At 59.1% G+C, this 173,114-nt stretch carries 191 protein-coding genes and 2 tRNA genes (1 of these 193 cut by a window edge); 118 read left to right on the forward strand and 75 right to left on the reverse strand.

The window, feature by feature from the left end; genetic code table 11:
* From TRM7615_RS17080 to TRM7615_RS17090, 3 genes are all read left to right on the forward strand, one after another.
* Positions 1-443: the 3' portion of an SRPBCC family protein gene (locus TRM7615_RS17080; RefSeq protein WP_108789729.1), read on the forward strand. It extends 1 nt beyond the left edge of the window; the window shows 443 of its 444 coding nt (coding positions 2-444); its start codon straddles the left edge of the window (only 2 of its three bases are visible, at positions 1-2); the stop codon is at positions 441-443.
* Positions 436-1,137 carry a maleate cis-trans isomerase family protein gene (locus TRM7615_RS17085; RefSeq protein ID WP_108789731.1) on the forward strand — a complete coding sequence of 234 codons (702 nt, stop codon included), beginning with the start codon at positions 436-438 and terminating at the stop codon, positions 1,135-1,137. Before TRM7615_RS17080 ends, TRM7615_RS17085 begins: the two co-directional genes overlap by 8 nt.
* A 438-nt stretch (positions 1,138-1,575) precedes the next feature.
* A complete protein-coding gene (locus TRM7615_RS17090) occupies positions 1,576-1,929 on the forward strand; it encodes a hypothetical protein (RefSeq protein ID WP_125133704.1) in 354 nt (117 codons plus the stop codon).
* 548 nt (positions 1,930-2,477) lie between these two features.
* Here TRM7615_RS17090 and TRM7615_RS17095 read toward each other — a convergent pair.
* A tRNA-Ala gene (locus TRM7615_RS17095) sits at positions 2,478-2,553 on the reverse strand.
* Positions 2,554-2,713: 160 nt separating this feature from the next.
* Entirely contained in the window at positions 2,714-3,040 is a 327-nt protein-coding gene (locus tag TRM7615_RS17100) for a TIGR02300 family protein (protein ID WP_108789735.1), read from the reverse strand.
* A gap of 97 nt (positions 3,041-3,137) precedes the next feature.
* On the opposite strand from TRM7615_RS17100, the gene TRM7615_RS17105 reads away from it, so the two are divergent.
* From TRM7615_RS17105 to TRM7615_RS17130, 6 genes are all read left to right on the forward strand, one after another.
* Positions 3,138-3,824: a M48 family metallopeptidase gene (locus tag TRM7615_RS17105; protein ID WP_108790072.1), complete on the forward strand. Its 687-nt coding sequence runs from the start codon at positions 3,138-3,140 to the stop codon at positions 3,822-3,824.
* A 36-nt stretch (positions 3,825-3,860) separates the two neighbouring features.
* Entirely contained in the window at positions 3,861-4,505 is a 645-nt protein-coding gene (locus TRM7615_RS17110) for a GntR family transcriptional regulator (RefSeq protein ID WP_370739827.1), read from the forward strand.
* Positions 4,506-4,578: 73 nt separating this feature from the next.
* The gene (locus TRM7615_RS17115; RefSeq protein ID WP_108789739.1) at positions 4,579-5,592 is read left to right on the forward strand and encodes an ABC transporter substrate-binding protein; all 1,014 of its coding nucleotides are present in this window, start codon (positions 4,579-4,581) and stop codon (positions 5,590-5,592) included.
* A 7-nt stretch (positions 5,593-5,599) separates the two neighbouring features.
* Positions 5,600-6,367, forward strand: coding sequence for an ABC transporter ATP-binding protein (locus TRM7615_RS17120; RefSeq protein WP_108789741.1), 768 nt, complete (start codon positions 5,600-5,602; stop codon positions 6,365-6,367).
* Positions 6,360-7,148: an ABC transporter permease gene (locus TRM7615_RS17125; protein ID WP_108789743.1), complete on the forward strand. Its 789-nt coding sequence runs from the start codon at positions 6,360-6,362 to the stop codon at positions 7,146-7,148. The genes TRM7615_RS17120 and TRM7615_RS17125 overlap by 8 nt, the downstream gene beginning before the upstream one ends.
* Before the next feature lie 41 nt (positions 7,149-7,189).
* Positions 7,190-8,329 (forward strand): lytic murein transglycosylase, encoded by a 1,140-nt coding sequence (locus TRM7615_RS17130; RefSeq protein ID WP_108790074.1) that lies wholly within the window; start codon positions 7,190-7,192, stop codon positions 8,327-8,329.
* Positions 8,330-8,639: 310 nt separating this feature from the next.
* Here the strand turns inward: TRM7615_RS17130 and TRM7615_RS17135 are convergent, their stop codons facing one another.
* Positions 8,640-9,602: an acetyl-CoA carboxylase carboxyltransferase subunit alpha gene (locus TRM7615_RS17135; RefSeq protein WP_108789745.1), complete on the reverse strand. Its 963-nt coding sequence runs from the start codon at positions 9,600-9,602 to the stop codon at positions 8,640-8,642.
* 125 nt (positions 9,603-9,727) lie between these two features.
* Here TRM7615_RS17135 and TRM7615_RS17140 point away from each other — a divergent pair, with 125 nt between their 5' ends.
* On the forward strand, positions 9,728-10,561 hold the full coding sequence (locus TRM7615_RS17140) for an AraC family transcriptional regulator (RefSeq protein ID WP_108789747.1): 834 nt from the start codon (positions 9,728-9,730) through the stop codon (positions 10,559-10,561).
* A gap of 6 nt (positions 10,562-10,567) precedes the next feature.
* On the opposite strand, the gene TRM7615_RS17145 is transcribed toward TRM7615_RS17140, so the two are convergent.
* Positions 10,568-11,161 (reverse strand): LysE family translocator, encoded by a 594-nt coding sequence (locus TRM7615_RS17145; protein WP_108789749.1) that lies wholly within the window; start codon positions 11,159-11,161, stop codon positions 10,568-10,570.
* Between the two features lie 73 nt (positions 11,162-11,234).
* Between TRM7615_RS17145 and TRM7615_RS17150 the strand changes: the two genes are divergently transcribed.
* Positions 11,235-11,687 carry an Lrp/AsnC family transcriptional regulator gene (locus TRM7615_RS17150; protein WP_108790076.1) on the forward strand — a complete coding sequence of 151 codons (453 nt, stop codon included), beginning with the start codon at positions 11,235-11,237 and terminating at the stop codon, positions 11,685-11,687.
* 147 nt (positions 11,688-11,834) lie between these two features.
* Positions 11,835-12,416, forward strand: coding sequence for a PA14 domain-containing protein (locus TRM7615_RS17155; RefSeq protein ID WP_108789751.1), 582 nt, complete (start codon positions 11,835-11,837; stop codon positions 12,414-12,416).
* A 72-nt stretch (positions 12,417-12,488) separates the two neighbouring features.
* Here TRM7615_RS17155 and TRM7615_RS17160 read toward each other — a convergent pair whose 3' ends face one another.
* Positions 12,489-13,100: a hypothetical protein gene (locus TRM7615_RS17160; RefSeq protein WP_108789753.1), complete on the reverse strand. Its 612-nt coding sequence runs from the start codon at positions 13,098-13,100 to the stop codon at positions 12,489-12,491.
* Between the two features lie 307 nt (positions 13,101-13,407).
* Between TRM7615_RS17160 and TRM7615_RS17165 the strand changes: the two genes are divergently transcribed.
* On the forward strand, positions 13,408-14,577 hold the full coding sequence (locus tag TRM7615_RS17165) for an iron-containing alcohol dehydrogenase (RefSeq protein ID WP_165821462.1): 1,170 nt from the start codon (positions 13,408-13,410) through the stop codon (positions 14,575-14,577).
* Between the two features lie 71 nt (positions 14,578-14,648).
* Here the strand turns inward: TRM7615_RS17165 and TRM7615_RS17170 are convergent, their stop codons facing one another.
* Positions 14,649-15,608 (reverse strand): L-malyl-CoA/beta-methylmalyl-CoA lyase, encoded by a 960-nt coding sequence (locus tag TRM7615_RS17170; RefSeq protein ID WP_108789757.1) that lies wholly within the window; start codon positions 15,606-15,608, stop codon positions 14,649-14,651.
* A 301-nt stretch (positions 15,609-15,909) separates the two neighbouring features.
* Between TRM7615_RS17170 and dgcN the strand changes: the two genes are divergently transcribed.
* The 4 genes from dgcN to TRM7615_RS17190 all read left to right on the forward strand — a co-directional run bounded on the left by dgcN (position 15,910) and on the right by TRM7615_RS17190 (position 20,101).
* Positions 15,910-16,911 (forward strand): N-acetyltransferase DgcN, encoded by a 1,002-nt coding sequence (gene dgcN / locus TRM7615_RS17175; protein ID WP_108789759.1) that lies wholly within the window; start codon positions 15,910-15,912, stop codon positions 16,909-16,911.
* 75 nt (positions 16,912-16,986) lie between these two features.
* The gene (dgcA, locus tag TRM7615_RS17180; protein ID WP_108790078.1) at positions 16,987-17,952 is read left to right on the forward strand and encodes an N-acetyl-D-Glu racemase DgcA; all 966 of its coding nucleotides are present in this window, start codon (positions 16,987-16,989) and stop codon (positions 17,950-17,952) included.
* 10 nt (positions 17,953-17,962) lie between these two features.
* The gene (locus TRM7615_RS17185; RefSeq protein WP_108789761.1) at positions 17,963-18,823 is read left to right on the forward strand and encodes a D-amino-acid transaminase; all 861 of its coding nucleotides are present in this window, start codon (positions 17,963-17,965) and stop codon (positions 18,821-18,823) included.
* Between the two features lie 84 nt (positions 18,824-18,907).
* Positions 18,908-20,101: a CaiB/BaiF CoA transferase family protein gene (locus TRM7615_RS17190; RefSeq protein ID WP_108789763.1), complete on the forward strand. Its 1,194-nt coding sequence runs from the start codon at positions 18,908-18,910 to the stop codon at positions 20,099-20,101.
* Here the strand turns inward: TRM7615_RS17190 and TRM7615_RS17195 are convergent.
* Positions 20,085-20,399, reverse strand: coding sequence for a DUF1244 domain-containing protein (locus TRM7615_RS17195; RefSeq protein WP_108789765.1), 315 nt, complete (start codon positions 20,397-20,399; stop codon positions 20,085-20,087). The genes TRM7615_RS17190 and TRM7615_RS17195 overlap by 17 nt on opposite strands.
* Before the next feature lie 78 nt (positions 20,400-20,477).
* Between TRM7615_RS17195 and TRM7615_RS17200 the strand changes: the two genes are divergently transcribed.
* Complete coding sequence (locus TRM7615_RS17200) at positions 20,478-20,969, forward strand: GNAT family N-acetyltransferase (protein WP_108789767.1); 492 nt, start codon at positions 20,478-20,480, stop codon at positions 20,967-20,969.
* Between the two features lie 61 nt (positions 20,970-21,030).
* Here the strand turns inward: TRM7615_RS17200 and TRM7615_RS17205 are convergent, their stop codons facing one another.
* Both TRM7615_RS17205 and TRM7615_RS17210 read right to left on the reverse strand, forming a co-directional pair.
* On the reverse strand, positions 21,031-21,270 hold the full coding sequence (locus TRM7615_RS17205) for a DUF6868 family protein (RefSeq protein WP_108789769.1): 240 nt from the start codon (positions 21,268-21,270) through the stop codon (positions 21,031-21,033).
* Positions 21,271-21,392: 122 nt separating this feature from the next.
* Complete coding sequence (locus TRM7615_RS17210) at positions 21,393-22,130, reverse strand: N-formylglutamate amidohydrolase (protein WP_108789771.1); 738 nt, start codon at positions 22,128-22,130, stop codon at positions 21,393-21,395.
* A gap of 114 nt (positions 22,131-22,244) precedes the next feature.
* Here TRM7615_RS17210 and pyk point away from each other — a divergent pair, with 114 nt between their 5' ends.
* From pyk to rplT, 4 genes are all read left to right on the forward strand, one after another.
* On the forward strand, positions 22,245-23,690 hold the full coding sequence (pyk, locus tag TRM7615_RS17215) for a pyruvate kinase (protein WP_108789773.1): 1,446 nt from the start codon (positions 22,245-22,247) through the stop codon (positions 23,688-23,690).
* A gap of 28 nt (positions 23,691-23,718) precedes the next feature.
* A complete protein-coding gene (locus TRM7615_RS17220) occupies positions 23,719-23,943 on the forward strand; it encodes a hypothetical protein (RefSeq protein ID WP_108789775.1) in 225 nt (74 codons plus the stop codon).
* A gap of 112 nt (positions 23,944-24,055) precedes the next feature.
* Positions 24,056-24,256: a 50S ribosomal protein L35 gene (gene rpmI / locus TRM7615_RS17225; protein WP_010443552.1), complete on the forward strand. Its 201-nt coding sequence runs from the start codon at positions 24,056-24,058 to the stop codon at positions 24,254-24,256.
* 15 nt (positions 24,257-24,271) lie between these two features.
* The gene (gene rplT, locus TRM7615_RS17230) at positions 24,272-24,637 is read left to right on the forward strand and encodes a 50S ribosomal protein L20 (protein ID WP_085794223.1); all 366 of its coding nucleotides are present in this window, start codon (positions 24,272-24,274) and stop codon (positions 24,635-24,637) included.
* Between the two features lie 189 nt (positions 24,638-24,826).
* Here rplT and TRM7615_RS17235 read toward each other — a convergent pair whose 3' ends face one another.
* The gene (locus TRM7615_RS17235; protein ID WP_108789777.1) at positions 24,827-26,008 is read right to left on the reverse strand and encodes a YbfB/YjiJ family MFS transporter; all 1,182 of its coding nucleotides are present in this window, start codon (positions 26,006-26,008) and stop codon (positions 24,827-24,829) included.
* Positions 26,009-26,175: 167 nt separating this feature from the next.
* On the opposite strand from TRM7615_RS17235, the gene TRM7615_RS17240 reads away from it, so the two are divergent.
* The 4 genes from TRM7615_RS17240 (at position 26,176) to TRM7615_RS17255 (ending at position 29,720) form a co-directional block, all read left to right on the forward strand.
* On the forward strand, positions 26,176-27,243 hold the full coding sequence (locus TRM7615_RS17240; protein ID WP_108790081.1) for a Hint domain-containing protein: 1,068 nt from the start codon (positions 26,176-26,178) through the stop codon (positions 27,241-27,243).
* Between the two features lie 66 nt (positions 27,244-27,309).
* A complete protein-coding gene (gene pheS / locus TRM7615_RS17245; RefSeq protein WP_108789779.1) occupies positions 27,310-28,383 on the forward strand; it encodes a phenylalanine--tRNA ligase subunit alpha in 1,074 nt (357 codons plus the stop codon).
* Between the two features lie 21 nt (positions 28,384-28,404).
* Entirely contained in the window at positions 28,405-28,680 is a 276-nt protein-coding gene (locus tag TRM7615_RS17250) for a hypothetical protein (protein WP_125133705.1), read from the forward strand.
* A 233-nt stretch (positions 28,681-28,913) separates the two neighbouring features.
* A complete protein-coding gene (locus TRM7615_RS17255) occupies positions 28,914-29,720 on the forward strand; it encodes a CE1 family esterase (RefSeq protein ID WP_108789783.1) in 807 nt (268 codons plus the stop codon).
* On the opposite strand, the gene TRM7615_RS17260 is transcribed toward TRM7615_RS17255, so the two are convergent.
* Positions 29,711-30,883 (reverse strand): DUF2652 domain-containing protein, encoded by a 1,173-nt coding sequence (locus tag TRM7615_RS17260; RefSeq protein WP_108789785.1) that lies wholly within the window; start codon positions 30,881-30,883, stop codon positions 29,711-29,713. The genes TRM7615_RS17255 and TRM7615_RS17260 overlap by 10 nt on opposite strands.
* A 191-nt stretch (positions 30,884-31,074) precedes the next feature.
* On the opposite strand from TRM7615_RS17260, the gene pheT reads away from it, so the two are divergent.
* Both pheT and TRM7615_RS17270 read left to right on the forward strand, forming a co-directional pair.
* The gene (gene pheT / locus TRM7615_RS17265; protein ID WP_108789787.1) at positions 31,075-33,471 is read left to right on the forward strand and encodes a phenylalanine--tRNA ligase subunit beta; all 2,397 of its coding nucleotides are present in this window, start codon (positions 31,075-31,077) and stop codon (positions 33,469-33,471) included.
* Between the two features lie 74 nt (positions 33,472-33,545).
* On the forward strand, positions 33,546-33,992 hold the full coding sequence (locus tag TRM7615_RS17270) for a YtoQ family protein (RefSeq protein WP_108789789.1): 447 nt from the start codon (positions 33,546-33,548) through the stop codon (positions 33,990-33,992).
* Here the strand turns inward: TRM7615_RS17270 and TRM7615_RS17275 are convergent.
* Entirely contained in the window at positions 33,989-34,687 is a 699-nt protein-coding gene (locus TRM7615_RS17275; protein WP_108789791.1) for a glutathione S-transferase N-terminal domain-containing protein, read from the reverse strand. The genes TRM7615_RS17270 and TRM7615_RS17275 overlap by 4 nt on opposite strands.
* Positions 34,688-34,912: 225 nt before the next feature.
* Between TRM7615_RS17275 and TRM7615_RS17280 the strand changes: the two genes are divergently transcribed.
* A complete protein-coding gene (locus tag TRM7615_RS17280) occupies positions 34,913-35,719 on the forward strand; it encodes a mechanosensitive ion channel family protein (RefSeq protein ID WP_108790084.1) in 807 nt (268 codons plus the stop codon).
* 83 nt (positions 35,720-35,802) lie between these two features.
* Positions 35,803-35,879 (forward strand) — tRNA-Met (locus tag TRM7615_RS17285).
* 209 nt (positions 35,880-36,088) lie between these two features.
* Here TRM7615_RS17285 and TRM7615_RS17290 read toward each other — a convergent pair.
* Positions 36,089-36,919, reverse strand: coding sequence for a LysR family transcriptional regulator (locus tag TRM7615_RS17290; protein ID WP_108789794.1), 831 nt, complete (start codon positions 36,917-36,919; stop codon positions 36,089-36,091).
* Between the two features lie 12 nt (positions 36,920-36,931).
* Positions 36,932-37,054 (reverse strand): tRNA lysidine(34) synthetase TilS, encoded by a 123-nt coding sequence (gene tilS / locus TRM7615_RS26260; protein ID WP_108789796.1) that lies wholly within the window; start codon positions 37,052-37,054, stop codon positions 36,932-36,934.
* A 109-nt stretch (positions 37,055-37,163) separates the two neighbouring features.
* Between tilS and TRM7615_RS26265 the strand changes: the two genes are divergently transcribed.
* The 9 genes from TRM7615_RS26265 (at position 37,164) to TRM7615_RS26135 (ending at position 44,166) form a co-directional block, all read left to right on the forward strand.
* Positions 37,164-37,472 carry a hypothetical protein gene (locus TRM7615_RS26265; protein WP_165821464.1) on the forward strand — a complete coding sequence of 103 codons (309 nt, stop codon included), beginning with the start codon at positions 37,164-37,166 and terminating at the stop codon, positions 37,470-37,472.
* Positions 37,473-37,543: 71 nt separating this feature from the next.
* The gene (locus TRM7615_RS25370; protein ID WP_125133707.1) at positions 37,544-37,732 is read left to right on the forward strand and encodes a hypothetical protein; all 189 of its coding nucleotides are present in this window, start codon (positions 37,544-37,546) and stop codon (positions 37,730-37,732) included.
* 96 nt (positions 37,733-37,828) lie between these two features.
* Positions 37,829-38,587, forward strand: coding sequence for a DUF3604 domain-containing protein (locus TRM7615_RS17305; RefSeq protein WP_108789800.1), 759 nt, complete (start codon positions 37,829-37,831; stop codon positions 38,585-38,587).
* An 11-nt stretch (positions 38,588-38,598) separates the two neighbouring features.
* Complete coding sequence (locus TRM7615_RS17310) at positions 38,599-39,519, forward strand: hypothetical protein (RefSeq protein ID WP_108789802.1); 921 nt, start codon at positions 38,599-38,601, stop codon at positions 39,517-39,519.
* Positions 39,520-39,618: 99 nt separating this feature from the next.
* Positions 39,619-40,578 (forward strand): Bug family tripartite tricarboxylate transporter substrate binding protein, encoded by a 960-nt coding sequence (locus TRM7615_RS17315; protein ID WP_108789804.1) that lies wholly within the window; start codon positions 39,619-39,621, stop codon positions 40,576-40,578.
* 12 nt (positions 40,579-40,590) lie between these two features.
* On the forward strand, positions 40,591-41,079 hold the full coding sequence (locus TRM7615_RS17320) for a tripartite tricarboxylate transporter TctB family protein (RefSeq protein WP_108789806.1): 489 nt from the start codon (positions 40,591-40,593) through the stop codon (positions 41,077-41,079).
* Between the two features lie 3 nt (positions 41,080-41,082).
* Positions 41,083-42,597, forward strand: a complete 1,515-nt coding sequence (locus tag TRM7615_RS17325; protein ID WP_108789808.1) for a tripartite tricarboxylate transporter permease — start codon at positions 41,083-41,085, stop codon at positions 42,595-42,597.
* 110 nt (positions 42,598-42,707) lie between these two features.
* Positions 42,708-43,493 (forward strand): sulfatase-like hydrolase/transferase, encoded by a 786-nt coding sequence (locus TRM7615_RS26130; protein WP_108789810.1) that lies wholly within the window; start codon positions 42,708-42,710, stop codon positions 43,491-43,493.
* The gene (locus TRM7615_RS26135) at positions 43,462-44,166 is read left to right on the forward strand and encodes a sulfatase-like hydrolase/transferase (protein ID WP_165821465.1); all 705 of its coding nucleotides are present in this window, start codon (positions 43,462-43,464) and stop codon (positions 44,164-44,166) included. Before TRM7615_RS26130 ends, TRM7615_RS26135 begins: the two co-directional genes overlap by 32 nt.
* Before the next feature lie 2 nt (positions 44,167-44,168).
* On the opposite strand, the gene TRM7615_RS17340 is transcribed toward TRM7615_RS26135, so the two are convergent.
* Positions 44,169-45,080: a LysR family transcriptional regulator gene (locus TRM7615_RS17340; protein ID WP_165821466.1), complete on the reverse strand. Its 912-nt coding sequence runs from the start codon at positions 45,078-45,080 to the stop codon at positions 44,169-44,171.
* Between the two features lie 488 nt (positions 45,081-45,568).
* Here TRM7615_RS17340 and TRM7615_RS17345 point away from each other — a divergent pair, with 488 nt between their 5' ends.
* The 7 genes from TRM7615_RS17345 (at position 45,569) to TRM7615_RS17375 (ending at position 52,167) form a co-directional block, all read left to right on the forward strand.
* Positions 45,569-46,003, forward strand: a complete 435-nt coding sequence (locus TRM7615_RS17345) for a hypothetical protein (RefSeq protein WP_235824127.1) — start codon at positions 45,569-45,571, stop codon at positions 46,001-46,003.
* The gene (locus TRM7615_RS17350; RefSeq protein ID WP_108789818.1) at positions 46,000-46,653 is read left to right on the forward strand and encodes a MotA/TolQ/ExbB proton channel family protein; all 654 of its coding nucleotides are present in this window, start codon (positions 46,000-46,002) and stop codon (positions 46,651-46,653) included. The genes TRM7615_RS17345 and TRM7615_RS17350 overlap by 4 nt, the downstream gene beginning before the upstream one ends.
* Before the next feature lie 31 nt (positions 46,654-46,684).
* Positions 46,685-47,011 carry a biopolymer transporter ExbD gene (locus TRM7615_RS17355; protein ID WP_108789820.1) on the forward strand — a complete coding sequence of 109 codons (327 nt, stop codon included), beginning with the start codon at positions 46,685-46,687 and terminating at the stop codon, positions 47,009-47,011.
* A 4-nt stretch (positions 47,012-47,015) separates the two neighbouring features.
* Positions 47,016-47,393 carry an ExbD/TolR family protein gene (locus TRM7615_RS17360; RefSeq protein WP_108789822.1) on the forward strand — a complete coding sequence of 126 codons (378 nt, stop codon included), beginning with the start codon at positions 47,016-47,018 and terminating at the stop codon, positions 47,391-47,393.
* Complete coding sequence (locus TRM7615_RS17365; protein WP_108789824.1) at positions 47,390-48,580, forward strand: TonB family protein; 1,191 nt, start codon at positions 47,390-47,392, stop codon at positions 48,578-48,580. Before TRM7615_RS17360 ends, TRM7615_RS17365 begins: the two co-directional genes overlap by 4 nt.
* Before the next feature lie 97 nt (positions 48,581-48,677).
* Positions 48,678-49,148, forward strand: coding sequence for a DM13 domain-containing protein (locus tag TRM7615_RS17370; RefSeq protein WP_108789826.1), 471 nt, complete (start codon positions 48,678-48,680; stop codon positions 49,146-49,148).
* A 229-nt stretch (positions 49,149-49,377) separates the two neighbouring features.
* Entirely contained in the window at positions 49,378-52,167 is a 2,790-nt protein-coding gene (locus TRM7615_RS17375) for a bifunctional aconitate hydratase 2/2-methylisocitrate dehydratase (RefSeq protein WP_108789828.1), read from the forward strand.
* Positions 52,168-52,285: 118 nt separating this feature from the next.
* On the opposite strand, the gene TRM7615_RS17380 is transcribed toward TRM7615_RS17375, so the two are convergent.
* Positions 52,286-53,332: a LacI family DNA-binding transcriptional regulator gene (locus TRM7615_RS17380; protein ID WP_108789830.1), complete on the reverse strand. Its 1,047-nt coding sequence runs from the start codon at positions 53,330-53,332 to the stop codon at positions 52,286-52,288.
* Positions 53,333-53,520: 188 nt separating this feature from the next.
* Between TRM7615_RS17380 and TRM7615_RS17385 the strand changes: the two genes are divergently transcribed.
* The 5 genes from TRM7615_RS17385 to TRM7615_RS17405 all read left to right on the forward strand — a co-directional run bounded on the left by TRM7615_RS17385 (position 53,521) and on the right by TRM7615_RS17405 (position 59,392).
* Positions 53,521-55,026, forward strand: a complete 1,506-nt coding sequence (locus tag TRM7615_RS17385) for a sugar ABC transporter ATP-binding protein (RefSeq protein ID WP_207775245.1) — start codon at positions 53,521-53,523, stop codon at positions 55,024-55,026.
* Positions 55,023-56,039, forward strand: coding sequence for an ABC transporter permease (locus TRM7615_RS17390; RefSeq protein WP_108789832.1), 1,017 nt, complete (start codon positions 55,023-55,025; stop codon positions 56,037-56,039). Before TRM7615_RS17385 ends, TRM7615_RS17390 begins: the two co-directional genes overlap by 4 nt.
* Before the next feature lie 123 nt (positions 56,040-56,162).
* Positions 56,163-57,116, forward strand: a complete 954-nt coding sequence (locus TRM7615_RS17395; protein WP_108789834.1) for a substrate-binding domain-containing protein — start codon at positions 56,163-56,165, stop codon at positions 57,114-57,116.
* 69 nt (positions 57,117-57,185) lie between these two features.
* Positions 57,186-58,241: a sugar phosphate isomerase/epimerase family protein gene (locus TRM7615_RS17400; protein ID WP_108789836.1), complete on the forward strand. Its 1,056-nt coding sequence runs from the start codon at positions 57,186-57,188 to the stop codon at positions 58,239-58,241.
* Positions 58,241-59,392, forward strand: a complete 1,152-nt coding sequence (locus tag TRM7615_RS17405) for a Gfo/Idh/MocA family protein (protein ID WP_108789838.1) — start codon at positions 58,241-58,243, stop codon at positions 59,390-59,392. Before TRM7615_RS17400 ends, TRM7615_RS17405 begins: the two co-directional genes overlap by 1 nt.
* 132 nt (positions 59,393-59,524) lie before the next feature.
* On the opposite strand, the gene ald is transcribed toward TRM7615_RS17405, so the two are convergent.
* Positions 59,525-60,640, reverse strand: a complete 1,116-nt coding sequence (gene ald / locus TRM7615_RS17410) for an alanine dehydrogenase (RefSeq protein ID WP_108789840.1) — start codon at positions 60,638-60,640, stop codon at positions 59,525-59,527.
* 138 nt (positions 60,641-60,778) lie between these two features.
* Here ald and TRM7615_RS17415 point away from each other — a divergent pair, with 138 nt between their 5' ends.
* Positions 60,779-61,237: an Lrp/AsnC family transcriptional regulator gene (locus tag TRM7615_RS17415; RefSeq protein ID WP_108789842.1), complete on the forward strand. Its 459-nt coding sequence runs from the start codon at positions 60,779-60,781 to the stop codon at positions 61,235-61,237.
* Here the strand turns inward: TRM7615_RS17415 and TRM7615_RS17420 are convergent.
* Positions 61,234-61,920 (reverse strand): CPBP family intramembrane glutamic endopeptidase, encoded by a 687-nt coding sequence (locus tag TRM7615_RS17420; RefSeq protein ID WP_165821467.1) that lies wholly within the window; start codon positions 61,918-61,920, stop codon positions 61,234-61,236. The genes TRM7615_RS17415 and TRM7615_RS17420 overlap by 4 nt on opposite strands.
* Positions 61,921-62,347: 427 nt before the next feature.
* On the opposite strand from TRM7615_RS17420, the gene ppk2 reads away from it, so the two are divergent.
* The gene (gene ppk2 / locus TRM7615_RS17425; protein ID WP_370739828.1) at positions 62,348-63,238 is read left to right on the forward strand and encodes a polyphosphate kinase 2; all 891 of its coding nucleotides are present in this window, start codon (positions 62,348-62,350) and stop codon (positions 63,236-63,238) included.
* Here ppk2 and TRM7615_RS17430 read toward each other — a convergent pair.
* A complete protein-coding gene (locus TRM7615_RS17430) occupies positions 63,232-63,813 on the reverse strand; it encodes a TetR/AcrR family transcriptional regulator (protein WP_108789846.1) in 582 nt (193 codons plus the stop codon). The genes ppk2 and TRM7615_RS17430 overlap by 7 nt on opposite strands.
* Positions 63,814-63,888: 75 nt before the next feature.
* Between TRM7615_RS17430 and TRM7615_RS17435 the strand changes: the two genes are divergently transcribed.
* Positions 63,889-64,701 (forward strand): amidohydrolase family protein, encoded by an 813-nt coding sequence (locus TRM7615_RS17435; protein WP_207775244.1) that lies wholly within the window; start codon positions 63,889-63,891, stop codon positions 64,699-64,701.
* A gap of 46 nt (positions 64,702-64,747) precedes the next feature.
* Here the strand turns inward: TRM7615_RS17435 and TRM7615_RS17440 are convergent, their stop codons facing one another.
* Both TRM7615_RS17440 and rpsU read right to left on the reverse strand, forming a co-directional pair.
* A complete protein-coding gene (locus TRM7615_RS17440) occupies positions 64,748-65,608 on the reverse strand; it encodes a CAP domain-containing protein (RefSeq protein ID WP_235824128.1) in 861 nt (286 codons plus the stop codon).
* A 361-nt stretch (positions 65,609-65,969) separates the two neighbouring features.
* On the reverse strand, positions 65,970-66,176 hold the full coding sequence (rpsU, locus tag TRM7615_RS17450) for a 30S ribosomal protein S21 (protein WP_005614280.1): 207 nt from the start codon (positions 66,174-66,176) through the stop codon (positions 65,970-65,972).
* Positions 66,177-66,286: 110 nt separating this feature from the next.
* On the opposite strand from rpsU, the gene TRM7615_RS17455 reads away from it, so the two are divergent.
* Together TRM7615_RS17455 and TRM7615_RS17460 are read left to right on the forward strand one after the other, a co-directional pair.
* The gene (locus TRM7615_RS17455) at positions 66,287-66,976 is read left to right on the forward strand and encodes a COQ9 family protein (protein ID WP_108789853.1); all 690 of its coding nucleotides are present in this window, start codon (positions 66,287-66,289) and stop codon (positions 66,974-66,976) included.
* 39 nt (positions 66,977-67,015) lie between these two features.
* Positions 67,016-68,002 (forward strand): NAD(P)H-quinone oxidoreductase, encoded by a 987-nt coding sequence (locus TRM7615_RS17460; RefSeq protein ID WP_108790094.1) that lies wholly within the window; start codon positions 67,016-67,018, stop codon positions 68,000-68,002.
* 40 nt (positions 68,003-68,042) lie between these two features.
* Here the strand turns inward: TRM7615_RS17460 and TRM7615_RS17465 are convergent, their stop codons facing one another.
* The 3 genes from TRM7615_RS17465 to TRM7615_RS17475 form a co-directional block, all read right to left on the reverse strand.
* Positions 68,043-68,900, reverse strand: coding sequence for a DUF2189 domain-containing protein (locus TRM7615_RS17465; protein ID WP_108790097.1), 858 nt, complete (start codon positions 68,898-68,900; stop codon positions 68,043-68,045).
* A gap of 139 nt (positions 68,901-69,039) precedes the next feature.
* Positions 69,040-69,630 (reverse strand): GNAT family N-acetyltransferase, encoded by a 591-nt coding sequence (locus TRM7615_RS17470; protein WP_108789855.1) that lies wholly within the window; start codon positions 69,628-69,630, stop codon positions 69,040-69,042.
* Between the two features lie 185 nt (positions 69,631-69,815).
* Complete coding sequence (locus TRM7615_RS17475) at positions 69,816-71,213, reverse strand: aminotransferase family protein (protein ID WP_108789857.1); 1,398 nt, start codon at positions 71,211-71,213, stop codon at positions 69,816-69,818.
* Between the two features lie 410 nt (positions 71,214-71,623).
* On the opposite strand from TRM7615_RS17475, the gene TRM7615_RS17480 reads away from it, so the two are divergent.
* The 6 genes from TRM7615_RS17480 to TRM7615_RS17505 all read left to right on the forward strand — a co-directional run bounded on the left by TRM7615_RS17480 (position 71,624) and on the right by TRM7615_RS17505 (position 75,936).
* Complete coding sequence (locus TRM7615_RS17480; protein WP_108789859.1) at positions 71,624-72,613, forward strand: taurine ABC transporter substrate-binding protein; 990 nt, start codon at positions 71,624-71,626, stop codon at positions 72,611-72,613.
* Positions 72,614-72,710: 97 nt separating this feature from the next.
* A complete protein-coding gene (locus TRM7615_RS17485; RefSeq protein ID WP_108789862.1) occupies positions 72,711-73,517 on the forward strand; it encodes a taurine ABC transporter ATP-binding protein in 807 nt (268 codons plus the stop codon).
* A gap of 5 nt (positions 73,518-73,522) precedes the next feature.
* Positions 73,523-74,824 (forward strand): ABC transporter permease, encoded by a 1,302-nt coding sequence (locus TRM7615_RS17490; protein ID WP_108790100.1) that lies wholly within the window; start codon positions 73,523-73,525, stop codon positions 74,822-74,824.
* A 174-nt stretch (positions 74,825-74,998) separates the two neighbouring features.
* Positions 74,999-75,400 (forward strand): thiol-disulfide oxidoreductase DCC family protein, encoded by a 402-nt coding sequence (locus tag TRM7615_RS17495; RefSeq protein WP_108790103.1) that lies wholly within the window; start codon positions 74,999-75,001, stop codon positions 75,398-75,400.
* Positions 75,397-75,615, forward strand: a complete 219-nt coding sequence (locus TRM7615_RS17500) for a DUF4166 domain-containing protein (RefSeq protein WP_108789864.1) — start codon at positions 75,397-75,399, stop codon at positions 75,613-75,615. The genes TRM7615_RS17495 and TRM7615_RS17500 overlap by 4 nt, the downstream gene beginning before the upstream one ends.
* A 6-nt stretch (positions 75,616-75,621) precedes the next feature.
* Complete coding sequence (locus TRM7615_RS17505; RefSeq protein WP_108789866.1) at positions 75,622-75,936, forward strand: DUF4166 domain-containing protein; 315 nt, start codon at positions 75,622-75,624, stop codon at positions 75,934-75,936.
* A gap of 240 nt (positions 75,937-76,176) precedes the next feature.
* Here TRM7615_RS17505 and TRM7615_RS17510 read toward each other — a convergent pair whose 3' ends face one another.
* From TRM7615_RS17510 to TRM7615_RS17520, 3 genes are all read right to left on the reverse strand, one after another.
* Positions 76,177-77,805 carry a GMC family oxidoreductase gene (locus TRM7615_RS17510; RefSeq protein ID WP_108789868.1) on the reverse strand — a complete coding sequence of 543 codons (1,629 nt, stop codon included), beginning with the start codon at positions 77,803-77,805 and terminating at the stop codon, positions 76,177-76,179.
* 3 nt (positions 77,806-77,808) lie between these two features.
* Entirely contained in the window at positions 77,809-79,347 is a 1,539-nt protein-coding gene (gene betC, locus TRM7615_RS17515; protein WP_108789870.1) for a choline-sulfatase, read from the reverse strand.
* A 78-nt stretch (positions 79,348-79,425) separates the two neighbouring features.
* Positions 79,426-80,406, reverse strand: a complete 981-nt coding sequence (locus TRM7615_RS17520; RefSeq protein WP_108789872.1) for a Bug family tripartite tricarboxylate transporter substrate binding protein — start codon at positions 80,404-80,406, stop codon at positions 79,426-79,428.
* A gap of 118 nt (positions 80,407-80,524) precedes the next feature.
* On the opposite strand from TRM7615_RS17520, the gene TRM7615_RS17525 reads away from it, so the two are divergent.
* The 5 genes from TRM7615_RS17525 (at position 80,525) to TRM7615_RS17545 (ending at position 87,212) form a co-directional block, all read left to right on the forward strand.
* Positions 80,525-81,730, forward strand: a complete 1,206-nt coding sequence (locus TRM7615_RS17525; RefSeq protein WP_108789874.1) for an ROK family transcriptional regulator — start codon at positions 80,525-80,527, stop codon at positions 81,728-81,730.
* Positions 81,731-81,751: 21 nt separating this feature from the next.
* Complete coding sequence (locus TRM7615_RS17530) at positions 81,752-82,234, forward strand: tripartite tricarboxylate transporter TctB family protein (RefSeq protein ID WP_108789876.1); 483 nt, start codon at positions 81,752-81,754, stop codon at positions 82,232-82,234.
* Positions 82,235-82,238: 4 nt separating this feature from the next.
* A complete protein-coding gene (locus TRM7615_RS17535; protein WP_108789878.1) occupies positions 82,239-83,729 on the forward strand; it encodes a tripartite tricarboxylate transporter permease in 1,491 nt (496 codons plus the stop codon).
* Positions 83,726-85,456, forward strand: a complete 1,731-nt coding sequence (locus tag TRM7615_RS17540; RefSeq protein WP_165821469.1) for a metallophosphoesterase family protein — start codon at positions 83,726-83,728, stop codon at positions 85,454-85,456. Before TRM7615_RS17535 ends, TRM7615_RS17540 begins: the two co-directional genes overlap by 4 nt.
* Positions 85,457-85,580: 124 nt before the next feature.
* Complete coding sequence (locus TRM7615_RS17545; RefSeq protein WP_108789882.1) at positions 85,581-87,212, forward strand: acyl-CoA synthetase; 1,632 nt, start codon at positions 85,581-85,583, stop codon at positions 87,210-87,212.
* A 2-nt stretch (positions 87,213-87,214) separates the two neighbouring features.
* On the opposite strand, the gene TRM7615_RS17550 is transcribed toward TRM7615_RS17545, so the two are convergent.
* The 10 genes from TRM7615_RS17550 to hmgA all read right to left on the reverse strand — a co-directional run bounded on the left by TRM7615_RS17550 (position 87,215) and on the right by hmgA (position 96,660).
* Complete coding sequence (locus TRM7615_RS17550) at positions 87,215-87,544, reverse strand: DOPA 4,5-dioxygenase family protein (RefSeq protein WP_108789884.1); 330 nt, start codon at positions 87,542-87,544, stop codon at positions 87,215-87,217.
* 121 nt (positions 87,545-87,665) lie between these two features.
* The gene (speB, locus tag TRM7615_RS17555) at positions 87,666-88,625 is read right to left on the reverse strand and encodes an agmatinase (RefSeq protein WP_108789886.1); all 960 of its coding nucleotides are present in this window, start codon (positions 88,623-88,625) and stop codon (positions 87,666-87,668) included.
* Positions 88,626-88,737: 112 nt separating this feature from the next.
* Positions 88,738-89,682 carry a cyclase family protein gene (locus TRM7615_RS17560; RefSeq protein ID WP_108789888.1) on the reverse strand — a complete coding sequence of 315 codons (945 nt, stop codon included), beginning with the start codon at positions 89,680-89,682 and terminating at the stop codon, positions 88,738-88,740.
* A gap of 117 nt (positions 89,683-89,799) precedes the next feature.
* Positions 89,800-90,444, reverse strand: a complete 645-nt coding sequence (gene maiA / locus TRM7615_RS17565) for a maleylacetoacetate isomerase (protein WP_108789890.1) — start codon at positions 90,442-90,444, stop codon at positions 89,800-89,802.
* Between the two features lie 66 nt (positions 90,445-90,510).
* Positions 90,511-91,056, reverse strand: coding sequence for a VOC family protein (locus TRM7615_RS17570; protein ID WP_108789892.1), 546 nt, complete (start codon positions 91,054-91,056; stop codon positions 90,511-90,513).
* Positions 91,057-91,059: 3 nt separating this feature from the next.
* Positions 91,060-91,260: a DUF2783 domain-containing protein gene (locus tag TRM7615_RS17575; protein ID WP_108789894.1), complete on the reverse strand. Its 201-nt coding sequence runs from the start codon at positions 91,258-91,260 to the stop codon at positions 91,060-91,062.
* Between the two features lie 5 nt (positions 91,261-91,265).
* Positions 91,266-92,876: an FAD-dependent oxidoreductase gene (locus tag TRM7615_RS17580; RefSeq protein WP_108789896.1), complete on the reverse strand. Its 1,611-nt coding sequence runs from the start codon at positions 92,874-92,876 to the stop codon at positions 91,266-91,268.
* 138 nt (positions 92,877-93,014) lie between these two features.
* Positions 93,015-93,965 carry an MBL fold metallo-hydrolase gene (locus tag TRM7615_RS17585; RefSeq protein WP_108789898.1) on the reverse strand — a complete coding sequence of 317 codons (951 nt, stop codon included), beginning with the start codon at positions 93,963-93,965 and terminating at the stop codon, positions 93,015-93,017.
* Between the two features lie 12 nt (positions 93,966-93,977).
* Positions 93,978-95,237, reverse strand: coding sequence for a fumarylacetoacetase (fahA, locus tag TRM7615_RS17590; protein ID WP_108789900.1), 1,260 nt, complete (start codon positions 95,235-95,237; stop codon positions 93,978-93,980).
* Between the two features lie 67 nt (positions 95,238-95,304).
* The gene (gene hmgA / locus TRM7615_RS17595) at positions 95,305-96,660 is read right to left on the reverse strand and encodes a homogentisate 1,2-dioxygenase (protein ID WP_108789901.1); all 1,356 of its coding nucleotides are present in this window, start codon (positions 96,658-96,660) and stop codon (positions 95,305-95,307) included.
* Between the two features lie 71 nt (positions 96,661-96,731).
* Between hmgA and TRM7615_RS17600 the strand changes: the two genes are divergently transcribed.
* Both TRM7615_RS17600 and TRM7615_RS17605 read left to right on the forward strand, forming a co-directional pair.
* On the forward strand, positions 96,732-97,169 hold the full coding sequence (locus TRM7615_RS17600; protein ID WP_108789903.1) for a MarR family winged helix-turn-helix transcriptional regulator: 438 nt from the start codon (positions 96,732-96,734) through the stop codon (positions 97,167-97,169).
* A 93-nt stretch (positions 97,170-97,262) separates the two neighbouring features.
* Entirely contained in the window at positions 97,263-98,510 is a 1,248-nt protein-coding gene (locus tag TRM7615_RS17605; RefSeq protein WP_108789905.1) for an adenylate/guanylate cyclase domain-containing protein, read from the forward strand.
* Positions 98,511-98,659: 149 nt separating this feature from the next.
* On the opposite strand, the gene TRM7615_RS17610 is transcribed toward TRM7615_RS17605, so the two are convergent.
* The 14 genes from TRM7615_RS17610 to ffh form a co-directional block, all read right to left on the reverse strand.
* A complete protein-coding gene (locus TRM7615_RS17610) occupies positions 98,660-99,469 on the reverse strand; it encodes a division plane positioning ATPase MipZ (RefSeq protein WP_108790106.1) in 810 nt (269 codons plus the stop codon).
* A 136-nt stretch (positions 99,470-99,605) separates the two neighbouring features.
* Positions 99,606-101,714, reverse strand: coding sequence for a DEAD/DEAH box helicase (locus tag TRM7615_RS17615; RefSeq protein ID WP_108789907.1), 2,109 nt, complete (start codon positions 101,712-101,714; stop codon positions 99,606-99,608).
* Positions 101,715-101,819: 105 nt separating this feature from the next.
* On the reverse strand, positions 101,820-102,041 hold the full coding sequence (gene rpmE / locus TRM7615_RS17620; RefSeq protein ID WP_108789909.1) for a 50S ribosomal protein L31: 222 nt from the start codon (positions 102,039-102,041) through the stop codon (positions 101,820-101,822).
* A gap of 11 nt (positions 102,042-102,052) precedes the next feature.
* A complete protein-coding gene (rplS, locus tag TRM7615_RS17625; RefSeq protein ID WP_085794269.1) occupies positions 102,053-102,436 on the reverse strand; it encodes a 50S ribosomal protein L19 in 384 nt (127 codons plus the stop codon).
* 799 nt (positions 102,437-103,235) lie between these two features.
* The gene (locus tag TRM7615_RS17630) at positions 103,236-103,568 is read right to left on the reverse strand and encodes a YegP family protein (protein WP_108789911.1); all 333 of its coding nucleotides are present in this window, start codon (positions 103,566-103,568) and stop codon (positions 103,236-103,238) included.
* Between the two features lie 80 nt (positions 103,569-103,648).
* A complete protein-coding gene (gene trmD, locus TRM7615_RS17635; RefSeq protein WP_108789913.1) occupies positions 103,649-104,458 on the reverse strand; it encodes a tRNA (guanosine(37)-N1)-methyltransferase TrmD in 810 nt (269 codons plus the stop codon).
* A 142-nt stretch (positions 104,459-104,600) separates the two neighbouring features.
* Positions 104,601-105,119, reverse strand: coding sequence for a ribosome maturation factor RimM (gene rimM, locus TRM7615_RS17640; RefSeq protein ID WP_108789915.1), 519 nt, complete (start codon positions 105,117-105,119; stop codon positions 104,601-104,603).
* Between the two features lie 6 nt (positions 105,120-105,125).
* Complete coding sequence (gene bluB / locus TRM7615_RS17645) at positions 105,126-105,761, reverse strand: 5,6-dimethylbenzimidazole synthase (protein ID WP_181893237.1); 636 nt, start codon at positions 105,759-105,761, stop codon at positions 105,126-105,128.
* A gap of 14 nt (positions 105,762-105,775) precedes the next feature.
* Complete coding sequence (gene rpsP / locus TRM7615_RS17650) at positions 105,776-106,135, reverse strand: 30S ribosomal protein S16 (RefSeq protein WP_108789919.1); 360 nt, start codon at positions 106,133-106,135, stop codon at positions 105,776-105,778.
* A 41-nt stretch (positions 106,136-106,176) separates the two neighbouring features.
* Positions 106,177-106,473 (reverse strand): chorismate mutase, encoded by a 297-nt coding sequence (locus TRM7615_RS17655; RefSeq protein ID WP_108789921.1) that lies wholly within the window; start codon positions 106,471-106,473, stop codon positions 106,177-106,179.
* The gene (locus tag TRM7615_RS17660) at positions 106,466-107,068 is read right to left on the reverse strand and encodes a GNAT family N-acetyltransferase (RefSeq protein ID WP_108789923.1); all 603 of its coding nucleotides are present in this window, start codon (positions 107,066-107,068) and stop codon (positions 106,466-106,468) included. Before TRM7615_RS17660 ends, TRM7615_RS17655 begins: the two co-directional genes overlap by 8 nt.
* The gene (locus TRM7615_RS17665; RefSeq protein ID WP_108789925.1) at positions 107,065-107,592 is read right to left on the reverse strand and encodes a GNAT family N-acetyltransferase; all 528 of its coding nucleotides are present in this window, start codon (positions 107,590-107,592) and stop codon (positions 107,065-107,067) included. The genes TRM7615_RS17660 and TRM7615_RS17665 overlap by 4 nt, the downstream gene beginning before the upstream one ends.
* Positions 107,589-108,131: a GNAT family N-acetyltransferase gene (locus tag TRM7615_RS17670; RefSeq protein WP_108789927.1), complete on the reverse strand. Its 543-nt coding sequence runs from the start codon at positions 108,129-108,131 to the stop codon at positions 107,589-107,591. The genes TRM7615_RS17665 and TRM7615_RS17670 overlap by 4 nt, the downstream gene beginning before the upstream one ends.
* 1 nt (position 108,132) lies before the next feature.
* Entirely contained in the window at positions 108,133-109,647 is a 1,515-nt protein-coding gene (gene ffh, locus TRM7615_RS17675; RefSeq protein WP_108789929.1) for a signal recognition particle protein, read from the reverse strand.
* Between the two features lie 182 nt (positions 109,648-109,829).
* Between ffh and TRM7615_RS17680 the strand changes: the two genes are divergently transcribed.
* Together TRM7615_RS17680 and TRM7615_RS17685 are read left to right on the forward strand one after the other, a co-directional pair.
* Positions 109,830-110,558, forward strand: a complete 729-nt coding sequence (locus tag TRM7615_RS17680; RefSeq protein WP_165821470.1) for a hypothetical protein — start codon at positions 109,830-109,832, stop codon at positions 110,556-110,558.
* Positions 110,559-110,636: 78 nt separating this feature from the next.
* Complete coding sequence (locus TRM7615_RS17685; RefSeq protein WP_108789933.1) at positions 110,637-111,236, forward strand: TetR/AcrR family transcriptional regulator; 600 nt, start codon at positions 110,637-110,639, stop codon at positions 111,234-111,236.
* 5 nt (positions 111,237-111,241) lie between these two features.
* On the opposite strand, the gene TRM7615_RS17690 is transcribed toward TRM7615_RS17685, so the two are convergent.
* Entirely contained in the window at positions 111,242-112,126 is an 885-nt protein-coding gene (locus tag TRM7615_RS17690; RefSeq protein ID WP_108789935.1) for a DMT family transporter, read from the reverse strand.
* Positions 112,127-112,301: 175 nt separating this feature from the next.
* Between TRM7615_RS17690 and TRM7615_RS17695 the strand changes: the two genes are divergently transcribed.
* Positions 112,302-112,829: a prolyl-tRNA synthetase associated domain-containing protein gene (locus TRM7615_RS17695; protein WP_108789937.1), complete on the forward strand. Its 528-nt coding sequence runs from the start codon at positions 112,302-112,304 to the stop codon at positions 112,827-112,829.
* Positions 112,830-112,919: 90 nt separating this feature from the next.
* Here the strand turns inward: TRM7615_RS17695 and TRM7615_RS17700 are convergent, their stop codons facing one another.
* Together TRM7615_RS17700 and TRM7615_RS17705 are read right to left on the reverse strand one after the other, a co-directional pair.
* Positions 112,920-114,662: an adenylate/guanylate cyclase domain-containing protein gene (locus TRM7615_RS17700; protein ID WP_108789939.1), complete on the reverse strand. Its 1,743-nt coding sequence runs from the start codon at positions 114,660-114,662 to the stop codon at positions 112,920-112,922.
* Between the two features lie 215 nt (positions 114,663-114,877).
* On the reverse strand, positions 114,878-115,459 hold the full coding sequence (locus TRM7615_RS17705; protein WP_108790108.1) for an FMN-dependent NADH-azoreductase: 582 nt from the start codon (positions 115,457-115,459) through the stop codon (positions 114,878-114,880).
* Between the two features lie 134 nt (positions 115,460-115,593).
* Here TRM7615_RS17705 and TRM7615_RS17710 point away from each other — a divergent pair, with 134 nt between their 5' ends.
* The 4 genes from TRM7615_RS17710 to TRM7615_RS17725 all read left to right on the forward strand — a co-directional run bounded on the left by TRM7615_RS17710 (position 115,594) and on the right by TRM7615_RS17725 (position 118,497).
* A complete protein-coding gene (locus tag TRM7615_RS17710; protein ID WP_108789941.1) occupies positions 115,594-116,472 on the forward strand; it encodes a LysR family transcriptional regulator in 879 nt (292 codons plus the stop codon).
* Between the two features lie 8 nt (positions 116,473-116,480).
* Entirely contained in the window at positions 116,481-117,389 is a 909-nt protein-coding gene (locus TRM7615_RS17715) for a DMT family transporter (protein ID WP_108790111.1), read from the forward strand.
* Positions 117,379-117,912, forward strand: coding sequence for a GNAT family N-acetyltransferase (locus tag TRM7615_RS17720; RefSeq protein WP_235824129.1), 534 nt, complete (start codon positions 117,379-117,381; stop codon positions 117,910-117,912). Before TRM7615_RS17715 ends, TRM7615_RS17720 begins: the two co-directional genes overlap by 11 nt.
* Positions 117,913-118,059: 147 nt before the next feature.
* Positions 118,060-118,497: a DUF2268 domain-containing putative Zn-dependent protease gene (locus TRM7615_RS17725; protein WP_108789943.1), complete on the forward strand. Its 438-nt coding sequence runs from the start codon at positions 118,060-118,062 to the stop codon at positions 118,495-118,497.
* Positions 118,498-118,697: 200 nt separating this feature from the next.
* On the opposite strand, the gene TRM7615_RS17730 is transcribed toward TRM7615_RS17725, so the two are convergent.
* A complete protein-coding gene (locus tag TRM7615_RS17730) occupies positions 118,698-119,039 on the reverse strand; it encodes an ArsR/SmtB family transcription factor (RefSeq protein WP_108789945.1) in 342 nt (113 codons plus the stop codon).
* Between the two features lie 353 nt (positions 119,040-119,392).
* Between TRM7615_RS17730 and TRM7615_RS17740 the strand changes: the two genes are divergently transcribed.
* The 7 genes from TRM7615_RS17740 to TRM7615_RS17770 all read left to right on the forward strand — a co-directional run bounded on the left by TRM7615_RS17740 (position 119,393) and on the right by TRM7615_RS17770 (position 124,765).
* Complete coding sequence (locus TRM7615_RS17740; protein ID WP_165821471.1) at positions 119,393-120,289, forward strand: LysR substrate-binding domain-containing protein; 897 nt, start codon at positions 119,393-119,395, stop codon at positions 120,287-120,289.
* A gap of 193 nt (positions 120,290-120,482) precedes the next feature.
* Positions 120,483-121,820, forward strand: a complete 1,338-nt coding sequence (locus TRM7615_RS17745; RefSeq protein ID WP_108789951.1) for a metal-dependent hydrolase family protein — start codon at positions 120,483-120,485, stop codon at positions 121,818-121,820.
* 370 nt (positions 121,821-122,190) lie between these two features.
* On the forward strand, positions 122,191-122,532 hold the full coding sequence (locus TRM7615_RS17750) for an AtpZ/AtpI family protein (protein WP_085794290.1): 342 nt from the start codon (positions 122,191-122,193) through the stop codon (positions 122,530-122,532).
* Between the two features lie 3 nt (positions 122,533-122,535).
* The gene (locus tag TRM7615_RS17755; RefSeq protein ID WP_108789953.1) at positions 122,536-123,294 is read left to right on the forward strand and encodes a F0F1 ATP synthase subunit A; all 759 of its coding nucleotides are present in this window, start codon (positions 122,536-122,538) and stop codon (positions 123,292-123,294) included.
* A gap of 48 nt (positions 123,295-123,342) precedes the next feature.
* Positions 123,343-123,567 (forward strand): F0F1 ATP synthase subunit C, encoded by a 225-nt coding sequence (locus TRM7615_RS17760; protein WP_011048925.1) that lies wholly within the window; start codon positions 123,343-123,345, stop codon positions 123,565-123,567.
* An 86-nt stretch (positions 123,568-123,653) separates the two neighbouring features.
* Positions 123,654-124,199: a F0F1 ATP synthase subunit B' gene (locus tag TRM7615_RS17765; RefSeq protein WP_108789955.1), complete on the forward strand. Its 546-nt coding sequence runs from the start codon at positions 123,654-123,656 to the stop codon at positions 124,197-124,199.
* 5 nt (positions 124,200-124,204) lie between these two features.
* A complete protein-coding gene (locus TRM7615_RS17770; RefSeq protein ID WP_108789957.1) occupies positions 124,205-124,765 on the forward strand; it encodes a F0F1 ATP synthase subunit B in 561 nt (186 codons plus the stop codon).
* A gap of 304 nt (positions 124,766-125,069) precedes the next feature.
* On the opposite strand, the gene TRM7615_RS17775 is transcribed toward TRM7615_RS17770, so the two are convergent.
* Positions 125,070-125,840 carry a FadR/GntR family transcriptional regulator gene (locus TRM7615_RS17775; protein ID WP_108789959.1) on the reverse strand — a complete coding sequence of 257 codons (771 nt, stop codon included), beginning with the start codon at positions 125,838-125,840 and terminating at the stop codon, positions 125,070-125,072.
* Between the two features lie 174 nt (positions 125,841-126,014).
* On the opposite strand from TRM7615_RS17775, the gene TRM7615_RS17780 reads away from it, so the two are divergent.
* From TRM7615_RS17780 to TRM7615_RS17800, 5 genes are all read left to right on the forward strand, one after another.
* On the forward strand, positions 126,015-127,232 hold the full coding sequence (locus tag TRM7615_RS17780) for an aminotransferase-like domain-containing protein (RefSeq protein WP_108789961.1): 1,218 nt from the start codon (positions 126,015-126,017) through the stop codon (positions 127,230-127,232).
* A gap of 34 nt (positions 127,233-127,266) precedes the next feature.
* The gene (locus TRM7615_RS17785; RefSeq protein ID WP_108789964.1) at positions 127,267-127,818 is read left to right on the forward strand and encodes a hypothetical protein; all 552 of its coding nucleotides are present in this window, start codon (positions 127,267-127,269) and stop codon (positions 127,816-127,818) included.
* A gap of 113 nt (positions 127,819-127,931) precedes the next feature.
* On the forward strand, positions 127,932-131,387 hold the full coding sequence (locus tag TRM7615_RS17790; protein ID WP_108789966.1) for a chromosome segregation SMC family protein: 3,456 nt from the start codon (positions 127,932-127,934) through the stop codon (positions 131,385-131,387).
* 46 nt (positions 131,388-131,433) lie between these two features.
* Positions 131,434-131,811, forward strand: a complete 378-nt coding sequence (locus TRM7615_RS17795) for a hypothetical protein (protein ID WP_108789968.1) — start codon at positions 131,434-131,436, stop codon at positions 131,809-131,811.
* A gap of 55 nt (positions 131,812-131,866) precedes the next feature.
* Entirely contained in the window at positions 131,867-132,232 is a 366-nt protein-coding gene (locus TRM7615_RS17800) for a hypothetical protein (RefSeq protein WP_108789970.1), read from the forward strand.
* A gap of 276 nt (positions 132,233-132,508) precedes the next feature.
* On the opposite strand, the gene TRM7615_RS17805 is transcribed toward TRM7615_RS17800, so the two are convergent.
* From TRM7615_RS17805 to cobD, 3 genes are read right to left on the reverse strand one after another with little or no spacing between them, the layout of a single operon-like run.
* A complete protein-coding gene (locus TRM7615_RS17805; protein WP_108789972.1) occupies positions 132,509-133,672 on the reverse strand; it encodes a lytic murein transglycosylase in 1,164 nt (387 codons plus the stop codon).
* 30 nt (positions 133,673-133,702) lie between these two features.
* Positions 133,703-134,620, reverse strand: coding sequence for an adenosylcobinamide-phosphate synthase CbiB (cbiB, locus tag TRM7615_RS17810; protein ID WP_108789974.1), 918 nt, complete (start codon positions 134,618-134,620; stop codon positions 133,703-133,705).
* On the reverse strand, positions 134,617-135,582 hold the full coding sequence (gene cobD / locus TRM7615_RS17815) for a threonine-phosphate decarboxylase CobD (protein WP_108789976.1): 966 nt from the start codon (positions 135,580-135,582) through the stop codon (positions 134,617-134,619). The genes cbiB and cobD overlap by 4 nt, the downstream gene beginning before the upstream one ends.
* 190 nt (positions 135,583-135,772) lie before the next feature.
* On the opposite strand from cobD, the gene TRM7615_RS17820 reads away from it, so the two are divergent.
* Entirely contained in the window at positions 135,773-136,135 is a 363-nt protein-coding gene (locus TRM7615_RS17820) for a response regulator transcription factor (protein WP_108789978.1), read from the forward strand.
* Here the strand turns inward: TRM7615_RS17820 and TRM7615_RS17825 are convergent.
* Positions 136,132-137,106 carry a glutathione S-transferase family protein gene (locus TRM7615_RS17825; RefSeq protein ID WP_108789980.1) on the reverse strand — a complete coding sequence of 325 codons (975 nt, stop codon included), beginning with the start codon at positions 137,104-137,106 and terminating at the stop codon, positions 136,132-136,134. The two genes, TRM7615_RS17820 and TRM7615_RS17825, sit on opposite strands and share 4 nt — an antisense overlap.
* Positions 137,107-137,325: 219 nt before the next feature.
* Between TRM7615_RS17825 and TRM7615_RS17830 the strand changes: the two genes are divergently transcribed.
* Positions 137,326-137,679: a hypothetical protein gene (locus TRM7615_RS17830; RefSeq protein ID WP_085794302.1), complete on the forward strand. Its 354-nt coding sequence runs from the start codon at positions 137,326-137,328 to the stop codon at positions 137,677-137,679.
* A 221-nt stretch (positions 137,680-137,900) separates the two neighbouring features.
* Here TRM7615_RS17830 and TRM7615_RS17835 read toward each other — a convergent pair whose 3' ends face one another.
* Both TRM7615_RS17835 and TRM7615_RS17840 read right to left on the reverse strand, forming a co-directional pair.
* Entirely contained in the window at positions 137,901-138,434 is a 534-nt protein-coding gene (locus tag TRM7615_RS17835) for a L,D-transpeptidase family protein (protein WP_108789982.1), read from the reverse strand.
* Positions 138,435-138,436: 2 nt separating this feature from the next.
* On the reverse strand, positions 138,437-139,609 hold the full coding sequence (locus TRM7615_RS17840) for a MalY/PatB family protein (RefSeq protein WP_108789984.1): 1,173 nt from the start codon (positions 139,607-139,609) through the stop codon (positions 138,437-138,439).
* A 98-nt stretch (positions 139,610-139,707) separates the two neighbouring features.
* Between TRM7615_RS17840 and def (TRM7615_RS17845) the strand changes: the two genes are divergently transcribed.
* From def (TRM7615_RS17845) to speB (TRM7615_RS17875), 7 genes are all read left to right on the forward strand, one after another.
* Complete coding sequence (gene def, locus TRM7615_RS17845; RefSeq protein WP_108789986.1) at positions 139,708-140,226, forward strand: peptide deformylase; 519 nt, start codon at positions 139,708-139,710, stop codon at positions 140,224-140,226.
* Positions 140,227-140,721, forward strand: a complete 495-nt coding sequence (def, locus tag TRM7615_RS17850) for a peptide deformylase (RefSeq protein WP_108789988.1) — start codon at positions 140,227-140,229, stop codon at positions 140,719-140,721.
* Positions 140,718-141,215 (forward strand): peptide deformylase, encoded by a 498-nt coding sequence (def, locus tag TRM7615_RS17855; RefSeq protein ID WP_108789990.1) that lies wholly within the window; start codon positions 140,718-140,720, stop codon positions 141,213-141,215. Before def (TRM7615_RS17850) ends, def (TRM7615_RS17855) begins: the two co-directional genes overlap by 4 nt.
* 26 nt (positions 141,216-141,241) lie before the next feature.
* Positions 141,242-142,147, forward strand: a complete 906-nt coding sequence (gene fmt / locus TRM7615_RS17860; RefSeq protein WP_108789992.1) for a methionyl-tRNA formyltransferase — start codon at positions 141,242-141,244, stop codon at positions 142,145-142,147.
* A gap of 13 nt (positions 142,148-142,160) precedes the next feature.
* Positions 142,161-142,397, forward strand: coding sequence for a hypothetical protein (locus tag TRM7615_RS17865; RefSeq protein WP_108789994.1), 237 nt, complete (start codon positions 142,161-142,163; stop codon positions 142,395-142,397).
* 1 nt (position 142,398) lies between these two features.
* Positions 142,399-142,638 (forward strand): GlsB/YeaQ/YmgE family stress response membrane protein, encoded by a 240-nt coding sequence (locus tag TRM7615_RS17870; protein WP_108789996.1) that lies wholly within the window; start codon positions 142,399-142,401, stop codon positions 142,636-142,638.
* Positions 142,639-142,706: 68 nt separating this feature from the next.
* The gene (gene speB / locus TRM7615_RS17875) at positions 142,707-143,540 is read left to right on the forward strand and encodes an agmatinase (RefSeq protein WP_108789998.1); all 834 of its coding nucleotides are present in this window, start codon (positions 142,707-142,709) and stop codon (positions 143,538-143,540) included.
* 140 nt (positions 143,541-143,680) lie between these two features.
* Here speB (TRM7615_RS17875) and TRM7615_RS17880 read toward each other — a convergent pair whose 3' ends face one another.
* The 6 genes from TRM7615_RS17880 to TRM7615_RS17905 form a co-directional block, all read right to left on the reverse strand.
* Positions 143,681-144,310, reverse strand: coding sequence for a trimeric intracellular cation channel family protein (locus TRM7615_RS17880; protein WP_108790000.1), 630 nt, complete (start codon positions 144,308-144,310; stop codon positions 143,681-143,683).
* Positions 144,307-144,774, reverse strand: a complete 468-nt coding sequence (gene rnhA, locus TRM7615_RS17885) for a ribonuclease HI (protein WP_108790002.1) — start codon at positions 144,772-144,774, stop codon at positions 144,307-144,309. The genes TRM7615_RS17880 and rnhA overlap by 4 nt, the downstream gene beginning before the upstream one ends.
* A complete protein-coding gene (locus tag TRM7615_RS17890) occupies positions 144,767-145,360 on the reverse strand; it encodes a class I SAM-dependent DNA methyltransferase (RefSeq protein ID WP_108790004.1) in 594 nt (197 codons plus the stop codon). The genes rnhA and TRM7615_RS17890 overlap by 8 nt, the downstream gene beginning before the upstream one ends.
* Entirely contained in the window at positions 145,357-145,809 is a 453-nt protein-coding gene (locus TRM7615_RS17895; protein WP_108790006.1) for a DUF3429 domain-containing protein, read from the reverse strand. Before TRM7615_RS17895 ends, TRM7615_RS17890 begins: the two co-directional genes overlap by 4 nt.
* A gap of 89 nt (positions 145,810-145,898) precedes the next feature.
* A complete protein-coding gene (gene ispH / locus TRM7615_RS17900; protein ID WP_108790008.1) occupies positions 145,899-146,843 on the reverse strand; it encodes a 4-hydroxy-3-methylbut-2-enyl diphosphate reductase in 945 nt (314 codons plus the stop codon).
* Between the two features lie 272 nt (positions 146,844-147,115).
* A complete protein-coding gene (locus TRM7615_RS17905; RefSeq protein ID WP_085794315.1) occupies positions 147,116-147,691 on the reverse strand; it encodes a LabA-like NYN domain-containing protein in 576 nt (191 codons plus the stop codon).
* 130 nt (positions 147,692-147,821) lie between these two features.
* Here TRM7615_RS17905 and folK point away from each other — a divergent pair, with 130 nt between their 5' ends.
* The 11 genes from folK to TRM7615_RS17960 all read left to right on the forward strand — a co-directional run bounded on the left by folK (position 147,822) and on the right by TRM7615_RS17960 (position 156,380).
* The gene (folK, locus tag TRM7615_RS17910) at positions 147,822-148,394 is read left to right on the forward strand and encodes a 2-amino-4-hydroxy-6-hydroxymethyldihydropteridine diphosphokinase (protein WP_306417732.1); all 573 of its coding nucleotides are present in this window, start codon (positions 147,822-147,824) and stop codon (positions 148,392-148,394) included.
* 94 nt (positions 148,395-148,488) lie between these two features.
* Positions 148,489-148,842, forward strand: coding sequence for a DNA-directed RNA polymerase subunit omega (gene rpoZ, locus TRM7615_RS17915; RefSeq protein WP_108790010.1), 354 nt, complete (start codon positions 148,489-148,491; stop codon positions 148,840-148,842).
* Positions 148,843-148,869: 27 nt separating this feature from the next.
* Positions 148,870-151,002 carry a RelA/SpoT family protein gene (locus TRM7615_RS17920; RefSeq protein WP_108790012.1) on the forward strand — a complete coding sequence of 711 codons (2,133 nt, stop codon included), beginning with the start codon at positions 148,870-148,872 and terminating at the stop codon, positions 151,000-151,002.
* A 30-nt stretch (positions 151,003-151,032) separates the two neighbouring features.
* On the forward strand, positions 151,033-151,689 hold the full coding sequence (locus TRM7615_RS17925; RefSeq protein WP_108790014.1) for a DUF2062 domain-containing protein: 657 nt from the start codon (positions 151,033-151,035) through the stop codon (positions 151,687-151,689).
* Positions 151,690-151,722: 33 nt separating this feature from the next.
* Complete coding sequence (locus tag TRM7615_RS17930; protein ID WP_108790016.1) at positions 151,723-152,469, forward strand: pyridoxine 5'-phosphate synthase; 747 nt, start codon at positions 151,723-151,725, stop codon at positions 152,467-152,469.
* Positions 152,466-153,089, forward strand: a complete 624-nt coding sequence (locus tag TRM7615_RS17935) for a LysE family translocator (RefSeq protein WP_108790018.1) — start codon at positions 152,466-152,468, stop codon at positions 153,087-153,089. Before TRM7615_RS17930 ends, TRM7615_RS17935 begins: the two co-directional genes overlap by 4 nt.
* The gene (acpS, locus tag TRM7615_RS17940; RefSeq protein ID WP_108790020.1) at positions 153,086-153,505 is read left to right on the forward strand and encodes a holo-ACP synthase; all 420 of its coding nucleotides are present in this window, start codon (positions 153,086-153,088) and stop codon (positions 153,503-153,505) included. Before TRM7615_RS17935 ends, acpS begins: the two co-directional genes overlap by 4 nt.
* Positions 153,506-153,571: 66 nt before the next feature.
* Positions 153,572-154,387, forward strand: coding sequence for a signal peptidase I (lepB, locus tag TRM7615_RS17945; protein ID WP_108790022.1), 816 nt, complete (start codon positions 153,572-153,574; stop codon positions 154,385-154,387).
* Positions 154,384-155,067, forward strand: coding sequence for a ribonuclease III (gene rnc, locus TRM7615_RS17950; protein WP_108790024.1), 684 nt, complete (start codon positions 154,384-154,386; stop codon positions 155,065-155,067). The genes lepB and rnc overlap by 4 nt, the downstream gene beginning before the upstream one ends.
* A 78-nt stretch (positions 155,068-155,145) precedes the next feature.
* Positions 155,146-156,054, forward strand: a complete 909-nt coding sequence (gene era, locus TRM7615_RS17955; RefSeq protein WP_108790026.1) for a GTPase Era — start codon at positions 155,146-155,148, stop codon at positions 156,052-156,054.
* Entirely contained in the window at positions 156,051-156,380 is a 330-nt protein-coding gene (locus TRM7615_RS17960) for a DUF1491 family protein (protein ID WP_108790028.1), read from the forward strand. The genes era and TRM7615_RS17960 overlap by 4 nt, the downstream gene beginning before the upstream one ends.
* A gap of 4 nt (positions 156,381-156,384) precedes the next feature.
* Here the strand turns inward: TRM7615_RS17960 and TRM7615_RS17965 are convergent, their stop codons facing one another.
* Positions 156,385-156,690, reverse strand: a complete 306-nt coding sequence (locus TRM7615_RS17965; protein ID WP_108790030.1) for a hypothetical protein — start codon at positions 156,688-156,690, stop codon at positions 156,385-156,387.
* Positions 156,691-156,811: 121 nt separating this feature from the next.
* Between TRM7615_RS17965 and recO the strand changes: the two genes are divergently transcribed.
* Positions 156,812-157,537, forward strand: coding sequence for a DNA repair protein RecO (gene recO, locus TRM7615_RS17970; RefSeq protein ID WP_108790032.1), 726 nt, complete (start codon positions 156,812-156,814; stop codon positions 157,535-157,537).
* Here the strand turns inward: recO and TRM7615_RS17975 are convergent.
* Positions 157,521-157,910 carry an META domain-containing protein gene (locus tag TRM7615_RS17975; RefSeq protein WP_108790034.1) on the reverse strand — a complete coding sequence of 130 codons (390 nt, stop codon included), beginning with the start codon at positions 157,908-157,910 and terminating at the stop codon, positions 157,521-157,523. The two genes, recO and TRM7615_RS17975, sit on opposite strands and share 17 nt — an antisense overlap.
* 256 nt (positions 157,911-158,166) lie before the next feature.
* Complete coding sequence (locus TRM7615_RS17980; protein ID WP_108790036.1) at positions 158,167-159,858, reverse strand: acyl-CoA dehydrogenase family protein; 1,692 nt, start codon at positions 159,856-159,858, stop codon at positions 158,167-158,169.
* A 143-nt stretch (positions 159,859-160,001) separates the two neighbouring features.
* On the opposite strand from TRM7615_RS17980, the gene TRM7615_RS17985 reads away from it, so the two are divergent.
* On the forward strand, positions 160,002-160,769 hold the full coding sequence (locus TRM7615_RS17985; protein ID WP_108790038.1) for a sulfite exporter TauE/SafE family protein: 768 nt from the start codon (positions 160,002-160,004) through the stop codon (positions 160,767-160,769).
* Between the two features lie 3 nt (positions 160,770-160,772).
* On the opposite strand, the gene TRM7615_RS17990 is transcribed toward TRM7615_RS17985, so the two are convergent.
* The 3 genes from TRM7615_RS17990 to TRM7615_RS18005 form a co-directional block, all read right to left on the reverse strand.
* Positions 160,773-162,296: a trimethylamine methyltransferase family protein gene (locus tag TRM7615_RS17990; protein WP_108790040.1), complete on the reverse strand. Its 1,524-nt coding sequence runs from the start codon at positions 162,294-162,296 to the stop codon at positions 160,773-160,775.
* A gap of 273 nt (positions 162,297-162,569) precedes the next feature.
* Positions 162,570-163,121, reverse strand: coding sequence for a hypothetical protein (locus tag TRM7615_RS17995; protein ID WP_235824130.1), 552 nt, complete (start codon positions 163,119-163,121; stop codon positions 162,570-162,572).
* 670 nt (positions 163,122-163,791) lie between these two features.
* Positions 163,792-165,390, reverse strand: a complete 1,599-nt coding sequence (locus TRM7615_RS18005) for a phosphoenolpyruvate carboxykinase (protein WP_108790042.1) — start codon at positions 165,388-165,390, stop codon at positions 163,792-163,794.
* A gap of 340 nt (positions 165,391-165,730) precedes the next feature.
* On the opposite strand from TRM7615_RS18005, the gene TRM7615_RS18010 reads away from it, so the two are divergent.
* The 7 genes from TRM7615_RS18010 (at position 165,731) to TRM7615_RS18040 (ending at position 171,135) form a co-directional block, all read left to right on the forward strand.
* Positions 165,731-166,435: a response regulator transcription factor gene (locus TRM7615_RS18010; RefSeq protein ID WP_108790044.1), complete on the forward strand. Its 705-nt coding sequence runs from the start codon at positions 165,731-165,733 to the stop codon at positions 166,433-166,435.
* A 33-nt stretch (positions 166,436-166,468) separates the two neighbouring features.
* Complete coding sequence (locus TRM7615_RS18015) at positions 166,469-168,178, forward strand: sensor histidine kinase (protein ID WP_108790046.1); 1,710 nt, start codon at positions 166,469-166,471, stop codon at positions 168,176-168,178.
* An 84-nt stretch (positions 168,179-168,262) separates the two neighbouring features.
* On the forward strand, positions 168,263-168,634 hold the full coding sequence (locus TRM7615_RS18020) for an HPr kinase/phosphorylase (RefSeq protein ID WP_235824131.1): 372 nt from the start codon (positions 168,263-168,265) through the stop codon (positions 168,632-168,634).
* The gene (gene rapZ, locus TRM7615_RS18025; protein ID WP_108790050.1) at positions 168,631-169,512 is read left to right on the forward strand and encodes an RNase adapter RapZ; all 882 of its coding nucleotides are present in this window, start codon (positions 168,631-168,633) and stop codon (positions 169,510-169,512) included. Before TRM7615_RS18020 ends, rapZ begins: the two co-directional genes overlap by 4 nt.
* 9 nt (positions 169,513-169,521) lie before the next feature.
* Entirely contained in the window at positions 169,522-169,914 is a 393-nt protein-coding gene (locus TRM7615_RS18030) for a PTS sugar transporter subunit IIA (RefSeq protein ID WP_108790052.1), read from the forward strand.
* 15 nt (positions 169,915-169,929) lie between these two features.
* Complete coding sequence (locus TRM7615_RS18035; RefSeq protein ID WP_108790054.1) at positions 169,930-170,199, forward strand: HPr family phosphocarrier protein; 270 nt, start codon at positions 169,930-169,932, stop codon at positions 170,197-170,199.
* 45 nt (positions 170,200-170,244) lie between these two features.
* Complete coding sequence (locus TRM7615_RS18040; protein WP_108790125.1) at positions 170,245-171,135, forward strand: lysophospholipid acyltransferase family protein; 891 nt, start codon at positions 170,245-170,247, stop codon at positions 171,133-171,135.
* Between the two features lie 12 nt (positions 171,136-171,147).
* Here the strand turns inward: TRM7615_RS18040 and TRM7615_RS18045 are convergent, their stop codons facing one another.
* A complete protein-coding gene (locus TRM7615_RS18045) occupies positions 171,148-172,023 on the reverse strand; it encodes a 3-hydroxybutyryl-CoA dehydrogenase (protein ID WP_108790056.1) in 876 nt (291 codons plus the stop codon).
* Positions 172,024-172,189: 166 nt separating this feature from the next.
* Here TRM7615_RS18045 and TRM7615_RS18050 point away from each other — a divergent pair, with 166 nt between their 5' ends.
* The gene (locus TRM7615_RS18050; RefSeq protein WP_108790058.1) at positions 172,190-173,011 is read left to right on the forward strand and encodes a DUF6473 family protein; all 822 of its coding nucleotides are present in this window, start codon (positions 172,190-172,192) and stop codon (positions 173,009-173,011) included.
* Positions 173,012-173,114: the final 103 nt, after the last annotated feature.

Raw genomic sequence — 173,114 nt, forward strand, 5'->3', positions numbered from 1 at the left:
TGCACGTGTACCGAAGCATGATCCTGAATGCGCCGATTGATGCGGTCTGGTCCGCTGTTCGCGCGTTCGATGGTGTCGATCAGTGGAATCCCGGCGTGGCCGCGGCCCGAATGGAAACAGGCTCGGCCACAGCTGTGGGCAGCATTCGGCACCTCGATATCGTGGATGGGGCCGTGTTCCGCGAGACCCTGCTTGAACTGTCGGATGTGGAGCATTTCTACACCTACGACATCATCGACAGCCCGCTGCCGGTGCAGAACTATGTCTCGACCCATCGGTTCATCCCGATCACTCATACCAATCAAACGCTTGGCGTCTGGGAGAGCCGGTTCGACTGCGCAAGGGATCTGGAGCGTGACATGGAAACGATTGTCGGTGACCAGATTTACATCGGTGGAATGACCGGCCTGAACACCCACCTGACCGGAGAAAACCATGGCTGACACTCTTGCCCCCCGCGCCATCATAGGCGTCATGACCCCTGCCATGAACACCGTTGTTCAGCCCGAGTTGGAGCTGTTGCGGCCCGGCGGCGTGACCAACCAGATGCAACGGTTTCGTTTGGGCGGGGATGCCGTTTCCGACGACCTGATCGAAGAGGCGCTCAAGCTGATGGACTGCAATCCGGCGGCTTTGTGCATCGGGCTGACCACGGACGCAGGCCCCGGCGGTGTCGATCGGCTCGCGCGGCGCTGTGCCGAGTTGGAAGACGCGGTGGGGGTGCCGGTCCTGAATGCCTCTGCCGCTGACCACGCAGCCCTGCGCGCATTTGGGGCCAAACGAGTTGCGGTTGTGACACCCTTCAACGCAGAGATTGACCAACATGTGAAGGCCAATACTGAAGAAGCGGGATTTGAGGTGGTTGCCATCGAAGGTACTTGCGCGCCGTCTCTGCCCGAGATTTGCGAAACATCCCTTGATGACATTCGCGCGGTGTTTGCCAGGGTGGCGAACTCTGACTGTGATGCCATTTTGCAGGTCGGAACGGCGTTGCCCGTGGTCTCGTTGATTGAGGAGCTAGAGGCGGAACACGGCAAGCCTATCGTGGCCTGCAATGCAGCTGTCTATTGGCAAACGCTGCGGGCAATCGGGCTGAGCGATGAGGTCAATGGGTTCGGTCGGCTGTTCACCCTGTGATCATAAGGTTTCGCAGCCTGCGTCCAACTTGATCTGACATTCACCACAATAACGCGTGTCTTGAGATATTGATGATCTGATACGAAGTGGCATGTGGTCTGCCCATCGGTTGCCTGTAAACCCGTTTGTTTTCAGCCATCCGAAGGATGTTCAAGCCAGACTCACGTTCTTAGAGGATCTTTGGAAGTTGGATGCCACCAGCAAAGATCCGATCAGAATGTTCCACATGGACCTGTCTTCACGGAATTGAAGCCACGCATTCATCTAGTGTTCCAGGTCACACGCAATTTGACAGACGTGGGCGCAGTCGTGGCGGGACCGCAGCGGCAATCACCCTTCAGGTGCGCGGCGAAGTGAACGGCATCGTCGAACGTACAGCTATGGGCCATGCGCCTTCTCGTGGGACGCTCCCAATTGTCATGCTATGAAACACGTAAAGTGAAAGAAATACCCATGAAATCTCTAGTAAAATTGCTTCTCGTATCGCTTGGTTTGCTCTTTGCCGCGGCTTGTCAGACAACGTCACCAAACCCGATCGATGGCATTGTTGACCTCCAAGAGATCGAGGTTGAAATCCTCGCTGTGAAACCGGAAAAAGACGGTAACACTCTGGTTGTTCGTGATGACAGCGGAAACACCTACAATGCCGTGATTTCAATTCCCAATCTGGGGCCCGAATCCGACTTTGATTTTGATCATCTAAAGGTTGGCAACAGAATGATCGTCACAGGTGAAACCTGGTCACTCGCTGGCGATCCACAGCTAACCATCCGCGACGCCAAAGCCGTCTGAAACTATTCGGGTGCTTGATATGAAAAATGCATTGCTGATTGTTGGCGTGTTGTGTGTCGCGGTGTGCCAAACGGGTTTTGGCCGCGCGGCATCTAACTCGGATGTCGCTCATGCAGACGCAAGCTGCCAGGTGGAAAGGGGAAGGTTGATGTAAGCGAAAGCTGACCCTGCCTGCCCTGGATGCCGGGCAGAGCTGCGTCGACAACAGCCAGTGCAAAGGCTTGTGCAGGCAAATGGCCAGTGCTCAACTCATGAAGACAGCTTTGGTTGTAACGATGACCCAAATGACGGAAATCCAGCAACGATCTGCATTGGCTGAGGAAACCAATGGTATGGAGATGCCGAACTTGATGTGTTGTGCAGTTTTGATCGGAACCATGGCATCGCTGGCTTGATATCTTAAGCAAGCTCAGCTTCGGGCGACGGGGCCGCGCGTGGCGCTTTTGTCGCCAGGTTCCCGGTACCATCTGAGCAAGTTCAACTTACTTGGCCATAAGGGGCAAAGTGCTTGCCACAGGCAAGTCAAGTTTCTCGAGAATCCAGGGAAATGGTGGAGCCTAGGGGAGTCGAACCCCTGACCTCTTGCATGCCATGCAAGCGCTCTCCCAACTGAGCTAAGGCCCCATGCTACCGCTGCTGCGGTGGACGGACGTTTATGAAAGGACAGGCAGGAGCGCAAGTCAAAAAACGTCGATTGTCCGAAAAATTTTGTCGGTTTGGCGGGCGTTGCCAGCACGCCTCGACACAAAAGAAAAGGCCGGGAAAAACCCGGCCCTTCAGTCAATCACGAGTCTTCGTCTTCGGATGAAACGTCGGCGATTTCGTCCAAGGATACGTTGTCCTCGTCGTCATCGTCGTCCAGAACATCATCGCCCAGATCGACATCGACATCGTCGTCATCATCCAGAACGACGTCTTCCGTGTCCATCGACTGTTTGTTCTTCAGGGTTGCCGCATCTTCGGCATCCGCTGCGATCATCCGGCTTTTACCGGTGTCCAGTTCCACGATGTCGCCCGTGTAGGGGCTGACAATCGGATCTTTATTCAGGTCATAAAATCGTTTGCCGGTGGTTGGGCAAACGCGTTTTACGCCCCATTCTTCCTTGGGCATGTGAAATCCCCTTGATATCAGGTGAGTCGTCGACGATTCAGGTCAGGTGCCACATGACGTGGGCACTGTCAAAGCCTTTGAGCAAATGGGAGGCCGCATGGCTGATCACCACCTGCCCGGACATCCGCCCGTACCACTGACGGTGCGCCGGTCGGCGCGTGCCCGCAGGATCAGTCTGCGGATCTCGCAACTGGACGGTCGCGTGACGCTGACCATGCCCAATGGCGTGCCTGAGCGGCATGCATTGGAGTTTGCGGCAGAGAAAGAGGACTGGATCAGATCCCATCTCGAGGCTCGACAATCGAACGAAAGTGTCAACATCGGATCGACCATCCCCGTCGAAGGAGTTGAGCTTCGCGTGGAGGTGGGAACCGGACGCAACGTGGCCGTGAAAGCCGATGTGGTATTGGTGCCGGTCAACTCCGCGCCGCGCCGCTTGGAACGGTTTCTCAAGGAGTTGGCCCGTGATCGACTGGCCGATGCCTCGGATTTCTACAGCGCCCGTCTGGGGCGGTCCTATTCGCGCATATCGATCCGCGATACCCGCTCTCGCTGGGGGTCTTGTTCTGCGCAAGGTGGCTTGATGTATTCTTGGCGGTTGATCTTGGCCCCCCCGCCTGTTTTGCGATATGTGGCCGCGCATGAGGTTGCCCATCTGAATGAGATGAACCATTCGCAGGCGTTTTGGGATCTGGTTGAGGATATTCACGGTCCCTATTTTCAGCAACGGCAATGGTTGCGGGATGAGGGGGCGTCACTTCACCGATATCGGTTCGATGGTTGACCCGTTTTCATTTTGTGATCACATATGGGGATCATGATGAACGCCCGCTCGACCGAACAGACCGCTTCCGCCCACGACCGAGTGTATCGCATATTGCGAACCCGGATCATGCACGGAGAGATTGGACCGGGGCAGGCGATGACCCTTCGTGGCATCGGAACTGAGTTCGAGGTGTCGATGACGCCCGCACGAGAGGCCGTGCGCCGACTGGTGGCTGAGGGTGCATTGTTTTTGTCGGCCTCAGGTAGGGTGTCGACGCCGGAACTGACCAATGATCGGATTGAAGAGCTGGCGGCCTTGCGCGCCTTGCTTGAGGTTGAGCTGGCCAGTCGCGCCCTGCCTCGTGCCCATATTGCGTTGATCGACCGACTGCAGACCATCAACATGAACGTCGCGGAGATGGTCACCAAGCGAGACGCGGTGGGATACATTCGCGCGAACTTGGAATTTCACCGTACGCTCTATTTGCGGGCGCAAGCTCCGGCGATGTTGGCCATGGCCGAAACCGTTTGGCTGCAGCTGGGGCCAACGATGCGCGCGCTTTATGGTCGATTGCGCCGGACAGATCCGCCACAGGGTCACAAGCTGATCATTGCTGCGCTCAAGGCCGGCGATGAACCGGGGCTGCGCCTGGCCGTGCGCTCGGACGTGACGCAAGGCTTGCGTTTGCTGGTGACATGAGACGCGTTTGCGGGATTGCGCCCAGATTTCATAAAGTCTTAAAGTGAGACGGAATTTTTAGGGGAGAGTGATCATGACCAATTTTTCACGCCGTGGAGCCATGGGCCTTTTGGGTGGCGCCGCCACCTTGCCGATGCTGGGCACACCGGCACTGGCCAACACCAAGATGACCGTTGGCGCGCTGCGTTTCACCAGCCACGCGGCGTCTTTTGTGGCCTTCGAGCGCGGCTATTTCGCGGATGAAGGGCTGGATGTCGAGTTCAAGTTCTTTCAGGCGGCTCAGCCTATGGCGGTCGCAATTGCCTCGGGCGATGCAGATTACGCCGTGACCGCGATCTCGGGCGGATTGGTCAGCCTTGCTGAAAAGGGCGCGGCCAAGGTGATCGGCGGCGCGCTGAGCGAGGAAAAGGGCATCGACGGGCAAAAGATCCTGGCGTCCAATGCGGCCTATGAGGCTGGCCTGACCAGCCCGGCAGCTTTGGGTGGCAAGAACTATGCCGTCACTCAGGCGGGATCATCCTTCCACTACATGGGGTCCAAGATTTCCGCCGCCGAAGGTGTTTCCGTCAAATTCAAACCGCTGCAAAAGGTGGGTGCCATCATCGGCGCGATGAAATCGGGGCAGGTCGACGCCTGGTCGATCGTGCCGCATATCGCCAAGGGGCTGGCTGGAGCCGGTGCGGTCAAGATCATCGGTAACGTGGCCGACTACATCCCGAACTATCAGGTCACCACGGTCTTTACCTCGGCCAACAACGCTGAAAACGAGCGCGGCCAGACCGAGGGCTTCTTGCGGGCGTTTTCGCGCGGCGCGGATGATTTCAACGCCGCTTTGGTTGACAAAACGGCGGGGGATCAGGCCGCGACAGATATGGTCAAGCTGATCCACAAATACGTTTATGCGGATCGCCCGTTCGAAAAGGCGGAGAAGTCCATTCGCAACGGGGCGATGCGGATCAATCAGAACGCAGGCCTGAACATGTCGAGCGTGCAGGACCAGTTGGATTGGTTCAAATCTGAAGGTCTCATCAAGGACAGCATCACTTCGGAAACGCTGGTCGATTCATCCTACGCGCCGACCATCTGACGCAAAAATGGACCTGACCCTGGATCAACTGACGCACCGCTATGGCGACATGCTGGTGCTGGATGACGTGTCGTTGCGCATTCCTGCGGGCGAGATCCTGTGCGTGATCGGCCCGTCCGGATGCGGCAAATCCACTTTGCTGCGGATGCTCGGCGGGTTGGAGCAGCCGGACCAGGGGCAGGTTTTGCAAGGGGGAGAGGCGCCCGAGGGGTGCCTCAACCCGTTGACCTTCGTGTTTCAGGACTTTGCGCTGCTGCCGTGGCGAACGGTGGCGGGAAACATCTCGCTCGTGCTCGAGGATCATGGCTTGCCCAAAGCTCAGGTCGATCAGATCATCGACAGCGTTCTGGCCCGCACCAAGCTGAGCGATTTTCGCGACGCACTGCCCCGGCAACTGTCGGGCGGGATGAAACAGCGGGTTGCGATTGCGCGCGCTTTGGCCGTCAACCCGGCGGTGATGCTGCTGGATGAGCCGCTGTCGGCACTTGATGCGCAGACGCGTGAGTTGCTGATGGAGGATCTGGTGAGTCTTTGGGCCCGCCAACCGTTTACGGCCGTCTACGTGACCCACAATCTTTCTGAGGCGGTGCGCCTTGGCCACCAGATCGCGGTTCTGTCCCGGCGCCCTGGCCGCATTCGCGAGGTGATCCGGATTGACGTGCCACTGTCCGAGCGCACGCCGGGCCTGCCTGAGTTGGGCGCGCTGCAAACGCGCCTGTGGCATCTGATGCGGGACGAGGCTTTGGCCGCGGATCAGGAGTTGGTGCATGGCTGAGCAGAGCGTCCCCTTTCGTGGCGGCGGCTTTCGCCCGCAAACCAAACGCGGCGTGGGCGTGGTGGTTTTCGTTGTTCTGCTGCTCTTTGTCGAATGGGGCACGCGGGAGGGGTGGATTTCGAACCTGACCCTGCCGCGCCCGTCGGATGTTGGTGCAACGCTTCTGGATTTGGCTCAATCTGGCGTGCTCTGGACGCATCTGGGGCCGTCGCTGACCCGGTTGATCGTGGGGTCTCTGCTGGGCGTCTCGGCAGGTATCGGCATCGGCGTGCTGATCGGGTTGTTTTCCTATGTCCGCGCCGGGTTGGTGCCGGTTGTGGCCGCGATTTTCCCGATCCCCAAGATCGCTCTGTTACCGCTCTTTGTGATCTGGTTCGGTATTGATGAGGGATCAAAATATGCACTCATCGCATTGGGAACATTCACCCCCACAATTGTCGCCACCTACGGCGCAGTCGACAACGTGGACCGCGGGTTGATCCGCATGGGGCAGAGCTTTGGTCTCAGTTGGTTGTCGATCGTGCGTAAAATCGTCCTGCCGGGTGCGTTGCCCGGAATTCTGTCCGGCCTCCGAGTAAGCCTGGCCATCGGGATTATCCTGCTGGTCGCGGCCGAGATGTTAGGGGCTGAATATGGGGTAGGGGCTTACATCCTGCAGGCTGGATCACTCTATGATCTTGAGCGGCTTTTTGCCGGTGTGGTCATTCTGTCGGCCTTGGGGGTCCTTACCAGCTGGATCATCGGGAAATTCGAGAAACGCCTGCTGGCTTGGCGCGCCTGATCGCGGTATCCTGCCTGCAAAACAATGAGCAGGTATTTGTCATGATGGATCGCAGGTTTTTCTCGCTTGGTGTCGGGGCTTTGGTGTTGTCGGCCTGTGGGTCGAACAACGTGGCGGCACCCGCTGCCAAGCCCCGGGTGCAATCGGTGCCGAACGCAGGCTGGGACGCCTGGGTTGACGGGTTCAAGGCACGAGCCTCGGGGCAGGGGATTTCCCAGTCCACCATCAACACCGCCTTTCGCGGGGCGGGCTATCTGCCCATCGTGATCGAGCGCGATCGCAACCAGACCGAATTCAAACGCACGCTTGAGGATTACCTCGCCATTGCTGCTTCGGACGAGCGGATCGCGACCGGCAAGCAGATGCTTGGGCGTTACAGTTCGTTGTTGTCCCAGTTGGAGGCACGCTATGGCGTGCCGCCGCAGATCGTGTTGGCGATCTGGGGGCTGGAGAGCCGTTACGGCGCGCGCCGCGGGGATATCCCGGTAATCTCGGCCCTGTCGACCCTGGCTTATGACGGGCGTCGTGGTGCTTTCTTTGAGAAGCAACTGGTGGCAGCGCTGAAGATCTTGCAAAACGGCGATACGACGCCCGCCAACATGACCGGTAGTTGGGCCGGCGCAATGGGTCATACGCAGTTCATCCCGACATCATATCTGGCCTATGCGGTGGATTTCACCGGCGATGGCCGTCGTGACATCTGGTCGGACGATCCCACTGATGCCTTGGCCTCGGCCGCCGCCTATTTGCAGCGCTCGGGCTGGGTGCGCGGGCAGACCTGGGGCGGAGAGGTCGGTTCGGCTGCCGCCCGGTCGGCTACGCCGGTTTCTGTGATTCAGCCCCAGAAACCGGGGCCGCAGTTTGCAGTGTTCAAGAACTTCTCGGTCATCAAACGCTATAACAACTCGGACAGCTATGCGCTTGGGGTTGGCCATCTGGCGGATCGGATCGCGGGTGGCGGGCCACTCAAGACGCCATTTGGACCGGATGTAAACGGGCTAACACTGAACGATCGCAAGGAGCTGCAAACGCGGCTGACCAAGGCCGGGTATGATACTGGCGGCGCAGATGGGGTGATCGGATCCAAGAGCAAGGCCGCGATCAGCAGCTATCAAGGTGCCAATGGGCTGACGGTGACGGGTGAACCGTCCGTTGCGTTGTTGCAGCGTTTGCGCGGGTAAAAGCCGTTCGTGGAACGGTGTTTTTCGGGGGGCGGGGGGCTCCCGCACCCGAGCGATCCCGACTTCGGCGGCACCGCTAACGGCCTTGGCGTAGCGCCGCGCTGTGCGCGGTGCGGTTGCGCGCGTTTCATGCGGATTGGAACCATCGGCGGCTTGGGCGAAGCCAGAGCTGTTGTTCGGTGTGGTATGCATAAGCACCGACTGACGAGCGAAGCGAGGCGCGGCCCAAGGCCCGCCAGCGTCTCCTGCGGCAGCAGGGGGCAGCGCGGGCGCGGGAGCCCCCCGAGCCACCACGCCGAACGTTAGGTGGTTACGCCGCGAGCCCTTTGGACCCCATGTCGAGGAACTTCTTGCGGCGGTCCGCCACCAGGGCATCGCCCTCCATGTCCTTGAGCTCGCCCAGCATCGCTTCGATCATGTGACCGACCGATGCAACAGCCGCCTCGCGGTCACGGTGCGCGCCGCCCCTGGGTTCAACAATGACCCGATCTGCAACACCCAGCTTGTGCAGGTCCTGCGCCGTCAGTCGCAGGGCCTCGGCTGCTTCGCGCATCTTTTCCGCGTCTTTCCACAGGATCGAGGCGCAGCCTTCGGGCGAGATGACGGAATAGACCGAATGCTCCAGCATCGCCACGCGGTTGGCCGTGGCAAAAGCTACTGCGCCGCCCGAGCCGCCTTCGCCGATGATGACCGACACCAACGGCACACCGATTTTGAGGCACATCTCGGTCGAGCGCGCGATCGCCTCTGATTGGCCGCGTTCTTCGGCACCCTTACCGGGGTAGGCGCCGGGCGTGTCCACCAATGTGATCACCGGCAGGCCAAAGCGGCCGGCCATTTCCATCAGCCGGATCGCCTTGCGATAGCCTTCGGGGCGGGCCATACCAAAGTTGCGTTCGATCCGCGATTTGGTGTCGTTGCCCTTTTCATGGCCGATCACAACCACGGGCTGATCGTTGAACCGGGCCAGTCCCCCCATCACCGAATGGTCATCGGCAAAGTTCCGGTCGCCGGCCAGCGGCGTGTATTCCGTGAACAGCGCATCGATGTAGTCTTTGCAGTGCGGACGCTCAGGGTGGCGCGCCACCTGGCATTTCCGCCAGGGCGTCAGGTCCTTGTACAGCTCTTCGAGCAGCGAGGCAGCCTTGGCATCCAGTGCGGCGGCCTCTTCGGCAACGTCCATCTCTTCGTTGGCGCGGGCGAGGGCGCGCAGCTCCTCGGCTTTGCCTTCGATTTCGGCCAGCGGTTTTTCGAAATCCAGATACTGGGTCATGACGCCTCTCAACGCGGAATTTGCTGGATATATGACGTCAGGTTGCCGCAGATGCAACTCAGCAAGATTTGTGATCTGCGATTGTGGCATTGATTGGGATGCGAAACAGACCAATGAGGGCCCTCATGATAGGCCGATATGAAGACCGCCTGTTGCGGGTTCTAAGCTACATTCACGACAATCCGGCGGGTGATTTGTCACTGGACCGGCTGGCGGATGAGGCCGCGATGTCGCGGTTTCACTGGCATCGGGTGTTCCGGGCGATGACTGGCGAGACCTGCGCCCAAGCGGTGCGCCGGATGCGAATGAACCGGGCCGCAAGCTGGCTGATACAGACGGATTGGCCTGTCGATCAGGTGGCTGCGCGCTGCGGGTACCCCAACAGTGCCAGCTTTGCCCGCGCCTTTGCCGAGGATTTCGGTCAGCGCCCTGGTCCGTTTCGCCAAGCAGGGCGCTTGCGCCCGCCATTGTTGAAACCAGATCCAGAGGATTATCCGATGCACCCCACTGAAATTCGAACCGAACCCAGACGTCGACTGGCCATGCTGAGACACACAGGGGCCTATTACACCATTGGTCAGAGCTTTGAGAAATTTGGCGCGATCTGCGAGGCGCGCGGGCTCTGGCCACAAGTCGGCCCCGTTATTGGTGTCTATCTGGACAATCCCGAAGTGGTGCCTGAAGCCGAATTGACCAGCCTGGCCGGGGCCGAATGGCGTGGCAACGGAATCCCCGAGGGACTAGAGGAATGGTCCATCGACGGCGGCAAAACCGCTGTCATGACCTACAAGGGGCCATATTCGGGACTGGCAGCAGCTTATCAGACCCTGTTCGGTCAATGGCTGCCCGAAAGCGGCGAAGAACCTGCTGACGCGCCGTGCTATGAGATCAGCCTGAACAACCCGCGGACAACAGCACCTGAGGATTTGCTGACCGAGATATGTCTGCCGCTCAAATAGTGCGGTTCAGGGAAACAAAACCGGATAGAGCGAGGCCACCAGCAGCAGGGCCATGGTCCAGTTGAACAAGATCAAACGGCGCGGGTTTGTCAGAATCCGCGCCATTTGTTGCCCCAACACGGTCCACGTGCTTACCGAGGGCAGGTTGACTGCGCCAAAGACCAGGGCAACGATCACCACAGCTCCCAAATTTTGGCTGGGCGTATAGGCGGTGATCGCGGTCAGGGCCATAGTCCAGGCTTTTGGATTGACCCATTGGAACGCGGCGGCCTGTAGAAATGTCATCGGTGTTCCGGCGTCTTCTTGCCCTTTGACCGGGGCGGCGTTCGCAATTTTCCAAGCCAGATAGAGAAGATAGGCCACCGAAACGACCTTTAGTATCTGATAGCTGACGGGGACTGCGTCGAACACCTGCACCAAACCCGCGCCCACAAGAAGAACCATGAACGTGAACCCCAGCCCAATGCCCAGCATATGCGGGATTGTACGCCGGAATCCAAAATTTGCGCCGGATGCCATCAGCATCAGATTATTGGGTCCCGGCGTGATCGAGGACACAAAAGCAAAGGCAACAAGTGCAAGGAGCAGTTCATGGGTCATGACGCGCAGATTCGCGGATTTTGGGCCAAATGAAATTGCGTTTTGTGCTGACTTTGTGCAATTTGCACAACAAATGGCGAAGATAGATAAGATAAATCAATATATATTGCGAGAGCTGTCACGCGATGGGCGCATGTCTAATCTAGAGCTGGCGGATCGGGTTGGCTTGTCGCCGTCGGCCTGCCTGCGTCGTGTGCAAGAGTTGGAACGCTCTGGCGTGATCGCGGGCTATCGCGCGGTGTTGAACCCGGCGGCCCTTGGCGTTGGAATTGTGGCCTACATTGGGGTTGGCCTTGGAGAGCACAGTAAGGCGGCGCAAGAGGGGTTTGAAAACGCCTTGCAACAGGTGCCCGAGGTTGTGGAATGCCACAACACCACCGGCACCATCGAATACCTGCTGCGCGTCGAATGCGCCGATTTGCCCGCTTACAAGATGTTTCACACAGAAGTTCTGGGCATGCTGCCGCATGTAACGTCGATCACGTCTTATGTTGTCTTGGGTTCGCCAAAGGATTTGCGCGCCTGAGTACCGGATACCCCAGAGGGGGAAATTGTGAACACGCCAACCCTTGCCGCAATGCGGATTGCCGCCTAGGCTCAGCCCAGCTTGTAGCATTTTCGTTGCAAAAGATCGGCAAAAGCCGACGGCGACGTCCTCAACAGGGAGACCAATATGAGATCCATTCTGATCGCAGCTGCCGCCACGCTGTCGTTCGTGATCGCGACAGCAGCCGGAGCCGCGCCTTTGAAACTGAAACCGGCCAGCCCACAGCCCGGTGGGGTGAAACCCGGGTTGTCGGTGACCTATGGGTTCGCCAAGGAAGGTCGGCACATCAAATACCTGTCCGAGGCCCGCTCGGTCCTGAAATCAGGAGCAAAGCGCGGCGCGCCGCTGCGGGGTCTGGACTATCGCGACAACAACAAGGGTGATCCGACCCTGACCTCGGGTCGGGCCGAGAACGTGGCGGCCGCGATCAAAGGCTACATTCGCTTTGAAGCGCCCGGAGTTTATCAGATAGACTTTTTCACCAACGACGGTATCGATGCCCGCATCGGCGGTCAGCGCGTGGGCCATTTCGACGGGCGTCAGACTTGCGACAGCACCATCGTGTCCGAAGTCGAAGTGCCAAAGGCCGGTTGGTACAAGCTGGATATCCTCTACTTCAACCGTCTCAACACCTCGTGTCTGATGATGCGGATGGGGGCCAAGGGCAAAAAGATGCAGTGGGTCAAGAACGGCGTTTTCGGTCACTGATCCCAACGCGAAAGATTATTAGGGCAGGGCCTTCAAGCCCTGCCTTTTTCTTTGGAACCCATCGGAACGATGCTACAAACCCAATCCACGCCTGAGCGCCAACTCGGGGGATGACAACACAGGGATTGCTGTTGTCACATGCTGCGCCGCCTGCGCCATCGAGGCCTGCGCCAGAACAACGGCGGTTGTATCCGGCCAAAGACGCACCGCGTTATCGATGTGATCGGCGATTCCCTTTGAGAATTGGTCAACCTGTCCGCTGGTGAACAGTTCCCACAGCGTCATCAGGGGGAGCGTTCTGATCGTTGCGGGTTGTCTGCGTTCCTGGAACGCCGATTTGAGCAGGTCGCTGGATGGGATCAATGTGCTTTGCAGGCAATAGGCCATCAACACCGGCCCACCGGTTGCGGCCGCCATTTCCATCATTGGACGATCAACGCGGATTGCTCCGGCTTGCGTGGCAACGTCAGCGATGGTGGTGCAGGTGCATAGTGCATTTGACGCATCGGCGATCTCGGTCTGAATCTCGTTGGACAGTTCGACATCAATCCCACCTTGGGCCCGATCCAGCCAGTCGGGCCGCACCACATGGATTAGTCTGGCCGTAGGAGCAATGCGCTGGGCCAATTTATCAAATGTGGCACGGTGAACCTCGGCGGTGTGAAACAGGGTCAGGTCGGTCATGATGTGCGCGTCGGGTTGATGAAGGAGAACGGTTGGAAACAGTCGTGCCCCAATTCCATTTGGATTTCCAGCCCACGCCTGTCGTGATGTGCATTAGGGCGAGGTAGGCCTTTATGGTGTGGTCTGAACCAAGCAAAGGCAATGTCACAAGCAGTTTGACGGCGGCAACAGGTCTCATGACCCGACGTTCAGTGTGTATCTGCGACAGAGGGGGTCGTTCACAGGACGTTCGGTCGAGTCAGAATCCGTTTAGTTAATGGGTAAATCCGCTGATACAAAAGGCGTGCACCTGAATTGGGAGAGTACAGTGCAAGCATTCAATATGGGCCGGGTTCCTCCGGTAACTTTTGGGGCCGGGCGTATCCGGAAAGTCGGCGATATCGTGGCGGGGCTGGGTGGTGGTCCGGTCTTGGTCATTGCAGACGCGATTCTGGCAGAGCTGGGTGTGACCGACACTCTAGCCGAAAGCCTGACTGCCAAAGGTGTGTCCTTTGAGTTGGCCGCTGATATTGCCGGAGAGCCGAAGCAGGCGCTGGTCGACGCGCTGTGTGCACGGGCCCGCGAAGCCCAGGCCAAGGTCGTGATCGGTCTGGGTGGCGGTGCCGCGATGGATGCGGCGAAATTGGTTGCCGCGATTGCCAAAAGTGGCCAGCCTGCTCAGACCTTTGACTTGGCGGCACAGCCGCTGCCGGACACCGGCTTGCCATCCATTGCTATCCCCACAACTGCAGGCACCGGGTCCGAGGTCACGCGGACCTCGGTGATTTCGCGAGCGGATGGCTCCAAGGGGTGGTTCTGGGGAGAGGAACTGATGTTCCATCAGGCAGTGCTGGATCCCGAACTGACGCTCAGCCTGCCACCACATCTGACGGCCTGGACCGGAATTGATGCGGTGGCCCATGCGCTAGAGGGTTCCACCGCCCGCACCACCAGCCTTGCGGGGCTGATGTACGGGCTAGAGGCTTTGCGCATCATGAGCGATGCCCTGCCACGGGCTGTGGCGGATGGATCCGACATCGAGGCGCGGGGACAAGTGTTGTGGGGCAGCATGGTTGCTGGATTGTCCCTGCACAATTGCAACACGCACATGGGGCACAACATCAGCCATTCGCTTGGCTCGCTTTCGCGGGTCCACCACGGGCTGGCCACTGGATTGGGGCTGGAGGTTAGCATGCCCTGGTTGGTGGAGCGCCCTGAGGGGGCCGAGAATTATGCCCGTGCGGCTGAGGCTCTGGGTGCGGCGGCTGAAGCGCGGGCTTTGCCCGGGGCCTTGTCCAACCTGATGCGGGCCTGTGGCATCCCGGCTGCGCTACCCGCAGAATGCGCGGACGTGAGCGTTTCGGCCTTGGCCGCAGAAATGCGTAACCCGGCCAATCACGGGATGGCGAAAAATGCGGCTTGCCCTATCAGCGATGAGGAACTGGACGAGATCGCCGGGATGATGATGGCGCTGCCGGTGGCAAAGTCCGCCGCCTGATCCATTGCAGAAACGAAAAAGGGCCTCAGGCGCGATGTGCCTGAGGCCCTTTCGTCTTTTGGTCGCCGGATTTAGCCCGCTGCGATCAGCTCGGCCTGTGCCACGATCACTTCGGCCTGTTTGATCGACGCGATGTCGACAAGGCGGCCCTTGTAGACGGTTGCGCCTTCGCCGTTGGCCTTGGCCTGTTCCATGGCGGCCAGGATCTCGCGGGCTTCGGTGACGGCCTCTTCCGATGGAGTGAAGACCTCGTTCGCCAGCGCGATCTGCTTGGGGTGGATGGCCCATTTGCCAACCATGCCCAAAGTGGCTGAGCGTTTGGCCTGTGCGATGTAGCCTTCGTCGTCCGAGAAGTCGCCGAACGGGCCGTCGACCGGCAGGATGCCGTGCGTGCGGCAGGCGGCGACGATGGCGGCCTGGGCCCAATGCCACGGGTCCGACCAGTGCTTCACACCTTCGCGCAGCATGTAGTAGTTTTCCTGCGTGCCGCCGATGCCGGTGGTCTGCATGCCCATTGAGGCTGCAAAGTCAGCCGCGCCAAGGCTCATGGCCTGCATGCGGGGGGATGAGGCCGCGATCGCTTCGACATGTGCGATGCCAGCAGCAGATTCGATGATCACCTCAAAGCTCACAGGCTTGGTGCGGCCCTTGGCGCGTTCGATCGCGGTGACCAGGGCGTCCACGGCATAGACATCTTCGGCACAACCCACTTTGGGGATCATGATCTGGTCGATGCGGTCACCGGCCTGCTCCAGCAGGTCAACCACGTCGCGGTACCAATAGGGCGTGTCCAGGCCGTTGATGCGGACGGACATGTATTTGTTGCCCCAATCCACGGTGTTGAGTGCTTCGATCACATTGGCGCGGGCGACGTCCTTGTCCGAGGGGGCCACCGAATCCTCGAGGTCGAGGTTGATCACATCCGCAGCCGATGCGGCCATTTTCGGGAACAGTTTGGTGTTGGAGCCCGGGCCGAACAACTGGCAGCGATTGGGTCGCGCGGGGGCGGCGGGCTGAATGCGGAAGCTCATGTGATCTCCTGTCGCGAGGGTAAGGATATTTCGATTTTCTTGAGAAATGGGGTATTAAATTGCGCAGCTTAGCGCAAGGCTCTTTGTGCAGATGCAGCATTGCCTGTGCAGCATCTTCGACATGAGTGTTCAATAAGCTGCACAAAGTTTAATCGAAGTGAAAACTTGGAATATTTTTGCGCTGACCTGTCATTTGGCGCAAGATTATCCCTTTGATGGTTTTCAAATTCGTCATAACGCGAAGTGCTCGTGAGATCGCCTCATTAGCATACGCCAGAATCAAGAATGGGAGTGCACCGCAATGATCGAGACACCGTATTTGCTGTTTTTGGGCGATGCGCCCGACCAACTCGCGGCCAAAGTTGCCATAGGCATCAAGGATTGGCGCCCTGAGAACGCCGTGGGTCAGTTCCGGATGGACGGCTGCAAGGCCGATCTTGGCCTGAAGGACATGGACCTGACCGAGGCCAAGGCCGCTGGTGCCAAGACACTGGTCATTGGTGTGGCCAACCGGGGTGGCGTGATCAGCCAAGCCTGGAAAAAAGTTCTGGTTATGGCGCTGGAAGAGGGCTTTGACCTGGCGTCGGGCCTGCACAACCTGCTGCGTGACGAGCCCGATCTTGTTGCCGTGGCCGAAGCCACTGGTCGCAAACTGCACGACGTGCGTGTGCCAGAGGTTGAGTATCCGATCGCGAATGGCGTCAAGCGTAAGGGCAAGCGCGTTCTGGCTGTGGGCACCGATTGCTCGGTCGGCAAGATGTACACTGCTCTGTGTATGGACGCCGAAATGCGCAAGCGCGGCATGAAGTCGACCTTCCGCGCCACTGGCCAGACCGGCATTCTGGTGACCGGTGATGGTGTGCCGCTCGATGCCGTGATCGCCGACTTCATGGCGGGTTCGGTCGAATGGCTGACCCCGGACAACGACGAAGACCACTGGGACCACATCGAAGGTCAGGGCAGCCTGTTCCACGTGTCCTATTCGGGCGTGACCATGGCCCTGATCCACGGCGGCCAGCCTGATGCTCTGGTTCTGGCACACGAGCCGACCCGCGAACACATGCGCGGTCTGCCCGATTATCAGCAGCCGTCGTTGCCTGAATTGCGTGACATGGCACTGGCGCTTGGCAAAGTTGCCAACCCGGCCTGCCAGGTCGTAGGCATTTCGGTGAACACACAGCACATGCCCGAGGATGAGGCCAAGGCCTATCTGGCCGAGCTGGAGGCCGACATGGGCCTGCCCGCCACCGACCCGTTCCGCTTTGGCGCGGAAAAGCTGGTGGATGCGCTGGCGGCAATCTGATCTAAGCGTGCCGCCGGAGGAGGAGTTGATCCGCCTCCGGCGGCCGTATTTTGAACGAGAAGAAGGATGGGGCGCGTGCAGATAGAAGTCACCCGTGATGTGTTCAAACTGGCGCAGGTGTTCACCATCTCGCGCGGATCGCGGACCGAGGCCCATGTGCTGACGGTGCGGATCACCGATGGCGAACACCAGGGCGTCGGCGAATGTGTGCCCTATGCCCGCTACAACGAAACGCTGGAGTCGGTCGAAGCCGAAATCCGCGGCCTACCCGAGACATTCGACCGCGAAAGGCTGATGGATCTGCTGCCCGCAGGGGCTGCGCGCAACGCGGTTGATTGCGCTTTGTGGGACCTGGAAGCCAAACGTGCAGGCAAACGCGCGTGGGAATTGGCGGGGCTTGAAGCTCCGGGTGCTGAGATCACCGCTTATACGCTGTCGCTGGCCTCGCCTGAGGAGATGCGAAAGCAGGCCGAAGAAAACGCGTACCGCCCGCTGCTCAAGATCAAGCTGGGTACGGCAGATGACATGCCGCGTCTGGAAGCAGTTCGCGCAGGCGCGCCGAACTCCAAGATCATCGTGGACGCCAACGAAGGCTGGTCGGCCGAGGTTTATGCCGATCTGGCACCGCATCTGGTGCGCCTTGGCGTGGCTCTGGTCGAGCAGCCGTTGCCTGCCGGTGAAGATGACGCGCTGATCGGGATGGATCGCCCGGTGCCAGTTTGTGCTGATGAAAGCTGCCATGACCGCACCAGCCTGCCCAAACTCAAGGGCAAGTATGATGTGGTCAACATCAAGCTGGACAAGACCGGTGGCCTGACCGAGGCGCTTAAGCTGCGCGATGCGGCCCTGGCCGAAGGGTACGAAGTCATGGTTGGCTGTATGGTTGGCAGCTCGCTGGCGATGGCCCCTGCGACACTGGTGGCACAGGGAGCGGTTGTGACCGACCTTGACGGCCCGCTCTTGTTGGCCGAAGACCGCGACACACCGCTGAATTTTGACGACGCCGGAGTGCACCCGCCCGAAGCGGCGCTCTGGGGCTGAGGAGACAAACATGACCCGTACTGTTTATGTAAATGGCGAATACCTGCCCGAGACCGAGGCGAAGGTGTCGATTTTTGACCGCGGTTTCCTGATGGCGGATGCCGTTTACGAGGTGACCAGCGTCCTGGGCGGCAAGCTGATTGATTTCGAAGGCCACGCCGTGCGTTTGAAACGCTCGCTGGACGAGTTGCAGATGGCCGAGCCTTGCACCAAGGACGAGCTGCTCGAGATCCACCGCAAGCTGGTGGAACTGAACGACATCAACGAAGGTCTGGTCTATCTGCAAGTCACTCGCGGCAGCGATGGCGACCGTGACTTTGTGTTCCCTTCAGCGGACACCAAGCCGACCATCGTGCTGTTCACCCAGAACAAACCTGGTCTGGCCGACAGCCCGGCAGCAAAAAAGGGTGCCAAGATCATCTCGATCGAAGATATCCGCTGGGGCCGTCGTGATATCAAGACAGTGCAGCTACTCTATCCTTCGATGGGCAAGATGATGGCCAAGGCCGCTGGTTGTGATGATGCATGGCTGATCGAAGATGGCCATGTGACCGAAGGCACCTCGAACAACGCCTATTTCGTCAAGGACGGCAAGATCGTGACCCGCCCTCTGTCGACCGACATCCTGCACGGTATCACTCGCAAGGCGGTTCTGCGCATGGCGGCTGAGGCCCAGATGGAAGTCGAAGAGCGTTTGTTCACTATCGACGAGGCAAAGGAGGCGGATGAAGCCTTCACCACTTCCGCCTCGGCCTTTGTGATGCCGGTGGTTGAAATCGACGGTGTTCAGTTGGGTGACGGCACCCCGGGTCCAATCGCCAAGCGCCTGCGCGAGATCTATCTGGACGAAAGCCTCAAGGCCGCGATCTGAGGCCAGAACACGACGCGTCTCTGACGAGAACGGAACAGTTTGCAATCCTCCCTTGGGCCAGCCTGACCTGAGGGAGGATTTTTTATGCGACCGTTTGAAGGATTGCGGGTGCTGGATCTGACACATGTGTTTGCAGGTCCATTTTGTGCCTATCAGTTGAGCGTTCTTGGGGCCGAGGTCATCAAGATCGAACCTGTCGGTCAGCACGACATGACCCGCGCAGAAGGTGCAGATACTGCTCTGAACGCCCAAGGGATGGGCTTGTCGTTTCAGGCGCAGGGAGGCGGCAAACGGACGCTGGCACTGGATCTGAAGTCCGAGCAAGGTCGGGAAGTGTTCGACCGCTTGGTCGCAACGGCGGAAGTTCTGGTGCAGAACTACACATCCCACGCGGTTGAAGAGTTGGGGCTTGAGTATGACCGCCTGTCCGCGTTGAAACCCGATTTGATCTACTGTGCGATCAGCGGGTTTGGGGCCACTGGACCCAAGGCGGCGCATGCGGCTTATGACGTGGTGATCCAGGCCTTTACCGGCATCATGGCTGCCAATGGCCAAGCGGACGGTGACCCGGTACGCGTGGGCCCTGCGATGGTTGACTATGGCACAGGGGCGCAGGCGGCCATGGCGATCTCGGCGGCTTTGTTCGGGCGATCGCGGAATGGTTTGGGGCGGCGGATAGACGTGTCGATGGCGGATTGCGCGCTGATGCTGATGAACTCGCACACTGCGACAACCTTGGCGACGGGGCACGCGCCCAGGCCGCACGGCAATCAGGATCCGACGCTTGCGGGCTATGCAACTTATGACACTGCGGACGGGCAGGTGATGATCGGCGCGTTCACCAATACACAGATGGCCAACTTGATGCGCGTGATCGGACAGGATGCGCGGGCGGATGCCATCCAGGCGACGCCCCGGGCGCAGATCAGAGCGCGTCGAGAAGAGGATGCGGCGGTTTTGGCTGAAGCTCTTGCAACGCGCACGGCGGCTGAGTGGGAAGACAGGCTGAACGCGGCCCATGTGCCTGCCGCTCGGGTGCGTGGTTTGGCCGAGGCCTTGGAGGAGGAACAACTGGCGACCCGTCCGGTAATCCAGACCGCTGGAGACATGGCGCTTGCCGTTGCCGGTTTCGGCTTTGATCATGGCGGGCCGTCACTGGACCACGCACCACGCGCGCACGGGGCCGACAGCCGGTCGGTTCTGGCCGAGTTGGGGATCGGCCAGAGTGAATTTGATGCCTTGCAGGATCAGGGCGTGGTGTTCAGCCCTTCTTCGTGACGTTCTCTTCAAACGCGACCTCGAACGCGGCCTGTTTTTCGGGGCTGGCGTCGGTCTGATAGTTGGCTTTCCATTCGTCCATCGTCATGCCGTAAAAAATCTCGCGAGCTTGGCCTTTGTCCATCTCGATGCCCTTTTCGTTGGCTGCTTCCTGATACCAGCGCGACAGGCAGTTGCGGCAAAAACCGGTCAGGTTCATCATGTCGATGTTCTGGACGTCGGTGCGGTCTTCCATCAGGTGCTTTTGCAGGCGGCGAAAGGCAGCGGCCTGGAGTTCGATTTCTGTCTGCTGGTCCATGGGGTGGCTCCGAATGGCTAGGGTTTGACGTAGAGGTAGCAACCAACAGGGCGCGTTACAACGGGCGCGGAGTTGACGATGAGCTCGGTCCCCGCACATGGTGCCGCAGGCGGGGTTCACCCCGGATTTGAGCAGGCAGAAATTCCTATGACCATCACAACCAGATTTGCGACAGAGGCGGACCGCGCGGCATGGGAGCGCGTGTTTCTGGCCTATGCCACCTTTGGCAGGACCGAGCAGACGCCACAGATGCGTGCGCGTGTTTGGGGCTGGATCATGACGCCGACGGCGCAGACTCGCTGCATCGTTGCTGAAGCCGAGGCGGGCGAATTGGTCGGTTTCACGCATTTTCGATCCTACGAGCGACCGCTGCCTGCTACCATCGGTGCCTACATCGACGACATGTTTGTCGATCCAAGTTTGCAGGGTCAGGGTGTGGTTGATCTGATGATCAGGGCCGTCGGGGATTTTGCTGAAAGCCAGGGCTGGGACGTGGTGCGCTGGATGACCCGCGAGAAAAATTATCGCGCCCGCGCCATCTATGACCGGCATGCAGACAAGACCGATTGAGTGACATACAGCTTGAGGAAACAGGATTAGCGGAGCGCGCAACAGCGCGTTCCGCTTAAGATCAGGCCAGTTTCAGCGCAAAGTACGGGGCCACGGCAAAGACCAAGGTCAGTGTCTTGTACTTTGCAAGATAGGCGAAATACGCTTTGCGGACGTCGGCCTCTTCCATCTTGAACATCCGGGCGTGAACCCCGGTCACCCAATTCTGCATTGCCAACAGCATCACTGTGGTAAAAGCCAGAAAGCCTATGTTCAGAACGGTCATCCAACCAAAGACGGTGGTCAGGAATTCTACGGTCATGATACCCTCCTTTCAGGGATATCTGTTGTCCTCCTTGACCATTATATGGGGTGTGAGGCGTGACCTCACAAGAATGTGAGCGCGAAAACCCACACCTATTGACCCGGCGTCATGTTGCAAGGTCAGAGCTCGCTGTCCTCCAGCGCTGCAGTCAGGATCGGCGCCAGTCGCTCAGCCCATGCCCTCTGACCGGCGTGATCCGCGATCAGGTCATTTCGCAGCTCGATCAACACGTTCGGGCGGCCATGGGCGGTGCAATGCGTGTCGATGGCATCGCCGGGCAGAACGCCGGTGTAGGGCTCGTTTTCACCTACGGTCAGATCGCCCTCGGCCTTGAGCCGGTTGATCAGCGGTCGGGAAAAGCGCTCGTCCGGGGTGTAGAGGATGCCGATTTCCCACGGGCGGGGATCGCGGCCGCGTAGTTGGCGCGTGAACGAATGGACCGAGACGACGATCGCGTGGGGCAGGGCGGCCATGCGCGCCAGCTCGCGGTGGTAGGGGCGATAGCACATGTCTAGCCGCCGCTCCCTCTCGGCCACGTCTGCATGGCGATTTCCGGGGATGATCGAGCCATCGTAGAGCTTCATCAACAGCGTCGGGTCATCTTCGCCCCGGTTCGGGTCGATCACCAGGCGTGAGAAGTTCGAGGCCACCACCGGCGCATTCAGAATCTCGCCCAAATGGCGCGACACCTCATAGGCGCCGACGTCATAAGCGATGTGACGCTCCATATCCTCGCGCGGCAAACCCAGGTCTCCGCCGTTGATTTCAGGCGGGACAGTGTTGGTGGCGTGGTCGCAGGTGATCAGCCAGCGGGAGGGTTTGTTTTCGCCATGGGTGTAATAGGGGGTGTATGTCATGCGCCTGTCATCTCTTTTGTCGCAGGTGTAGGACAGTTGCCGCAGAAAGGGAATTGCGCGATAAGCGGTGCAAGACCGTTTGCGGTAACAATGTGCGGAACCAAAGGAGCAGCCATGCGACGCCTCAGAAATGTAAAAATCGTGGCGACGCTGGGACCGGCGTCAGAAAACTATGACATGATCCGGTCGCTGCACGAGGCGGGTGCCGACGTGTTTCGTTTGAACATGAGCCACGGCTCGCATGACGAAATCCGCGAAAAGCATCGGATCATCCGCCAGATTGAAAAGGATCTGGACAGCCCGATTGCCATTCTGGCCGACCTTCAGGGGCCGAAACTTCGGGTGGGGGTCTTTGCGGGCGACGCTGAAGAGCTGGTACCGGGCGCATCCTTCCGACTGGATTTGGACGAGACACCCGGCGATGCGACCCGCGTGTGTTTGCCACATCCCGAGATTTTCGAGGCGCTGGAACCGGGCGCGCATTTGCTGGTCAATGACGGCAAGATCCGGCTGAAGGTCGAGAGTTGCGGTGCGGATCATGCGAACTGCACCGTCGTGATTGGCGGGACGATTTCGAACCGTAAGGGTGTGAACGTGCCGGATGTGGTGCTGCCACTGGCGGCGCTGTCCGAAAAGGACCGCGCCGATCTGGAGTTTGTCTGTCAGTTGGGCGTCGATTGGCTGGCGCTTAGTTTTGTGCAGCGACCCAAGGACGTGTTCGAGGCGCGCGCGCTGGCTGATGGTCGTGCCGCCATCCTGTCCAAAATTGAAAAGCCGGCGGCGGTCGAGGCGTTTGATGACATCCTTGATGCCTCAGACGGGATCATGGTGGCGCGTGGCGATCTGGGTGTTGAACTGCCCGTGGCCGCGGTGCCGCCGATCCAAAAGCGTCTGGTGCGTAAATGCCGGGCAGCGGCCAAGCCGGTGATCGTGGCGACCCAGATGCTGGAAAGCATGATCGAAAGCCCGATGCCCACCCGCGCCGAGGTTTCAGATGTGGCCACCGCCATCTACGAGGGCACGGATGCCATCATGCTGAGTGCGGAATCTGCGGCGGGGGGCTATCCGGTCGAGGCGGTTCAGACCATGGACCGTGTCGCAACCGAGGTCGAGGCCGATCCGACCTATGTTCAGATCATTGCCGCCTCGCGCACTGCGCAGGGGACCACAGTGGCGGATGGCATCGTGGCGGCCGCGCGCGAGATCGCCGAAAAGACCGATATCAAGGCCATCTGTTGTTTCACCCAAAGCGGGACAACCGCGCTCAAGACGGCGCGGGAACGGCCCGGCGTGCCGATCATCGCGCTGACCTCGCTGCGGGGCACGGCGCGACGCTTGTGTCTGTCGTGGGGCTGCCATTGCGTGATGACGCCCGAGTTGGAGCGGTTCAAGGGCGCCGTGGTGAATGCGGCCCGAGCGGCACGCGCAGACGGTTTTGCAATCGAAACGGATCAGATCGTGGTCACGGCGGGTGTGCCGTTCAACGTTCCAGGCTCCACCAATATCCTGCGGGTGGCGCCGTGTGATGAACGGCTGATTTACAACACTGACCCGGGCTAATACGCTCTCTCCATATAGGGAGCGCGACATGGACACCGATCTGATACTTGTTTTTGGGCTCGTCTTTGCTGTCCTGTCGATACCATCGATGATCTCGGCCTATAGCGATGACAGATCCATGCGCCCTGCTGCGATCGTGATGTTGATGTCCCTGGGTGCAATGGCCTATGCCTTCGTCACGCACCCAGGCGGGTATACCTTCGATCAGATTCCTGAAGTTTTTTTCGGTGTTGTCGCGCGATTCCTGCCCTGACCCTCTTGCCTAAGTGATCCGACTTGCGTAAACGGCGCTTCTTACCGCGCGACCGGCTTATAGTGGCATGCCGAGTCGCGTCTGAACCGAACCCGAACTCAAGGAGACGGAAATGCCCAAGATGAAGACCAAGTCGAGCGCCAAGAAGCGCTTCAAGGTGACAGCAACCGGTAAGGTCCTGGCGGGCCAGGCCGGCAAGCGCCACGGCATGATCAAGCGGACCAAGAAATTCATCCGTGATGCCCGCGGCAACACCACACTTTCTGCCCCCGACGCCAAGATCGTCAAGGGCTACATGCCCTACGATCGCTAAGAGGAGATCTGAGATATGTCCCGCGTTAAAGGTGGAACCACGACTCACGCCCGTCACAAGAAGGTCATCAAGGCCGCCAAAGGTTACTATGGCCGCCGCAAGAACACCTTCAAGGTCGCAACTCAGGCCGTCGACAAGGCGAACCAGTATGCAACTCGCGACCGCAAACAGCGCAAGCGGAACTTCCGCGCGCTGTGGATCCAGCGCATCAACGCTGCCGTCCGTTCGCACGACGAGGCGTTGACATATTCGCGCTTCATCAACGGTCTGAACCTGGCCGGTATCGAAGTTGACCGTAAGGTCCTGGCCGACCTGGCCGTGCACGAGCCCGATGCATTCGGCGCCATCGTTGCCAAGGCACAGGCTGCTCTGGCCGCGTAAGACGGTAAACGAGCGACAGTGAAAAGAAGGGTCGATCCTTAGCGGGGTCGGCCCTTTTCCTTTGTCGGTATGGCTTGCATTCTACGGTGGCGCGCCGATCCGAAGGCGAGGCGCCCGGCTCAACGGGAGGAGGTGTCCCGTCAGGGACATCGACGACGGGCGGGAGCATTTGGCTCTTTTGGGCGCTGCTCAAGTCCGATCAAGCGGTCTTTGGGTCAGGGCTAGCACAGCCCCGATCATCAACAAGACAGACGCCGTCAACAGGCTGTCGCCGATGTCGCCCGTCCGATCCCCGATTAACCCGGCGCCAATGGGACCAACTGTTTGGGATACGGCAAAGACCACTGTGAACATGCTGATCGTCGCTCCCCAGCTGTCTTGCGGCATGTTCTGGCGCGTGAAGTTTGTGATCGCGCCAGGTGCCATGAATACCGACAGACCAAAGATTACAGCCGACACCATCAGCCCCTCAGCAGACGGAACAAAAATTGGTAAGGCTGACCCGATCGCAATTCCGGTCAGGATCATGGCCAAGGGAACGCCATTGGCAAAGCGCGCGAACACCGACCGCCAGGCAAAGGGCGAAAGGGTGATGCACACTCCCAACAGGACCCAGGTGCCAGCGATCAAATTGGCGCTGTAATCGCGTTCCTGCATCCACAGGGCCAGAAACGTCAGGTAAACGATGTAGCCCAGGCCAAAGCCGGCGTAGCCGCAGATCTCCCCAACCATCTTGCGCATCGGCACCGGTTGGCGGCTCGGTGGTGGCGCCGAGGGGACCCGCATTGCTTCGCCCGCCCAAATGCTCAAGGGGCAAATGGCAAAGCTCACCAAGCCGATCCCGATCCAGCTCCAGGGCCAGGCCTCGGGCCCCAGCCAATCCAACATCATGGGCAAGGCGGCACCGCACAGGACGATGCCAAGACCTCCGCCGCCGCCAAAATAGAAAGCAATCGATAGGGCATTGCGTTTGGGATCATCCTGAAAAAGGGCGGCCGCAAGGGCGCCCCCGGCCACAAAAGATCCGGCACCAAACACGCCCGCCAGAATGCGCCAAACACTCTGGGCTAGCAAAGAAGCATCCAAGCCGGTTGCAAACAGGCATATGGCGGTCAGGACAACGCCCGCACTGAACAGGCGAGATGCCCCGACGCGGCGGATCAACGCCATGGTGAATAGCGACCCCAGAACATAGCCCAAGGCGTTGGCAGTGTTGAGCCACCCTGCTTCTGCATATGTCCAATTCTGTGTGGACTTCATCGCCGGCAAAATCAGCCCATAGGCAAAGCGGGCAAAACCATTGGTGACACATACACCCAAGGCCAGCCCCAACAGGACCAACCAGGGTTTGGGCGGGGTCGCGTTTTGCATGTCGACAGGTCTCTCCTCACATCCAAACGCTCGGGCAGGAAGGGGGCAGACGCAAGCGAAACGCTACGCAACACTGCAAATTTGATGTGGAGTTCCAAATTAAACCCTATTTTTGCCAGTTTGCACAGGCATATACAGACGCAGAAACAAACGTTTGGTGTACCGCCGTGGCTCGTATCAGTGAACTTCATTACTCCAACGCCTATGCGCGCGCCTCGGGCGTGTCCGAGTTTCTTGAGGTCTCGCTAAGCCCCAGCGAAAATCCGGCCGACTTCACCGTGTCCTTCTATCAGGCCAACGGCACTGTCGGAGTCGAGGTGCGACTGGACGATCCCGGGGTTCAGGTGTCCGTCGATCCAGACAATGGTGAGGTCGTCTATGTGATCTCGGCGGATTTCTTCAACATCCTTCTGACGGATCCGGATGGCGGTGGCTCGAATAACTACGAGGCCTATGCGCTCACCAATACCACCACCAACGACGTGATCGACTTCTATGATATCGGCGGCGGCACGCAGAACATCACTGCAATCGGCGGCGCGGCAGATGGTGCCACGTCCGACAACCTGCCGGTTTTGGTGGGTCCGAATTCGACAACCACGACATTGCAGTTCAACCAGCCCAATCCCGATGTCCTGACCTATGGCACCGTCAACCCCGGCGATTCCGGGCTGGCGTGTTTTGTGGCCGGAACCCTGATCGACACGGCCAGTGGTGAACGCCCTGTCGAGATGATCAAGCCCGGTGATCTCGTGATGACACGCGACGATGGCCTGCAACCGGTTCGCTGGGTCGGGTCAAAAACGGTGCGGGGGCATGGACGGTATTCGCCGGTTCGAATTACCGCAGGCACATATGGGGCGCATCGCGATGTCCTGATCTCGCCCCAGCATCGCATTCTAGTATCGGGCTGGCAGGTCGAACTTTTGTTCGGAGAGGACGAGGTGCTTGTGCCTGCGAAATCGCTGATCGACGGGCAGGGTGTCAGCTGGGCGCCGCTGGATATCGTTCGCTACGTGCACCTCTTCTTTGATGCGCATCAGATCGTCTCGACCGGTGGTCTGGACAGCGAGAGTTTTTATCCGGGGCAACTGGCTCTTGGCGCGCTCGAGAGTGAGACGGCGCAGGAGCTTTTTGCGCTGTTCCCCGAGCTGCGAGACACGCCCGAGGTTTATGGCGCGCCCGCCCGCGCGATCCAAAGCGGCCCGCAGGCCACATTGTTGCGCCGCGCTTAATCGCCCGCCCTTGCTTTCAGCGGCTGCTGTGATAGCAGGGCTGCAACATGTGATCAGGGGACCGTCATGGACGATCTTAAGGCAAAATATCTGGGTCAGATCGCCGATGCAGGCGACGAAGCGGCGCTTGAGGCGATCCGCGTGGCCGCCGTGGGCAAAAAGGGCGAAGTGGCGCTGAAGATGCGCGAATTGGGCAAGATGACGCCCGAGGAACGCCAGGTGGCAGGCCCCGCGCTCAACGCGCTCAAGGATGAGATCAACTCGGCACTCTCCGCGAAGAAGGCCGGTCTTGCCGATGCCGCTCTGGACGAGCGTCTGCGCACAGAATGGCTGGACGTGACCCTACCCGTGCGCCCAAGTCGTCAGGGCAGCCTGCACCCGATCAGCCAGGCCAGCGAAGAGCTGACCGCGATCTTTGCCGAGATGGGTTTTGCCGTGGCCGAAGGCCCCCGGATCGAAACCGATTGGTACAATTTTGATGCGTTGAACATCCCCGGCCACCACCCCGCGCGGGCCGAGATGGACACGTTCTATATGCACCGCGATCAGGGCGACAACCGCCCGCCGCATGTGCTGCGCACGCATACCTCGCCGGTGCAGATCCGTTCGATGGAGAAAACCGGCGCGCCGATCCGCGTGATCTGTCCCGGTGGTGTCTACCGCGCCGACTATGATCAGACGCACACGCCGATGTTCCACCAGGTCGAAGGTCTTGCCATCGACAAGGACATCTCGATGGCGAACCTGAAATGGGTGCTCGAGGAATTCGTGAAGGCGTTCTTCGAGGTTGATGGCGTCGACCTGCGCTTCCGCGCCTCGCATTTCCCGTTCACCGAGCCGTCGGCCGAGGTCGACATCCGCTGCTCTTGGGAGGGCGGGACGCTCAAGATTGGCGAAGGCGACGACTGGCTGGAGATTTTGGGCTCGGGCATGGTCCACCCCAAGGTGATCGCGGCCGGTGGTATTGATCCTGACGAATATCAGGGCTTTGCCTTTGGCATGGGGATCGACCGGATCGCGATGCTGAAATACGGCATCCCCGACCTGCGCGCCTTCTTTGAAAGCGACCTGCGCTGGCTGCGCCACTATGGGTTTGCCGCGCTGGACATGCCGAACCTGCATGGTGGTTTGAGCCGCTAGATGTACAGTGTCAGCTATTACATGGCTGTCATTTACAATTGGATGTTGCGGCACGCCGAGGCGACGCCACGCTGGAAAGGCCGCGTCATCATTGGCGTGGCCTTTGTTCTTTCTGTGGTCGTTTTGTTCTTCACGCCGGTTTGGGTGTTCCTGGCCTATTCCGTTTTCGTATGGGGTCCTGTTTCCGTTTTCGCGCACGCGTTCGATTCGGTTTGGAAAAAACGAGATCAAATTGCGCGGCATCGAAGCGAAAGTGTCTACCGAACCAAAAAATTACTGAAAAGCTTCAGAAAGTAGATCTTTGTGCGGCGCGGAATCAAGGCCGTAGGCCGCCGCGCCATCGCCAGACCGCTCGCCAAGGCTGGCGACTTGGATGCGTCGCATTTTCAATCAGAGCACAGACGGATTTTTGCGGGGATAAAGTGCCCCGCACCCCGGTGACATCGCCATCCCGCGGTCTACCGATGGCGCGGCTTTCTCCCCACAGAGATGTGACGTGACATGGTCCGCAGGGCGGGTAGGGTCGAGCCATGATCAGAACTGCGCTTGCCTGTCTTATTCTTTCTGCAACTTCTGCTTTTGCCATGGGGCCGTGGAAATCCGACTGCCATGGGCAGACCGCCTGCGATCTGGGCGATCGCTCGTATCATGTGCTGGAGCCTGATGGTTGGGATGGCGAGACGCCCCTGCCGGTGCTGATGCATTTCCACGGTTGGTCGCGGCAGGGCGATCTGGTGGTGCGGCATCAGCGGATTGCAGGGCACACGAAATTGCGCGGCGTCTTGCTGGTGGCTCCGAACGGGCGGCACAAAAGCTGGGATTTTTGGACCTCGGACACCGATGACGTGGGCTTTGGTGATGATGTGCTGGCGGATGTGGCAAAACACTATCCGATCGACTCGGAGCGTATCTATGTCTCGGGCTATTCTTATGGTGGGGCGATGGCCTGGCGCTATGCCTGTCAGTCGGTAACGCCAATTGCGGCGCTCATGGGCATCGCCGGCACCATCCGGCAGACCGAGTATTGCCCCACCGCCCCGGCCGAGGTGCGCCATGTGCATGGGCTACGCGATACGGTGATGGGTTTTCCCTTTGGCCTGGGTGGTGACACGACGCATCCCGTTGCCTTGTGGCGGGCGCAATACGACTGCGGAGATGCCACGCCCAAGGGGGATTGGAGCGTTGAGCCGTTCCTGACGCTGAGCCGTGTGGAGTGGACCAGTTGCCAGCAGGGCAAGGTTACTCTGGACACCCACCCGGGCGGGCATTTCATCCCGCACGGTTGGGTCGGACGCCAGTTGGACGAGTTGTTGGGGCGTGCGCCGACTTATCCTTGAGCGCCGATCAATTCGCCGACATCTTTTGGCCTGTCAGGCGCAAGTGATGCGTCTTCGGCCAGCCAATTGGCGCAGATTTCTTTCAGGCGATTGATCCGGTTTTCTTTGTCTGGGACGATGATCGACTTGAGCTTTTTCTTGACCATGCCGGTCATAAGCCGCCCCATCAGGTTGCCGCCTTTGGGCGTTGCAAACCGGATCTTGATCATCGTGCCATCACCAACAGACACCAGCTCGTTGGTCTCATACATCGTCAGGCCCATCGGCAGGTTGTAGCGGCCAGTAACGTATTCTCCGGGCCGCCAATCAATGATCTCGAACGGGAAAATGTCGTCGCCGTGGTGGCAATGGTACATTGTGCCGGGTTCAACCTTGCCCTTGTTCGCCCCCAGCAGGTCCACCGCGTCTGCGCCCAGCCATTTGGCGCGCATGTCGGGACGGGTACAGGCGGTGAAAGCGGCCGCGGGAGATACCGTTACCGGGATGGCCCATTCTTCCATCAGCAACTCTTCTTCAGGTTTGACGAACACTTGTTCCGATCCGCGTCTACGCTCCCACGCCTGTTTCAGATCGCGGACCACATACTCGAGCTCTCCGATGTGCTCGATGTCCTCGGTATAGAACTCGTCTTGGGAAAACAGCTCTTTCATGTCCATCTTGCGCAGCGCGTCGCATGAGACGAGCATGTACGCATCCATGCCAGTTCGCTCTTTGACGGTATTCTTGAGCAGGCGAAAGGCGGTGATGACATCCGTCCCGGCCAGCTCTTGCCGCCCACCGGTTTCCTGCACGACACATTCGCCGTAATGCACCACGATTTTGAGTTCCAGTCCATCAACGTTGGCACAGGCGCCGCATCCGCATGAGGTGTTGATCTGCATCTTTTCCTTGCTGCGGGCAAAGGCGCAGTAAATCTGTTCGGCAAAGTCGATGATGAACTGTTTGGTCATCACATCGCTTTCAAACGCAAAGGCAAAAACCGCGTCGCCTTGCAGACCGGAAATGGTCAGCGGAGACCGGATAGCTGGGACCAAGGCACCGAACAATTGCTCAAGGATTCCCTTGGCGTGCGTGATTTCAGTCTCGGACATGAATTTTGTGTACCCGGATATGTCTGCGATCACGAAGAACGCAGACTGTGGCCCGGTTTTTTCAGATGTCATATTGATGCTCCCCCAAGATCAATATGCTAAGCGTACACATAATCTTGCGAAGGGGCCAAAAAAAATCTGATTTGTGCATTCGGCCAACGGATTCAGGCAAAATGACATCGTGGGCCCTTGTACCCTTTCCCCACCGGGGCTGATCCGATAAAGCCTGCTGTAACTTTCTGATCAATCGCGGACGAGACGCAATGAAATTCACCCTTTCCTGGTTGAAGGACCACCTCGACACCGACGCCTCGGTGGACGAGATAGCCGAGGCCCTGACCGATCTGGGTCTTGAGGTCGAAGAGATCGTGAACCCGGCTGACCGGCTCAAGGGGTTTACCCTGGGCTATGTGAAGCACGCCGAAAAGCACCCCGATGCGGACAAGCTGCGGGTGTGTAAGGTCGACACCGACGAGGGCGAGATGCAGATCATCTGTGGCGCGCCCAATGCCCGCGAAGGTATCACCGTGGTGGTCTGCAAGCCCGGGATGTACATTCCCGGCCTCGACATTACCATCGGCGTCGGCAAGATCCGCGGCGTCGAAAGTTTTGGTATGATGGCGTCCGAGCGCGAGCTGGAGCTGTCGGATGAGCATGACGGCATCATCGAACTGCCGTCTGGCGAGGTTGGCGACAGCTTTGTCGATTGGCTGGCCGAGAACGCGCCTGCCAAGGTTGATCCCATGATCGAGATCGCGATCACGCCGAACCGCCCCGATGCGCTTGGTGTCTACGGAATCGCTCGTGATCTGGCTGCACGTGGCTTGGGGACACTCAAAACCCGTGAAATCCCACCGGTGGAAGGAGAGTTCCTGAACCCGATCAACGTGACCATCGACGAAGACACACGCGAGGCTTGCCCCGTGTTCTATGGTCGCTTGATCCGCGACGTGAAAAATGGACCGTCGCCGCAATGGCTGCAGGACAGGCTGACCGCGATTGGTCTGCGGCCGATTTCGGCTCTTGTCGATATCACCAACTTCTTCACGTTTGACCGCAATCGTCCCTTGCACGTGTTCGATGCGGACAAGGTGCAGGGTAGCCTGCGCGTGCACCGGTCGAAGGCGGGCGAGACACTCGTGGGACTGGACGAGAAGGAATACACATTCGGCGACGACATGACCGTGATCTCGGACGATAGCGGGATTGAGAGCATTGCCGGTGTCATGGGGGGGCTGCACACTGGCTGTACTCTCGAGACGACCAACGTTTATGTCGAGGCTGCGTTTTTTGACACCGTGCGCACCGCGCTGACGGGCCGCGCGCTCAAGATCAACTCGGATGCGCGCTATCGCAACGAACGGGGCATTGACCCCGACTGGAGCAAGGACGGGATCGAAGCGGCGACCCAGATGATCCTGGATTTGTGTGGCGGCGAGCCGTCCAATGTGATCATGGCGGGCGCGCAACCCGACCACAGCCGGGCTTACAAGCTTGACCCAGAACGGGTGAAATCGTTGGTGGGCATGGACATCCCAGAGAGTGAACAGCGCCAGACCCTGACGCGTCTAGGCTTCAAGCTGGAAGGGAACATGGCCTATGTTCCGTCCTGGCGCCCGGATGTGCAAGGCGAGGCTGATCTGGTCGAGGAAGTGGCCCGTATCGCGTCGCTCACCAAGCTCGAAGGCAAGCCATTGCCGCGCGTGACTGAAGGTGTCCCCAAGGCGGTGATGACCCCGCAGCAGCGCCGTCAGCAGATGGCGCGCCGGACCTGTGCTGCGCTAGGCTACAACGAATGCGTCACCTACTCGTTCATTGATCAGGCTTCGGCGGCGCTGTTTGGCGGCGGCGATGATGCGACGATGCTGGCCAACCCGATCAGTTCGGACATGTCGCACATGCGTCCCGCTCTGTTGCCCGGTCTGCTGCAGGCAGCGGCCCGCAACCAGGCACGCGGGTACATGGATCTGGCTCTGTTCGAGGTTGGCCCGGCCTTCCATGGCGGTGAGCCAGGCGAGCAGCACAACCTGATCTCGGGCCTGTTGGTGGGGCGAACCGGTCCCAAGGATGTGCATGGTGCATCGCGTGCGGTGGATGTTTATGACGCCAAAGCTGATGTCGAGGCTGTATTGGCGGCCATCGGCGCGCCTGCAAAGGTTCAGATCCTGCGCGGCGCGCAGGATTGGTGGCACCCGGGTCGTCATGGCAAGATCTGCCTCGGTCCGAAAAAGGTTCTGGGTGTCTTTGGCGAACTGCACCCCCGTGTGCTGCAAGCGATGGACATCAAAGGCTCGGCCGTGGCCTTTACCATCTGGCCCGACGAGGTGCCGATGCCACGCAAATCAGGGGCAAGCCGTGGTGCGCTGGAGTTGCGCGACCTGCAAGCGGTCGAGCGTGACTTTGCCTTTGTGGTCGATGAGGACGTCGAGGCTCTGACCCTGGTGAACGCCGCAAGCGGTGCCGACAAAGCGATGATCGAAGAGGTTCGTGTCTTTGATGAGTTCATTGGTGGCTCGGTGGGTGAGGGCAAGAAATCCCTGGCCATCACCGTGCGTTTGCAACCGACCGAAAAGACGCTGAAGGAAAAGGACATCGAGGCAATCAGTGATAAGATCGTTGCCAAGGTGACCAAAGCCACAGGCGGCGCATTGCGCGGCTGACGTCGCGCAGGCTCCGTATTCGAAACAAGAAGAAGGGGCCGGTTGTGCCCCTTTTTTGATGGAGGGAGAAAAAGATGATGAAAGTGTATCTATCCGGTGAAATTCACACCGATTGGCGCGAACAGATCACCCAAGGGGCCGAAGGTCTGGATGTGACGTTCAGCAGCCCGGTCACCGATCACGGTGCGAGTGACGACTGCGGTGTGGCGATCTTGGGGGCTGAACCAAACAAGTATTGGCATGACCACAAGGGCGCGATGGTCAATGCGATCCGTACCCGCAAGGGGATCGAGGACGCTGATGTTGTCGTGGTGCGTTTTGGCGACAAGTACAAGCAGTGGAACGCTGCCTTTGACGCGGGCTATGCCGCAGCACTTGGCAAGTCGATCATCGTGCTGAACCCGCCCGAGCATCAGCACGCGCTGAAAGAAGTGCATGCTGCGGCCCTGGCCGTCGCCGAAGAGCCGCAGCAAGTTGTTGAAATCCTGCGCTATGTGCTGACAGGCACTTTGCCGGGTTAATCCCGGGCAGGAATATTCATGCCACGCTGCACGGCGGGGCGGTCGCGGAAGCGGTCCAGGTAGGCCAGAACGTTCTTTCGGCTGTCCAACTCGACGATCTCTGTCGCACCGTAGAAGTTCAGCCCATTCAGCCAGGGCGCAATGGCCATGTCGGCGATGGAATAGTCGCCGGCAATCCAATCACGGCCCTCAAGCTGACCGTCGATTACGCCCAGCAGGCGTTTGGCTTCGTTGATGTAGCGTTCGCGCGGGCGGGGATCTTCGATTTCGGCGCCTGCGAACTTGTAGAAGAATCCAAGCTGGCCCAGCATCGGGCCCACGCCACCCATCTGGAACATCAGCCATTGGGTGATGTGATGCTTGTCACTGGCGGTTTGGCCGATGAACTTGCCGGTCTTCTCAGCCAGATACAGCAGGATGGCACCGCTTTCGAACAATCCGATCGGTTCGCCATCAGGCCCGTTGGGGTCGATGATGGCTGGGATCTTGTTGTTGGGGTTCAGCGATAGGAATTCAGGGCTTTTGACATCGGCATCAGCCAACGTGACTTTATGGGCTTCATACTCCAACCCCGTCTCTTCGAGCATAATCGAGGGTTTGACCCCATTGGGGGTCGGGAAGGAATAGAGCTGTAGTATTTCGGGGTTCTGTGCGGGCCATTTCCGGGTGATGGGGAAAGCGGACAGGTCAGTCATGTGGATCTCCGGGTTTTGGTTGCGACCAACTTATGTGCTCTGATCGGCAAAAACAGGGGGCAAGCTGTGCGCCTTCCATGGGGTGGCTGTTCACATGTGAACAGTATGGGGAACTTGGCTGGATCAAAAACCTAGACGTAACAGGCCTTTTTCTTGAATGATCGCGTTCAACCTGTGCGGGACAGATCTCAGCGCGGGATAATGTGTCATGAAAAGGAGACGCACGTGGAAGAGGTCCTCTCTCAAACCGAAGCCTACGGGCCGGTGGTCTTGAATGCGATCAAAGCCCTGATCGTTCTGATTGTCGGCTGGATCGCCGCCGGCATGATCGCCGGCATGGTGCGGCGACGTATCAACAAGACCCCTCAGATCGACCCGACGCTGGGAAACTTTGTGGCCAGCATGGTGAAATGGGTCATCCTGGCGATTGTCCTGGTGGCCGTTCTGGGAATCTTTGGAATTCAGGCAACCAGTATCGTTGCCATATTGGGCGCAGCCTCGTTGGCCATTGGCCTGGCGTTGCAGGGAACACTCAGCGACTTGGCGGCTGGCGTGATGCTGGTGGTGTTCCGTCCTTACAAACTGGGTCAGTACGTCGATATTGGCGGGACGGCTGGCACCGTGAAGGATCTCAACCTGTTCGTGACCGAACTTGTGACGCCCGACAACGTTCAGATCATCGTGCCCAATGGTCAGGCCTGGGGTTCGATCATCACCAACTATTCCGCCCATGATACCCGTCGCGTCGATCTGGTGTTCGGAATTGATTATGGCGACAGCGCCGACACGGCGATGCAGATCATCGAAGAGGTGGCCACGGCCGACGAGCGCGTTTTGTCCGATCCCGCACCGTGGGTGCGGGTGACCAACCTGGGCGACAGCTCGGTCGATCTGACGGCGCGAATCTGGTGTAATGCGGCCGACTACTGGGAGCTGAAATTCCAGGTCACCAAGGCGGTGAAAGAGGCGTTTGACGCCAAGGGTATTTCGATCCCATACCCGCATGCGGTCGAGATTCAGAAAAAGGGCTGAGGCCCGAATTTTTTTGGGCCGGATCGTCAGGAATCCGTTTGACACCGGCCCAAGCCTTGGGTACTGCACGCCCCACTGGTTACGGCGTGATAGCTCAGTTGGTTAGAGCACAGCACTCATAATGCTGGGGTCGGCGGTTCAAGTCCGCCTCACGCTACCATTCTCCTCATAAACTCCCTGGTGACTGTTGATGGCTGCGCGCACGTCGCATCGCTGTTTTAGACACATACATGGTCCGTGCGTCGCCCCAGTGTGTCGGAGGTTGATTGAAGCGATTCAAAACGTGCCCCATCCAGCCCACTACAAAACCAGTACTTGGTTGAGAGCAGGCAGGAGAGAGTGTGTGCGTGATGCAAAGCTCGACCTGTTTCAAGAGTGCGCCTGGCCGTAGCGGTCCTTGCATACATCTTTCAGCAATTTCAGGAATGTATCTCTGTTTTCGTGAGGGCGGCTAACCTGCGGCAAGAAATATGCGAGTTCAATGCTGGCACCCAGAGACCAAGGGATCAACGCAATCTCATCCGAAATTTCAGGGGGAAGGGCGGACGGATCAGCAAACGTGAAACCCATGCCATTGCGTACGAAACGATGAGCGACTTCCGAGCTGGAAACCTCGTGGGACAGGTTCAATGTTGCCCCGGCTGCGGCAAGAGCGCGATCCACCGTCGTACGGACGATCGTGTGTTCCTCCAAGGCGATATAGCGTTCTTTAGAGAGGTCACTGGGGCTAAGGACATCACGCTGTGCCAGCGGGTGGTTTTGGGGGAGCATCACCTTCAAAGGGGCACGGGTCAGAAAGTGTGTTTGCAAACCTTCGACCGGGACCGGCAAAGTGGACACACCGACATCAAATTGCCCGTGGCGTAGTCGGCGGCTGAACTCCCGTCGGGGGCAGACCACGACCTTGTACCTTTGATTTCGGGTTTCAGCGTCCAACAAAGCCAACGTGGGGATCACCAAGCCAAGGTCAATGCGAGGCAGACACAGGATACGCAATGGCGCCACGGATTCCGCGCGGTTTTGCGCAAAAATTTCGGGGATTCCGTCGATGGCGCTGACGATGCGGATGGCTTCTGGCAAAAAGACTTCTGCCTCGCGCGTGGGGCGCAAACGTTTGCGCGTGCGGTGAAACAAGGTTTCGCCAATTTCCTCTTCCAACAGTCGAATAAGGCGACTTGCTGCCGGTTGGCTGACATTCAGAGCTTGAGAAGCCTAGGCCAATGTGGATCGGTCCATGACTTCGCAAAATAGTCTTAGTGATCTGATATTCATCAGTAATATTCTATCTCTTTCGAAAGAAGGAATTTGCCATGCAATAAATATTTTTTTGAACAAATGGGATCAACTAACGATGGCGGGCGCACTGGCGCTGACTGAGGGAAGAGGGGAGACAATCCCCCGCGCCTTCCCACGCGTTGTTCATTATCCATCCCAAGGAAATCTGATGCCTTTCAACACCTACCGTCCCGATCTGATGGGAATTGCTGAAATCGACAGAAAGGGGCCACTCGTTTGCGGTTCGTGGACCTCTTTGACGCTGACGTATACAGCAGGTCATTTTGGGATCGATGATCTGGGGGGCATCAAAATATCAACCCGGTCTGCATCAGATCAGACTTCGCTGCAATTCGATGACCCCACCGCACCAGGTTACACCACCATCACCGCCTCTAACGGGGCGAAGCTGAATATTAGTACCGCAAGAACAGCAACATCCGCCCTTGGGGCAACACGCCTTACGTCCAGTGCCTGAACTTTCTGGCCGAGGGGGATACGATCACTGTGCTTATGGGGGATCGCATACAGGGGTAGCCAGGCGTGCGCATGCAGACCTTTGTCGAACACACTTACCAGTTCCGTGTGCATGTGGATGCATTTTCAACTTATGACTACACGGTGCTGCCGGATGAAAAGCAGCCAACTTTGCAACTGATCCCCGGACCAGCGACCGTGCACCGCGCTGTACTGCCGTCTTTGCGCGATGTGAAAGACACCTTTGCTCTGGGTCTGTAGGCTGAAGATCGCTGGGGTAATCCGACCGCAGAAGACAAGGGCACTTATGCACTACGCGCATCTCGTCCCGTGTTAGGTCTTCCAGAGACTTTCGACATGTCCGAAAGTGAGGGTGGCGCCTTTCGAATTGAAGGTCTCAAGGTCGAGGCACCCGGCGATCTGATCGTGGAAATGATTGACGAGGCAGGCGAGGTGGTCGCGACGTCCAATCGGCTGCGCTCGGCGATAGAAACGCCGTTCCGGCATTTTTGGTCCGACATGCACGGTCAAAGCGGAGCGACTATAGGCACCAATACCGCGCGGCAGTATTTTGAGTTCGGCCGAGACAAGGCATTCATCGACATCTGTGGCCATCAAGGCAATGACTTTCAGATCACCGATGCATTCTGGGCCGAGCTGAACGCTTTGACGGCCGAGTTGAACCAGCCGGGTCGCTATTTGACCGTTCCTGGCTATGAGTGGTCCGGCAATACTTCGGTTGGCGGGGATCACAACGTGTGGTTTCGCAACGAGGGTCGCCCAATTTATCGTGCACAACGCTCACTCGTCATGGGGGAGTCTACGGACGAGAACACCTGTATCGACGCGCATCAGCTGTTTGAGCGCTTGAAGAACGAAGACGCGCTGATCGTGGCCCATGCCGGCGGGCGCTACGCAGATGTCTCCTTTGCGCATGACGCCAACCTTGAGCCGTCTGTTGAGGTGCATTCCTCTTGGGGCACTTTTGATTGGATCTTTGATGATGCCCATCAGGCGGGGTATCGCGTGGGCATTGTGGCTGCCTCGGATGGGCGCAAGGGGCGTATCGGTGCCAGCTATCCTGGGTCGGGGAAGTTCGGCTCGCTGGGGGGCTGACGTGTCACCTGATGCCCGAACTGGAACGTGACGATCTTTTTGATGCCTTCCGCCATCGCCGTCATTATGCCACCACCGGTTGCCGCCCCTACATTGATGTGCGCATCGGAGGACTTGAGAACGGCCAACGTCGGCTGCATAGCGGGGACATCACGCCAGTCGAAGCTGCCCATATCGGTGACATCCTTTCGTGTTCGAATGACATGGTTAAGCTGGACATCGACATATCCGCGCAGGCCGGGATCGAACGTATCGAAGTCAAGGACGGAACCGATGTTCTGGCCCACGTCCAACCCGAGATGGAGCGCCGCATGGCAGGTAACCGGGTGCGGGTCCAATGTGAGGGGGCAGAATACCGAGGTCGGAGCCGTCGGGTGGATTGGGATGTTTCCCTGAAGCTGCACGGCGCGACGCCGCTCAAGACACAGGCGGTCAATTTCTGGAATGCTGATTGCGAGATCAAGGTAGAGGATGATGCTGTCAATTGGGGGTATGTGACAACCGGAGGTGCCCATGCAGTGGATGTCTGGTTGAACGATGCGTCGATGGGCAAGCTCAGCTTCACCAGCAACATCACGAATTTTGACATCAAGCTAAGCGAATGGGATGCAAACGAGCTGGTGCAAGACTGCGGGGGCCTTGGCAAAGCCGTGCGTGTGACGCGATTACCTGATGAGCCACTGCCGGCAACGCTCACCCATCAGGTCTCTGTTCCTCTCTCTTCGGGTCAAGAACGTTGCCTTTTTATCCGCGTGGTCTTTGAAGACGGACATATCGCCTGGACCAGCCCAATCTACGTGACTCGATGTGATTGCCGAACTCAACACGGGAAACAAAGAGTTGCCCGCAATCCCGTTTGCTCGCATCGGATCCAAAGTGCCAGTGTTTGCAGATGTTCGAAGTATTCAGCACTTGATGCACAGATTGCATAAAGCTCAGCAATTTATGCTGATATGCAGCTAACTGTGCGAAATTCAGATAGACGATGACCCGACAAAAGCAGATTGCGCCATACTCATGGGGAGGAATTCATGAACCGCCGTCATTTCATTCAACTCGCTACACTTACGTCTGCTGGGTTTGCGCTGAGCGGTACATGTGCTTTTGCGGATTGGAAGGTGCGCCGTCCGGTGAATATTATTCTGCCGTACAAGGCGGGCGGTGGGACTGACAGCTATGCGCGTGCCGTTGCCTCCGCAGGCGATGGTTTGTTCCCGGTTCCCTTTGTCGTTGTGAACAAGCCCGGCTCTTCAGGTATGGTCGGCGCCACCGAAGCTGCGCGCGGTCGCCCGGATGGCACAACCGTTTTGCTGACCTCGGCAGGGTCTTTCCTGCTGACGTCGATGCTGCGCGACACCGACGTGACCCCGCTTGAAAGCTTCCGCATCGTTGCCCAGATCGGAAAGCTGACCACCTCGCTCATGGTGCCCTATGACAGCCCCTACCAGTCGCTGGACGATCTGGTGGCGGATATCAAAGCCCGTCCGGGTCAAGTTCGCTGGGCTCACACCGGCAATGGTGGTTTCCACAACGTCGCGGGACAGGGCTTTCTGGACAGCAATGATCTGGACGCGGTCGGCGTTCCGTTCAAAGGTGGGTCCGCAACCCGCGCTGCCGTGATCGGCGAACAGGTCAGCTTTGGCATGATCGGTATTCAGCAGGCTGCAGGTTTCGAAGAGCAACTGCGCCCCTTGGCGTTGAATTCCGACACGCGCGATACCTTCATGACCGACGTGCCGACCTTTGCCGAAGCCGGTTACGATGCGGTGGATGTCAGCTCGCCCATTATCGTGTTCGCCCCCAAAGACACCCCAGATGATGTTGTTGCCGCGCTGGAGGCCGCGTTGAAAGAGATCACATCGTCCCAAGCCTTTATCGATGCCATGGCGGAACGCGGCAATGCACCGGTCTATCTGCCGGGTGCCGAAGCTGAGGCCAACCTGCGCGCGATGAAGGAAAACGCAGGGCCGATCATTTCGGCACTGAAGTAAAGGAGTGTCCTCATGTCGACCCGCACTCTGAATACGAACACGGTTATCGGAGGGTTCATGGCAGTGTTTGGACTTGCAGCGATTGTTGCGAGCTTGGACATCAATCCTGATCCTGATGGCACTTGGGGTGCCCGTATCTTTCCTCTGGTCGGCTCAGTCGCTTTGGTGGTCCTGGGCGTAGTGGAGTGCGTCAACGGCCTGAAATCTCCACCACCTGCCGCTGAACGCGGCGCAGAGGACAACGTGATGGGTCGGATCCTTGCCTTGCTGATCCTGTCCTTTGCCTATGTCTGGTTGATTGGCAAGTTTGGCTATCTGCTCAGCACGGGGCTGGCCGCCATTGGGGCGCTGATGATCTTTGGAGTTCGTAATCCGGTTGGATTGCTGGTGGCTGCCATCGTCTGCCCGGCGATCTATCACCTCATCTTCTTTGTCCTGCTCGGAGTGTTCCCGCCCTATGGCGAGTGGTTTGACCCGCTGGACATCACTCAGGGGTACTGAGACATGGAAATCTTTGCTGCGCTGGCCTCGGTCCTGATCGACCCGATCATCCTGATGTGGGTGCTTGCCGCCGCCGTTGTCGGCATGGTGGTGGGCGCGATTCCGGGCCTGACGGCCTCTGCCGCGATCGCGATGCTGTTGCCTGTTACCTTCTACATGCAGCCGCTGGCCGCGCTGGCATTTCTCTACGTCATCGGCAAATCCGGGCGGTATGGGGGATCCATCGCAGCCATCTTGTTCAACACGCCCGGTACGGCGGCCTCGGCCGCGACCCAGATCGACGGCTATCCGTTGTCCCGGCGGGGTATGTCAACCAAGGCCATGAAGGTGGCAACCCTGTCGTCGATCATCGGCGACTACGTTGGCGAAATCCTGTTGATCGCGGGTGTTGGCATCATCGCTGCGATCGCGCTGAAACTGGGGCCGCCGGAACTCTTTGCCGTCTACTTTGCCGCCTTTGTGGTGATCGGGTCCGTGATCGGCAAATCCATCACACGCGGATTGGCGTCCGCAGCCTTGGGTGTGCTGATCAAGATGGTTGGCCTGGACCCGATCTCGTTCGAGGAACGGTTCACCTTTGGCTCGTTTGATCTGACCAACGGCATCTCGCTGGTGCCACTGATGATCGGCATCTTTGTTCTGGGCGAGGTCTTCTCGCAGCTCGAGGCTCGCGGAAAACCGATCGCGCCGGTCGATGCACCCGACAGCGAAGACACGCGCGCCATGAACCGCCTGACTTGGGCAGAATACAAACCCTGCGTCCCGCATGTGATCCGCTCTTCCTTCATTGGATCGTTCATCGGGATGCTCCCGGGGCTTGGTTCGGCCATTGCTGCCTTCGTCGCCTACGGCGAAGGCAAACGCCGGGCCAGGAACCCTCAGGAATGGGGCAAAGGCGCGCTCGAAGGCATCGCCGCGCCCGAGGCTGCCAACAACGCCGTGTCCGGCCCATCAATGGCACCGCTGCTGACTCTGGGCATCCCCGGATCGACCATTGGCGCGATCCTGGTGGGGGTGTTCCTGATCCACGGCATCCAGGTTGGTCCGACCCTCTTTCTGACCCAGAAGGAGCTGGTCTATCAACTGTTTGCCTGCGGTTTGGTGGGCATCGCCGCCTATGGCCTGATCGGATATTTTGGCGCGTCTTTCGTCGGTCGCTTCATCCTGAAGATCCCGACGGATGTGCTCTATCCGGTGATCTTCCTGACGTCATTCATCGCGGCCTATTCGGCGCGGGGGAACCTGTTCGACGTCATCGTGATGGTGGTCGCGGGCTTCGGCGGATGGCTGATGAAGCGCTATGACTTCAACCCGGCAGCCTTTGTCATCAGCTTCGTCCTGGCCGGCGGGGCCGAAGAAACCTTCCGCCAATCGTTGCTCTTGTCGGACCACGGTGTGCTGATCTTTGTCACCCGTCCAGTGGCCCTGGCCTTCCTGATCCTGGGTGTGGTCGCAGTCGCCGCACGGGCCCGCACCCTCGGCAAACAAGCCAAACAAGCCTCCCTCAACGACGCATAACACAAATCCCAAACCTTGGAGCGTCCGCCGCTTGGTCGGCTGTCCATCTCCCAAATCCGCACCCCGCCCCCACTGCGCCCCAACGCTGCCCACATAAAAAGGAAACACATATGCCAGCCCCCAGAAACCTCATCCTATTTGTGACGGACAACCACGCGCGTGATTTTCTCGGCGCGGCGGGCCATACGGTTGTGAAGACACCCAACCTGGATCGGCTGGCGGAACGTGGGACTCGGTTTGAAAATGCCTATGCTGCGACAACTCTGTGCTGTCCTGCGCGTGCAGCCATGGCCACCGGAAAGTACCCGCACCAAACCGGGTATTGGGACAACGCCACGATGTATGACGGGACGGTCAAAACCTGGCACCACCATCTGCGAGATGCGGACATTCCTGTGACTGCCATTGGCAAACTGCACTACCGGTCTACAGCAGATGACAACGGATTTGCCGAGGAAATTCATACCATGCACGTGGTTGATGGGGTGGGTTCACCACTCACCCTACTGCGGGCAACGAAAGAAGGTGTGCCAACTCGCGCGGGGCACAAAGCGATTTATGGCAATTCGGGTAAGGGCGAGACCGATTACCAAGTTTATGACCGCCAGATCACCGAGCGGGCCGTGGCCTGGCTGAAGGACAACGCAGACAACCCGAAGCCCTGGGTTCTGGTCGTGTCTTACCCCAGCCCGCACCCGCCTTTCCGCGCTGACGCACCCATCTGGGAAGCCTATCCCCCAGCGGAAATGCCACTGCCCAAGACCTGGAATGCCGAAGATCGCTATGACCATCCGGCGATGGCCTATCTCGCGCGGATGAACCAAACCATTGATGGCATCGATGAAACCTTCATGCGCAACGCCTATGCAGGTTATTGCGCTGATCACTCAGACTGATGCTGAAATCGGCAATGTAATAGACGCGGCGGATGCACTCGGTCTGACCGAAGTGACCGGGATGGTCTATACCTCGGACCATGGCGAGGCGATTGGTGCACACGGCATTCTGGGCAAAGCCAACCTATATGAGCATTCCGCTGGCGTGCCCCTGATCATGGCTGGCCCCGGTGTCCCGGAAGGCAGGGTGGTGTCTGACAATGTGAGCCATGTAGACCTGTTTCCAACCATGTTGGACTACTTTGGTGTAAGGGCCGACAATACCGAAGACCGGCTGGGACAATCCTTGCTGTCAGTGGCAGCCGGAACTGCTGAACAGCGCGCAGCATTTTCTGAATATCACGCCATGGGCAGCCTCAATTCCAGTTTCCTGTTCCGTCAAGGCAAGTGGAAACGGATCTATCATGTCGACATGCCAAATCAGCTGTTCGACTTGGACGCGGACCCAGAAGAAGTCAATGATTTGCTGGCCCACAATGGGGCGCATCCCATGGAAGCGGTCCTGTCGGATCAGCTCCGCGCGTTGGTTGATCCCGAAGCGCTCGACCTTCGCAGCAAGGCCGATCAGCGTGTGCGGATTGAGGAACTGGGTGGCTTGGAAGTCGTGCGCAATTTCGGCTCCATCGCGGCGTCGCCGATCCCCGGAGAAAAGGTTTCGCTCGAAAAGGTCTGACCTCAATTGGCGTTCAGCAACTTGTTCAGCCCGGCTCTGTAGTTGAACACCTCTTGGCGGATCGCCTCTTTCATGATGGCGGTCGCGCCCTCGACCTCTTGATCCAAGGGCACAACGAAGCCGACCGGCACCGAATGATCGGTTTTCAACCGCCGAAGCACAAACCCCTGATCCAGGACAGATTTTGGAAAAATCCCATCAGTGACCGCCAGGCTGCCTGCCGCTAGGCCAACATGGATGGCCACATCCATCGTACTGCTTTCTTGTCGTACGTTGGGTATCAGCCCGGCCTCGTCAAAAACTCTTGCCAGCCTTTGTCGCAGGATCGACCCCTTTTCGATCAAAGACAGGGGCGCATCGGCCAGGGCTTCGACCGGTATGTCGCGCTCTGCTGCCATTGGGTGATCGCGCGGGAGGATCACGCACAGAGGAAAATCAACGATGGGCTCTCCGCGCACCCCGGGGTGGGCAACCGGCACCGAGGTGAGCGCGATGTCGAACATCCGCGAGGCTGCCCAACGTTTCAGATTGTGCCGGGCTTCCACGCTGATGTTGATCCGTGTGTCTGCTCCCGTTTCCGCGAAATAGCGTCTTATGGCTGCTGGGATGATTTCCTCTCCCATTCGAGGTAAGCTGAGGATGCGGATCAGCTGTTCCTTGGTCGCTCCATCTCGAATGGCGTCCGAGATCTTGGGCAATTCGTCCAGAACGCTCAAGGCGCGTAAGGCTTCCGGTAAGAAGGAGGTGGCGGCTTCTGTGGGGGAAAGCCGCTGCCGTTCTCGCTTGAAGAGCTTCAGGTTCAGATCTTTTTCAAACGCCGACAGCATGCGGCTTGCTGCGGAATGCGTCAGATGCAACCGTTCGGCGGCCAAGGCAATCGTCCCGGTTTGCATCACTTCTACAAATAATTTCAACGCCGGTATCTTTGGCATTCGTGCCGACATGGTGGCCTCTGGGTTGATAATTTATTGCGCTATCTGCATGAACTTCTAGAGGTGCATCGGCATCGGCACAAAGTGGCATTTTCTTGGGCGTCGCACGGCGTGGCGTTCAAGATGGCTGAGCCTCTAACCCCAAAGACCTCCAAGTTCCACGAAATCGCCAAAAGGTGATCGAACACAGGTTGTTGTGCCAGTCTATCGCCTGAGTGATGAGCAGAATGGCTTGGGAAGACTGGGCCCGGAATTGCAACGCTCCCCTTTGAAAGCGCATACTGGCTTGAAGACCTTGAGTTACAGCATCATCCCAGCAGATGCCTGTTGTCTATGAGTGAGCCCCAAAGGGCAGGCCATCGGATATGCCGTTTCCTGCTTGTGCCAGTTGAACTTTTTTTCATCGACTTGGATGTTGGTCGACATACCCCTAGGTTACCACCGTGAAAGTTCAGGCTAGGGATGGAACAATGCGGTTAGTTAAGTGCCTTTCTACGATGGCGTTGGCCATTGCTTTGCCAATTGCTTCCATGACCGAGGCAATCGCAGAAGAAACCGGCGCGCTCACTTTGGAACTCAACTCGCTCCAAGATGTTGGGTCCGCGTGTCGTTTGACCTTTTTGGCCAAAAACACGTCCGGTTCGGAAATCGACAAGGCTGTTTTTGAAACGGTGATTTTTGACCGGACCGGCAGCGTAGTCAGCCTGAAGCTTTTTGACTTTCGAACCCTCCCCTCTGGGCGGCCACGGGTTCGTCAGTTCGACTTGTCAGGCATGGCGTGTCAGGACGTTGGTCAGGCGCTGATAAACGGCACAAGCACCTGCTTGGTGAATGGGGTAGAAAGTGACTTGTGTCAAAATGCGCTGACTCTGAAGAGCCGAATTGATGTGGAGTTGTTGGGATGAGCCCCATTGCTGTTCTGAAAGAGCTTTTGAACCTTGGCGGTCCCGTTGTTGGCATCCTGATCGTCATGTCGATCATCACATTGGCCGTAACGCTCTATAAGATATGGCAGTTCTCAGCCTGCGGGGTTGGTCGTCACAAGGTGTTGTCAGACGCATTGGCCCATTGGGAACTTGGCGATTGGCAAAGCGCGCGTGCGCGCCTCGGGCAGAGCCGCAGTTACCTGGCGCCGCTTGTTGATGTGGCGATGCAAGGGCCGGATATCCCGGGTTTGGATACGCGCCTGGATGCCGAGGCCGGATTGTCGCTGGCCCGGTTGGAACGCGGGTTTCGTGTGCTCGACACCATCGCGCAGCTCGCGCCGCTGCTGGGTCTGTTCGGGACTGTTCTGGGCATGATTGAAGCCTTTCAGAACCTTCAGACAGCCGGATCGACCGTCGATCCATCTATCCTGGCCGGGGGGATATGGGTTGCCTTGATCACGACCGCTGTGGGGCTGGCCGTCGCCATGCCGACCTCGATGGTTTTGGCCTGGCTTGAAAGCCGAACCGCGCAGGAGCGGGTGTTCGCAGACAAGGCTTTGAGAACCGTCCTGGTTCCAACACCGGTTGCACCGACCGCTGCCGCGTCAGCCGTGCCGGGCCATGCGTAACGTCGCCCCATTTGTCAGACGCAGTTTGTCGATGACGCCGCTTATCGACATCATCTTTCTGTTGTTGCTGTTCTTCATGCTGTCTTCGACCTTTTCCAAGTACAGCGAAATCGAACTGAGCAATGCCACATCCGGCGGTGGCAGCAGCGCCGAAGCCCCCAAGCGCACCTTTGTCCAATTGGGGGCTGAACGCTTGTTGGTGAATGGCGCGCCGATGACGTTGAAAGCTTTGGGCGAAAGCATCGAAGAGGGGCAGGTTCTGGTCAGCCTGGATCAGGACGTCAACGCTCAGGGCGTGATTGATCTGTTGGTGCAGTTGCGGGGCCGTGACGGGCTGAACGTTCTGGTGTTGGAATGAGCCGATGATCCGACAGCCGACCACGCGCCGCAAACGGGACTCGACGATTGCCCTGATCAACGTTGTCTTTCTGATGCTGATCTTCTTCCTGATTGCGGGTACGGTCGCACCGCCCTTGGACCCGGAGCTGACACTTGTTGACACCTCTGAACTGGAGGGCAGGGAGCCTCCTGACGCGCTGGTTCTGCGACAGGACGGCACGCTGAATTTCCGCGGGACCTCCGTCGAACCGGCGGCTTACATGGATCAACATGAGGCTGGCCCCGTACGGATTGTTCCCGATCGCAATGTAGCCGGGCAACGTCTGATCCAGATCACGGGACAATTGCGCCGGGCGGGGGCAACGTCGGTCTTTGTTGTGACCGAGCAGGCCCTGCGGTGATACGCGGTTCGCTCGTCATTGCGGCCGTCGCCTTGGTGCTGTCGGTGTTGATCCACCTGCTGGGTGTGGGGTTCACCTTTCGCGTGGGTGGTCCCGAGGGCGCGCCCGAGCCTCGGGGGGATTCAGTCCCGGTTGGTACGACATTTGAGGAACTGGCCGAGGACGTTGCGGAACCGGTCGAGCCTGAACCGGTGGAAGAGCCCGAACCCCCGGTGGAAACATCGCCCGAGCCGGAAGAGGCTGACATTCCGACCAGTCAGGCACTTGTAGCTTCGCCCAACCCGCAGCAGGTGGTGTCACCGGATATTGGAGACGCCACCGAGGTGGCTCCTGAACCTACGGAACCAGTTGAACAAGCGGCGGACAACGCCGAGGAGGTTGGGCCGCAAGAGGGGACGGATGTCCAACAGGATATCACACCGCCGCTGGAACCTGACACGGTGGTCGAAGCGCCTGCTGCTCCGCCCATCCAAAGCGTGACCGAAGCCGAGGAGGTTCTGCCAGAACCCACCGAAGCCACCGAGCCAGAGCAGGTTGCAGCAGTCGAGCCTCAGGCAGCTGCTGAACTTGTCGAAACGTCAAACGTGCCGGTTGTGCCGTTGGAAACCGATCCGGTACTGCCCGAAAGCACCGAACAGGTCGAAAGCATTGACCCCGAGGTGGTTGAAGCTCCTGACGCTGAAACGGGGTCTGCGTTGGCCGTGGCGCAGTCTATCCGCCCGCGCGCGCCGTCGCGGCCGACATCGCCGACACCGCCGCGTGACGACACGCCGGACCGTCTGTTTGACAGCGCGCGAAACTTCGACGCCCTGCGTTTTCCCGAGCAAGCGGTCGAGTCACCCTTGGCAACCTATCAGCGCAAAGGGGTGGATGCCTTTGCCGCTGCCAACGTAGGCGCACAGCCCAGTTCTCGGGGCGGCGGCAATTCCGATACCACCAATTATGCCGGGCGGGTGCTGGTCCATCTCAACAATGCACCCACCACGCATGTGCCGGGCAGGGGCTATGCCCAGGTGTATTTCGAGATCAATCCAGATGGTTCACTGGCGCGGGTCAACATCGTGGACAGTTCGGGTTCGATCAAGATCGACAACGCGGCCAAGGCCCAGGTGCGTGCGGCGGCGCCCTTCCCGAAACCCCCAGAGGGTAGAAGTCGCACGATGTCATTTTACTATCGGATCAATTGATCGCACGTTTTGCGACCGATGGACGTACTTGCTGGGAAGTCCGTTCCAGAGGATGTTAAAAGGCAACAACCTACAACTCTCGAGAGGACCGTCCATTATGCTTCGCCTCGCCATTCTGCTTTCGACACACGCCGCGGCCGTGGCAGTGGGTTTTGCGCTGGGGGTGTATTTTCTGCCCATCCTCACCGCGCCCAAATCACCTGATGCGGCCGTTTTGCAGCAAAACGCCCAAGGCGCGCTGTTCACGGCCGAGTTTACGCGTGATCTGCGGGGAAGTGATTTCCTGCATTGGGGCGAGGGGACGGTCAGCATCACGGATACGCAGATCGTGCACCAAGGCGCGCTGGCGCCAGGTCCGGATTACATGTTGTATCTGGCGCCCGAGTTTGTCGAAGATGAGGATGGGTTCTGGGCCGTCAAAGACAGCTCGCAAAAGATTGGGCCGGTCAAGACATTTGACGGCGTAATGCTGGATATCCCCCAAGGGGTGGACGTGACGCAGTTCAACACGGTGCTCGTTTGGTGTGAGGCTTTCGGAGAGTTCATCACCGCTGCAAAATACCGCTGATTCCCAACCGCCTCACGGCAGATAGCGGCAATGGGTCCCATTTCGCTTGGGCCGCGTTCAGTGTTGATGACCCTGTTACCCAAATGGGCAGGACATCGCGCCGCTGGCAGAACAGGTTGCAAACCTCGCCCAAATGGTATACCGCCGCATACAAAGAGCAATCCCGGCGCTCGGACAGGTCCGATTGTCGGGGCTCTAGCTTCGTCAACGCCTAATCGCCGGGATAGCCATGAGCCTGTATACAGACTACCTCACAGAGATCGAAACACGCAAAGAACAGGGCCTGAGCCCCAAGCCCATCGACGATGGTGCGTTGCTGGCCGAGATCATTGAACAGATCAAGGACACCGGGAACGAGCACCTCGGGGACTCGCTCAAGTTCTTCATTTACAACACACTTCCGGGCACGACCAACGCGGCGGGTGTCAAGGCGAAGTTCCTGAAAGAGATCATTCTGGGCGACGTCACTGTCGACGAAATCGCGCCCGAACGCGCGTTTGAGCTGCTGTCGCACATGAAAGGCGGCCCCTCGGTCGCCGTGCTGCTGGACCTGGCATTGGGCGATACCGAATCTGTTGCCGCTCCGGCTGCCGAAGTTCTGAAGACCCAGGTGTTTTTGTACGATGCGGATATGGCGCGTCTGGCTGAAGCACTTGAAGCTGGCAATGCGATCGCCAAGGATGTGCTGGACAGCTACGCCAAAGCTGAATTCTTTACCAAGCTTCCCGATCTCGACGACGAGGTTCAGGTGGTCACCTATATCGCTGGCGAAGGTGATATCTCGACCGACTTGCTGTCGCCCGGCAACCAGGCGCACTCGCGCGCGGACCGTGAACTGCACGGCAAGTGCATGATCACCGAAGAGGCGCAGAAAGAGATCGAGGCGCTGAAGCTGCAGCACCCCGGCAAGCGTGTGATGCTGATCGCGGAAAAAGGCACCATGGGCGTTGGCTCGTCGCGGATGTCGGGCGTGAACAACGTCGCGCTCTGGACGGGTAAGCAGGCGTCGCCGTACGTACCGTTCGTGAACTACGCGCCGATTGTGGCAGGTACCAACGGCATCTCGCCGATCTTCCTGACCACCGTTGGCGTGACCGGCGGCATCGGTTTGGACCTGAAGAACTGGGTCAAGAAGGTTGACGAGGACGGCAATGCGATCCTCAACAACGACGGCAATCCGATCCTTGAACAGAAGTACTCGGTCGAAACCGGCACCGTGTTGAAGATCAACACCAAGACCCACAAGCTGCTCAGCGAAGACGGCGAAGAGCTGGTGGATGTGTCGTCTTCTTTCACGCCGCAAAAGATGGAATTCATGAAGGCAGGCGGATCTTACGCCATCGTCTTTGGTAAGAAGTTGCAGACATTTGCGGCCGAAACCTTGGGTGTTGAGGCACCGCAGGTGTTCGCACCTTCGAAAGAGATCAGCCACGAGGGCCAGGGCCTGACCGCCGTTGAAAAGATCTTCAACCGCAACGCTGTGGGAACAACACCCGGCAAGACCCTGCACGCCGGTTCCGACGTACGCGTCAAGGTCAACATCGTTGGGAGCCAGGACACCACCGGCCTGATGACCATGCAAGAGCTTGAGGCGATGGCGGCCACGGTTGTGTCGCCCATCGTTGATGGTGCTTATCAGTCGGGCTGCCACACCGCGTCCGTCTGGGATGCCAAGGCACAGGCCAACACCCCGCGTCTGATGAAGTTCATGAACGACTTTGGTCTGGTTACCGGGCGTGACCCCAAGGGCGAATACCACGCCATGACCGACGTGATCCACAAGGTCCTGAACGACATCACCGTCGACGACTGGTCGGTGATCATCGGCGGCGACAGCCACACCCGTATGTCCAAGGGCGTGGCATTTGGTGCGGACTCGGGCACCGTTGCGTTGGCGCTGGCCACCGGCGAGGCTTCGATGCCGATCCCGGAATCGGTCAAAGTGACCTTCAAGGGCCAGATGGCCGATCACATGGACTTCCGTGATGTGGTGCACGCCACCCAGGCGCAGATGCTTCAGCAGCATGGCGACAACGTCTTCCAAGGCCGCGTGATCGAGGTGCACATCGGCACCCTGCTGGCCGATCAGGCGTTCACCTTCACCGACTGGACGGCCGAGATGAAAGCCAAGGCCTCGGTCTGTATCTCGAACGACGAGACACTGATTGGCTCGTTGGAGTTGGCCAAATCGCGCATTCAGATCATGATCGACAAAGGCATGGAGCATGAAAACGGCATGCTGGCCAAGCTGATCGCAATCGCCGACAAGCGTATTGCCGAGATCAAGTCAGGTGAAAAGCCTGCGCTGACCCCGGATGACAACGCCAAGTACTTCGCCGAGGTGGTTGTGGATCTGGAGGAGATCATCGAGCCGATGATCGCCGACCCGGATGTGAACAATGCGGATGTATCCAAACGCTATACTCACGACACCATCCGTCCGATCAGCTTCTACAATGCTGAAAAGAAGGTGGATCTGGGCTTTGTTGGCTCGTGCATGGTTCACAAGGGCGACATCAAGATCGTCGCGCAGATGCTCAAGAACCTCGAAGCTGCCAATGGCAAGGTTGAATTCAAGGCCCCGTTGGTTGTTGCGGCGCCCACCTACAACATCATCGATGAGATGAAAGAAGAGGGCGATTGGGAAATCCTGCAGAAGTATTCGGGCTTTGAGTTCGATGACCTTTTCCCCAAGGAACAGGCCCGCACCGAGTACGAGAACATTCTCTACCTTGAGCGTCCCGGCTGTAACCTCTGCATGGGCAACCAGGAAAAGGCTGCCAAAGGCGATACCGTTCTGGCGACCTCGACCCGCCTGTTCCAGGGGCGTGTTGTGGCAGACAGCGAGAGCAAAAAGGGTGAATCGCTGTTGGCGTCGACCCCGCTGGTGGTGTTGTCGGCAATCCTGGGCCGGACGCCCACGCTCGAGGAATACAAAACTGCGGTCGAAGGCATCGACCTGACCAAATTTGCCCCGCCGATGGAAAAACCGGCAGGCGCGCGGTCGGTGCACTTCTAAGAAACCGATATTAATCAAAGAAAAGGGCGGCGGGGCGAAAGGCTCCGTCGCCCTTTTTACGTTCCGGGTAACTGCTTTGCTAGTTGCTGTGTCACGCGTCTTTTGCAGCGTGTCGGGCTCACCCGCGGCCGACGGGTCCACAGCTTTCGCGAACAACAAGATCGCCGTGCATCATTATCTCAGAGTTGTCCAAGTTCTTGCCCTCAAGCTTGTCCAGTAAGAGGGTCATGGCTTGCGCGCCGATCATTGTGCGGGGTTGTCGAATGGTCGTCAGCGCCGGAGTAATGTTGCTTGCAAACGGAATGTCATCGAACCCAATGACGGAAAAATCGCGAGGGACGTCAAAGCCGCGCAGTCGCAGTGCTGCAATGACGCCGATTGCTGTGTTGTCATTGAAGCAGAAGAACGCGGTCGGCAGAGTGTCCTTTATGAACAGGCGTTCTACGGCTGCACGCCCGCCTTCGCTGGATCCATCGCCTTCCATACGCCAATCCGTCAACTCTTCGGCACATTCAGCAAGACCCAGACGGTACCCTGTGTGGCGGCGTTCGGACAGGACATCCCCGACGCCACCGCTAACAAACACGATCCGCCGATGACCCAATGAAACCAGATACTCGGTTGCCATCTTCGAGGCGGCGACATCGTCCACACCAACAAAACTGCTTTCGGCCGTTTCCAGGGGGCGTCCAGCTGCGACCGTTGGGGGCAGCTTGATGCCGGGATTTTTGGGTGTCCCTGCCACGGGCTCGTGACCGGTCAGCAAGACAAGACCATCCGCGACACCCGTTGCCAAGAAACGCATGTGGTTCTCTTCGAGTGAGATGGCGCCTTCGGTGTTGCCGATCAGAACACCGTATCCTCGCGCGTGTGCTTCTTTTTCCAAGCCAATCAAGATGCCGGGAAAATTTGGATCAGCGATAGAGGGCGTCAGTACCATGACCATCTTTGACCGCTGCATGCGCAGGTTTTGCGCCATGACATTGGCGGTATAGCCAGTACGCGCAATTGCGTTGGTCACTTTCTTGCGGGTGCTTTCCGCGACCTTCTCAGGGTTTCGAATCGCGCGGCTCACAGTGGCAATGGAAACGCCCGCAAGCTTGGCGACGTCTTCGATCGTTGCAGATTTTTTGGTCGGAAGCGTCACGTTTGGCACGCCTGTCATCGTTGGTTTTTTGTCTATGCGCCATAAGCGCTTAAGGGGCTTATACCCGCATTATCCCGTGCTGAAAAGGTTTACATCTTGCTATGTAAAGGTTTACACAATGTATGAAAAGGTTTACACACGCCAATCAAGGACCTCACAAAGAGGTGAAATACTAGGGAGGAGTCGACGTGCCGGATGGCTTGTCAATAAGTACGCCGATTTTGTCGGCGGACGGGATCAGCAAATCTTTTGGATCGGTTCCGGTATTGTTCAGCGTCAGCATGGACATTCGCGCCGGCGAGGTGCACGCGCTGATCGGAGAGAATGGTGCGGGCAAGTCGACCTTGATGAAGATCCTGTCAGGCTTTCTGCAGCCGACATCAGGGCACATTCGCGTCGAAGGTGTGGACACGGAACTCCCCGGCAATGGCTTGTCCGAGGCCCTTGGGATCGTGCTTATCCATCAAGAGCTTAATCTGGCCGAGCAGATGACCGTCGAAGAAAACGTATTCCTCGGTCGAGAGCTCCAGAGCCGGGGCGTGCTGGACCGGACGGCAATGCGGGCCGCCGTGCACGGGTTCCTTGACGACATTGGTCTGGACATCTCACCCCAGGATCGCATTTCGCAACTGTCGATCGCTCAGAAACAGATGGTCGAGATCGTCAAGGCGATGAGCCGCGATGCGAAGGTCCTTATCATGGACGAGCCAACCGCCGTGTTGACCGAGGCCGAAACAGAGCTGTTTTTTGCGCAGGTCCGCCGATTGAAGGAACGTGGAACCGCCATTGTTTTTGTCTCTCACAAGCTGGCCGAAGTCAGTGCGATTTCGGATCAGGTCACGGTGCTAAGGGACGGACAATGGATCGGCACACATGCCACCAAGGACCTGACACCGGACAGCATGGCGCAGATGATGGTCGGGCGTGAATTGAGCGATCTTTACCCACCGATGAACGAGGTGGATGTGGATGCAGACCACCTGTTGTCCGTACAAAACCTGACGGCGCCTGGCGTACATGACGTCAGCTTTGATCTCAGAAAGGGAGAGATTCTGGGGTTCTCGGGGCTGATCGGAGCAGGGCGGACAGCCGTGTTCGAAGCGATTTGCGGGCTGTCATCAAGACGTAGTGGTTCTATCGAATTCGACGGTGCGTCTGCGACCTTCGATTCCGTTGCCGCAGCACGAGACGCAGGCGTCGTTTACCTGACCAAGGATCGAAAGGAGAAGGGCCTGCTTCTGGGGCAGAAGATGCGACCGAATTTGTCGCTCTTTGCCCTGCCCAAATTTGTAAAGGGGCTGAGCCTGGATCAAAAAGCCGAAGATGCTGCGCTGGAACGCGCTATCCGGCGGTTTGATATCCGTGCACGGGATCCAAATGTGAACGTGGGCGATCTGTCAGGGGGCAACCAGCAAAAGCTGTTGTTGGCCAAGGTGATGGAGTGCGATCCGCGCATTCTGATTATCGACGAGCCGACACGCGGGATCGACGTTGGAACCAAGCAGCAGATTTATCACTTCATCGCGGCCATCGCCGCAGAGGGTGTCTCTGTCGTCGTTATCTCTTCGGAAATGCCCGAAATCATAGGACTTTGCCACCGTGTGGTGGTGATGCGCGAAGGTGAAATTACCGGCATTTTGACCGGCGAAGACATCAATGAATCCGAAATCGTGCGCTATGCCGCAGGACTGAAGCGGGAGCGTCAACAATGACCGAGACAGCCATGAGTACAGCCAAGAGCAGCAAACTGAACGGTTTTGACTTGAAAACAGCAGGTCCAGCCATTGCGCTCCTGATCCTGTGCGTGATCGGGTTCCTTCTCAATCCGGCGTTTCTGAGCGAGGGTAATATCACCAATTTGCTGACCCGCTCGGCCTTTATCGGGATCATTGCGGTGGGGGCAACGTTTGTGATCACGGCAGGCGGAATTGATCTGTCGGTCGGTTCGATGGCCGCGGTCATCGCGGGCGTGATGATCATTGTCATGAATGGGGCAGTGGACACATTCGGGACAGGCCTGACCACAGTGCTCATTGGGTGTGGATGCTCGATCATCCTTGGCCTGGGGGCGGGCCTTGTGAACGGGCTGCTCACAACCAAAGGCAAGATCGAAGCCTTTATCGTTACACTTGGCACCATGGGCATATACCGTTCGCTCGTGACGTATTTTGCAGACGGCGGAACGTTGTCGCTGAATTATGACATCCGTGGTGTGTATCGCCCGGTGTACTACGAAAGCTTTCTGGGCCTGCCGATACCCGTCTGGGTGTTCATCATCGTGTCTATTGCGGGTTGGTTCCTGATGAACCGCACGGCGTTTGGTCGCTACTGCACGGCCATCGGTTCCAATGAAAGCGTCGCCAAGTACTCGGCCATCAAAGTCGATCGCGTAAAGACGCTGACCTATGTGATCCAGGGGCTCTGCGTGTCCTTGGCCACCATCATCTATGTGCCGCGTCTTGGATCTGCTTCGTCCTCGACCGGTGTCCTGTGGGAGCTGGAGGCGATCGCGGCCGTGATCATCGGGGGCACTGTCCTGAAAGGCGGGTACGGGCGGATTGGCGGCACAATTCTGGGCGCGTTGATCCTGACCACCATAGGCAACATTCTGAACTTCACCGACATGATCTCGAACTATCTGAACGGGACCATGCAGGGCCTCATCATCATCATCGCGGTCTGGCTGCAGCGCGGGGATTGGGGCCGCAAAACGTCGGCGGACTAAGGGCCGACACAAAACACACGAAGGAGTTTCTCGCACTGACATGTGCGAAAGAACCGGGCGCCACCGGAGAGGAGAGGTGCGCCCAAATCAGAGGGAAGTCAAAGGACTTGTAGGGAGGAAAACATGAAGACCTTTAGAAAAATCGGCGCTCTGGCCACGGTGGCCACCATCGCCTTCACGGGCTGGGCAAGCGCAGAAAACATCAAGATCGGCGTCAGCTATCCGACACCGACCCACGCTTGGGCGGCAGGTATGAACTGGCACGCGGAAAAGGCCGAAGAGCGTCTGGAAGCGCTTTATCCGGACGTCGACCTGATCCTGGTGAATTCGCCAGATCCAAGCGCGCAGGCCAGCGCGTTGGAAGATCTAATGTCAGTCCATCAAATTGATGCGCTGGTGGTACTGCCATTTGAATCCGAGCCGCTCACTGACCCGGTGCTGAACGTCAAGAAATCCGGTGCGCTGATCACCGTTGTGGACCGTGGTCTGAGCCAGCCGGGTATTGAGGATATTTATGTCGCCGGCAACAACCCCGAGCTTGGGCGCGTGTCTGCCCAATACATGAAGGGGCGCCTGAAGGAAGGCGACAACATCGTCATCCTGCGCGGTATTCCGACGCTGATCGACAACGAGCGCTTTGACGCCTTCATGGCAGAAATCGAAGGGTCCGGCATCAATGTCCTGGATCACAAACACGCCAATTGGAACCGCGATGATGGGTTCGAAGTGATGCAGGATTTCCTGTCGCGCTTCCCGGACATCGACGCGGTTTGGGCACAGGATGATGACATTGCAATTGGTGTTGTGGCCGCGCTGAAACAGGCAGGTCGCGATGGCAATGGCATGTTCGTGGTTGGCGGTGCCGGCATGAAAGAAACGATCAAGGGGATCATGGACGGCAATGAACTGGTGCCGGTGGATGTGCTTTACCCGCCTGCGATGATCGCAACCGCGATGGATGTGACAGTTGCCGCATTTAAATCCAATGGGCCGGTTGCCGGGCGTTACATCTTGGGTGCGACCCTGATCACGCCCGAGAACGCGGCCAGCTTCTACTTCCCGGACTCGCCCTTCTAAAGCGCGTTTCGGGTACCAGGGAAGAGGCCCATCTCCCAAGGGGCCTCTTCCCAAGAGAGGAGAAGAACCATGCAGACCATCAAAGGCCCCGCGTTGTTCCTGGCCCAGTTTGCCAGCGACGACGCCCCCTTCAACTCGTGGGGCACCATCACCAAATGGGCCGCCGACTGTGGCTACAAGGGGGTGCAAGTGCCCAGCTGGGACGACCGCCTGTTTGACCTTGGTCGTGCCGCCAGCTCGCAATCCTATTGCGAAGATCTGGTCGGTGTCGCACGCGAGAACGGTGTCGAGATTACGGAGCTGTCCACACACCTGCAGGGCCAGCTTGTGGCCGTGCATCCGGCCTATGACGAATCCTTTGACGGATTTGCCGCCCCGCAGGTGCGCGGCAATCCAAAGGCGCGCCAAGCCTGGGCTGTCGAGCAGGTAAAGCTGGCGATTACGGCAAGCTACAATCTGGGCATTACATCACACGCGACATTCTCCGGCGCTTTGGCGTGGCCCTACATCTATCCGTGGCCACAGCGACCGCCTGGTTTGGTCGAAGCAGCCTTTGATGAGCTGGCCAAGCGGTGGCGTCCCATTCTGGATCATGCGGATCAGATGGGCGTGGACATCTGTTACGAAATCCATCCGGGCGAAGATCTGCACGACGGCGTGACGTTCGAGATGTTCTTGGAGCGGGTCGACAACCATGCGCGTTGCAACATGCTCTATGACCCCAGTCATTTCGTGCTGCAATGCCTCGACTACGTCGGCCACATTGATGACTACGCCGACCGCATCAAGATGTTCCACGTCAAGGATGCCGAGTTCAATCCGACCTCGAAGCAAGGTGTTTATGGCGGCTATCAAAGTTGGGTGGATCGCGCGGGACGCTTTCGCAGCTTGGGCGACGGGCAGGTCGATTTTGGGGCGATTTTCAGCAAGATGGCCGCCAATGATTTTGACGGCTGGGCCGTTGTGGAATGGGAATGTTGTCTCAAACATCCCGAAGACGGAGCCCGCGAAGGCGCGGCGTTTGTCCGCGATCACATCATCCGCGTCACGGAAACCGCCTTTGACGACTTCGCTGACGGAGGCACCGACGATGCAGCCAACAAACGCATGCTGGGGATATCGTGATGAGTGAGTTTCAAAGACCAATCCGCCTGGGCATGGTGGGCGGCGGTAACGACGCATTTATCGGTGCGGTACACCGTATCGCCGCCCGCATCGATGGCCAATATGAACTGCTCGCCGGCGCTTTGTCGTCGACACCAGACAAGGCACAGGCCTCGGGCAAAGCCCTTGGGCTGGCCTCCGACCGCACCTATGACGACTTCAAGTCCATGGCGATCCGCGAAGCGCGGCTGAAGGACGGGATCGAGGCCGTGGCAATCGTGACCCCCAATCACATGCACATGCCAGCCGCACGCGAGTTTCTGAAACGCGGCATTCACGTGATCTGTGACAAGCCGCTGACCTCCAACTTGGCCGACGCCCGCAAGATGGCGCAGGCAGTTGAGAAATCGGACGCGCTTTTCATCCTCACGCACAATTACACCGGCTATCCGCTGATGCGCCAGGCACGCACCATGATCGCCAACGGCGATCTTGGCGATATCCGTGTGGTGCAGGTGGAATACCCGCAGGACTGGTTGACCCAAGCACAACCCGAGGACAACAAACAGGCCAGCTGGCGCATCGATCCGGCCCGCTCAGGCGCGGGCGGTTCCACCGGCGACATCGGCACGCATGCCTTCAACCTTGCCTGTTTTGTCACCGGCCTGACACCGGACAGCCTTTGCGCCGACATCCAGAGTTTCGTCAAAGGACGACAAGTCGACGACAACGCGCATGTCATGTTGCGCTTTCAGGAAGGCGCCCGAGGAATGTTGTGGTGCTCTCAGGTTGCGCCAGGCAATGAGAATGGTCTGAGACTTCGGGTGTACGGGGCCAAAGGTGGGATCGAATGGGAACAGGAAGCCCCCAATGTGATGCGCCATACCGTCTTTGGTGAACCAACACGATTGCTCACACGGGCGGGCTCTGGTGCGGACGGGCAACCCGAGCATCTTGTCCGAACCCCCGGAGGTCATCCCGAAGGGTATTTGGAAGGGTTTGCAAATATCTATCTCGAAGCAGCCACTTGCATTCGCGCAAAACAAGAAGGGCGAGATATGCAAAACGAGACCCTTTTGCCGGGGCTTGCAGATGGTCTGATGGGCATGAGGTTCATCGATGCCTGTGTCCGCAGTTCAGCCCGCAATGCGGCGTGGATTTCTCTGCAATAACAGTTCGTGAAACGGAAATGCTGAGCAACGGTTGCCAGAGGTCTTGCCTGTCTTGTCGGGCGGGACGCGAGCCGCAGAAAAAAAGCCCCGGCATGCAGGCCGGGGCTTAGGTCGTTAAATGCGACTGCTATTTTACTTGATCACCAGTTGCGGTGACACAACGTCGATGCCCAAGGCTTTGCCAACCGCATAGTAGGTCAACTGACCTGCATGAACGTTCAGGCCATTCAGCAGGTGCGGGTCCTCGGCACAGGCTTGTTTCCAGCCTTTGTTCGCCAGGTTCAGCATAAAGGGCAGCGTCGCGTTCCCCAGAGCCTGGGTCGACGTGCGGGCCACCGCGCCGGGCATGTTGGCGACGCAATAGTGCATCACGCCATCGACTTCATAGATCGGATCGGCATGCGTGGTTGCTTTGGAGGTCTCGAAACAACCACCCTGGTCGATGGCCACGTCGACCAAAGCTGCGCCGGGCTTCATCTCGCTCAGCTGCGCGCGCGACACCAATTTCGGAGCTTCGGCGCCGGGGATCAGAACTGCGCCGATGACCATATCGGCCTCGCGCACCAACTCGGCGGTGGCGCCTGCGGTGGAGTACTGGTTCTTGAAGTCACGACCAAAGACGTCGTCGAGGTACTTCAGACGGTTCAGCGACCGGTCCAGAACGGTGACGTCTGCACCCATGCCTGAGGCGATCTTGGCGGCATGGGTGCCCACGACACCGCCGCCGATGACCACAACCTTGGCCGGGGCCACGCCCGGAACACCACCCATCAGAACGCCACGACCACCGTTGGCCTTTTGCAGGGTCCACGCGCCGACCTGCGGGGCAAGGCGGCCAGCAACCTCAGACATTGGCGCCAGCAGAGGCAGGCCGCCACGATCGTCGGTTACGGTTTCATAGGCGATCGCAGTACAGCCCGAGGCCAGCAGGTCGTGTGTCTGATCCGGATCGGGGGCCAGATGCAGATAGGTGAACAGCAGCTGGCCTTCGCGCAGCATTTTGCGCTCGCCCGCCTGGGGCTCTTTGACTTTCACGATCATGTCGGCAGCGGCAAAGATCTCCGCCGCAGTGTCGATGATCGCTGCACCGGCCGAGACGTAATCCTCATCCGTGAAGCCGGCACCAGCGCCTGCACCTTTCTGGATGATCACCTCGTGGCCGTGGTTGACCGCTTCGCGAGCGGCGTCCGGCGTCATGCCGACGCGGAATTCCTGGGGTTTGATTTCTGTGGGGCACCCGATTTTCATTGCGATTCCTCCGTTCACAATCTGCCTAAATTATGTGCAGACTTGGGCCGCAATTTTTCTGAAACCCCCCTCGTATACCGCGGTATTTTTGGGATAATATCGCGCCAATGAGATGAAACACGCAAAGGACGTGCGCCAATGAGCTTAGATGCAACGGATCGGCGGATCCTCAGGGCGTTACAACGCAAGGGGCGGATGTCCAATGCAGAGTTGTCGGAACAGGCCAATCTGTCTCCATCCGCCTGCCATAGGCGCGTTCAGCGGCTAGAAGCAGACGGCTACATCCGTGACTACGTGGCGCTTCTCGATCCACGCAAGCTGGGTGTACCGACAACGGTGTTTGTCGAGATCACCTTGCAAGGGCAGGCGGACGAGGTTCTGGATGCGTTTGAAAAGGCGGTTGGCCGAATCCCGGATGTGCTGGAGTGTCATCTAATGGCTGGAACGGCGGATTACATCCTGAAGGTCGTCGCCGAAAACACCGAAGATTTCGCGCGTATTCACCGCCAACATCTGGCCCGACTGCCCGGTGTGGCGCAGATGCAAAGCTCTTTTGCCTTGCGCACAGTGTTCAAGACCACTGCGCTGCCTGTTTAGGCAGGGCCGGGGTATGTGAAGAACAGCAGGTGTGTAAGGTTGAAGCCGAAGTGGATGAGAACCGCATAGCGCATGCGCCCGCCATACCATTGTCCCAAACCACATGCGGCACCAAGCAAGGTCGCAAAGACCACCACCGCTGGACCCGCTGGAAAATGCACCAGGCCAAATAGCAGGCTGGCAGCGGCGATGCCTCCGGCCATCCCAATGCGTGCCGTCAGCGCCTTTTGCAGAAAGCCGCGAAAGAAGGCCTCTTCTGTCAGGCAGGTCATCAAAAGATTGACCAACGCAAAGAGCATAAACCAATCGGGCAGGCTGAACTCGATCGCCAAGGCACCAGAAGCGATGGCCAAGGGAAAGAGCGCAACGGCCAGAGCCACCGAGAGAAGCAGAGGCACCGTTTGCCGGTGGCGGTCCTGTTCCAACAACGGGCGCCAAGCTAGCAATAGGGCAAAAAACACCAACGGTTTGTCGGCGTTCAGGTGCAGGGTGAAGAGGCCGCTGTTTGGTCCCGAAAGGACATTGTCCAACATAATGGGATTGTTGAATCCGGGAAACAGATGTGCGCCCATGGCCAATGACCACAGCACTAGGGTGCTCCATCCTGCGATAGCCAATGGCCCCGAAGCGGTGCGGAGCCAAGCGGCCAGACCTAAGCCCAAGATCACGGCGATCATGGCCATAGTGGATATGATGCCTGTCAAGGCGGCGACGCATATCCATGCTGCAAGCAAAACAAATGCCGCGCGTCGGAGCCCGACCCACCCGCAGCCAAGAGCACCCAACAAAATCAGCCACGGCCATAGCTGGGGAAGATTTGACAGCAGATGGGTCATGCCGCTCCCTATAGCTTTTTCAGTCTCTCCCGCCCCACGTTGATCAAAATCAATGCGTTGGCAAGCATTTGCCTGCAAACAAATTGCGGTTGTGTTGATCTGCCAGCCATATCATCATGTCTTGTCTCAAGCCTGCCGTTGATTGTTGGCCAAGTGAGATGGTGGTGGCCGTATTGAAGGCCGACACCAAAGCGTTACCTGATCTTTGTATTGGGTGTTTGTTGAATTGAAGGAAGGAACCGGCCCCGTGACCGAGGAATCTAACACATCTGCAATGGACTGGTTGGAAGCCGAGTTGGAGGACACGCTGGACGAGGATTTTGAAATCGAGTTCAGCGAACCGATGCTGTCGATGGAAATCCGCAAGATCTATCGCGCACAGCATCCCGAGATGCTCGACCGCAAAGTGTATTTCCGCAACCTGCTGCGCCTGCAGGCCGAATTGATCAAGCTGCAAGACTGGGTGCAGCACACCGGCCAGAAGGTTGTGATCCTGATGGAGGGGCGCGATTCAGCCGGCAAGGGTGGTGTGATCAAACGGATCACCCAACGCCTGAACCCGCGTATTGCCCGTGTCGTTGCGCTGCCTGCGCCCTCACGTCGCGAACAAAGCCAATGGTATTTCCAGCGTTATGTGCCGCACCTGCCTGCGGGTGGTGAAATCGTTCTGTTCGACCGGTCGTGGTACAATCGCGCCGGGGTCGAACGGGTCATGGGGTTTGCCACCGACGACGAGGTCGAGGCGTTTTTCCGCGACGTGCCTGAATTTGAGCGGATGCTGGTGCGGTCGGGGATCATTTTGCTGAAGTACTGGTTCTCGATCACCGACGAAGAACAGCAATTGCGATTCCTGATGCGCATCCACGACCCGATGAAACAGTGGAAGCTGTCCCCGATGGATCTGGAAAGCCGCATTCGGTGGGAACAGTACACCAAGGCCAAGGAAGAGATGTTCGAGCGGACCAACATCCCCGAAGCGCCGTGGTACATTGTTGAAGGCAACGACAAAAAGCGCGAACGGTTGAACTGCATCGAGCACCTGCTGACGCAAATCCCGTATGAGGATGTACCAAGCGAAAAGGTCGATCTGCCGGATCGCAAGTACAACCCGGAATACGAGCGCCAGTTTCTGCCTGACGAGCTTTACGTGCCCAAGGTCTATTGATCCGGCGTCAGGGTCAGAACCCGGCAGGCACTGTCGATCAAGGCCTGTGCATGCGTGCGCGGGTCTTCGGCGTGTCGACCCGATAGCCATGCCCGGCAAAAGATTTGGGCCGGGCCGATCAGCTGAGCAAAGAACATCATCTCGGGCATCGGGTGCAAGGCTCCGGCTTTGGCCAATGGTGCGCGCCAAGTTGCCAGACTTTCGGCGAGTTTGGCGTTTTCACTGGCTTGTTCCGCGCGGATGTTGTCCAGCCATTCAGGCCGAGCATGTTCAAACAGAAACCGTGCCAACGGGCCGGATGTGACCACCCACTCCAGATGCGCGGTGATCAGCGCCGCGATCCCGTCCTGTGCCGTCTTGGGCAGATCGGCCACCAGTGCTGCGTGATAGTCCTTGAGCGCCAGCAGATAGATGTCCGCGCATAGGCTGTCGCGGGTTTTGTAGGCGTGAAAGAAGCTGCCGTTGGATATGCCCACTTCTGCTCTGATCTGCGCGATCGAAGTCGCCGCGATGCCGTGTTCATCGAACAGGCGAAGAGCAGCGGCTTGGATCAGCTCCTTGGTCGTGGAGGACATGGGTTGTGCTATCACCGATTAGAGTTACACTCTAGAGTACTGCTCTGATTCCGTCTTGTCATCAGGAGATCGCCCGTGACCGAAGTTATCGACGCCTGGGGTCAGCACCCCACGCTCAGACACGCCCAGGACCCGATGTTTGATTCGCTGCGTCGATGGACCAAAACCCCGACCCCGACCAAAGAGCTTCCGGTGGCGACCACTGTTGGTCTGATGGATCGGGCCGGAGTAGACCGCATGCTGATCAGCGCATGGGAAGCCCCACGCAACACGATGATTTCGAACGACGAGGTGGCCGGGTTTGTTGCCGAAGCGCCTGATCGCTTGGTTGGCGTCGGCTCGGTCAACATCGCCCACCCGATGGAGGCAGTACGCGAGATCCGCCGCTGTGTGACCGAGTTGGGGTTCAAGGCGATCCGCGTTCTGCCCTGGCTGTGGGAGGTGCCGCCGACAGATCGTCGGTTTTACCCGGTTTATGCGGCGTGCGTTGATATGCGCGTGCCATTTTGCACCCAGATCGGCCACACTGGCCCGCTGATGCCGTCCGAGGTCGGGCGGCCGCTGTACCTGGATCAGGTGGCGCTGGACTTCCCCGAGCTGACCATTGTGGGCGGGCACATCGGCTATCCTTGGACCGAAGAGGCGGTGGCCGTCGCGACCAAGCACGAGAACGTCTACATTGATACGTCCGCCTACACAGTGGGGCGCTACCCGCCAGAGCTGGTGCGGTTTCTCAAGCGGCACGGCACCGATAAGGTGTTGTTTGGCACCAATTATCCCATGATGCCGCCGGAACAGGCGCTGAAAGGGTTCGATGCGCTGGGCCTGGATGACAGGCAGGCCCAGCAGTTTTTGTCTGGCAACGCCAAAAGGGTGTTTGGCCTTTAGGGAACGTTGTCGGCCAGACGCAGGATTGCGCCGGACCGGGATCAGTTCAGAAACAGAATGAACCGTCGTCCCACATCGGTTGCGAGAAGAATGCGCCCAGGTCATCAGGGCTGAAACACCAGGTATCCTGATCGTCCGTGGTGGGACGGTCAGATTCCAGATTTAACAGTGCGATGTCCTGTGGTTGCGTCAAGGCGGGCTCGATCTGGGTACCTTGATTCACCGGCCTCCACTCGAAAACAATCTCTTCGCCGCTCCAGCATTCAAGCAGCATGTCGGCAATTGAGTTCGGCGGGTTGGTAGGCAACTCGGGCACCTCTGCTTCGGGTGGGAGGACATCTTCGGGTTGCGCGACCACAGGTTGCTCTGTTTCGGGCTGTTGCGTCACTGGTTGCTCTGGCTCTGGGGTTGGCGTGTCAGGAACCTCAACCTCGACCACTTCTGGGGGATCAACCGGAGTCGTGGGCGTAGTGGGGTTATGATCCAACTGAACTTCGGCTTGGGTCCGGGCAAAATTTTGTGTGACCATCACTGCATCGTAACCCTGATAATCACCGGTTTCGATGCCGATGCCGACAACTGTGACATTGGGATCCAAAATGTTTGCACGATGTCCGGCGCTGTTCATAAGGCCTTCGTGCAAATCCTCGACATCATCAGCCAAGCCCGGCGCACCGCGTTCGCTCTGCCAGGCGATGTTCTCGGACCAGGTCCAGTTGCCTGAAAACTGAAAGCCCGCGTCTTCCATCCGGTCCCCGGCGCTCGATCCGTTTGCGCCGGCATGCGTGAACACATCCTGTTGCAGCATCCAGGAACTGTGGTCCTCGGATGAATCGTTCAATCTGAGCTCGAGCTGAACCGGGTCCAATCCCCGCGACGTGCGTTCTTCGTTAATCAAATCAAGCATTTGCCGCTCTAAGTCGTTTGCTTGTGACATGGTATTCTCCCGTGTGTTGAGTGGGCGGCCTGCGCCGCGTCCTTGGCACTAAGAGACGGGAGGGATGACAGAAACAGTCGGTTGTGGCGGCCGGGAATTCACGCGAGGCGCCGCCTTTTCATCCGAAAGTCATGCGCAAGAAGCCGCAGTTCCAAACGCCTGAAATCGGCAACGGCAACTTCAAGCTGAGAGCGCGACAGGAAACCGGCAAATATTGTCCCAGGGAAGAAAAAGGTGGGCAAGGACAGAATCAGAAGGATCAAAAAGACAAACCCCCGCGGCAGGGCCTCGGGGGTCGTCAAATAGCGTCTGAAAATAGCCGCTGATCTGCTTAGAGCAAACCTTCGCGCTGTGCTTTCTTGCGTGCCAGTTTGCGGGCACGGCGGATCGCTTCAGCCTTCTCGCGTGCTTTTTTCTCGGACGGCTTTTCGAAATGTTGCTTGAGCTTCATTTCGCGGAAGACGCCTTCACGCTGCAGCTTTTTCTTCAGGGCACGAAGCGCCTGATCGACATTGTTGTCACGAACACTAACCTGCATGTGGTTTTCACCACCTTTCTAGATAGAGTTGCAAGGATTTGCAGGAAGTGGCCGTATAGCAAAGCGACACTAATATGTCTAGTACATGTGTAACGGTTCGGAGATTGACCATGACCATGCCTTACGAAGACCTGCGCGAGACCCTTTTGGACGCCGCCCTGATCCATGTGCCCTTTGATGGCTGGACCGAGGCGACGTTTGCCGCTGCCGTGGCGGATGCAGATATGGACAGGACGTTGGCACGCGCGGTTTGCCCACGCGGCGCGTTGGATCTGGCGTTGGCTTACCATGCACGCGGCGATGCGCAGATGTTTGAGCGGATGCAGTCCGAGGACATGAGCGAGCTTCGGTTCAGCGAAAAAGTGGCCGCCGCGGTCCGGTTCCGTCTGGAAGCTTCGGACGACAAAGAGGCGGTGCGCCGGGGTACGACGCTTTTCGCTTTGCCCGCCTATGCCGCCGATGGGGCCAAGGCGATTTGGGGAACATGTGACCTGATCTGGGACACGCTTGGTGACACCTCGCAAGACGCCAATTGGTACACAAAGCGCGCAACGCTGTCAGCAGTCTATTCCTCAACCGTTTTGTTCTGGTTGGGCGATGATTCGTCTGACCATCACGCGACCTGGGAGTTCTTGGACCGCCGCATCGACAACGTGATGCAATTCGAAAAGTTCAAGGCGCAGGTGAATAAGAACCCCCTGTTCAAACCTTTGCTGGCCGGGCCGAATTGGCTGATGAGCCAGATCAAGGCGCCGGTTCGGATGAAGGATCTGCCGGGGTCGTTGACACCGCGCGGTTGATCGCCTGACATGCCCCTGAACATCAAGCAGGAGACCCTGATGACCGAAACGATGCGTGCCGTTGAAATCACCAAACCCGGCGGCCCCGAGGTTCTACAACTCACCGACCGTACTGTGCCAACGCCTGCGCATGGTCAGGTGGTGCTCAAGGTTGCCTTTGCCGGCGTCAACCGTCCCGATGCCTTGCAGCGGGCCGGGGCCTACGATCCGCCCCCCGGTGCCAGCGATCTGCCGGGGCTGGAATGCTCGGGTGAGGTTGTGGCCATTGGCGACGGTGTTGATGGGCTGAACATCGGTGATCAGGTCTGTGCGCTGCTGCCGGGCGGTGGCTATGCAGAATTTGTGGCAACTCCTGCCGCGCATTGTCTGCCGGTGCCGGCAGGCATGGGTATGAAAGAGGCGGCGTGCCTGCCCGAGACATTCTTCACCGTCTGGTCCAATGTCTTTACCCGTGGCGGTTTGAAAGCGGGGGAGCGGTTCCTTGTGCATGGCGGTTCCAGCGGGATCGGAACGACCGCGATCCAACTGGCCAAAGCGTTTGGCGCGCGTGTCTTCGCCACAGCTGGGTCGGACGACAAATGCCAAGCGTGTCTGGACCTCGGAGCTGAAAAGGCGATCAATTATCGGGACGAGGATTTCGTCAAGGTGATGAAAGCCGAAGGCGGTGCCAACCTGATTCTGGACATGGTGGGCGGAGACTACATCCCCCGCAACGTCAAATGTCTGGCTGAAGACGGCCGCTTGGTGCAGATCGCCTTTCTGCAAGGGCCGGTGGTCGAGCTAAACTTTGCTCTGATGATGGTCAAGCGCCTGACCCTGACCGGCAGTACCCTGCGTCCGCAAAGCGACCTGGCCAAGGCCCGGATTGCACAGGACCTGCGCGAGGCGGTTTGGCCGCTGTTGGATGCGGGCACCGTTGCCCCGGTCATGGACAGCGAGTTTGACTTTGCCCAAGCGGCCGAGGCGCACGCACGCATGGAAAGCTCTGGCCACATCGGCAAGATCGTCATGAAGGTTGGCGGTTAAGCCACTTAGGCGTAGGCCGAATTGCGGCCTGCGCAATTTCTCAAACGATGGCCCGGCGGTACAGGTGCCACGTCGCGTGCCCCAAAATGGGCATGACAAAGATCAGCCCCAAAAGCATCGGGATCGAGCCGATCACCAGCATCGCCGCGACGATAGCGCCCCACGTCAGAACAATGCGCGGGTTCTGCCGCATGACGCGAACGGACGTGACAACCGCAACCGGGACGCCGACCTGACGATCCAGCAGCAAAGGAAAGCTCACGATGCTGATGGCCAGAGCGATCAGGGCAAACAGGAACCCGACCGCAACGCCCACGATCATCATGGTCCAGCCTGCGGTGGTGGTGGTCACGTCGGTCAGGAACGCCATCAGGGATACAGGCGCCTCGGGGCCCAAGGTCTGGGAGTAGATGCTTTGTGCGGTCAGGATCCAAGTCACGAAAAGGGCGGTCAGATAGAGCCCTAGGGCCAGGACCGCCCCAAACGACGGTGAGCGGAAGACGCCGAACGCGTCCAACCAGTGCACCTCTTGCCCCTGTTCCCGACGACGGCTGATTTCATAAAGACCAACGGCGGCCACCGGGCCCAACAATGCAAACCCCATCACCAGCGGCGCCAAAAGCGGCACCAAGTCCATGCGCATACCTAGTCCAAACAACACAAGCCCGGCCAAAGGATAGACCACCGCGATAAAAATTGCATCGGCCCGGCTGGCCAGAAAGTCGTCATAGCCTGCGCGCAAGGCGTGACGGATGTCATTTGTGCTGAGCGTGCGTATTTCTGGCAGGTTTTTGGTGTCTTCACTGCCAAGTTGGGTGACCGTCTCGCCCATATGATCGCCGGTTGCGCCCAGGTTTTGGGCTGCCCAGCTGATCGGATTGCCAATTGTTTTTGCCATATCTTTCCCCTTCCAAAAGCGCGGATCGCCATGAAAAGGGCCTGACACATCGTTGCGCCCGGCCCGGCCGATCTGCAACGCATGGGAGTAGTATAGCACAATCTGATTTCGCGCGCTTTCACAGCTGCGAGACTGTGTGTCAGCCGCGGGGTTTCTCCATCTGCCAGGTCAGGTTGGCGCGCACCGCAGGCCATTCCCCAGCGATGATGGAATAGACAGCCGTATCGCGCAGGGTCCCGTTGGCCATCACCATATGTGACCGCAAAATGCCATCCAGTTTGGCCCCCAGCCGCTCGATCGCGCGGCGGCTTTGGTGGTTGAGGGCGTGTGTCCGAAACTCGACCGCGATGGCGTCAAGCGTCTCAAAGGCATGGCGCAACAGCATCAGCTTGCATTCGGTATTCAGCGGTCCTCGTTGGGCCGAGCGGGCATACCAGGTCGAGCCGATTTCCAATCGTTTTGCGCCGTGGTCGATATTCATGAAGGTGGTCATCCCAACGGCGCGGCCCGAGGCGTCTAGAACTGCAAAGGGCACCATGCTGCCGTCGTCTTGCAGGGACAGGCGGCGGGCGATTTCCTCACTGACCTGATCGGGGGCAGGGATCCATGTGTACCACAACCGATGCAGTTCACCGTCAGCACTGGCGGCGGCCAGGTCGTCGGCATGTACCATGTCCAATGGGACAAGGCTGGCGTGGTGGCCGCGCAAAGCGACAGGGGTGGCCCACATCTTGAAGCTCCTAAAGTTCAATCGAATTTCAGAGGATGTGACGCAAAACCGGAGGGTGAAGAAGTTCCAAAATCTGAAAAGATGAGCAGTCCAATTTGTGCGGGCAAGAAAAAAACCGGCGCGGAGGACGCGCCGGTTTTAAGTTTGCACCCCCAAGCGGGGAGAGAGGGGTGTGCAAATATCAGTTAGCCAAAGACCCGACCAAGCGCGCCATCAACGGCGTCGGTGATCTGATCGATGTCATCTGCCGTTGCGATCAGCGCGGGCGAGAAGCACAGGGTGTTGTTGCGGCCCGGCAGCGAACGGTTGGTCGCGCCGATGATCACGCCCTGATTCATACAGTCGGCCACAACGGCCTGAACCAGCTTCTCTTCAACAGGGTCTTTGGTGGCACGGTCCGCCACCAGCTCGGCGCCCAGGAACAGGCCCTTGCCGCGTACGTCGCCGATGATCTTGTGCTTTTCCATCAGGCCCTGCAGGTTGCCCAGCATGCGCTCACCCATATTGGTGCAGTTGCCCAGCAGGTCTTCGTCTTCGATGATACGCATGTTCTCGATCGCGGCTGCCGGACCGGCGGTGCAGCCACCAAAGGTCGAGATGTCGCGGAAGTATCCCAGCGGATCGGCTGCGTCGTCCTTGAACATGTCAAAGACTTCTTCAGTTGTGACCATGCAGGCAATCGCCGCGTAACCCGAGGCGACACCTTTCGCCATGGTCACGAAGTCGGGCTTGATGCCGTACTGCTGATAGCCGAACCAGGTGCCGGTGCGGCCAACGCCACAGACAACCTCGTCGATGTGCAGCAGCACGTCGTACTTTTTGCAGATCTCCTGCACGCGCTCCCAGTAGCCTTCGGGCGCTTCGATCACACCGCCGCCTGCGGTCACCGGTTCCAGGCACAATGCGCCAACGGTTTCAGGACCTTCACGCAGGATCACCTCTTCGATGGCGTCTGCTGCGGCCTTACCGAATGCTTCGCCCGACAGGTCCTCGTGACCCAACTCGTGCTTGCGGTATTCCATGCAGTGGGGAACGCGCACGAAGTCAGGCGCAAAGGGGCCGTACTGCGCGTTGCGCTCGTCCTGACCACCGGCCGACATCGTCGCCAGGGTCGAGCCGTGATAGTCACGGTCACGATACAGGATCTTGGTTTTCTTACCGCCATAGCGCTTGTGCGCGATCTGACGGACCATCTTGAAGGCCTTCTCGTTCGCTTCAGAACCCGAGTTGGTGTAGTAGACGCGGCTCATGCCGGGCATCTTGTCGATCAGCTTTTCAGCAAAGATCGCACCGGGAATCGAGCCCGCGGTGTTTGCGAAGTAACACAGCTTCATCAACTGATCGTAGACCGCCTTGCAGATGGATTCGCGGCCATAGCCTACGTTGACGGTCCAGACACCGCCGGAAACAGCATCCAGGTGCTCTTTGCCTTTCTGGTCCCAGACCCGCATGCCTTTACCTTCGACAATGATGCGGGGATCATTGGTTTCAAAGGGTTTATGCTGGATCAGGTGATGCCAAATGTGGGCGCGGTCGGCTTCGACCACGTGTGAAAGATCGTTCTCGTTGAACGTGCCGTCCATGACATGTCCTTTCAAAATTCTGCCAGATATCGACTCTATCTTTCGTGAAGAAATCAGAGCCGTCTTCAAGACTCCAGAGACTTTAAAAAATAGGCACGCGGATAGGGCCAGATGCTGCGGTGCGGTAAGTCCAGTACTGATTTCACGCCGAAATTTCGCTTGCCTGTTACATCAATATTTGTCTGAAAAACCACGGAAATCTGCGGTTTCACAAATTGAAAGCCCCAATTTCATCTTCTCTCTTTTTGGTGAACCCTCATAAAAGGCATTGATTGCGTGAGGATTTTCGGCTCGGATCAACGTACGGGCCCCACGAAACCTCCTGGGGGATCGTCCTGAACACTCATAGAGGCGGAACACCGCCCAAGATATCCGACCTGCCCTAACGGCAGGCAACAGGGAGACGACGTATGACTTTCAAATCCAAGTTGATGGGCGCAGCGGCAAGCGTGGCCATGTTGGCAGGTGCTGCACCTGCCATGGCCGAAGACCTGACCGTAGCGTATTTCCTGGAGTGGCCGATGCCGTTCCAGTTTGCCAAAGAAACTGGCATGTATGACGAGGCACTCGGCACCAAGATCAACTGGGTCAGCTTTGACACAGGTACCGCGATGTCCGCGGCGATGGCGTCGGGCGACGTGCAACTGTCCGTCAGCCAGGGCATTCCGCCTTTCGTGGTCGCGGCTTCGGCTGGTCAGGACCTTCAGGTCGTTGACGTCGCTGTATCCTACGCGGACAACGACAACTGCGTGGTGCGCGCAGATCACGAGATCGACAAGGACAGCGCAAGCGAACTGGCAGGCAAGAAGGTTGCCGTTCCACTGGGGACCGCTGCACACTATGGCTTCCTGAAGCAGATGGAGCACTTTGGCGTTTCGCTCGACAGCTTGGAAATCGTTGACATGGCCCCGGCCGAAGGCGAAGCCGCACTCAGCCAGGGCGCCGTTGACATGGCCTGTGGTTGGGGTGGCGCGCTGCGCCGCATGCTGGGCTCGGGTAACGTTCTGCTGACCGGTGCTGAAAAGACCGAGCTGGGCATTCTGGTATTCGATGCGACAACCGCGCCGACTTCTTATGTGGCTCAAGAAGGTGACATGGTTGCCAAGTTCCTGGCTGTGACCGCTGAAGCCAACGCAATGTGGGCGGATGAAGCTAACCACGCCAAGATGTTGCCGGTGATCGCCAAGGACGCGGGTATGAGCGAAGAGGATGCAGCGGCAACGCTGAAAACCTTTGTGTTCCCGACCGTCGAAGAGCAGTTGAGCGCAGCATGGTTGGGCGGCAACGCGGCGACGTTTATGAAGGGCGTTGCGGACGTCTTTGTTGCATCGGGTTCGATCGATGCGGCCAAAGCTTCTTACGAGGACAACGTGAACGCAGGTCCTTTGGGCGGCAACTAAGCGTTATTCGTGAAGTGGGGTGGGTGTTTGAAAAAACACCCACCCCTTTTTCGCTTTACGTGTAAGGCGATCCCACCTTGGAAAGAAGGGGATCCAGGTGTCTGGACTTCTCATAAATGATATCTCGATGCGCTTTGACCTGCCAAACGGTGGGCATGTCCAAGCGCTGAAGAACGTGTCGCTGGACATCAAGTCTGGTGAACTGATGAGTGTGTTGGGCCCGTCGGGCTGTGGCAAGACAACGCTTTTGAATATCGTCGCGGGCTTCTTGGCCCCGACCGAAGGGACAATTGAACTGAATGGGCAGGTCGAAACTGGCCCCAGCCCGGAACGTGGCATGGTGTTTCAGCAAGGCGCGCTGTTCGAATGGATGAACGTGCGCGACAACGTGAGCTTTGGTCCGGACATGAAAGGTGTCAGCCGGGCAGAAAGCAAAGAGAAGGTTGAACACCTTCTCGAAGTTGTTGGCCTGCAGGACTTCAAGGAAAAGGCCATCTATGAGCTGTCGGGCGGCATGCAGCAGCGTGTTGCCTTGGCGCGTTGCCTGGCCAATGATCCGGACGTTATCCTGATGGACGAACCGCTCGGGGCCTTGGACGCTCTGACGCGTGAAAAGATGCAGTCGCTGGTTCTGGACCTGTGGAAGGACACCGGCAAGACCATCATCCTGATCACCCACTCGGTCGAAGAGGCGTTGCTGCTTGGCGAACGCTTGTTGGTAATGGCGCCGCGTCCCGGTCGCGTGCACAAGGAATACCGCCTGCCGTTTGCGGACCTTGGCGTCGGCAACGACCTGCGGGAAGTGAAGAAACACAAGGACTACGCCGGGACGCGCGAAGAGATCCTTGAGATGATCTGGAACATGGAAGAAGAAATCATGGGCCGGACGGAGGAAAGCGCATGACTGGTTTGCTCGTTCTCGTCCTCTACATAGGCGCGTTCTTTGGGTCGTTTTTCATCGCAAAGCGTGTTTTCAAAAGCGCGTTTGAGAAAAAAGGCTTCAACCGACTGAAAACGGTGACCTTTGGCGATGAAAGCGCGATTACGGCCAACCGCGTCGCTTCGGTCGTTTCGGTCATCACCGTGTTTTGGCTCTGGGTGGCCTTCACCAACTCGACGATTCCTCTCCCCAAGATGCCCGGCCCTTTCCTGGGTGACACGAGCTTTACCTACACGGTGCAGCTTGAAGACGGGACCACGGACGAAGCGGTCGTTTCGGTCCGGGTTTACCGCGAAGACATCCAGCAGACCGTCGATGAGAGCGGCGAGCCGGGCCGCGAGCCTGATCCGATCGAAGTCGAGCCCGGAGAGGGTTTTGCCAAGAACGATACGCTGACCGTGGCGCGCTATGCGTTCAAGGTTGTGAACGTCTGGAAAAACGATGAGGTCAGCAAGAAAGAAGGCTCCAAGATCATCACGATCAATGGCCAACCCATCGAACCGGGTGGCGAGGTCAAGACCGATGACGGCACGATCCGTCTGACCGAAAAGGGCACGCCGACGTTTGAACCGGCCAAGGGCCTGCGCATGGCGCGGCTCTATCTGCCGGCACCCGAGGTTGTGTTGCAGCGCTTCTTCTGGCTGAACAAGGAAGGGTATCAGGGCTACACCCTGTTCGAGCACACACGCTTCTCGCTGCAGCGTGTTTTGCTGGGCTTCTTCTTTGGTGCTCTGATCGGCATCCCGATTGGCTATGCCATGGGGCTGACAGGCTGGGCCCGCGGTTGGTTTGACCCGATTGTCGAATTCATGCGTCCGATCCCACCCTTAGCCCTGATCCCGCTGGTGATCATCTGGTTCGGGATTGGTGAGCTTGGCAAGGTTGTCCTGCTGTTCCTGGCGGCGCTATGGATCATGATCATTGCGGCCCGATCAGGGGTCTCGGGGGTTGCGATTTCCAAGGTGCATGCGGCCTATTCGCTGGGGGCGTCCAAGTGGCAGATCCTCAGCAAGGTCATCGTCCCGAACTCTTTGCCTGACATCTTCACTGGTGCCCGTGTCGCCATGGGAGTCTGTTGGGGTACAGTTGTTGCGGCTGAACTGGTTGCGGCAAACGTGGGTCTCGGCAAGATGATCGTGACCGCGTCCAAGTTCCAGCTGACCGACATCATCATCGTCGGCATCATCGTGATCGGTGTTATCGGCTTTGCCATCGAGGTCGGCATGCGGAAATTGGAAAGCTGGCTGATCCCGTGGAAAGGCAAAATCTGATCCAGGCTTGATTTGAACATGAACCGGGGCGCGCCTGATGGCGTGCCCCGGTTTCTTTTTGGGTCCTCGTGATGAGACACTTTGCCGGTTGTGAGTGACCTGTAATTGAACCAGCGTTCCCCTATGGCCGATGAAACTCTCCTCTTGCCCCTCTCTGATCAGGTCGCCGATATCATGACGCGCCCAGCCGTGACGGTCATGGATGCCCATTGCGCGCTTTGTGCGCGTGGCGCGGCCTGGATTGCCCGCAATGATCACAGTCAAGAGTTCCTGATCGTACCGATGCAGACCGAGCTTGGTCGGACCCTGTTGATGCAGCATGGGCTGGACCCAGATGATCCAACCTCTTGGCTGTATCTGGAACAGGGGCAAGCCTATACGTCGTCCGACGCCATCATTCATGCGGGACAAAAGCTGGGCGGCAAATGGCGGCTTCTGACTGGGATGCGGATCATACCAAGATCCGTTCGGGATGCGCTCTATCGAATGGTCGCGCGCAATCGGTACCGCTGGTTCGGGCAGGGTGACATGTGCTCGATGCCCGACCCTGACGTGAAGCAACGTCTGTTCAAATGATCGTTCTTTACCGGCGGGTTCTGGGCGCAGCCCTTGATGATCTGCCGCCGCAATTGCTGGCTTTGCACGGCAGTGCCGATCCTCGAACCTGGTCAGGACAGGCTAGGATCTGGCGCGGTGCGGGCATTCTGTCTCGGCTGATCGGCTGGGTGATGCGTTTGCCGCCGGAGGGTGACGCGGTTCCGGTATCGGTCAGTTTCATTCCACAAGACTGAGGAGAAGTGTGGCAGCGCGATTTTGCCGGTCACACGTTTATGTCCTACCAGTACCAAGCACCAAATGCGCAGCCCGGCATTGTTAACGAGCGGTTTGGGATGATTGACGTGACCGTTGCTTTCCAGACCGATAGGGATCGTTTGGTTCTTGAGCCGATGGCATGGGCCTTTGGGCCTTTGCCTTTACCCAAAGCCCTTCTGCCCACAGGGCAAAGTTTCGAGACACAGATAGACGACCGCTTTGTGTTCGACGTCGAAATTGCGATGCCATGGGTGGGCCAGATTGCCACTTACCGCGGCTGGTTGTTGCCCACCGAATGAGCTCGGACGGAAACAGGAAAACCGGGTCCGGTGAGCGCCGAACCCGGTCTTTCCGCCAAATCCCTCATGGCGGAGGTGTGATGCAAGCTTGAGAGGAGAGAAAAGCTCGCATCGGGTGGTTCTGGTGTCGAAACAGGCAGTTTTTTGCGGCGCGGGTATAGCATGTGGTGTGCAGCGGTCGTCCGGTAGTCGAAACCGCGATGCCATTCCCGCGCCTCAAGGCGCCTGCTCGGGGAGAGGTCAGGCCGCCTTTTGAGCCCCCGATCGTCGGTCCTGCAAGATCATGTCGCTGGCTTTTTCGCCGATCATGATAGCCGGTGCATTTGTGTTGCCGCTGACGATGGCAGGCATGATCGAGGCGTCCGCAATGCGAAGTCCGCCAATGCCATGTACCCGCAATCTGTCATCGACGACGGCTTGGTCATCATGACCCATCCGGCAGGTCGAGGTCGGATGATAGATAGTTTGAGCGATGTTGCGCGCGGCCTCAAGGTGTTGTTCGTCTGTTTCAACCGGACCCACGGGAACGTGTTCGCGCACGATGAAGGGTGACAGGGCTTTGGTCTTGGTCATCGCGCGCGCAAACTTGACTGCGCGAATGGCACAAAGCTGGTCTGCGGTAGCCGAAAGATAATTCGGCACGATCAGGGGATGATCCTCGGATCGCGGACTGTTGATGTGGATGTGCCCGCGGCTTTCGGGGCGCAGCTGACAAACGGAAGAGGTAAAGCCCGAAAAGGGGTGCATCTCGATCCCCGGCTTGTCCGCTGACAGCGGCTGGAAGTGGAACTGGATGTCAGGGGTTTCCAACCCTTCCATCGATTTGGCAAAAATGACCACCTGGCTTGCGCCAAGGCTCATCGGGCCGGTGCGTTTGAGCGCATATTCCAGGCCAATTCCCATGCGATGAACGAACGAATTGATAGCGTCATTCAAGGTTGCAACGTTCACTTCATAGACCAGACGTATCTGCAGGTGGTCCTGCAAACACTCGCCTACGCCTGGAAGTTCGTGCCTCACGCCGATCCCGGCATTTTGCAGAACTTGACCTTGGCCAATTCCCGACAGCTCCAGGATCTGCGGCGAACCAATTGCCCCTGCGGACAGAATGACTTCTCCACCCGGGCGCAGGCGCGCTGTCTTGGGGGCGTGCTGATGGATGAAGTTCACGCCAGTAACCTGCTTGGGCGCGTCACTGGCAAAGGCCAGACCGGTGGTGTGGGCATGCGTCAGAACGGTCAGGTTGTCTCGCTTGCCCTTGATCGGGGTCAGGAACGCCTTGGCCGAAGAGCAGCGAAAGCCTTTCTTGGCGGTTTGGTGAAAGTAGCCTGCACCTTCCTGATTCTCACCGTTGTAGTCATTGGTCCGGGGGACACCCATCTCGACAGCGGCTTCAATGAACGCCTCAGAGATCTCGGACTTGGCGCGGATCAGGGATACGGAAAGCTCTCCGTCCTGACCGTGCAGTTCGGCATCGCCACCTTCGTGGGTTTCCGATCGTTTGAACAAGGGGAGCACATCGTCATAAGACCAGCCCCGATTTCCCAACTGCGCCCAGTGGTCATAGTCTTCTTTCTGGCCACGCACGTAGAGCAAACCATTGATCGAGGACGACCCGCCAAGCGTCTTGCCGCGCGGCCAGTCCAGGCTGCGGCCATTCAGGCCCGGATCAGGCTCGGCCTTGTAGCACCAGTCGGTGTTTGGGTTGTGCAGCGTCTTGAAGTAGCCAACCGGGATGTGGATCCACGGGTTGTTGTCCTTGCCGCCCGCTTCGAGCAGCAGAACCTTGATCGACGGGTCCTTGGACAGGCGGTTGGCCAGTACACAGCCGGCTGAACCGGCACCCACGATGATGTAGTCATAGTCCATTGTTCACACGACCTTGTCAGGTTTTGCCGGGGCCACATAGGGCAGTCGGGCTTTGGCCTTGGTGTCAGCCGCACCCGCGTTGCGGATGTAGCGGCGGTCGTCATCCTCGCGCACGAGATTGACGTATGAGGGTTCACCCCCCGTGATATTATGGATGGCCAAACGGCGTTGCTGGCTGGCGCGGATCTGCACCCGCAGCGCATCCGGGTCCCAGTCATCGAACAGAATCCCCTCCAGTTCGGCCCGCAGGTCGGCATGGGTCGGATCATCGGCCAGGTTGTTGACCTCGTTTGGGTCGTCGTCGGTGTTGTAGAGCAGGGTATCCACCCCCTCGAGCCACATCAGCTTCCATGGTCCACGCTTGACCATGCGGCTTGGCCCGGTGGAGCCGTCGGCGGCAAACTCGCCAATGCACAGATCGGTCATGGCATCAGTGTTGCCGTTCAAGGCAGGCACCAAAGAATTCCCATCGATGGGTGACGCGTACCCGTTCCAGGCCTCACCCGCCGCCATGTCCATCAACGTCGGCATCAGGTCCACCAGCGAGCAGTTCTCTTTCACGCGGGCCGCGGAGTAACGGTTGGGTGCATGCACGATGAACGGGACTTTCGCTGCCCATTCAAAGAAATGCTGTTTGAACCACATTCCGCGTTCGCCCATCATTTCGCCATGGTCGGCGGTGACGATGACGATGGTGTTCTCGGCTAGGCCGGTTTTCTCCAGCACGTCCATCATCTGACCGATTTTCTCGTCGATGTAGGAAATCATGCCGTAATACCCGTGCCGGGCCATGCGACGGTGCTCATCCGTGACGGTGAATTCGTGGCGCGACTGGCAATAGTGCAGATTGCGGCTCAGGTGATCCATCGCGTTTTCTTCGAGCGGCGGAACAGCGGGGCTCTCGATGTCGTCGTGATCATAGAGGTCCCAGTATTCCTGCCCGATCACAAACGGCGAGTGTGGCGATGTGAATGAGACCGTCAGCATGAAGGGGCGGCCATCGTCCTTGCGCGCCAGATCATAGAGCGCCTGAGTGCCGTGATAGGCGACCTCGTCATCGTAATCCATTTGCAGGGTGCGCACGGCAGGGCCGCTTTCGATGATCGGGGCCATGGTCAGGTTAGTGGGCTTGTATTCGCGCCCCTTCGACCAATCGACCGTCCAGGCAAAGTTCGCGGGATAGATCTCGGTCGTGTGGCGTTTTTCATAGCCGTGCATCTGGTCGGGGCCGACAAAGTGCATCTTGCCCGACATCTCGACGCGGTAATCCAACCCGCGCAAGTAATGGGCAAAGGTCGGGATGTCGGCGTGAAATTCATTGGCGTTGTCGTACATCTCGATGGCGAACGGCAGGCGTCCGGCATGCATCGAGGCGCGCGAGGGGCCGCACATGGGCAGATTGCAATAGCAGTTCTCAAAAACGACCCCTTCGTCCGCCAGACGGTCGATGTTCGGCGCCTTGACGGTCTTGTTGCCATAGGGCGCAAGGGCGTTGGCAGCGAGTTGGTCGGCCTGAATGAATAGAATGTTGGGACGGGTCATCGTGTTAAATCCGATTGAGTGGTTTCAAGTGGGCGGCACGGTGGGCGCGCCGCCCAAAGGTCTCTCGTGAGTGGTGGTTCAGCGAATGGTGAGACCCAGTTTGTCCAGAGCAGTGTTGAAGATGTTGTATTGCGCTTCGACGAAGGCCTTGGTTTCTTCGGGGCTGCGAATGTCGACGACGTTGCCCAGCTGGGTGGTCATGCGGTTCCAGGCCTTGTCGTCCTTCAGCTTTTGCAGCGTGTCGGTCCAGGCGGCGACGACATCTTCGGGCAGATCGGGCGGGCCGTAGATGGCGCTCCAACCGATGATCTGTTCCATGTCCGGGTATCCCAGTTCGCCAACAGTCGGGATGTCACCCACGGCTTCGAACCGCTCGGGCGTGGTGATGGCCAGCGCCTTGAGTTGACCGCCCTCGATGGCGTTGATCACACCCGACAGGTTCTGCCACATGAAATCCACCTGACCGCCGATGATCGCGGCGCGCGCCTTTCCGCCACCTTTGTAAGGGACGTGGATCAGGTTGTCTGCGTTGGCCCCCATGGTGTCGGCCATAACAGCAGTTGCGATGTGCAGCAGCGTGCCGACCCCGGCCGAGCCGTAAGTCATTTCGGTGCCGTCTTTGATGGCGGCTTCGAACTCGGCAAAGCTGTTGATCGGGCTGTCGCCGGCCACCACCAGGACAAAGGGGTTGGTTTCGATCAGACCCAGCATGGTGAAGTCGTCCCACTCATACGGGATGGTCTTGTTCATCGCCGGCACGCCCATTTGCGAGCCTACGCGAGCGGAGAGCAGGGTGTAGCCGTCTGCCTTGGAGTTGATGACGAAGTTCGAGCCTACAACGCCGGCCGCGCCAGTGCGGTTCACGGCCAGGATCGGCTGACCCAGATAGCTGGGCGCGGTGCCCGAAATCAGACGCGCGGACAGGTCCGCGGCACCGCCGGGTCCGTATGGAATGACCATGGTGATGGGGCGATCGGGATAGCCTTCGGCCTGGGCCGAGGTCAGCGATGCAACCGCGATCGCGGCGCCCGCTGCCAATGATTTGATGAGTGTTTTCATGTGTTCCTCCCAGAGAGATTCGGCCTGTTTTTCCTTGGCCGTGTAAGGTTTTGGTTGACTTCGGCCCTTTCTCAGGAAAGTTTGTTACTGTCTGTAATTAACTCGGAACCGAAAACAAATGCAAGACACTTTGCCAAACACACTTTCCACGGCGGGCATTCGGCGCGCCAATCGAGAGGAGATTTTGCGCACGGTTTTCTCGCAAGGCGGGACAACCCGTTTGCAGTTGGTCAAGCACACCGGGCTGACCGGGGCGGCGGTCTCGCGGATCACCCGCGAGCTGATTGAGGCCGGGCTGCTGGTCGAAGGCGAGCGTGTTCAATCCAAAGGGAAAACTGGTCGCAAAGAGGTCACGCTGAGCATGGCCCAGAACACGGCATTTGTTCTTGGGTTCACGGTCACGGCCAACCGCCTTTCGGTGGGTGTTTCGGATGTTTCAGGCACCGAGATCGAGACGCGCCAATTGCACATCAGTCGGACCCGCGCCGAAGAGGTTTTGCGCGCTTTGTGCGAGACGGCGCACGCCATGATCGCCGAGCTAGGGCTTGAGTCGAATCGTATCATTGGCGTCGGCGTCATGGTCGCGGCGGCCAGCCGAAACTGCGTCGACGGGGTTGTGACGTCCGCGCCCTTGGGTTGGACCAGCGTGCCTGTGGGTCAGCTGATCGAAGAGAACATGTGCCTGCCCGTCAGCGTCGAGGTGCGCGCCGTATCGCTGCTGCAGGTCGAAATGACACGCGGGCAAGGGGCCGGGCAGGGCGATCTGGTTCTGGTCAACAACAGCCTTGGTATCGGGGCCGCGGCGGTGCTGGGGGGGCATCAACTGGCAGGCGCATCCTGTGACATCGCGCATCTGGCCTTTGCAGGGGACAGCCGCTCCTGTTCGTGCGGGCGCAAAGGGTGCCTGGAGGCCACAGCATCTGGATTTGCGGTCGTGGACCAGCTGATTGCGGCCGGAAAATTGGAATCCGCACGCGACAGCAGCCGCAAGGCGGCAGCTTTAGCCCGCGCATTGCAAATGGCCGAAGATGGGGATGGAGAGGTCAAGCGCGCGTTTTTTGAGGCAGGTCAACGCATGGCGCTTGGATTGGATGCCGTAGCTGCGCTTTTGGGCCCTTCGAGCATCATCCTTGCTGGGGAAACCGGTCGACAGCCGGATTTCGTCGAAGGCGCCCGCAATCACCTCAAGTCGCTGCGGGTCACGGACCCCGGCTTTGAGCTGTTGGTCAGCCAGGTCACGTCGAACACCGCTGTCATCAACTACGCGCTGGAGCGGTTCTTGTTCTCCAGCGAACTGGATCTGGATCGCCTGCAGGCGGACTAAAAGAAACCGAAGGGAGGAAACATGTCAAAATCTTCTGACATCATAGCAGGGGCGGTCTTTCTGACGCTCGGGGTGCTGCTGATCTTTGTTTTGATACCTGTGGGTGTCGATGAGCCCCGCAAAGTGCCGTTTGCTGCGGCGTCGCCGTCGTATTACCCCAAGCTGATTGGCTATGTGATCGGCCTTTTGGGAGCGGGTATTCTGGTTCAGGGGCTACGGCGTGCACCGGACGATACCCCGTCCGTAGGCTTCGCGCCCTATGCCAAGGTGCCGGTGGCGATGGGGATCATGGCTGTCTTCTATCTCTTGCTGCCGTTTCTGGGTTTCATCTTGGGCGCGATGCTGGCTCTTTGTGCCTTGATGCTGCTGGCGGGAGAGCGCTCTCCGAAGGTTCTGGGGTTGGTTTCGGTCCTGTTGCCGATTGGCCTCTACCTCTTTTTTGCCAAGGTCGCGGGGATTCCGATCCCGTCCGGTCCCTTGGAACCCTACCTGATAAGGATCTGAACCGATGCTGGATACACTGGCCAATGCCTTTGCCCTGTTTGCGTCGATCGACAACGTCATCGTACTGTTCATCGGCGTGGTCGTCGGAACGGTCGTGGGCGCGATCCCTGGCATGACAACCCCGATGGCGGTGGCGTTGACGCTGCCGTTTACCTTTTCCATGCCACCTGTCACCGGCATCCTGCTGCTTTTGGGAGTTTACAAGGGCGGGATCTATGGCGGGTCGATCACTGCGATCCTGATCAACGCACCGGGGACGCCCGCCGCGTCGTGCACCGTTCTCGATGGCTATCCGCTGGCACGCAAGGGGCAGGCGCGACGCGCGCTCGACATCGCGCTCTATGCGTCATGCGTGGCAGATTTCATTTCGAACATCTCTCTGATCCTGTTTGCGGGCATTCTGGCGAGCTTTGCGCTTAAATTCCAATCGCCCGAGGTTTTCACTCTGGTCGTGTTCTCGCTGACCATCATCGCGGGTGTGTCAGGGGATCAGTTGCTCAAGGGTCTGGGATCTGCCGGTCTTGGTCTGCTGTTGGCAACCGTGGGTCTCGATCTGCTCTATGGCACCAATCGCTTTGTCTTTGGCGACGTGAACTTGATGAGCGGCCTGAACTTCATCCCGGTCCTGATCGGTTTGTTCGCGGTGCCCGAGATCATCAACTATTTCGTCAAGAATGACGTCGAACTGGAGCAATCCAAACTTGCGGGCATAGGTGCCACCTGGAATGACTTCAAAAGCTGCCTTAAGTCGATCATTCGCGGATCGTTCATCGGGGTGATCCTGGGGGCTGTTCCTGGCATCGGCGGGGCACCGTCGGCGTTCCTGTCGTATTCCGAGGCGCGTCGGACCTCAAAGAACAAGGCCAACTTTGGCAAGGGCGAGATCGAAGGCGTCGCAGCGGCTGAGGCCGGCAACAACGGCGTGGCCGGTGCCACGATGATCCCGTTGCTGGCGCTTGGCATTCCGGGTGACATCATCACGGCAATCATCCTGGGGGCGTTCATGATCCACGGGCTGCGTCCCGGGCCGCTGATGTTCCAGCAGAACATCGACCTGATCTATGCCATCTTCATCGGCATCATGCTCAGCTCGTTCTACCTGCTGATCGTGGGCAAGGCGTCGATCCGGATCATTTCCAAGATTGCGGACATCCCGCAGCGGGTGCTGTTCCCGATCGTGCTGATCCTTTGCGTTTTTGGTGCGTATGCGGTCAACAACTCAACCTACGATGTCGGCGTGATGCTGGTGATGGGTCTGGTGGGCTATGCGATGCTCAAACTGGCCATACCTGCGGCACCGTTCCTAATTGCCTTTATCCTTGGCCCACTGCTAGAGGACAACTTCCGCCAGTCTCTGACGATCTCGAGAGGGGATTACAGCATCTTCTTTAGCTCGACGATCTGTTGGGTATTCTGGGGGCTGACCGCGCTGACCGTTGGGCTGCTGATCTGGCAGCGCGTGGGGAGCGTAAAAACCGAGGTGCCACTGTCGTGACCGAACCATTGTTCACATTCGCCGTCTTCACCGACACTCATATCCGCGCGCCCGAGGGGGACTTGTCATCGCCCTATGCGGTGAACACCAAGGCCAACGCGCGGGCCGAGGTGGCGGCGGCGCTTGTGGCAGCGCAGAACCCTGCGCTGACGATCCACCTTGGTGATATGGTTCATCCCCTGCCGCATATGGCGGCCTACGAACCGGCGTGTCAGGAGGCGCGCCGGGTCTTTGCCTGCCTGGAGCCCAACCTGCATTTTGTGCCGGGGAACCACGACATTGGCGACAAACCGCATGACGCCTCACCAGCGGGGGCGGTGACGCCCGATGCGGTTGCGGCCTATTCGGGTCAATTCGGTGATCAGTGGTCCCATGTAGATCATGGGGACTGCCGGTTCGTCCTGATCAATTCCTCCATTGTCGGCAGTGGTTTGGATGTGGAACAGGAGCAATTCGACTGGCTCGAACAGGTGCTGGCCACCGACAAACGCACTTTTCTGTTCTCGCACTATCCGCTCTTCATCGACTCGGTGGATGAGGATGAACACTATGACAACTACGGGCTTCAGGGACGCACGCGGCTGCTCGAGGTGATTGAACGACACGGCGTAGAGGCGGTGCTGTCCGGCCATGTGCATCAGTTCTTTTACAACCGTGCAGGCGAGACGAAGTTCTATTGCCTGCCTGCCACCAGTTTTACCCGTCAGGACTTTGCCGAGCTCTACAATGCAGGCCCCGAAGCCGAATTTGGCCGCAACGATCGTGGCAAGTTCGGGATCATGTTGGTCGATGTCTTTACAGACGGGCATCGGTTGCGGTTTGTTCCCACGGGCGGCGCGGAATCGGATGCCGTTGTGGATATGAGCCAACGCAAGCCGCCCGCAAACTCAGGGCTTGTCCCCTTCATGCGACACGCCTGGTATCAGAGCCGCGATCTGCCCTACACCGGCGCAATGGAAGAGTTCTCACGCAAGCGGGCACGCAATGACTATCCGCTTTTGCGTTTGTGGCAGATGGGGATCGAAACAGTCCGCACGCCGCTGGCCGATCTGGCCCGACCCGAAAGCCTGCGCCGGGTGCAGGACTTTGCGGCGACCGGCATTCGGTTCCATATGTTTACCACGTCGATGCCGGATGAAAGGATGCTGGAGCTGATCGCGGCCAATCGCGATGCCCTGGCCGGACTTGAGATCGTGCAGGTCGAACCGGATCTGGCCCGCGTCAAGGAAATCGCCAAAGCGCTGATGAAAACCGTGGATGTGCCCCTTTACGTCAGTCGTGCGGCTACTTCGGCTGATAACGCGGTCGAGGGGCAGATCTATGCCCACAACGTCTGGACCGGCTACCGCTATGCGCGCCGGGCCGAGATCCTGGATGGTCTGGCCGACACTGGCCTGCCACTGCGGCCGATCTTTGCTGTTGGTTGGCGTGCGGACTGGTTGGGCAAGATCGGCGGATTGCAGGATGCGTTTGAGCATCGCGGGATCGAGGGCGCAGTGGCGGTCCAACTGATGACAGGCAGCCCTGCGACTGCGAACTTTGACGATGACTATATCGTGGAAAGCGTGGCCGAATTGGTGCGTGGCCGGGCGCGGCATCCCCGTGTCACGGTCATGCTGGATACGTTCGAGACCATCGATCGCGGCTACAACCCGCGCCACGGGTTGATTGACCGGCTGGGCAATTTGACCCCGGCGGGGCGGTCTTTGACCCTATCGCGTGACTAAGCCCGTGTAACGCCCGCGTCGCAAACAACCTGCGCCCCGACGTCAACTTGATATTGGCGTCGGGCGTTTCCTGTGATCATTATCCCTGCACCTGCTAACTGCACGGCACTGAAGGGAAGAGGTCATGGCGCAACCGAACATTTACGAACAGCATCTGGATCAGAACCGGGCCAACCACGCCGCGCTGTCCCCGCTCAGCTATCTTGAACGCACGGCGCTGATTTATCCCGACTATCCGGCCCTCGTTTATGGAGACCGCCGCCAGAGCTGGTCTGAGACCTATGACCGCTGCCGCAGGCTGGCCAGTGCGTTGCACCAGCGGGGTATCGGCAAGGGTGACACCGTATCGATCATCGCCGCCAACATCCCCGAGATGTATGAAGCGCATTTTGGCATTCCTATGACTGGCGCTGCGCTGAACGCCATCAACACCCGCCTGGATGCTCCCATCGTGGCCTTCATCTTGCAGCACGCCGAGGCCAAGGTGCTCCTGGTTGATCCTGAATTCTCAGCCGTTGTGAAAGAGGCGCTGACGCAGTTTGACAGCGCGGACTTGTTGGTGATCGACATCGAAGACGACAGTTTCGATGGGGGCGAGAAGCTGGGGGCGCTGACCTATGACGCTTTGCTGGCCGAGGGCGATGCGTCGTTTGACTGGTCCCTGCCAGCCGATGAATGGGACGCGATCACCTTGAACTATACCTCGGGTACGACCGGCAATCCCAAGGGCGTTGTCTATCATCACCGGGGGGCAGCGCTGAACGCGACCTCGAACATTCTGACTTGGGGCATGCCGCAGCATTCCGTGTATTTGTGGACGCTGCCGATGTTCCACTGCAACGGTTGGTGTTTCCCCTGGACCATGGCGGCCAATGCCGGTGTATCCGTCTGTCTGCGCGCCGTGCGGGACGAGCCAATTTATCGTGCGTTCCGCGAAGAGAAGGTCACCCATTTCTGCGGTGCGCCCATCGTGCTGAACATGCTGGCCAACGCGCCGGATGAAATGAAGGACTTTGACCACCAGATCAAAGTCATGACGGCCGGTGCCCCGCCACCAGCTGCCGTGATCGCGAATATGGAGGGGATGGGGATCGAGGTGACCCACGTCTACGGTCTGACCGAAACCTATGGCCCGTCGGTTGTGTGCGCATGGAAGGACGAATGGAATGAGCGCCCTGCTGAGGATCGCGCCGCTCTCAAGGTGCGGCAAGGGGTCAAATATCTCGCGCTTTCGGGCCTGATGGTGGCTGACCCCGAAACGCTGGAGCCGGTGCCTGCTGATGGCGAAACGATGGGCGAGATCTTCATGCAGGGCAACATCGTGATGAAGGGTTACCTCAAGAACGCCGAGGCGACCGACAAGGCGTTTAACGGTGGTTGGTTCGCAAGTGGCGATTTGGGAGTGATGCATCCCGATGGTTATGTGGCTCTGAAAGACCGCTCCAAGGACATCATCATCTCAGGAGGTGAAAACATCTCATCCGTCGAAGTTGAGGATATCCTGTACAAACACCCTGCGGTGATGGAGGCCGCCGTGGTCGCCCGCCCGGACGAGAAATGGGGCGAGACTCCCTGCGCCTTTGTCGAACTGAAACCGGGGCAAGATGCGACCGAGGCCGAGATTATCGCCTTTTGTCGCGATTACATGGCCCGTTTCAAAGCGCCCAAGACGGTGGTGTTCGGCAGCCTGCCCAAAACCTCGACCGGCAAGATCCAGAAATTCGTGCTGCGTGACCAGGCGCGGGCCTTGGGCTGACATCAGTCAAAGATCGATAGATCAAGCTCAAGCAGTTCGCCCATCCAGACCGCCCGATCCCGGTGATCCTCAAGATGCTCACCGGTGTCGGGGTGGGTGAAGATTGTCAGCCCTTGCCGGTTCAACATCAGCCAGGGCAACACCTGATCCAGCACCTCGGGACCAAACCCCAACTGGCAGCTCCAGCGCGGGTGGGGGCCCACGTTGCGCTCGTGCATCCGCCCCATCTTGACGTCGAACAGCCGGGCCGCTTCTTCGCAAACGGCACGCGCGGTTTCGACGGTGTCTGCGCCAAAGTAGACGTGTGCGTGATAACCTTTGATCTCGGGCATGTCAGCTCCTGTCATTGCTGATGCAATGTGACATCCGCACGCCCGGGATCGTCAAGTCACGACTGTAAGTGTCGGCGCACAAGACCTGTGCGCCATTGAAAACGGCGACCGCCATCCGCCTCTATTCGTCGCGATGGTGCAGAATGCGTCCGATAGAGTTCATCAAGAGCTGTGCCGCCAGGATCGATGTGCTGCCTGTTGGGTCATAATCCGGCGCAACCTCGACCAGATCCATGCCGACGATCTCGCCGCGTTGTGCCAGCCCGTCGATCAGTTCCAGGACCTCGTAATACATGAAGCCACCATGGCTGGGTGTGCCGGTGCCGGGCGCGATGGACGGATCAAAAGCGTCAATGTCGACTGTCAGGTAGTACCGCGCGCCTTCAGGGATGCGTTTCAGCATCGCCTCGATGCCCATCTTGCGGACATGGCGGACGGACTGAATGTCCGATCCCATCGAGCGGGCGTCTTCGTAGCCGTCTTTGGCGGTGGACGAGACATTGCGAATACCGATCTGGCTGAGCCCGGTGACATAGGGTTTCTCGGCGGCGCGACGCATCGGGTTACCGTGACCATAGCGCACGCCGTGGCGTTCATCGACAAAATCCAGATGTGCATCGATCTGCACCACATGGATCGGCTCTTGGTCGTCAAAGGCGTTGATGCACGGGATGTTGATCGAATGATCGCCCCCCAGAACCACCGGCAGAGCGCCGGCTTGCAGCATCTTGCGAACGCCGTGTTCGATGTTGGCGTGGCTCTGAATAGTGTCGGTGTGGATGATGTCGGCGTCGCCGATGTCGACGATGGTGACCTTGGCAGGGTCCAGATAGGTCACGTCGTCCTCAAAATCATACGCTCCGGCGTGGCCAAAGGAAAACAGGGTTGATGCTTCGCGGATCGCACGCGGACCCATACGCGTGCCGGATCGCCATTGGGTGCCGAAATCGAAGGGCGCACCCATCACGGCAACATCAGCTTCGATCTGGTCCCAATCTTCGACGTAAGGGTATTTCCCGAAGGTGCAGATGCCCACAAAAGGCAGATTCAATCGTCCGCTATCATATCCGTGTTTGGCCATATCTTGTCCCCTGTCGTTTTTTCCAACCTAACAACGTGACTTGGGAAAAAGACAGTTCGAAAGCGTCAAAACGCGTCGGAGGCCGCGCAATTTGCGGCCTCCGGGGGGGCGATCAGTACAGCGCGACCGGGTTAATGATCATCTGAACAGTGCCGCGAATGCGGGCCTGGCCCAGAACAAACATGAACTCGTTGACGCCATCGGCTAGAACCGGGCCGGTGTTCATCGTTTCAAGGATATAGATGCCGTGGTCCTTGAGCAGTATGACGTGGCCATAAAATGCGCCATCGCCGGGCGCGGGCGGAACCGGCTCGATGCCCCAGGTGTCGGCTCCCACGGCCATCACATCGAGCGACGCCAAATAGCGCGAGCCGCTGACATTGATGCCGGGTTCACCCGATACCCAGGCGGTCGGATCGGATTCAAGCGTGTTCTCGGTCCAGCCGGTGTGGAACAGAACGATGTCACCTTTGCCAATGCTGACACCTTGTGCCTCGGCTGCGGCCTTGATCTCTTCTTCGCCGAAATGCTCACCCGCAGTCAGGTAATCCTTCCCGGCATGTTTTGCCATATCCAGAATGACGGCGCGGCCAACCAATGGCGGGATATTGTGGACACCCAGTTTGGTGAGGCCAGTGATGGCTGAAATCTCTTTCTCGTCGGCGCAGTTGTAATAGAATCCGCCCTCGCCCAAATGACCCAGCCCGTCGATCTGGCTGCCGATGCCAACCCAGGTTTGAAGCAGGTCATCGTTGTAGTTGCCGGGATAGCCGAAGGCATCCAGTTTCTGACCGCCCTGCTGGTTGGGTTGCACCACCTGCAGGCTCAGCGAGCGGGGTGGGAACGCGGGTGTATTGGAATCGATCACGATGCCAAGCGGTTGCGACTTGCCCTGTTTGATCAGCGCAGCTGCTTTGAGGGTGTTTTCCGGGCTCACCAGATTGGCGGACCCCAGTTCGTCACCTTCACCCCATTTGGATGGGGTGCAATCGGCGGCCCAGGTGCTGGTTGCAAGGCTGATGGCGCAGGCAAATCCTGCGAATAATGATGCCTTCAAAGGTCTTCCTCCCAATTGGTTCGGGAAAACTCCGAACGCGCCAAGCCTAACACGGCTTTGCGTGGCTCAAAGAGGAGGGGGATAGAAAACTACCGCATAGGTAGAATTTCCCCTACGTCACTTTTCGGTAGGTGCCCATTGATCCGGATGGGCCGCAGCAAACGCTGGATGTGCGGTGCAGGCTATTTCTACGCCCGAAAGGCGCGGCATGTCGGCAAAGTCGGCCCCCCATCGACGCGCGTTATAGAGTTGCGGCATCAGGCAGATGTCAGCCAATCCAGGCGTGTCACCGGTGCAGAAGGGGGCTTGGTCGTAGGCACCCAGAAGGGTCTCGAAGGCTTGCAGGCCGGGTCGGATGAAATGAACCATCCAGTCGCCCGGCATCCCGTCGGCCCCGCCGCTAAGTGCGGTGGCAAATTTGGCGACTTGAAGGTTGCAGACCGGGTGAATGTCGACGGCAATGGCATGTGCAAGGGCCTGTGCTTGCGCGCGGGCCGCAGGGTCTTTTGGCAGCAGGCACAATTCTCGGGTCAGATCCAGATAATCAAGGATCGCCAGAGACTGGGTCAAACGAAGCCCGTCAATTTCCAGAACTGGCACAAATCCTTGCGGATTGCGCTCGAGATGCTCGGGCGTTTTGTGCTCGCCTTTGACCAGATCTACGGAAATGGCCTGATACTCGATACCTGCCAAGTGCAACGCAATGCGCAACCGATAACTGGCTGAGGACCGCCAGTAGTCAAAAAGGATCGTATTGCTCATCGGGGCCTCCGTACGCGTGCGTTCGACCGGCCCTAATGGACCGGTCGTTTACTTAGTTTAGCGGGTTCAGCCCGTTTTGTTCAGCTCTTTGGCGTGCAGCCAGTCGGCGTGCTTGGGGGCCTTCTTGGTCACGGACCATTCATTGAGCATGTCCCACTTCACCTCGTCCATACGCTTGAGCATGGCCTCTTCTTCGGGATCCGGGCAGGCCAGTTCGACACGGTGACCATTGGGGTCGAAGAAATAGATCGAGTGGAAGATCGAATGATCGGTGACACCCAGAACTTCGACGCCATTGGCCTCGAGGTGCTCCTTGAACTCGATCAGGGTCTCGCGGTCCTTGACCTTGAACGCGATGTGCTGAACCCAGATCGGGGTGTTTGGGTCACGCCCCATTTCCGGCTTGGTCGGCAGTTCAAAGAAGGCCAGCACATTGCCGTCACCTGCATTCAGGAACAGGTGCATGTAGGGATCGGGCTCGTGGGTGGACGGCACGTGATCCTCGGCAATCGCCAGAATGAAATCCATGTTCAGCATCTTGCCGTACCATTCCACCGTCTCCTTCGCGTCCTTGCAGCGATAGGCAACGTGGTGGATTTTTTCGACTTTCATGTATCAAACCTCCTTTTTGAGCGCGGCAGCCGCCAGCGCTTGGGTCAGGATCGCGCGGTTTCCAATGTGGTTTGCCAGCACCAGCACCAGACGCGCGTTCAGCACGTCGCTGTCGGCCTTGTCCAGGCCCTCGTGGTTTGCCAGCAGTTCGGCATAGAAATCATCTGCGCCGTCGATGTTCGGGGTCAGGATCAGGTCATCCATCTGGGTTACTCCTTGCCTGTGGCGCGACGGATCGCGGCGCGGATTTGCGGTTCGTCAAAGCTGGGTCGGCGGGCGGCCACGTGTTGATCCGGGCGGATCAGGTATACACCGCTCTCGTTGTCACCGAGGTAGCGTTCCTTGAGCGCCAGCGTCGCATCATCCTTGACCGACAGCGCCAGGCGGGTGACCTCGACGCCGTCTTCTTCGATCAGATCAGGTGCGTCCGCGTCGATCGTGAGCAGGGTGAACTTGTCCGCCAGCTTGGGCAGCAGGAACTCATCCCCCAGCGGCGCATCGGGGCAGGGCGAACCGGGCCGTGTTCGGGCCGGGCCATCCAGCGCATCGGCCGAATTCAAGGGCGAGCCATCGTATGTGCAGGGCACCGACAGGCGGCCCGAGTTCACCAGCGGGCGCGCAAATTCGTGATGCTCACTCAGGTCCAGTACGGCGTCGCGCAGAATGCGGCTCATCTCGGATTTGGGCGTGATGAAGTCGGTCGAACGCGACGAATTCAGGATGTTCTCATCCGCGCCGTGAACCCGCTCCATGTCATAGCTGTCCAGCAGGCTTTCGGGTGCTTTGCCCTCCATTACCAGCCTCAGCTTCCAGATCAGGTTGTCGGTGTCCTGCAGGCCCGAGTTCGCGCCCCGTGCACCAAACGGTGAGACCTGATGTGCAGCGTCACCAGCAAAGATTACGCGCCCATGGCGGAACTGCTCCATTCGACGACATTGGAAGGTGTAGATGCTGACCCATTCCAGCTCGAACTGAACGTCCTCGCCCAGCATCGCCTTAAGGCGCGGGATCACATTCTCGGGGCGTTTTTCACGCTCCTTGTCGATGTCCCAACCTAGCTGCAGGTCGATGCGCCAAACGCCATCGGGTTGCTTGTGCAGCAGCGCAGACTGGCCCTTGTTGAAGGGCGGATCGAACCAGAACCAGCGCTCGGTCGGGAAATCGGCGTCCATGATCACATCAGCGATCAGGAAATTGTCTTCGAACACACGACCGACAAAATCCTTGCCCAGCATCCGGCGCGTGGGTGAGCCTGCCCCGTCACAGGCGATCAGCCAATCGGCTTCGAGTGTGTAGGATCCTTCGGGCGTTTCTACCTCAAGCTTCACGTGGTCCGGGTGCGTACCGATGGCCTCAACCTTGTTGCGGCCACGGATTTCGATGGGTGCGCCTTGCTCCTGCAGTTCGCGGACGCGGTTCACCATGTATTCTTCGAAGTAATATTGTTGAAGATTGATGAAGGCCGGGCGGGCGTGGCCCTCTTCGGGCAGCAGGTTGAAGTCATAGACCTGGCGGTCGTCAAAGAACACCTTGCCCAGGTTCCACTGAACCCCCTTGTCGACCATCGGCTGACCGCAGCCTAGGCGGTCAAGGATCTCCAGCGGGCGTTTGGCGAAACAGATGGCACGGCTGCCAAAGCTGACCTTGTCATTGTCGTCCAGTACGACAACTTCGATCCCTTGTTGCGCCAGGTCAATTGCGGCGGCCAAACCAACGGGCCCTGCGCCGATCACTGCGACCTTGTGCCGAACCGGCGCAGGTGCGTCCTGATCCGGGCTGCGGTCGTAGGCATAGAGTGGAACTTCGAAAATCTTGTTCATGGGTTCTCCTCCCTTCGAACAGTGCGATAGGCACAAGTTTCCTGGGTCCCGGCGATGGCTCGCCGGGAGTGATGGTTCATTCTCTGTCGTTTCGGTTCAGGGCGACACGATCTGGATCAAAGACGCCCCAGCAGTGCGTTAGCCCTGCAACTCGGCCCACATTTCCAGATCGCGCTTGTCGGTCCAGATACGGGGGTGTGCGATGCCGCGTGCCTCGTCATAAGCGCGGGCGACGTTGAAGGGCAGGCAATGCTCATAGATGGCATAGTCTGCGAATTTCGGGTCACATTCGGCACGCACGGCGTCCCATGCCTCTTTCAGCGAGCCACCGCGTGCGGCAATGCGCTGAACCGGGCGATAGGTGCTTTCGACGAAATCGCGGGTGTTTTCGATGGCAGCGTTCACCATCTCTTTGCCCACCAGGGCGTCGCCGCGACCCGGCGCAATCGCGTCCACGTCATAGGCTTTGATGTTGTCGAGCGTTTGACCCCAATCGGCAAAGTGACCGTCGCCGCAGTAGCAGGCCGAGTGGTATTCGACGATGTCCCCGGTGAACATGACGTTCTGATCCGGCACGTGGATCACCGCGTCACCGGCAGTATGGGCACGGCCGATCTGTTTGATGTCGACCCGGCGTTTGCCGAGGAAAACGGTCATCTGATCGGTGAACGTCGTGGTTGGGTAGGTAAGTCCAGGGATGCTTTCGTGCCCTTCGAACAGACGGGGAAAGCGTTGGAATTCGCTGTCCCAGTCCTCTTGTCCGCGCTCCAACACCATGTTGTAGGCGGTGTTCGACATGATGATCTGCTGCGCGCTGAAGGCGCTCGCCCCCAGTACGCGAACAGCGTGATAGTGGGTCAACACAACATGGGTGATCGGTTTGTCGGTCACCGAGCGCACGCATTCGATCACCTTGTTGGCCAGGCGCGGGGTCGCCTGTGCCTCGACGATCATCACGCTGTCATCACCGATGATCACGCCCGAGTTCGGGTCGCCCTCGGCGGTAAAGGCGTACAGCCCTTCGCCGATCTCATCAAAGGTGATTTTTTTCTCAGACATGTCCCCTTGGGACGCGAAAGCTTTTGCCATGGGTCAGTTTCCTTATTCTGCGGGCCAGTTGACGGCGGGCAGGATTGTCCCCGTGCAGTCGCCAAAGCCAATTGTGTAGCCGTCACCGCGCGCATTGCCGCGCAGGGTGAGCGTGTCGCCGTCTTCGATGAAGCCGCGGGTCTCGCCAGTCTCCAGCGTGAAGGGTTCGCGCCCCGCCCAGCTGAGCTCCATGAGCGAGCCGTATTCCTCGCGCACGGGGCCGGAAATGGTGCCAGAACCCAAAAGGTCGCCGCTGTTCATTTCGCACCCGCCGATGGCGTGGTGGCACAGCTGCTCGGCGGCAGAGTAGTACATGCGATTGTAGTTGGTTTTGGCAATCACGGATGCGGTCTCGGCGCCCTCGGGCTGCATCAGCACCTCAAGCTCGATGTCATAAAGGCCGTCCTTGCTGCCGTTCAGATAGGGCAGCAGCTCTTTGTCGCGGGCCGGGGTCGGCGCGCGGAAGCTTTCCAGTGCCGCCGCCGTCACGATCCAAGGCGAGATCGAGGTGCCGAACGCCTTGCCTTGGAAAGGGCCGAGCGGCTGATACTCCCACCCCTGGATGTCACGGGCAGACCAGTCGTTGAGCAGGACATAGCCAAAGATCATGGCGTCTGCTTCATCCACTGTGATCGGCTGACCAAGGTCCGAGCCGGTGCCGACAATGGCACCCATTTCCAGCTCGATGTCCAGACGCTTGGATGGGCCGAACGAGGGCATATCCGCATCCGGTGCCTTGGTTTGGCCGTTGGGGCGATGGATCGGTGTGCCGGAAACCACAACAGACGACGCGCGACCGTTGTATCCGATCGGGATGTGCAGCCAGTTGGCGGGCAGATCGGGCGAGCCGCGCAGGATCGCGCCCATGTTCTGTGCGTGCTGCTTGCCGGCGTAGAAATCAGTGTATTCGCTGACCGCAAAGGGCATGTGCAGATCGGCGTCAGCTGCGGTCACCAACAGTGGCTCTGCCTTGTCCTGCTCGGTCGAGCCTTCGGCCAGTAGGGCGGTCAGGCGCTCGCGAAAGGCGGTCCAAACGGCAGGGCCTTCTTCCATCAGGACATTCCAGAACGGCATGTCAAAGAGCGGTTCATCACTCAAGGCGATCAGCCCCTCGGCCTCGGCCGCAGTGATGTCCAGGATCATATCCCCGATGGCCACGCCGCAGCGCGGGTCAGAACCTTCGGTCGAAAATACGCCGTAAGGCAGGTTGTTCAGCGGAAAGGGGTGGTTGGCGTCGTTGGCCGAAGCCACCCAGGATTTCAAAAGAGGCATGGTCTCTCCAAACTTCAGTCACGGACGACAGAGATTTTTCGTGAAAATCTTGTGGCTCCGTAGTGTCTCATTTCATTCCGGGCGTGCCATCGAATTTCTTTTCGATGTCTTCCCAGCAGTCGATGTAGTCATCCTGCAACGGCGCCTCGTTGGCGGCAAATCCGGTCAGATGCTGTGGAAAACGGGTCTCGAACATGAAGGACATGGTGTTGTCCAGCTTCTCAGGGCCGAGATTCGAATTCGATGCGCCCTCAAACGCGTTCTTGTCGGGGCCATGGGGTAGCATCATGTTGTGCAGGCTCATGCCACCGGGAACAAAGCCCTGTGGTTTGGCGTCATACTGGCCGTAAATGTTGCCCATCAACTCGGACATGATGTTCTTGTGATACCACGGCGGGCGGAAGGTGTTTTCCGCCACCATCCAACGCTCGCGGAACAGCACAAAATCGATGTTGGCCGTTCCCGGCTGTCCCGATGGCGCCGTCAGCACGGTAAAGATCGAGGGATCGGGGTGGTCAAACAGGATTGCGCCAACCGGGCAATAGGTGCGCAGGTCGTATTTATAGGGCGCATAGTTGCCGTGCCAAGCGACCACATCCAGCGGGGAATGCCCGATGTTGGTGGTGTGGAACTGGCCGCACCATTTGACGGTGACTGTTGACGGTGCATCACGGTCCTCAAACGCCGCAATCGGCGCCTTGAAGTCACGTGGGTTCGCCATGCAGTTGGCACCAATCGGTCCGCGTCCGGGCAGCTCGAACTTCTGACCGTAGTTTTCGCAAACAAAGCCACGGCAGGGCCCTTCGAGCACCTCCACCCGGTACACCAGGCCACGCGGCAGGATGGCGATCTCCTTGGGCTCGACGTCGATGATCCCCAACTCGGTCGCAAAGCGCAGGCGACCTTCTTGCGGGACGACCAGCATCTCACTGTCGGCCGAGAAGAAATAGTCATCCTCCATCGACTGGGTCACCAGATAGATATGCGTGGCCATGCCGACCTGAGTGTTCACATCGCCGGCAGTGGTCATAGTGCGCATGCCGGTTAGCCAAGTCAGACCTTCATCCGAATGCGGCACCGCATCCCAGCGGTACTGGCCCAGGCTGATGACGTCGGGGTCAACGCAAGGGGCCGATTTCCAATAGGGAAGATCGATCTTTTCATAGCGATGCGAATGCTTGACCGAGGGCCGAATGCGATAGCACCAGGTCCGTTCCGGCGGGTTGGCGGTAAAGGCCGTGCCGCTCAACTGTTCACCATATAGGCCATAGTTACACTTCTGCGGGCTGTTCATGCCCTGGGGCAGGGCGCCTGGCAGAGCTTCGGTTTCAAAGTCGTTTCCAAAGCCTGGCATGTAGCCTTCGGTCGTGCTGGTGGCCGACGTGGCCTGAACAAAATTATGTGTGTCGGTTGGACGATTCATCGCGCGTTCCTCCGTTCTGACTTGTCGAATAATAGTTGATTTTGTAACTAACAAGAAGAAGGAGAGTGAAAATGACTGAAAAAGACGACTTTGATTTGCGGAATTTCATGCCGTTTCTGCTGAATTTGGCCGCAGAACAGAGTTCCTTGGGGTTTCAGCGCACCTACAAGAATCGCTATGGGATGCTGCGCACCGAATGGCGGGTGCTGTTCCACCTGGGCAATTACGGCGAGATGACCGCGAAAGAGATCGGAGAGCGCGCGGTCATGCACAAGACCAAGATCAGTCGCGCCGTGGCCAAGCTGAGCCAGCGGCGTTATCTTACACGCACACGTGATGAGCGGGATCGCCGGTCCGAGCGTTTGGCATTGACCCCAGCGGGCCTTGTCGTCTATCGCGAGCTGCGCCAAGAGGCCGAGGCCTATGAGGCGCAACTGGGCAAGCAATTCACTGCCGGAGAGGTGGTTTTGCTACGTATGATGCTCAGACGGCTGGCCGGATTGGACTGAACCTGAGCTGTGAATCAAAACAGTGGCCCTGTCCAAACGCGATGTGAATGCACATATCGGCGGTAACAAAAAAGAAGCGGACAGGAGATCCCAATGACCGATGTCGGGCAACGACACGCACCTATCGATGCATCCGCCGATGTGCTGAACACTTGGCTGCTGCAACGCGGGCTAGAGGGCGCCACACAGGAAGAGGTGCTGCACGGCTATTGTTCGCAGTTGGTCGAACTGGGCATTCCCCTCTATCGGTTGCATGTCGCCCAAAGCGCGTTCCACCCGCAGTACGGCGGGATAGGATTTGATTGGTTGCGCGAAGAAGGGATGAGCAGCGAAGAATACACATATTCCGAAACTCCGCGGGCAGAATGGTTGCGAAGCCCGCTTTATCATTTGCTCAAGAACGACCTGTCCGAATACCGGGAGCGGTTGGTGGACAGCAATGAACCCAGCCAATTCCCGATCCTGAACGAGCTGCGTGAGCAGGGCGCGACTGACTATTTTGCGGCGGGTGTGGTCTTGGAGGCGCGGGACGAGACCGTGCCGCTGGATCCGACCAATGCACCAGAGGGGGTTCTTCTCTCGTGGACAAGCGATGGCGCAGATGGGTTTCACAACAGCGATCTCTCTGTGATCCGGGCCGCGCAGCCTTATCTGGCGTTGGCGTTGAAAGCAGCGGCGAACCGGCGTGTGGCTGCGGACCTGCTGCAAGTCTATCTGGGGCGCGACGCCGGACGACGTGTGTTGTCGGGCGAAATCCAACGCGGGTCTCTGCAGCAGATTGATGCGGTTTTGTGCTACTTCGACCTCAAAGACTTCACCAGTCTGACCGAACGAACGCCAGGGCCGGATCTGATTGCGATGTTGAATGACTACTTCGGCCTTGCGGTCGCGGTGATCCAGGGACATGGCGGCAATATCTTGAAATTCATGGGGGACGGCATTCTGGCTATGTTCAATCTGAGCAGCCTCAACGAGTCGGTGGCAGCGGGCTTGAATGCGGTTTCAGAACTCCGTGACAAGATGGACGCAAAGAATGTCGAACGTCGGGCCATTGGCGAGACGACAACTGGCGTGACGTTGGCGTTGCACGCGGGGGAAATTCTGTATGGAAACATCGGGGCGGAAAACCGCCTCGATTTCACGGTGATCGGCCCGGCGGTGAACCTGACCGTTCGACTGTCGGGGATGCATCGATCTGTTGGGCAAAGCGTCATTCTGTCGGAACCGATTTTACGCGCAGCGGGAGAAACCAACCACGATCTGGTCAGTCTTGGGCGTTACATGCTGCGCGGGGTGTCGGAACCACAGGAACTTTACACGATCTATTTGAAGCCGAGCTGAAACGCTGCACCTGCGCGACCTATCGGTCTTGCGTCCTGCGGACGGCAGGGGGCCAGGCTCACGCGGGCAAAGCCCGCGTGAGCCTGGCCCAACGGGAGGAGATGTTTCGCCAGAAACGTTGACGACGGGCGGGAAAGCCCCGGGGTTTGTTAGAAATCGATCTCGACGCCGGGCAGGTTGAGTGCCTTCATCATGTCGCGCAATTCCTGACGCGCCGCGATGTTCGAGATGTTAAGTTGTTTGACGCCGATGTCTTTCAGGTCCAGCAGGGTCAGGCCGCGGGGGAACAGTTCCCGGAAAATGACACGTTCGGAAAAACCCGGTGCGATACGGAACCCGATGCGGTTTGACAGCATCTCGATCGCGCGTTGCATCTTTTCCTTGTTGACCATGCGCTGCGTGCCAACGCGATTGCGCACAACAACCCAGTCGATGGGTTTCAGACCTGCCTGCGCGCGCAGTTGCCGCGCATTCCAGACCATTTCGGAATAGACCGACGGGCCAAGGATCTTTTCGCCCTGCGGATCGATCCGCGCCAACAGGTCAAAATCGACAAAACTGTCGTTCAGTGGCGTGATTAACGTGTCGGCCAGCGAATGCGCCACCTGGCTCAGCCTGGTGTGCGAGCCGGGGCAGTCGATCAGGATGAAATCGCTGTCGGCTTCCAGTCGGGACACTGCCGCCGATAGGCGGTGGTCATAGATGTTCTCGCCCGGCTTCAGCGAGGCCGGGTCAATTTCGGGCAAGTCATGTGTGTGCGGCGTCGGCAGTTCCAAGCCCGCCTTGCCCAGAAAGCTGGTACGGTTCTCGGAATAGCGACCCAGGCTGCGTTGGCGCAGGTCCAGGTCCAGCGTGTTGACCTTGAACCCCATCCGCGCCAGTGCGGTTGCCACGTGCATCGAGACGGTGGATTTCCCCGCGCCGCCTTTTTCGTTTCCGACGACAATGATATGCGCCATCTGCCCCAAGTCCTTTGTTTCGCCCAAGCCGTCTTGCGCGATTTGTCGCCACTATATGTTGAGACGCACACCATGAAAAGTGTTCTTGGAGCTCGCCTGCTCAATCTATGGGAGGATCGAGCAGGCGTTTGGGGTTTCAGCCTTTGCGCGGTTTGCGCGGCGCTGCTTCGCCGCCCTTGTTGGGGTTGTAGCGTTTGCTGGCGTCCATCGCGCGGGCTTTGTTCTTTTTGCTGTTGGCTTTGCCTTTGGGCGGAGGCGGGCCTTTGGGCTTGTCGCCACGCGGCTTGCCAGGTGCTTTGCCCGCATAGGGTTTTGCGCCCGGTTTGGCATTGGGTTTGCCGGCAGGTTTGGGGCCACGCTTCTTGGCGGGCTCGGCCACAATATCAGGGCGGTGACCCTCGGACTGCGCCGGTTTCTTCTTGAAACCGCCGTCAGGTTTGCGCGCGGCATCGGGCTTTGGTTTTTTGCGGCGCGGTTCCGGCGCGTCGTTCCAATCGACAGGGGGGGTTGAACGTGCGGGTTTGTCAGTCTTGACATGACGCGGCTTGCGGTCGCCGTCCTCGCGTTTGGCCCAAGGTTTGCGGTCATCGTCCCGATCCTTGAGGTGGGGACGGTCACCACGATCAGGGCGCGGATTGCCTTTGAACTTCGGGCGCGGAGAATGCGAAATCTCCGGTGCCGAGGCCAGCTGCTTGAGCACCGCACCGGGTTCAAGTTCCGTCTTGCCATCCAGATTGGCCAAGAAGCCTGCAACGGCCTCTTGCTTCAATTCCACAAAGGTCTCGCTCTGTTGTACGCGGATCGCGCCAATATCGTCCTTGGTCAGATCGCCGGCCTTGCAGATCATTGGCAGGTATGTCCGGGGTTCGGCACCGGCATCGTGGCCGCCGGAAATCGAGAACCAGACGCTGGGGCCAAAGGCTGCGCGCGGTTTCTGCGGTTTGCCTGCATCCACAGCGTTCAGTTCTTCGGGGGCGGAATGGCGCTCGTGGTACAGACGCAGATAGGCGGCCGCGATCTGTTCCGGGCTGAACTGATCCATCAGCTTCTGAACGGGTGCCTGCTCGTTTTCGGAAATGGCATCCTGCCAGGCGGAATCCGCCAGCATCCGCTCTTCGTCGCGCAGTTTTACCTCGTCGGCCGAAGGTGCGTTACAAGTCTCGGCGGTCAGTTTGGCGAACCGCAATATGCGCTGCGCCTTGGAACGCGCCTTTGGCGGCACGATCAGTGCGCTGACGCCTTTGCGCCCGGCACGGCCAGTCCGACCCGAGCGGTGCAGCAGGGTTTCGTGGTTGTTGGGCAGTTCGGCGTGGATCACCAGATCAAGCCCCGGCAGGTCGATGCCGCGCGCGGCGACATCGGTGGCGACACAGACGCGAGCGCGGCCATCGCGCATGGATTGCAGGGCGTTGGTGCGCTCGGACTGGGTCAACTCACCTGACAGAGCCACCACCGGGAATCCCCGGTTCGACAAGCGCGCGGTCAGGCGGGCGACCATGGCGCGGGTGTTGGCGAAAATGATGGCGTTTGGCGCCTCATAGTACCGCAGAACGTTAATGATGGCGTTTTCCGCGTCCTGCGGGGCCACCGACATCATCCGGTATTCAATGTCCGAATGCTGCTTGGTTTCGGCAACCGTTGTCACGCGTTCGGCGTTGTTCTGATAGTTCTCCGCCAGCTTGGCGATACCGCGCGGTACGGTGGCAGAAAACATCAAGGTGCGGCGATCTTCTGGGCATTCGCCCAAGATGAATTCCAGATCCTCAGCAAAGCCCAGATCCAGCATTTCATCTGCTTCGTCCAAAACCACGCCGCGCACCTGGCTCAGGTCGATCGAGCCACGCATGATATGGTCGCGCAAACGGCCGGGCGTGGCGACCACGATATGCGAGCCGCGCGCCAGGGCCCGACGTTCGTCGCGCATATCCATGCCGCCAACGCAAGAGGCCAGAAATGCGCCCGCGCCTTTGTACAGCCACGTAAGCTCGCGCTTTACCTGCAAGGCCAGTTCGCGGGTCGGAGCGATGATCAGTGCCAGCGGCGCGTTGGCCTGCTCGAATGCCTCATCGTCACCCAACAGGGTGGGTCCAAGCGCCAGGCCAAAGCCCACAGTCTTGCCCGAGCCGGTCTGAGCGGACACCAGCAGGTCACGGTCGTTGAGTTCAGGCTGCGTCACGGCCTCCTGCACTTGGGTCAGGGTTTCGTAACCACGCTCTTTCAGCGCATCGGCAAGAACTTGTTTCACTGGGGCGGCTTTCTCGCGGGCAGATCCCGCGCGGAGGGGAGGGAATGAAAAAAGGCTGCCTTAGGCAAAAGGCAGCCTTTGGGGTCAAGTGAGGGTCGAGATGGCTTAGAAGCCCAGACCTTCGTATTTCTTCTTGAACTTCGACACGCGGCCACCGGCGTCCAGCAGGCGGGTGTTGCCGCCGGTCCATGCCGGGTGAACCGAGGGGTCGATGTCCAGAGCCAGCTGGTCGCCTTCGGCGCCCCAGGTGGATTTCATCTGAACGACGGTGCCATCGGTCATCTTGACGTTGATGACGTGGTATTCGGGATGTGTATCTTTTTTCATGAGACCGATCCTTACGCCTGAGCGCCCGACTTGGGCTTGTAGTTGGAATCTTCTGCGATACGCGCGGACTTACCACGGCGCGAACGCAGGTAGTACAGCTTGGCGCGACGGACGCGACCACGGCGGACAACGGTGATGCTGTCGATGTTGGTCGAGTGCAGCGGGAACACACGCTCCACGCCTTCGCCGAACGAGATTTTGCGGACGGTGAACGAACCGGCAATGCCCGAACCGTTTTTACGGCTGATGCAGACGCCTTCGTAGTTCTGAACACGGCTACGCGAGCCTTCGGTCACTTTATAGCCGACGCGGATGGTGTCACCGGCTTTGAAATCGGGGATGTCTTTCCCCAGGGCGGCAACTTGTTCCGCCTCGAGTTGTGCGATCAGGTCCATCGCAAGTCTCCTAAACTGCTCGTGGTTGTTCCACGAAGATTGTGCGTACCCCAAGAACTCCAGGTCTTCCTCGGGTCCGCGTGATGCGCCCGCCGGAGGGTAAGGTCAGTCATTTCCGTTGTCTGAGGGGTGCGCCTTGTGCAGAAACCGAAGAAGGCTTCAAAGGATATGCAACGCCCAAAACAGCCCGATTCCGCAAAAAGCGATTCCAGACCTGCCGTGCCTTAGGGGATTTTGCGGACGGGATCAAGGGTAAGGGTGGTTTAAAAGGCAACGAATGCCCGCCCCGGGCCGACGTTTACATTCAAGCTAGAGCGAACAGAGTTCGCCAACGCCCTTTGGGGTGATCGGTAGACAAGGAATTACAACTTAATTTCCTGCATTTGCGGGCATTTAGGGCTGCACCGGTCTTGTCGTGGGTGGGTCCAGCAAGCCCCCCAAGCCAACAGTGCTATCTTAGCCTGCAGTTGAAGTCATGGAGAATGGCAAACATTTCGCGATAAGTGGATAGGCGGCAGTCTGTTGGCGCCACCCGAACAACACCTACAACCTTGTCACCAAAACACAGGGTGGTCCTCGGGGATGTCAGGCTTTGGAGTTTTCGCAAAAGCAGATTGTGCGGAATTGGTGCGCGATCCGTTCAATCTGCGGTCTGGGCAAGTTCCGTATCGGTTGAGCCGATGCGAGGCGTCGGCCGAATTCAGTTTTGATCACAACAGGTTCAGCTTCCGAGAAACATTAAACCGGACCATGCGGCAACCGCAGGCCCGGTTCGGGTTAGTCGACGGAGCGTCTCGGATCAGGTCAGGTCTTCAACGCGTGCGTCCGGGGCGTTGTTTTTGACCGATTCAATGCCACCGTCACGGCCCGAGGAACTGGCGTAGCTTTGGGATGTTCCGATCACCTGACCGTTGGTGGCCTTGAGATTGAACATATGCTTGCCCGCGGCGGTTTCCTTACGCTCATATCGCGCATCTTCGGTGGCGTTCTTGCGCACGGATTCAATGCCGTTTTCGGCGCTGGCGCGCTGCTTGTAACCTTCGCTCGCCAGAATGTTCTCGCCGTTGCCTGCTTTCAGGCGAAAACGAAACTCGTCTGCGTTGTCCTTGTAAAGTTCGAATTTCCCAGCCACGGCCCAAGCCCCTGTTTCTAAAAAATGACACACGAACTAAAGCACGACTTGAACCATGCGGCAATGGCGCAGTGTTTGGCTCATTTTTTCTTGGGTTTTTGCCGTTCCAGATGTGCCTGCCAGAGATCAGGCCGACGGTCTTGGGTGATGTCCTCGCTCATCTGGCGACGCCAGTCTGCGATCTTGCCATGGTGACCCGACATCAGGACGTCAGGAATTTGGCGGCCCTTCCATTCGGCGGGGCGCGTGTATTGCGGATGTTCGAGAAGGCCCGAGGAAAAGCTCTCTTCCTCGGTCGAGGCCTGGTTGCCCAGAACGCCGGGGATCAGGCGCACGGTGGCGTCGATCAGGGCTTGTGCCGCAATCTCACCGCCGGTCATGACGAAGTCGCCAAGCGAAACCTCTTGGACGCCATAGTGCTCTAGCACACGTTCGTCGACGCCTTCGAAGCGTCCGCAGAGCAGAGTGACCCCGTCGGCGCGTGCGAGCTCGCGCATCATTGGCTGATCCATGCGTTTGCCACGCGGTGAGAGGTAGAGAATAGGCCAATTGCCGCGAACCCCCTCCATCGCGTGTTCGATGGCATTGCCCAGAACATCGGCTCGCAGCACCATTCCTGCGCCGCCGCCCGCAGGTGTGTCATCGACATTGCGGTGTTTGCCGATGCCGAATTGGCGCAAGTCGATGGTTTCCAATTGCCACAGACCCTCCTGCAGGGCCTTGCCGGTCAGGCTTTCGCCCAAGACACCGGGAAAGGCGGCCGGAAAAAGGGTCAGGATCTTTGCTTTCCACACACCGTGCAGGTCCGGGGTTGCGGTCATCAGCTCGCGCGGCTTGAACGTCGGGCGGATCGCCTTGCGGCCATGGGATTTGTTGGGTGTGTCGGTCATGTCTGTGTCATAGGCGAAGGTCGCGGACGGGAAAAGCCCGCGTGATCCAATCGTGTGGCTGTGGCATGTTCGGTTTGCCCTTCAGGCGCGATGTGCGCGGTTCTGCCTCGCGCGCCGGGATATTTTCAGCGAGAAGTAAATGTCAGAGCAGACCTTCGGGAGGATCAACGATGATGCGACCGCTGGCAAGGTCGACGGTAGGGACCGCCGCCAGCGTGAAAGGAAGGAGAGCTGAACCCTTGATCCCGGGTCCTTCGATTTCCAGCAGGTCCGAGGCGCCGTGGTTTTGCACCGACTTCACGCGGCCCAATTGGGTGCCGCCTGTGTCGAAGACAGCAAGACCCATCAAGTCGGCGTGGTAATACTCGTCATCCGGCAGCGAGGGGAGCTGATCGCGACGTGCAAAAAGGCGAGTACCGCGCAGGGCGTCGCCCTCTTCTTTGGTTTCTACATCGCCCAGATGGGCCGCAAAGCCGTTTTTGATCGCGCGCGTCAGCAGGATGGTGAAGCTTTTGCTGCCGGTTTCATCAGTCAGCGGCGAATAGAGTTCGATGTCTTCGGGGACCGCGCAATAGGATTTGATGCGCACGTCGCCGCGTACCCCGTAAGAGCCGGCGATGGCGCCGACGCAGACCAGGTCGTTGTCATTGGTATCGGTCATGGGGCCTCAGCGGGTTTCGATGGGCAGTTGTGCGTGACGCTGTTCCCAGCCCTCGCGCTGCAATTCGGGTGTATCAGATATCTGTTCCGGCCAGCCAATGCAAAAATAGCCAATCAACCGCCAGGCAGGATCAGCATTCAAGTCCACGGCCAGCTGCTTGGGATCGAGCACCGAGACCCAGCCCAGACCCAGCCCTTCGGCGCGCAGGCGTAGCCAGAAGAGGGTGGTGGCAGCTACGACCGAGTAACGGCGCATTTCGGGCATGGTGCGCGCACCCAGGCCGTGGCCTTTGGATGTCGTGTCATCGCAGTAGATTGCCAGGTGCACCGGGGCCTCTTGCATGCCCGAAAGCTTGAGCTTGCTGTAGTTTTCGGCTTGGTCGCCAGAATAACCCGACAGGGCCTCGGCGTTGGCGGTGCGGAAATTCTCCAAAGCGGCGGCACGAGCTGCCTCGCTTTTGATGCGCAAGATGCGCCAGGGCTCCGACAGCCCCACCGAGGGGGCCATGGAAAAGGCGTCGAGGCAACGCGCCAGCGCTGCCTCGTCCACCGGGTCGGTGCGGAACCGGCGCACATCGCGCCGGAGCCGCATCAACAGGTCAAGCTGCGTGCGGAAATCGTCTGTGAAAGTCTGATTCTGCACGCAAATTATCCCTATTATTCAGACGCTTCAGCGGCTTCTGCTGCCTTGGCGGCTTTCTCTTCGGCGCGCTCCTGGGCTTTCTTGCCGGGGGTGCCTTTCTTGGGGTTGCTGCGGTCGGCTTTTTCGCGGACGCCAGCGGCTTCGAGCATACGAGCGATACGGTCGGTGGGCTGGGCGCCCTGGTCCAGCCAGTACTGTACGCGCTCCATGTTCATTTTTACGCGCTCTTCGCTGTCTTTGGGCAGCAGCGGGTTGTAGGTGCCCAGTTTTTCGATGAAGCGACCATCGCGCGGCATGCGGCTGTCAGCAGCCACGATGCGGTAGAAGGGACGCTTTTTCGAGCCGCCGCGGGCGAGACGAATTTTCATAGCCATGGGTTTATCTCCTTTAGATGGCGTTAGCAGGCAAGGGCCTGTTATTCTTGGTGTTTCTTGTGGTGTCGGATGACTTCCTGAATGATGAAGTTCAGGAAAGCCTTGGCAAAATCGGGGTCCAGATCGGCCTTTTTCGCCAGGTCTTCGAGCCGCTCGATCTGCGCCGCTTCGCGGGCCGGATCGGACGGGGGAAGGTCGTGAGTTGCTTTCAGTTGCCCCACCGCCTGAGTGTGCTTGAACCGCTCGCCCAGAGTATAGACGAGGATCGCATCGAGCCGGTCGATGCTGTCGCGGTGGTCTTTCAGCAGCTCGGCTGCGCGGGTCACGGGATCAGTCAAGTGCCCATCCTTTCGGTTTGAACAGCGGATCGGCGTAGTGGCCAATTTCCATCTCGATGCCATGTGCCAGCTGCGAGCCATCGAGCTGTGCAGGCGAGGGGTGGCGATAGACCGCGTCGTTGCCGTCGATGGTCTGCGCCGACTTGTCCTTGACTGCGCCGAGGCGCTCGGCCAGGCGGATTGAGTCCAGGTTTTTCGGGTCGATGTAGCTGACCGCGCCATCCCAGCCGAGCTGGCTGTAGAAATAGCGGCGCGCGGCATCGACCGCCTCAAGCGCGTAACCGTGGCCCGCGGCATCTGGCCAAATTACCCAGGCCAATTCCTGCTCGGGCCATTTTGCAGGCTTCCAGCCGCCAGCCATGCCATAGGTTTCATCCGTGGCCTTGTCGTGGATCATCCACATGCCAAAGCCGCGGATCTGCCAGTGGCCGATTTCGGCGGCATAGAGCATCCACGATTCATAAGCGTTCAGCGGCCCGCCCATGAACCGGGCGCGGTAGCTGGTGAAGGTGGCCTTGAAGTCCGGGTAGTCATCCGGTTCCGGGCCACGCAGAATAAGGCGTTTGGTTTCCAAGGTCGGGATCGAAACGGTCATTGATCGCCTCCAACCTTGGGGTGACGCCAGACCTGGCACGTTTTGCCCAACAACTCGCCCTCGCGTTCGTAAGCGGCGCCCAAGCGGGTGGCGAGCGCCATGGAGCGGTCGTTGGCGTGGGCGATGTAGCTCATAACACCATCGAGGCCCTGGTGCCGGGCGGCAAAGTCACGTGCGGCGTGGGCGGCCTCATAGGCATAGCCCTTACCTTCGGCCTCGTCCATCACGGTCCAGCCCAGTTCGGGTTCGTCCCAGCCGGGTGCAAAGATCATGCCGGTCCAGCCGACAAAAGCGTTTGATGCCTTATCGGTCAGATGCCAGAGGCCAAAGCCGTTCAGCGTCCAGTGCCCCAGACGTTTGACCAAAGATTCCCAGCTTTCAGCCGCGGTTTTGGGCCCGCCGACCAAGTGGCTGCGCGAGGTTTCGAAAAACGCGGTCATGCGCGGCAAGTCGTCTGCGTGAGGGGCACGCAGGATTAGATGCTGAGTCTCGATGGTGGGGATGTTGAGGTCGAGCGCGGTCATGCGTAGGCCTCCATCCCGCCGGCGGCGAGATCGTCCGGCGACGGGTGACGCCAGATTTCCAACGCGCCGTGACGCTCGTGCTCGTAGATGCCCTCGTATGTGGCGCCCATTCGTTTGGCGACATTGCGCGAGCCGTGGTTTTCGGGGGCGACGAGGCTGATGGCGGTTTTCCAACCCAGCGTGTCATAGGCGTATTCGCGCGATGCCAATGCGGCCTCGGTCGCGTAGCCCTTGCCCTCGAACCCGTTCATCAGGTCCCAGCCCAATTCGGGTTCGGGCCAACCGTGAGGGAACCATGGACCGATGATACCTGCGAACTCGCCGGTCTCAGATTCTTCGACCGCCCAACGGCCAAAGCCGCGCAGCTGCCAGTGGCCCAGCTCGGTGGCGAGCGCGCGCCAGCTTTGTTCGGTCGACATCGGGCCGCCCACAAATTTCGACCGCTCGGACGCAAAGAACGCCGTGAAGCTCGCGAAATCGCGGGCTTCGATCGGGCGCAGCGTCAGGCGCGGGGTCGATATGGTGGGGATCTGGATCACGTTATTTCTTTTTCCCGAAACCGCTCAGGCCCGGAGGCAGGCCCATGCCGCCGCCCAAACCCGGTAGGCCGCCGGGCATGCCGCCCTTGCCGCCCATGGCCTTGGCCGCTGCTTCGAGCGCCTTGGGGTCCATGCCCTGGGCCATCTGTTCGGGCGAGGGGCCACCTTTGCCGAACATGCCCTTCATAGCCTGTTTCAGCATGCCGCCTTTGCCCATCTTGCCCATCTTTTTCATCATGTCCGACATCTGCCGGTGCATCTTGAGCAGTTTGTTGAGGTCGGAGACCTCCATGCCCGCGCCCGCAGCGATGCGTTTCTTGCGGCTCGCCTGCAGCAGGCCGGGGTTGGCGCGCTCTTTTTTGGTCATGGAGTGGATCAGGGCGATCTGGCGTTTGATGATCTTGTCGTCAAAGCCTGCTTCTTCGACCTGTTTGGCCATTTTGCCCATGCCGGGCATCATCGACATCATGCCCTCCATGCCGCCCATCTTGAGCATTTGTTCCAGCTGCATGCGCAAGTCATTCATGTTGAAATGACCCTTCATCATGCGCTTCATCATCTTTTCGGCCTGCTCGGCCTCGATGGTTTCCTGGGCCTTTTCGACCAGGGCCACGATGTCGCCCATGCCAAGGATACGGCCCGCGATCCGGTCCGGCTCGAAGGTTTCGAGCGCGTCCATTTTCTCGCCAAGACCCACAAAGCGGATCGGCTTGCCGGTGACCGCGCGCATCGACAGCGCAGCACCGCCGCGGCCGTCGCCGTCCATCCGGGTCAGGACGACGCCCGAGATGCCGATCTTGGCGTCGAACTCTTCTGCAACCTCAACCGCGACCTGACCGGTCAGGCCATCGACCACCAGCAGGGTTTCGCGCGGCGAGACGACGTCGCGGACGTCCTCGACCTCTTGCATCAGCACTTCGTCGATCTGCAGGCGACCGGCGGTGTCGAGCATGTAGACGTCATAGCCACCCAAAGCGGCCTGCTGTTTGGCACGTTTGGCGATGTCGACGGGGTTCTGACCGGGTACGATCGGCAGGGTGTCGACGCCGATCTGGGCGCCCAGCACCTTGAGCTGGTCCATCGCCGCAGGACGGTAGACGTCGAGCGAGGCCATGAGGACCTTTTTGCCCTCTTTGTCTTTCAGGCGCTTGGCGAGCTTACCGGTGGTGGTGGTCTTACCGCCGCCCTGCAGGCCGACCATCAGGATGGGCGCAGGCGGGTTGTCGATCTTGAGCGCGCCGGGATCTTCTTCGCCGCGCAGGGTGTCGACCAGTGCGTCATGCACGATCTTGACAACCTGCTGACCAGGGGTGATCGACTTGGTGACGGCCTGGCCGGTGGCCTGGTCTTGAACCTTCTTGATGAATTCGCGCGCGACGGGAAGTGAGACGTCTGCTTCGAGCAGGGCGACGCGCACCTCGCGCAGAGCGGTTTTGACGTCCTCTTCGGAGAGTGCACCCTGTTTAGTCAGACGATCAAAGACGCCAGAGAGGCGTTCGGATAGATTTTCAAACATAACGCGTCGTGGCTCCTTTGCCGGTTCTTGCAGGTGCCCCCAACTTAGGAGGCGGCGGGGTCGTTTCCAATTGCCCCTCTTGGCGCAGGGCCAACCAGGGCGAGCCATACAAGTTTACCCCCACGGGCGTAACACGCTGGTGGGGGGCGATCCCTGAACGACTCATGGGACCGGAAGGCACAATGCTCCCGGGTGTTTGGGCGGGAGTTATGCGGAGTGGCGCACAGAGTCAAGTGGTGCTGGGGTTTGGGGGCGCTGCCCCCGTCGCTGTGCGACTCCCCCGCCGTATTTTCAACAAGAAGAAGTGGGGGCGGGGTGCTTGCAGCCAATGGTTGAGTTTCCTAGCTCTTGAGGAGGTAAGTGAAGAGGGTTTCATGCGGGTTTTGTTTTTGGGTTTGGCGATGGCCTTGATGGCCTCTGTCGCTGCGGCGTCTGACAGGGCGGCGCTGATCGCGCAGATCGAAGCGGGCGGGCAGAATGAATATGAAGATCGGCGCCATTCTGTTGAGGTCAACGAATGCCAACTCACGACCTATTTTTGGAAGAAGGTTGCGGGCGAAGGGTGGGTACTTTGGACTTCGTTCAAGATTCCTATGTTGCTGGTGGATCTTGCGGAATCAAAGACAGAGTACGGGTTTCGGCATTTCTTTGCCGCTGAAGGTGATACACCGATTGCGGTCATCAATCTGAAGGCCAAGGATGGAACGGACTTTCCCCATGAAAAATCTGTGTTGCGCAAGCCAAAGGGAGAGTTGGTTCCTTCCCAGCGTAACGGCGGAGACACGCATTTCATAGAACGTCAGACGGATGTGATTATCATGCATGTTGGACCTGATGTAATCGAAAAGGCCGAGATGTTCACCAAGGGATACATCCGCTATGTGCAGGAGTACTGCGCATTCACCGGTTGACAGTGTGCATTGGTCACTTGCCTTGAACCGCCTTTGTGAAAAGCATACTGAATAGGGTGATCAATTCGGGGGCGATCCATGGGCAAGATGGAAGCAAAGCGCGAAGCCAAGCGCCGTGCCATTTTGGGGGCCGCGCAGGATGAATTTCTGTCTGTCGGATTTGAGGCCGCCAACATGGACCGCATCGCGGCGGCGGCTGAAGTTACCAAGCAGACGGTCTATCGCTACTTCCCGTCCAAGATCGACTTGTTTGAGGCTACGCTCCAGTTGATCGGCCAATCGAGCGGGGCCGATTTCCTGCACCACCTTGAGGGTGCGGAGCCCAGGACGGCCTTGGTTCAATTTGCCGAAGGGTTCATGCGCTGGCATCTGGAGGACGAGCCGCTGCGTGTGTTCCGCCTGTTGGTTGCGGAAAGTGCACGGTCACCCGAGGTTGTCAGCACGTTTTTTACGGCCGCACCGGATCAGACCAATGCGGCCTTGGCCATGTTCTTTACCCAGCGGTTGGGTGTGGCCGAGCCCGAGGCACACATGAACCTATTAACCTCGATGCTTTTGGCGCATCGCGATGATGCCTTGTTGGGGCGGGGGCGGCCGGACGACCATGAGATTGCCCGGCACGCGGAGATGGCGGTTCGCGTTGTACTGGCAGATTTGGGCGTCCCCTCAACCAGTTGAGGGTTCTAATCGCCAGCTTTGGTCAGGTGCAAGGTATAGGCCGCGATGGTGATCAGGATGACGGCCCCCCCGGCAAGGCTCGCAACTGCGGGCACTTCGGCGAAGAAGAAATAGGCCCAGATCGGTGCCAGAACGGTTTCCAACATCAAGGTCATCGAAACCTCGGTCGCGGTGGCATACCGTGTGGCGACCATGGACAGGACGCGACCAAAGGGGGCGGTGAGCAGGCCCATGGCTCCCATGATCAGCCAGGTTTCCATGCTAAATTGCGACGGCTCGGTGACAAAGACCATGGTGGCGGCGAGCAGGAATCCTCCGGTCCCTACTGCACCCATACGGCTGACATCTGGAAACTTGCGCAAGAGCGTCATCATCAGGGCCAGGCAGGACACCGCAAAGACCGCAAGCAGGTCGCCGAGCCAGTTACCGGACCCGGTGGAACCCGAGACGACGATGGCAATGCCGACGATGACGCCTGCGATGGCCAGCAGTGTCTGTTTCGAGGCGACCTCGCGCAGGAACAGCCAGCTGAAGATCGCAGCAATGGCCGGTGTGGCACTGAGGATCAGGAAAGTGTTGGCGATCGAGGTGTTCTTGATGGCAAAGACCAGTCCGCTTGCACTGCCCAACATCAGCAAGCCCGCAACCAGAAGCGGCCAACCGCTGTCGCGCAGAACCTGTAGGACGCCGCGCTTGTCGCTGAACTGAATAACCGTCGCCATCGAGATCGCGGTGAAGAAGCCGAACAGGAATGAGGTTTCCAATTCGTCCACGCCGGAAAACCGGATGAACACTGGGTCAAGGCTCATCAGTGCGGCGCCGATCAGGGCGATACCGATGCCCTTGAGACGGAGGCTTTGCTCGGTGCTGGTTTGAGAGTTGTTGGTCATGTGGGTGTCTTTCGATGGTGGGCTGCGAGTTGAAATTCATACTGTCTGGTGTGATTTCAGGTTTGCCGGGGTGAGTCAATAAAATCATACCTTGTAGTATGATATTGGGGCATTGCCTTTTGCAGGCTACGTGGTACGCGGTTGGGAATTACCTTTAATACGGGAGCCACAGCCCATGGACGCTTCATCCGCTTTTCAGGACACTCTTCCGCTCAGTTCGGACGCGCTGCTCAAGCGTCTGGACGATTGGGGGTTGGGCTATCGGTTGCACTCTCACGTGCCGCTGCGCACGGTCGAGGATGCGATGGCGGTCGAGGATCAGTTCGTGGCGCCCGGAGAGGCCACGCTGCGGGTCAAGAACCTGTACTTGCGGGACCGTAAAAAGCGGAACTATCTGGTGACGCTGGAGCAGAGCCGCGAGATTGATCTGAAAGCGCTGGGCGCTGAACTTGGCGTGGGCAACCTGTCGTTTGGATCGGCGGATCGGCTATTGCAGAACCTTGGCATCCGTCCTGGCGCGGTCAGCCCGTTGGCGATGATCAACGGGGTCGAGAACGGGGTGACGTTTTTCATGGACGCGGCCGCGCGAGACGCGGACGTCATCAACATGCACCCACTGGTCAATGACCGCACCGTGGTCATGGCGCGGACGGATGTCATGGCGTTCTTTGAGCGGATCGAGTGTGAGGTGAACTGGATCTGATTGCGGATTGCGCACCGCGGGTATGGGTGCCTGCATGCATCAATGTTCAGGCTGCGATGGTGCGAACTGGAAGGCATCGAACGGGGTGCCTTAATTGGATAAACCGGCTTTGTGCAGGCCCGCCGCGAGGTGTTCAAAATCATCTGGTCGCCGCCACATGGTCTGATATCCCCGCGCGAGGTTGGAGACGGTTTCTTCGTCCACTTTGATATTTCGACTCAGGAGTTCGTCGCGGCGTTCGGCAATGAATTCAACAAGGGTTCCTTCGGCTTCGGTCTGACGACCGAGCTTTGCGTAAGACGCCGCCACGAAAGCGGTCGCCAGCGAATTGAGCCGGGCCTCTCCCATCAACAAACCCAGTGCGGCTTCGAAGTTTCCGCAGAAGAATTCTATCTGCCCCATGATCCAAGCGATGGCCGGGGGGTGCAGGGGGTCCAGTTTCATCGCCTCTGACACAATGTCACGCGCCTTTTGGTGCTGCCCCAGCAAGAGAAAGGCGTACCCGCACCAGGCCATGGATTCGGCTTCGTTTTCGATCAGGGACAGCGTTTTTTCAAACTGCGCCTCCGCCTCGTGCCACAGACCCGCGCACAAGTAAGCAAAGCCGAGCTGGTCCTGGATATAGACATCCCGGTTGTCCAATGCCGCGCCTTTGCGAGCAATGTGCAAGACATGGCCGGTTGCTTCGGAGTCCGCCAATCCCAGCCAAAGATCAATGACATAGGTGTCTGAGAGGTACATGAACGATCGGGCGATCGACGGGTCGAGCGCAATCGCGCGTTCCAGCAGCGCCCGGGCCTTTGCCGTATCACGCGCATTCAGGCCGTCGCGAAGGGCTTTGCCCTTCAGCATCAGCTCGTGCGCCCTCATCTCGTCGTCGGGTTTTTGCGCTGAACGGTCCGCGACATCGTGCTGGACGCGTCCGGGCAGGACGGCCACGATGCTTCGCGTCACGTCGTCCTGAACCTCGAGAACGTCCTCCAGCTCTCGGTCGTACCGATCCGACCACAATTGTGACCCCGAATTCGCGTCGACAAGCTGTACCGAAACCCTGACCCGGCTGCCTGCTTTGCGTACACTCCCTTCGATCAGGTAATCCGCGCCCAGAGTCGCGACGATTTCGGCCGGGTCGGCGTTCTGGTCCCGGAACCGAAACGAGGCGTTTCTTGAGACCAGCTGTAGCGTGCGAAAACGCGACAGGCCTGTGATGATGTCTTCTGCTATGCCGTCGGTGAAGAAAAGCTGTTCCGGATCATCGCTCATGTTGTGAAATGGCAAGACGGCGATTATGGGTTTGAATTTCTCGACTGGTTTGGGCTGTTGGCTGTTGTTGGTCGTCACTCCGCCAAACCGCCAAGCCTGTACGGGGTCGGTGACGTTTTTGACCGATAGTGTCCCGGCGTCTTCCCAGGAAACTGGCAGCCGATTGCGGGCAGCGCGATACACCGCATCAGACACAAGTACACCACCCGGCGGAGCGAGTTTTTCCAGACGTGACGCCAGATTGACGCCTGCGCCAAAGACATCCCCGTCACGCAGAATGATGTCGCCAAGATTGACGCCGATGCGAAAGCGCATTGGATCTGACCCGTCAGATGGTTTCTTTTGCCATTCAAACGCGCAGGTTACGGCATCTGTGGCGCTTTCAAAGCGGGCCAAAAGACCATCGCCAAGCAGTTTAATGACCTTGCCGTGGTTCCGCTCGACAAGTGGAATGGCAAACTCGGTCATGTAGACCGAAAGACCTTCGAACGTGCTGGCTTCGTCCCGCTCCATTCGAGCGGTATAGCCGACCATATCGGCGACGAGAATTGCGGCCAGCTTTCGCTCCAAGGTTTTCCTCCTGTTTCCTGAATAGCTTTCGAGGAACGAAACGACCACGAGAATTTTGAGCGCTCAATCTGGTTGCTGGCAATCAGGTCCAGCGGGATCGCACGCATAAACAGTTGCGCCCCCGCAGGTCAGGGCGGCGGCGCATTGTTTTTGGGGGCGCTGATTTGGCGCCGGTTCGGGCGAAAGAGGCGACGGATCGGTGTCTGAAGTTCAGATTAGGCCGCCAGTTTGGCAACCGCGTCGCGAGCGGCTTGCAGAGCGGTTTCGGGAGCGGTGGACATGCCCTCGGCTGCCACGAATTCCACGTCGGTCAGGCCGATGAAGCCCATGATCTGGCGGATATAGCCCGAGAGGTGATCAACCGGCGAGCCGAGCGGAACGCCGCCGGTGGCCACGGCAACGATGACGCGTTTGCCGCTCAGCAAGCCCTTGGGGCCTTCGGCGGTGTATTGGAACGTAAGACCCGCGCGGGCGATGAGGTCGACCCAGACCTTGAAGCTGGCAGGGGCACCGAAATTGTACATGGGCAGGCCGATGACAACGGTGTCAGAATCCTTGATCTCGGCGACCAGTTGATCCGACAGCGACAGGAGGTCTTGCTGCTCGTCGGTGCGCGCATCGGCGGGGGTGAAGTTGGCGTTGACCCAATCTTCGTTGATGAGGGGCAGCGGCGTGGCCAGATCGCGGCGGATGATGCGGGCAGGCGAGATCTGTTTGACGATCTGGCCGGTCAGCTCGCGGGTGGCCGAACCCTGGCGACGGGCTGATGTGTCGATGTGCAGAACGGTGGAGGTCATGAGCGATTGTCCTTGAAGGCGGTTGCGGGAACTGTTCCATTGGACATATTCGTTGCAAATTTGAACGCAATTGCCATAATTGAACAAGTTTTGTTTGTTTTTGCACATTGGCGAGCAGTGTCGGGAGAGGTGTCATGGACAATTGGGATGAGGTGCGTACAGCGTTTCAGGTGGCCCGGATGGGAACTGTCAGTGGTGCGGCCGAAGTGTTGGGCGTACACCATGCAACCGTGATCCGTCATATCGACTCGATTGAGGCACGTTTGGGAATCAAGCTGTTTCAGCGCCATGCGCGCGGCTATACACCAACCGAGGCCGGGTCTGACTTGCTGCGGGTGGCGCAGGCGACCGAGGATCAATTCAATCAGCTGGTCGGGCGCCTCAAAGGGCAAGGCGATGATGTCTCGGGGGAGCTGGTGGTGACCTCGCTGGCTGCGGTTGGGCCTCTCTTGGTGCCAGAACTGGCCGCGTTTCAGCAGATGCACCCCGATTTGGTGGTGCGTTATCTGACCGGAGACCGGGTGTTCCGCCTTGAGTATGGCGAGGCGCATGTGGCCATTCGCGCAGGTGCCGCGCCAAATCAGCCGGACAATGTGGTGCAGCCTTTCGTGTCGGACACCATGGGGCTTTATGCCAGCACATCCTACGTCGAGCGCCACGGCATGCCGTCGGGGATTGATGATTTTGACGGGCATATGTTTGTAGGCAGCGACGATGAAAACAGCCGTGCGCCGTTTTATCGATGGTTGCGCAATCAGGTGTCAGAACAGCAGATCGTCTTTCGCTGCACGGATGTGTTTTCGGCCCATGCCGCCATTCGTGCGGGAGCAGGCATCGGGTTCATGTCGCGTTGGGTCGCCTCGCAGCAATCCGATCTCGTGCAAGTGACCGAGCCGATGCAAGAATGGTCAGGAAAGTTGTGGCTGGTGACGCATGTGGATCTGCATCGCACGACCAAGGTGCAGGCGTTCCTGAAGTTTCTGAAAGAGCGATCCAAGTCGTGGGAAATCTGACATTCGTGATGCGCGGGCATCTCGCGATGCTGTGTTTCTCAGCTCTGGTCGCGGGGAGCTTCTCGCTGGGCGGCTTGGTTGCAAATGAGATTGCGCCGACGGCCTTGAACGCGGTGCGATTTGTCATTGCGGCGGTTGTGATCGGGGTGGCGGCTTTGGCCACAACCGGTCTGCCGCGCTCGGCGGCGCAAGCGCCGTGGCGGTACCTGGTGCTGGGTGGGCTGTTTGCCACCTATTTCGTTTTGATGTTCGAGGGGCTCAAGACTGCGCCGCCGGTAAGTGCGGCGGCCGTGTTCACGTTGACGCCGGTGATGGCGGCGGTGGCGGGTTGGGTGCTGCTGCGGCAGGTGACGACCCCCTGGATGGCGCTGGCTTTGGCGGTCGGCGGGGCAGGGGCTCTGTGGGTGATCTTTCGTGCCGATCTGGCGGCCTTGCGCGCGTTCGAGATCGGGCAGGGAGAGATCATCTATTTCTGGGGCTGCGCAGCCCATGCGATCTATACCCCGATGGTGCGCAAGCTGAACCGGGGCGAGCCCGCGGTGGTTTTCACGTTTGGCATGCTGGTCGCGGGGGGCGGCTTGCTGTGGGTCTATGGTTGGTCTGACATCCGTGCCACCGATTGGGCCAACTTGCGGCCCGTGGTCTGGATCACGATTTTCTATGTCGCGATCTTTGCCAGTGCGGCGACCTTTGTGTTGCTGCAGTTTGCGACGCTTCATCTGCCAGCGGCCAAGGTCATGGCCTATACCTATCTGACACCCAGTTGGGTCATTGTGTGGGAGATCGCGCTTGGCCACGGTGCGCCAACTGGGCTGGTGCTGGTCGGTGTGGCGCTGACGGTGGTGGCGCTGTGGATGTTGCTGGACGTCGGGAAGTCGGACACTGTGATGGAGACAAAAGGGTTGGATGATGCGTGAGGCCCCTGAGGTCCGAGAGGCGGGGCTGAGTGAGGCCTCTGATGTCGCGGGTTTGATCACGGCACTTTTGACTGAGCTGGATGGAGTCCCGGTTGACCCCGCCGTCGTGGCGGCAAATGCCGAAACAGTGCTGGCGCTACCCTCGGTGACGGCGTTTTTGGCGGTCGCGGGGGATGAGGCTGTCGGTGTTTTGGTGCTCAACGAATGTGCCGCCATTTATGCGGGGGGCGTGTTTGGCGAGGTGTCCGAGCTTTACGTCAGCCCTGACTGGCGCTCGGCCGGGGTGGCGCGTCTGTTGATGGAAACAGCGCAGGCCAGCGGGCGAGAACGCGGTTGGAAACGGCTTGAGGTTGGTGCGCCGCCGCAGCCCGACTGGGCGCGGACTTTGGCGTTTTATCAGCGGGAAGGATTTGAAGAGGTTGGGCCGAGGTTGCGGCGGGTTCTTTTAGCACTGATCTTGAGGCGGAGATCTGATCTCTGTGAGTGGAATCCAGGAATGTCCCCTGGTGGTGTGAATATGTGAGGGGATCGCAGGTCGGTCCGAGTTCACATCCTGCAAGCCAACGGCGTTCTGGCGGAGCATATGCACCACGGCCTTTTGTCGGTGTTGGAGCAAACGGCGGCCGACTGAGTTTGCAAGCTCGACCCGGCGGATATCGATGTGGCGGTGATGGAGGTTCCCCCGATCGTGATTCCGCGGCTAGGGATCGGCGGCTTTGTCACTTGCGTGCACCAGATCACGGTAACGGTGGATGTGGAGCACACGCATCAGAAGGCTAATTTTGCCCAAGCCATTCGGTCCATGCTGGCGCGTGAACTGCACCATTGTGCGCGAGCCATGGCGTGCGGATTTAACAATTCCAACATATCCGGCAGCAGTTTGGTGGCCGAGGGGCTGGCCTGTTGCTTTGAAGAAAAATGGGACAGCCGACGTCATTTTAAGCGGCCGAATGTCGGTATCGCAAACGGCGAGCGGCGAGTGCGACTGGGGTGGAGATCTTGCGGCAATGGTGCGCAGGACACTGTGATCGGCTTGCCGCCTGATACGAGTTTGGCGTTCTGCGGTGGGACGCCTCGCATCAACGAGGCGTCCGGCCCAACGCCGTGAGGGCCTGGAGGGGCATGAAACGGGGGCGGGAGCGCTACGAATCCTGTGGTTGCGCTACTGCGTCGGTGGAGGGCTCCCGCCCGTCGTCAATTTTTCTGGCGAAAAACATCCTCCCGTTGGGCCGGGCGCCGGGCTGCGCCCGGCGCGGTGGCGCTTGTGGCGCGTGGGGGGCATCAGCACAGGGCGAGGATGCGGGCGGGTCAGGCTTGGGGGGCGTCCTGGTCTGACAGCTCTTCTTCGAGAAACCGTTCGAAGGCGTCCAAGTTGACCGGTTCGAATTGACCGAACCCTTGCATCCAGACACTGGCAGCGCGCATCGAATCCGGCTCCAGCTTGCACCATTTCACGCGGCCTCGCTTCTCCTGAGCAATCAGCCCGGCGCGGGTCAGGATGGTCAGATGTTTCGAGATGGCAGCCAGCGACATCTCAAAGGGTTCGGCCACATCCGTCACCGCCATGTCATCCTCCAGCAGCATCGACAGGATCGCGCGGCGGGTGGGATCGGCAAGGGCGGCAAAGACGGCATCGAGTTGGTCGGTCATGCCTTCGTCATAGCCCGAGTTTCCCCGCCCGAAAAGGGTTCAGAGCATCGGGTGGCGGGTCGTCTGTGACGGCCATTGCAATTCGAGCAGCGCTTGCTGCGTCGACGTTACCCCAGCGTCGCGGGCGAACCTGTCGTCTCGAGGCAGGGGGCCAGTGGCCGCGCTTGGCTTTGGGTTGAGCCATTTGAGGGCATTGTGCCAAAAACGATCAGTTTGCTTTACGGGTCGGATCAGGTCGATTGCGGTCATGTCACACCTATGTTCCTTTCTGTGTTGATGATATGGAGGCGCCGTCGTGGCATCACAATTTCAATTGCTTGACAGCTTATGTGCAAAAAATGCACATATCGGATATGTCCCGCCCTTTACCCCCTTTGAACGCTCTGCGCGCCTTTGAGGCCGCCGGTCGGCACGAGAACTTCAGTCGTGCGGCGCAAGAGCTGAACGTCAGTCATTCAGCCATCAGTCGCCATGTGCGCGGATTGGAGCATCGCCTGGGCGTGGCCCTGTTTCGGGATCTGCCGCGCGGGTTGGAACTGACAGCTGAGGGGCGCAACTACCTGTCGCGGGTCACTGTGGCGCTCGATCTGATCTCGGACGCGACCGAAGATCTGGGCGAAGCGCCCGAGGGCCGGATCACCGTCAGCAGCGAGCCGCTTTTTGCGCTCAAGGTGCTGATGCCGCGGTTAAAGTTCTTCTACGACGCTTATCCTGATGTTGAGGTACACGTCGAGGCGACCAACGCATTGGCGGACGTGGACCGGTATGAGGCGGACATTGCCTTGCGGTTCGCGTTTCGGGGTGTGTTGGACGCACCATCCGACCTGATCAGTGACACGCCGCTGCATGTCTACGCTGCGCCGGATCTACGAACCGAGGGGTGGCGAGATCCACGCGAGGTGTTGCAATACCGCCGGTTCAAAGATCGCGGAATGGGCCTCTGGGACCGATGGGGGCAGTTGGCGGGATTGGCGCCCGGTGAAGTTCCCGATCCGCGCAAGCATCTAGAGACGGAGCTGGCATTCGAGGCGGCGGTGCAGGGTCTGGGCGTTTACTTGGGCGCGGGGGATTGCGTGGCCGGAGAGGTCGCGGCCGGGCGGTTGATCCGCTGTTTCGACGCCGGGTTCCGCGACGGGGCGATGCGGTTGGTGCAAAGCACGCGAGCGAGGCGGCACAAGGCGGCGCGGGCGTTTCGGGAGTGGTTGTTGGAGGAGACATCGGATCTGAGGGGATGGCCCTGTTCCACGTAACTTGCCGGATGTGCGCTGGGTTGAACCGGTGAAAAGGCATATTCTGCGACCAAATTTGAAAGACTCGCCGGAGGTTGGGGGATGAGAGGCAAGGGCAGAGGCGGTTGTACAGAAAAAGTCGACTTGGCAGAAAAGTGAGGTAAATATTGAAAAAGCTCGCTTCTGCTGACATCATTTTCTCAGGAACATAAAAATGAATTTTCCCAAACTTGCGGCGGTTTCGTCGATTACTCTCGCTATAGCCAGTTCGCAGGCGCTCTCCCAGGACGGGGGACCGATACTGTTCACAAACGTCAACGTGTTTGACGGTGTGAATGAGGAAATGATTGAGAATGCCAATGTTGTTGTTACTGACAATCTGATTACAGAAGTATCCTCAGAGTCCCTTGCTGTCGCCAATGGCATCGTCATCGACGGCGGCGGACGCACGTTGATGCCGGGCCTGATCGACGTACACTGGCACACGCTCTACTGCTGCAACCCGCAGAGCGTGGTTGTGACCGGTGATATTCTTGAGGTCGCGGTGCGTGGTGCCATCGGGTCCGAAGGTACGTTAATGCGCGGCCTTACAACGGTGCGCGACGTTGGCGGTAATTCATTTGCCATAAAACGGATGATTGACGCAGGCGAGATCGAAGGCCCCCGTATCCTGCCGTCCGGCCCGCCCGTGACGCAAACCGGCGGCCACTTTGACTATCGCCCCTACCAAGCGGTTCCGACGAACGGCGCGGATTCGCAATGGTACTGGTATAGCGTTGGTTTGATGGCGCAAGCTGATGGTGTTCCGGAAGTGGTCAAACGCGCGCGTGAAATCATGCGCATGGGCGCAACCCAACTTAAGATCTCCACCGGTGGCGGGGTTTCATCCACCTATGATCCTCTGGATGTACGCCAATACACCAAGGCAGAAATCGAGGCTTTCGTAGAGGTGGCCGATACCTACAACACCTATGTTGCATCTCATGTCTTCACGGACGAGGCCGTTGAAATTGCCGTTGCCGCTGGCGTTAAGTCCATCGAGCATGGCTTTTTGATGAGCCGCGAAACGATGGAACTGATGCGCGACAATGAAGTTTGGTTGTCAGTGCAGCCTTTGCTGGATGACGAGGATGGCTTTTCTTTCGACGACCCTGTCAGCCAGCAGAAATGGATCGACGTCACCAACGGCACAGATTTCACCTACAAAACGGCGAAAGAAGTTGGCGTGAAAGTCGCTTTCGGCACCGACATCCTGTTCGATCCAAAACTGGCCGAACGGCAAGGCGCGTTCCTTGCCAAATTGCAGCGCTGGTACACGCCATATGAGGTGCTGAAAATGGCGACTTCAACCAATGCCGAACTGCTCAAACTCTCGGGCCCACGCCACCCCTATCAACAAGGTGATTTGGGTGTGATCGCAAAGGGCGCTTATGCCGACTTGATCCTTGTGGACGGCAATCCGCTGCAAGATATCGACCTGATCGCAGACCCGCACGAGAATTTCGATCTGATCATGAAAGACGGTAAAGTCTACAAGAACACGCTCGACTGAGTTCCGGGTGAAGTTCTTTATTCGAGGCCAAGAATCCAACGATTTCTTTGCGCTTTAGCCGGTTATTCATTGGGGTGGTCCCTGCGTGGCGCATTGGAAAGAAGCTGCATGGCTTTCATCTTGCCCAACTGGAGTAATGCTCTGGTCCGTGGTTTGGTACCAACGCGTTAATCAACCTTTTGGTTGAATATGGAAATCAGGGGATTTCGGGGAGGCTGTGGTCGGTGGGTGGTGCGGTCGAGCTTGTGGAGTTTTATTTAATTCATATAAAACAGGTTGTTAAGTGGTGTCTGCCTGCGTCATAACTGTCGTTGACTCTAAGCTCTCACCGCCTTAGCACCACACCCAAGACAACGTGAGGGGTTCACCCGTGACCGAAGAAGACCAAAAGCAGCGCCTGTCGCAGCTGGAGGCGCGGATCGCGACGGTGAAAAAGGCGAACGAGCCGACCGAGCGTGTGGATCGGGGCTTTTCCCATGGCGAGCTTGCCTGGCGGATGGTCATCGAAATGACGGCCGGCATCGGGATCGGCTTTGGCATTGGGTACGGGTTGGATTACCTGTTCGGGACCATCCCGATATTCCTGGTGCTGTTTACACTGTTGGGCCTTGCCGCCGGCATCAAGACAATGATGCGCAGCGCGAAAGAGGTTCAGGACAAGGCATTGGCCGCCGAGCAAGACACCGGCGCCGAGAAGAACGAGAGGGACTAGATCGTGGCAAGCGATACAACAGCCGCAGAAGGCAGCAGCCTGGTTTTCCACCCGATGGATCAGTTCATCGTCAAGCCGTTGTTTGGCGACGGTGCGGTTGGCATGTTCACCATCACCAATGTGACTCTGTGGCTGGCTCTGGCCATCGTGGCCGTGATTGCCCTCCTGGTTCTGCCCACGTCCAAGCGCGCCATCGTCCCCGGCCGCGGCCAGTCGATCGCGGAACTGACCTATGGCTTCATCTACAAGATGGTCGAAGATGTTTGCGGCAAGGACGGCATCAAGTTCTTCCCGTACATCATGACGCTCTTCATGTTCATCGTCAGCGCCAACTTCCTGGGCCTGCTGCCGATGTCCTTCACCACCACATCTCATTTTGCCGTAACCGCCGTGTTGGCGCTGGCCGTGTTCCTGACCGTGACCATCCTGGGTTTCGTCATCAACGGCGCCGGTTTCCTGGGTCTGTTCTGGGTGTCGAGCGCGCCGCTGGCGCTGCGTCCCATCCTGGCTGTGATCGAGTTGATCTCGTACTTCGTACGTCCCGTCAGCCACTCGATCCGTCTTGCTGGTAACGTCATGGCCGGTCACGCGGTGATCAAGGTGTTCGCTGGCTTTGCCGCCATCACAGTGATCTCGCCGGTATCCGTTCTGGCAATCACGGCCATGTATGGCCTGGAAATCCTCGTGGCCTTTATCCAGGCCTACGTATTCACAATTCTGACCTGTGTGTATCTGAAAGATGCGCTGCATCCGTCGCACTAAGGTTCTGAACCCCTAAAATCGAAACTTCCAATCGTAAGGAGAATTCTCATGGAAGGCGATCTCGCACACATCGGCGCAGGCCTGGCAGCAATCGGTTCCGGCGCAGCCGCTATCGGTGTTGGTAACGTAGCTGGTAACTTCCTGGCCGGCGCTCTGCGCAACCCTTCGGCCGCCGCATCGCAAACCGCGACCCTGTTCATCGGTATCGCGTTCGCAGAAGCTCTGGGCATCTTCGCATTCCTGGTCGCTCTGCTGCTGATGTTCGCCGTCTAAGACCTTCGGGAACCGACATCCTTACGGTTGGGCAGTTCGACACGATCGCGCTGCCCAATGTAAGCTAAGTTTCCAAGGAGACCGACATGGCAACTGAGACCAAAGACATCGTCAGCGCCTGCGTCGACTCGTACGGCAGCGCGGTCGGTATGCCCCAGCTCTGCGGAGAGTGGATGGGCAACCAGATCTTCTGGCTCGTCATTACGCTGGTCGTGATCTTTCTGATCCTGTCGCGTGTGGCTCTGCCGCGCATTGGTGCCATCCTGGCCGAGCGTCAGGGCACCATCACAAACGACATTGCTGCCGCTGAGGACCTAAAGGCCAAAGCGGTTGAAGCGGAAGACGCCTATAACAAGGCTCTGGCTGATGCCCGTGCACAAGCACAGGCCATCGCAGCCGAGGCACGCGCCGAAATCCAGGCTGACCTGGATGTGGCCATCGCCAAGGCGGATGCCGAGATTGCCGCCAAGGCAGCTGAATCGGAAGCGGCGATTGCCGAGATCCGTGCCGGTGCCCTGGACAGCATTCAGGCTGTTGCCAAGGACACCGCAGGCGAAATCGTGACCGCCTTGGGTGGTCAGGCGGATGAGGCTGGTATCGCTGGTGCGATCGACGCTCGGATGAAAGGATAAGAGCCATGCGTAACACACTCGCCCTTATCCTGACAGCTGGTGCTGCAAGCCCCGCGCTTGCCGCAAGCGGTCCGTTCTTTTCGCTGGGCAACACCGACTTTGTGGTGACGCTGGGCTTCCTGGTGTTCATCGGGGTGCTGTTCTACTTCAAGGTGCCCGGCATGATTGGCGGTGCGCTGGACAATCGCGCTCAGGGCATCCAGTCCGAGCTTGATGAAGCCCGTGCATTGCGTGATGAAGCCCAAGCTCTGCTGGCCTCGTACGAGCGCAAGCAGAAAGAGGTTCAGGACCTGGCCGCCGCCATCGTGGCAGCTGCAAAAGACGACGCCTCTCTGGCAGCAGAGCAGGCCAAAGCCGATCTGGAAGTATCGATTGCACGCCGTCTGGCCGCTGCTCAGGACCAGATTGCGTCGGCTGAGGCTTCGGCCGTCAAAGAGGTCCGCGACCAGGCCATCACCATCGCCGTTTCGGCGGCAAACGAGGTGATTGCCAATCAGATGACCGCAGCGCAAGGCAACAAGCTGATCGACGCGGCTATCGCTGAAGTGGAGGCCAAACTGCATTAAGCAGATTGCGACAAAACGATTCAAAGAAACCCGGCTGATGAGGCCGGGTTTTTTTTGGGGTTCACGGTGGAAGGTAAAAGGGGGTGCTCCCGCCCGTCGTTGATGCCCCTTGCGGGACATCGCCTCCCGTTGGGCCGGGCCTCGCGGTGCTCGGCGGATGGGGATTGTGGCGGAACGACTGCCCCAAGCCAGACCGCGCCGGGCTTAGCCCGGCGCTCGGCCCAAAGCCGTTAGCGGGGCTGGCGCAGCCAGGACCGCTCGGGTGCGGGAGTGCCCCCGTTATTTTTTTGCATTTGGAGACGTGCTAGCTCTGACCGGTTTCGTGTTCCAGGCGCTGTCGGGCGATGGCTTCGTTGCGTTCGGCGATCTGTTGGTCGGACAGGCACTGTTTGACGAAACTCAGATGCGCCTCAACAGCGGCTTTGGCGGCGACAGGATCGCGAGCCTGCAGGGCGTCGTTTATGGCGCGGTGCTGGTCCAGGATTGAGGCGCGGGTGTGCTGTTGGTGGAACATGATACGCCGGTTGTAGAAGACGCCCGCCCGCAGCAGGTCGAACATCGACCGCATCATGTGCAGCATCACGACGTTGTGGCTCGCCTCGAGGATCGCCATGTGGAACTCGGCGTCAAGACGCGCCTCTTCGTCCGAACCAGGAGAGCCGTGGGCCGCGACCATCTTGTCAAAGATCGCCTGAATGACCTTGAGGTCACTGTCTGATCCCAGTCGCGCTGCACGTTCGGCGGCCAGACTTTCGATGTCCCTGCGGAACGACAGATAGTCGAACATCGCCTCGTCATGGGCGCCAAACAGCCGCGTCAGGGCTGGAGAGAATGCATTGCCCAAAACCTCGGCCACAAAAACGCCCGATCCCGCCTTGGCGCTGAGCAAGCCCTGCTCTTGTAGCTCGGCAATTGCGTCGCGCAGAGATGGGCGCGAGACGCCCAGCCTGTCGGCCAGTTCGCGTTCCGAGGGCAGACGTTCGCCCGGACGCAGGATTCCGCGCAGGATCAGCAGTTCGATCTGACGCACCACCGAGGTCGACAGTTTCTCGGGCTGGACTTTCTGAAAGGGCATGACCGGGGCCTTCGTTCAAATTGGTCAAAACATATGACCACGGCTGCAGCGTGGCTGCAAGCAAGGAAAGGTCAGAGTGACTGACTGATCACATTTTCTGTAACAAAGGTCAGCATATTTGACTTAAATCCCCGTCTGCCTAGGCTGGCCCGCAGTTTTGGAGGAGGGAGACAGATGAAACTAGAGGAGATGTTCGCAACCCGCGCCGACCGGCTCAAGGCCTCGGAAATTCGCGAGTTGCTGAAACTGCTGGACCAGCCTGACATCATCTCGTTTGCGGGGGGCATTCCGGATCCGGCGCTGTTCCCGGCCGAGGCGTTTCAGGCGGCATACGCAAAGGCGTTGGACCCGCAGCATCAGGCCAAGGCACTGCAGTATTCGGTGAGCGAGGGGTATCTGCCACTGAGGGAATGGCTGGTGGATCATATGGCAGGTATCGGGGTGCCTTGTGATGTGGACAACGTCCTGATCACATCGGGGTCGCAGCAGGCGCTGGATTACCTGGGCAAACTGATGCTGTCGCCCGGGGATACGGCGCTGGTGAACTGGCCGACATATCTGGGTGCTTTGGCAGCGTTCAACGCTTATGAGCCGCGGTTTGATCGGCTGGACCTGGGCGTCAATCATGATGTGTCCGACTATGCCGATCGGGCCGAGGTTGCTGGCGGTCGGGTCAAGTTTGCCTACCTGTCGGCCGATTTCTCGAACCCCACGGGAGAGACGGTGGATGCGGCCGGGCGAGCACGGTTGATCGACATGGCAGAGGAACTGGATTGCGCAATCATCGAGGACGGTGCCTATCAAGCTCTGCGTTATGACGGCGACGCGATCCAACCGATCCTGGCGATGGAACTTGCGCAAAAGGGCGATCTGGAGGCCTGTCGGACGATCTATTGCGGTTCGTTCTCCAAGACCCTGTCGCCGGGGCTGCGCGTGGGCTGGATTGTGGCTGCCAAGCCGGTGATCTCGAAGCTGGTGCTGATGAAACAGGCGGCGGACCTGCATTCGCCCACGATCAACCAGATGGCCATTCATGGTGTGGCCGAGGCGTGTTTCGAGGCGCATGTGAGCAACTTGCGCGCGGCCTATTGCGCGCGGCGGGATGCGATGTTGGCAGCATTGAGTGATCACATGCCCGAGGGCGTGGATTGGACACGGCCTGAGGGCGGCATGTTTGTCTGGATCACCCTGCCAAAGGGTATGGACGGGGCCAGGCTGTTGGACCGCGCGATCCGCGAGGAGCGGGTGGCGTTTGTTCCCGGTGGAGCCTTCTTTGCAGATGGATCAGGGACCAACACGATCCGGTTGAGCTTCTCCAATTCGGATGCGGCGGCAATTGGCGAAGGTGTGTCCAGATTGGGCGCGGTTCTGCGTCGCGCCTTGTCTGACTAAGGAATTGTTAACCATTCCTGCTGAGGGTGGCGGCATGATCCGGTTCCTTGCTTTTACCACCCTTTGGCTGGCTGTCGCCTGCGCCCCGCCCGAGGCGGGGTTCACGGCCGGTGAGCCGGTGCAAAAGCTGAACGTCGGCGGCTATGCCGTCGAGGTTCAGATCAACGACGATGTGGTAAAGGCGCGGCGTCGGGTGTCGGACCTGCAAGACGCGGATGCCTACTACGTGGCGCTCGAGCAGATTATGGCGAAGCAGTCGGGCTGTCCCATCGCCAAGGTGTACCGCGTCAGCCGCTTTGTGACTTGGGGCGTCAAGGGGTGCAATCCGGCGCAGGCGCAAACGTTCATTGCGCAAGCCGACAAGATCGTGGCTGAGATCGGTGATGCGGGCCACTCGCCGCAATATGACTGTCGTGAATGGAATTCGGTCACGGCTTCCAGTGGGGCCGAGGTTTGGACGGACGTCACGTGTACGCCTTATGGCGGGACACCGGGGCAAGGTTTGCCCCGGTTGGAATGCAGGCAACGAACCTGGATCACGGCTTCGGGCGAGACACGCACGGATATGACCTGCGATCCACAGTAGCAATATCTTGTGGATAACATAGGAAGTCGGTCTAGATAGGGTGGCGTTAGCGTTGACAGGTCGTTAATGGCTGCGCAGGCTGGTTGGGATAAGGAATCACAAGGGCCTGCCATTTGCGCTTTTCCAAACTCCGACTGACCGGCTTCAAAAGCTTTGTCGATCCGACCGATCTGATCATCGCGGACGGGTTGACCGGTGTTGTGGGGCCAAACGGCTGCGGCAAGTCCAATCTGCTGGAAGCACTCAGGTGGGTGATGGGCGAAAACCGTCCCAAGGCGATGCGCGGCGGCGGGATGGAAGATGTGATTTTTGCGGGCGCCGCGACGCGGCCCGCGCGCAACTTTGCCGAAGTGTCTTTGTTGATGGACAACTCGGAACGGTTGGCACCGTCGGGGTTCAACGACAGCGACCAGCTGGAAATAATTCGCCGCATCACGCGGGATGTGGGCAGCGCCTATAAAACCAATGGCAAGGATGTTCGCGCGCGCGATGTGCAGATGCTCTTTGCCGATGCCTCGACCGGCGCGCATTCGCCTGCGCTGGTTCGGCAGGGGCAGATTTCCGAGCTGATCAACGCCAAACCCAAGGCAAGGCGGCGTATCCTGGAAGAGGCGGCGGGTATCTCGGGGCTGTATCAGCGGCGGCATGAGGCCGAGTTGAAGCTGAAAGGGGCCGAGACCAACCTGACCCGCGTGGATGACGTGCTGGAGCAATTGGCGGCGCAGCTGAGCCAGTTGGCGCGGCAGGCGCGACAGGCGGCGCGGTATCGCGAGATCGGCTCGCTTTTGCGGCAGGCCGAGGGGATGCTGCTCTACCGTCGCTGGAAAGAGGCGGACGAGGCGCGGTTGAGCGCCGAAGAAGTGCTGCGTGGGCGCACGACCGAGGCGGCGCAGGCCGAGGCCATGGCGCGAGCAGCCGCCAAGGCGCGAGGCGCGGCTGAGGAGGCGCTGCCGCCGCTGCGTGAAGAAGAGGCGATTGCAGCCGCGGTTCTGCAGCGGATGCAGGTGCAACGCGATGCGCTCGGCGATCAGGAAACCCGCGCGCGGCAAACGATTGAGACGCTGACGGCGCGGATCAACCAGTTGGGTCAGGACATCGAGCGCGAGACGGGTCTTAACCGCGACGCGGGCGACACAATCGAGCGGTTGGAATGGGAAGCGCGCGAGTTGGCCAAGGCCAGCGAAGGGCAGGCCGATAAGCTAGCAGAGGCAAGTGAGGTCGCGCGCGAGGCGGCGTCCGTGCTGCAAGAGCGCGAGGATCACCTATCGCAGATGACCGAGGACGTCGCCCGCTTGGCGGCGCGGCACCAGTCGGCGCAGCGTCTGGTCGATGACAGTCGCAAGACCTTGGACCGGTCCGAGGGCGAAGAGGCCCGCGCCCGCGATGCGGTGAGCGAGGCCGAGATGGCTTTGGAGCAGGCGGTTGATGCCTATGGCGAAGCGCTGGATGCCGAGGAAGAGGCGAGCGAGGCCGCAGAGGCCGCGGAAGAGGCGCTGGAGGCGGCGGATGAATTGCGCAACGACACGCAGGCCCGCGAGAGCGAGGCCCGCGCGCAGCGATCCGAGGCCGAGGGTGAAGTGGGCGCGATCCGGGCCGAGACCACGGCGCTGGCCAAACTGGTGGCGCGAGACACGGCAGAGGGCGGGCAGGTGATGGACCTGCTGCGCGTGGCACCGGGGTATGAAAAGGCACTTGGGGCGGCGCTGTCTGATGATCTGCGCGCGCCCTTGGCCGAAGATGACGGCCCGTCGGGCTGGGTTCAGGTTCCGGGTTATGATGCGGATCAGGCTTTGCCCGAGGGGGCTGAGCCGCTGGCGCTGCATGTGTCGGGACCCGATCGCCTGAGCCGCCGGATTGCGCAGATCGGGATTGTGCGCGGCGATGACGGCGGACGGCTGCAAGCGGCGTTGAAACCGGGGCAGCGGCTGGTGTCACGCGAAGGCGACTTGTGGCGGTGGGATGGCTTCCGTGCCTGGGCCGAGGATGCGCCAAGTGCGGCGGCGATGCGGTTGGAACAGCTCAACCGGTTGGAAGCTTTGAAACAGGAGTTGGAACGGGTGAGCGCCCAGGCTGACGGGGCACGCGCCGCGCATGAGGCGCTTTCGCAGCAGTTGGCTGATGTGACCGAAGCCGACCGCCGCGCGCGTGAGGCGCGTCGGGCTGCCGATCAGCGCGTGGCCGAAGCGGCGCGGGCGCTGTCCAAATCCGAAGCCGATCGCAATCTGGCGCAGGGGCGGCTCGAGACCTTGGGGCTGGCCGTGGACCGGCACAAAGAGGATGCGATGGCCGCGCGCGTGCAGATGCGCGACGCCGAAAAGGCCTTGTCCGAGTTGGGCGACCTGGATACCGCGCGTCAGCAAGTCGAGGACATCAAGCAAACGGTCGAGGCGGCGCGGATCACCATGCTGACGCATCGGTCGGCCCATGACGAGCTGCGGCGCGAGGGTGACGCGCGTACCAAGCGCTCGCAAGAGGTGACCAAGGACATCAGCGGCTGGCGCCACCGCCTTGAGACGGCCGAGAAGCGGATTTCCGAACTGGTCGAGCGTAAGGCGACATCTGAAGAAGATCTGGCCGAGGCGATGTCAGTGCCCGGTGAGATTGCCGAGGCACGTGAGGAACTGGCGGAACAGTCCGAAGCGGCCGAGGAGCGCCGCAAGGGCGCCGCTGATGCTCTGGCCGTGGGCGAGGCCACCCACCGCGAGGCGATGTTGGCCGAGCGAGAGGCGGAGCGGTTGGCATCCGAGGCGCGCGAGGCGCGGGCAGCGGCCGAGGCGCGGGCCGAAGCCGCGCGTGAGACCGTGGTGACGGCAGCCGAACGGATTGCCGAGGATCAGCAGCTGACGCCGAACCAACTGCTAAATGACTTGGATGTTGACCCCGACAAGATGCCCAATGCGGAAACGTTGGAAGCCGAGGTTAACAGGCACAAGCGGCAGCGAGACGCCATGGGCGCAGTGAACCTGCGCGCCGAGGAAGACGCGCGCGAGGTGCAGGAAGAGCACGACACGCTGGCGGCAGAAAAGGCCGATCTGGAAGAGGCGATCAAGACCCTGCGCAACGGTATTGCAAGTCTGAATCGTGAGGGGCGCGAGCGCTTGCTGACCGCCTTTGAACAGGTGAATTCCAACTTTGCGATGCTGTTCAAACACCTCTTTGGTGGTGGTGAAGCAAATCTGGTGATGGTCGAAAGCGAAGACCCGCTGGATGCAGGGCTGGAGATCATGTGTCAGCCGCCGGGCAAGAAGCTGTCGACATTGTCGCTGTTGTCTGGGGGCGAGCAGACGCTCACCGCGATGGCGTTGATCTTTGCGGTGTTCCTGGCCAACCCGGCACCGATCTGTGTGCTGGATGAGGTTGACGCGCCACTGGACGATGCCAACGTCACGCGCTTCTGTGACTTGCTGGACGAGATGTGCCGCCAGACCGATACGCGGTTCCTGATCATCACCCACCACGCGGTGACGATGGCGCGGATGGACCGACTGTTTGGGGTGACCATGCAGGAGCAGGGCGTGAGCCAATTGGTGTCGGTTGATCTAAAGAAAGCGGAATCCCTGGTCGCTTGATCACGCATTGGTAGAAAATCAAGGGTTTCTCTGGTACTCTACAAACATGCGCGCTGTTTATGCCTTTGTTATCATCGTCTTGGCGAGCCCAACCTTCGCGGATGAATTGGCGTTGTGGCGCATTGGAGCCTCGCGTTTCGGAACCGATTTTGCAACCGAAGGCAGCACAGTGTCTGGATTGCAACAGATGCAATACGAGCCGGAAGAGGGTGGCCTGAACGGAGGTGAACTTGCGGATCGCTTCGGCGAAGGCGTGTCCGTTGGGAGCAATGTCAAGCTGCACTGGAAAGGCCACATCTGCGTGAACCTGCGTAGCCAGCCGGGTGAATGTGACGTTCAGATCGACAAGGACGAGGTCAAGCTGGTGCGACGCCAGAAGGCGGGACGCCTGCCGCTGATTTTCGAGTTTGGCATCCGACCCTGACCCCTTCACCGCAACGTGATTCCCAATATGATGATTGGCGCGGCAAGATCGTTTCATGCGATATCTGTTGATCTTTCTTTTGGCGTCCGGGTCCGTGTCTGCGGCGGAGTGGTCCTTGCGTGATGGGGACGTCCCTTTGACGAGGGCCGAGGTGGGGGCGCTAGAGGGGCGCGTGTTGACGTTCTACGATGATGGCCAATCCCGGTATTCGGCAGGAGGCGCCTATTCCTATACCTACTCGGCCGAAAACGGGGGAGGGACGGCTTTTGGTACCTTCGAAGTAACCAACGACGGCAGTGTCTGTACGGAATTTCGCAACGGATTTCATCGTTGTGATCTGTTTGTTCACAGCAATGGTCGGTTGGTTTTGATCAACGAAAAGGGCGAACGATACCCAGTGCGGCCTGACGAAACGCATTGAGTTTTCAAGGCTAAAGGGGGGGGACGCCCCCGCGCCCGAGCGAACCTGACTGCGTCAGCTCCGCCAACGGCCTTGGGCCGGGCGCCGGGCAAAGCCCGGCGCGGTCCCGTCTGTAGCGGGTGTTCGGTGACAAACTTACGTTGAAAAGAACGCGGCTCAGGTCGCAATCGGGCGCCAACCACCGAGCGCAGCGAGGCTCGGCCCAAAGGTAGGAGGTGTTTCGTAAGAAACATTGACGACGGGCGGGAGGGCTCCGTTGGTCGGTCGAAACTGCCGTCAGAGGCGTCCCAGCAATGCGGGGGTCGGCCAGGCGTCGGCGGGCATGCCCAGACGAGCCTGCTCGGCCTGCACCGCGGCGCGGGTACCGGCACCAAGGATGCCATCGACCTTGCCCACGTCGTGCCCGCGCGCCTGCAGCTTGCGCTGCAATTGCTTCATTTGCGAACCATCCAGCCCTTGGTCCGGGTTGCCGGCGTCATAGATCTGGGCGCCCTCGAGCCGGGTGGCGAAGTAAGCTGCCGTCAAAACGTAGACAAAGCTCTGGTTCCATTCGAAATAGACGTCGAAATTGGGATAGGCGAGGAAGGCTGGTCCCTTGTGGCCCTGTGGCAGGATCAGCGAGGCGGGCAGGTTGGCGAGCGACCCGGCGCGCGTCTGAACGCCCATTGCCTGCCAATCCGATACCGAGCGAGGCTTGCCGGGGCCGCTCAGCGACCAATCCATATTGGCAGGCACCGTCACCTCTTGCAGCCACGGCTGGCCTGCGGCCCAACCTAGGTGAGACAGCATCTTTCCACCCGAGGTCAACGCGTCGGGGGCCGAAGTTTTCAGCGAAACGGTGCCGTCACCATCTGCGTCCACTCCATTTTCCAGGATGTCGCGGGGTAGCATCTGCACCATGCCGATCTCACCGGCCCAGGCACCGGTGGTGCGGGCAGGGTCGAAATCACCCTGTGCATAGAGTTCCAGCGCGGCAAATATCTGTGGTCGGAACAACTCAGGCCTGCGACAGTCGTGGGCCAGAGTGACCAACGCGTCGCGAGTGTTGAAATCGCCCTGGAACGCGCCGTAATCGGTCTCGAACGCCCAAAAGGCCAAAAGAACTCCGCGGGAGATACCGTATTGCGCCTCGATCCGGTCAAAGACCGCGTTGTACTTCTTGGCCATGGCGCGGCCCCGGTCGATCCGGTTCTGCGAGATCAGGCGGCGGGAAAATTCGATGAAGGGCTTTTGAAACACGCCTTGCGCCCGGTCGGCGCGCAATACCTTTTGATCTTGGCTCACGCCTTGAAAAAAGCGGTCTGCCGTGGCGGCGTCATAGCCCTGCCCGACAGCTTCGGATTTGAGGCCGGAGACAAAGCTGCTGAATGACCCGCCGCACTGGGCAAAAGCCGCGCCGGGAATCAAAGTGAGGGCAGCGAGAAGGTGGGAAATTTTCATGAAATCTATTCGGTCCAATGTTCGTTTGGATCAGACTATCAGCATCACCACGAGACAGGCAATCACCAGACCCAAGCACAGCGCCCAGACCTGCCAGAGCATGTTGACCGCGCGTTCTACCTCGCGCGCACCGATGTCTTCACGGGCGCCTTCGTTGACCCAGGCCAGGTGGCGGATTTGGCCATGATAGCTGCGTGGGCCAGCCAGAGCGACGTCCAGTGCGCGGGCCATGGCGGCCTCGGGCCAGCCGGCGTTGGGCGAGATGTGGCGTTGAGCGTCCTCGATGATCTCGCGCCCCTTGGACCATTGGTTGGACAGGATCACGATCAGCAACCCGGTCAGGCGGGCAGGGATCAGGTTCAGCAGATCATCGAACCGCGCCGAAGCCCAGCCGTACTGCAAAAAACGCTCGTTGCGGTAGCCCACCATGCTGTCAGCGGTGTTGATCACCTTGTACATCAAAAGCCCGGGCAGCCCTGCGACGAGGAACCAGAAGGCGGGCGCAACCACCCCGTCGCTGAGGTTTTCGGACGCGCTTTCGATGGCCGAGCGGGCCACTTGCGGGCCGGTCATCTCGCCGGTGTCGCGGCTGACGATACGCGAGACCATTTGGCGGGCATCGGTGAGTGACAGGCGCAGGGCGTCGGCCACATCCTGCACATGGCTCACCAGCGATTTATGCGCCAGAAGGATCGCACAGCACAAGATTTCAACCACCGGGCCAAAAGCAGCCAAAAGTGCGCCGAGGCCCAAAGCCCCCAGTGTCAACACAACGACCGCTGCAACGCCCTTGAGTTGGCGGTTCCCGCCGGTGTTCAGGCGGCGCTCCAGCCAGCCTACGCAATCACCCATCAGCACGGCTGGGTGACGCATGCGGGACCAGAGCCAGTCAGGCTCTCCGAAGGCGGCATCCAGCAGCATGGCCGAGGCAAGGACAAAGGGTGTCATAGGGCGCGCTCCAACTGCTCCCAGCGGTCCGCGGGCGGCAGGCCAAGGCGCAGGAAGGTTTCAGAGTAGGGGAAGATGCGGCTCCAGATGTGGTGCTCGGCCAGCCGGTCTTGCCAGGTTTTGGCGTCATTGACGCGGTAGAGGCGGAACAGCGAGGTCCCTCCGGCAAGCTTTGCACCTTTGTTCGTCATGAGATTGTCCAGACGGTCGGCATCGCAGGCGAGCTGGATACGCGTGGCCTCGGCCCATGCCTGATCCTGCAGAGCTTGGGTGCCGACACGCAAAGCCGGGCCGGACACTGCCCAGGGTCCGGTCATGTCGTTCAGCCGCGCGATGATTTCGGGGCGAGCGATGGCAAAGCCAAGGCGCAGTCCGGCAAGGCCCCAGAACTTGCCAAAGCTCTTGAGGATCACCGTATTGGGGTCTGCGGCCAGTTGGATCAGGCTGGCCTCGGGGGTGACGTCGCAAAAGCTTTCGTCGATCACGATCAGGTCGTGGCCTGTGGCGTCGTCTTTTGTCCAGAGCCTCCCGTCGGGGTTGTTGGGGTGGACCAGAACCCGGGCTTGGGCTGGAGCGTGATCCGTCACCTGCCAGCCTTGCGTCGAAAAGGCAGCGGCGTGTTCGTTGTAGGTGGGCGGTGTGATCTCGACCTGTGCAGGTGCGGCCAACATCGGCAAGCGCGCGATCAGGGCCGAGGCACCGGGTGCGGGCAGGATGGCGGCTCCATCAGGCGCGGTCCAAAATGCGCGGGCGGCGTCGACCAACCGCTCGAAGGCGTCATGATCGGGCAAGGCGGCCCAATCCTGCGCGGTCAGCCCCTGGACCGGGTATGGCGCGGGGTTTATTCCGGTGGACAAGTCAACCCAATCCTGGGCCGTGCCGCCGAACTGCGCGCGCGCCGCCGCAAGGCCGCCGCCGTGATCGCGTTTCGCACGCGGGTCGATGTCGATAGGTTCTGCCATGCCACGGGTCCGATTTTGCGGTATGATAGGTTGGTTTCGGTTCAAGCGGAAACTCGCCACAAACACAAGCGCTGCGCATATTCCTTCAGTCGCATCGTATTGTGTTAAGAGTTTGTTAAGGGAAAAGAAAGATCACGGTTGGAAAGGGGAGAGGCACAGAATCTGAAAAAGAACGTGCTGGATGTCTGCTATGAATGTTCTGATTGTTGAAGGCAATCCAGATCTTGGATTGCTATGGAAGCGCCATCTTGAACGGCAAGGTGCCGAGGTGACCCTGGTCAACTCGCAGGAAGAGGCGATTCTGGCTCTTTACGGGACAGATTTCGAGATCATCGTGCTGGATTTGGTGCTGGATGGGGGCAGTGCCTTGGCTGTTGCGGATTTCGCCAGCTATCGACGCCCCGACGCGCGGGTGATCTTTGTCACCAACACTAGCTTTTTCTCGGACGGATCGATCTTTGCGCACAGTCCGAACGCATGTGCTTATGTGCAAAGCGGAACGCCGCCAGAGGATCTGGCGGCGATGGTCGAGCATTACGCAGCCGTTCGTTAACCGCGCCCGTGCGGCTGGCGGTAGTCGATAACGGGGTTGATCGGCACGATTCGGTGCGGGTTCACACTGTCATGGCTGTAGTGATAGTGGCGCACGATGTGCTCCATGTTCACCGTTTCGGCCACACCGGGCCATTGAAACAGTTCGCGGGTGTAGGCCCAGAGGTTGGGGTAGTCGATGATCCGTTTGCGGTTGCACTTGAAATGCAGATGATAGACGGGGTCGAAACGGATCAGGGTGGTAAAGAGGCGCCAGTCGGCTTCTGTAAGTCTGTCACCCATCAGATAGCGATTGCCAGACAGGCGTTCTTCGAGCCAATCCAACGTGTCAAAGAGCGGATGCACGGCCGCGTCATAAGCCGCTTGTGTGGTGGCAAAGCCGGATTTGTAGACGCCATTGTTGAGCGTGCCGTAGATGCGGGCATTCACCTCTTCGATGGCGTCGCGCATCGGCTCGGGCCAGTAATCGTCGGTGTTGCCGGTCAGCCTGTCAAAGGCTGAGTTGAACATGCGGATGATCTCGGAGCTTTCGTTGGACACAATGGTTTCGCGCTGCTTGTCCCAAAGAATTGGCACGGTCACGCGGCCGGAATAGGTGGGGTCAGCCTTGGTGTAGACCTGATACGCATGGCTCAGACCATAAAGGTCATCGCCGGTCGCGCCGTGATCGTCTTCCTCAAAGGTCCAACCCTGATCCATCATGTCGGGGTGCACGGCCGAGACGGTGATGTGATCGCTCAGGTCCTTGAGCTGGCGAAAGATCAACGTGCGGTGCGCCCAGGGGCAGGCATAGCTGACATAGAGGTGGTAGCGTCCGGTTTCAGCTGCAAAGCCGCCGTCGCCAGATGGGCCCGGGGCGCCGTCGGCGGTGATCCAATTGCGAAACTGCGCAGCGCTGCGTTTGAATGCGCCGTCGTGGGATTTGGTGTCATACCACTGGTCGTGCCAGGTGCCGTCGATGAGCAAGCCCATGTGTGATCTCCGATCTGTGTTTGCGCCTAACCTAATGCGAAGGGTAGGGGTCGCACATGGTCAGGGGCGCGCACGGTCTCTGCATGGCTGCACAATGGGTCCGGGGGGAATTGAGGATTTGGCGCAACGCCTTAAGTGGATTCAGATAGTCATGAAAACTTATCTTGATTTTAAGACCATCTCGGTGAGGCTGGTCTTTGTTCGTCTGGAGGGAACGGCATGAGCACTTATGTGTCGAAAGAAATCAGCGACGGGTTGAACGCAGCCCGGATTGCCAGCTTGAAAAAGGCCAGTCGCCTGCGCGTCGAGATGGGGCAGGAGTATTTCAAGGTCTTACGCCTGTGGAAGGATGGATTTGCGGTTGAGGCCGAAACGACGCCTCGGCTGCGCGGGTTGGTCGATTTGTATGACGGGGCGAACCACCTCTATCAATGTCTGATCATCGCCTCTGAGGATGAGGCGGGCGAAATGCGCTATGAGTTCAAGCGCAACACGGTGGCCGCAGACAAGGCCCCGTTGGATTTCTACCGCGAGCCGGATGCACCGATTGCCCTATTGGGCAAGGACGGCTAACCGGCGATATGAGTGGGCGGGGGGGCTCCCGCGCCCGAGCAGACCTGGCTGCGTCAGCCCCCGCTAACGGCCTTGGGCCGGGCGCCTCGCCTATCGGCTCGGCGCGGTTGCGTATGGTGTTCCTGTTTTGCCGCAACCGCCAACCGCCGAGCGTAGCGAGGCCCGGCCCAACGGGAGGAGGGCATCTTTGATGCACAAACGACGGGCGGGAGTGCTTCGAGTTAGGGCCGGATTTCGACCGAAGTGCCGATGGGTGTGACGGACCAGAGCTGCGCCATCTGAGTGTTACTGATGGCGATGCAGCCCGCGGTCCAGTCGCCCGGCAATGAGATTCCGACAATGCCGTTGGGCTGGCCGTGGATGAAGATGTCGCTGCCGGGGTCCACGCCGTCTGCCTTGGCGCGTGCGATGTCCTGCGGTCTGGGGTAGTTCAGGCCAAGAGACAGATGAAAGGCACTGTTGGGGTTTCGGCGATCGATGACGAAACGACCCAGGGGCGTCTTGCCGTCACCTTCCTGAACCTTGTCCCCGTCCGGTGCAAAGCCAAGCGCGACCGGCACTTGCATGACCACCTTGCCATCGGACATGGCGGTCAGACGTCGTTCCGACTTTTCGATCAGGATGTGATCGATCCGATCAACATCCAACGTCATGGGCGGCGGGGCCGGACGCGGCGCAAAGCGGTCCCACAGCATCACGCTCGCGCCGGTTACCAAAACCAGCGCCAGGATGGTCCACAGGACGCGCCCGAACATGGCTACTGCAGATCACCAAAAGCGCGGCTCAAGCGTGCGCAGGCCTCTTCGATGCGCGACCGTTGCGTGCCCAGGTTGAACCGCAGGAAGCTTTCGCCGCCGAGGCCAAAGGTGGTGCCGTGGTTGGCGGCGATCTGGGCGTCCTGTTCGACGCGGTTGGTGAACTCCTCGCGCGGCATGCCGGTGTCGGTGAAGTCGATCCAGGCCAGATAGGTGGATTCGAGCTTCATAGAGGACAGACCTGGGATCTCCGCGATGGCCGCGTCAAAGATCCGCCGGTTCTGGTCCAGATAGGTCACCTGTGCATCGACCCATTCAGCCCCTTCTGGCGAATAGGCCGCGGCTGTTGCGAACTGACCGACCGAGTTCGGCGCAAGGCTGAGCGCGGCCATCCGGGCCGCAAAGCGCGCGCGCAGGCCGGGGTCGGGGATGATCACCTGGCCTGTGTGCAGACCGGCGATGTTGAAGGTCTTGGATGGGGCCGTCAGCATCAGCAGACGGTCGGTGATCGACGGATCAGCATTCTGCATCGGGATGTGCTTGTGACCGGCATAAACCAGGTCGTGGTGAATCTCGTCGGACAGCAGCAGCAGGTCATGGCGCTTGGCAAAATCGGCAACGCCTTGCAGCTCCTCTTGCGTCCAGACCCGACCGCCGGGATTGTGGGGCGAGCAGAGGATGACCATCTTTTCCGAACCGGTCATCATTGCGTCATAAGCCGCGAAATCCATCTCGTAGCGGCCATCGTTGTTGACCAGCGGGCATTCGACCACAGTGCGGCCAGCAGCGCGGATCACCTTGGCAAAGGCGTGATAGACGGGCGTGAACAGAACAATTCCATCGCCCGGAGCCGTGAACGTGTCCAGGCACATGCCGACGCCATTCACCAGCCCGGTGGCGGTAAAGATCGCCTCCCGGTCGATCTGCCAGTTGTGACGCGTCTGCATCCACCATTGGATCGCCTCGCGATAGCGCCCATCAATGGTACTGTATCCCAACGTGCCTTGATCGGCCAGCGCATGGATTTGGTTCAGCACCGCGTCGGGGGCCCGGAATTCGGTGTCCGCAACCCACATCGAAAGACCGGTTTCCGGGGACACACCATAAAGATCTTCCATCCTGTCCCACTTGGTGCTGTAGGTGCCACGGCGGTCGATCAGGTCGTCGAAATTCATTACGCTCTCCTTCGCAAGTCGCCGGGCAAGCTAGCGGGAAATCCGGTGGGCGCAAGGGGGGCGTTGCGGTGACGCCCGTGATGGCCTAAATCACCGGCATGAAACGTAGCATTCTGATCCATCCCGACCCGCGCTTGAAAAAGCTGTGCGATCCCGTTGCCGATATTTCGGACGATTTGCGCAAGCTGGCCGATGACATGCTTGAAACGATGTATGAGGCGCCCGGCATCGGCCTGGCCGCGCCGCAGATCGGCGTACTCAATCGCCTGATCGTGCTCGATTGTGTTAAGGAAGAGGGCGAGACGCCCCGCCCGCTGGTGATGTTCAACCCCGAGGTGGTGTCCTCCTCGGACGATCTGAACGTCTATGAAGAGGGCTGCCTCTCGATCCCGGATCAATATGCCGAAGTCACCCGCCCGCGCGAGGTCGAAGTGGCGTGGATGGACCAGAACGGCAATGCTTGCCAAGAGGTGTTTGATGGTCTTTGGGCCACGTGTGTGCAGCATGAGATCGATCACTTGGATGGCAAGTTGTTCATCGACTACCTCAAGCCGCTGAAACGGCAGATGATCACGCGCAAGATGCAAAAGCTCAAGCGCGAGCGGGCGCGCGCCTGAATGGCGGTGCGGCCGATCCTGACCTGGCCCGACGACCGGCTTGCGACTCAATGCGCGCCGGTGACGGAACCAGAGGACACGTTGATCGCAGACTTGTTCGATACGATGTATGCTGCAAATGGCCGAGGCTTGGCCGCGCCGCAGATTGGTGTACTCAAGCGCGTATTTGTTATGGATTGCGGCTGGAAAGAGGGCGAGCCGACGCCCTTGGCAATGATCAACCCCTTCATCATGGCGGCCGAGAGGGCCGAGGTGATAGGGGCCGAGGGCTGTCTGTCGATCCCCGGCATCATGGTCACGGTTTCGCGTCCGAAAGCTGTCACCGTGCAATGGACCGCACCCGAGGGCGACATTCACATGGCTGATTTCGACGGGTTCGAGGCGCGCTGCATCCAACACGAGTTTGATCATCTCAACGGCATGGTCACCTTTGACCGTCTTGACGAAGTCGCCCGCCGCACAGCCGAGGCGCATTACAGGGAAATGAACGCATGACAGTTCGCAAATGCCTGCCGTGGCCCGACAAGCGACTGCGCACCAAGGCCGAGCCGGTGAGCGAGGTCACCGATGACATACGCGAGATCTGGACCGACATGATTGACACGATGGAGGCAATGCCGGGGGTGGGCCTCGCGGGCAACCAGATCGGCGTTATGCTGCGGTTGGCCGTTGTCGATGGTTCCACCGAACGGGGCCGGGCTGTGCGGATGGCCAACCCCGAGATCCTGCACTCCTCGATCGAGCTGCGCGAACATGATGAGGCCAGCCCGAACCTGCCGGGCATGTCGGCCAAGATCAAGCGACCGCGCGCGGTCACGGTGCGGTTCCTGAACGAGGATGGCGCGGTGGACCGGCGCGACTTTGTCGGGATCGAGGCCACAAGTGTGCAGCATCAGATCGACCACCTGAACGGCAAGATGTATTTCGACCGCCTCAGCAAGGTTAAACGCGACATGCTGCTGCGCAAGGCAAAGAAACAGAACGGCTGAGGCCAAAATCCGAGCAGGGGAACGTGATGCGCATCATCTTCATGGGAACGCCCGAGTTTTCGGTGCCGGTGCTGGATGCTCTGGTTGATGCTGGGCATGAGATCGCCGCTGTCTATTGCCAACCGCCGCGCCCGGCGGGACGGGGCAAGAAAGAGCGCCCGACGCCCGTGCATGCACGGGCGGTGGAGCTTGGGTTGGATGTGCGCCATCCGATATCCCTGAAAGGGGCGGATGAGCAGGCGGCCTTCTCTGACTTGAGAGCGGACATTGCGGTGGTTGTGGCCTATGGCCTGATCCTGCCGCAAGCGGTGCTGGGCGCGCCTGAAAAGGGATGCCTGAACATTCACGCCAGCCTTTTGCCGCGTTGGCGCGGGGCCGCGCCCATTCATCGCGCGATCATGGCGGGTGATGCCGAAACCGGTGTGTGCATCATGCAGATGGAGGTGGGGTTGGACACTGGGCCAGTCCTGTTGCGCGTGGCCACGCCGATTGGCGGCGAAGAGACGACCGCGCAGTTGCACGACCGACTGTCAGGTATTGGCGCGCAGGCGATTGTCGACGCTTTGGAACACTTGCCCGGTTTGACGCCCGAGGTGCAACCCGAAGAGGGTGTGACCTATGCTCAAAAGATCGACAAGGTCGAGGCGCGGGTCGATTGGAGCAAACCGGCGATCGAAGTCGACCGACAAATTCGCGGCCTGTCCCCGTTCCCCGGCGCCTGGACTGAGATTGACGGACAGCGGGTGAAACTGCTGGCCTCGCGGCTTGCCGATGGCACGGGCTCGGCGGGTATGGTGTTGGACGACGCGCTGACTGTGGCCTGTGGCGAGGGGGCCGTGTCCCTGTTGCGCTTGCAACGGGCGGGTAAGGGTGCGCAGGATAAGGACGTGTTTCTGCGCGGTATGCCGGTGGCCAAGGGTGCGCAGCTCTGAAAGGGATGACGCGATGTTCATGACGTTGATGGGGACCGTGGTGATTGCCGGGATCATTGGCTATGCCTCGGAACGCACGGGGTGGACCCACAATGGCATCCTGCAGTCGATGATCATCTGCATCGGCGGTGCGTTTCTGTTCTATTTCATCCGCATCATGTTCGGGATCGGTTTTGCCTCTCCGGGTATGAACGCCATCGTGTCGAGCATCGGGGCGTTGGTCATCGTGCCGTTCCACTGGAGGAAGTGACATGACGGTTGTTGCGCTTATCGTAATCGGGGCGGCGGCCGGGTTTCTGGCAACGCGGCTGATGCGGATCGAGGCCGACATTCCCACCACCATGTTCATCGGCATCATCGGCGCGCTTGTCGGCGGTTTTGTCCTGCGCTTTCTGTCAAGCGTGATGGGAATCCTCTCGGGCTTTGTTGGTGCCGTGCTGGGCGCGCTGTTGGTGATCTGGATCTGGAAGACCTATTTTCACAAGCGCTGACAGGGGGTTGACCTGGCAGGTCTTTGATCGCCAACTGCCCGAAACTGGGTTTCAGGGCGGAGGGCGCGATGATCACAAACGCAACGACACAGGATCTGGAAGTAGGTGACGTGGCTCTGATGGGCGTGCCGTTGGATCTGCATAGTTCATTCTTGCAAGGTCCAGCCTTTGCCCTAAATCGAATCCGCGAGGCGCTGCAATCAGGTGCGGCGAACCTGACGGCTGAGGATGGCACCGATTTGGGCGCAACCGATCGTGTCAAGGACACCGGCGATCTGGATGTGTTCGAACAACGCGGCCCTGAACCGATTGCCGCAATCGAGGTAGGCGCGGGTGCACGCATCGACAAAGGCGCACGGCTCCTGTCCCTCGGTGGGGATCACTCGGTGGCCTATCCACTGATCAAGGCACATGCCGATCGGTACCAGGGGTTGAACGTTCTGCACATCGACGCCCACCCCGATCTATATGATCAACAGGACATCGGTCCGCTTGGGCATGGCTGCCCGTTTGCGCGGGTGATGGAGACCGGCAAGATCAAGCGCCTGATGCAGGTGGGTATTCGGACGATGAACGCCCACCAACGAGAGCAAGCAGACCGCTTTGGGGTGGAGGTCGTGGACATGCGCAACTGGCGCAGCGATCTGACGCCATCGTTTGACGGGCCGGTGTATCTGTCACTCGATCTGGATGGGTTGGATCCGGCCTTTGCGCCAGGGGTGTCACATCACGAACCGGGGGGCCTCAGCACGCGTGAGGTCATCGACCTGATCGCGCGGTTCCAAGGGCAGGTGATTGGGGCGGATATAGTCGAATTGAATCCGCATCGCGATCCTTACGGCATGACGGCCATGGTGGCTGCCAAATTCGTCAAGGAGATCGGCGCACGGCTCTTGCGCTGAGGATGCTACCTGCGCGGCCTATCGGCCTTGCGTCCTGCGGACGGCAGGGGGCCAGGCTCACGCGGGCAGAGCCCGCGTGAGCCTGGCCCAACGGGAGGAGATGTTTCGCCAGAAACTTCGACGACGGGCGGGAGCGCCCCTTAGCTGCGGTCGCGCGGTGGACGGCTTTTGTAGACTGGCAGGCGCCAGCCAAACAGCAGAGAGCCGGCGCGTAGACCCCAACAGGACAGCGCAGCCAGTCCAAGAGTGGTGAGTTGTGGAAGGTCTTGTGCGTGGGCCACAAGTGCGACGCAGGATCCGACCAACGCGCAGGTGACGTAAAGTTCGCCTTGCTTCAGAACAAGCGGGATTTCGTTGCAGACCACATCGCGCATCAACCCACCCAGACAGCCGGTCGTCATGCCCATCAAAACCACAATAACCGGAGGTTTATCCAGAGTCAGGGCAACACCCGTCCCTGCAGCGACGGCGATGGCCAATGCAAAACTATCAAGCCAGATTAACCAGTTGTACCGACTTTCCACCAGATGCGCGGTGAAGAATACCATTAGCGCAGCCGAGGCCGCGATCACGACATAGGTGGGCTCTCCAACCCAGAAGACCGGGTGCCGGTCCAGCAACAGGTCACGCACGGTGCCGCCGCCAACAGCCGTGAGACAGGCCACGAATGCAAATCCCACCAGATCCAGCTGCGCACGGCTGGCCACCAAAGCGCCGGTCAGGGCAAAAACCAGGACCGAGGCGTAGTCCAGCAGGGCAACGGCGTTCACACCTTGGCTTTCTTGGGTTTGAACGGCGCCATACCCGCGCGCGCCAACTCATCGGCGCGTTCGTTTTCAAGGTGGCCTGCGTGGCCTTTGACCCACTCCCAGGTGACATCATGGCGTTGTTGCGCCTCATCAATGCGTTGCCACAGGTCGACGTTTTTCACGGGCTTTTTCGAGGCGGTCTTCCAGCCGTTTTTCTTCCAGCCAAAGATCCATCCTGTGACACCATTTTTGACATAAGCGCTGTCGGTGACGACGGTGATCTTCGATGGCCGCTCTAGCGCTTCAAGCGCGTTGATTGCGGCCAGCAGCTCCATGCGGTTGTTGGTGGTTTCGCCTTCGCCGCCCTTCAGTTCGCGTTCCTTGACAACCGTCTCACCATCCATCGCACGCAAGAGCGCACCCCAGCCGCCTGGACCGGGGTTGCCCGAGCACGCTCCATCCGTATAGGCAAAAAGTTCAGGCATGTGCAGTCACCGTGATCCAATCAGATGCCGTGCCGTCCAGTCCGACGCCGTTGCCAAGGCGATGGGCGTCAATGACAAACCCGGCCTCGGTCAAGAGCTGTTCCAGCTCGACTTGTGTGTAGTAAGTGTAAAGGCGCCCGATCTTGTCGCGCGCTTCACCGGTTCCCAGTTTGAGGCCGATGTGAAATCGCCCACCTGGTTTGAGGGCGGAATGCAAGGCGCTCAGGTGTCGGGGCATGTCCGCGCGCGGGGTGTGGAGCAGGCTGAAATTGGCCCAAATCCCATCATAGATTGCCTCGCCCGCGATCTCATCGAACGTTGCTTGCCAGGCGGTCACGCCGGGATGTTTGTCCGCCATCTCGACCATGGAGGCCGAGGCATCGGTTGCGTCAACTGTAAGTCCTGCGGCTGCCATCACGGCGGCCGAGGCGCCGGGGCCGCAGCCCAGATCCAGAACTCGCCCGCCTTGGGCGCAGGTTTCAATGAACTGAGCCAATAGTACATCGGCCTGGTTCACGTCATCGGTGCGCTCGGCGTATTCGCCTGCTTTTGCGTCATAGACGCGTATGGTTTCAGGATCGCTCACAGCAGCACTCCAACCGCAAGGCAAGCCACGACGATCGTGGTCAGCAGGATACGCAAGGACATCCACCACGCAGGGGTCACGCCCCAACGGGAGAATGCAGCATCCAATAGCAGCAACCCCAGAAACCCAAAGATCAGGTTGGTGGCCGCACCAACAGGACCACCGCCTGTCATGAAGAACGCCCACAGCGCCGGGATCACTGACAGGACGTAACCGGTGGCAGCTTGCGCGCCTTCAACCTTAGTGGCAAAGCCCCACAGGACGCCTGACATAAAGCTCAGGATGATCGCGCCATAGAAGACCTGGATATATGGCCCGACAAAGCGTGGACCAAGTGCCGAAACACCCCAGTCCTGCAAGGCTGGGCTGAGATAGGTCAGGGCGCCCCAGACAAAGGGTATCAGACCAGCCAGACCCAAAATCAGCGGTGCGGCAGGGATACGCGTCATGCGCACACCATTGCAGTTCGGTCCGCGCGTGCGATGCAGGATGCACTCAATAAAAGCAGCTTTGATGTCAATTCGGCGCTCCCTTCAGATTATGTCCGCAGAACGCGGGGCACTTTGAATTCGACGTTTTCAACAGCGGTTTCGATGGTTTCGACAGTCACATCAAACCTGTCACGGAAAGCTTCGATTACTTCGTTCACAAGTAGTTCGGGCGCCGAGGCACCGGCCGTAATTCCGACCGAAGTGATACCCTCTAGCGCGCGCCAATCGATGTTCTCGGCACGCATTACGAGCTGGGCATAGTTGCAACCCGCCTTTGAGCCAACCTCGACCAAGCGGCGCGAATTTGACGAATTGGGCGCACCCACAACAAGCATGGCATCCACCTTGGGCGCGATGGCCTTGACTGCTTCTTGCCGGTTGGTGGTGGCGTAGCAGATATCTTCCTTGTGGGGGCCGACGATCTTGGGGAAACGTGCTTGTAGGGACGCGACGATGTCTTTGGTGTCGTCGACACTGAGCGTCGTTTGCGTCACATAGGCGATGTTGTCCGGATCGCGCACTGGCACGGTGGTCACGTCGTCGACGGTTTCCACCAGTAACACCTCTCCCTCTGGAAGTTGCCCCATGGTGCCGATGGTTTCGGGGTGGCCCTTGTGGCCAATCATGATCATCTGCAGACCCGCCTCGGAATGGCGCTGTGCTTCGACATGCACCTTGCTGACCAACGGGCAGGTGGCGTCGACATAGACCATGTTGCGGCGGGTGGCCTCCGCCGGGACGGATTTTGCCACGCCGTGCGCGGAAAAGATCACCGGGCGGTCGTCGGGGCAATCGTCCAATTCTTCGACAAAGACGGCGCCTTTGTCGCGCAGCCCGTCGACCACGAATTTGTTGTGTACGATTTCATGGCGGACATAGACGGGCGCACCCCATTTCTCGAGCGCCATTTCCACGATCTTGATGGCGCGATCGACACCGGCACAAAACCCGCGTGGTGCGGCCAGGTACAAAGTGAGGGGCTGTTTGCTCATGTTGGCGTCTCCTTGCGGGCGACTGGTAAGGCTTTGCTGACGTCAGGTCCAGTGCGGGATGTTGTCACGAATCTGACATGGGCGCCTTGTATCACCTAGGCATAGAGTGACCTGGGTATAGTTCAACGAACTTGCGAGGCCTTTTTCGGCCATGTGGGTGAGTGATGCATAGATTTAAAAAGACCCCGATCCGCAAGGATCGGGGTCTTTATTCTGACGACGCTTGGGGGCAGTGTCCGGCACACCCAATCACCAAAGGCGCGGTGCCGTGCTTATTGCCCGGCTGCGGCAGCGACGCTGCGCGGTTCCATCGGCATTTCGCGCGGCGGACGTCCGATGACGTCACGCAGTTCTTCGAGCTCGATGAAGTTGTCGGCCTGGCGGCGCAGTTCGTCCGAGATCATTGGCGGCTGACTGCGAATGGTCGACACGACCGAAACGCGCACACCTTGGCGCTGCAGGCTGGCCACCAGCGGGCGGAAGTCGCCGTCGCCGGAAAACAGCACGATGTGGTCAACGCGGGGCGCAAGCTCCATGGCGTCGACCGTCAGTTCGATGTCCATGTTTCCCTTGACCTTACGACGGCCCATGCTGTCGGTGTATTCCTTCGCGGGCTTTGTCACCATGGTGAAGCCGTTGTAGTGGAGCCAATCAACGAGGGGGCGGATTGGCGAGTATTCGTCATTTTCCAGGAGCGCTGTGTAGTAAAAAGCACGAAGCATCTTGCCGCGGCGCATGAACTCTTGGCGCAGCAGTTTGTAGTCGATATCGAAGCCTAGTGCTTTGGCGGCGGCGTAAAGATTCGAACCGTCGATGAACAGCGCTAGCCGTTCGTCTTTGTAAAACATAAATATGTCCTTCCGGTATAATCCATTCGCCTGTTGTCCGTGAGTGAGTGCTTAAATCGGCGAAATGGTGCCTTTAACTTAGGAGAATTCGCGTGTTCCGCAAGTATGATATCTTTATTTGCAGGGGTCAATGTTGACACAATCTCGGTCAAAAGCGGTTATTGCGTTGGGCGGAAACCTACCTTTTCAAGGAGACGACCCTAAGGTGACCTTGCGGCAGGCGGTCGATCGTGCCGCAAAAACTGGATTGGTGATTCGCGAAATTAGCCGATTTTACCGAACCCCCTGTTTCCCGCCCGGGGCTGGTCCAGACTATGTCAACGCGGCGGTTCGCGTCGAAACCGAATTGTCTCCGGCCGGGCTTTTGCAGCTGTTGCATGACGTCGAACATGAGTTCGGTCGCGCACGCGCGCAACGGTGGGGGATGCGGACACTGGATTTGGACATTCTACTATTCGATGATCTCGTGCTGCCAAATCTGGAGGTGTTCGAACGGTGGCACGGCCTGCCGCTTGAGGAGCAGGTCCGTGCGACGCCTGAGCAATTGATCCTGCCGCATCCGCGTTTGCAGGATCGGGCTTTTGCTTTGATTCCCGCACGCGATGTCGCTCCGCATTGGGCCCATCCGGTGAGTGGCAAGACTATCGAGCAAATGTGTGCAGAATTACCCGAAGATGCTGTTGTCGAAGTAGAGGCGTTATAAGCCGCGCCAGCTGTGTCGATTCCCGCTTGTCAAGCAGGGGATTCGCGCTTACATACACCCCTTCTGGACAAGGTTTCACTTTGGAGATTGCCCAATGGCCCGCGTGACGGTTGAAGACTGCGTAGACAAGGTACCGAACCGGTTTGAACTGGTTATGCTTGCCGCACATCGTGCGCGCGAGATTTCTGCGGGTGCGCCAATCACCGTGGATCGCGACAACGACAAGAACCCTGTCGTGTCGCTGCGCGAAATCGCTGACGAAACCCAGAGTGCTGCAGACCTGCGCGAGCGCCTGATCGAGAGCAATCAATCTCAGATCGAGGTGGACGAGCCGGAAGAAGACCAAATGGCTCTTCTGATGGGTGCGGATTCCGACAAGCCGGCCGAGGACGACATGTCCGAAGAAAAGCTGCTGCGTGCATTGATGGAAGCACAAGGCCAAGGCTAAACCGCCGCGAAAGGATGCGGACCGGACATGATTGCAGCCGAAGATCTGATTGCGCTGGTCCGCAACTACAATCCAAAAACGAATGCCGAGCGCCTCACCGATGCCTATGACTTTGGCGCGGAGATGCATGACGGGCAGTTCCGCCATTCCGGCGAACCCTACTTTACGCACCCTGTCGCTGTTGCCGCCATATTGACCGAGCAACGGCTGGACGATGCGACCATCATCACAGCCCTGCTGCACGATACGATCGAGGACACCAAGGCGTCTTATGGCGAGGTGGCGAAACGCTATGGCGACGAGGTCGCGATGCTGGTGGATGGTGTCACCAAGCTGACCAACCTCCAACTGTCGAGCCGCGAAACCAAACAGGCCGAAAACTTTCGCAAGCTGTTCATGGCCATGTCCAAGGACCTGCGCGTCATCCTGGTCAAACTGGCTGACCGTCTGCACAACATGCGCACGATCAAGGCGATGCGCCCGGAAAAGCAGGTGGTCAAGGCGCGCGAAACCATGGACATCTACGCGCCGCTGGCTGGCCGCATGGGCATGCAATGGATGCGCGAAGAGCTTGAGGATCTGGCGTTCCGTGTTCTGAACCCTGAAGGGCGTCAATCGATCATCCGCCGCTTCATCACCTTGCAGCGCGAAACTGGTGACGTGATCCACCGTATCACCGGCGACATGCGCTACGAGCTGGAGAAGGCCGGGATCGAGGCCGAGGTGTTTGGCCGCGCCAAGAAACCCTATTCGATCTGGCGCAAGATGCAGGAGAAAGAGCAGGGGTTCTCGCGCCTTTCAGATATCTACGGGTTCCGGATCATCACGCAGTCCGAAGAAGACTGCTATCGCACATTGGGGGCGATCCATCAGCGATGGCGCGCGGTTCCGGGGCGGTTCAAGGATTACATCAGCCAGCCCAAGTCGAACGGCTATCGGTCGATCCACACCACGGTGTCGGGGCGCGATGGCAAACGGGTCGAGGTGCAGATCCGGACCCGCCAGATGCACGACGTGGCCGAAACGGGTGTTGCGGCGCATTGGTCGTACCGGGACGGCGTACGCACTCAGAACCCCTTTGCCGTGGACCCGGCCAAGTGGATTGCAAACCTGACCGAGCAGTTCGACAGCGAAGAAGATCACGAGGATTTCCTCGAAGCCGTCAAACTTGAGATGTATTCTGACCAGGTGTTCTGCTTCTCGCCGAAGGGTGATGTGGTCAAGCTGCCGCGCGGGGCAACGCCGTTGGACTATGCCTATGCCATCCACACACGGATCGGGCATGCCTGTGTAGGGGCCAAGGTGGACGGTATTCGCGTGCCGTTGTGGACGCGTTTGAAAAACGGACAATCGGTCGAGATCATCACCGCTGAAGGTCAGACGCCGCAGGTGACCTGGTTGGACATCGCGGTTACTGGTAAGGCGCGCACCGCCATCCGCCGTGCTCTGCGTGAGGTGGATCGCGAACGCTTCATCAAATTGGGGCAAGAGCTGGCGCGCTCGGCGTTCGAGCATGTACAGCGCAAATCGACGGACAAGGCGCTAGATACTGCGGCCAAGAACCTGCGCCTGAAAAATCGCGATGAGTTGCTTGCGCGCCTTGGAAGTGCCGAGCTGACGGCGCACGACGTGGTTCAGGCGGTCTATCCGGAATTGGCGCCGGACGAGGGCGATGCAATCCCGTTGCGCCGCGCCGTGATCGGTCTGGAACCGGGGCAGAGCTTTGAGCGCGCGCCGTGTTGTCAGCCGCTGCCGGGTGAGCGCATCCTGGGCATCACATATCGCGGTAAGGGCGTCGTCGTGCATTCCATCGATTGCGACCGGCTCAGTGAGTTCGAGGATCAGACCGAGCGCTGGGTCGATTTGCATTGGCATGCGGGAACCCACCCGGCCGTCTATGGAACAACTCTTGATTTGACGATTGGCAACGACGCCGGTGTCCTGGGACGCATTTGCACATTGATTGGCGAGAAAAAGGCAAATATCTCGAACCTGGAAATTGTAGACAGGAAACCGGACTTTTACCGATTGATGGTCAACGCAGAGCTGCGGGATGTTGAACAGCTGCATTCTTTGATGTTGATGCTCGAAGCGGAAAGCGACGTGGCCGCTGTTGAACGGTTTCGCGAGAAAAACCCGGGGAAACCCGGGTCCAGCTAAAGCCGATTTGGCACGGAAAGGAACACGCGGGTGGTATTCAAACGCCGAGACCGACGCACGCCAGTGCAGATCGCCTCGGAATTCGTGTATCCACGTGGCGGTTGGACCCGAGCCTTTCATTACGTCAAGCACCGTGTGCGCCGCCTGCCGGATTCGCCTGAACGCATCGCACGTGGAATTGGGGCAGGGGTGTTTGCCGCATTTACCCCGTTTTACGGGATCCATTTTTTTATTGCCGCGCTTGGTGCTCGGTTGATCAATGGCAACATCCTGGCCGCGCTCAGCGGGACGTTTTTTGGCAACCCGCTGACCTACGTGCCCATCGGCGTCATCTGCCTGCAGTCAGGGCATTTCCTGTTGGGAACCGAATTTGACGAGGGCGACAAACGCAGCTTTCTGGGCAAGTTCGCGGATGCGGCGGGGGATCTCAAGGACAACACCATCGCGCTGTTCACAAGTCGCGAGGCGGATTGGCACGACTTGGGTGTTTTCTATGATGAGGTGTTTTATCCCTACATGATCGGGGGGATCATTCCGGGGTTGGTGGCCGGTGCCATCTGTTATTACCTCAGCGTGCCGGTAATACGGGCCTATCAGCAACGGCGCCGGGCCAAGATCAAGGCCAAGTTCGACGCCATCCGCAAAAAAGCCGAAGCCGAGGCTGACCCGCTATCCAAAGCGGACTAGGCTCTGGCCGAATTGAACAAGAGGAAGCGAAGCATGTCGGGCAACAAACTGCGCCTTGGTGTGAACATCGACCACGTCGCCACAGTGCGCAATGCACGGGGTGGGGCCTACCCTGACCCGCTGCGTGCGGCCAAACTGGCTGAAGAGGCCGGCGCTGATGGTATCACAGCGCATCTGCGCGAAGATCGCCGCCATATCTCGGACGCCGACATTGACGGGTTGATGGAGGTTCTGTCGGTTCCACTGAATTTCGAGATGGCCGCGACCGAAGAAATGCAGAAGATTGCATTGCGTCACAAACCTCATGCGGTGTGCATTGTCCCGGAAAAGCGCGAAGAGCGCACTACCGAAGGCGGGCTGGAGGTCGCGCGCGAGGAAAATCGCTTGGCACACTACATCGCGCCGCTGCGCGAGGCGGGCTGCCGGGTGTCGATCTTTATCGCCGCCGACCGTGCCCAGATCGAAGCGGCCCATCGGATCGGCGCTGAGGTGATCGAGCTTCACACGGGCGCCTATTGCGACGCCCACGCCGAGGAGCGTTTTGAAGAGCGTGACCGCGAGTTGGAAAGCCTACGCGAGATGTCGGCCTTTGCCAATTCACTGGGGTTGGAAGTGCATGCAGGCCACGGGCTGAGTTATGAGACGGTCAAGCCGATTGCAGCATTTCCCGAGGTGATGGAGCTCAATATCGGCCATTTCCTGATTGGCGAAGCCATCTTTCGGGGAATGACACCCGCGATACATGAAATGCGCCGCCTGATGGATGAGGCGCGCGCATGATCACGCCGGGGTTCGTCGCGATCTGGATTGCCTGGTTGCTGGCGGGCGGCTCACCGGGCCCCGCCACCATGGGCATTGCCGGGACCGCGATGACGGAAGGGCGCCGGGCTGGTTTGGCCTTTGCGCTTGGCATCTGCGCGGGATCGGCTGCGTGGGGCATTGCGGCAGCTCTGGGGTTGTCCGCGATCATGCTGGCCAATGTCTGGGTGTTTGAGGTGATCCGCTATGTCGGAGTTGCCTATTTGGGGTGGTTGGCAATCAAGGCGTTGCTGCGGGCGTTGCGATCAGACGAGGTCGCCCTTGGCAATCCGGTGACAGGCCCGCTTGGCACGATCTTTGCCAAAGGCGCGGCGATCCACCTGACCAACCCCAAGGCGATCCTGAGCTGGGGATCAATCTATGCCATCGTGGCCCCCAATGACGCTAGCCTTGCCATGCTTCTGGGGTACTTCGGAATGCTATATGCGGGATCGCTGCTGATTTTCATCGGCTATGCATTTCTGTTCTCGTCCGCGCGCATGGTCAGCGGCTATCGCCGCGCACGGCGTTGGTTTGATCTGGCCTTTGCCGGGTTCTTCGGGTTGGCGAGCTACAAAATCCTTACGGTCCGGTTGTCATGATCCTGGGCATCGGCACCGATCTGGCAAACATCGAGCGTATCCAGGGCACACTGGATCGGTTCGGCGATCGGTTTCGCAACCGTGTGTTCACAGATATCGAACAGCGCAAGGCTGAACGGCGCCATGACACGGCTGGAACCTATGCCAAACGCTGGGCCGCGAAAGAGGCTTGCTCCAAGGCGCTTGGCACTGGCTTGCGTATGGGGATCGCGTGGAAAGACATGGCCGTTACCAATCTGCGCACCGGGCAGCCGGTGATGCATGTGACCGGCTGGGCCGCTGAGCGTTTGAAAGAGATGACGCCCGAGGGGCACGAGGCCATCATTCACGTGACTTTGACCGACGATCACCCTTGGGCGCAGGCCTTTGTGGTGATCGAGGCGCGGCCTGTAGCCGATGCCGCGCGCGAACCTTGACTTACTCTGACCCCGCCCGCATGTAGCCCCAAACACTTTATTGGATCGATTGGATCGGAGAACCGAATGGCCACCAAAGCCAAATCAGGAAACGCCATCTTGGAGACGATAAAAACCGTCGTCTATGCCCTGCTGATTGCTGGTGTCTTTCGCACGCTGTTTTTTCAACCGTTCTGGATTCCGTCGGGTTCGATGAAGGAAACGCTGCTGATCGGTGATTTCCTGTTCGTGAACAAGATGGCTTATGGCTATTCCTATGCGTCTTGCCCCAGCCTGATCGTCGATGCCGAAGATATCTGTGGCTGGGCCAAAGGCGACAATACGCGCATTTGGGGCGGCGAGCCCGAGCGCGGCGATGTGGTGGTGTTCCGTCACCCGGTGTCGGGACGCGACTACATCAAGCGTTTGATTGGCCTGCCAGGTGATAAGGTCCAGATTAAGGACGGGTTGCTGTATCTCAACGGCACGGCAGTCAAGGTTGAAGACGATGGCGTGTTCGAAGAGGTCTATGCCGAGCAAGGCCCGCAACGCCTGCGCCCGCGCTGTGAGAACGGACCCGTAGGTGAGGGAGGTCAGTGCCAGAAATCGCGCCAGATCGAAACGCTACCCAATGGGACCAGTCACGCGATCCTGAACATCGGCAACCAGGCGTCGGACCACACTGGCATCTACACGGTGCCCGAGGGTCATTACTTCTTCATGGGGGACAACCGCGACAACTCCAGCGACAGCCGCTTGCCGCAGTCGGCTGGTGGTGTGGGATTCGTGCCGTATGAAAACCTGATTGGTCGCGCGGATCGCATCATGTTCTCGTCCGCCGGCCGGTCGATGCTGTTCTTCTGGACCTGGCGCGGTGATCGCTTCTTCAAGGGGGTCGAGTGAAACTTTCGGCCGAAATGAAAGCGTTTCAAGAGCGGATCGGGCATGAGTTTGCCCGGCCCGAACTGTTGGTGCGCGCGCTGACCCACGGGTCAATCTCTTCCCCCACACGGGGCGACAACCAGCGGTTGGAGTTTCTCGGTGATCGCGTACTGGGGCTGGTGATGGCCACGGCGCTGCTGGATCACGACAAGAAAGCGACCGAGGGCCAGCTGGCGCCGCGCTTCAACGCATTGGTGCGTAAAGAGGCCTGTGCCGATGTCGCGCGCGAGATTGATCTGGGTGTGGTGCTGAAACTTGGTCGATCCGAGATGATGTCGGGTGGTCGCCGCAAGCAAGCCCTGCTGGGCGACGCGATGGAGGCGGTGATTGCCGCAGTCTACAAGGACGGTGGATTTGACGCGGCGCAGGCAATGATCCTGCGGCTGTGGGGCAACCGCGTGACGACCGTTGAGGCGGACGCGCGCGACGCCAAGACCTCGCTTCAGGAATGGGCGCAGGCCCGAGGCCAGAAACCGCCCGTGTACGAGCAGGTGTCCCGGTCGGGGCCAGATCACGCACCGGTCTTTACCATCGTGGCACGCCTACAGGACGGGACCGAGGCCAAGGCCACCGCAGGGGCCAAGCGGCAGGCGGAACAGGCCGCTGCCAAGGCGCTGCTTGAAGCTTTGGCCAAAGCTTAGGCCACAAAGGTTTGCGGGCTCTGGCCCTTTCGGTGAAACTCGGTTAGATACCGCACCTTCGAAAAAATGAGGTTGTCCATGACCACACGTGCCGGATTTGTCGCTCTGATCGGTGAACCCAACGCGGGCAAGTCCACGTTGCTCAACCGCATGGTCGGCGCAAAAGTGTCGATCGTGACCCACAAGGTGCAAACCACCCGCGCCCGCATTCGCGGCGTGGCGATGGAGGGTGACAGCCAGCTGGTTTTTGTCGATACACCTGGCCTATTTCAACCGCGCCGTCGCCTGGATCGTGCCATGGTCGCAGCCGCTTGGGGTGGGGCGGCGGACGCCGATGTCATCGTGCTTTTGATCGAAGCGCACCGCGGCATCACCGAAGGTGTGGAGCGTATCCTGGAGGGTCTGGAGGAGATCGGGCAGGGGCGCACCGTAGCGCTGGCGATCAACAAAATCGACAAGGTGCAGTCCGAAGTTTTGCTGGGGCTGACCCAGGATTTGAACGAGCGGTACGCATTCGCGGAAACCTTCATGATTTCGGCTGAGCGTGGCTATGGTGTCGACGACCTGCGCGGCTGGCTGGCGGGCAAGCTGCCGGAAAGCCCGTGGCTCTATCCCGAAGATCAGATCGCGGATCTGCCAATTCGCATGATCGCGGCCGAGATGACGCGCGAAAAGCTGACCCTGCGCCTGCATCAGGAACTGCCGTATCAGTTGACGGTCGAGACCGAGAATTGGGAAGAGCGCAAGGACGGCTCTGCCAAGATCGATCAGGTGATCTATGTCGTGCGCGACGGCCACAAGGGCATCGTGCTTGGCAAGCGTGGCGAAACGATCAAGGCGGTGAGCCAAGCAGCGCGGGCCGAGTTGGAAGAGTTCTTGGACCGCAAGATACACCTGTTCCTGCAGGTCAAGGTGCGGCCCAACTGGCTGGACGAGGCCGAGCGCTATTCCGAGATGGGTCTTGATTTCAAAGACGGAAACGCATGACCCGGCTGACGGCCGAGTTTTGGGTTCAGGCCTATCTGGCGCGTCTCAGGTTTCAGGAAATTCCTGCCTTTGTCGTCGCGCACGGTGACGACACCGCTGGGGCCGTTCTGGTCAAGCTGAATACGTTGGACGGGCAGGCCGCAGCCTATCAAAGAGAATACAACCTGATGACTGGGGAACGGACCTGGTCCGAACTGGCATCAGGTGCCGAGATGGATGTAGATGCGGCCATTGCGCGCCAACGCGGGTTTGACCCCGATCTGTGGGTGATCGAGGTCGAAGATCGCCAGGGGCGGCATCTGCTTGGGGACGAGGGGCTGGAATAGACCGTCACCAATTTCCGGTTTTGGTGACGATGTCATGGCCTGTGGCATTGGGAGCGCCGCCCGCGAACTCTCTGACTTTGCCTGCAAATTCCTTGAAGTAAGGCTGGGATTGCACATGCGCAAGGGTTTCGGCGCTGTCCCAACGACCCCAATGGATGCGGGTTACTTTGTCATCGGCCACCGCCACTTGGTACGAGAAGCGGCCGTCCAACTCTTGGTCCGCATCCAACGCTGAAATAAAGGCGTCGACGGCGTTTTGCCAGACTGTTTCGTCGCCGCTAAAGGCATATGTGATTGTGATTGCGCGCATGGCGTCACTCCTTTTTAACGCTTTAGTTAAATAAATGTGGCAGCAAGCGAGGAGTCAAGTGGGCTTGCAGCGTCTCGCGGGTTGCGTTCTGTTAGCCTTGGATGTTTTGAGGGACCGTTTTTTGGATTGGCGCGATCATGGAATTTTGCTGACGGTCAGGCGCCACGGAGAGACGGCGGCGATCATCGACGTGTTCACCGAAGGGCACGGGCGTCATGCGGGTGTTGTGCGTGGTGGCACCAGCCGCAAGGTTGCTCCGATCCTACAGCCTGGTGCCCAGCTGGACCTGCTGTGGCGCGCACGGCTTGAGGATCACCTGGGCAGCTATCAGGTTGAACCGCTGCGCAGCCGGGCGGCTGTGGCGCTGTCGGGGCGGTTGCCGCTGTCGGGTCTGAATGCGGTGACAAGCCTGCTGGCTTTTGCCTTGCCCGAGCGCGAGCCGCATGCGGATTTATATCGACGGTCAGAGCAGCTCTTGGATTTGTTGGGACAGGACGAGATCTGGCCGCTGGCGTATTTGCGGTGGGAAATGGCCTTGCTGGATGAGTTGGGGTTTGGGATGGATCTGTCGGCCTGTGCGGTGACCGGGTCGGACCAGGACCTAGCTTACGTTTCGCCCAAATCGGGGCGCGCCGTCTCGCGTACAGGGGCTGGGGAATGGGTCGATCGGCTGTTGGACCTGCCTCCGGTTATGCGGGGCCAAGGAGGCGCCTCGGACGACGAGGTGGCTCGAGCTTTGCGTACCACCGGGTATTTTCTGGAACACAGATTGGCGCCCGCATTGGGATCGCGCCCTTTGCCTGAGGCGCGAGGTCGGTTCTTGGACGCCTTTACTCGGAGGCTGTGAATACCATTTCGTTGCCCGCATCACTGCGCAAGATCAGGGTATTCCCGGACACCTCGGATTGGGTCATCAACAAGAGCGCTGCGAAATAGGTGCCTTCTTCAACAAGGTGGGGGCATTCAGAGGTGTCGGCACCGAACGCTTTGAGTTCGAACCAGGGGTAGGGCGCGTCGAGGGTGGCGCGATAGGCATTGCACGGAGCCTGCCCGGCTATCCGGCCGGTTTCGGGGAAGGTCAGGGTGATGGGAACAGAGAAGCGGCCTGCGTCGATGCTCTGCAATTCCCAGGTCAGCCCCGCAGCACCATAAGCTGCGATGGTCTCGTCTGAGCTGCACTGCAGCAGGGCGAGAAATGGCAAAATGAGCAAGGTTCGCATTGCGGCTCTCCGGATGGGTATGTTGTTGGTATCTGAGGTCCCGGGGGCTCTGCAATGGGGGAGTGCTCCCGCCCGTCGTCAATGTCCCTGGCGGGACATCTCCTCCCGTTGGGCCAGGCTCATGCCGTCCGCAGGACGCAAGGCCGGAGGCCGCGCAGATTTTGGCAGTGGATTGTCAGATGAACGGGAGCGCTGGAAAAGAAAAGGCCCGGCGTTTGAAACCGGGCCCAGTCGGGGAATGTTCTGATGTTGAAGTTTAGCCCAGCAAGCGGCGGGCGATGACCTGCGCCTGGATTTCTGCGGCCCCTTCGAAGATGTTCAGGATGCGCGCGTCACACAGAACGCGCGAGATCTTGTATTCGAGCGCAAAGCCGTTACCGCCGTGGATTTGCAGACCGTTGTCGGCAGCCGCCCAAGCCACGCGGGCGCCCAGGAGTTTCGCCATACCTGCCTCAAGATCGCAGCGGCGGTCGTGGTCTTTTTCCCAGGCCGAGAAATACGTCAACTGACGCGCAACCATGATCTCAACCGCCATCATCGCCAGCTTGCCTGACACACGGGGGAAGTTGATCAGCGACTTGCCGAACTGTTTGCGGTCTTGTGCGTATTGCATCGCGATGTCCAAAGCGCATTGTGCCACGCCGATGGCACGGGCGGCAGTCTGGATGCGGGCCGACTCGAACGTTTGCATCAGCTGTTTGAAGCCTTTGCCTTCTTCGCCGCCCAGCAAGTTCTCGCCCTTGACCTTGAAGCCGTCGAAACCCAGTTCGTATTCCTTCATGCCGCGATAGCCCAGAACCTCGATCTCGCCGCCGGTCATGCCCGGTGTCGGGAAGGGGTTTTCGTCGGTGCCCGGCGTCTTTTCCGCCAGGAACATCGACAGGCCACGGTGGTCGGTGGTGTTTGGGTCGGTGCGCGCAAGCATGGTCATTACGTGGGTGCGCGCGGCGTGGGTGATCCAAGTCTTGTTGCCGGTAACCTCGTAGTCGCCATCAGCATTTTTGACCGCACGGGTGCGCAGCGAGCCCAAGTCCGAGCCTGTGTTGGGTTCGGTGAAGACAGCGGTGGGCAGGATTTCCGCGCTGGCAATCTTGGGCAGCCAGTTGGCTTTCTGTTCATCAGTGCCGCCGGCCATGATCAACTCGGCTGCGATTTCCGAACGGGTGCCTAGAGAGCCCACGCCAATGTAACCGCGCGACAACTCTTCGGAGACGACGCACATGGAGGCCTTGGACAGGCCAAAGCCGCCGAACTCTTCAGGGATGGTCAGGCCAAAGACGCCCATATCGGCCAGTTCATTGATGATCTCGAGCGGAATCAGCTCATCCTTGAGGTGCCAATCGTGCGCTTCGGGTTCGACTTTTTCCTGCGCATAGCGGCGGAACTGATCACGGATCATCTCCAGCTCTTCATCCAGGCCGGAGGCTCCGAACATGGTCGAGCCTGCCTGCTCTTCCATCAGCTCAACAAGGCGCGAACGGGCGGCTTGGCTGTTGGCAGAGGACATCAGTGACTGCACTTCAGCGCATTGGAAACCCGACAGCGCGTCCCAACCCAGCCCCATGTCCTGTAGGCGCACGACTTCGGTCTGGTTCATCGGGATGCCACCTGCGATCTGGTGCAGGTATTCACCAAACGCGATCTGATGCAGTAGCTGCTCCATCTCGCCAAAGTTGCCGTTGGTTTGCAGCGCTTCGGCCCAACGTTGCATTTGTTGCAGCGAATTCTGATAAGTCGCCAACCATGCCAGGCCATGTGCAGCAGTCTGGTTGGCCTCGATCAGTGCGCCCGAGATCTTGCCATCGGCGCTTACCATATCGCGAACCGAAGCACGGGCGGCGTCGAACACGGCGTTGACCGGGGCAATCGCCGCGCCGGTCAGCGTCAGAAGGTCGGGCAAAATCACGGGGTTCGTCATCGTCGTCATATCCTGTCCGTCATGGGCCATGAATCACATCCTTTGTTCTTGGCTTGGTCATATCATTTTGCACGTGCAGCGCAACATAAATACGCAGAAACGCTGCGTATGGTTCATTTATTGCGTAATGATTTTTGCAGTGCAGCGACGGATCAGAGTGATATTGGTGGGATATGATGACCCTGATTTCGATCCTCAGCCCGATGGAATGGGCCTTGGCCTTTGGCGTGCTGTTCATTGCGGGATTGATCAAGGGTATGGTGGGTTTTGCCATGCCAATGATCTCCATCTCGGGGTTGAGTATGGTTCTGCCACCCGATTGGGCTTTGGCTGGGTTGATTATTCCAACGCTCGTGACCAACGGGATGCAGTCGTTCGGGCAGGGCGTGCGGGCTGCCATCACATCTGTGCGACGGTTTCGGGTGTTTTTGGGTGTGGGATTGGTCTTTCTGCTGATCGGCTCGCAACTGGTGACGCGCGTCGACCCTGACACGTTTCTGTTGCTGATTGCTGTTCCGGTGGCGTTGTTTGCGATGGTGCAGCTGTTGGGGTGGCAGTTCACGCTGTCTGTCCCATCGATGCGGATCGAGGCTGCGACAGGTGCGGTCGCTGGATTTGTGGGCGGTATGGCCGGCGTCTGGGGGCCGCCCACGGTGGCTTACTTGACTGCTCTCAATACACCCAAGACAGATCAGATGCGAGTGCAAGGCGTGATCTATGGCCTAGGGGCCATCGCGCTTGTTGTGGCGCATGTGACCTCGGGCATCTTGCGAAGCGAGACGCTGGTCTTCTCGCTTGCGCTGGTGGCGCCGGGCGTGATGGGCATGTGGGCCGGGGGGCTGCTGCAGGATCGGATTGATCAGGCCATGTTTCGCCGGATCACCCTGATCGTGCTATTGGTGGCTGCATTGAACTTGTTGCGTCGCGCGCTCATGGGATGAGCGTTAGAGAATTGGAAGGCGCGCCCTGATTTCCCGGTCCTGATCTGCGGTCAGGTAGTCCGGATGATGCTCGTCCAAAATGGCCTGCGCCTTGCTGCGCGCCACCGACCGAGCATCTGGTGCACCTTTGTCCTCCCAAGCTTTGGGCGTGTCGCGGTCGGCGATCCGAGGATAGAAATAGTCTCGCTCCATTGCAGACAAAGTATGTGTTCCCCCCAGAAAATGCCCTTCGCCCAGAATCGCTTCGCAAATCGCATCAAATCCAAGGTTCTCGGGCGTCACTTCGACCCCCCGCAGGGCGCGGTAAGTGTGGGCGTGCATCTCATCATCCAGAACAAAGGCCTCGAAGCTGACTCCGAGAAGAGAGGCCATCATGCCCGAGCTTTCGTAGATCAGGTTACCGCCGGCCAATGCAGCGGCCATGGATGTCATGGCTTTCTCTACGCCGTATTGCGCATCCACCGCCTTGGCGTCTGTCATGGATGCTGCCACGCCCGACGGCAGGCCCAGCCAGTTCGAAAGTTGCGCAGAGGCGGCGTTGAGTACGGCAATCTCCCCACCACCGCCGGAAAACGCGCCCGTGCGCAGGTCGATGACAAGGGGCCAGTTCGAAAACACCATCGGATGTCCCGGTTTTATGGCTTGGACCATCACGAGGCTCGCCAGAGTTTCCGCCAGCGATTGCGCCAAAAACCCGGCAAGGGTGGCGGGTGCTGTTGCTCCGGCCTGGGCCGCGGTGATGCACGAGACGGGAATATTGTGTTCAAGACAGGCAAACGTGACGTCGACCGCATCCTCGGCATAGCGCATGGGGGAAATGACGGGCGAGATGTGTGTTTTCAGGAACGGTCGCTGCGAGAAGGCGCCAGGACCACCTGCGACGATGTCCAGCATGTCGACGATAGGGCGGACGTGTTCGGCAATGGTAAATGCGGTGGCGACAGGCTTGGTGGTGTTCCTGAGCAGCGTGTAAGCGGTGTTCACATCCAGTTCGAATGTGTCTTCGATATCTGTGGCGATGCAGCAGCGGGTGAACCAGCTGATGTTGGTCAGGCGGTCTTGCAGTCGGGTGAAATCGCGCAGGTCCTGCAGGGTTGAGGCGCGGTACTGGCCGCTGTGAAGGTCCAGTGTCTGCACGGCTGCGCCGCCGGTGCCAAAATGGACATGTTGCCCGCCCACCTCGATGCTGCGGGACGGGTCGCGCCCATGAAGAGGAAACTGACGCGGGGCTGCCGCCATGGCCGAGCGGACCAGTGTTTCCGGCATTTGAATGCGATTTCCTGACCGCGTTGCACCGGCCTTGACCAGAGCGTGCGCCAGCCGGTCTGGCGTCTCGCCCATGCCAAGCTCGGCCAGCAGACGCAGGGCCGTGTCGAAAATCGCAGTCATGTCTGCTTCGGACAGGGGCTTGTATTGCCCACCAATCTGCCCGGGCGGGCACGGGTTTACTTTCGGCGGGGCTGCGCGCTGTGCGTGGCGTTCCTTGCGTCCCGATCGACGTGTTCGGCTTGATTTTGGCGATGTCACGTGTGGTGCCTCGTATTCATGTTACGGGAACTAGACACGAGCCGAGGGGCATGGCTCAAGCGCCGCGACCCGGTTGCGGTTTCGTCAAATCAAGTTTTCAGATCTTGGAATGTTGCGCATAGAGCACGAGGGTTAATTCGCCGCTTTTGGCGACCCAGGAGCCCCAAGCGGAACCGCGCCGAGCGACTAGCGAGGCGCTCGGCCCAAGGCCGCTGGCGGTGCTGGCAAAGCCAAGATCGCCCGGGTGCGGGGGCGCCCCCGTCCATTTGGAATTCAGTTGCCTGAGGAGTTTCGGCGCATGTAGCGGAAAATGTAAAGCAACCCCAGCATAAGGAAGAACAGACCAAAAATATCGCCGATCAGATAGGCCACGTATTCGACCGTTTCGCTTCCAAAGGCCATGTTGGTTAACAGCGCCATCAGCACTGATGTCACGATGCCGACGCCCATGACGCAGGGCCAGCAGGGTGTTTTTCCCGGTTGTGGTCGAATATCCTGTCCAACAAAGGCCAATGCCATGAACACTGCAGGCGCCACTGTGACGGCGATAGCAATTGCAATAAGTCTGCTGGGCAGGAACACGTCCATCCCACCGACGTACAAAAACACCAAAAACACACCTGGCAGCAGCGCCGGAATGGCCCGCCAGCCCAATAGCCACGCAGTCAGAACGCGAATGCCATGAGGCAGGAACAACAGGCTCGCCCGGCTGGGGAACTCGGGAAAGAACATGCTCTGCAACGGCGTCACAACCTCGAACACAACCAGAAAAGCTGCGAGGTAAAGACCAGATGCTACAAGCGTTTCCTTAGCCAGCGTACGCACGAGTGGGTCCGCTGGACTGTTTTGTCAGATTAGATTCTCGGTCCATTAACCGTGTATTGCCCTCTGTTCACCGAATTGCAGTGCGACAGGTACCCTTTGTTGACCAGGGACTTCAGCGCACGAAAAAACGTAGGGCGGGAAACGGTTTGGAGTAGGGTGTGTTCGATCAAACCAACGGTTCGCACCCCATTTCCATTCTCTGACAGCTCGTTGGCGGCATAGTAAATGTCACGTTCAACCGGTGTAAGGTCTTGTAATCCCAGCGAACGCTCCATGCTGAGCATGAGTTTTCTGAGTTCCGCCAGTTTTGAAAGTTCACACATATGTTCAGTTGCCTGTTCAGTGACCTGTTGATCTATAGTGCCATGCAGTTGCGATATCATCGCAGCCAAAAGTTACTGATTTCCGTAGGTATCACATTGACACATGGAATCAATGGCGTAGGCTGCATAGCGTTAGGCTGCTTTTTTGTGAGTGGTGGCAGCCAAAAGATCCTTTCATTGCGTTGCCCGGTGCCGTCAGGTGCCGGGTTTTTTCTGACAAAAGAGTTTAGCGAAGCTTGATTGATCAGGCAATCAATAAGGGATCACAATTTGTGCATGCCCAATAAAAAAGGCCCCATACTTTTTGATGGGGCCTTGGTGTCTTCAGCTTAAGAGACGAACGGGTTTCAACCGATCGCAACCGCTTTCACATCATCGTCGATGTAGGGGATGTACTGCTCGAAGTTGTCGGCAAACATCTGCGCCAGCTTGGCGGCCTGCTTGTCAAACGCGCCTTGATCATCCCAGGTGCGGCGCGGATCCAGAAGAACCTCGGCCACGCCGGGCACAGTCACAGGCACGTCAAAGCCAAAGTTGGCGTCCTTGCGGAACTCGGCCTCGGCCAGCGAGCCGTCCAGCGCCGCGGTCAGCAGGGCGCGGGTGGCGCGAATCGGCATGCGCGAGCCTACGCCGTGTGCACCACCGGTCCAGCCGGTGTTAACCAGCCAGCAGGTCGCGCCGTGCTGGGCGATCTTTTCACGCAGCAGGTTGCCGTAGACTTCGGGGCGACGCGGCATGAAGGGGGCGCCAAAGCAGGTCGAGAACGTCGGCTGTGGCTCGGTCACGCCACGCTCGGTGCCCGCAACCTTGGACGTGAAGCCCGACAGGAAGTGATACATCGCCTGCGCCGGTGTCAGGCGCGCGATCGGAGGCAGAACACCAAATGCGTCACAGGTCAGCATGATGATGTTCTTGGGATGACCACCCATGGCCGAGGCCGACGCGTTCGAGATGTACTCGAGCGGGTATGCGCAGCGCATGTTTGCGGTCAGGCTGTCGTCATCGAAGTCCAGTTCCTTGGTCTCTTCGTCGAAGATCATGTTTTCGATCACGGTGCCGAATTTGGACGTGGTCGCATAGATCTCGGGCTCGGCTTCGGCGCTCAGGTTGATGGTCTTGGCATAACAGCCACCCTCAAAATTGAAGGTGCCGCGGTCCGACCAGCCGTGCTCGTCGTCACCGATCAGGGTGCGCGAGGGATCTGCCGACAGGGTGGTCTTGCCGGTGCCGGAAAGGCCAAAGAACACGGCCGCGTCGACCGGGTTGCCGATGGCATGGTTGGCCGAGCAGTGCATCGGCATGACGCCTTTTTCGGGCAGCATGTAGTTCAGCAGGGTAAAGACGGACTTTTTGTTTTCGCCCGCATACTCGGTGCCGCCGATCAGAATGACCTTTTTGTCAAAGTTCAGCGCGATCACGGTTTCCGAGTTGCAGTTGTGCTTGGCCGGGTCCGCTTTGAAGCTTGGGCAGTTGATGACAGTGAAATCCGACACGAAGTCATCAAGGTCCTCGCGCGCCGGTCGGCGCAGCAGGTGGCGGATGAACAGGTTGTGCCAGGCAAGTTCGGTCACCATGCGCACGTTAATCGAATAAGCCGGGTCGGAACCACCAACCAGATCCTGCACGAAATAGTCCTTGCCCTTCATGTGCTCGAGCATGTCGGCATAAAGGGCATCGAACCCTTCGGGGCTCATCGCGGCGTTGTTGTCCCACCAGATGGTGTCCTTGACGCTCTCGGTCTTGACAACGTGCTTGTCCTTGGGCGAACGGCCAGTGAATTTGCCGGTGGTCACCAGAAACGCGCCGCCATTGCCCAGCGTACCTTCGTCGCGCTTGAGGGCTGCTTCGATCAGCGCCGGTTCCATGAAGTTGTAATAGACATTGCCCAGACCCTCGATGCCCTGATCTTCGAGGCGGAATTGCGGGTTAACCCGTCCAGATGTCATGCTTTAATTCTCCTGTGTCGGCGCGCGGCGCTTGAAACCGATCTGTCACCGTTGGGGCTTTTGGTCCGGCCTGATCGCCGGTGAGGCGGGTCTTAACATGACGGTTTGGGACATGAACAGGACGCTTTGGCGCAGTTAGCGCAACCAAGGCAATGTTTAGCGCAACCATCTTTTTTAAGCTGCTTTGACGGGCACTTATTCATTCCCGAGTAAGGTTTTTTTGCCTCAATGCTTGGGAAAGAAGGGCTCGAATCGCAGTTATGGATTGATTCGCCCCCCTAAAAGAGCGATGAATGGGAAAAAAATAAGGCAGAATTGAGCAGCATAGGGACACATTCAGATGTCAAAAATTGCTTTGGTGGACGACGACAGGAACATCCTGACGTCGGTTTCCATGACTCTCGAAGCCGAAGGATTCGAAGTCGAAACATATAATGACGGCCAGGCCGCACTGGATGCATTTAACAAAAAGCTGCCTGACATGGCGGTGCTGGATATAAAGATGCCGCGCATGGATGGCATGGATCTGTTGCAGCGTCTGCGGCAGAAAACTCAGATGCCGGTGATCTTTCTGACGTCCAAGGACGATGAGATAGACGAGGTATTGGGCCTGCGGATGGGGGCGGATGACTACGTCAAGAAACCCTTTTCTCAGCGTCTGCTGGTTGAACGCATCCGCGCATTGCTGCGCCGACAAGATGCTGTTGCGGGTGATGCCGCTGGAACGACCACGGGTGAGACCAAGGTCATGGAACGCGGCCATCTGCGTATGGACCCGTTGCGCCATGCCGTCAGTTGGAAGGGCAAGGATGTTTCGCTTACGGTGACAGAGTTCTTGCTTTTGCAAGCGCTGGCGCAGCGTCCAGGCTTCGTCAAAAGCCGCGATCAGCTGATGGATGTCGCCTATGACGATCAGGTCTATGTCGACGACCGGACTATCGATAGCCACATCAAACGCCTGCGCAAGAAGATGCGCAGCGCGGATGAAGACTTTGCGGCGATTGAGACGCTGTACGGGATCGGCTACAGATATAACGAAGAGTAACGGACCGGACCGGTTCAATCCGAAAGGGATGTCGTGCGCGATACCGGCACATCTCAGGGCGACAGCAGCGGGGACGTAGTGCTGGGCGACGATTGGGTCGCTCCGCAAAGTACCGTTTCCAAAGAGCTGCGGGTCAAGCGGGCCCATCGAAGCTTGTTTTCGCTTCGAGGGTCTCCGCTGACGCGTAAGATCATCACGTTCAACCTGATTGCCCTCATCATTCTGGTTGCTGGGATTCTGTACCTCAGTGACTCACGCGACAGTCTGATCACTCAAAGAGCCGGGGCGCTGGTGGGCGAAACCCGGTTGGTTGCAGACGTTTTCGAAGCACAAATGCCTGAAGGGAGCCCGGTCAACCTGGCAACCGGAGACGGTATTGACGCAACCGAAACGCTAAACGGGTTAAGCCTGCGAGCGGGTGTTGAAGTTTACGTGTACGACAGTGCCAACACACTGATTGCGCACGGAACCGGTAATGAAGGCCCCGGATCCTTGTCCAGCCGCGCGGGCAAGAACGACGGGACAACGTTCATCAGTGACACGTTGGCGGCTCTTTGGGGTGCGGTATCCAGCCCATTTTCAACACCTGTGCAGCAAACTGCTGCGGACCTTGAAACCGAGTTGCAAAAACTTGTGCCGTTGGCCCTGTCCGGCGGGACACAGGTTGAAATCCTGCAGAACGTAGCAGGCGGGCGCGTCTTTGCGACAGCGACTCCGATCGTGCAAAACGGCAACCCGGTGGGTGTGGTTGCGATGGCAAGCCCGTCGGGTGAGATTGACATGCTTGCCAAACGCGAGCGTGAACGTGTGTATCAGATGTTCATCGTCGCGCTGTTGGTGTCCGTGGGTCTTAGCCTGGTACTGGCGTCGACGATTGCAAATCCCTTGGCGGACCTTGCTGAGGCGGCCGAGTTGGGTCGCGATCGCAACGCACGCAGGATGAACCCTGGTCGCATTCGTATCCCCGACCTTTCAGCCCGTCCGGACGAGATCGGCCGACTGAGCCGCGCGCTCCGTGGCATGGTCTCGGCGCTGTATACGCGCATTGACGGCAATGAGCAGTTTGCGGCCGACGTGGCTCATGAAATCAAAAACCCGCTGGCAAGCCTGCAGTCCGCTGTTGGTACGCTGCGGATGGTCAAGCGTGATGATCAGCGCGAAAAGCTGATGGAAGTGATCGAGCATGATGTGCGTCGGCTTGATCGTCTGGTCAGCGATATTTCCAATGCCTCGCGTCTGGACGCAGAATTGGTCAAAGAGGATGAAACCCCGTTTGACCTGTTGGACATGTTGGGCAACCTGAACCAATACTTGGGAGAGGATGCGCGCGGCAAAGGGATTGATTACATTACCGATCTGCCGCCAGAACCCATTGTTATTCACGGGCTTGAGGCGCGATTGGCGCAGGTCTTTGTAAACTTGATCACCAACGCGATTTCGTTTTGCGAAGATGGGGATGCCATCCGCGTCTGGGCAAGAAAACGGTCCAACCGGGTTCTGATCGTGGTCGAAGATACTGGTCCCGGTATCCCGGATCAGGCCCTGAGCAAGATTTTCAAACGGTTCTACTCTCAACGCCCTGAAGAGCACTTTGGAAACAACTCGGGCCTTGGCCTGGCGATCTCGAAGCAGATCGTCGAGGCGCATGGCGGTGTAATTTGGGCTGAAAACATTCGCCCGACTGAGGCTGACGTGACTTCGGATCCCCTTGGCGCTCGCTTCGTCGTGGGACTCCCGGTTTGATCCATGCCGTGCGGCGCTAGTGATCAGTCGTCAACTTCAACCATCATGCATGCAAGTTGTGTTTCGCTGTCTGGGCGGGGCTTGTTGATCAAGGGCGCTTCTGGCAGCGGAAAATCTGCGTTGGCGTTGCAGATGTTGGCCTATGGTTGCGACCTGGTTGCCGATGATCGAGTGGTCGTTTCCGTCGGTGAGGGGCAATTGATGGCCAACGCACCAACGGCTTTGCCCAGTTTGATTGAGGCGCGAGGCCTTGGCCTGCTTCCTGTTGTGCTGAGTGGTTCTGCTAGGCTCGTAGCTGTTGTCGATATGGATATCTTGGCAACAGACCGTTTGCCCAAAAAACGTGATTTTTCGCTATTTGGGCTGACCTTCCCCTTGTTTCACAGGGTGGACGGACCCCATTTTGCAGCTGCATTGGTCCAGATGCTGAAACAGGGTTGGCATGATCCGGAATGACTGAGGAAGCGAAAAAAGCGAGACAATTGGTCCTGGTTACAGGGCCGTCGGGCGCAGGCCGCACAACTGCGATCCGCGTGCTCGAAGACTTGGAGTTTGAGGCGATCGACAACCTGCCGATGGGAATGGTGACGCGCCTAGTCGAAGCATCGACCTCTGAGCGGCCGCTTGCGCTTGGGATTGATACGCGCAACCGAGATTTCACGACCGCAGGCTTGCTGGATCTTGTCAAACTTCTGCATGGGATGCCTGAAACCGATGCGTCAATCTTGTATCTGGATTGCCGGGTCAAGGTTCTGTTGCAGCGCTTTTCCGAAACACGGCGCAGGCACCCGATGGCACCCGAAGACCGGCCAGAAGTGGGTATTCGAAGGGAATTGGATCTGCTGAGCGCAGTGCGTGACACTGCTGATGTCCTGATCGATACCTCTGATCTCAACATCCACCAACTTCGGGATGAAGTGGAACGTTGGTTTGCTCCCGAAGGGGGGCGGCAGTTGGCCGTATCAGTGCAGTCTTTCGCTTACAGAAGGGGCCTGCCTGCTGGTGTGGACATGGTTTTGGATTGCAGGTTCCTGTCCAACCCGTACTGGAATTCGGATCTGCGCGCAAAGGACGGGCGCGATGTGGCCGTGGCAGAGCACGTGCGCAAGGATGAGCGGTTTGAACCCTTCCTGAAGCGGGCGTTGGATTTGATCGCATTTTTGATCCCGGCCTTCCAGGATGAGGGCAAGGCGCATCTGTCGATCGCCTTTGGTTGTACTGGGGGGCAGCATCGTTCGGTTTTGTTGGCTGAAACCACGGCGAAGGCCCTTGCGGAGCAGGGCCTACAGGTGTCAATTAGGCACCGCGAAATGGAACGCCGCAGAGGCGATTGAGAGGCCGGATTGATCGGGATAGTGATCGTAGCACATGGGGGGCTGGCCAGAGAATATCTGGCCGCCATGGAACATGTGGTCGGACAGCAAGCAGGTATGCGCGCCATCTCGATCGAAGCAGATCATGATCGAGAGACCAAACAGCAGGAAATCTGTGCTGCCGCCGATGCGGTAGACTGTGGCGATGGCGTCGTGATGGTGACGGATCTGTTTGGCGGTTCCCCTTCCAATTTGAGCCTGCGGGCCTGCGCACCGTCGGATCGCCGTATCCTTTACGGGGCCAACCTGCCGATGCTGATCAAACTGGCCAAGAGCCGTCATCTGCCCATTGGGGACGCTGTGCGCGGCGCCATGGAAGCAGGCAAAAAATACATCAACATGCGCAACGTTGCGCCGGACTAGCATATTTGGTTTCACATGATTAATCGGACTTTGAAAATCGAAAACGAAAAAGGCCTGCATGCCCGGGCATCGGCCAAGCTGGTCGAGGTGGTCGAAGGCTTTGACGCCTCGGCCGAAGTGTCAAAAGACGGCCTGTCAGCCTCGGGCGACAGTATCATGGGGCTTTTGATGTTGGCAGCATCCCGCGGAACAACTATTGACGTCGAGACGTCTGGCCCGGATGCTGAGGCGTTGGCAGATGCGCTCGAAGCTCTGGTCGCTGATAAGTTCGGCGAAGGGTTCTGAGAGCCGCTGTCCGTGGAGGACACACCGGAACAGAAAGACGTGCACGTGGCAGAGATCACCCAAAGCGAAAAAACGGGTGCCGTATCCGAAGCTGATGATGCAGCGGGCGAGATTTATGATCGTCGAACGCTGACTTATGCCAACTCATTTGATGACGCATGGACGTCGACGGCGATCAAGACCATCGAATGGTTAACCGGCAAGATCACGATCCTGCGCATGGTCAATCGGTTTGAGAAGCAAAACGAACGTTACCGTGGGCAAAAGTTCTGGCGCGGCGCGTTGAACATCATGGGGATCGACCTTCAGACCCCGCAAGAGCAATTGGCCAACATCCCCGAGAGTGGGGCGGTTGTGGTGGTGGCGAACCACCCGCATGGCATGGTTGATGGTATGATCCTTGCCGATCTTATCGGCAATGTGCGGCAGGACTATCGCATTCTCACCCGATCGGTGCTGACCGGACTGGACGAGGCAGCGACCTCTTTCATGATTCCGGTGCCGTTTCCGCATGATCCGGACGCGCAGGCCAAGATGGTTGAAATGCGCGCCAAGGCCATGGGGCATTTGAAAGAAGGCGGCGTTGTCGCGCTCTTTCCGTCGGGTGTGGTGATGTCGTCGGACACGATGTTTGGCCCTGCAATCGAGCGGGAGTGGAATGTCTTTACGGCAAAGATGATCCGCCGCTCAGGGGCCAAAGTGGTGCCGATCTATTTTCCGGGCTGCAATTCGCGCTGGTACCTGATGGCGAACCGGATGTCGGCGATCCTGCGGCAGGGGCTGCTTTTGCATGAGATCGTACGCTCGTGCAACAAGCCGCAGGCGCCTGTTGTGGGTGCACCAGTCTCGGACAAGGATATGGAACTGCTGGAAAGCAATCCACGCGGGTTCATGGCGTGGCTACGCGAGCATACGCTGAACCTTGGCAAAAAATAATCCCATGCTGCCCTAGCGGGTCGGGACCGGGACGTCTCCGCGATAATCATAGAACCCGCGTTGGGTCTTGCGACCCAACCAGCCGGCTTCGACGTATTTGGTCAGCAGAGGGCAGGGGCGGTATTTGGTATCGGCCAAACCTTCGTGCAGCACGTTCATGATCGCCAGGCAGGTGTCCAGTCCAATGAAGTCCGCCAGTTCAAGCGGCCCCATGGGATGGTTCGCGCCCAGCTTCATCGACTGGTCGATGGATTGCACGTTCCCGACACCTTCATAGAGCGTGTATACGGCTTCGTTGATCATCGGCATCAAGATGCGGTTCACGATGAAGGCGGGAAAGTCTTCGGCGCTGGCCGCAGTTTTGCCCAGACGGTCGACGACGGCCTTGCAGGCGGCATAGGTTTCTTCATCGGTGGCAATGCCGCGGATCAATTCGACCAATTGCATCACTGGCACGGGGTTCATGAAGTGGAACCCCATGAAACGCTCGGGTCGGTCAGTGCGGCTGGCCAGACGTGTAATCGAGATCGACGACGTATTTGACGTCAGGATCGTATGCGGGAGCAAATGTGCCTGCAATTCGTCAAAGATCGCCTGCTTGATGTTCTCGCGCTCGGTGGCAGCTTCGATCACCAGGTCGGTCTGGCCAAGTTCGGGCAGATGCAGAGTGGTCTGGATTCGGGCCATTGCGGCCTCGACATCCTGATCCGAGATCTTGCCGCGTGAGGCTTGGCGAGACAAGTTGCCGCGAACGGTGTTCAGGGCCGCGTCCAGCGCGTCCTGGCTAATGTCGCTCAGCAAAACATCATATCCCGACAAGGCCATGACATGGGCGATGCCGTTGCCCATTTGACCTGCTCCGACGACGCCGACCTTTTGGATGCTCATCTGTTTTGTGCCTTTTTCTCCGCGCTAAGGCGACCTTATGCGCAGCGCGGGGGCGGCGGCAAGAGGCGGTGGCGTGAACAAATTGCTTCAAATCCGCACATTAGGGGAATCGCAACGCTTGGGGCCGAAAACTGAGATCGGGTGACAAAACACTTTGGTGGGTGACATGAGTTATGAAATGCAGGGCGCATATGCGCCTGACCATCTGACGTGTCGATATGGGGATTCGAAACTGCACTTTCGCGGACCAAAGCGGTCCCTGGGGGCGCCGTATGTGGCTTGTATCGGCGGAACCGAAACCTATGGCCGGTTTGTATCTGATCCGTTTCCGGCCTTGCTAGAACGTCGGTTGGGCGGGGCTTGCGTGAACTTCGGCAGCGTCAACAGCGGGCTGGATTCAATACTGAACGATCCTGAGTTGATGCGTTTGGCGCGTGAGGCTGAAGCCTGCATCGTTCAACTGCCGGGGGCTCAGAACCTGTCGAACCGGCTGTACCGGGTGCATCCCCGACGCAATGATCGTTTCCTTGAGGCGTCCAAGCTGTTGAAGGCGCTTTATGATGAGGTGGACTTTACCGAATTTCACTTCAACAAGCACCTATTGGGCCGACTGCTTGAGATTTCGCCAAGCCGGTTTGAAACCGTGCGCGAGGAACTGCGACAAGCCTGGAGGGCACGCATGCAATCCTTGGTCGAGGCGATCGACGGGCAGGTGTTGCTTCTGTGGCTGCGCTATGTCCAGCCTGAGGACGGCAAGGCACCCTTGGGCGCGGAGCCATTGATGGTCACATCGGACATGGTGGACAGCTTACGAGGGGCCGTCGCCTCAGTGATCGAGCTTCCGGTCAAGATGGCGGGTGAATCAGATGAGCTTGGGGATATGATCTTTGGGACGATGCAAGAACCCGCTGCAGAGCACATGATTGGGCCTGCCACGCATCAGATTATCGCGGACCATGTGCATCGCGCGCTTCGGGATTTGGACTGAAGCAAAAGGCCCGCCGGTGGCGGGCCTTTTGTGTTTCTTTCTGGGCCGGTGGCTTAGCCGAGTTTTTCGGTCAGCTCGGGCACAGCGGCAAAAAGGTCTGCGA

The sequence above is a fragment of the Falsiruegeria mediterranea M17 genome, from assembly GCF_900302455.1.
Classification (GTDB): Bacteria; Pseudomonadota; Alphaproteobacteria; order Rhodobacterales; family Rhodobacteraceae; genus Falsiruegeria; species Falsiruegeria mediterranea.

What these genes read in the sequence shown, in the direction of transcription:
- rpoZ (WP_108790010.1), top strand. Translation starts at nt 148,489, where the DNA reads ATGGCCCGCGTGACGGTTGAAGACTGCGTAGACAAGGTACCGAACCGG.
- TRM7615_RS17105 (WP_108790072.1), top strand. Translation starts at nt 3,138, where the DNA reads ATGGCTGATCACCACCTGCCCGGACATCCGCCCGTACCACTGACGGTG.
- TRM7615_RS17960 (WP_108790028.1), top strand. Translation starts at nt 156,051, where the DNA reads ATGACCCGGCTGACGGCCGAGTTTTGGGTTCAGGCCTATCTGGCGCGT.
- TRM7615_RS17585 (WP_108789898.1), bottom strand. Translation starts at nt 93,965, where the DNA reads ATGGCAAAAGCTTTCGCGTCCCAAGGGGACATGTCTGAGAAAAAAATC.
- TRM7615_RS18035 (WP_108790054.1), top strand. Translation starts at nt 169,930, where the DNA reads ATGATTAATCGGACTTTGAAAATCGAAAACGAAAAAGGCCTGCATGCC.
- TRM7615_RS17185 (WP_108789761.1), top strand. Translation starts at nt 17,963, where the DNA reads ATGACCCGTACTGTTTATGTAAATGGCGAATACCTGCCCGAGACCGAG.
- TRM7615_RS17465 (WP_108790097.1), bottom strand. Translation starts at nt 68,900, where the DNA reads ATGGCAAAAACAATTGGCAATCCGATCAGCTGGGCAGCCCAAAACCTG.
- rimM (WP_108789915.1), bottom strand. Translation starts at nt 105,119, where the DNA reads ATGACCGATACCAATGACAACGACCTGGTCTGCGTCGGCGCCATCGCC.
- TRM7615_RS17745 (WP_108789951.1), top strand. Translation starts at nt 120,483, where the DNA reads ATGAATTTTCCCAAACTTGCGGCGGTTTCGTCGATTACTCTCGCTATA.
- TRM7615_RS17705 (WP_108790108.1), bottom strand. Translation starts at nt 115,459, where the DNA reads ATGACCTCCACCGTTCTGCACATCGACACATCAGCCCGTCGCCAGGGT.
- TRM7615_RS17260 (WP_108789785.1), bottom strand. Translation starts at nt 30,883, where the DNA reads ATGACATCTGAAAAAACCGGGCCACAGTCTGCGTTCTTCGTGATCGCA.
- TRM7615_RS17270 (WP_108789789.1), top strand. Translation starts at nt 33,546, where the DNA reads ATGATGAAAGTGTATCTATCCGGTGAAATTCACACCGATTGGCGCGAA.
- TRM7615_RS17985 (WP_108790038.1), top strand. Translation starts at nt 160,002, where the DNA reads ATGATGACCCTGATTTCGATCCTCAGCCCGATGGAATGGGCCTTGGCC.
- cobD (WP_108789976.1), bottom strand. Translation starts at nt 135,582, where the DNA reads ATGGCAGAACCTATCGACATCGACCCGCGTGCGAAACGCGATCACGGC.
- TRM7615_RS18050 (WP_108790058.1), top strand. Translation starts at nt 172,190, where the DNA reads ATGAGTTATGAAATGCAGGGCGCATATGCGCCTGACCATCTGACGTGT.
- TRM7615_RS17785 (WP_108789964.1), top strand. Translation starts at nt 127,267, where the DNA reads ATGATCCGGTTCCTTGCTTTTACCACCCTTTGGCTGGCTGTCGCCTGC.
- TRM7615_RS17130 (WP_108790074.1), top strand. Translation starts at nt 7,190, where the DNA reads ATGATGGATCGCAGGTTTTTCTCGCTTGGTGTCGGGGCTTTGGTGTTG.
- rpsP (WP_108789919.1), bottom strand. Translation starts at nt 106,135, where the DNA reads ATGGCTATGAAAATTCGTCTCGCCCGCGGCGGCTCGAAAAAGCGTCCC.
- TRM7615_RS17355 (WP_108789820.1), top strand. Translation starts at nt 46,685, where the DNA reads ATGACGCCGCTTATCGACATCATCTTTCTGTTGTTGCTGTTCTTCATG.
- TRM7615_RS17870 (WP_108789996.1), top strand. Translation starts at nt 142,399, where the DNA reads ATGACGGTTGTTGCGCTTATCGTAATCGGGGCGGCGGCCGGGTTTCTG.
- TRM7615_RS17310 (WP_108789802.1), top strand. Translation starts at nt 38,599, where the DNA reads ATGCCCGAACTGGAACGTGACGATCTTTTTGATGCCTTCCGCCATCGC.
- rplS (WP_085794269.1), bottom strand. Translation starts at nt 102,436, where the DNA reads ATGGACCTGATCGCACAACTCGAGGCGGAACAAGTTGCCGCCCTGGGG.
- TRM7615_RS17380 (WP_108789830.1), bottom strand. Translation starts at nt 53,332, where the DNA reads ATGACAGGCGTGCCAAACGTGACGCTTCCGACCAAAAAATCTGCAACG.
- TRM7615_RS17680 (WP_165821470.1), top strand. Translation starts at nt 109,830, where the DNA reads ATGCTCCCGGGTGTTTGGGCGGGAGTTATGCGGAGTGGCGCACAGAGT.
- TRM7615_RS17775 (WP_108789959.1), bottom strand. Translation starts at nt 125,840, where the DNA reads ATGCCCTTTCAGAAAGTCCAGCCCGAGAAACTGTCGACCTCGGTGGTG.
- TRM7615_RS17460 (WP_108790094.1), top strand. Translation starts at nt 67,016, where the DNA reads ATGACCGAAACGATGCGTGCCGTTGAAATCACCAAACCCGGCGGCCCC.
- TRM7615_RS17795 (WP_108789968.1), top strand. Translation starts at nt 131,434, where the DNA reads ATGCGCGCTGTTTATGCCTTTGTTATCATCGTCTTGGCGAGCCCAACC.
- TRM7615_RS17155 (WP_108789751.1), top strand. Translation starts at nt 11,835, where the DNA reads ATGAGATCCATTCTGATCGCAGCTGCCGCCACGCTGTCGTTCGTGATC.
- TRM7615_RS17530 (WP_108789876.1), top strand. Translation starts at nt 81,752, where the DNA reads ATGTCAAAATCTTCTGACATCATAGCAGGGGCGGTCTTTCTGACGCTC.
- fahA (WP_108789900.1), bottom strand. Translation starts at nt 95,237, where the DNA reads ATGCCTCTTTTGAAATCCTGGGTGGCTTCGGCCAACGACGCCAACCAC.
- TRM7615_RS18045 (WP_108790056.1), bottom strand. Translation starts at nt 172,023, where the DNA reads ATGAGCATCCAAAAGGTCGGCGTCGTCGGAGCAGGTCAAATGGGCAAC.
- TRM7615_RS17400 (WP_108789836.1), top strand. Translation starts at nt 57,186, where the DNA reads ATGCAGACCATCAAAGGCCCCGCGTTGTTCCTGGCCCAGTTTGCCAGC.
- TRM7615_RS17570 (WP_108789892.1), bottom strand. Translation starts at nt 91,056, where the DNA reads ATGAAAGTCGAAAAAATCCACCACGTTGCCTATCGCTGCAAGGACGCG.
- TRM7615_RS17605 (WP_108789905.1), top strand. Translation starts at nt 97,263, where the DNA reads ATGACCGATGTCGGGCAACGACACGCACCTATCGATGCATCCGCCGAT.
- TRM7615_RS26130 (WP_108789810.1), top strand. Translation starts at nt 42,708, where the DNA reads ATGCCAGCCCCCAGAAACCTCATCCTATTTGTGACGGACAACCACGCG.
- ffh (WP_108789929.1), bottom strand. Translation starts at nt 109,647, where the DNA reads ATGTTTGAAAATCTATCCGAACGCCTCTCTGGCGTCTTTGATCGTCTG.
- TRM7615_RS17835 (WP_108789982.1), bottom strand. Translation starts at nt 138,434, where the DNA reads ATGTTCGGGCGCGTCCTGTGGACCATCCTGGCGCTGGTTTTGGTAACC.
- TRM7615_RS17580 (WP_108789896.1), bottom strand. Translation starts at nt 92,876, where the DNA reads ATGAACAAGATTTTCGAAGTTCCACTCTATGCCTACGACCGCAGCCCG.
- TRM7615_RS17120 (WP_108789741.1), top strand. Translation starts at nt 5,600, where the DNA reads ATGGACCTGACCCTGGATCAACTGACGCACCGCTATGGCGACATGCTG.
- TRM7615_RS17930 (WP_108790016.1), top strand. Translation starts at nt 151,723, where the DNA reads ATGTCGGGCAACAAACTGCGCCTTGGTGTGAACATCGACCACGTCGCC.
- trmD (WP_108789913.1), bottom strand. Translation starts at nt 104,458, where the DNA reads ATGACCGACACACCCAACAAATCCCATGGCCGCAAGGCGATCCGCCCG.
- TRM7615_RS17235 (WP_108789777.1), bottom strand. Translation starts at nt 26,008, where the DNA reads ATGCAAAACGCGACCCCGCCCAAACCCTGGTTGGTCCTGTTGGGGCTG.
- TRM7615_RS17370 (WP_108789826.1), top strand. Translation starts at nt 48,678, where the DNA reads ATGCTTCGCCTCGCCATTCTGCTTTCGACACACGCCGCGGCCGTGGCA.
- TRM7615_RS17525 (WP_108789874.1), top strand. Translation starts at nt 80,525, where the DNA reads ATGCAAGACACTTTGCCAAACACACTTTCCACGGCGGGCATTCGGCGC.
- rnhA (WP_108790002.1), bottom strand. Translation starts at nt 144,774, where the DNA reads ATGCCTGAACTTTTTGCCTATACGGATGGAGCGTGCTCGGGCAACCCC.
- TRM7615_RS17715 (WP_108790111.1), top strand. Translation starts at nt 116,481, where the DNA reads ATGCGCGGGCATCTCGCGATGCTGTGTTTCTCAGCTCTGGTCGCGGGG.
- betC (WP_108789870.1), bottom strand. Translation starts at nt 79,347, where the DNA reads ATGACCCGTCCCAACATTCTATTCATTCAGGCCGACCAACTCGCTGCC.
- TRM7615_RS17190 (WP_108789763.1), top strand. Translation starts at nt 18,908, where the DNA reads ATGCGACCGTTTGAAGGATTGCGGGTGCTGGATCTGACACATGTGTTT.
- TRM7615_RS17550 (WP_108789884.1), bottom strand. Translation starts at nt 87,544, where the DNA reads ATGCCCGAGATCAAAGGTTATCACGCACACGTCTACTTTGGCGCAGAC.
- TRM7615_RS17390 (WP_108789832.1), top strand. Translation starts at nt 55,023, where the DNA reads ATGACCGAGACAGCCATGAGTACAGCCAAGAGCAGCAAACTGAACGGT.
- era (WP_108790026.1), top strand. Translation starts at nt 155,146, where the DNA reads ATGACCACACGTGCCGGATTTGTCGCTCTGATCGGTGAACCCAACGCG.
- TRM7615_RS17325 (WP_108789808.1), top strand. Translation starts at nt 41,083, where the DNA reads ATGGAAATCTTTGCTGCGCTGGCCTCGGTCCTGATCGACCCGATCATC.
- TRM7615_RS17110 (WP_370739827.1), top strand. Translation starts at nt 3,861, where the DNA reads ATGAACGCCCGCTCGACCGAACAGACCGCTTCCGCCCACGACCGAGTG.
- TRM7615_RS17480 (WP_108789859.1), top strand. Translation starts at nt 71,624, where the DNA reads ATGACTTTCAAATCCAAGTTGATGGGCGCAGCGGCAAGCGTGGCCATG.
- TRM7615_RS17375 (WP_108789828.1), top strand. Translation starts at nt 49,378, where the DNA reads ATGAGCCTGTATACAGACTACCTCACAGAGATCGAAACACGCAAAGAA.
- pheT (WP_108789787.1), top strand. Translation starts at nt 31,075, where the DNA reads ATGAAATTCACCCTTTCCTGGTTGAAGGACCACCTCGACACCGACGCC.
- TRM7615_RS17770 (WP_108789957.1), top strand. Translation starts at nt 124,205, where the DNA reads ATGCGTAACACACTCGCCCTTATCCTGACAGCTGGTGCTGCAAGCCCC.
- TRM7615_RS17695 (WP_108789937.1), top strand. Translation starts at nt 112,302, where the DNA reads ATGGACGCTTCATCCGCTTTTCAGGACACTCTTCCGCTCAGTTCGGAC.
- TRM7615_RS17170 (WP_108789757.1), bottom strand. Translation starts at nt 15,608, where the DNA reads ATGAGCTTCCGCATTCAGCCCGCCGCCCCCGCGCGACCCAATCGCTGC.
- ald (WP_108789840.1), bottom strand. Translation starts at nt 60,640, where the DNA reads ATGAAAATCGGGTGCCCCACAGAAATCAAACCCCAGGAATTCCGCGTC.
- TRM7615_RS17805 (WP_108789972.1), bottom strand. Translation starts at nt 133,672, where the DNA reads ATGAAAATTTCCCACCTTCTCGCTGCCCTCACTTTGATTCCCGGCGCG.
- TRM7615_RS17470 (WP_108789855.1), bottom strand. Translation starts at nt 69,630, where the DNA reads ATGTGGGCCACCCCTGTCGCTTTGCGCGGCCACCACGCCAGCCTTGTC.
- TRM7615_RS17545 (WP_108789882.1), top strand. Translation starts at nt 85,581, where the DNA reads ATGGCGCAACCGAACATTTACGAACAGCATCTGGATCAGAACCGGGCC.
- TRM7615_RS17980 (WP_108790036.1), bottom strand. Translation starts at nt 159,858, where the DNA reads ATGGCCCATGACGGACAGGATATGACGACGATGACGAACCCCGTGATT.
- rapZ (WP_108790050.1), top strand. Translation starts at nt 168,631, where the DNA reads ATGACTGAGGAAGCGAAAAAAGCGAGACAATTGGTCCTGGTTACAGGG.
- TRM7615_RS17145 (WP_108789749.1), bottom strand. Translation starts at nt 11,161, where the DNA reads ATGACCCATGAACTGCTCCTTGCACTTGTTGCCTTTGCTTTTGTGTCC.
- dgcN (WP_108789759.1), top strand. Translation starts at nt 15,910, where the DNA reads ATGATCGAGACACCGTATTTGCTGTTTTTGGGCGATGCGCCCGACCAA.
- TRM7615_RS17100 (WP_108789735.1), bottom strand. Translation starts at nt 3,040, where the DNA reads ATGCCCAAGGAAGAATGGGGCGTAAAACGCGTTTGCCCAACCACCGGC.
- TRM7615_RS17520 (WP_108789872.1), bottom strand. Translation starts at nt 80,406, where the DNA reads ATGAAAACACTCATCAAATCATTGGCAGCGGGCGCCGCGATCGCGGTT.
- TRM7615_RS17840 (WP_108789984.1), bottom strand. Translation starts at nt 139,609, where the DNA reads ATGAATTTCGACGACCTGATCGACCGCCGTGGCACCTACAGCACCAAG.
- TRM7615_RS18005 (WP_108790042.1), bottom strand. Translation starts at nt 165,390, where the DNA reads ATGACATCTGGACGGGTTAACCCGCAATTCCGCCTCGAAGATCAGGGC.
- TRM7615_RS17575 (WP_108789894.1), bottom strand. Translation starts at nt 91,260, where the DNA reads ATGGATGACCTGATCCTGACCCCGAACATCGACGGCGCAGATGATTTC.
- TRM7615_RS17255 (WP_108789783.1), top strand. Translation starts at nt 28,914, where the DNA reads ATGATCAGAACTGCGCTTGCCTGTCTTATTCTTTCTGCAACTTCTGCT.
- TRM7615_RS17250 (WP_125133705.1), top strand. Translation starts at nt 28,405, where the DNA reads ATGGCTGTCATTTACAATTGGATGTTGCGGCACGCCGAGGCGACGCCA.
- TRM7615_RS17825 (WP_108789980.1), bottom strand. Translation starts at nt 137,106, where the DNA reads ATGGGCTTGCTCATCGACGGCACCTGGCACGACCAGTGGTATGACACC.
- TRM7615_RS17600 (WP_108789903.1), top strand. Translation starts at nt 96,732, where the DNA reads ATGACTGAAAAAGACGACTTTGATTTGCGGAATTTCATGCCGTTTCTG.
- TRM7615_RS17660 (WP_108789923.1), bottom strand. Translation starts at nt 107,068, where the DNA reads ATGACCGTTTCGATCCCGACCTTGGAAACCAAACGCCTTATTCTGCGT.
- cbiB (WP_108789974.1), bottom strand. Translation starts at nt 134,620, where the DNA reads ATGACACCCTTTGTCCTTGCCTCGGCCATGCTGCTGGATGCCGCCTTC.
- lepB (WP_108790022.1), top strand. Translation starts at nt 153,572, where the DNA reads ATGGCCACCAAAGCCAAATCAGGAAACGCCATCTTGGAGACGATAAAA.
- TRM7615_RS17275 (WP_108789791.1), bottom strand. Translation starts at nt 34,687, where the DNA reads ATGACTGACCTGTCCGCTTTCCCCATCACCCGGAAATGGCCCGCACAG.
- TRM7615_RS17115 (WP_108789739.1), top strand. Translation starts at nt 4,579, where the DNA reads ATGACCAATTTTTCACGCCGTGGAGCCATGGGCCTTTTGGGTGGCGCC.
- TRM7615_RS17905 (WP_085794315.1), bottom strand. Translation starts at nt 147,691, where the DNA reads ATGTTTTACAAAGACGAACGGCTAGCGCTGTTCATCGACGGTTCGAAT.
- TRM7615_RS17800 (WP_108789970.1), top strand. Translation starts at nt 131,867, where the DNA reads ATGCGATATCTGTTGATCTTTCTTTTGGCGTCCGGGTCCGTGTCTGCG.
- speB (WP_108789998.1), top strand. Translation starts at nt 142,707, where the DNA reads ATGATCACAAACGCAACGACACAGGATCTGGAAGTAGGTGACGTGGCT.
- TRM7615_RS17405 (WP_108789838.1), top strand. Translation starts at nt 58,241, where the DNA reads ATGAGTGAGTTTCAAAGACCAATCCGCCTGGGCATGGTGGGCGGCGGT.
- TRM7615_RS17195 (WP_108789765.1), bottom strand. Translation starts at nt 20,399, where the DNA reads ATGGACCAGCAGACAGAAATCGAACTCCAGGCCGCTGCCTTTCGCCGC.
- TRM7615_RS17665 (WP_108789925.1), bottom strand. Translation starts at nt 107,592, where the DNA reads ATGACCGCGCTCGACCTCAACATCCCCACCATCGAGACTCAGCATCTA.
- TRM7615_RS17975 (WP_108790034.1), bottom strand. Translation starts at nt 157,910, where the DNA reads ATGCGAACCTTGCTCATTTTGCCATTTCTCGCCCTGCTGCAGTGCAGC.
- TRM7615_RS25370 (WP_125133707.1), top strand. Translation starts at nt 37,544, where the DNA reads ATGCAGACCTTTGTCGAACACACTTACCAGTTCCGTGTGCATGTGGAT.
- rpsU (WP_005614280.1), bottom strand. Translation starts at nt 66,176, where the DNA reads ATGCAGGTTAGTGTTCGTGACAACAATGTCGATCAGGCGCTTCGTGCC.
- rpmI (WP_010443552.1), top strand. Translation starts at nt 24,056, where the DNA reads ATGCCCAAGATGAAGACCAAGTCGAGCGCCAAGAAGCGCTTCAAGGTG.
- TRM7615_RS17220 (WP_108789775.1), top strand. Translation starts at nt 23,719, where the DNA reads ATGGACACCGATCTGATACTTGTTTTTGGGCTCGTCTTTGCTGTCCTG.
- TRM7615_RS17610 (WP_108790106.1), bottom strand. Translation starts at nt 99,469, where the DNA reads ATGGCGCATATCATTGTCGTCGGAAACGAAAAAGGCGGCGCGGGGAAA.
- def (WP_108789988.1), top strand. Translation starts at nt 140,227, where the DNA reads ATGGCGGTGCGGCCGATCCTGACCTGGCCCGACGACCGGCTTGCGACT.
- TRM7615_RS17455 (WP_108789853.1), top strand. Translation starts at nt 66,287, where the DNA reads ATGACCATGCCTTACGAAGACCTGCGCGAGACCCTTTTGGACGCCGCC.
- TRM7615_RS17320 (WP_108789806.1), top strand. Translation starts at nt 40,591, where the DNA reads ATGTCGACCCGCACTCTGAATACGAACACGGTTATCGGAGGGTTCATG.
- acpS (WP_108790020.1), top strand. Translation starts at nt 153,086, where the DNA reads ATGATCCTGGGCATCGGCACCGATCTGGCAAACATCGAGCGTATCCAG.
- hmgA (WP_108789901.1), bottom strand. Translation starts at nt 96,660, where the DNA reads ATGAATCGTCCAACCGACACACATAATTTTGTTCAGGCCACGTCGGCC.
- TRM7615_RS17690 (WP_108789935.1), bottom strand. Translation starts at nt 112,126, where the DNA reads ATGACCAACAACTCTCAAACCAGCACCGAGCAAAGCCTCCGTCTCAAG.
- pheS (WP_108789779.1), top strand. Translation starts at nt 27,310, where the DNA reads ATGGACGATCTTAAGGCAAAATATCTGGGTCAGATCGCCGATGCAGGC.
- fmt (WP_108789992.1), top strand. Translation starts at nt 141,242, where the DNA reads ATGCGCATCATCTTCATGGGAACGCCCGAGTTTTCGGTGCCGGTGCTG.
- TRM7615_RS17430 (WP_108789846.1), bottom strand. Translation starts at nt 63,813, where the DNA reads ATGTCCTCCACGACCAAGGAGCTGATCCAAGCCGCTGCTCTTCGCCTG.
- rpmE (WP_108789909.1), bottom strand. Translation starts at nt 102,041, where the DNA reads ATGAAAAAAGATACACATCCCGAATACCACGTCATCAACGTCAAGATG.
- TRM7615_RS17895 (WP_108790006.1), bottom strand. Translation starts at nt 145,809, where the DNA reads ATGACGCGTATCCCTGCCGCACCGCTGATTTTGGGTCTGGCTGGTCTG.
- TRM7615_RS17415 (WP_108789842.1), top strand. Translation starts at nt 60,779, where the DNA reads ATGAGCTTAGATGCAACGGATCGGCGGATCCTCAGGGCGTTACAACGC.
- TRM7615_RS17160 (WP_108789753.1), bottom strand. Translation starts at nt 13,100, where the DNA reads ATGACCGACCTGACCCTGTTTCACACCGCCGAGGTTCACCGTGCCACA.
- TRM7615_RS17125 (WP_108789743.1), top strand. Translation starts at nt 6,360, where the DNA reads ATGGCTGAGCAGAGCGTCCCCTTTCGTGGCGGCGGCTTTCGCCCGCAA.
- TRM7615_RS17360 (WP_108789822.1), top strand. Translation starts at nt 47,016, where the DNA reads ATGATCCGACAGCCGACCACGCGCCGCAAACGGGACTCGACGATTGCC.
- TRM7615_RS17420 (WP_165821467.1), bottom strand. Translation starts at nt 61,920, where the DNA reads ATGGCCATGATCGCCGTGATCTTGGGCTTAGGTCTGGCCGCTTGGCTC.
- TRM7615_RS17085 (WP_108789731.1), top strand. Translation starts at nt 436, where the DNA reads ATGGCTGACACTCTTGCCCCCCGCGCCATCATAGGCGTCATGACCCCT.
- speB (WP_108789886.1), bottom strand. Translation starts at nt 88,625, where the DNA reads ATGGCCAAACACGGATATGATAGCGGACGATTGAATCTGCCTTTTGTG.
- TRM7615_RS17510 (WP_108789868.1), bottom strand. Translation starts at nt 77,805, where the DNA reads ATGGACTATGACTACATCATCGTGGGTGCCGGTTCAGCCGGCTGTGTA.
- TRM7615_RS17475 (WP_108789857.1), bottom strand. Translation starts at nt 71,213, where the DNA reads ATGGACGGCACGTTCAACGAGAACGATCTTTCACACGTGGTCGAAGCC.
- TRM7615_RS17150 (WP_108790076.1), top strand. Translation starts at nt 11,235, where the DNA reads ATGGCGAAGATAGATAAGATAAATCAATATATATTGCGAGAGCTGTCA.
- TRM7615_RS17765 (WP_108789955.1), top strand. Translation starts at nt 123,654, where the DNA reads ATGGCAACTGAGACCAAAGACATCGTCAGCGCCTGCGTCGACTCGTAC.
- TRM7615_RS17495 (WP_108790103.1), top strand. Translation starts at nt 74,999, where the DNA reads ATGACGCGCCCAGCCGTGACGGTCATGGATGCCCATTGCGCGCTTTGT.
- TRM7615_RS17760 (WP_011048925.1), top strand. Translation starts at nt 123,343, where the DNA reads ATGGAAGGCGATCTCGCACACATCGGCGCAGGCCTGGCAGCAATCGGT.
- TRM7615_RS17780 (WP_108789961.1), top strand. Translation starts at nt 126,015, where the DNA reads ATGAAACTAGAGGAGATGTTCGCAACCCGCGCCGACCGGCTCAAGGCC.
- def (WP_108789986.1), top strand. Translation starts at nt 139,708, where the DNA reads ATGAAACGTAGCATTCTGATCCATCCCGACCCGCGCTTGAAAAAGCTG.
- TRM7615_RS17725 (WP_108789943.1), top strand. Translation starts at nt 118,060, where the DNA reads ATGGAGGTTCCCCCGATCGTGATTCCGCGGCTAGGGATCGGCGGCTTT.
- TRM7615_RS17345 (WP_235824127.1), top strand. Translation starts at nt 45,569, where the DNA reads ATGCGGTTAGTTAAGTGCCTTTCTACGATGGCGTTGGCCATTGCTTTG.
- TRM7615_RS17710 (WP_108789941.1), top strand. Translation starts at nt 115,594, where the DNA reads ATGGACAATTGGGATGAGGTGCGTACAGCGTTTCAGGTGGCCCGGATG.
- TRM7615_RS17865 (WP_108789994.1), top strand. Translation starts at nt 142,161, where the DNA reads ATGTTCATGACGTTGATGGGGACCGTGGTGATTGCCGGGATCATTGGC.
- TRM7615_RS17685 (WP_108789933.1), top strand. Translation starts at nt 110,637, where the DNA reads ATGGGCAAGATGGAAGCAAAGCGCGAAGCCAAGCGCCGTGCCATTTTG.
- TRM7615_RS17315 (WP_108789804.1), top strand. Translation starts at nt 39,619, where the DNA reads ATGAACCGCCGTCATTTCATTCAACTCGCTACACTTACGTCTGCTGGG.
- ispH (WP_108790008.1), bottom strand. Translation starts at nt 146,843, where the DNA reads ATGAGCAAACAGCCCCTCACTTTGTACCTGGCCGCACCACGCGGGTTT.
- TRM7615_RS17920 (WP_108790012.1), top strand. Translation starts at nt 148,870, where the DNA reads ATGATTGCAGCCGAAGATCTGATTGCGCTGGTCCGCAACTACAATCCA.
- TRM7615_RS17740 (WP_165821471.1), top strand. Translation starts at nt 119,393, where the DNA reads ATGTCCCGCCCTTTACCCCCTTTGAACGCTCTGCGCGCCTTTGAGGCC.
- TRM7615_RS17140 (WP_108789747.1), top strand. Translation starts at nt 9,728, where the DNA reads ATGATAGGCCGATATGAAGACCGCCTGTTGCGGGTTCTAAGCTACATT.
- TRM7615_RS17210 (WP_108789771.1), bottom strand. Translation starts at nt 22,130, where the DNA reads ATGACATACACCCCCTATTACACCCATGGCGAAAACAAACCCTCCCGC.
- TRM7615_RS17730 (WP_108789945.1), bottom strand. Translation starts at nt 119,039, where the DNA reads ATGACCGACCAACTCGATGCCGTCTTTGCCGCCCTTGCCGATCCCACC.
- def (WP_108789990.1), top strand. Translation starts at nt 140,718, where the DNA reads ATGACAGTTCGCAAATGCCTGCCGTGGCCCGACAAGCGACTGCGCACC.
- TRM7615_RS18010 (WP_108790044.1), top strand. Translation starts at nt 165,731, where the DNA reads ATGTCAAAAATTGCTTTGGTGGACGACGACAGGAACATCCTGACGTCG.
- TRM7615_RS17305 (WP_108789800.1), top strand. Translation starts at nt 37,829, where the DNA reads ATGTCCGAAAGTGAGGGTGGCGCCTTTCGAATTGAAGGTCTCAAGGTC.
- pyk (WP_108789773.1), top strand. Translation starts at nt 22,245, where the DNA reads ATGCGACGCCTCAGAAATGTAAAAATCGTGGCGACGCTGGGACCGGCG.
- TRM7615_RS26265 (WP_165821464.1), top strand. Translation starts at nt 37,164, where the DNA reads ATGCCTTTCAACACCTACCGTCCCGATCTGATGGGAATTGCTGAAATC.
- TRM7615_RS17720 (WP_235824129.1), top strand. Translation starts at nt 117,379, where the DNA reads ATGATGCGTGAGGCCCCTGAGGTCCGAGAGGCGGGGCTGAGTGAGGCC.
- TRM7615_RS17205 (WP_108789769.1), bottom strand. Translation starts at nt 21,270, where the DNA reads ATGACCGTAGAATTCCTGACCACCGTCTTTGGTTGGATGACCGTTCTG.
- TRM7615_RS26135 (WP_165821465.1), top strand. Translation starts at nt 43,462, where the DNA reads ATGCAGGTTATTGCGCTGATCACTCAGACTGATGCTGAAATCGGCAAT.
- TRM7615_RS17935 (WP_108790018.1), top strand. Translation starts at nt 152,466, where the DNA reads ATGATCACGCCGGGGTTCGTCGCGATCTGGATTGCCTGGTTGCTGGCG.
- ppk2 (WP_370739828.1), top strand. Translation starts at nt 62,348, where the DNA reads ATGGACTGGTTGGAAGCCGAGTTGGAGGACACGCTGGACGAGGATTTT.
- TRM7615_RS17820 (WP_108789978.1), top strand. Translation starts at nt 135,773, where the DNA reads ATGAATGTTCTGATTGTTGAAGGCAATCCAGATCTTGGATTGCTATGG.
- TRM7615_RS17965 (WP_108790030.1), bottom strand. Translation starts at nt 156,690, where the DNA reads ATGCGCGCAATCACAATCACATATGCCTTTAGCGGCGACGAAACAGTC.
- rplT (WP_085794223.1), top strand. Translation starts at nt 24,272, where the DNA reads ATGTCCCGCGTTAAAGGTGGAACCACGACTCACGCCCGTCACAAGAAG.
- TRM7615_RS17535 (WP_108789878.1), top strand. Translation starts at nt 82,239, where the DNA reads ATGCTGGATACACTGGCCAATGCCTTTGCCCTGTTTGCGTCGATCGAC.
- TRM7615_RS17200 (WP_108789767.1), top strand. Translation starts at nt 20,478, where the DNA reads ATGAGCTCGGTCCCCGCACATGGTGCCGCAGGCGGGGTTCACCCCGGA.
- TRM7615_RS17500 (WP_108789864.1), top strand. Translation starts at nt 75,397, where the DNA reads ATGATCGTTCTTTACCGGCGGGTTCTGGGCGCAGCCCTTGATGATCTG.
- TRM7615_RS17135 (WP_108789745.1), bottom strand. Translation starts at nt 9,602, where the DNA reads ATGACCCAGTATCTGGATTTCGAAAAACCGCTGGCCGAAATCGAAGGC.
- TRM7615_RS17350 (WP_108789818.1), top strand. Translation starts at nt 46,000, where the DNA reads ATGAGCCCCATTGCTGTTCTGAAAGAGCTTTTGAACCTTGGCGGTCCC.
- TRM7615_RS17440 (WP_235824128.1), bottom strand. Translation starts at nt 65,608, where the DNA reads ATGCTTGATTTGATTAACGAAGAACGCACGTCGCGGGGATTGGACCCG.
- folK (WP_306417732.1), top strand. Translation starts at nt 147,822, where the DNA reads ATGTTGACACAATCTCGGTCAAAAGCGGTTATTGCGTTGGGCGGAAAC.
- maiA (WP_108789890.1), bottom strand. Translation starts at nt 90,444, where the DNA reads ATGAGCAATACGATCCTTTTTGACTACTGGCGGTCCTCAGCCAGTTAT.
- TRM7615_RS17395 (WP_108789834.1), top strand. Translation starts at nt 56,163, where the DNA reads ATGAAGACCTTTAGAAAAATCGGCGCTCTGGCCACGGTGGCCACCATC.
- TRM7615_RS17830 (WP_085794302.1), top strand. Translation starts at nt 137,326, where the DNA reads ATGAGCACTTATGTGTCGAAAGAAATCAGCGACGGGTTGAACGCAGCC.